Source organism: Cohnella silvisoli, assembly GCF_021190915.1.
In the GTDB taxonomy this organism is placed as follows: Bacteria; Bacillota; Bacilli; order Paenibacillales; family Paenibacillaceae; genus Cohnella; species Cohnella silvisoli.
Genome location: NZ_JAIOAP010000013.1, coordinates 1 through 229,671, shown reverse-complemented (window position 1 = coordinate 229,671; position 229,671 = coordinate 1). Strand labels below are relative to the sequence as shown.

At 49.1% G+C, this 229,671-nt stretch carries 183 protein-coding genes, 6 pseudogenes and 3 riboswitches; of the genes and pseudogenes, 37 read left to right on the top strand and 152 right to left on the bottom strand.

The genetic code is table 11. The annotated features are described in order from the left end of the window. Positions 1-119: 119 nt before the first annotated feature. The 4 genes from K7P76_RS22975 to K7P76_RS22960 all read right to left on the bottom strand — a co-directional run bounded on the left by K7P76_RS22975 (position 120) and on the right by K7P76_RS22960 (position 2,698). Positions 120-323, bottom strand: coding sequence for a response regulator (locus tag K7P76_RS22975; protein WP_232187652.1), 204 nt, complete (start codon positions 321-323; stop codon positions 120-122). A gap of 246 nt (positions 324-569) precedes the next feature. Next, positions 570-1,310, bottom strand: coding sequence for a Fic family protein (locus tag K7P76_RS22970; RefSeq protein ID WP_232187651.1), 741 nt, complete (start codon positions 1,308-1,310; stop codon positions 570-572). A 258-nt stretch (positions 1,311-1,568) separates the two neighbouring features. Next, on the bottom strand, positions 1,569-2,387 hold the full coding sequence (locus K7P76_RS22965) for an AAC(3) family N-acetyltransferase (RefSeq protein WP_232187650.1): 819 nt from the start codon (positions 2,385-2,387) through the stop codon (positions 1,569-1,571). Between the two features lie 5 nt (positions 2,388-2,392). Further along, entirely contained in the window at positions 2,393-2,698 is a 306-nt protein-coding gene (locus tag K7P76_RS22960) for a DUF6809 family protein (RefSeq protein WP_232187649.1), read from the bottom strand. A 141-nt stretch (positions 2,699-2,839) separates the two neighbouring features. Between K7P76_RS22960 and K7P76_RS22955 the strand changes: the two genes are divergently transcribed. Further along, positions 2,840-3,070 (top strand): helix-turn-helix domain-containing protein, encoded by a 231-nt coding sequence (locus K7P76_RS22955; protein ID WP_232187648.1) that lies wholly within the window; start codon positions 2,840-2,842, stop codon positions 3,068-3,070. 612 nt (positions 3,071-3,682) lie between these two features. Here the strand turns inward: K7P76_RS22955 and K7P76_RS22950 are convergent. The 7 genes and pseudogenes from K7P76_RS22950 to K7P76_RS22925 all read right to left on the bottom strand — a co-directional run. After that, a complete protein-coding gene (locus K7P76_RS22950) occupies positions 3,683-8,020 on the bottom strand; it encodes an S-layer homology domain-containing protein (protein ID WP_232187647.1) in 4,338 nt (1,445 codons plus the stop codon). A 96-nt stretch (positions 8,021-8,116) separates the two neighbouring features. After that, a complete protein-coding gene (locus K7P76_RS22945) occupies positions 8,117-9,085 on the bottom strand; it encodes a response regulator (RefSeq protein ID WP_232187646.1) in 969 nt (322 codons plus the stop codon). Continuing rightward, positions 9,082-12,159 carry an ATP-binding protein gene (locus tag K7P76_RS22940; RefSeq protein ID WP_232187645.1) on the bottom strand — a complete coding sequence of 1,026 codons (3,078 nt, stop codon included), beginning with the start codon at positions 12,157-12,159 and terminating at the stop codon, positions 9,082-9,084. The genes K7P76_RS22945 and K7P76_RS22940 overlap by 4 nt, the downstream gene beginning before the upstream one ends. 654 nt (positions 12,160-12,813) lie before the next feature. Next, positions 12,814-12,936, bottom strand: coding sequence for a hypothetical protein (locus K7P76_RS33225; protein WP_255678717.1), 123 nt, complete (start codon positions 12,934-12,936; stop codon positions 12,814-12,816). A gap of 173 nt (positions 12,937-13,109) precedes the next feature. Next, entirely contained in the window at positions 13,110-13,634 is a 525-nt protein-coding gene (locus K7P76_RS22935) for a VOC family protein (RefSeq protein WP_232187644.1), read from the bottom strand. A gap of 51 nt (positions 13,635-13,685) precedes the next feature. Next, positions 13,686-14,205 (bottom strand): annotated as a pseudogene (locus K7P76_RS22930) (DJ-1/PfpI family protein). A gap of 139 nt (positions 14,206-14,344) precedes the next feature. Next, positions 14,345-15,160, bottom strand: a pseudogene (locus K7P76_RS22925) (helix-turn-helix transcriptional regulator); the annotation flags it as partial. Between the two features lie 359 nt (positions 15,161-15,519). Here K7P76_RS22925 and K7P76_RS33840 point away from each other — a divergent pair. Then, positions 15,520-15,606 (top strand): annotated as a pseudogene (locus K7P76_RS33840) (transposase); the annotation flags it as partial. 31 nt (positions 15,607-15,637) lie between these two features. On the opposite strand, the gene K7P76_RS22920 reads toward K7P76_RS33840, so the two are convergent. Further along, positions 15,638-16,375 (bottom strand): polymorphic toxin type 44 domain-containing protein, encoded by a 738-nt coding sequence (locus tag K7P76_RS22920; RefSeq protein ID WP_232187642.1) that lies wholly within the window; start codon positions 16,373-16,375, stop codon positions 15,638-15,640. A gap of 118 nt (positions 16,376-16,493) precedes the next feature. On the opposite strand from K7P76_RS22920, the gene K7P76_RS22915 reads away from it, so the two are divergent. After that, the gene (locus K7P76_RS22915) at positions 16,494-17,111 is read left to right on the top strand and encodes a sugar transferase (protein ID WP_232187660.1); all 618 of its coding nucleotides are present in this window, start codon (positions 16,494-16,496) and stop codon (positions 17,109-17,111) included. Positions 17,112-17,279: 168 nt separating this feature from the next. Here K7P76_RS22915 and K7P76_RS22910 read toward each other — a convergent pair whose 3' ends face one another. After that, entirely contained in the window at positions 17,280-17,969 is a 690-nt protein-coding gene (locus K7P76_RS22910) for an S-layer homology domain-containing protein (protein ID WP_232187641.1), read from the bottom strand. A 1,024-nt stretch (positions 17,970-18,993) separates the two neighbouring features. Between K7P76_RS22910 and K7P76_RS22905 the strand changes: the two genes are divergently transcribed. After that, on the top strand, positions 18,994-20,106 hold the full coding sequence (locus K7P76_RS22905) for a hypothetical protein (protein ID WP_232187640.1): 1,113 nt from the start codon (positions 18,994-18,996) through the stop codon (positions 20,104-20,106). Then, a complete protein-coding gene (locus K7P76_RS22900) occupies positions 20,021-20,287 on the top strand; it encodes an aspartyl-phosphate phosphatase Spo0E family protein (protein ID WP_232187659.1) in 267 nt (88 codons plus the stop codon). The genes K7P76_RS22905 and K7P76_RS22900 overlap by 86 nt, the downstream gene beginning before the upstream one ends. Before the next feature lie 57 nt (positions 20,288-20,344). On the opposite strand, the pseudogene K7P76_RS33715 reads toward K7P76_RS22900, so the two are convergent. The 11 genes and pseudogenes from K7P76_RS33715 to K7P76_RS22850 form a co-directional block, all read right to left on the bottom strand. Then, a pseudogene (locus tag K7P76_RS33715) lies at positions 20,345-20,482 on the bottom strand (DNA alkylation repair protein); the annotation flags it as partial. Continuing rightward, entirely contained in the window at positions 20,455-21,051 is a 597-nt protein-coding gene (locus K7P76_RS22895) for an S-layer homology domain-containing protein (RefSeq protein WP_232187658.1), read from the bottom strand. The pseudogene K7P76_RS33715 and the gene K7P76_RS22895, both read right to left, overlap by 28 nt. 995 nt (positions 21,052-22,046) lie before the next feature. After that, the gene (locus K7P76_RS22890; RefSeq protein ID WP_232187639.1) at positions 22,047-23,978 is read right to left on the bottom strand and encodes a DOMON domain-containing protein; all 1,932 of its coding nucleotides are present in this window, start codon (positions 23,976-23,978) and stop codon (positions 22,047-22,049) included. A gap of 345 nt (positions 23,979-24,323) precedes the next feature. After that, positions 24,324-26,027 (bottom strand): type 2 periplasmic-binding domain-containing protein, encoded by a 1,704-nt coding sequence (locus K7P76_RS22885; RefSeq protein WP_232187638.1) that lies wholly within the window; start codon positions 26,025-26,027, stop codon positions 24,324-24,326. Between the two features lie 207 nt (positions 26,028-26,234). Further along, positions 26,235-27,113, bottom strand: coding sequence for a carbohydrate ABC transporter permease (locus K7P76_RS22880; protein WP_232187637.1), 879 nt, complete (start codon positions 27,111-27,113; stop codon positions 26,235-26,237). Between the two features lie 11 nt (positions 27,114-27,124). Beyond that, a complete protein-coding gene (locus K7P76_RS22875) occupies positions 27,125-28,069 on the bottom strand; it encodes an ABC transporter permease (protein ID WP_232187636.1) in 945 nt (314 codons plus the stop codon). 248 nt (positions 28,070-28,317) lie between these two features. Then, on the bottom strand, positions 28,318-30,678 hold the full coding sequence (locus K7P76_RS22870) for a helix-turn-helix domain-containing protein (RefSeq protein WP_232187635.1): 2,361 nt from the start codon (positions 30,676-30,678) through the stop codon (positions 28,318-28,320). Between the two features lie 244 nt (positions 30,679-30,922). Then, positions 30,923-31,726: an HAD family hydrolase gene (locus K7P76_RS22865; protein ID WP_232187634.1), complete on the bottom strand. Its 804-nt coding sequence runs from the start codon at positions 31,724-31,726 to the stop codon at positions 30,923-30,925. 35 nt (positions 31,727-31,761) lie between these two features. Next, a complete protein-coding gene (locus tag K7P76_RS22860; RefSeq protein WP_373692465.1) occupies positions 31,762-33,102 on the bottom strand; it encodes an alpha-L-fucosidase in 1,341 nt (446 codons plus the stop codon). 758 nt (positions 33,103-33,860) lie between these two features. Next, positions 33,861-34,130, bottom strand: a pseudogene (locus K7P76_RS22855) (MFS transporter); the annotation flags it as partial. A 239-nt stretch (positions 34,131-34,369) separates the two neighbouring features. Next, positions 34,370-34,858 carry a DinB family protein gene (locus tag K7P76_RS22850; protein WP_232187632.1) on the bottom strand — a complete coding sequence of 163 codons (489 nt, stop codon included), beginning with the start codon at positions 34,856-34,858 and terminating at the stop codon, positions 34,370-34,372. A gap of 175 nt (positions 34,859-35,033) precedes the next feature. Between K7P76_RS22850 and K7P76_RS22845 the strand changes: the two genes are divergently transcribed. Continuing rightward, on the top strand, positions 35,034-35,462 hold the full coding sequence (locus K7P76_RS22845; RefSeq protein WP_232187631.1) for an exosporium protein C: 429 nt from the start codon (positions 35,034-35,036) through the stop codon (positions 35,460-35,462). Positions 35,463-35,717: 255 nt separating this feature from the next. Here K7P76_RS22845 and K7P76_RS22840 read toward each other — a convergent pair whose 3' ends face one another. Both K7P76_RS22840 and K7P76_RS22835 read right to left on the bottom strand, forming a co-directional pair. After that, positions 35,718-41,756: an S-layer homology domain-containing protein gene (locus tag K7P76_RS22840; protein WP_232187630.1), complete on the bottom strand. Its 6,039-nt coding sequence runs from the start codon at positions 41,754-41,756 to the stop codon at positions 35,718-35,720. 279 nt (positions 41,757-42,035) lie between these two features. Next, the gene (locus tag K7P76_RS22835; protein ID WP_232187629.1) at positions 42,036-42,524 is read right to left on the bottom strand and encodes a DinB family protein; all 489 of its coding nucleotides are present in this window, start codon (positions 42,522-42,524) and stop codon (positions 42,036-42,038) included. A 166-nt stretch (positions 42,525-42,690) separates the two neighbouring features. Here K7P76_RS22835 and K7P76_RS22830 point away from each other — a divergent pair, with 166 nt between their 5' ends. Then, a complete protein-coding gene (locus K7P76_RS22830) occupies positions 42,691-42,888 on the top strand; it encodes a DUF2281 domain-containing protein (RefSeq protein ID WP_232187628.1) in 198 nt (65 codons plus the stop codon). Further along, the gene (locus K7P76_RS22825; RefSeq protein ID WP_309244788.1) at positions 42,863-43,087 is read left to right on the top strand and encodes a type II toxin-antitoxin system PemK/MazF family toxin; all 225 of its coding nucleotides are present in this window, start codon (positions 42,863-42,865) and stop codon (positions 43,085-43,087) included. The genes K7P76_RS22830 and K7P76_RS22825 overlap by 26 nt, the downstream gene beginning before the upstream one ends. Before the next feature lie 323 nt (positions 43,088-43,410). Here K7P76_RS22825 and K7P76_RS22820 read toward each other — a convergent pair whose 3' ends face one another. After that, positions 43,411-44,118, bottom strand: a complete 708-nt coding sequence (locus K7P76_RS22820) for a DNA alkylation repair protein (RefSeq protein ID WP_232187626.1) — start codon at positions 44,116-44,118, stop codon at positions 43,411-43,413. Between the two features lie 208 nt (positions 44,119-44,326). Then, positions 44,327-46,465 (bottom strand): multicopper oxidase family protein, encoded by a 2,139-nt coding sequence (locus tag K7P76_RS22810; RefSeq protein ID WP_232187625.1) that lies wholly within the window; start codon positions 46,463-46,465, stop codon positions 44,327-44,329. A gap of 144 nt (positions 46,466-46,609) precedes the next feature. Here K7P76_RS22810 and K7P76_RS22805 point away from each other — a divergent pair, with 144 nt between their 5' ends. Together K7P76_RS22805 and K7P76_RS22800 are read left to right on the top strand one after the other, a co-directional pair. Continuing rightward, positions 46,610-47,296 carry a response regulator transcription factor gene (locus K7P76_RS22805; protein ID WP_232187624.1) on the top strand — a complete coding sequence of 229 codons (687 nt, stop codon included), beginning with the start codon at positions 46,610-46,612 and terminating at the stop codon, positions 47,294-47,296. Further along, positions 47,293-48,633, top strand: coding sequence for a sensor histidine kinase (locus K7P76_RS22800; RefSeq protein WP_232187623.1), 1,341 nt, complete (start codon positions 47,293-47,295; stop codon positions 48,631-48,633). The genes K7P76_RS22805 and K7P76_RS22800 overlap by 4 nt, the downstream gene beginning before the upstream one ends. A gap of 856 nt (positions 48,634-49,489) precedes the next feature. Here the strand turns inward: K7P76_RS22800 and K7P76_RS22795 are convergent. From K7P76_RS22795 to K7P76_RS22710, 17 genes are all read right to left on the bottom strand, one after another. Continuing rightward, positions 49,490-49,684 (bottom strand): Fic family protein, encoded by a 195-nt coding sequence (locus tag K7P76_RS22795; RefSeq protein WP_232187622.1) that lies wholly within the window; start codon positions 49,682-49,684, stop codon positions 49,490-49,492. Between the two features lie 108 nt (positions 49,685-49,792). After that, positions 49,793-56,056 (bottom strand): S-layer homology domain-containing protein, encoded by a 6,264-nt coding sequence (locus K7P76_RS33510; RefSeq protein ID WP_232187621.1) that lies wholly within the window; start codon positions 56,054-56,056, stop codon positions 49,793-49,795. A 125-nt stretch (positions 56,057-56,181) separates the two neighbouring features. After that, a complete protein-coding gene (locus K7P76_RS22785) occupies positions 56,182-57,279 on the bottom strand; it encodes a response regulator (protein WP_232187620.1) in 1,098 nt (365 codons plus the stop codon). 17 nt (positions 57,280-57,296) lie between these two features. Then, complete coding sequence (locus K7P76_RS22780; RefSeq protein WP_232187619.1) at positions 57,297-60,404, bottom strand: ATP-binding protein; 3,108 nt, start codon at positions 60,402-60,404, stop codon at positions 57,297-57,299. A 782-nt stretch (positions 60,405-61,186) separates the two neighbouring features. Then, positions 61,187-61,276: an N-6 DNA methylase gene (locus K7P76_RS22770; RefSeq protein WP_232187657.1), complete on the bottom strand. Its 90-nt coding sequence runs from the start codon at positions 61,274-61,276 to the stop codon at positions 61,187-61,189. Next, positions 61,242-61,697 (bottom strand): hypothetical protein, encoded by a 456-nt coding sequence (locus tag K7P76_RS22765; protein ID WP_232187618.1) that lies wholly within the window; start codon positions 61,695-61,697, stop codon positions 61,242-61,244. The genes K7P76_RS22770 and K7P76_RS22765 overlap by 35 nt, the downstream gene beginning before the upstream one ends. A 541-nt stretch (positions 61,698-62,238) precedes the next feature. Further along, entirely contained in the window at positions 62,239-62,430 is a 192-nt protein-coding gene (locus tag K7P76_RS33710; protein ID WP_373692462.1) for a hypothetical protein, read from the bottom strand. After that, complete coding sequence (locus K7P76_RS22755; protein WP_232187617.1) at positions 62,423-62,599, bottom strand: hypothetical protein; 177 nt, start codon at positions 62,597-62,599, stop codon at positions 62,423-62,425. Before K7P76_RS22755 ends, K7P76_RS33710 begins: the two co-directional genes overlap by 8 nt. Positions 62,600-62,883: 284 nt before the next feature. Continuing rightward, entirely contained in the window at positions 62,884-64,386 is a 1,503-nt protein-coding gene (rlmD, locus tag K7P76_RS22750; protein WP_232187616.1) for a 23S rRNA (uracil(1939)-C(5))-methyltransferase RlmD, read from the bottom strand. Continuing rightward, entirely contained in the window at positions 64,383-65,330 is a 948-nt protein-coding gene (locus K7P76_RS22745) for a diacylglycerol kinase (RefSeq protein WP_232187615.1), read from the bottom strand. The genes rlmD and K7P76_RS22745 overlap by 4 nt, the downstream gene beginning before the upstream one ends. Positions 65,331-65,367: 37 nt before the next feature. Further along, the gene (locus tag K7P76_RS22740) at positions 65,368-66,144 is read right to left on the bottom strand and encodes a sirohydrochlorin chelatase (protein WP_232187614.1); all 777 of its coding nucleotides are present in this window, start codon (positions 66,142-66,144) and stop codon (positions 65,368-65,370) included. Between the two features lie 179 nt (positions 66,145-66,323). After that, entirely contained in the window at positions 66,324-67,829 is a 1,506-nt protein-coding gene (locus tag K7P76_RS22735) for an ABC transporter substrate-binding protein (protein WP_232187613.1), read from the bottom strand. Between the two features lie 99 nt (positions 67,830-67,928). Next, entirely contained in the window at positions 67,929-68,855 is a 927-nt protein-coding gene (locus K7P76_RS22730) for a carbohydrate ABC transporter permease (RefSeq protein WP_232187612.1), read from the bottom strand. Positions 68,856-68,869: 14 nt separating this feature from the next. Beyond that, positions 68,870-69,856 (bottom strand): ABC transporter permease, encoded by a 987-nt coding sequence (locus K7P76_RS22725; RefSeq protein WP_232187611.1) that lies wholly within the window; start codon positions 69,854-69,856, stop codon positions 68,870-68,872. Positions 69,857-70,024: 168 nt separating this feature from the next. Further along, positions 70,025-71,638 (bottom strand): response regulator transcription factor, encoded by a 1,614-nt coding sequence (locus K7P76_RS22720; protein ID WP_232187610.1) that lies wholly within the window; start codon positions 71,636-71,638, stop codon positions 70,025-70,027. A gap of 27 nt (positions 71,639-71,665) precedes the next feature. After that, a complete protein-coding gene (locus K7P76_RS22715; RefSeq protein ID WP_232187609.1) occupies positions 71,666-73,438 on the bottom strand; it encodes a cache domain-containing sensor histidine kinase in 1,773 nt (590 codons plus the stop codon). A 155-nt stretch (positions 73,439-73,593) separates the two neighbouring features. Then, positions 73,594-73,920, bottom strand: coding sequence for a YerC/YecD family TrpR-related protein (locus K7P76_RS22710; RefSeq protein WP_232187608.1), 327 nt, complete (start codon positions 73,918-73,920; stop codon positions 73,594-73,596). A 170-nt stretch (positions 73,921-74,090) separates the two neighbouring features. Here K7P76_RS22710 and K7P76_RS22705 point away from each other — a divergent pair, with 170 nt between their 5' ends. Then, entirely contained in the window at positions 74,091-74,513 is a 423-nt protein-coding gene (locus K7P76_RS22705) for a hypothetical protein (RefSeq protein ID WP_232187607.1), read from the top strand. A gap of 50 nt (positions 74,514-74,563) precedes the next feature. Here the strand turns inward: K7P76_RS22705 and K7P76_RS22700 are convergent, their stop codons facing one another. From K7P76_RS22700 to K7P76_RS22670, 7 genes are all read right to left on the bottom strand, one after another. Next, entirely contained in the window at positions 74,564-75,520 is a 957-nt protein-coding gene (locus K7P76_RS22700; protein WP_232187606.1) for a DUF1861 family protein, read from the bottom strand. A gap of 112 nt (positions 75,521-75,632) precedes the next feature. After that, positions 75,633-76,634 carry an inorganic phosphate transporter gene (locus K7P76_RS22695; protein ID WP_232187605.1) on the bottom strand — a complete coding sequence of 334 codons (1,002 nt, stop codon included), beginning with the start codon at positions 76,632-76,634 and terminating at the stop codon, positions 75,633-75,635. A 30-nt stretch (positions 76,635-76,664) separates the two neighbouring features. Next, a complete protein-coding gene (locus K7P76_RS22690; RefSeq protein WP_232187604.1) occupies positions 76,665-77,279 on the bottom strand; it encodes a DUF47 domain-containing protein in 615 nt (204 codons plus the stop codon). Positions 77,280-77,446: 167 nt separating this feature from the next. Beyond that, positions 77,447-78,535, bottom strand: a complete 1,089-nt coding sequence (locus K7P76_RS22685; protein WP_232187603.1) for a GerAB/ArcD/ProY family transporter — start codon at positions 78,533-78,535, stop codon at positions 77,447-77,449. A 256-nt stretch (positions 78,536-78,791) separates the two neighbouring features. Next, entirely contained in the window at positions 78,792-79,976 is a 1,185-nt protein-coding gene (locus K7P76_RS22680; RefSeq protein ID WP_232187602.1) for a Ger(x)C family spore germination protein, read from the bottom strand. 50 nt (positions 79,977-80,026) lie between these two features. Next, positions 80,027-81,529, bottom strand: coding sequence for a spore germination protein (locus K7P76_RS22675; RefSeq protein ID WP_232187601.1), 1,503 nt, complete (start codon positions 81,527-81,529; stop codon positions 80,027-80,029). A 138-nt stretch (positions 81,530-81,667) separates the two neighbouring features. Then, positions 81,668-82,738 carry a DUF3048 domain-containing protein gene (locus tag K7P76_RS22670; protein WP_232187600.1) on the bottom strand — a complete coding sequence of 357 codons (1,071 nt, stop codon included), beginning with the start codon at positions 82,736-82,738 and terminating at the stop codon, positions 81,668-81,670. A 163-nt stretch (positions 82,739-82,901) separates the two neighbouring features. Between K7P76_RS22670 and K7P76_RS22665 the strand changes: the two genes are divergently transcribed. Both K7P76_RS22665 and K7P76_RS22660 read left to right on the top strand, forming a co-directional pair. After that, a complete protein-coding gene (locus K7P76_RS22665) occupies positions 82,902-83,756 on the top strand; it encodes an AraC family transcriptional regulator (protein ID WP_232187599.1) in 855 nt (284 codons plus the stop codon). Positions 83,757-83,933: 177 nt separating this feature from the next. Next, positions 83,934-84,911: a sugar phosphate isomerase/epimerase family protein gene (locus K7P76_RS22660; protein ID WP_232187598.1), complete on the top strand. Its 978-nt coding sequence runs from the start codon at positions 83,934-83,936 to the stop codon at positions 84,909-84,911. Positions 84,912-84,972: 61 nt separating this feature from the next. On the opposite strand, the gene K7P76_RS22655 is transcribed toward K7P76_RS22660, so the two are convergent. From K7P76_RS22655 to K7P76_RS22640, 4 genes are read right to left on the bottom strand one after another with little or no spacing between them, the layout of a single operon-like run. Beyond that, on the bottom strand, positions 84,973-86,133 hold the full coding sequence (locus K7P76_RS22655) for an amidohydrolase family protein (RefSeq protein ID WP_232187597.1): 1,161 nt from the start codon (positions 86,131-86,133) through the stop codon (positions 84,973-84,975). Between the two features lie 28 nt (positions 86,134-86,161). Then, a complete protein-coding gene (locus K7P76_RS22650; RefSeq protein ID WP_232187596.1) occupies positions 86,162-87,223 on the bottom strand; it encodes an ABC transporter substrate-binding protein in 1,062 nt (353 codons plus the stop codon). Between the two features lie 44 nt (positions 87,224-87,267). Further along, positions 87,268-88,149 (bottom strand): ABC transporter permease, encoded by an 882-nt coding sequence (locus K7P76_RS22645; protein ID WP_232187595.1) that lies wholly within the window; start codon positions 88,147-88,149, stop codon positions 87,268-87,270. 27 nt (positions 88,150-88,176) lie between these two features. Beyond that, complete coding sequence (locus K7P76_RS22640) at positions 88,177-88,962, bottom strand: ABC transporter ATP-binding protein (protein ID WP_232187594.1); 786 nt, start codon at positions 88,960-88,962, stop codon at positions 88,177-88,179. Between the two features lie 70 nt (positions 88,963-89,032). Beyond that, positions 89,033-89,135, bottom strand: a riboswitch (guanidine-I (ykkC/yxkD leader). A 289-nt stretch (positions 89,136-89,424) separates the two neighbouring features. Here K7P76_RS22640 and K7P76_RS22635 point away from each other — a divergent pair. Continuing rightward, positions 89,425-89,685 carry a hypothetical protein gene (locus K7P76_RS22635; protein ID WP_232187593.1) on the top strand — a complete coding sequence of 87 codons (261 nt, stop codon included), beginning with the start codon at positions 89,425-89,427 and terminating at the stop codon, positions 89,683-89,685. Between the two features lie 436 nt (positions 89,686-90,121). Here K7P76_RS22635 and K7P76_RS22630 read toward each other — a convergent pair whose 3' ends face one another. The 21 genes from K7P76_RS22630 to bcp form a co-directional block, all read right to left on the bottom strand. Beyond that, entirely contained in the window at positions 90,122-93,106 is a 2,985-nt protein-coding gene (locus K7P76_RS22630) for a response regulator (protein WP_232187592.1), read from the bottom strand. Between the two features lie 32 nt (positions 93,107-93,138). After that, on the bottom strand, positions 93,139-94,314 hold the full coding sequence (locus K7P76_RS22625) for a BMP family ABC transporter substrate-binding protein (protein ID WP_232187591.1): 1,176 nt from the start codon (positions 94,312-94,314) through the stop codon (positions 93,139-93,141). Beyond that, positions 94,314-95,345 carry a diguanylate cyclase gene (locus tag K7P76_RS22620; RefSeq protein ID WP_232187590.1) on the bottom strand — a complete coding sequence of 344 codons (1,032 nt, stop codon included), beginning with the start codon at positions 95,343-95,345 and terminating at the stop codon, positions 94,314-94,316. The genes K7P76_RS22625 and K7P76_RS22620 overlap by 1 nt, the downstream gene beginning before the upstream one ends. A gap of 165 nt (positions 95,346-95,510) precedes the next feature. Then, on the bottom strand, positions 95,511-96,332 hold the full coding sequence (locus tag K7P76_RS22615) for an alpha/beta hydrolase family protein (RefSeq protein ID WP_232187589.1): 822 nt from the start codon (positions 96,330-96,332) through the stop codon (positions 95,511-95,513). 344 nt (positions 96,333-96,676) lie between these two features. Next, positions 96,677-97,945, bottom strand: a complete 1,269-nt coding sequence (gene purD / locus K7P76_RS22610; protein ID WP_232187588.1) for a phosphoribosylamine--glycine ligase — start codon at positions 97,943-97,945, stop codon at positions 96,677-96,679. A gap of 54 nt (positions 97,946-97,999) precedes the next feature. Further along, complete coding sequence (purH, locus tag K7P76_RS22605; protein WP_232187587.1) at positions 98,000-99,547, bottom strand: bifunctional phosphoribosylaminoimidazolecarboxamide formyltransferase/IMP cyclohydrolase; 1,548 nt, start codon at positions 99,545-99,547, stop codon at positions 98,000-98,002. 14 nt (positions 99,548-99,561) lie between these two features. Further along, the gene (gene purN / locus K7P76_RS22600; RefSeq protein ID WP_232187586.1) at positions 99,562-100,215 is read right to left on the bottom strand and encodes a phosphoribosylglycinamide formyltransferase; all 654 of its coding nucleotides are present in this window, start codon (positions 100,213-100,215) and stop codon (positions 99,562-99,564) included. Continuing rightward, positions 100,212-101,258, bottom strand: coding sequence for a phosphoribosylformylglycinamidine cyclo-ligase (gene purM, locus K7P76_RS22595; protein ID WP_232187656.1), 1,047 nt, complete (start codon positions 101,256-101,258; stop codon positions 100,212-100,214). The genes purN and purM overlap by 4 nt, the downstream gene beginning before the upstream one ends. A 515-nt stretch (positions 101,259-101,773) precedes the next feature. Further along, a complete protein-coding gene (purF, locus tag K7P76_RS22590; RefSeq protein WP_232187655.1) occupies positions 101,774-103,270 on the bottom strand; it encodes an amidophosphoribosyltransferase in 1,497 nt (498 codons plus the stop codon). Next, positions 103,267-105,522: a phosphoribosylformylglycinamidine synthase subunit PurL gene (gene purL / locus K7P76_RS22585; RefSeq protein WP_232187585.1), complete on the bottom strand. Its 2,256-nt coding sequence runs from the start codon at positions 105,520-105,522 to the stop codon at positions 103,267-103,269. Before purL ends, purF begins: the two co-directional genes overlap by 4 nt. Continuing rightward, positions 105,500-106,192: a phosphoribosylformylglycinamidine synthase subunit PurQ gene (gene purQ, locus K7P76_RS22580; protein WP_232187584.1), complete on the bottom strand. Its 693-nt coding sequence runs from the start codon at positions 106,190-106,192 to the stop codon at positions 105,500-105,502. The genes purL and purQ overlap by 23 nt, the downstream gene beginning before the upstream one ends. 7 nt (positions 106,193-106,199) lie before the next feature. After that, a complete protein-coding gene (purS, locus tag K7P76_RS22575; RefSeq protein ID WP_232187583.1) occupies positions 106,200-106,442 on the bottom strand; it encodes a phosphoribosylformylglycinamidine synthase subunit PurS in 243 nt (80 codons plus the stop codon). Positions 106,443-106,525: 83 nt separating this feature from the next. Then, positions 106,526-107,407 carry a phosphoribosylaminoimidazolesuccinocarboxamide synthase gene (locus K7P76_RS22570; protein WP_232187582.1) on the bottom strand — a complete coding sequence of 294 codons (882 nt, stop codon included), beginning with the start codon at positions 107,405-107,407 and terminating at the stop codon, positions 106,526-106,528. A 12-nt stretch (positions 107,408-107,419) separates the two neighbouring features. Continuing rightward, positions 107,420-108,715: an adenylosuccinate lyase gene (gene purB / locus K7P76_RS22565; protein ID WP_232187581.1), complete on the bottom strand. Its 1,296-nt coding sequence runs from the start codon at positions 108,713-108,715 to the stop codon at positions 107,420-107,422. A 6-nt stretch (positions 108,716-108,721) separates the two neighbouring features. Next, a complete protein-coding gene (gene purK / locus K7P76_RS22560; RefSeq protein ID WP_232187580.1) occupies positions 108,722-109,972 on the bottom strand; it encodes a 5-(carboxyamino)imidazole ribonucleotide synthase in 1,251 nt (416 codons plus the stop codon). Further along, positions 109,969-110,454: a 5-(carboxyamino)imidazole ribonucleotide mutase gene (gene purE / locus K7P76_RS22555; RefSeq protein ID WP_232187579.1), complete on the bottom strand. Its 486-nt coding sequence runs from the start codon at positions 110,452-110,454 to the stop codon at positions 109,969-109,971. Before purE ends, purK begins: the two co-directional genes overlap by 4 nt. 196 nt (positions 110,455-110,650) lie before the next feature. Continuing rightward, positions 110,651-110,749, bottom strand: a riboswitch (purine riboswitch). 301 nt (positions 110,750-111,050) lie between these two features. Beyond that, a complete protein-coding gene (locus K7P76_RS22550) occupies positions 111,051-112,460 on the bottom strand; it encodes an NCS2 family permease (protein WP_232187578.1) in 1,410 nt (469 codons plus the stop codon). 145 nt (positions 112,461-112,605) lie between these two features. Beyond that, positions 112,606-112,706, bottom strand: a riboswitch (purine riboswitch). 191 nt (positions 112,707-112,897) lie between these two features. Further along, on the bottom strand, positions 112,898-114,418 hold the full coding sequence (guaA, locus tag K7P76_RS22545) for a glutamine-hydrolyzing GMP synthase (RefSeq protein ID WP_255678726.1): 1,521 nt from the start codon (positions 114,416-114,418) through the stop codon (positions 112,898-112,900). Positions 114,419-114,542: 124 nt separating this feature from the next. Beyond that, positions 114,543-115,748: an MFS transporter gene (locus K7P76_RS22540; RefSeq protein WP_232187577.1), complete on the bottom strand. Its 1,206-nt coding sequence runs from the start codon at positions 115,746-115,748 to the stop codon at positions 114,543-114,545. 81 nt (positions 115,749-115,829) lie between these two features. Continuing rightward, positions 115,830-116,537 carry a FadR/GntR family transcriptional regulator gene (locus K7P76_RS22535; protein WP_232187576.1) on the bottom strand — a complete coding sequence of 236 codons (708 nt, stop codon included), beginning with the start codon at positions 116,535-116,537 and terminating at the stop codon, positions 115,830-115,832. A gap of 117 nt (positions 116,538-116,654) precedes the next feature. Then, positions 116,655-117,122 (bottom strand): thioredoxin-dependent thiol peroxidase, encoded by a 468-nt coding sequence (gene bcp, locus K7P76_RS22530; RefSeq protein ID WP_232187575.1) that lies wholly within the window; start codon positions 117,120-117,122, stop codon positions 116,655-116,657. Between the two features lie 263 nt (positions 117,123-117,385). Here bcp and K7P76_RS22525 point away from each other — a divergent pair, with 263 nt between their 5' ends. Further along, the gene (locus K7P76_RS22525) at positions 117,386-118,057 is read left to right on the top strand and encodes a DNA-binding response regulator (RefSeq protein WP_232187574.1); all 672 of its coding nucleotides are present in this window, start codon (positions 117,386-117,388) and stop codon (positions 118,055-118,057) included. Between the two features lie 336 nt (positions 118,058-118,393). Here the strand turns inward: K7P76_RS22525 and K7P76_RS22520 are convergent, their stop codons facing one another. The 3 genes from K7P76_RS22520 to K7P76_RS22510 are packed head-to-tail and all read right to left on the bottom strand — an operon-like array spanning position 118,394 to position 121,078. Then, a complete protein-coding gene (locus K7P76_RS22520; RefSeq protein ID WP_232187573.1) occupies positions 118,394-119,191 on the bottom strand; it encodes an ABC transporter permease in 798 nt (265 codons plus the stop codon). Positions 119,192-119,195: 4 nt separating this feature from the next. Then, the gene (locus K7P76_RS22515; protein WP_232187572.1) at positions 119,196-119,990 is read right to left on the bottom strand and encodes an ABC transporter permease; all 795 of its coding nucleotides are present in this window, start codon (positions 119,988-119,990) and stop codon (positions 119,196-119,198) included. Further along, positions 119,987-121,078, bottom strand: a complete 1,092-nt coding sequence (locus K7P76_RS22510) for an ABC transporter ATP-binding protein (protein WP_232187571.1) — start codon at positions 121,076-121,078, stop codon at positions 119,987-119,989. Before K7P76_RS22510 ends, K7P76_RS22515 begins: the two co-directional genes overlap by 4 nt. Before the next feature lie 115 nt (positions 121,079-121,193). Here K7P76_RS22510 and K7P76_RS22505 point away from each other — a divergent pair, with 115 nt between their 5' ends. Beyond that, on the top strand, positions 121,194-122,198 hold the full coding sequence (locus K7P76_RS22505) for an LCP family protein (protein ID WP_232187570.1): 1,005 nt from the start codon (positions 121,194-121,196) through the stop codon (positions 122,196-122,198). A 25-nt stretch (positions 122,199-122,223) separates the two neighbouring features. Then, positions 122,224-123,534, top strand: coding sequence for a glutamate-1-semialdehyde 2,1-aminomutase (locus K7P76_RS22500; RefSeq protein ID WP_232187569.1), 1,311 nt, complete (start codon positions 122,224-122,226; stop codon positions 123,532-123,534). Positions 123,535-123,637: 103 nt separating this feature from the next. On the opposite strand, the gene K7P76_RS22495 is transcribed toward K7P76_RS22500, so the two are convergent. The 6 genes from K7P76_RS22495 to K7P76_RS22470 all read right to left on the bottom strand — a co-directional run bounded on the left by K7P76_RS22495 (position 123,638) and on the right by K7P76_RS22470 (position 137,340). Continuing rightward, positions 123,638-128,350 carry an OmpL47-type beta-barrel domain-containing protein gene (locus K7P76_RS22495; RefSeq protein ID WP_232187568.1) on the bottom strand — a complete coding sequence of 1,571 codons (4,713 nt, stop codon included), beginning with the start codon at positions 128,348-128,350 and terminating at the stop codon, positions 123,638-123,640. A gap of 25 nt (positions 128,351-128,375) precedes the next feature. Beyond that, positions 128,376-130,952 carry a glycoside hydrolase family 2 protein gene (locus K7P76_RS22490; RefSeq protein ID WP_232187567.1) on the bottom strand — a complete coding sequence of 859 codons (2,577 nt, stop codon included), beginning with the start codon at positions 130,950-130,952 and terminating at the stop codon, positions 128,376-128,378. Between the two features lie 30 nt (positions 130,953-130,982). After that, positions 130,983-133,742 carry an alpha-mannosidase gene (locus K7P76_RS22485; protein ID WP_232187566.1) on the bottom strand — a complete coding sequence of 920 codons (2,760 nt, stop codon included), beginning with the start codon at positions 133,740-133,742 and terminating at the stop codon, positions 130,983-130,985. An 83-nt stretch (positions 133,743-133,825) separates the two neighbouring features. Beyond that, positions 133,826-135,448, bottom strand: a complete 1,623-nt coding sequence (locus K7P76_RS22480; RefSeq protein ID WP_232187565.1) for a type 2 periplasmic-binding domain-containing protein — start codon at positions 135,446-135,448, stop codon at positions 133,826-133,828. A 63-nt stretch (positions 135,449-135,511) separates the two neighbouring features. Beyond that, positions 135,512-136,456 (bottom strand): carbohydrate ABC transporter permease, encoded by a 945-nt coding sequence (locus tag K7P76_RS22475; RefSeq protein ID WP_232187564.1) that lies wholly within the window; start codon positions 136,454-136,456, stop codon positions 135,512-135,514. Then, positions 136,450-137,340, bottom strand: a complete 891-nt coding sequence (locus K7P76_RS22470) for an ABC transporter permease (RefSeq protein ID WP_232187563.1) — start codon at positions 137,338-137,340, stop codon at positions 136,450-136,452. Before K7P76_RS22470 ends, K7P76_RS22475 begins: the two co-directional genes overlap by 7 nt. 249 nt (positions 137,341-137,589) lie before the next feature. Between K7P76_RS22470 and K7P76_RS22465 the strand changes: the two genes are divergently transcribed. Next, positions 137,590-138,699: a GntR family transcriptional regulator gene (locus K7P76_RS22465; protein ID WP_232187562.1), complete on the top strand. Its 1,110-nt coding sequence runs from the start codon at positions 137,590-137,592 to the stop codon at positions 138,697-138,699. A 389-nt stretch (positions 138,700-139,088) separates the two neighbouring features. Here K7P76_RS22465 and rpmG read toward each other — a convergent pair whose 3' ends face one another. The 8 genes from rpmG to K7P76_RS22425 form a co-directional block, all read right to left on the bottom strand. Further along, positions 139,089-139,238 carry a 50S ribosomal protein L33 gene (gene rpmG / locus K7P76_RS22460; protein ID WP_232187561.1) on the bottom strand — a complete coding sequence of 50 codons (150 nt, stop codon included), beginning with the start codon at positions 139,236-139,238 and terminating at the stop codon, positions 139,089-139,091. 55 nt (positions 139,239-139,293) lie between these two features. Beyond that, on the bottom strand, positions 139,294-140,511 hold the full coding sequence (locus tag K7P76_RS22455; protein ID WP_232187560.1) for a GTP-binding protein: 1,218 nt from the start codon (positions 140,509-140,511) through the stop codon (positions 139,294-139,296). 36 nt (positions 140,512-140,547) lie between these two features. Further along, entirely contained in the window at positions 140,548-141,495 is a 948-nt protein-coding gene (locus K7P76_RS22450) for a metal ABC transporter substrate-binding protein (RefSeq protein ID WP_232187559.1), read from the bottom strand. Positions 141,496-141,531: 36 nt separating this feature from the next. Next, positions 141,532-142,437 (bottom strand): metal ABC transporter permease, encoded by a 906-nt coding sequence (locus K7P76_RS22445; protein ID WP_232187558.1) that lies wholly within the window; start codon positions 142,435-142,437, stop codon positions 141,532-141,534. Then, positions 142,383-143,090, bottom strand: a complete 708-nt coding sequence (locus tag K7P76_RS22440; protein ID WP_232187557.1) for a metal ABC transporter ATP-binding protein — start codon at positions 143,088-143,090, stop codon at positions 142,383-142,385. Before K7P76_RS22440 ends, K7P76_RS22445 begins: the two co-directional genes overlap by 55 nt. 30 nt (positions 143,091-143,120) lie before the next feature. Further along, positions 143,121-143,549, bottom strand: coding sequence for a Fur family transcriptional regulator (locus K7P76_RS22435; RefSeq protein ID WP_232187556.1), 429 nt, complete (start codon positions 143,547-143,549; stop codon positions 143,121-143,123). Positions 143,550-143,730: 181 nt separating this feature from the next. Next, positions 143,731-144,474: a class I SAM-dependent methyltransferase gene (locus K7P76_RS22430; protein ID WP_232187555.1), complete on the bottom strand. Its 744-nt coding sequence runs from the start codon at positions 144,472-144,474 to the stop codon at positions 143,731-143,733. Further along, a complete protein-coding gene (locus tag K7P76_RS22425; protein WP_232187554.1) occupies positions 144,471-144,827 on the bottom strand; it encodes a (2Fe-2S) ferredoxin domain-containing protein in 357 nt (118 codons plus the stop codon). Before K7P76_RS22425 ends, K7P76_RS22430 begins: the two co-directional genes overlap by 4 nt. 144 nt (positions 144,828-144,971) lie before the next feature. On the opposite strand from K7P76_RS22425, the gene K7P76_RS22420 reads away from it, so the two are divergent. Continuing rightward, positions 144,972-145,976, top strand: a complete 1,005-nt coding sequence (locus tag K7P76_RS22420) for a CobW family GTP-binding protein (protein ID WP_232187553.1) — start codon at positions 144,972-144,974, stop codon at positions 145,974-145,976. Between the two features lie 2 nt (positions 145,977-145,978). Here K7P76_RS22420 and K7P76_RS22415 read toward each other — a convergent pair whose 3' ends face one another. Next, on the bottom strand, positions 145,979-146,947 hold the full coding sequence (locus tag K7P76_RS22415) for a CobW family GTP-binding protein (RefSeq protein ID WP_232187552.1): 969 nt from the start codon (positions 146,945-146,947) through the stop codon (positions 145,979-145,981). A gap of 91 nt (positions 146,948-147,038) precedes the next feature. On the opposite strand from K7P76_RS22415, the gene K7P76_RS22410 reads away from it, so the two are divergent. Then, positions 147,039-148,058 carry a CobW family GTP-binding protein gene (locus tag K7P76_RS22410; protein ID WP_232187551.1) on the top strand — a complete coding sequence of 340 codons (1,020 nt, stop codon included), beginning with the start codon at positions 147,039-147,041 and terminating at the stop codon, positions 148,056-148,058. A gap of 92 nt (positions 148,059-148,150) precedes the next feature. Here the strand turns inward: K7P76_RS22410 and K7P76_RS22405 are convergent, their stop codons facing one another. Next, positions 148,151-149,596, bottom strand: coding sequence for a WG repeat-containing protein (locus K7P76_RS22405; RefSeq protein ID WP_232187550.1), 1,446 nt, complete (start codon positions 149,594-149,596; stop codon positions 148,151-148,153). A 48-nt stretch (positions 149,597-149,644) separates the two neighbouring features. Then, positions 149,645-150,670 carry a sulfate ABC transporter substrate-binding protein gene (locus tag K7P76_RS22400; protein WP_232187549.1) on the bottom strand — a complete coding sequence of 342 codons (1,026 nt, stop codon included), beginning with the start codon at positions 150,668-150,670 and terminating at the stop codon, positions 149,645-149,647. A gap of 292 nt (positions 150,671-150,962) precedes the next feature. Between K7P76_RS22400 and K7P76_RS22395 the strand changes: the two genes are divergently transcribed. Together K7P76_RS22395 and K7P76_RS22390 are read left to right on the top strand one after the other, a co-directional pair. After that, a complete protein-coding gene (locus K7P76_RS22395) occupies positions 150,963-152,033 on the top strand; it encodes a sulfate ABC transporter substrate-binding protein (protein ID WP_232187548.1) in 1,071 nt (356 codons plus the stop codon). Between the two features lie 158 nt (positions 152,034-152,191). Then, positions 152,192-153,850, top strand: coding sequence for a hypothetical protein (locus K7P76_RS22390; RefSeq protein WP_232187547.1), 1,659 nt, complete (start codon positions 152,192-152,194; stop codon positions 153,848-153,850). A gap of 30 nt (positions 153,851-153,880) precedes the next feature. Here the strand turns inward: K7P76_RS22390 and K7P76_RS22385 are convergent, their stop codons facing one another. The 7 genes from K7P76_RS22385 to K7P76_RS22355 form a co-directional block, all read right to left on the bottom strand. Then, complete coding sequence (locus K7P76_RS22385) at positions 153,881-154,138, bottom strand: hypothetical protein (RefSeq protein ID WP_232187546.1); 258 nt, start codon at positions 154,136-154,138, stop codon at positions 153,881-153,883. 81 nt (positions 154,139-154,219) lie between these two features. Beyond that, a complete protein-coding gene (locus tag K7P76_RS22380; protein ID WP_232187545.1) occupies positions 154,220-155,074 on the bottom strand; it encodes an inositol monophosphatase family protein in 855 nt (284 codons plus the stop codon). Positions 155,075-155,310: 236 nt separating this feature from the next. Then, entirely contained in the window at positions 155,311-156,081 is a 771-nt protein-coding gene (gene fabI, locus K7P76_RS22375) for an enoyl-ACP reductase FabI (protein ID WP_232187544.1), read from the bottom strand. A gap of 178 nt (positions 156,082-156,259) precedes the next feature. Then, a complete protein-coding gene (locus tag K7P76_RS22370) occupies positions 156,260-156,577 on the bottom strand; it encodes a hypothetical protein (RefSeq protein ID WP_232187543.1) in 318 nt (105 codons plus the stop codon). Between the two features lie 73 nt (positions 156,578-156,650). After that, entirely contained in the window at positions 156,651-157,613 is a 963-nt protein-coding gene (locus tag K7P76_RS22365; RefSeq protein ID WP_232187542.1) for a formylglycine-generating enzyme family protein, read from the bottom strand. Positions 157,614-157,634: 21 nt separating this feature from the next. Next, positions 157,635-158,177, bottom strand: a complete 543-nt coding sequence (locus K7P76_RS22360) for a chromate transporter (RefSeq protein ID WP_309244787.1) — start codon at positions 158,175-158,177, stop codon at positions 157,635-157,637. A gap of 4 nt (positions 158,178-158,181) precedes the next feature. Beyond that, a complete protein-coding gene (locus K7P76_RS22355; protein WP_232187540.1) occupies positions 158,182-158,823 on the bottom strand; it encodes a chromate transporter in 642 nt (213 codons plus the stop codon). A 321-nt stretch (positions 158,824-159,144) separates the two neighbouring features. Between K7P76_RS22355 and K7P76_RS22350 the strand changes: the two genes are divergently transcribed. Continuing rightward, positions 159,145-160,344 carry an ROK family protein gene (locus K7P76_RS22350; RefSeq protein WP_232187539.1) on the top strand — a complete coding sequence of 400 codons (1,200 nt, stop codon included), beginning with the start codon at positions 159,145-159,147 and terminating at the stop codon, positions 160,342-160,344. Positions 160,345-160,428: 84 nt separating this feature from the next. Here K7P76_RS22350 and K7P76_RS22345 read toward each other — a convergent pair whose 3' ends face one another. Both K7P76_RS22345 and K7P76_RS22340 read right to left on the bottom strand, forming a co-directional pair. Continuing rightward, a complete protein-coding gene (locus K7P76_RS22345; protein WP_232187538.1) occupies positions 160,429-161,583 on the bottom strand; it encodes a D-alanine--D-alanine ligase in 1,155 nt (384 codons plus the stop codon). A gap of 75 nt (positions 161,584-161,658) precedes the next feature. Continuing rightward, complete coding sequence (locus K7P76_RS22340) at positions 161,659-162,732, bottom strand: amidase domain-containing protein (protein WP_232187537.1); 1,074 nt, start codon at positions 162,730-162,732, stop codon at positions 161,659-161,661. A 378-nt stretch (positions 162,733-163,110) separates the two neighbouring features. On the opposite strand from K7P76_RS22340, the gene acnA reads away from it, so the two are divergent. Next, a complete protein-coding gene (gene acnA, locus K7P76_RS22335; protein WP_232187536.1) occupies positions 163,111-165,819 on the top strand; it encodes an aconitate hydratase AcnA in 2,709 nt (902 codons plus the stop codon). 159 nt (positions 165,820-165,978) lie between these two features. Continuing rightward, complete coding sequence (locus tag K7P76_RS22330; RefSeq protein ID WP_309244789.1) at positions 165,979-167,028, top strand: SepM family pheromone-processing serine protease; 1,050 nt, start codon at positions 165,979-165,981, stop codon at positions 167,026-167,028. Positions 167,029-167,133: 105 nt separating this feature from the next. Here K7P76_RS22330 and K7P76_RS22325 read toward each other — a convergent pair whose 3' ends face one another. From K7P76_RS22325 to K7P76_RS22315, 3 genes are all read right to left on the bottom strand, one after another. Beyond that, the gene (locus K7P76_RS22325) at positions 167,134-167,937 is read right to left on the bottom strand and encodes a collagen-like triple helix repeat-containing protein (RefSeq protein ID WP_232187534.1); all 804 of its coding nucleotides are present in this window, start codon (positions 167,935-167,937) and stop codon (positions 167,134-167,136) included. Positions 167,938-168,118: 181 nt separating this feature from the next. Next, positions 168,119-169,786, bottom strand: a complete 1,668-nt coding sequence (locus K7P76_RS22320; RefSeq protein WP_232187533.1) for a stalk domain-containing protein — start codon at positions 169,784-169,786, stop codon at positions 168,119-168,121. Between the two features lie 75 nt (positions 169,787-169,861). Next, a complete protein-coding gene (locus tag K7P76_RS22315) occupies positions 169,862-170,605 on the bottom strand; it encodes an IclR family transcriptional regulator (protein ID WP_232187532.1) in 744 nt (247 codons plus the stop codon). A 218-nt stretch (positions 170,606-170,823) separates the two neighbouring features. Here K7P76_RS22315 and K7P76_RS22310 point away from each other — a divergent pair, with 218 nt between their 5' ends. Together K7P76_RS22310 and K7P76_RS22305 are read left to right on the top strand one after the other, a co-directional pair. Further along, positions 170,824-171,855, top strand: a complete 1,032-nt coding sequence (locus tag K7P76_RS22310) for an alpha/beta hydrolase (RefSeq protein ID WP_232187531.1) — start codon at positions 170,824-170,826, stop codon at positions 171,853-171,855. 86 nt (positions 171,856-171,941) lie between these two features. Further along, positions 171,942-173,195, top strand: a complete 1,254-nt coding sequence (locus tag K7P76_RS22305) for a Fe-Mn family superoxide dismutase (RefSeq protein ID WP_232187530.1) — start codon at positions 171,942-171,944, stop codon at positions 173,193-173,195. A 64-nt stretch (positions 173,196-173,259) separates the two neighbouring features. Here K7P76_RS22305 and K7P76_RS22300 read toward each other — a convergent pair whose 3' ends face one another. From K7P76_RS22300 to K7P76_RS22280, 5 genes are all read right to left on the bottom strand, one after another. Further along, positions 173,260-174,336, bottom strand: coding sequence for a Gfo/Idh/MocA family protein (locus tag K7P76_RS22300; RefSeq protein WP_232187529.1), 1,077 nt, complete (start codon positions 174,334-174,336; stop codon positions 173,260-173,262). Between the two features lie 103 nt (positions 174,337-174,439). Then, the gene (locus tag K7P76_RS22295) at positions 174,440-176,035 is read right to left on the bottom strand and encodes a methyl-accepting chemotaxis protein (RefSeq protein WP_232187528.1); all 1,596 of its coding nucleotides are present in this window, start codon (positions 176,033-176,035) and stop codon (positions 174,440-174,442) included. Positions 176,036-176,064: 29 nt separating this feature from the next. After that, positions 176,065-178,089: a chemotaxis protein CheA gene (locus tag K7P76_RS22290; RefSeq protein ID WP_232187527.1), complete on the bottom strand. Its 2,025-nt coding sequence runs from the start codon at positions 178,087-178,089 to the stop codon at positions 176,065-176,067. Positions 178,090-178,103: 14 nt separating this feature from the next. After that, entirely contained in the window at positions 178,104-178,532 is a 429-nt protein-coding gene (locus K7P76_RS22285) for a chemotaxis protein CheW (protein ID WP_232187526.1), read from the bottom strand. A 17-nt stretch (positions 178,533-178,549) separates the two neighbouring features. After that, positions 178,550-179,206 (bottom strand): HD-GYP domain-containing protein, encoded by a 657-nt coding sequence (locus K7P76_RS22280; protein WP_232187525.1) that lies wholly within the window; start codon positions 179,204-179,206, stop codon positions 178,550-178,552. 152 nt (positions 179,207-179,358) lie between these two features. Here K7P76_RS22280 and K7P76_RS22275 point away from each other — a divergent pair, with 152 nt between their 5' ends. Next, complete coding sequence (locus K7P76_RS22275; protein ID WP_232187524.1) at positions 179,359-180,339, top strand: tyrosine-type recombinase/integrase; 981 nt, start codon at positions 179,359-179,361, stop codon at positions 180,337-180,339. A 349-nt stretch (positions 180,340-180,688) separates the two neighbouring features. Here the strand turns inward: K7P76_RS22275 and folE are convergent, their stop codons facing one another. The 7 genes from folE to K7P76_RS22240 all read right to left on the bottom strand — a co-directional run bounded on the left by folE (position 180,689) and on the right by K7P76_RS22240 (position 185,703). Continuing rightward, positions 180,689-181,282, bottom strand: a complete 594-nt coding sequence (gene folE, locus K7P76_RS22270; RefSeq protein WP_232187523.1) for a GTP cyclohydrolase I FolE — start codon at positions 181,280-181,282, stop codon at positions 180,689-180,691. 12 nt (positions 181,283-181,294) lie between these two features. Then, positions 181,295-181,573, bottom strand: coding sequence for a YneF family protein (locus tag K7P76_RS22265; protein WP_232187522.1), 279 nt, complete (start codon positions 181,571-181,573; stop codon positions 181,295-181,297). A gap of 121 nt (positions 181,574-181,694) precedes the next feature. Beyond that, entirely contained in the window at positions 181,695-182,717 is a 1,023-nt protein-coding gene (locus tag K7P76_RS22260; protein WP_232187521.1) for an HD-GYP domain-containing protein, read from the bottom strand. Positions 182,718-182,811: 94 nt separating this feature from the next. Then, on the bottom strand, positions 182,812-184,002 hold the full coding sequence (gene queG, locus K7P76_RS22255) for a tRNA epoxyqueuosine(34) reductase QueG (protein ID WP_232187520.1): 1,191 nt from the start codon (positions 184,000-184,002) through the stop codon (positions 182,812-182,814). A gap of 11 nt (positions 184,003-184,013) precedes the next feature. After that, on the bottom strand, positions 184,014-184,607 hold the full coding sequence (lepB, locus tag K7P76_RS22250; RefSeq protein WP_232187519.1) for a signal peptidase I: 594 nt from the start codon (positions 184,605-184,607) through the stop codon (positions 184,014-184,016). Next, positions 184,604-185,185 (bottom strand): DUF402 domain-containing protein, encoded by a 582-nt coding sequence (locus K7P76_RS22245; RefSeq protein ID WP_232187518.1) that lies wholly within the window; start codon positions 185,183-185,185, stop codon positions 184,604-184,606. Before K7P76_RS22245 ends, lepB begins: the two co-directional genes overlap by 4 nt. Positions 185,186-185,280: 95 nt before the next feature. Further along, entirely contained in the window at positions 185,281-185,703 is a 423-nt protein-coding gene (locus tag K7P76_RS22240) for a GNAT family N-acetyltransferase (RefSeq protein WP_232187517.1), read from the bottom strand. Positions 185,704-186,098: 395 nt separating this feature from the next. On the opposite strand from K7P76_RS22240, the gene K7P76_RS22235 reads away from it, so the two are divergent. Then, positions 186,099-186,710: a superoxide dismutase gene (locus K7P76_RS22235; RefSeq protein ID WP_232187516.1), complete on the top strand. Its 612-nt coding sequence runs from the start codon at positions 186,099-186,101 to the stop codon at positions 186,708-186,710. Between the two features lie 160 nt (positions 186,711-186,870). On the opposite strand, the gene K7P76_RS22230 is transcribed toward K7P76_RS22235, so the two are convergent. The 10 genes from K7P76_RS22230 to K7P76_RS22190 form a co-directional block, all read right to left on the bottom strand. Then, positions 186,871-187,143: a hypothetical protein gene (locus K7P76_RS22230; protein WP_232187515.1), complete on the bottom strand. Its 273-nt coding sequence runs from the start codon at positions 187,141-187,143 to the stop codon at positions 186,871-186,873. 148 nt (positions 187,144-187,291) lie between these two features. After that, positions 187,292-188,404 (bottom strand): A/G-specific adenine glycosylase, encoded by a 1,113-nt coding sequence (gene mutY / locus K7P76_RS22225; protein WP_232187514.1) that lies wholly within the window; start codon positions 188,402-188,404, stop codon positions 187,292-187,294. Beyond that, the gene (locus K7P76_RS22220; RefSeq protein ID WP_232187513.1) at positions 188,401-189,279 is read right to left on the bottom strand and encodes an AraC family transcriptional regulator; all 879 of its coding nucleotides are present in this window, start codon (positions 189,277-189,279) and stop codon (positions 188,401-188,403) included. Before K7P76_RS22220 ends, mutY begins: the two co-directional genes overlap by 4 nt. 149 nt (positions 189,280-189,428) lie before the next feature. Then, a complete protein-coding gene (gene acpS, locus K7P76_RS22215) occupies positions 189,429-189,818 on the bottom strand; it encodes a holo-ACP synthase (RefSeq protein WP_232187512.1) in 390 nt (129 codons plus the stop codon). 9 nt (positions 189,819-189,827) lie between these two features. After that, positions 189,828-190,637 (bottom strand): NAD(+) synthase, encoded by an 810-nt coding sequence (gene nadE, locus K7P76_RS22210; RefSeq protein WP_232187511.1) that lies wholly within the window; start codon positions 190,635-190,637, stop codon positions 189,828-189,830. An 88-nt stretch (positions 190,638-190,725) separates the two neighbouring features. Further along, complete coding sequence (locus K7P76_RS22205; RefSeq protein ID WP_232187510.1) at positions 190,726-191,160, bottom strand: BrxA/BrxB family bacilliredoxin; 435 nt, start codon at positions 191,158-191,160, stop codon at positions 190,726-190,728. Positions 191,161-191,364: 204 nt separating this feature from the next. Then, positions 191,365-191,715, bottom strand: a complete 351-nt coding sequence (locus K7P76_RS22200) for a DUF3905 domain-containing protein (protein ID WP_232187509.1) — start codon at positions 191,713-191,715, stop codon at positions 191,365-191,367. Positions 191,716-191,789: 74 nt separating this feature from the next. Further along, positions 191,790-191,915: a hypothetical protein gene (locus K7P76_RS33215; RefSeq protein ID WP_255678711.1), complete on the bottom strand. Its 126-nt coding sequence runs from the start codon at positions 191,913-191,915 to the stop codon at positions 191,790-191,792. 79 nt (positions 191,916-191,994) lie between these two features. Next, positions 191,995-193,653 carry an ATP-binding protein gene (locus K7P76_RS22195; RefSeq protein WP_232187508.1) on the bottom strand — a complete coding sequence of 553 codons (1,659 nt, stop codon included), beginning with the start codon at positions 193,651-193,653 and terminating at the stop codon, positions 191,995-191,997. Between the two features lie 217 nt (positions 193,654-193,870). Further along, positions 193,871-194,281: a hypothetical protein gene (locus tag K7P76_RS22190; RefSeq protein ID WP_232187507.1), complete on the bottom strand. Its 411-nt coding sequence runs from the start codon at positions 194,279-194,281 to the stop codon at positions 193,871-193,873. 155 nt (positions 194,282-194,436) lie between these two features. Here K7P76_RS22190 and K7P76_RS22185 point away from each other — a divergent pair, with 155 nt between their 5' ends. After that, a complete protein-coding gene (locus tag K7P76_RS22185; RefSeq protein ID WP_232187506.1) occupies positions 194,437-195,693 on the top strand; it encodes a BaiN/RdsA family NAD(P)/FAD-dependent oxidoreductase in 1,257 nt (418 codons plus the stop codon). Positions 195,694-195,747: 54 nt separating this feature from the next. On the opposite strand, the gene K7P76_RS22180 is transcribed toward K7P76_RS22185, so the two are convergent. From K7P76_RS22180 to xylA, 10 genes are all read right to left on the bottom strand, one after another. Further along, on the bottom strand, positions 195,748-196,575 hold the full coding sequence (locus K7P76_RS22180) for a carbohydrate ABC transporter permease (RefSeq protein WP_232187505.1): 828 nt from the start codon (positions 196,573-196,575) through the stop codon (positions 195,748-195,750). A 12-nt stretch (positions 196,576-196,587) separates the two neighbouring features. Then, the gene (locus K7P76_RS22175; RefSeq protein ID WP_232187504.1) at positions 196,588-197,484 is read right to left on the bottom strand and encodes a carbohydrate ABC transporter permease; all 897 of its coding nucleotides are present in this window, start codon (positions 197,482-197,484) and stop codon (positions 196,588-196,590) included. A gap of 135 nt (positions 197,485-197,619) precedes the next feature. Then, positions 197,620-198,957: an ABC transporter substrate-binding protein gene (locus K7P76_RS22170; RefSeq protein ID WP_232187503.1), complete on the bottom strand. Its 1,338-nt coding sequence runs from the start codon at positions 198,955-198,957 to the stop codon at positions 197,620-197,622. An 85-nt stretch (positions 198,958-199,042) separates the two neighbouring features. Further along, positions 199,043-201,142, bottom strand: a complete 2,100-nt coding sequence (locus K7P76_RS22165) for an amylo-alpha-1,6-glucosidase (protein WP_232187502.1) — start codon at positions 201,140-201,142, stop codon at positions 199,043-199,045. A gap of 88 nt (positions 201,143-201,230) precedes the next feature. Continuing rightward, positions 201,231-202,247, bottom strand: a complete 1,017-nt coding sequence (locus K7P76_RS22160; protein WP_232187501.1) for a LacI family DNA-binding transcriptional regulator — start codon at positions 202,245-202,247, stop codon at positions 201,231-201,233. A gap of 449 nt (positions 202,248-202,696) precedes the next feature. Continuing rightward, a complete protein-coding gene (locus K7P76_RS22155) occupies positions 202,697-203,071 on the bottom strand; it encodes a hypothetical protein (RefSeq protein ID WP_232187500.1) in 375 nt (124 codons plus the stop codon). A 67-nt stretch (positions 203,072-203,138) separates the two neighbouring features. Beyond that, a complete protein-coding gene (locus K7P76_RS22150; protein ID WP_232187499.1) occupies positions 203,139-204,437 on the bottom strand; it encodes an ABC transporter permease in 1,299 nt (432 codons plus the stop codon). Then, complete coding sequence (locus K7P76_RS22145) at positions 204,434-205,201, bottom strand: ABC transporter ATP-binding protein (protein ID WP_232187498.1); 768 nt, start codon at positions 205,199-205,201, stop codon at positions 204,434-204,436. Before K7P76_RS22145 ends, K7P76_RS22150 begins: the two co-directional genes overlap by 4 nt. A 167-nt stretch (positions 205,202-205,368) precedes the next feature. Further along, positions 205,369-206,865: a xylulokinase gene (xylB, locus tag K7P76_RS22140; protein WP_232187497.1), complete on the bottom strand. Its 1,497-nt coding sequence runs from the start codon at positions 206,863-206,865 to the stop codon at positions 205,369-205,371. A 12-nt stretch (positions 206,866-206,877) separates the two neighbouring features. Continuing rightward, a complete protein-coding gene (gene xylA / locus K7P76_RS22135) occupies positions 206,878-208,194 on the bottom strand; it encodes a xylose isomerase (protein ID WP_232187496.1) in 1,317 nt (438 codons plus the stop codon). A 154-nt stretch (positions 208,195-208,348) separates the two neighbouring features. Here xylA and K7P76_RS22130 point away from each other — a divergent pair, with 154 nt between their 5' ends. Further along, positions 208,349-209,509 (top strand): ROK family transcriptional regulator, encoded by a 1,161-nt coding sequence (locus K7P76_RS22130; protein ID WP_232187495.1) that lies wholly within the window; start codon positions 208,349-208,351, stop codon positions 209,507-209,509. A gap of 538 nt (positions 209,510-210,047) precedes the next feature. Next, positions 210,048-210,368 (top strand): ArsR/SmtB family transcription factor, encoded by a 321-nt coding sequence (locus K7P76_RS22125; protein WP_232187494.1) that lies wholly within the window; start codon positions 210,048-210,050, stop codon positions 210,366-210,368. 726 nt (positions 210,369-211,094) lie between these two features. Here the strand turns inward: K7P76_RS22125 and K7P76_RS22120 are convergent. Further along, entirely contained in the window at positions 211,095-216,080 is a 4,986-nt protein-coding gene (locus K7P76_RS22120; RefSeq protein ID WP_232187493.1) for a cadherin-like beta sandwich domain-containing protein, read from the bottom strand. 303 nt (positions 216,081-216,383) lie between these two features. Between K7P76_RS22120 and chrS the strand changes: the two genes are divergently transcribed. Genes chrS through chrA form a run of 3 tightly spaced genes read left to right on the top strand, consistent with a single transcriptional unit; the run spans position 216,384 to position 217,978 of the window. Continuing rightward, positions 216,384-216,836 (top strand): chromate efflux transcriptional regulator ChrS, encoded by a 453-nt coding sequence (chrS, locus tag K7P76_RS22115; protein ID WP_232187492.1) that lies wholly within the window; start codon positions 216,384-216,386, stop codon positions 216,834-216,836. 3 nt (positions 216,837-216,839) lie between these two features. Beyond that, positions 216,840-217,442 carry a chromate efflux transporter ChrB gene (gene chrB / locus K7P76_RS22110; RefSeq protein WP_232187491.1) on the top strand — a complete coding sequence of 201 codons (603 nt, stop codon included), beginning with the start codon at positions 216,840-216,842 and terminating at the stop codon, positions 217,440-217,442. Then, on the top strand, positions 217,439-217,978 hold the full coding sequence (chrA, locus tag K7P76_RS22105; RefSeq protein WP_232187490.1) for a chromate efflux transporter ChrA: 540 nt from the start codon (positions 217,439-217,441) through the stop codon (positions 217,976-217,978). Before chrB ends, chrA begins: the two co-directional genes overlap by 4 nt. Before the next feature lie 241 nt (positions 217,979-218,219). On the opposite strand, the gene K7P76_RS22100 is transcribed toward chrA, so the two are convergent. From K7P76_RS22100 to K7P76_RS22070, 7 genes are all read right to left on the bottom strand, one after another. Next, the gene (locus K7P76_RS22100) at positions 218,220-218,666 is read right to left on the bottom strand and encodes a Uma2 family endonuclease (protein WP_232187489.1); all 447 of its coding nucleotides are present in this window, start codon (positions 218,664-218,666) and stop codon (positions 218,220-218,222) included. 160 nt (positions 218,667-218,826) lie between these two features. After that, complete coding sequence (locus K7P76_RS22095; RefSeq protein ID WP_232187488.1) at positions 218,827-220,179, bottom strand: ABC transporter substrate-binding protein; 1,353 nt, start codon at positions 220,177-220,179, stop codon at positions 218,827-218,829. Between the two features lie 107 nt (positions 220,180-220,286). After that, the gene (locus K7P76_RS22090; RefSeq protein WP_232187487.1) at positions 220,287-221,162 is read right to left on the bottom strand and encodes a carbohydrate ABC transporter permease; all 876 of its coding nucleotides are present in this window, start codon (positions 221,160-221,162) and stop codon (positions 220,287-220,289) included. A 13-nt stretch (positions 221,163-221,175) separates the two neighbouring features. Then, entirely contained in the window at positions 221,176-222,087 is a 912-nt protein-coding gene (locus tag K7P76_RS22085; protein WP_232187486.1) for a carbohydrate ABC transporter permease, read from the bottom strand. 24 nt (positions 222,088-222,111) lie between these two features. Then, positions 222,112-223,419 (bottom strand): glycoside hydrolase family 125 protein, encoded by a 1,308-nt coding sequence (locus K7P76_RS22080; protein WP_309244786.1) that lies wholly within the window; start codon positions 223,417-223,419, stop codon positions 222,112-222,114. A gap of 121 nt (positions 223,420-223,540) precedes the next feature. Then, on the bottom strand, positions 223,541-224,650 hold the full coding sequence (locus tag K7P76_RS22075) for a GntR family transcriptional regulator (RefSeq protein WP_232187485.1): 1,110 nt from the start codon (positions 224,648-224,650) through the stop codon (positions 223,541-223,543). Between the two features lie 120 nt (positions 224,651-224,770). Next, positions 224,771-225,544 (bottom strand): phytanoyl-CoA dioxygenase family protein, encoded by a 774-nt coding sequence (locus K7P76_RS22070; protein ID WP_232187484.1) that lies wholly within the window; start codon positions 225,542-225,544, stop codon positions 224,771-224,773. 162 nt (positions 225,545-225,706) lie between these two features. Here K7P76_RS22070 and K7P76_RS22065 point away from each other — a divergent pair, with 162 nt between their 5' ends. Further along, entirely contained in the window at positions 225,707-226,582 is an 876-nt protein-coding gene (locus tag K7P76_RS22065; RefSeq protein ID WP_232187483.1) for an AraC family transcriptional regulator, read from the top strand. Positions 226,583-226,759: 177 nt separating this feature from the next. On the opposite strand, the gene K7P76_RS22060 is transcribed toward K7P76_RS22065, so the two are convergent. From K7P76_RS22060 to K7P76_RS22050, 3 genes and pseudogenes are all read right to left on the bottom strand, one after another. After that, positions 226,760-227,236 carry a C40 family peptidase gene (locus tag K7P76_RS22060; protein WP_232187482.1) on the bottom strand — a complete coding sequence of 159 codons (477 nt, stop codon included), beginning with the start codon at positions 227,234-227,236 and terminating at the stop codon, positions 226,760-226,762. 214 nt (positions 227,237-227,450) lie between these two features. Beyond that, on the bottom strand, positions 227,451-228,050 hold the full coding sequence (locus K7P76_RS22055; RefSeq protein ID WP_232187481.1) for a DUF2087 domain-containing protein: 600 nt from the start codon (positions 228,048-228,050) through the stop codon (positions 227,451-227,453). 68 nt (positions 228,051-228,118) lie between these two features. Next, positions 228,119-228,867, bottom strand: a pseudogene (locus K7P76_RS22050) (hypothetical protein). 233 nt (positions 228,868-229,100) lie between these two features. Between K7P76_RS22050 and K7P76_RS22045 the strand changes: the two are divergent. After that, a partial coding sequence (locus K7P76_RS22045; protein WP_507236619.1) for a nuclease/transposase family protein occupies positions 229,101-229,671 on the top strand: 571 nt, incomplete at its 3' end.

Here is a 229,671-nt window from a genome sequence, read left to right as displayed (position 1 = left end):
GACGACCTACCTTCGCCAGCCCCAGTAACCAGTATGGACAATATTTTCATTCATCAGTGGTGCCGCGTAGCGGCATGTAAGTCTTATATGTTGAAATAGGGTACTGATTTTATACTTTCTTATATGTCAAGAGAACTGACTATAATGACTTTGATGGAGGGATAGTTGTGCGCAATATCGAGCGCGGCATCAAGTCCCGTACCCGTAGGATCGCTCAGCATAATGTCCATCAACACGACATCAACGCTCGTTTCTCTTAGAACAAGCATGCAATTTCGAGTGAAGGCTCTTCGGAGAAAAAGCTTTTTAATCCATTTTGCCACTCGAGGTCATCCTCAACCAGCATTACTTTCACCTTATCCATCGCAATCGACCTCCATGATTTTTGTCTACCTTGCCGAACGTACAAAAATAGGAGTTTCAGAAAACGAATTCCGAAACTCCTATTATTATCGCTTTGTCCGGCCCAACATCATGTGCGAGCCTGCGTCCGCACTAATCGAAATCCAAATATTCGAGCAATCCTCGGGAATTGAAATGCTGAGCCATCCGTGAACCAGCCGCAACTGTCATTTCGCTTGCCGTTCTATTATGCCGAGGTAGCGGTCAAGCTGCTGCTCCTCCAAAGAGGCGATCATTCTTGCAAAAGGTTTCAAGTCCTGATGTACGGCATAGGCCTCCAAAGCTGTAAAATAATCCAGCCGGCTTTCCTTCGGAATAGAGACGGGCACGAAGCCGCCCGCCATCAGTTGATAATTCATGATCAGCCGGGAAACTCTTCCATTGCCGTCGACAAACGGGTTAATTCGGACAAACTCCGCATGCGTCCATGCAGCAATCTCGATGGCGTTGGCTTCGTCCTCTTCAGGCAGGATGGCATAAAAGTTTTTGACCTGGCGGTACATCTCATTCGGCGTCGGCGGTGTATGAGCCGCTCCCGATATGTACACTTCCTCATTCCGGTAAATGCCGCCGATCATAATATTTTCCATCAGAATGGCATGGATGTCCTTTATGATCGTTTCATTCAGGGGCAGCCCCCGCGCAATGCAAGCCTTCACATGCTGATAAGCCTTGTTATGATTAATGACCTCGTAAATCTCCCGCAGCATTTTGCCGCCCACTGACAGGCCGTCTTCCAGTACCACCTTGGTTTCCAGGAGGGTCAGCGTATTCCCTTCAATCGCTGTGGAGTTATGGGTATATTCCAGTTCGAACGCCTGCGTATAGGTCTTGACGGTTACTTCCGGGAGCGTATGCTTACCTCGGTCATACAGGGCTTTTTTCCGCAGCAATTCCGTATAGTCCAAACTGCTCGCTCCTTCACCCTCGTAGTCGGCGAAACGCGGACGCAAAGCGATTCTTTATCCGCAAATCGTTCAGGAAACTTTCGAACCATTCAGGCTGAGTCCATTATATCTCATCTTGCACAGCCTTTACAGTATTTAGAATATAAACTGGACGATTGGCAGGCAACGTGCTGTTCGACTGCAGCAGCGGCAGCAACATGAGTAATGATCCTTCCCGTGGTCGAGCTCCGGAAGGATCATTTTTATCTTTCTCTAGTATTAAACGCCCTTTTTAAATCGATTTCTCAGCAGCCAATTCCTTGCATGTTCTACTGCCTCCTTCATATCAAATAGTCTGCAATCAGCATTGCCTACGTTTCCTCTCTGGACCTTGCCAAGCCTCTCAAATTCCTCTCCAATTTTGGCAAAATCCTCGGAGTCGTAAGCGAAATCGGTAAACCATTTCCAAATTCGCTCACCATTCTCAACCAACGCGGTTCCCATCTTTTTCGTCGGCATATCATCGATTGTGGCTTCGGCAAGGTGAAAGCTCGTGCTGGAGTCGTAATCCACGCCCAACAGGAGCACTTTTGCATCGAGGTGATACAGTCGGCCCAAGGGCGAAGCCATACCGAACTGCGGCGTTAAAGCGTGATCGGAAACAATATGCGCCGCTTGTTTACCATTGGCGCAGAAGGATACTTGCGGATGTTGCGATCTTACGGTTCCTAGAATCGTTCTAAAGAGTTCCGCAATACGCCCCATTCCCCGCGTCGGCGTCACTGCCGGATCGAATGCCGGCCATTCACGATAAATGATTTCAATCCAGTCACGGGGAACAGGCGGCCTCTCCCATTCGGCTGGGTCGCTCCAATCTCCGCTATGTGCCGGCATGACCAGCGTTCCATCTGCTCCGACGCACTCCAGCAGCGCCTGCACAACGGCTTGTGGACCTCCGCAAACCCATCCCAAACTGGAAAGCGAGGAATGGACAAGAAGATGATCCCCTTCTCGGACGCCCAGGCTCTTTAGATCTTGAACAGCGCTCTTGACCGTTATCGGGGTAGTCGTTTGATTGATAATATCTAGTTCTATCATTTTCATCACTCTATTCTTTCATGACATGGCAGAACAAGGTCGCCTTTTCCGTTAAACACTTCCATCATAATCGACGCGCCAAGCTTAAAGCCGTATGCAAACGAAGCTGTCGAATCCATATCATGCATGGAATGATGTAAGTCCACTAGCTCAAGTAGCTTGTCATAATCTTCTTTTGTCAATTTCGATTTCCATTCGTCCATAGCAGCGTTAATCTTATGGCTTGAAGCGCGGTAATTAGGGTCTTTTGAAACAATACGCGCACTTGGATATAAATTCTCGTTGTACAGCTCTTCTATAATGCTTACCATAACCCGCCTTCCTTTCGTTACGTAAAATCTACCTCTGACGATTACCTGTTCCAACACGTTTTCATCCTAAAATTATACGAAAATTGCATAAAAGTCAATATGCGAAAACCGCATAAAGTAGAATTGTTTTAGGTGATCGATATGTACAAAAAAATTAGGGATTTACGCGAAGACAAAGACATCACGCAACAACAAATGGCGGAGCATTTGAATATTACACAAGCCACATATTCCCGTTATGAAAGCGGCGAATTGGATATTCCAACGGCTGTTTTGATTAAATTATCTCGTTTTCATAAGGTAAGCGTCGATTATTTATTAGGACTGACTGATGATCCAAAGCCTTACGGTCGTAAGCGAGAACAGGATTAACGCTATGTGAAGTTGAAATGAAATTGGATATCTTGATGTTTCTAGCTCCCCGCCGCGCGGACCGTCTTTTGCGTCGCTTGTTGTACTTATCCTTTCCATTAACAAAAGGAAATGACCGCCCCTCTAGAATGGTAAGCGGTCATTTCCTGTCCGTATTTACTTAACGCCGATCGCCCTTAGAGCGGCTATTGCGACAGGAGTCGTGTTCACAGCACGGCTCCTTGTTTACGTTATTGTACCACGCGGAGATTTATTCACAATTGCTGTGTTGTCAGGGAAATTTAACCCCCCCCATCCTTATGTCCCCATTCAACGAGTTTGTTAGACTATCGTCCCTCTCTATAATGTCATTATGGAATCGAACCAAAAATAACTATTTCATCCCGCTACGTAGTATTAATCTCACTCCACATGTGTCGGGTGGGCAAAGTCAACATACTTTTATTTACTGGGAAGACTCTAAACTACGCCAAAGAAGATCAGATTTTGCGTGAATTAGGACGGGCGATTTAATACCAAACAGGGAGACAGCGGCTTCATCAGTCGCGTCTCCCTGTTTGGCATACGCCGTTCCAGGCAGCGTTCTCTGCAAAAGGCTATGTTTAATGCCGTTTAATGCTTCACAGCCTGGCCGGAGGCTTCCTGGATCGCGTCAAACGCCCAGTGCGCCGCAGGAACATCTGTCCATTTCGCAGGTTCGGAAGCTTGCGGCTTCCATCCGAGCAGCTTATTGACGATAACTACCGCCTGGGCGCGCGTAAGCTTGTCGTCCGGATGGAAAGTGCCATCGCCATAACCAACGATTATACCCGCAGCTTGCACCCGTTCGATGGAAGCCTGCGCCCAGTGGCCTTTAATGTCGGCTAAGCTGCCACCGTTGCCGCCTGCGCCGTTAGCATCGGAGCCGCCAAGCAGCCTGGCCGCAATACTTGCCATCTCGCCTCTCGTTATCGCTTGATCCGGTTTGAATGTGTCGTCAGTATACCCTTTCAGCAGTCCTGCCGCCGTCGTCTGGGCGATCGCCGAACGCGCCCAGTGCTTGTCCGGCACATCTGCAAAAGAAAGTGCCGTATTCGCGGATTTCACAGGGAAAGCGCGCACCAGAATCGCTGCCAATTCGGCGCGAGTGATCGCGCTGTTCGGCCTGAAAGTGCCGTCGCCATAGCCGAAAATGTACGGGTTATGCGCTGTGGCGGACAGCGCAGCGCTCCATCCGGGCAGATGCACGATCGTAAATGTGCTGAACTTGCTCACCGTGATCCGCAAGCCAAGCGCGCCGGATGAATTGTAGCTGACCAATTCACCCCGCACAAACTCCTTCGTCCCGTCGCTATGCTCGATGAAGACGCCGAGATCTTTTTTCTGTTCCTCGGTAAGATTTGCATTTCCGAGTGGAAGCACGAGTTCTACCGGTCGGCTCTGCATGTTCGTCTCGATCGTCATCGGACGCCCGATGACGCCAACGCCTTCGGTCCCGATCGCAAGTCTCGCCGCTTGTTCGGTTTGCGCGCGCTGCTCGACCGCTTTGCGCTCGTCCTCTTGCTTGATCGGAACGACGTGGAAATACGTATCGACGGACAGTCCTTGCATCGAGCCGCTCGGGATGCCGATATGAACGTCGTTGGTGAAAATGGACAATCCGACGTTCTCTCCCGCGAGTTTATCGGTAGACACTTTCGGGAGCTTGACGTTCAATTCCGCAACTTCGTCCTTCGCGTCGGGAATGACGAGCGTTGCCGAACGGGCGCCGCCCTGTTGCAATTGGCGAACCGCATCATTGGCTTGTTCCGGCATCAGGCTCACTTCGTCTTTTTTCTTGCCGCTTGCGTCCATCGTTCGGGTAATGATCGTCTGTGCGACGACCGCACCGTTCGTGCCGGCGCCGCTCTGCACGTCGACTTTGATCTCTTCTTTGGCCGGCGCAGAGCCGCCCGATGGTGTCGGCGTAGATCCGCCCGACGGTGCCGGCGAAATCGTCACGGTCGCTTGGGATGACGCGCTTCCGAGATGATCGCCCGCCCCCGCATATACCGCCGTAATATCGCCGTTTTCGCCGACAGGCAGAGCTGACGTCGTCCATTCCGCTTTTCCGCGCTCGTCCAACGTCACCGTGCCAAGCGTCGTATTTCCGTTTTTGAACGTAACGGAACCGGTCGGCACGCCGCGTAAATCATCATTTGCCTCTACGAGCGCCGTCAACTTGACTGCTTGTCCGGCCGTAGCCGTTGCATGATCGCTGGAGAGCGTAACCTTCGTTGTGATTTTGTCATAGACTTTGACCAGAATCCTGCTACTTTTGGCATCATACGGAGAGATACCGTTGTAGTTGGCTATAAGTGTACCTTCGTACGGCGAATTTCCAGGATTCGGCAGATTCGACCAATCTGACACTGTAAGCGTGGCCACGCCGTCCTCGCCCAGCTCCCCCGGTCCCAGCAGTTGCATGCCCATATAAAACCTCACCGTGCCGGTCGGAACCGCTCCCGTGCCGGAGGCCGGTCCAACAGTTGCGGTAAGTTTAAACGTCGAGCCGTATTTCAACCCGTTGGTCGTTACGGCAGCCGGCTCGAGCACCAAAGAAATTTCCGTCGCCAGTCGCGGAACGACTCCTGTCGGCGCGCTCGTCACCGTTGCACCCGTCGCTTTCTCGTTTTTCGGAGTGACCTTGACTTTGATCACTTTGCCGACGTCCGCAACCGTAACCGTGTACGTGTTGGTTGCGGATGCCTCCTGAACGAGCATTTCGTTGCTCGTTCCGTTCACACCGTAGCGATAGAAAGCAAATGTGGTGCCCGACTCCGGATCGTTGTCCGCATCCGCATAGCCCGACGTTGCCGTCAACGTGCTGCCGACTTGCGCCGTGCCCGTGAGCGTCGGCGCCGCCGTCGGAAGTGCGTCCGCAGGCACGAAAGCGCGAAGGCTTGGATATCCGGTATTCGGATCCATCATCCAGACGTTGTCGAAGTCCCAACCCGCATAAGTGGATTGAGTCTTCATTTCCAAGGTTGTTTTGCCGATGCCTTTGTTCGTATCCGACTGGCCTGAAATGGATTTGTCATAAAACGATTTGGTGTCCACCGCGCCCGTGTTGGTACCGATCAAGCCGCCGGTATTGCCGGTACCCGTGACGATGCCTGCCGCGAACGAAGTCGACACGGTTCCCGGAGTAGTCGGTCCGAGCATCATCGTTTTTCCGACCAAGCCTCCGACGTCGGTACTGGTCGAGTTGACCGTAACGATCGCATAGCTGTTCGCGATCGTGCCGGTACTATTGCCGACGAGTCCGCCCGCGAAAGTACTCGAAGCTGCGACTTTGCCCGTGGCGAAGCTCTCGGAAACGCTACCCGTATTCGTCCCCACCAGTGCTCCGACAGCCACCGACCCTTTCACGTCGACATTCACGAGCCCTACGCGTTTAATCGACGATCCTTCTTTAATTCTGCCGAAAAATCCGACGGGCGCCTCGTTAGGACGATCGATTTTCAAGCCGGTAATGACGTGGCCGTTGCCGTCGAATCGCCCCGTGAAATTGTTCGACGTCGTTCCGATCGGCCGCCAGCCTTTGCCGCCATCATAACCTGCACCTGCGGGTGACAAGTAATCCGTCAGGTCGATATCCTTAGTGAGGATGTAGTTTCCGGATAGATTGTTCCGAATCGCATCCAGTTCGGCCGCAGTCGATATAAGGATCGGCGGCGCTTCGGCAATGACGGCCGTTGGCGCGCTTGTCGCCGTCGCGCCTGTCGCCTTTGCATTTTTCGGCGTGACTTTGACCTTGATAACCTTGCCGAGGTCCGCGGCGGCAATCGTATACGTATCCGTCGCGGAGGCGCCTTGCACAAGCGTCTCGCCGGTTATTCCGTCCGCATCGTAACGATAGAACGCATATGTCGTGCCGGACTCGGCGTCATTGTCCGCATCGGCATAACCTGATGTTGCCGTAAGCACGCTGCCGACTTGCGCCGTGCCCGTGAGCGTCGGCGAAGCCGTCGGAGCATGATCCGGCGTCGTCGGAACGGCGTTGAATACGCGCAGTGTCGGATAATCGTTGGGTTCATCGATAAACCATGCCGAATTGAAATCCCAACCGGCATCGTTATACGTTGCCCACATCTTCATTTCCGTAGAATCTTTGCCGATACCTTTGCCCGTATCGGATTGGCCGCTAGTAGTTTTATCGTAGAAGGAATTGACCGCGGTTGCATTCGGATCCGTACCCCAATCGCCGACAAGACCGCCTTTGAGCGTTGTCGACCGAGTAGCCGTCACTTGGCCTGCGGCGAACGAGTTTTCAATACGTCCCATATATTCTTCGATATCCAGGTTGTAGCCGACAAGGCCACCGACCCGTTCGGTTGCGCTGACCGAAGCGAGCGAGTAGCTGTTCGAGATCGTCCCGGAGTTGGCTCCAACCAGCCCGCCCGCCATGTCGGCGGACGAAGAAACCGAACCCTTCACAAAGCAATTTTGAATCGTGCCGCCCAGACTTTGTCCGACCAGAATGCCAGTATCCGATTGCTGATTGATAACTTGCGCGCCGACGACGCCAAGGTTCTTGATCGTGCCGGTCAGCCCCCGAAACAGCCCAGTTGTCCATTCGGAGCGATTGATTGCAAGCCCGGTGATGACGTACCCGTCCCCATCGAACACGCCCGAAAACGGACTTTCAGACATCCCGATCGGATTCCAGCCCTGGCCTCCGTTGTAGCCGAGCCCCTCTGACGATACATACGCTGTCAGGTCAATGTTTTGCGTCAACTTGAAATTCTTGTTCAGTCTATCGCGGACGTGGTCCAATTGGATCGGATTTGAGATCAAATACGGATCCTCCGCCGTCCCGCTGCCCGGGAACAACGGTGCCGCTGACGCTTCAGGCGAACGGAATATCGCCTCCGTTGGTAGCAGCAACACGAATGCGAATAATAATGCCATCCATTTTTTTGCCATCATGCAATCCCCTCTCGTAGCCTGGCTTGTTGCCTGCCTGCATCGAGAAGGATTATAGCAATCGGACGTAACAAAAATGACACAAACCGAGCTTTTTCGCTATTCCGCTTCGCGCAGCCTCGCTTCGATCGCGTTCAGCACCGCACGTTCCCGAACGGCATCTCCTTGCCGCCGCCACCACTCCGCCAGCCGCTCGCCAAGCCGATTCATCATTTCGTCGACGGCGGCATCCGCCGGCGCGCTCCACGAGTAGCTTCGGCTGCCGAACAACGGCTGCCGATAGCCGAGAAACAGCTCCATCGCGCGTTCCGTCCGCCGTTCGACCGCCTCACGGTGATTCGCCAGTTCGCGCAGCTCTTCCAGATCGGACAAACCGTTGGGGCCGAGGAAACGATAGGAAAAATTGCCGCGTTCGATAGAGAAGGCAACCGGCAAATGCTGCAAAACCTGCTTCAACCGGTAGATGCCGGTATACAGATTGCGATCGCCTTTATTTTCGGGCGAACCGGGCCACAGCAGGTCGATCAGCGCCCATTTGTCGATCTGTCTGTCCTTGTTCATCCAGAAGTAAGCGAACAGCTCCTCCGCCTTTTTCGTCGGCCAACGGACCGGGCTGCCGTCTCGCCCTATCACTTCGAACGTGCCGAGGCAACGGATCATCGGTCCGGCGTGCGCGGCGTCCGGGGCTACGGCTGCGGCTGCGGGTCGAAGCTTGTCCAGCCGGCGCAATACGCGCTCGATATCGTCGCTGCCGATCGGCTTCAGAATGTAGTCGATCGCTTCGACCTTGAAAGCGTCAAGCGCGTACTGCTCATAGGCGGTCAAAAAAACGATTATCAAGTCCGGTTTGATCCGCAGCAGCTTTTCGGCAAGAGCAAGTCCCGTCAGACGGGGCATCTGGATATCGAGAAACGCCACGTCCGGCAGCAGCGCGGGAAAGGCGGCAAGCGCCTCCTCGGGAACGTCGAAGCAGCCCAGCAGCTCGAATTCGGGATACGCCGCAAGCTGGTTTGTCATATATGCCAAAATTCGCTGTTCATCTTCTACAATCATCGTAGCGTAGGTCATTGCTTAACCTCCTTCTGCAATCGGGCAGGGAGCAAAATCGTGCATCGCGTGCCCCTCCCCTCCGCGGATTGAAGACGGAATTCCGCTCCTACGACGGCCGCGACCTGCCTACGAACATTCGGCAGCCCGACTCCCTTCACCGTCTCCCCGGCAATAATTCCCCGCACCGCGTCCGGGCCGATCCCGATGCCGTCATCCTCCACATCGATGCGCAGGAATGCTTCTTCGCGCCCGATCCGCAGCGTCACCGTACCCGCGCCACTTTTGTTGAAAATGCCATGGCAAATCGCGTTCTCGACGAGCGGTTGGATGAGCAACGTTCTCACTTGCGGATTGTCCGCCAGCAAGGACGGATCGATCTCAATCTCGAAGCGAAGCCGGTCTCCAAAACGTAACCTCTCCAGCTCGACATAATCCCGGATCAGTTCCAATTCCTGCTCAAGCGGTATCGTATGGACCGTCGATTCGTGCCGGAACATGCGCCGCAGATGGCGGCTGAGCAGCCTCAGCCACTCGGCGGCATGCTCGGGCTCGTCATAACAAGCCGCGATAATATTGTTCAGCGCGTTGTACAGAAAATGCGGCTTAATCTGTGCCGCGAGGAACGCTCGCTCGTTGCGGAGAGCGGTTTCCATCGTGCCGGACAACTGCAGAAGCAGTTGCACCCGCTTGCGGATCTCGCCCGCCGAGAAAGGCTTGGCGATATAGTCCGTCGCTCCGGCCTGATAGGCAAGCTCCACATCGGCCTCACGCGCTGCAGCCGTCGCGATAATAACAGGCAGCGACACGGAGGAGTGGTTGGCCCGAACCCGTTTCGTCAGCTCCAGGCCCGACATCCCGGGCATCAAATAATCGGTAATCATCAGGTCGAACCGGCGGTTGTTCAGCCGCGCCAACGCCTCTTCCCCTCCGTACGCCACTTCCAGTTCGTAGTCATCCTGCAAGATGAGTCGAAGTACTTCCAGATTCATCGGATCGTCGTCGACGAGAAGCACCGATCGGCGTTCACGCTCCCCGGCGTCCGCCGATGCGGCCAGCTCCGGCCAGGCTGCCGCCGGCAGTCCCCCTTCCCGTTCATCCGACGCAACGTGAATATTCACTTCGGGTGGCTGTCTCGCAACCTTCAATTCTAGCGCCACCTCGGTTCCGCGCTCCGGCTCGCTTGACGCAATATACAGCTCGCCTCCCATCCGGCGAGCCAGCTCTCGGCTGACGAACAGGCTAAGCCCCATGCCATCCATTGGCGGCTGCCCAGCAGCGTCCGCGCGATACCTGTCCTCGAATACGCTTCCCTGCTCGAATTCCGTCATACCGATTCCCTCGTCCGCAATCAGCAGCGTAACCCGACCGTTTTGCGCTTTCGCAGTGACGGCGACGGTGCCTTCATTCGAATATTTCACTGCGTTGGACAGCACGTTGTATACGATTTGCTGCAGCCTGATCTCGTCCGCCTCAACGAACGTTCGGGAAGGCACGCGATTCGCAAGCGCGATCGGCTTAGGGCCGACATGCATGGAGATAATCCGCAGCACATGCTCCACGACGGCAGACAAATCCACCGACGACAACCGTACTTGCAGCGACATATTGCGAAGCTGCGTCGCATCGATCAAGTTGTTCACAATATACGACAGCCGTTCGGCCGTATCCACGACGACGCCGAGATGGCGGCGCGCGTCCTCGCGCATCCCCGTCTCCTTCCGCAGCACGTGTTCGGCCAGATTGTGAATGCCGTGCAGCGGCGTCTTCAGTTCGTGCGACGTCCGCTGTAAAAACTCGTTTTTCGTCTCGTTCGCCTGCAGCAATTGCACCGTCAGTTGCTCCGATCGCCGCAGCGCGTTCCTCGAGCAGAAAGCCAAATACAAATTAATCGTGTATATAAATGAAAAGTACGAGACGAACGACAGACGTTTGCTCGCGATAATCTGATCGAGATACAAATATTGAAACAGCAAGCTGCCCGTCAGAAATAACGCCGTGCCGAACATCAACGCCCGCTCCAAGCGATTTTCCCTCGATTGGGCCTTGATGAGCAGCAACAGCCAGCTTACGATCGAATACCCGCAGATGATGAGCTGATAGGGAGAGAACAACATTTTCACGGGTATGTACGTCCGGTACGGCAAAATCGCCACCGCCGTCAAGTAAAGCAGCATCGGCGCCATCATCAGTCGAAACACCCTTTTCGAAGCGAACGCCGGATCCACCGCCCGGAAAAAGACGAGCAGCAGCATAAGCGCTCCGGACAACGACAAATCTTGCAGCTTGTAGGCGACCGTAAAAGGCAACCAATCGAGCAGCACCATGAGCACCTTCTCATCCGCGCAAGCCACAGTGAGTGAGACGATGAGAAAAAACAGTCCGGCGTACAAGTACAGACGATCCCGGGAACGCATCAGGTAGACGGCTAACGAATACAAACCGAAAGAAACCGTCATCATGAAGCTGACCAGGCCGATACCGAAATTAATTAAGGCGTAGCGGGATACTTGCTCCGGCTCCCCGATGACGATCGGTTGCGCAATGCCACCCTGGTAATAATGGAAATTAGCCGTCTGGATAACCAGATGAAGACGATTGTTCTCGACCGGGGCGTAGACCGTATACGGGGTATTATTCGGTTTCTCCGTCTCCTGCGACTCCGACGGCCTTCCGTTCTCGTGAAGCAAACGGCCGTTGACATATAACCGATGCGACATGCGGATATTCGTCACTTTGATGCCGATGAGAGGAGGGGCGGATGGCGCGAGCAATATAACAGCCTCATAAGTACCGATGCCGAAAAGCCGCTGCTCGGGAACGGATTTATGCCAATTGCCGGGCACCCGGATGCTGATCGCTTTGTCTGCGGGCAGCGAGTCGGGCGATGCCAGCACGTTCGGGTAGAACGTCCAAGTCCCGTCCAGCCTCATCATGCCATCCTGGGCGAAATCCCACCCTCTCGCGTCCAGGATGCCGTCCTTGACCGGAAGCGTCGGCCGAGTCACCTCCGAGTCGAGCGCCATGTAAATCTGAACGAGAACGAATAGCCCGATGACCGCAAGAAGCCCGAATCTCGCCAACCGACTTTTCATAGAAACGTCTCTCTTTCTGCCGCACGGCAATAAAAATGGAACGAATGTCCATTATTATAGCAGAACTCGGCCCGAAGCGAAGTAACCATTCTCGCCTCATAAGTTGGCGTTCATCCGCATCACGCAGCATTCCCGTGCATCGCCGCTCCCACGCAGGCCACTCTTGGCAAAAAAACTTCCGGCGTGCAGTACCGGGAGGTTCTCTCTTGGCTTATTCTTGCGGTGCGTTTTGCTCGGGCGTCTAGTGCGGCCTTTGGGCTGGCGAAGCACAAAATAATCTTGAACAAGCTAGTGCAACCAGTATGGAGTTCTGGAACAACCCTGTGGACGATGAGGTCTGGAACAATGAATAAACAAGGCGAATCTGCTGTTCGAGCGATTAAATATATACGTTTTCAAATCAAATTGTCATTAAAAAACTCGGGCACTTAAAACCTTCGATTTTCACGGATGTCAAACTGCAATTAACACTTCTGCTTAATGATTGAATAACAAGCAACAGCCCTTCACCGCTAAATAGAGCGGTGAAGGGCTGTTGCTGTACATAGTGACAACCAAGCTTAGGCGCTCCCATTATTGATCAATTCGATGTACTGGCACTACACACTCCACATGTGTAGAGTGCTTGTTATAGATAAAATGGAAGGGGGCGACTTAAGCCCCCAACAACAACGGATCAATCCGCTCAATCAATCGTTGAATGAGTCCACGAAGCATTTCCTCATCTGTGATCTCCAGACTTGCAAACTGACTGATCCCCTCTTGGAACTGCTTCATTATCCTTCGTCCCCCTGTTCTTGGGATACGATAACTTCCAATTCCTTTACTCTTTCGTAAACTCTGTAAGTATTTCAACTAAAGAAAAAGAAAAGCCCAAGCAGTATCTTCACTTGAGCTCTGTAGGTTATATATTTAGTCTTTTAACACTTTTATTAAAACAGTTATTGCATTTATTCTCCACTAAAGCTTTTGGCCCATTCAGCAACCCTCCGACTACTTTCTTCTTCTGACAAATCCTCAATCCTAGTCATAATAGACCATCTTACTCCAAAAGGATCCAATATACTTCCGAATCGATCACCTGAAACAAAGTTTACAACCGGTTCCCTTACTTTTGCTCCTCTTGCTACCGCATTTTCAATTACCTGATCAACATTAATTACGTAAATTCCTAAAGAATAACACGCATTGTCTTCATCTGGCGGCAAGACCAATTTATATGCCGGATTCGCTGCCCCCAGCTGCAAAAAACCATTTCCAAAATCTAATTCCGCATGAACAATTATTTTATTGCCATTTCCATCAGGATATTCAGTAATATCCTTAACCCTTGCATTGAAAACAGTTTTATAGAACTCTATTGCTTCAGAAGGATTCTTCACTGTTATAAATGGGGTAATAGATGTACAGCCGTTGGGTGTTCCATTCTTTGTATATTTACCTGACACTCCCATATATTTTATGCTTTCAGTCATTTTTACTCCTCCTTTAAATGATCATAACATATCAATTTTATGCTTATACCTTCATTGGATTGAATTCATCAACTCATAGAAATATTTGGATTCATGAGTCTTATTAAGACTATACCAGGCATCTAATGTTTTTGAAGAAAACACACCCAGAGCTTTCAAGACGTGTACAGAAAATTCCAACGGAGCTATTCCAGATGCAGTGATCAGTTTTCCATCAGTTACAGTAGACTCCATTTTGTAATACTTTTCGCCTGTGTAAGTGGGACAGATCATTTTAAGGTATTCCAGATCATTGCTTGTATGCCAACGTAAATTCAGCAATCCTGTCTGGGCAAGTCCCATTGCTACACCTTTCTGTCCATGTATCTCCACCGGGTAAGATCAATGAATCTGTGCTTGCAATGCTGCACTCATCCAGTTTGATCTCAGGCAGTATTTTCAATCCGCCCATTGTAGTTACGGGAGTCTTTTCAATTCCCACGGTAACTATTTTTGATGGGGCCAGCCTCTTTTTATAATATCTTCCCGAGTTCAGTTCGGCAGTTAAGTAACCTATTTCCCAGTCTGCCATTGTGTCAAACACATAAAGATATATTATTCATTTGCAAGTTCTCCTTATTTTATTCATCAAGTGATACCAACCATCCATCGGTAATCAATGATTATCATCATAATAAAATAGCTTCACTGACATCTGCTGTCAGTGAAGCTATTGCTTGATTTGATGTCCGCTCTTTCAGATGATGCCCCAAAAACCAATGCAGGCATAAGTCATCCAATGCCTCTGACCTGCCTCCGATAATTAAAGAAACTAACCCGTCCTTGCCCACCAAATCAGGTAACAGATTTTGCATAAAAAATTCACGGGCCGAAAAAGCTTCGGAACGCTTAAATATGATTTGAGTACGCTTGATTTGTAGAATCCGATCTGCCCGAAAGCTGCGGATTTCATTCCTTAGGTGGCAAAATGCAACAGTATACCATTTATTGTTCCAGTAAACCATTCCATAGGGGTCTATCACCCTATTCTTGGGTTGATCATCACGGCTTGTGCGATAATCAATTTCTACAGAGAATTCGTTTGCTACAGCCTGCTCCAATTCCGCCAATACCGGCTGAACAGAAGGGTCTCCCATGCGGTTTATAACTTCAAATCCGGCTAAATGACGGCTAAGTATACTTTCCTGCTCCTGATTCGAATACATTTTCAATTTTGATGTCGCATTGCCTAATGCCTCACTCAATGGGTATCCGGCTTCTTTTGCAAAAACAGCAGCATGAAGGAGTGCCTTTTTTTCTTCAATATCAAATAGCAAAGGTGCTTTGATAAAATGATTCAGCAAACTATACCCGCCATTATGACCTGTGTCGGATATTATAGGCACTCCACTGGCACATAGTGCATCAATATACCGATAAACTGTTCGTATATTTATTTCTAACTTTTCGGATATTTGTTTTGCAGTCATTTTTACGCCCGAATTCAGCATCCATAGAATTGCCAGCATATTATCGTTTTTTGGCATAACAAGAACCCTCATCTTTTATTAAAACTCAATATTTTATAAATATCTTTTTATCTTTTCAAGGATCGCACTAAATTATTAGCTTTGCGAATCGCCTGCATCCCTTTATTCATCAATCTTTCAGCCTTTCAATCCTCACGCAGCATTCAACGTGACTCGTCTGCCTATCTTTCAACTTCCTTGAGCGGTACTGTCACATCTCTTTTCGTACCATCAATATTATACACTCCACATGCTCCGTATGAGGGAACATAGGCTATTTGGTTCCTATCCGCCGTAGCATGCTTATGCCTTGATTAATAAGGCTTGTCTCAATTTGTGTATGGTTCTTTTTGGTCAATTGAGAGGATGAGACCAACGGATTCCGTCGCTTTCTGCTTCGTGGCTTGCCGAAGGTGACCTTAGAGGTCGAATGGCTTTCACTTTCCCATAATCTGCTGAAGAAAATAAAAATGGATCAAAAACGTGTAAAAGATGCTAAAAAAATTGGGAGTCAAATTCGCTGCAGCCGTCGGCAATCGCTTGGGAATCCGCAGGATGATCGAAAAAAGAGAAAACATACCTCCAATCCGATGTCCCGGAGTATACTTGATACATCCCGGCAGCGAGCCTCAACACGAAACAACTGAGCCCAACTGCACTCCCCATATAACCGAAATGATGGTTGCCGATGTATTCCCCGGTTTTGTCAGCACCCCGAAAAGAGTAGATTGATTTGTCCCCAATAACTTGCTTCAAGTCCCAAATTCCGTTTGTTCGGGTCAGCACGTAAAAAAAACCCAAATGATAAGTATGGGCATAAGCCGAACCTTTCTGAATGGCATAGCGGTCAAAGCTTATTTTGATCGCTTTCGCCGCATTGAGGTTCGTTTCGTACAGTAGATCAAAATCGATTGGAGCTTTTATTAGCTGTTTGGTTACGAGTTCTATCGCGTTCGCTTGTTCCATGATGATTTGTTCCAATTCCTGTTTGTCTTTGCGGGTCAGTCGGATTTTAAAGCAGCAGACAGCGATGAAAGCCGCCAAGCTGGAGACGATAAGAAGCAGGTTCCCCCATATTAATATGGCAAGCCAAATACCGAAAAACGCGCCAAAATATATTCTGAATTTTGCCGAAGGGAAGAAGCGGAACAGAAATACAAGCCGGTTCAGGTTCAAAGCGGACACCTCTGAATTGATATCTACCAGTTTATTCAAGGCGGCATCGGCGGTCAACGGCATGAACCCATTTTATCGAGGGAACGTTATACATGCCGTTGCGGTTGCCGAGCGGTCCCGTACAATATAGCCATCGTCTCGTTCGAAAGGTGGGGACACGTTGGCATACGTCCGAATGATTGTCGTTCAAGAACGGAAAGGCTACTTGATAGCCAAAAGATTAATGGACATCATAGGCACTCTCATGGGCATAATTCTGTTCTCGTTGGTAATGATCTTGGTTGCGATTCTTATCAAGCTGGAGGACCCGAGAGGAAAAGTGCTTTTCAAACAGGCCCGCATCGGAAAAAGTGGGAAGTCGTTCCAAATATACAAATTCCGTTCGATGTCAGCGGATGCGGAGGAGAAGCTGAAGGAACTGCTCCCGGCCAACGAGGCTACCGGGGCCATATTCAAAATAAGGAACGACCCTCGCGTGACGAAGCTCGGAAAGTGGATTCGCAGAACGAGCATTGACGAACTGCCGCAAATATGGAACGTGCTTAAAGGCGACATGAGTCTTGTCGGTCCCAGGCCGCCTTTGCCTAGGGAAGTTAAGGAGTACAGTGAATTCGACAAGCAACGATTGCTTGTGACCCCAGGCTGCACGGGTCTGTGGCAGATCTCCGGACGCGGCCGGCTAGGGTTCGAGGAAATGCTGGCGCTGGATTTGAAATATATTCAGAAGCGATCAATTACAACGGATATTGGGATTATTGTGAAGACGTTCGGGCTATTGTTTAAAGGATACTGAAATCGCTTAACTGCCTCAGTTCGTTGCCCATTTGACGAAGAATCTCCGCCGACGTTTGCACTTAAGACATATGGACGGATACTCCTTTAGCTACTTCCTGATAAACGACACATAGCACTCCACATGAAAAAGAACATCATATTGACTTTATTGCCGGTTCCTTTTACTTTACTCGCTCTTTTGTGCCAACATTTTCAGAAGAACAGTCACAGCCTCTGCTCTTGTCGTCTTGGCAGTAGGATCAAATTCATTTGAACCTTTACCTTGTACAAGGCCAAGTTCCTTAATTGCTGCCACTGCGCCTTTCGCCCACGCCGGAATGTCCTTGTCGTCCGCGAAGCTGGTTGCGGCATTCGCTTTGAAAGACAGACTCAAAGCGTTTGCCAGCATCGCCGCCATCTCTGCCCGAGTGATGGCTTCATTTGGGCGGAAGCTGCCATCCTTATAGCCGTGAATAATGCCTAATTGCACTGCCTGTGCGACCGCTTTCTGCGCCCAAGATCTGATTTTCGTTGTATCCGTGAACGCCAGCAGCGCTCTTTCGCTTTGCGGCTTCAACGCATTCATCAGCATGACGGCGAATTCCGCACGAGTCACGGCTTGATTCGGCCTAAACGTTCCATCCGGATAACCGGTGACAATTCCGCCGCCTACCGATTGCTTGATACTTGCCTCAGCCCAGTGTCTAGAAATATCGCTAAAGGTAATAATAGGTTTCGTGTCCGTTTCCTCTTTGTCAACAGCGAATACCCCAAACTTCGTAAAGTGTTCTACCTCAACTGTGATATGATCGCCATTTACGCGGCCGTCGGCGACTTCCACCCATTCCTTCTTCGCATCGTCATAATAGAATACCACTGCCTTCTGGTTATGGCTTAATTTTGTCAGATCGAAAGCAAAGGTCCTCGTTCAATTGATCGGCAGTTGAAATCAGGTAAGGATCGCCTACCGTTCCCGAACCTCCAGCAAAAGAAGGGGGATCAGCATAAGCGCTTGGCATTTTGCTCATAAGCCCTATATTCAGCAATATCAACAGCGCTATAAATAAACTCAGTCTTCTTTTTATAGTCCCATACATTCTCTTCTTGCCTCCATATCTATTTATATGATTCTCAATAAACATTATCCAACTGCGATTTAAGCCTGTGTACTCCTAACTTTATAGTAGAAGCTGGGCTTGCAATTCCCCTCCGCTCGTCGAATTTATGGTTAACAAAAAAAGGGGCGAGATAGCCCCTTCCTTTCTTTGTATTCCCTATTTTATTGCGAACGGTGGAGACCGACAGTACATAAAGATCGGCAATCTCCTGGTTGCTAAGTCCCTCTTTCTTTTTCAAATAGTTCATCTTCTCGCGCGGGTGGGCATCCGCAAGGTTAAAGCAAGCATCAGCACGCCAAGTCCCGCACATGTCCACGCCATGCTGTGCAGATGCGGGGTAGTGATGTTTTAGCCGAAGAGCGCCGCAAGCACTTCCGTTAAATTTTCCGACGGAACTTCTTGGAAGTTATAATCTCTGGCCACCCTCATTCTGAGAGTGGTTTTTATGGAATCAACCGACAACAGTGGTAAAAATGAAAAATGATCCTTCCCAGGTCAAGCCCTGGAAGGATCATTTTATCTTTCTCACTTTAAACCTAGCAAAGCAACTGAAATTCCTCTCCAACTTTGGCAAACAGATTGCATTACGAAACATGGAACATGCTAATTTCAGCAGGACCAAAAGTCCTATACGAATCTCCGGCCCGTTTGCATAAAAGTTGTAAAAATATGACTCCGTTCTTATGACAATTTATCAACCTTCGACTATTATTAACACCACCTGAACCATTTATGGATTTACGTCGGCGCTTGTCGCCGCAGCTCGAACGGAAGGAGGTGAAAATGATGAAGCCCAGAATCGGGTTGTTCTGCATCGGAGCGCTCGCCTTTGGCATTGCCATGTTCGGAAACGCCGGCACCGCCGAAGCGGCGCCGCACGATCTCCTGTCCGGTATAACCCGTTTGACGGAGAAAGCCGCTGGAGACACGCTCGGACAGACCATCGGGACGATCGCGGACGTGCCCGAGGCTGTCGCAAGCGATCTTGCGCAAGCGGCTCCCGAGTCGAGCATAGTCGGAGAGGTCGCAAACGGAACAGCGGAGCTCCTCGGGCAAGTCGGCGATACGGCGGACACGGCGATCGATGCCGTCGTTCAAGTCGTACTGGAGCCGCTGCATTTGGTAACGTCCGGCGTCGATGTGCCATCGCCGGTGCCGTCTTCGCCTACCGCGGAAGAAGCTTTGCCAGCGCAAGCGACGCCTCCTCCGGAAGACAAACAGGCTTCGAGCTCCGTGACGCTGCATGCTTCCGCTCCCGCGACGTCTTCTGCGCCGGAGCTCCCGTCCCAAGCCGGGCCGAAGCCCGAATCCAAGCCCGCTCCGGCTATCAGTCTAAGCCATGAGAACGGCTTGCCTGCGACTCCCGAAGACGAAGCTCCAGCAAAGAACGAAGGCGCTCCAAGGTTCGTTGGGAACCCCAGGGCCATAACCCTGGGTTCGAAATCGGCGAACAAGCCTTCCGCCGGCAACGAGTCCGTGAAATCAAATAAGTCGCCGGCACGGAACGCCGAGCCTTCGTCTCGGAGAAGCAATGCGATCCCCGATGCGGTGACGAACGCCTCGGTCGGCCCGCAGTCTCCGCCGTCTTCGGGCCATGGCGGCTTTTTCCATCCGAGGCTTGCCGACGCGGTTTTGACCGAAACGCTATTCTTACAGTTGAGAGGTAGACGAAACTACGCCAAAAACTCCAAGTTGCTGATTACGAAACGGGGAAACGAACCCCCGACTCCTCCGCCCAAAAGCTCCTTTTTCTCACGCGAAATCGAATCTGTGAGAAAAAGGAGTGGCGCCTTTGTTATCCGAAATCGAAATGCTGCGCCGATCGCTGGAAGATCTGGTCGATCAATACGGGACGCTCAATCCTTATGTCATCGAAAGGTCCCAGTTGCTCGATAAGTGCATCGTGCAATATATGAAAAGTTTTCCCGGCGAAGAGAAACGCGAACGACTCGAAACGATCGTTCGACTGCACCAAGGAATCGAGAGTCTCGACAAGTACGGCATGTCGTCCAATCCGCTCGTCTTGGCCGTTTCCCGTGAGCTGGACCGGCTTCTGATCGAGTTCATCCGCGGTTAATAGCAGCGCCGCGCAAAAAGACGGAAACCTTTGTATCGCAAGGGTTTCCGTCTTTTGTTAACACCTTACATGTCTGCGCTTGTAACCAAGTTGTCCTTTATCTACTACCTTTTGAATACGTTCGGAAGCGAGCAGGAAACTACTTTTTTTCTTGTCCCGTTTGACTTCTACCGGGCCTTCAGCCCGCTGACATTCTTATTGCTCTTCTGCGCCAACATATTCAACAGAACTGTCACAGCCTCTGCTCTTGTCGCATTGTCCCCCGGGGCGAATTGGTTATTGCCTTTGCCCTGCACAATGTCTGCTTGCTTCACGAACGCAACGCTGGCTTTCGCCCACGTTGGAATGTCCTTGTCGTCCGCGAAGCCGGTTGTGGCATCCGCTTGGTTAGTCTGACCTAGCGCGGCTGCAATCATCGCTGCCATCTCTGCGCGTGTAATGACTGCGTCAGGACGAAAGCTTCCGTCCTCATAGCCTTTAATAATGCCTGCTTGTACCGCTTTTGCGATTGCTTTCTGCGCCCAAGATCCGATCTTCGCCGTATCTGTGAACGTCAGCGCCGCTCCTTCTCCTTGCGGCTTCAACGCATTCATGAGCATGACCGCAAACTCAGCGCGCGTCACCGTACGATTCGGCTTGAACGTTCCATCCGGATAACCTTTGACGATCCCGCCGCTTACTGCTTTCTTGATATTGGCCTCAGCCCAGTGCCCAGAAATATCGCTAAAGTTTACTGGCACAACTGCTGTTTGTCCTACAACCATTACCGCATACTTGGTAAAGTGGTTTACATTTACGGTAATATGATTGTCGCTAACAACACCGCCGACTTCCACCCATTCCTTCTTCGCTTCGTCAAAATAGAATACGGCTACGGTTTGGTCACCACTCAATTTGGTCGGATCGAACTTAAAGGTCAGCGTAATCGGTTTACTGAAGTTCTCCGAGAAATTTTTCAGAATCTCAAAGATCGGACTGGCTAGAACGTCTTTATCCGTTACTAGGTTTTGCGTGTTCAACAATTTTTCTTTCGTTATTTTCAATTCTTTGTTTGTTGCACCGCCAGGAATAGAAACCGTGACCTCTTGATTCAAACTAACCTCGCCTGTTCCGCCTGCGGGAAGCGTTAGTTGACCATCCGTCGCAAGATAAACGCCGTTACTTTTTTACTCGTTGTAGTCATTTCTCTTCCTCCCAATCTACCCTTTCTCATGTATGCATTATCAAGTTAATCCTATTAGCTGTGCACTCCTAACTTTATAGGACTATGATTCTTGTAAATTCTGCAAATAAGCACAAATAGCAGCAAAAAAAGAAAGAAGAGGTACGTTAACCCCTTCTTTAAATCAGACATGTATTTGATTTTACTTTACTTGCTCATTTGTCCCCGCACGTTCTGCATTATTTGGTATCGAGCAGCAGCTTGCGCCCCGAAGATAATAAGCATCCAGCGGCGGTTTTTGATTTTTTGCATCAAAAAAGCCATCCAAATTTGAGCTACATTGACTAGAGACGTCACGCAAGTACATACCCAACCTGCAAGGATGTGGCACCGAGATATAGCAAATACTCGATTAAAAAAGGACCTCCAGAAGTTGATGGATCCATATGGAGGGAAGTCCCTCCATTGTGACCAACCACAAATACTTACGTTATTCCGACGTTTTACGATGGTGTCTGCGAAATCTATGAAATAACCTCATGAAACCTTTGTCTCCTCTTCAGTACTGCTTCCACCAAGGCCTATTAAAGAGATTATCTAATAACTTAAAGTTAAAACACCCCAAAGCTCGGGAAACATAAACTCACCCTGAATTGGCTTTGGCCAGTGAAGCGCATTGACAAGTCCTTCGCCGTTATTATTATGAAAGATCATATACAAACCCAACTGACTTCCGGTTTGCGGCTGAAGAGGTGCCAGTTCGCACCATGGCAACTTTAGAAGATAGACTAATCCTTGCGGTGTCCGCTCGACTTCGAGATAATTTCCGCCAAGTGATACATCTTCCTGCGGGGGAGTAAAGTTATCGTTGGCTTCTTCTAACGGAGACTTGTAACGAAAAACTTCAGGCCCTTCCGAAGTTAAGGCAAAACCGTAGAAATAAATCGAGCCTTCCGTAGATCCCCGGCGCAAAAGAGGGTCGATCGCAAACTGTATCGCGTCGCCGTTGTACATAAAGTGTCCTTTAAACGGCTGATAAACCACTTCGTCGATAACATCAATTCGAACCATTAGCTCTTGATCCGTCCAGGCAAAACGCACTTCGGCCGAAAAATGTTCGGGACCGAGCCAGATGAAGTTTGCCCCGTGAACGCTGTATAACTCGGGAACATATTGCGCTGTGTTCACAACAACAGCGGGGGTGGCCGACCAATCGCGAGTAAATTTCGCCGCTGTGGCAAAAGTAAGGAGCCCTTCTTGTCGCCGTGTTATTCCTTTATCACCTGTAGCCGTTACTACATAGGAAACCGGTTGTTCAGGTTTACTATGATCGGGAAAAGGGATAGTCAGGTTATATTCGTCTAGAGAAACGCCATCCGGAATGATATGCTCCACCGTTAGCTGGATATTGCCCTGGAACGGGATTTTGGGATGAATAATAATAGCATGTAGCTCGTCTTCCGCCAGATTGATTTTGGGCAAAATATCAAGTTGTATGCTGTGACTAATTTCAATCGCAAATATGCGTTTATAGCTGTCTTCTCCAAGGTACACAACTGGAAAATGAGTGCGATCGCGATCCATTATGGGAGGCAGCCGCTCTATGAAAAGGCGACCAGCGGGATCAGTCGCATAGGTAAGGGGTTTCTCCAGCGTACCCGGAAGCATTACCGTGCCCGGCTGAGAAAAATCAAGCTGCAATGGTTCACCCACAACAGGCAGGCGATCGATCATGAGAGTAATCGTGTCTCGTTTTCTATTCAATTCCTCCATTTTTTCACGATACCCATGACACTCCAATTCGGCTATTAACCGTGAAGGACCGACCAGTTCCCCCGTATGTAAATTTTCGATGACGGTATTTCCGTTATTAACGGCTCGGACGATGGAGGGAAAGTTGTTCTCTTCCGCGAAAATAAGCGTGCGATTGCCTCCACTGGTATCGATGTGCGTACTTGGGTCTTGCTCCTCCGTATAAAGCACTTTGGGAAGATGCTTAATGGGGTTAAAAATATGATGATCCCATCCACCAACGATGGGGGTCAGCTTCCCGGAGCGGTCGCGATTTTTGAACCATTCCACCTGCTCCGGATAGCGAATCTCCAGTTCTACTGCGTCAATAATCCCTTCATCAAGCAAGCGATCCAATTCGCCGTTTAAAAAAATGGTCTCGTATGTAACAGGATAATGAGGATGGGCCAAAGCTACAAACTCACATTCTCTCTTCAATTGCCTCAGTATTTCGCGATGATCATGACTCGCGATCTGTGTCTCACGCCCATGCACTGTAACAACATGTCCCCATCCGTAGATTTGCTCAAATCCCAGAAATATTCTTAAGTTGGGATCGTAGGCCTCTATGCAGGATTTCAACCAAGCATCAATCGGGCTTTTGTCCATCAAGCAAATGAAATCATAATGATAATAATTTAAAGCAGCCATCAGCAGGGAAGGGTTGTGACTGCCATTACGGAACCAATGGTCGTGAAACCCTCCTATGATAACGGTTTGATCGCCGATTTTTAACATTCATCCACCTCCAAAATTATCCCCGCCAAAATGTTCATCCTCTTCGGTATATTTTTAGGTTTCCACTCTAGGCGTGTGATGCATAGTAACTTTGATTTCATTCTGCAACTGTACCGATCTTCCCAGAATTCAAAATTTCTTTGACTAAGTTCCTTGTAAACGATGTCCGTATCCGATAACACCCAGTTTTATATGATTTGTTATCATTCTGCACCTATCATTCATATGAAATCTTAATTCTATTTCGTATTAAATGGATAAAAGCGGGTGAAGGGTATTCTCTTCACCCGCTTCCCTGTGGATCATTTCATTGCCTTACATGTATTTCCAATAAGTTATCATTAATTATTTAACTGTTGCATACCACTCGTTTACTTCATTTGTGATATCATCGCCGCCTTGTGCCTTCCAATCTGTTACAAACTGGTCATAAGCCTCAATCGGTAACTGCCCATATATGATTTTCAGAAAAACTTCATGTTCTTTTTTCTTAAGCTGATCCCATTGTGTCGACTGAGTTTTTGTAACAGGTCCATCGTATTCATCCTTCACACTGATATCCTTCTGATCATAAATCGTGCTCATAATATTCCAGGCCAATGGATTATTGGTTTTGCTCCAATTCAGTTCATCCGGTGTTGATGGGGTTGCTCCTCCAACAAGTTCCTTCGCATAATTAAAATATTTTAACGGTACAGTTGGAACAGATTCAAAACCGAGCATAAAATTGCCCATTTTATAATAACCTTCTGGGACTACCTTTTTCATATCATCGCCGTAGAGAGGATTACCATCCGTGTCGAGCGCATAATCCGCATCTTTGATCCATCCGAATTTGAATTCATCGTTGTCAGGGTTTTCTTTTTCGTACATTAGGTTAAATACTTCGAAAAATGCTTCCATATTCTGAAAATCCTTGGAAAAGAAGAAGGCACCCTGATATCCTGAATCTCCTAGCCGTGCCACTTTTCCTGTTGATCCAGCAGGTATAGGTAAGACATTAACCTTAGCTTGAGGATTGTTTGTAAACAAGTCTTTAATTTGGTTATATCCCCACTGAGGAACAGCCACAATTCCGCCTTTTTCGGCCATGAATCCCTTTGCCTTTGCTGCCTCATATACATTTAATAAAGCTGCCTGTGGATCAATGTATCCCTTACTGTACCAATCACGTAGCTTGACGAGCGCATCCTTGACTTCTGGTTGTATCGAACCATAAGCTAACTTTCCGTCTGGACCTTTCGTCCATATTTGCGGAATTGCGCCATAAGCTCCGAAAAGCCAGCTTGTATCACCCAAATAAGTTGAAAAGTCATCTTTCCATCCAAAATTAATCCCATAAGTATCTTTTTTGCCATCCTTATCAGGGTCATTATTAGTAAAAGCATCCAATACTTTGTCCAGATCATCAATTGTTTTGGGAGCAGGAAGCCCAACTGCATCCAACCAATCTTGGCGTACAATAAGCGTAGTAGCATTACCGATTCCATCACTTAAAATAGGTAGACCATACACTTTTCCGTCTTTTGTAAACTTGCTCCATATTGATTTAGGAGCCAAGCTGTAAGCTTTTTTGACAGTTGGAGAAGCATATTTATCAAAGGCCTCCTGGATCGGCATCAATATCTCGGAGTTTTCTACGAGCTTATCTAAAGTTGGATTTCCTTGATTATAATAATCAAAGACTACATCAGGGAATGGCTCTCCAGCCGCTATGTTGAGGAGAAGCTTCTGCTCAAAAGAAGCCCAATCGGGTGTGGACCAGGCATCTTCCACAGTAACTCCCAACTTTTCATTAATCATTCTAGACCAGATATTATTTTCCCAAGTATCGCCATCTCTAAAAACGACTCCCGCATCACGCCACTTGGCAGAAGTAATCGTAATGGGTGCTGTGCTTTCTGGATTTGTTGTTTCTGGCGAAGAAGCATTTGTAATCGGTGTGCTTGTTGGGGCGGACTCTTTAGTTGTAACACCGCAGCCAACAAATACAATCCCCATAAATGATAAAATTAACACTATTACCGTATAATATTTGAAATTTTTCACTTGTTACCCTCCTGGTAGTTTTAATATAAACCAATTTGAATTATTAATATTATTTGATAATAATGACTCTATTTATTATAAACGTTATATTGTACCCACATAGTAACCATCAATCTTACAAAGTTAGTAATAAAATCGTCCGGAACAATTTTACTAATAACTAAATAGATTGAGTTAAGTGATGAAGATATAACATAACAAGATTTGCTATTCTTTAACTGATCCCATAATAATTCCCTTAATAAAATAACGCTGTAAAAAAGGATATACCAACAATATAGGAATTAAGCTTAGGAAAATCTGCGATGCTTTAAGGGTACTCTCGGAGATATTTTTAATATTATTCACCATACCTAGAGGATTGGCATTTTCCGAAACTACAATAGTTAATAAAAAAGTAGCTAGTGGATGATTTTTGGAGTCAGTCATATAGATCAAACCATCAAAGTATGAATTCCAATGAATGATAATATTAAACAAGGTAATGGTAGCAAGAGCAGGAACTGCTAATGGAAGATAAATGAAGAATAATGTTCTTATGTGGTTTGCCCCATCGATAAATGCTGCTTCTTCTACCGATTTAGGTACTGACGCTCTGAAAAAGTTCAAAAGTAAAATCATATTAAACACACTGACAGCTATCGGTAAGATTAAAACCCAAAATGAATTCATCAAACCAATGCTTCTTACAACCATATACGTAGGAATTAACCCTCCGTTAAAGAGCATGGCAAATACAAAGAACCACATATAAACGTTTCGGCTCTTAAACTGTGCATGTTCCTTTGACAAAGAATAAGCTCCCATCGTTGTAACTATCATGCTGAAAACAGGTCCTACGACAGATCGAAGCAAACTAATGATGGACGCCCTTATGAAATTCTGATTTCCAAATGTTTCATAATACGCCGCTGTAGTAAAACCTACGGGCCAAAATCCAACTAAATTTGCGTTTGCCGGTGCTTTCGAACTTAAAGACAAGGCTAACAAATGAAGCAGTGGGGCAATGCAGGTTGCAGACAATAAAGCCAAAAATATGTAATTTGCAATCGTAAATAGCGTGTAGGATTTGGAACTGTATTTCATGTCCATTCCCCCTAAAAAATGCGATAGTTAGCCAATTTGTATGCTAGTCTATATCCGATAACGATCATTACGAAGCTTACAACTGATTTAAACATCCCTACAGCTGCAGTAAAGCTAAAGTTTAAATTTAGCAAACCCATTCGGTAAGCATACGTATCGATAATATCAGCTTTCTCCATAACTAACCCATTATATAGAGGAAATATCTGATCAAAATTGGCATCTAAAACACTTCCCAATTTTAAAGTTGCAACTACAATCATGATTGGAATTAATGAGGGTATCGTAACAAACAATGTCTGTTGCCATCGGTTTGCGCCATCCATTTCAGCAGCTTCATATAATGAAGGATCTATAGATGATATTGCAGCCAATATTACGATAGCTGAATACCCAAATTCCTTCCAAACATCAGTAGTAACGATTGTAAAACGAAACCAATTCCCATCTCCAAGAAAAAAGATTGGTTTCATTCCGAATAGATTCACCAGAAACTGATTCACCAGTCCTCCGTCTACATTCAGTATCTCAATAAAGATTCCGCTTAAGATGACCCACGATAAAAAATGAGGCAAGTATACAAATGTTTGAACAAATCTTTTAAAAAATGTTGCTCTAACTTCATTTAATAGAAGCGCAAAAATAAATGAGAACAGCAGCAGGAATATAATTTCTGTCGATGCAAAGAAAAATGTATTTCGAATAATTTGATAAAAATCGGGTGTCGAAAATAAAATATCAAAATACTTCAAACCTACAAAAGGTGACCCAAGAAAACCCTTGCTTACTTTAAAATCCTGAAAGGCCATAATCAAACCAAGTATTGGAGCATAGCTGAACATGAGTATAAGCACAACAGAAGGCAGGAGCAAAAAATGTAATTGATAGTTTATTTTAAGTTTGGATTTTAAATAACCATTATAGGGATCTGATGATTTCACTAAACTTGTTCGCATACTGCAACTCCCCCCCCTTATCCAGATAATGAAATTGTTTTGTCGTTTGGAAAATTCATATTTATGGCTCCTCAGCCCAAATGTTATAACCCAGAACAACGAAAGTATATAATCAATTCATGTGATCACATAAGCTCAGGATAAGATTATGTAGATTAAAGTGTCGTTCACCCTAACAAAAAAGATCCCTTTGCACAAGACAAGGGGATCTCTTTAATCGATTCCAATTCTGTCCGGGAACCTTTAGTTTAAGCGCGTTTGCTTTTGCTTTTTTCATCGCGTCCGGTGGAATGTTTCGGGAGCTTTTTCAATACACCATGCTGTTCCTTGTATTCCTTCGGAGTTGACCCAGTAAATTGTTTGAATACCCGTATGAAATTCTGCGAGTTGTTATATCTTAAATAAGTTGCAATATCTCCGATTTTCTGATCCGTTTTTAATAAAATTTCCTTTGCTCTCTCCATTCGATACATAATAATATAATCGGTAAATGTCATTCCAACCTCCTCCTTAAAAAATTTGCTGAACTGGGAAGAGGGAATGGATACTAATTCAGATACAATGGATTGAGATAAGTCCTCATTATAATGTAGATGGATGTAATTTAATGCTTTTTGTACTGTATCATGATTCTGTAATCCTCTACTCTTCGTTATATTTTCTATAATAACAGGGTAAAATTCCGTTTTCGACCATAATACAATTTGTTCAATAGTTCGAATACCGGAAAGGTGTTGGTAAATATTATAGGAGAACAATGATAAGCTATGTTCCATACCGAATTCATAAAGTACTTTCAACGATGAGGCTATCAGTTGATAAAATGATTGTTGAACATATTCATAATTACTGTTTTTTTCTGTTTTTAACAAAAGTGCAAACTCATCCAAAAGTTCATATACCTTTGTGATATTGCACATTTTCAAGTTTTTAATTAAGGTCTGTTCCTGCCTAATGGGATACACATAGTCATGTACGACGGGATTTATTTGCCCGATAAATATAACTGTTCCGTTTCCTTTCAGTATTTGATACTGAAGAGCTTCCGCTGCTTCGTTATAAGAACAATGTATCTTGTCTACACCTTCATAACACCGGCCAACACCTATCGTTACAGTGATTTCTGTCAACCGTTCAATCACACTGCGGATTTCCTCAGCCATATGAAAGACGGTATTCTGTAAATTATCTTCCGATGGTTTATGGTTAAATATCATGGCACAACAGTTTGGATGTATCATAATGATGGAACCGGCCCCATAATGATTAGTAATTTCCTTCACAACGTTCATAACTGAAAAAATTAACATGTTTTCTTTATTTTCATTTTCGCTTTTTATATCCAACTCGATACATATAACTGTAAAATAGTTTGATTCCTTTGTTATTCCATAATATTTGAATTTTTCCTCGATTTCATCTCGGTCATAGTTTTCAATTAATAATCGTTGAAGAAAATTAACTCTTAGCAGTGATTTCATCTGATGGATTTCTTCTTCCATAGAATCACTTTTGGAATGGACAGTCTCTAGATATCGGCCAATGGAATCGAATTCGTCAATCTTGTTCTGAGTTTGAAATATGGACGAGTTTTTCCTCTTAATAATGTCTATTATATTCTGAATAACTCTGTAAAAACTTTTTGTCATCATCAAAGACGCAATAATAATAACAACAATCATTAAACCACATAGTCCTAATGTGATTTCTTTGATTAATTGATACCGGTCGTCCAACGCCTTCAATGGAACAATGAACATATATTGCCAATTGCTATAAGGGGACTTTATGAAGCTGATCATCATTCTTGACTTATTGACCTTGTCAAAAACAATATTATTCTTGACCTTCTCATTAAGAAATTGTTGTACAAAGGCAGCAGTTGATTGTCCTCCATTAAAGACATGGTTTTTATTACTGGATAATATATTCCCACTCGGGGTTAAAGCAAGCATTTCTCCGCTTTGCTCGAATTGAGTGTTGTTAAAAACATTGAAAAGTTCATTTTCATTTATATCCACAATGAGGTAACCAAGAGGGTAAGAAGATAAAATAGGCATCCGTCGTACTAAAGTAATGATATTTGCTCCGTTTGCAGCTTTTCGATCCATCCAAAAGTACGGCTTATTACTATTACTGTTTATGCTATTCTTTATTTCCGGATCCAGTAATTGTGCATTTTCGCTCAGTCCGACTCCAGAATCTCCTAGAGAAATAAGCCATTTGTTATTGGAAGGATAAAGATATATGGTATCGATATCGTCTCTTATCAATTTAATAGAATAGAGCATATTCCATACTTTGTTAAATTCTGTAAAATCATTAAGAGGGTTATCGGAAAAAAGAACATCATCTATGATCGGGTTAAATGTCTGCTGCAATACAACTTTATCCAGTGCTCGAAGTTTTTCATCAACTCTTTCCTGAAATAGAACCATTGTTTGACTGCTAATATTCGAAATTTCATTCTGCAGACTGTAATTTACCACGAAATAAGATACTGATCCGAATAGCACCACTGGAATGATAGCAAGGAGAGAAGAAGCAATCAGCAGTTTCAAAAGTCTTGTTCGCTTTTGAAATATCTGCAATATATTTTGAAGCAACATCGTGCTCCCCCTTTTACTGTTCAACAAGATATAAATTTGCCTCCTTAAATCATAAAGTATATTTGTAAACTAGAACGAAGGGTATTGTCATGACTAAGGAATTTTTTCTTCTACATGAAAATCTTTAAGCCCGCCTGGTTCTATCAATTCCACGACAAAAAGACCATGCGTAAAAGTTCAGTTCGCACGGCCATGGGGTGGTCAGATGAGTGAACGTTTGTTCTTTCATGAAGAACCTCTGGAATTAATCAAGTAATCCTTTTTGACGATATTCTAGAATGATTTCATAGATACCTTCGCCCGAAGCCTTTGCAGCAATGACACCATCAGCCTTTTTCACAGCTAATTTCACGGCTTCATCAGCATTGGATACAGCCCCTGAATGAAAACCATTAAGACCGTCCAGCATGGTTAAATCATTTAAGCTATCACCCATTGCCAGAACCTGTTGTGGTAAATAACCTTTTGATTCTGCTGCCCGCATTAACGAATTCCCTTTACCGGCTGTTTCCAGCGTAACAAGGATTGCTTTGCTATTGCGGTTCACTGTAGTCATTGGTGTCCCTCGCATGTATTCAGACATATATACTCTTGCTTTCTCAGCTTCCTTTATAGATTCAAATATTATCTCAAGCCCATAATCACTCCAAAGAATCCAGTTTTCCGCATTTAATCCCTTTGATTCCATATCGTCAAACAATCTCGACCTGTTTCCGAAAATTGTACGTGTAAGATGATTCATTTCAGCAGCACGCGTTCTATTCCACTCTTCATCAGGAATCATCTTGCCGTCATCTATCCAATACAAAAATGTTTCACGTGTTATAATAAAAGAAGGAAATGGATCGCCCCAGGCCACCCCCGCCTCTTGTAGTATTCCTTTCATATCTTCCCATCTGCGTCCGGATACAATTCCAACCTCAATCCCCTGCAGGATCACCTCTTTTAAAAGTTGCTGGGTTTCTACCGGTACAAATCCCTTTTCGTTAGTATAATTTACAAGTGTCAAATCAAAATCCATTGCAATCATTCTTATTTTGTTAGCCATTGACTCTGTCATCCTTCCAAATCAAATATCTTCATTTAAACTAACTCCAGCTCTACAACCGTATCAATATCGTCAGGTAAAGAAAAAGTAAACTGTTCTTCCATACCCTTTGGCCCGAAATTGATAAATGCGTCGTCCGGATAGTCGTTTGTATTCCACGGCTTGATCATTTTGATTTCAGATCCATCAGAAATCAACCTGGCTTTTTTTATTTTATTGATTAATCCCAAAAGTGCTAAAGGACCTATACTTGGATCAAATATATGAGCATATAGAAATTTCCCATTCTGAGTATAATAACCCCACTCCGGTTTTGAAAATTGTGATTTTTCACAATGATAAATACTTTTTGAATTATGCTTCATCCAAATCCCGATTTCTTTAAGAATGCTTAAAGATTCAACCGGTATTTCACCTTTTGCATTCGGGCCTACATTAAGCAGCATATTTCCGTTCTTACTAACACATTCAACAAGTTTGCGAATAATCTGCTTAGAAGTCTTGTATGATTTGTCTGCTGAACAATAACCCCAGTTATTATTCAAAGTAAAATTAGCTTCCCAGGGAATCGAATTTCCATCCTCATCCATGAGTCCCTTTGAAGGAATAACCTGCTCGGGTGAAGCAAAATCCCCGGCACTTACACTTGGATTTCTGGTTTTAATCGTACCCGCAAATTCTCCACTTGCCTCAAGTCTGTTATTGATTATAATACCGGGCTGTAATGAACGAACCATATTTATCAGCTCTGTTGCCCTCCATTTCTCTCCTCTCATCTCATCATAGGAAAAGTCAAACCACATGATGTCAATTGTTCCATAGTTCATGCAAAGCTCACGTATTTGCTCATGCATATAATCCAAATACCCTTCAAAGTTATGCTGCTTGTTTTTATATTCAGAATTGCCCCTCATCGGATGTATACTGTCTGAGTATGCCGGGTAGTCTTCATGATGCCAATCAAGTAAGGAATAATAAAGGCCGACCTTGATTCCTTCTGCCCTGAATGCTTCTACAAAAGCTTGTACAAGATCCTTTCCTGCTTTTGTATTAGTAGATTTATAATTAGTGAATTTACTATCGAAAAGGCAGAATCCGTCATGATGTTTTGCGGTCAGTACGGCATATTTCATACCCGCTTCTTTTGCTGCTATTGCCCAAACCCCGGGATCATAATTTACCGGTTCAAATTCGTCAAAGTATATTTGATAGTCTTCATTACTGATTCTTTCATTATTTCTAACCCATTCCCCTCTTGCAGGAATTGCATATAACCCCCAGTGTATAAACATACCGAAGCGTGCATCTAAAAACCACTCTGTGTTTTTTGTCCTCTCTGCAATCAAAGGATTTATTCGATCTGTTCCCATTGCCATCACACCTTTTTCTAATAAAATTAAGTTCACCTCCTGATTTAGTCGGTGAAATTTGCAACCTACGGTTTCTAGTTAAAAATACAAACAAAAAGTTTAAAATGATATAATCATATAAAAAGATAAAATGAAAATCGTATAATCATTAGGGATGATTGCTATGGAAGTAATATCCTTTTGATATAAATGCTGACCACCGAAATTTCCCATGTCCGATCAGAACTCACTTTTAAGAGTATCCCCGTGCCCAGAGTATTATCATTTACTTCAAGCAATTGCTGCTGATGGTGGATTGGCTAAGTTCGGCGGTTGATCAATAACACTTATAATCCAATCTAGCGCACACGCCAATCGTTTTAACGTAATTTTCAATAAAAAAGCTGGCTCTAAAAGGTCGCGAATGGGCGACTATTTAGAGCCAGCTAATTTTTATTTCAACACAATGTTCGTCACGCACTCCACATGCTCCGTATGAGGGAACATGTCGGCTTAATGCCACGGTCGTTCGTTAGGGCAATCATCCTTGTAATAAACCAAGTGCTCGTTTTTACCCGTTCCAGCGTTATAACGGGGTGTCAATTACCTTTTATAAATTCAGAGTTTGTTCTAGTTTCTTCATCAAATCCACATTCATTTGTCCAGGTTTTATATTGTACGCCCCCATCCGATATTGCTGCCGATAATTATCTGTAAACAGGTGGCTATTATCCTTACCTGGAGCCGGTGTAATGATATAAACTTCTTCAACCGCTCTGCTGCTATCTGATTTGCCAACCGCGTGTTGCGGTGGTCAAAGGAATCGCGGCTAAGAGAGATCCAAGAGCATACAACGTGACGAGTTGGCCAGCGAGGCCCTCCGAGATTCCAAGCCCTTCGCTTATCTGGGGCAATAAGCCGGCGGGAATCGTCTCGGTGAAAAGACAGATAAATCCAGCCATGGCTAGAGCTAGTAATCCCGCCCATGGGAGGCGGTCAGTAGACGCAGTGCTGGCGGCGGCACTATGCGTGGCAGAAATGATGTGCTTTTTCATTTGAAAACATCTCCTGATTCGCTTAGTAGAACTAAGTTTACAAAATAAAACCGCCATTTAACATGCATCTATTAAGGTAAATTACTTATTTAAATCGCTATATTAAAGTTAAATATAAACCTTATCCTTTAATTTAATTGCCTCGCAAATTCCAAACATACAACCATCAATGCGATTTAAGATTCATAAAAAATAGCCCAAGCGTTGTCTCCGCCTGGGCTTAAATAAGTTTCATCTTGCTAACTCTCATCGGCGCTCGGGCCGTAGATGGCTGGAACCGGGATCTCAAGCAGTCGGAGATAAACGATTAGTTGCCCCCGATGATGGTACAAATGATTGAACATTAATGTGCGCACCATTTCGATTCGGGGCACCTCAAGTATCGCGATGCCTTCACGGGTGAGCTTCCATGTCTCCATTAGACCGGTTTCTCCCCATGCGAGAAGCTTGTTTTCAGCCAAAAGCATGTATTTATCAAACGCCAAAAGGATCTCGTTCAACGATGTTGCCTCAGGCAAAGGAACTATCGGGACTTCGCAAGACCGTTCATCCAAAAACTCAGCTAGGCCTCCAGGTACGCCCGCGGTATGCAAAGCAAGCTGACCTAATGACATCGACTTTATATGCGGCTTCCAGGAAAGCTTGTCTGAAGGTACCCTCTCGAGCACTCTCCGGGTCGATTCCGCTTCCCGTTTTAGCTCTGCGATCAACCTGTCTGATAAATTCATAAGGACTCCTCCTCAACATGTTGGACTGTCTAACAATACCATAAAGAAAAACAAGAAATTTCTTTTGGATTGCTAAGTTTAGATAGTTTGTTTTTGTGGATTTATTATAATCATCCAATCATTCTTCTTGTATCCAACATATTTTGAAAATATCAAACAAGAGGAGATGATTGTTATGGTACGTATTCTTGATAAAGCTGCCGTTGAGCCACGACGAAATTTCAACCCAGCAAAGTCTTTTATTATCAAACGTTCGCCGGGGAGGTCTCTACTAGCAACAATTCGAATAAGAATACCCGTTTTGAATGCTCAACCTAATCGGGTTGAATTAGTAGCCACTATTGGTGTCCAAGGGGTTACAGGCATTGCTCAAATCCTCTTTAGAATCTTCCGCGACGGAGTAGAGATTTTCAATACACAACAAGGCATTGAATCCGTTGGGTCCGAACAAAACTATGCTGTTACATTCCAGGCAATCGATAGAAATGTAAGATCAGGTACTCATATTTACACAGTAACCGCTGAAAACCGCACCGCAAATACTAGAGCTGATGTAGTTGGTCCGATTTCTTTTAGTGGGCTAGCCGTTAAAACGAGAACCTAATTGTTGCGAGGCCCCACGAATCTTACGAAGCGAACTCGACGAAGCAGATTGCAGCGGTGGATTCCGACGCCGTGCTCTCTTCCCTGCGCGCGGGACAAACCCCTTGTAAGGGTTCAATCCCCTAATGGCTCAAAAAAACACCGTAACCAATGTGGTTGCGGTGTTTTTTTGAGCCATTAGGGCGATAACATCAATGACCACTCACGGATAACGAATCACAAGAAATCCACTTTGAGAAGAGTCGCAGCGCTCAAGTTAGTTAATAAATTGGATATAGCGCAGCATTCTTCCTAACATGGCGACCGCTTCGGCACGAGTTGCGGTTGCCGCAGGTGCGAATGTCGTTTCTGTGCGACCGCTAATAATTCCGGCTTTGACCGAGATCGCCGCTGCATCCCTCGCCCATGTATGAATCTTATCGGCATCTGAAAATCTTCTTTCTAACAGATTATCAATATATTCACTTTTCTCAGGCTGATTGTCCACAAACTTCAATGCTGCCGCCATTATATTCGCCATCTGCTCTCGTGTGATCAAATCTTCTGGGCGGAAGGTGCCATCCGTAAACCCTCTAATCAATTCAGCTTTAACGGCCGCCTCGACTTCATCGGCGAACCAAGCATTTTTTTGAACGTCTTTGAAAGAACTCTCCTCAGCATTAACGGTAATCCCAAGCGATCGGACCAACAAAGCAACAAATTCTGCACGCGTAATCATCACTTCAGGTGCGAATTCCGTTCCCGATTTCCCTCTAACAATAAGCTTGGATGCCAGTTTCTCTATGTCGTCCTTCGCCCAATGTCCATTTAGATCCAAGAATGTCTCATCCGACTGAACTAACGTATAGATGCTGTTATGCGGCGATTTCATGACGACGTTCGTCACTCCATCGATTTCCTTGAAGATTGAGGGTACGAAATGGAAGGTCTCTGTAGCCGGATCATACCACACAGCAGTTGCCTTTGATGGGTCGACTTTAGATCCTAAGCTTACCGTCCGTTCTACATAAACATCACCGAACTCTATCATTTCTTGATTTCCAATCGCGATCTTGAATTCGATTGGGTTGTTCAAAAGTAACAAATCCTGTCTTTCCGCAGCCTTATATATACTGTCATGGAGCTGTCCACTCGATTTGTTGATAGTGATCAGGATATTTCCCTCCGAATGATTGGCGGATTTTTCCCGTAACAAGCTTAATGGAATATGATAATTGGCTAAATCTGTTTCAATAATAAGAGTCCCGTTCGTTTTCGCACCAGATTCATTCCATATTGCAACGATCGGTATCGCCACATGGACTTGATCGACCTTTCCCTCGACAGCAACGGTGACGGTTTGGGCAGTCGCTTTTTTACTTTTTATTGAATCCAGCATTTGAACAAACTGCTCAGGATCAACCGCAACATTCGTAGAGGTTGCTCCATTTACTGATGTTTCAACTTCCGCTTTTACGTGCAGTGTTGCACCGGTATTCTCGTTCCCAAGGTCAATAGTTGTGCGGGTTGGCTGAATAATGGTTGGGCTTGGCTGGATAATGGTTGTGCTTGGCGGATCGATGGGTATACGAGCTTGATTTACCACTTGCGTGACGGTAAACGTCGCGTCTGTCATATTCGTTGCCGAAACGGTTACTGTCGCTGTATGGGTCCCAGCTGCTAATCCATCCTTCGCTTTCACTGTAAAGTTTGTCGATGGCGTTCCACTGTTCAGCGTTGTGACCAATGGCTGTGTAAGCTCAAATTCAGTTCCGCTTACGGCTACAGCCAGGTTCACCAAATTGCCTGTTCCTGTGCGTGTAATCGCTAGTGTCTTCGTTTCCTGCGTGCCCGCTGCATAACCTGCTGTCAGCGCTGCCGGTGTTTGGTCCGCTATAGCTGCAATCGTATACGTCGGCGCGGGGTTCACCACTTGCGTGACGGTAAACGTCGCGTCTGTCATATTCGTTGCCGAAACGGTTACGGTTGCCGTGTACGTCCCAGCTGCTAATCCATCCTTCGCTTTCACTGTAAAGCTTGTCGATGGCGTTCCACTGTTCAGCGTTGTGACCAATGGCTGTGTAAGCTCAAATTCAGTTCCGCTAATCGTTACCGCCAAGCTGGCTAAATCCTCTGTTCCCGTACGTGTAACGGCTACGGTCTTCGTTTCTTGAGTACCTGATGCGTAGCCCACAGTCAGTGCTGCCAACATCTGATCATCCAGTTGTTCGATTGTGTAAGAGGGGTGAATTTCGTTGCTTGTAAGGGTAATCTGTGCAAACTTCACGACTTGATTTTCGTTGTCCACCTCATATACAGCTACATATTTGTTCGTTGCCGCATCCACCCCTCCGATGTCAGAACCCGGAACATACGGGTTAATGACTCCCGATTCGGGAACGACATTTCGAATGCTAGGCTTAGTTGTGTTCCCAGATGATACCTGAATGACTAGTTGGTTGCCAAAGCCTGCCTCTGCAGTTACCTTCGTTGTCCCAGCAGTATTCCCGGGTACCGCGGTTGCCTGCAATTCCGGGGCCAGATACCGCAAATACGGATAGCCATCATTGATCGTCGAATCTAGTCCCCAGGCTTGAGTAAAATCCCAACCCGAATACGTTTCCAGTGTCTTCATTAATATTGTTGTCTTGGGTAAGGCACCATAGATCTCTACTAATCCGATTTTATCTGAGTCATAGTAATTGCTGTTGGGCAGCATAGTTATACCTGAACCTGTATACGCACCTAATTCAGTTGATCCTCCAGTCACATTCCCTGCGGCATAGGTATTCGTGATATCCGCTCCGGCATTTTGTCCAATAAAGCCGCCTGTTTTCCCAATTTGTCCATTCACGCTCGATTTGGTATAACTATCTTTGATTGTTCCGTATTGATTCACTCCCACTAAACCGCCAGTATACCATTTTGCATTCACATTTCCTGTGGAGTAACTGGTTTCAATCCTGCCTAATATATTAAGCCCGACCAAGCCCCCAACTTGATTATCCGCCGTAACATTTCCAGATGCGTAGCTGTTGCGGATCGTTCCTTGTACTCCTTCATTTTGACCTACCAAGCCCCCAATATAGAAGGAAGCCGTTATTCCCGTCACATTACCTGTGGCGTAGCTATCGCTAATCGTTCCAAGAACATTATGTCCTACCAAGCCGCCTACTCTATAATATCCAGTCACACTGCCAGTATTGTAACTATTATTAATTGTTCCGGGATAAACTCTGCCAACCAAACCGCCTACATCGTTGTTTCCCGTAACCGCTCCGGAAGATTTACTATTGCTGATTGTTCCATACTTAACGAAACCAGCTATGCCGCCCACAAAATCTTTACCGATAATATCTACATCATCTAGCTTCAGATTCGTGATGTTCCCTGTAACATAGCCGAATAATCCCACATTATCAGCAGTTGGTCTATTCATCTTCAAACCCGTAATGGAATAACCGTTACCATCCATCATTCCACTAAAACTGAGCTCGAGATCACCCGTCCCAATCGGTACCCATCCATCGGCGTTAGCATAGCTGCTTAAATCAATATCCGCTATCAGCTTATAAGCACCTGTACGATAATGTCTGACCGCATCCAGTTGAGCTGCATTTGCAATTAAATAGGGATCTTCCTCAATACCGATGCCTCCCGCGAATGTGCCTAATGGCGCTCCAGGTCCGGACCACCTTACCGGAATCGCGCCCTCTTCATTGGAAGCGGCGCCCTCTATTACTCCATTCATTGCTCTGATTGTAAAATAGTAAGTTGTTCCATTCCTCAATCCGGTTACCGTGTAACTATGTGTATTGGAGCTTACTGAATCCACCGCTGCACCATAGGTTCCGGGAACTGTACTCTTGTATATTTGGTAACCTGTCACATCATTTACCGCACCCCAATTGAGCGTTAATTGTGCGTCACCTATAGTCGGAGCTTGCAATACGGGTACCCCAATTGGATGTGTCACGGCGCTGGACGGTGCAGAAGGAGGGCTATTCCCCTCACTGTTGGTGGCTATAACTGTAAAAGTATAGCTAGTGCCATTGGACAAACCTGTGATTACAATCGGACTTGTTGCTCCTGTAGCCCTCTGATTTCCCGGCGAAGCTATGACCGTATAGCTTGTGATTGAACTGCCTCCATCGTTCGCGGGAGCGAAGAAATCAATGGTAGCCTGTCCGCTGGCTGTTGTTGCCGTTACTGCTGTCGGGGCCTCTGGAATCGTCTTAGGCGTTGCACTGACTTCATTGGAAGCAGCACCATCAGCCCCATTATTATTGGCTCTGACTGTAAAATAGTAATTCGTACCATTGCTCAATCCAGTAGCGTTATAACTAAACGTTGTACTGGTTACTGTAGCTTCCGCTGTTCCATAACTGCCGGAAGTCGTACTCATGAATACGCTGTACCCTGTCACGGAACCTACCGCGCTCCAGTTGAGTGTCACTTGACCATTACTTGCAATAGGCGGTTGCAATACCGGCGCTCCAGGAGCACTAACAACTTGACTAATCGTAAACGTCGCATCGGACAAATGATCTGCCGATATAGTGACGGTTTCCGTGTATGTTCCTACCGCTAATCCGTCCTTAGTTTGTACCGTAAAAGTCGTCGAAGGCGTTGTACTGTCTAACAGGGAGATAGCCGGTTGCGTGATATCGAATGCATCTCCGCTCACATCAGTGGAAAGATTGGCTAAATCGCCCGTACCCGTACTCGTTATTGTGATTGTATTTGCCGCTTGAGTTCCCGATACATACCCGACCATCAAGGGTGTCAAGGACTGATTTTGCAGCTCATCTATTGTGTAATTAAGAATGTCATCACTCTGCAACATAATCTGTGTAAACTTGACGACCTTGTTGTCTCTGTTCGCCTCATATACGCTGACATACTTATTCGTTGTTGCATCCACCCCTCCGATATCCGAACCGGAAACATACGGGTCCAGTACTCCCGAAGTAGGAACAGCATGGCCAAATCCAGGCATAGCCCTCGTGCTTGAGGACACCTGAACGACCAGATGATTGCCCGCACTTGCCGTCGCGATCATGCTAGTTGTCCCAGCTTCTTGCCCAATAGCCGCAACTGCCGACAAGCTCGGAGCCGGTAAATACGGATAGCCGTTGTTGATCCCGCTGTCCATTTTCCACGTGCTGTTCATATCCCAATCCAAAAAATTGGAAAGTGTCTTCATCAACTGGGTTGATCTGGAGAAGTCGCTGACATCATTGATCTTTGTGGTTTCCTTATCATAGTAGCTTGAACGGATCGTATCCGTAGCTCTTTGTCCCACTAATCCGCCTACTTGGGTAGTCCCTATCACTTCTCCGAGCGCATAGTCGTTGTTGATCGTTCCGTTATTGTTGTATCCAACCAGCCCGCCTACTTTATCTATTCCCGTCACCTTACCGATCGCGTAGCTGTCGCTAACTACCGTGTTGGAAGAGGCTAGTCCGTTTGAATCGTTACGTCCCAATAAGCCGCCTACGTAATTATTTCCTTTCACTTCTCCAGTCGCATAGCTGTTGCTGATTAATGATTGAGGAGAACTTAAACTAACTGAACTATTCGCTCCGACCAAGCCGCCTACTTGGTTGCCGGCAGGGGAGATTACATCTCCTATGGCGTAGCTATGACTGATTGTTCCTTGGCCATTGACTCCGATTAAACCGCCAATACTGAAACCCGTGCCTGTCACGCGGACTGAAGAATAGCTATTATCAATCATTCCACGCAAACTATCTCCGATCAAACCGCCTACGCTTGACCCGCCTGTCAAGCTTCCCCCTGAGGAGCCGACATTGCTGATCTTGGATTGCTGCCCCTCAAATATACCCTCTATCCTTCCCGCTAGTACGCCTGCATTATTTTGCCCCGTAATGTTCGCTCCAGCTATACGCAGGTTTTTGATCGTACCCCCATATACGTATCCGAATAATCCAACATAATTCGTAGTTGGCCGATTAATGGCTAGATTCGTAATCGTATGACCGTCGCCATCTAAACTGCCTTTAAACCTAGTCGTAAGCGTAAGGTTTCCAATCGGCACCCAATTTGCGTAGTCGCTTAAATCAATGTCAGCCGCCAATTTAAATGATGATGTTACATAAGATCGGATTTCATTGAATTGGACCGCGGAAGAAATTAAGTAAGGATCTCCCGCTGTACCCGTGCCTCCATCAAAGCCAACAAAAACATCAGCGAACACTGCTCTGTTAGGCTGAAAGATTGCAGCTATTAAGACGGAAACTGCCAGTATACCTAAGATTATCTTTTTGAGTTTCTTTACATGAAGATAATTCAAATCTATTAACCCCTTTCAAAACAATTTCTTTTATCGTAACAACCTGCGGTTAAATGGCAGTAAAACGAAAAAAAGACCTCCGGCGGTCGACCCTTTTGACAAATTGAAATTACACTGCATACTTTCGAAACGCAGCACAGTCGCCGCCATATAAAAGAATAATGATAGATTCGGCCATAAAAAGACAAAAAACCGCGTGGCTTCATGCCTTCGCGGTTTTATTGATTGAAGTAAATATTTGACTGCATAGAAATCCTTATCAGAATGTGCGACGGCTTGCTAACTCTCATCGGCGCTCGGACCGTAAATGGCTGGAACCGGGACCTCAAGCAGTCGGAGATAAACGGTTAGTTGCCCCCGATGATGATACAAATGATTAAACATTAATGTACGCACCATTTCGATTCGGGGTACCTCAAGTATCGCGATGCCTTCACGGGTGAGCTTCCATGTCTCCATTAGACCAGTTTCTCCCCATGCGAGAAGCTTGTTTTCAGCCAAAAGCATGTATTTATCAAACGTCGAAAGGATCTCGTTCAACGATGTTGCCTCAGGCAGAGGAACTATCGGGACTTCGCGAGACTGTTCATCCAAAAACTCAGCTAGGCCTCCGGGTACGCCCGCGGTATGCAAAGCAAGCTGACCTAATGACATCGACTTTGTATGCGGCTTCCAGGAAAGCTTGTCTGAAGGTACTCTTTCGAGCACTCTCCGGGTCGATTCCGCTTCCCGTTTCAGTTCTGCGATCAACCTTTCTGATAAATTCATAAGGACTCCTCCTAGGCATGTTGGACTGCACTAACAATACCATAAAGAAAAACAAGAAATTTCTTTTGGATTGCTAAGTTTAGATAGTTTGAATCTAAGCGCCTAGGGGAAATCGGGATTATTTATGATACAATGAAAGCACCTAGATCCGGAAGGTCGTGATAATGTGGGCGTTAACCGAGAAGAGTTGAAACGCATCATTGACCATATCCCCGAACAAGACGCAATTGAAGTTGCTGATTTCATCGGATATTTGAATGCAAAAAGAGAACGTGAAGCATTAAAAAACCTTGAACAAGCCAGCATGACCAGCATGGAGTTCTGGGACAACCCGGTGGATGATGAGGTTTGGAATCATGTATAGGCAAGGGGACATTGTACTGATTCCATTTCCGTATAGTGATTTGCCCACAACAAAGCAGCGTCCCGTTCTTGTCTTGTCCAACTCAACCTATAATAAATCCCAGTCTGATCTTGTTGTTGCCGCAATCACTTCAAACTTGATCAAACCTTCGCTTTTAACGGAGGTCAAACATCAATTAATGCATTTATTCAACGAATGAATGACGAACAACAGCCTTTCACCGCCTTATTCAACGGTGAAGGGCTGTTGTTGTGCATTATGATAAATAACCGCGTTAGGCGTCCATACGCGAAGAGAAGAAACATAAATGCCGCAGCTAAGAGCTGCGGCATTTATGTTATTGAAGAGAAACTTAGAAACTCTATCGTGGAGTCAGAATCGTGGAACTTACCAAGCTACAAGTTAATACGGTTTACAAGACATCTCACTTCCTTCAATAAAAAAGCCTCGGAGAAAGTCTCAGAGACACTTAAAAGATATAATGGCGCTATAAATTATCTATGGCATAGTTAAGCATTACTTCTAACACCTTACATGTTTGCGTTTGAAACCAATTTGCTCTTTATCTACAGCCTTTTGAATATTTTCGGAAGCGAGCAGGAAACCGCTTTTTTTCTTATCCCGTTTGACTTCTACCGGGCCTACTGCCTTTGCGATCTCGACCGCCTTACCATGGAGCGGTAAATAGGATACCCCCACTGTGTAAATAAAATTATTCATCGCGTATTTCGTTCGTTCGGGAGAATCATGAATCGTATTTTTCACAATTTCAAGCATATTGGTCATTTTGCTTTCGGAAAATTCACCGTCCGGGCGGTTCCCCAAAAGCCAGCAGTAACAACTCCAGCCCGCCGACATTCTCAGTTCTTCGCCGCTTGCAATCCATTTATCGGCCACTGCTTGCGCAATATCTGTTTCTGCCAAAGTTACCGCAACTACAAAATCGGACAGCATATAAAAATAAGCCGCATCGATCCAACGCTCAAAATCCGCTTCAGTCATCGCTTTGGGATCTGCAATTATGCCGGCAAAGTACATGGCGTCGTAGTTCCCTGTAGCGTAAAGTTGCTCAGCCAAAGGTTGATTTATTTTTATTTTTCTGAAAATGGGCTTCATCTCGCCAGTTGCCACGCCAAAAAGCGGTTCGCGCGCGCCATTGGATTCGTAGATTTTCTTGGTTCGATCCTTTCCGAGAGCTTCAAGCTCCTGCATAACCATTTCTAAATTCATTGTTTGACACTTCCTTCTTTTCGGAGGTTTTGCCCTTAATTATTGATCAAAACTGGTTAATCATGAAAAATGACGATTGTACGATAGGAATATTTCAGGGCATGTTTGACAAAAACATTTTAACCTTTAATCCAGCGTGGAACAACAATGCAGAGGAAATAGAAATCAACCAGAGTTTCAGTCCTTATTCAGCATCAAACGGAACTCCTTATTCCGGTAAATTCCGGCTTCCCTCTCCGACAAGAAATGGAGACGTTACCCCTTCATAGGCAAGGTGAAGGATCATTCCGACAGCCGCATGTTCGAGATTATGACAATGATTCATCCAAATACCCGGATTGTCGGCGCGTATCGCTACCTCGTAAGTTTCCCCGGGTCCGACATTTAGCGTATCGACGATCCAAGGGCTGCCGGTTACCGACTTTCCGTTCCGGCTAAGCACTTGCATATGATGCCCATGCGGATGAATCGGATGATCTTCATAACTTCGATTAATGATGGTGATCTTGATCAAATCACCTTTGCGCACCATTTGCATCGGCGTCTCCGGAAACAACTTGCCGTTGATTCGAAACACTTGCGTTGCGAACTTTCCGTTGTAGAAGGCGAAGTTCTGTACATCAATCGTTATTTTGAATTCCCTGTCAAAATCGCTATCCAAACCGATCTTCATCGGCAGCGGATTTCCATACGAAGCCGGATTGAATACCGTCTTCCCTTTGGGCCAAGGAGGGATCTCTCCGCTGCCGTCAGCACTGATCAGGATAACCGCTTCGCGGTTGCTCTTGCTGCGGAGCGCAACAGGCGTATTCGGCATCGTAAAGATGACGTCGTTGCGTCCTCCTGAGGCAATATGAAGCGACACATTCTCTAACTCTCCTGGTTCGTTCACTTCCGCTCCGTCGATCGCTGCGACCTGAAAACGTGTTCCGCTTAATTCGAACGTTTCGGGCTCGCTGCTGGCATTCACAAACCGAAGCCTTACCGCTGTGCCGGGTGCGATTTTCCGGCGTTCCAAGTTATCCGCTAGTCCGATGGAGGCTACATGACCTCTCGAAAACTCCCACGTGTGGCCGATCAGCACGATGTCTTGGATCCCGCTCCCCGCTCCACCGGATTTTGCCATGTTGTATACGCCGTTCGCCTTGTCTTTCGGCATAATGACTAGGGCGCCGAATAGTCCTTTCTTGACCTGTACGGACGATGCCTGATGCGAATGATACCAATGCGTTCCGAGCTCGTTCACCCGAAACCGGTACGTATAGCTCTCGCCCGGCATGACAGAATCCTGCGTCAGTCCGGCGACGCCATCCTCTCCATTTGGCACGTCTAACCCGTGCCAATGAATTGTCACGCCGGCCTCAATGTCTTTGTTCAACAACGTAACCTCCACAAGGTCTCCTTCTGTGACGCGAAGTTCCGGTCCCGGTATTTGCCCGTTGTACGTCCAAGCCTCGATCGTCTTACCTGAGCTCAGCCGAACGGTCGTCTTCTCAGCCGTTAGCGCGAATTTCTTGTCCGGCGCTTCGTCCTGGGGTCCCTTTAAATCAACGACACTCACTGTCTTCACGGACTCGCCCGCAGCGCTGTGCTGGTGATGACCTTGCCCGCCGTGCGACAGAGCGGGTCCGCCGCCGTAATCGATATTGGAATGATCCGTCATGCTCATCTGTTCCGGGAGCTTGCTTTGCTCCTTAGCAAACAGGATCAATAATCCGATGCCGATGCCGAGGATAACGAATACCGCGGCTTTCCTTGTAGCTCTCCGGGCAATCGAAGGTAACATAGGCAATTCGATGCTGCCCAATCTCCTGGCACGCCATCGTTGCCAATACCAAAGCACCGGCATGGCTGCCGCCATCAACGCGGAAAGCGACAAACCGATGTCGATATAGGGCGGCGTTTGCGGAAATAAGAGAATATATAGACCGGCTGCCGCTCCGCAAGCGGCAGCCTGGATCGGAACGACGAGCGCCGGGTCCGCTGCGTCTCTCCGCTTGATAGGGGCTGTGTCTGAAGACCGTTCATTCGCGATCCGCTTCTGCCTAGGAATGGAAATCAGCATAACAAAAACGACCGGAGTTAGGATGAGCGGCGATGCAAGCAGTATTTTCTCCAGCGTGAACGGCCAACCGAACTTGAGTCCCAGGGGCAGCTGCCAAACAGCTCTGAAGAGCGCGAGTGCCATACCGATATAGACGAACCGCATATTGATCCGCGCGACGCGGCGCATCTTGTCCTCTGTCGGCAATAAGGCCAGATTGGACGTTCGGGCTGCGGCAATCCACCAGAAAATGAACGTGAGGATGGCCATGGAGTTGTCTATCCCATAATACACTTCAAACATTTTTCTTCACCTCTTGCAACAAGAGTACCAATTGAATATCCAAAACCTGTGGAGACGGCATCCTTTTTCGATGGAAATGATCTTGAATGGAGGGAATCACGTTATAATGAGAATAATTTCGATGGAATGAAAGAAGAGATGGTGATGGAACATACTTTGCTGCTCGTCGACGACGAGCCCAAAATGTTGGAGATCATGGCGCCGTATTTAAGACAGGAGGGTTACCGAGTTGTGACCGCGACGACCGGTAAACAGGCATTGATAGTCGCTCAGGCGGAAAATCCGCTCCTTGTCGTATTGGACTGGATGCTTCCGGAGATGAGCGGGCTTGACGTTTGCCGGGAACTGCGGAAGACAGGCTCCTACGGTATCATCATGTTGACGGCTAAAACAGAAGAGTCTGACAAGATCATCGGGCTCGAGCTCGGAGCGGACGACTATATGACGAAACCGTTCAGCTTGCGGGAATTATCGGCTAGAATCCGTTCCGTCTCAAGACGCTTGCAAGGACATTCCGATGACAAACAAAAGATGCAAAGAGGGGATTTATCGATCTCCGAACCCACCTGCCAAGTATGGAAGAACGAGGAGGAAATCAAATTAACTCCAGTTGAATTAAAAATCCTGCTTGCTTTATCGAAGAAACCGGGAATTGTTTTCAGCCGACTGCAGCTTCTGAAGGCCGCAGTGGATGAGGAATTTTTCATCGACGAACGAACCGTGGATTCCCATATCAGCAATCTTCGCAAAAAAATCGAGGACAACCCAAGCGCCCCCCGATATATTCAAACCGTTTACGGGTTCGGCTATCGTTTCGGTGACCGCCTATGAGCGTACGAGGAAAAATGTTTATCGCGATGACGGTTATGATCATTTTGATCAGCTCGACGTTCATTCAACTGTCACTGGAATTTCTGGCGAACCGTTTCGAGAAATATTCGGCAGACAAAATAGCGAGTTGGTTTGAATCCTATTACGAAAACAATGAAAACTCATGGGACGGGATCGATCTTGCGAACATTCCCGATGGCGTCGATACAATCGGTCAGAATCATGGGGGGATCGCGCTTCTTTCACCGGACGGTCGTTTGTTGTTTCATAAAGGGCGGATCGAAGCTGACACCGTGCTTAAGAGCAAATACAAAAAAAAGATGATAACGGGCGGATCGCTCGCCGGTATCCTATATGTCGATCGTTGGGAATCGTCGGAGACGCTTCAGTTGAAGTCTTATCTCTTGCGCTGGATGGCAATCGGTTCAACAGTCGCGGCCATTTTTTCCGGAATCGTAGCCTTTCTCATTGGCTATTGGTTGGTTCGAATATTTACGCGGCCATTGCAACGCCTCATTCCGGCCGTCGAGAAAGTCGCGGGCAGCGACTTTCAATTTCAACTTCCGGTCACCACGAAGGATGAGTTCGGCAAGCTCACAAAAGCGTTCAATCAGATGACGCAGCGATTGCTGCATGCTGAGGAGGTACGCAAACGTCTGGTAGCCGATGTGGCTCACGAGTTAAGAACGCCGCTGACTATTATTCAGAGCAGACTGGAGTATATTCAGGAAGGAGGTCAACAGGTCCCGCCGGAAACGTTGCTGCCCTTGCAGGATGAGGTCATGCGCTTGTCCAAGCTTGTTGACGATCTCCATCAGCTTACTCTGGCTGAGGCGGGTAAATTACCGCTTGCGAAGCAACACATCGACCTAACCGAACTGCTTCAGAGAATGATCGAGATTTTAAAACCGGAGGCTGATGAACGACAGATCGGCGTCTCGATCGAATCTCATGCGAAGCGTGCGGTCGCACATCTCGATCCACATCGGATGATGCAGGTTTTCTATAATGTATTGAGCAATGCGATACGGTACACGATGCCCGGCGGAAGCGTCGCAATCCGCATTGCGGTCGACCATCGCGAGAATGGGGCTGCCTTTGCCGCCATATCCATCGCGGATACGGGAGTCGGTATCCCGGAAGAACAACTCACCTTTGTGTTCAACCGCTTTCATCGGGTCGAAGAAGCACGTTCCCGGCATGCGGGAGGCATGGGGCTTGGACTTGCGATTGCCAAGGAGTTCGTCGAAGCCCATCAAGGATCTATTACGGTGAAGAGTGAGGTCGATAAAGGAACGGAATTCACTATATTTCTACCCCTTTGTACGGAGGATTGAGCGGGAAATAGATAAACTAATCAGCATCAATAAGCTACATGCAGATGACCAACAACTCTCCTGAATGTGGCTTTCCTTATGACTATGGTTTGAAAGTTCCCATTATCCGATATAATGTGTTGACACTACGCACTCCACATATGTTGTGCTCGGAATAGGAACACAATTCACCCCTTTCGATTATCCGTGAGCCGAAAAAGAAGGGTATTCTTCAAAACCATTTCCTGGTTGAAGAATACCCTTCTATTTCCCTTTCATAGTAAGCCTCCCCATATAGACCCTGCTTCGATTGTGCGAATTTATGCGACAAATGCAGTGGTTTCTTCACCGGAAACGATAACACAAGCCACTTAACATTTGCTTAACCGCTTGTGGGAACAGGAAAAGCAATCTGCATTTCAATGCGATTTGAGTACAGGGAAGCTGCCCGTCGCATCTCGTTTCAATATTCTTTTATGCCCCCGAGTTGCTACCTAAAGATAGAGTAAAAAAACAAGGGTTACCCTCGAGCAGTTGGTTTGAACTGCATCTGGGTAACCCCGTTCAATATTCTACTTGTTCTTTTGCTCCAGCAATCGCAGCGCCATATGTTTCATGTCGATTTAATAAACCGACAAAGCATTCATTACCGTCAATTGTGTTGAAGATCTACAATCTGGGCGAATAAGGATAATTTCTTCATTTATTTTGACGTGCAAAACCATAATGGCACTCCGTCCGATAGCTCCAACAATCGCATCTTGAGGAATGTAAAAGAGCAGCGGGATCCGCTCTTCTGCTCTTTATTGTCGGAATATATCCCCTGTAAAAATATGAAGACAGTGCTCTTCAATTCGTCCGTTCAATCAGTATCGTTTCATGATGTCCATTCCACTTCATTTCGTACGCAAATATTTTTCGACCCGATTGATCCCCGGCCGTTGCCATCCTGGAAAGGATGGATGCTCTCGAATTCATGATGAAGATCTACAATGTCCTCTAGTGATATACTTGGCCGCCTAATATTTGAATAAGAATTTAAGCAAGTTACGTATTCTGTATAAATTTTCATTTTATCCGAATTCATATTAACGCAGGGGTCATCTTTACCATGAGAAAAAGCCCTTGCTCATTCCAGAAACGGAACGACCAAGGGCGCATATCATGTTTCGATATGTTCTTACAGTTCTGTGTACATGCGATAGATGAGTGCTGCTGCTTCCTGCTTCGTGGTTATCTTCTTTGGCTTGAAGGTTCCGTCCGTGTAACCTTTCATCATTCCGATTTGTTGGGTGAACGCAACGCTGTCTTTCGCCCAATTGGCAACGGATTTGATGTCGGTAAATGTACCATTCGCCTCACTATTTTGCCCAGTACTTGTAATATGGCGGTATTGCTTGAGTGCCCGTGTCAAGATGGTTGCGATTTCCTCCCGTGTTACAGTCTTCTGTGGCGCAAACGCGGTGTTGGATACGCCGTAGATCAATCCGGCCTGATAAGCCGCTGCAATATCCTCGGCAAACGGTGTCGTCTTCGTCACATCCTTGAACGGATGGCTTGATCCTTCCACGCTAAGCCCCAATGCTTTGACCAGCCAAGAAGACAGCTCTCCACGCGTGACACCCTGCTCGGGATAGAAGCGGTCGGCAGATTGAATGATTCCTTTGGCCAGCAAATAATGAACCTGCTGCTCACTCCAGTTGGCCTTCGAGACATCTGCGAAATTGCCGCCAGAAAGCATCACGGTATATTTGCTGAAATGACTCCGCTGCACATTCATCTTGCCGCTGGCAGCATCATAGATGCCCCCTGTCGCTTCCCACTTGCCCGTCTTCTCATTCAGGACAAATACGGTAAGCAAATCTTGCTGATCGGCGGACAGCTTGTCGATCACAGTCGGGTCAAGCGGGATCGACATCGTCACCGGCTTGTCAAATCGAGTTACAGGCTTTCCGCCAACTTCAGCCTGAAACTCCAGTACAGGTACGCCTTTCAATGCGGAGGCAGTTGTCGGTATCGTGCCGTTCACCTGCGTAAGCGGCGCAATATCAAGCAATAGATTCCCTGCTAGGTTCTGACTGCTGATGAAATCAGGGCTGAACGTAATGCCCGCAAGCTTATGCTGAATCGTCAAGTCATTCATGCTATTCTGTTGTGCGATACGCAGCAGATCGTACGGAATTTCTGCTCCGATTCGAACTTGCGCATCCACCTCCTCGAACGAGATGGTCAGATGCTTCTTCACTGCATTGTCAGGCAGTGTGCCTAGTGTTGCAAACAACGTTTGTTTGATCGCGTCGGCAGCTTGCTTGACAGCCGCAATACGCTCGCTAAGCGATACTGTATCAAGCACGACGGAAGCGGTGCTGCCCTCGAGCTTCAGCTTATCCTGACTTACAGTAAAAGTACCGTTCTTGTTCACGGCAGCCTGTCCTAGCGTTACCATCGCATCACGAACATCGTTGGCGGAAGCTTCGCCTTTGGCTGCCCCCTTCCATAACGCACCGGCTTCTTCAATCAGCTTCTTGGCCATTTCCACAGCCACGGCGCCGTCCTTTGCCGCCATAACCGCTGAGGCCGCATTGGTACGCACAACATCCGCTACGGCCTGAAGCACCTTTTTGTAGTCGGCGCCATCCAACCTGGAGCCAGAAAGCGAAGGGACCATCTTCAAAAATGCGCCGATCTGATCCGCCGCTGCCACGGCTTGTTCCGGATTGGAGATGCTGGAGGCAATCGCCTTCAGATCTTGTGCGATTAGCTGCACCGAGGCTGCGATCTCGGCAGACGAAGCAGAAGATTGGAGCAGTTGATCCAGCTTGCCAAGCTTCTCCTTCAAGTCGCGTGAAGCTTGATCGAATTGGGAACCGGATGGTTCCGTTCCCGATCCTCCAGTTCCCAGGCCAGTTCCCGGGTCTGTTCCTGGGCCCGTCCCTGGACCCGTTCCCGGGTCGGTTCCTGGGTCAGTTCCTGGGTCCGTTCCCGGGTCGGTTGTGGAAGCGATCTCGACCTTGACCTCGTTGGAAGCCGGACTGTCTCCTCCCGCGTTGACCGCCTTCACAGTGAAGTAATAGGTCGTTCCTCCCGTCAGGCCGGCAGCCGTATAGCTATGGACGGATCCGTTAACGTTAGCTGTCTCAGTGCCATAAACACCCGACTCCGTGCTCTTATATACTTTGTAGCCTGTCGCTCCCTCTACAGCGTCCCAGCTCAACACGGCCTTTGCATCGCCAACGGTCGCCTTCAATACTGGCGCTGCAGGAGGCGCGATGTCCTGTACCGTAACCTTCGACGGCGTGCTTGTAGCTTGCGCCGTGGTCGCTCCGTTCTTGTTCGTGACCACCGCGTAATAATATAAGATCCCTTCGTCATTCGTAGGGGGCTCATAAGCTGCAAGAATCGCCCCGTCGATCGGCGTCCCGTCCTCCGTGCTGTCGGTTGGGCTGCTGTACCATTGATAGCTCAGCTCGCCGCCGTCGCTTACAGCCGCAGGCACATGCAGTGCAACGCTGCGACCAAGGCCGGTCAGCAACTCCGCCGGCTCCGCGGCAACCGGCGCCGAGGACTCGGCAGCCGTCACAGTTATCGTCTGGCTGTCGACTGCCCCTGCAACATTCTCCCAGAGCCGCCCGTTCCATCTCTGCTTCTGATAGACAGCCGTAATCGTATAGCTGCCGGCAGCATCCGGAATGTAGACGGCTTGATAGCGGTCACCGAAGTTCTCGAACGGCACTTGCTGATCCGGTGCATCGGACAAGCTCCAACGGATCGGAACATACCGCTCATCGCCCGTCACGACGCCTTGCTCGAATTGCCTGTCGCCGCTTGCCGTCATAACGACTGCAGCGCCCGGCATCACTGCAACAGCGTTCGCACTGATCTTATTATTCGCGGTTTGTGCAGGGATGGGCCGCTCGTCATACACCATGACGCTTACCTTATAGTTTTCAAAACTGCTTTTGTTGTCGACATAGGCAACGTATAACTTGCCATCGGAGACGACAGTGGATATTTCATTCGCAATACTGTCTGTGAAGCCCGCGCTTCCGAGCTGCGTCCACCCGCTGCCGTTGAATTGCAGGGCCGTCGCTTTATTGCCGTTCTCCTTATCAATATAAGTCAAGAATAGTTGATCGTCGGATGCCGACAGCTTAGGTGTATCCGCTTCTCCTTTAGATAAGTCTTTCCCTACCTCGATCCACTTGTCTCCATCAAACTTTTTGACATTGACCTTGTATACTCCCGTTTCCCCAGATTTGTCCAAGTAAGCAACATACAGTTCCCCCTTGAAGGACACGAGACTTGGCGCAAACCCTAGCCCTGCCGAGAGGGGGTCGCCTACGACTTCCCATTCCCAAGTTAAGGGATTCCATGTTTGGACAAGGATCTTGTTATTGACGTTAATATGACCCTCGACGTAGGCGACATAGAATTTCCCGTCAACCACCTGTAGGGAAGGAAGGGCTGCAGGAGCATATTTCTCAACAGAAGGAATGAGATTTTCTCCATAGGGATGAACTCCCAATGTAGTTAACCCGAAGCTTGCATTCCCAAAAATGTAATACATATTTCCCTTGTCGTCAGTATCAAACGTAGGGTCAAAAATAGACTTATTTACGCTAATCCCGGATAGTCGGGTATTCCATTTCCCTTCGGAGAAGAATGCGGAGTTCAGCCTCCCCTGCAATTGGTATTCTGCATTATAATCCGCATAGATCATATACGGAATGCCGTTAACGACCTTCAGCCTCGTATAGCCGACAGGCCCTGGAGTGAAGTATAGATCGCCGAGTTGCGTCCACTGCGTACCGTCGTACTTCACTGCGGAAGCCTTTCGATTGACGGTTTCCTGATACCCCAGATAAATATTGCCTTCGTGAATATCCATCGAGATATCTCTCTTTGAACCAGCCATCGTCGGGTTAGCATCGCCAACGACATACCAGTCTTTCTTCGCTTCAATCACAGTCAGCATAACGGTTTGCTTATCGGTCTCGCCGACGGCATCTTCCCATGCTCCGCCGTTCCACTTCTGCTTCTGGAACGTTGCGGTGACGGTATATTCACCTGCCTTGGTCGGTCTATAGTCGGATGTATAGACGGTGCCATTCTGTTGGAATGCGCCATTCCGGCCCTTCTCCGTCGAACTCCATGCGATCGGCACATACCGCTCGTCCCCGACAGCGGCTCCCGCCTCCGCCTGACGGTCTCCATAGGCTGACAGCGTCACCGCCGTACCCGCACGAACAGTCGCCGAGTTCGCGCTCACGCTATTATTGGAAGAATCGGCCGTCTGAGCCGACAGGCCGGCCGGCATCTGAGCCTCTGCCCCAGGAATCACCATAACCTTCGCAACACGGCTGGCAGCCTTCGAGAATAATCCACTGGCTTCGTGCGTATTCGTGATTACAGCGTAATAATAGGTCGTGCCCGTATCATTCATCGAAGCCTGATAGGTGGATGCTTCCGCTCCCGTTATGGCTGTAGACCCAGCTAGATCGGAAGCCGAGCTGCCGTACCATTGATAACTGAGCTTCCCTCCATCGCTTGCCTCTGCATATACGCTCAGCGTAACGCTGCCTCCCGCACTGACACGCGCATCGGTCGGCTGGCCTATAACTACCGGCACAGCCGCCCTAACCGCAATCGTCATCGACTGCTCGCTTGTCTCTCCTTCCACATCGCGCCATGCGCTGCCGTCCCACGCCTGCTTCTGGAACGTTGCCGTTACCGTATGGTTACCCGGCTTCAGCGGTGTAAAATTGGATTTGTATCCATTCTCCGTCTTGGTAAACTCGCTGCTTTGCCCTAATTCCGGAGAGTTCCATTCCGTGGGCACGTACCGCTCGTCTCCAACATGCTCCCAATTCTCCGCTTGCCGGTCTCCCCATCCCGTTAACGTCACCGAATCGCCTAGATTGACGGTGGCCGAGTTGGCTGAAATGACGTTTGCGTCAGCATTGGTTTCAATTGGTTTTAGAGACAGTGTCCTAGTTTTAAATGCTATGCCGTTCGTTTTTAATCCATTGCTCAAGAACAATTGGTCGTTAACAGGCAAGACCTTTAGCGTGTTTATATTTCCCAGACTCCAGAGTTCATCTTGATATGGAGCGTATATTAGATTCCACGAATTTCCTGTGTAACTAAATAGCGCCGGGGAATAGGCATTAGTTGGTGTGGAATAGGATATAGCAAGATAAGTCACACCTTTATACAGGGCAAGGGACGTTTGGCGCACCGCAAAGGGATAAAACCCCTTCTTCTCTCCCACCGGTTCCCATGAGGCTCCGTTGTACTTCATAACCACGCCTTTTCTGCTGAGTATGCTGTCTGCATAAGCTACGTAAGGGATACCGCCAGCTACATCCATGGATAAGGCTGTCACCTCTCCTTCGGAGAAGCCCGGATTGCCAAGAGACGCCCACTGATCTCCGTTCCATGTCATGACCGTCGCCTTCTTCTGATTGGCCAGGTCCTTGTAGGAGAGATACAACGTACCGTTGTCCACCTTCAGCGTCGGTTCTTCTATCGTTCCAGCCGACAAGCCGGCGCTGCCGACCGTCTCCCAATCCTTCCCATTGTACGTCTTCACTGTCGCTTTAGAGCCATTGGCTAAATCAATGTACACCACATATAGTTTGTTGTTCACCTTGTCCATAACAAGTTTTAAGTTTCGGACTTCTCCGTCCGAGAATCCTCTCGTCCCCAGATCAGCCCACCCCGAGTCGTCTCCAACCCGTACAGTCGCCTTATTGTTTTTATCCTGAATAGCCATATAGATAGTGTCTTTGTTCACGGCAATCGATGGGTTGTACCCCCATTGATCACCACTATTATTTGGTATATTTATATTTTCCCATGTTTTCTTAAGTTGATTAAAAGAAGACATTCTGACTTCGAACGACGGTAAATAATTAACAAGAGCAGCTACATAAGCAGTACCGTTATCCGAATCCATCGAGAAGCTTCCGTCAAGAAAAGCTGTGTTGCTGGCAGCTATGTCTTCCCATTGTTCCACGTTAGGTCGCAACGTCTTCGTATCGATATCGCCTGGAACATCCTTCCACTCGCTGCCGTTCCATCGTTGTTTTTGAAATTTCGTAACGATCTCGTAATTTCCATTCGCTTGGTAAATTTTCTTCTTCTTATTATAAACATAGGGAGCGAGCGGCACATACCTCTCATCTCCGATGGCAACGCCGGGCTCCCCCTGTCGGTCTCCGATCGCCGTCGCCGTGATTCCCCTATTCCTCAGGTTCCATGAATTGAGGCTTACCTTATTGTTGTCCTTATTCGCCTGGATCGGATTCACGACAGCCTGTGCGACGACCGCTGCCGGATCCCCGGACGCGAAGACGGGCGCCGCGCTCATTCCATTTCCCCACAGCATACTGAAGAGCGCCAGCCCTGTACCGATTTTTTTCATTCGTTGCCCACTACGCACATCTTCCCCTCCTATTACGATATCATGATAAGCGTTGATATCCGATATTGTAATAAGAGCTGCTGACAAATCGCTGACAAAATACGAGCTTCCTGATGATTTATGTCGAATGTTTTCTATTTTGCCTATCTCATCGCATGATAATAAGCTGAAGCTGCCGGATCCAGATTCGTATCGTATACCTCAACGCATAACCGTTCCAACCGTTCCGCCCAACGACGCATTTCGCCCAAGCCGCCTGCGGCGTAAGCGCTCTGCAGCAGGAGCAACTGCGCCTCCTTGATCGGCTGTCTATCCAGCAGCTTCATGCACCACTCGATCGACGATCCGAATCGTTCTTCCTTATAGCAGCTTTCCACAAGCCGCTTCAGCACGTCCTCATATTTCTGCGACAGGCTGACCTGCGCAAATTGCGACCAAGGCCAATCCTGGTTCCCCATATAGTCTCCTCGGTATAACCAAGCCGCCTTCTCCAGCGCTGTACGATCCGAATTCGCAAGCAGCGCCTTGTATTGCTGCTCGAATTCCCCGGCGTCCCAATGCACGCGGCCAAGCGTCAGCGAATAGCAATCGTCGGCATAAGCAAGGCGCAAAACATCCGGACTGATCGCTCCCAGATTTTTGCGCAACGCATAGATCGCGGTCTGCAAGTTGACAAGCGCTTTCTTCGGGTCCTGATTCGGCCACAACAGCTCGCATATCTCATATTTGTGCTTCTTCTGCCCGTTGCAATGCAGCAGATAAGCGAGCAGTTCCTTCGCTTTGGAGCGGCTCCATTTCACGGGTTGAGCGTCCAGCAGCACTGCAAAGTCGCCCAGCGTTTGAATGCTCACGTTCTCCCCGCCGGCTCGTTGTTCCTGTCCCTGCTGATGCTTCTCGGTCAGCCGCTCCACCGTTTTCGCAAATCTCGTTGGGTGAATCGGTTTGAGAACGTAATCGATCGCGTTCACCTCGAAAGCTTGCGTGGCATAATGATTGAAAGCCGTAATGAACACGATCTGGACATGCGGCATCCGCTCGAGCAGCCGTTCGGCCAGCTCAAGCCCGTTCACGCCCGGCATTTCGATATCCAGGAATGCGCAATCCGGATTGTGCTCTTCTACAGACTCAAGCGCATCCAACGGGTTCGTAAAAGCGCCCGACAGTTCAATGCCGTTCTCGATCAGCAACTCTTTCAATTCTTCCAATGTTTCGTATTCATCATCCACGATTACTGCTTTCAATCGCTTCTGCCCCCATCCTAGTCGGTCGGAATCGTGATGCTCACTTTGGTGCCTGCGCCAGGTCTGCTCTCGATCTGCAGTCCCGTTCCGTAAATTGCCTGCACACGCTTATTAATGTTCGTCAGACCGACGCCCCGGTCCGTCCCGCCGCGCAACAGCTCTTCCAGCCGATTCTCTTCGATACCCGCGCCGTCGTCTTCTACGATAAGCCGCACACAGTCCTGCTCCTGCCTGACGCTCAGCCGAACGGTTCCGCCCTCCACTCTTCCCATCAAGCCATGCCGGACGGCATTTTCGACAAGCGGCTGGATCATCAGCATCGGAACGGCAATGTCGATATCCGGATCGATGTCATAGATGACCGTAAGCCTCTCTTTGAACCGTTCCTTCTCGATTGTCAAATAAGCTTCTACCGTCCGCAGCTCCTCGGCTAACGAAATCAGTCCGTCCTGGTTGTCGAATGAGAAGCAGCCCCGCAAATAATCCGACAAATAAAGCAACAGCTCCTTCGACCGCCCAGGCTCCCGGGTGCTCAAGGACGAAATGACGCTTAGCGCGTTATAGAGAAAGTGAGGCTTGATTTGCGCCTGTAAAAAGGATAGCTCCGCGGTCACGAGCGCGCCCACGGACGTTCGGAGCTGAAGCAGCGTATGTACCCGGGCGATCAGTTCTTCCGATTCGAACGGCTTGGCGATATAATCGTTCGCCCCGGCCTCCAATCCTGCCCGAATTTCTTCCTTCCTGGTCTTGGCCGTTAACAGCAGCACAGGAAGCTCAATCATGGAGAAATGCTCGCGAATGCCTCTGAGCACCTGCAACCCCGTCATGCCAGGCATCATGATATCGAGAATAACCAGATCGTACTTGCGACGGCTGTCGATCCGATCCATGGCATGCCGACCATCCCTTACCGTCTCAATGGCTGCATCCTCGTCCGTCAACAAATTAAGCAACGCCTTCATGCTTGCTGCATCATCCTCGGCGATCAAGATGGAATAACGCCCGTTCCTCTTGCCATTTCCCTCTATCTGACGGTTCAATGCCTCTTCCGCTGTTGCGACAACCTCCGCTTCGCCCTCCCTCGGCCGATCGGCAGGGAGCGATCTGCTCATGACGTTGCTTGCCGGTAAAGTAAAGCTGAAGCGCGAGCCCTTATCCGGAACGGATGATACGGCGATCGTTCCGCCATGAAGCTCGACCAACTGCTTTGCGATGGGCAGCCCAAGCCCGGTCCCTTGAACCGATCTATGATCCCCGGAATCCACCTGATAGAACGATTGAAAGATGAACTGCAATTCTTCCGCAGCTATTCCTTTCCCCGTATCCGCAACCCATAGCTCCAGCATCGTCCCGTTCAGCCTGCCTCCAACTTCCACGCTGCCGCTCGTTGTGAATTTCAACGCATTGCCGAGCAGATTGTAGTAAACCTGCCGAAGCCGGTCCGGATCGGCCATTACAGCCGGAAGCGCCGCGGGTATCGAATTGATCAAACGGATCGACTGGGCATCGGCCTGAGGTTTCAGCACCTCCAAAACCGTTCCCGCCGTTCTTCTTACGTCTACGGAAACGAGATGAAGCGATATCGCTCCTGCCTTTAAGCTGGAAATAACGAGAATATCGTCGATCAGCTTGTTCAAACGCCGACCGGCCGTCACTGCGATTTGCAAATCCTCCCGGTGAGAGGGCTTCAACCGATCGCCAGATTGTTTCAGCACCGACTGAGTCAGATTGATCATACCGTTTAACGGTGTTCTTAGATCATGAGAGGTGTTCGCCAGAAATTCATCCTTCAGCTTGTCGAGCGACAACAGCCTGGCATTCATGTCCTCCATCGTACGGAAAGCGTTATTGTAGTGCCGCGACAGAATAAGCGACGTAATCAGCGTAAACATCGCGTACGACGCATTTCCAACATAGTTGTCGCTCTTCATGTTGTTCACATAAAGCATGCCGTCCGCAAAGGAGAGGATGACGCAAATAAAAGCGACGAGCAGATAGATAACGCCTTGCCTTTCCAGTCTGCCATAACGTCCGCGAAGAAGAGCCGCGAGCAAGAGCAGAACAATCCATACGTATAAGAGAAGGCCGAGCAGCAAAAACACGTTTTCCGCTCTGGTGACAACATCAAGGGGCAGCAGCAAATAAAAAACGGCGTACCCTCCCATAAAAACCAAGATCGTCAGCAGCATCCAACGAGGCAGCAAATGGCTCATAATTTCCCTCAGGAACATCAAAACCAGTACGATCGACGCATACATCATTGCATTTTGCAGCCTGAACAAGATATCAGCCGGCCAGTGCGGAAACAGCTGCAGCATCAGCTTTTCGCCGTACATCATTTCATACAGTCCGCCAGTCAGGCAGTATCCGCTGTAATAGAGAAAGCTTAAGTCCTCACGTCTTCCGATATAGACAAAGAGATAATACAGACCGCTGACGAACAGACAGGCCGCTACTAACGTGTTGATTATGGTCAAGCGGCTGGACATCGACATGATTTCGGAGGAGTGCCCCAAATATAGGCTCTGTACGATGCCTCCGGCCTTATAATCGAAATTCGCCACCTGAATCGTAATATCCAGCTCGTTTCTTTGGGGTGTGAATGCCGTCGCATAAGGCCTATTGGACATCGCGTAATCCGGTTTGGTCAGACCCGGGCGGCCGCTTCCCCCGACTTCCACCCCGTTCACGAATATCCGGTTCGACATGCGAATGCTGGTCATCTTCAACCCCAGCAGCTCGTCATGATCCTTGATTTTAACCCGAAGGCGATAGGTGGCGGCTCCATAGTTCGTCGTCTTATGAAGCGCAGCGTTTGTCCAAGCCGCAGGCACGCGCACGAATTCGCGACTTGACGGCGACAGTGCCCCGGATCGAAAATCATCGGGCATTAGAAGCTTGTTCCAGTAAAATTCCCACTCGCCATCCAGCTTCACGGCGCCGTCCCTGCCGAAGTCCCAGCCGGAGAGATCAAGATAGCCTTGCCTCGCAAGAGGTTGAAAGGATGTCGAATTACGAACGCTGATCGCCATAATGCACAGCATTGCTGCGACAAATAGAATCGGAACAGCGAGCTTGAACCATTTCATCGGTCTGATCGGTCTGACCAGCTTCTTTAGCTTCATCCATTTTCATCCTCGTACCGTCGATTTCTTGCTCATCCTTTCATTCTCGGCTAGTTCGGTTGATTTCGTCAATGATTGACACAAAACAAGCCGGATTCCTTAGCGTACGTTTTTCGCGTTTTTGTTGGCGGTTCTCTCCCCTTACTCTTCAGGCTTTATTATTCACCTGTCAACCGATTTCGGCGACGAGTCCGTCGTAGGCGGCGATGACACCCAGATCGCACTCAAGCTTATCGTGAGGCCGAACTTCCGAATGCGAGAAATGATAGGCGAAAAATAACGTTCGCTCATCTCCTCAACTGGCGATTCCACATCTTGTCACCGTATAGCCCCGTATCCGATGCGTATAACAGCTTGACTCTGCCATCGCTCACGATGTAGTTGACTGTCGGTGACGAGCAAGTGTTTGACCATGATCATGGACAGCCCTAGAGATTACCACTCTTTTACGAAAACGCCGAAATTCGTGTACTGAAGAATATTTTCTCAAGGGCTGTTGAAACAGGTATCGCCCATGTAAAGGAACCCAAAACCAGAGCTTCTAAACGCAAGGTGGCTCTACCCTCGACCATGTTACAGGAAATAAAGGATTACTACCTACACAAGCTTGACGAGCGTGAAAAAATCGGGGACATGTGGGAAGGCGGCCAATATAACTTCATGTTCTGCCACCCGAACGGCAAAGCATTCCATCAGGAAAGGCCATACTTGTGGTTCCGTGAACTTATCAAAAAGAACAAGTTAAGGTATATACGTTTCCATGAACTCCGCCACACTTCGGCTTATTCAGAGGCAGATACCAGAAAGCCCGCCGTACCGCAAGCCGGATCGCATATCTTATCGTTTGGCGTCAGCGCCAGCAGTTGGACCATCATATCGTGAATAAAGATCTCCTTGCATATCCAGGTCTTTAATATCACGTTCGTACAGTTCGTCGAGGCCAGTGATCATCTTCTGCAATACTTGCGGGGTTGGCACCAGAAACATAGCATCTTGCATATAACGCGAGAAGGCCGATATGTTTGCACCATTCATTTCCTTAATAAAAGGGAATACCTTTGTTCCAACAATATCAAAAATGATTCGCGAATCTTTCGTCTTGAATTTACCCCATCGCATGGACTGCCCTGCTTCGTCTTGAGGGAAAATCTTCGGTACAGCTTCACCGCTCAATGCCTCGAAGCTCTCGTTTTCCAGTTCCTTCTCATCAAGGGAACGAATAACATTAAGTATGTAAGCTGTTCTATAACGGTTAAGGGGTTGGTAATGCCGCCCACTCAGATATCCGACCATGTTTTTTCAACTTTATTACGCACATCTCCTGTTAGCATCCATCTTAATCCTATCTGTCTGTTCATCAAAACTGTGCCACTCTTTTTCCAATCCTGAAAATCATCATAAACCATCATTTTGACATCTGCATGTCAGCGAGTATGTTTGCACTTCCATTCTAATGAAAAGAAGAACAACCCTAACCTGCAGTTGTTCTGTTCAATTCAAATATCTTTTTTCAATCTGCTCGGCCCAGCTCGGAATGGAATCAGCGCGATGCAGAATCGAACCATCACTAATCTGAAGCACCCTAACACCTTTTACGCTGCTATTATCAATGACGATTAGATGGTCAATTAGGTGTAGATTTTAAGTAAATTCCGAATGGAAGTGTCATGTCTCCTGATAATATCCTCAGTAGGGATATGATGTCCGCCATTTCTAACCCTCGCTGCAACTCGTTCTATGTTTAAATGATAATCACCCAAACCAACATAAAACATGGTTATTTCAAATTCGCTAGCCTTCGCATCACGCATGAGACGAATGGCGTTACCTCCTGCTAATGTAGTTTCAATCGAAAAATCTCGTCTGTGACGAATGCAATCTCTAGCCAATCGGATAGCTTCCTTGCCCGCAGATACTCAATGTTTACGCTGATTCCCAGCCGATCTACAATTAGGTTTCGAATCGTACTTTTGCCGCTGCCATTATTACCGGCAAATACATACATGATCGGTGTCTGTTCATGCATGAGAGACATCCGAATCGGCAACGGGGACAATGTCGCCATTGTTGTATTCCTTTACAATTTGGCCTTCCGTCGTTTTGTATACAATGTATGTGTCGTTAGCTTTTGCATCCAGCTTAGCGCGATCTCCTGTTAGCTTAATCCATTTCTCTAGATCTTTGAATTTATCCATGGGCTTCACCTTCCCATCATCAGTAACGGTATTTGATTCAATTATAACACAGCAGAACAATTTGACATTACACACGGACCCGGGCAGTCTCTAAAAGAGAGCATCCGATAATGGACGCTCTCTTAAACATTCCGATTTTCAGTTAAAATCATCGGATGTATCTACCCATTTCAAATCCAAAACAATAGAAACCTCAATTTTATCGTTCAATACCTTATTCCTGTAGTCCTGCCCGGCAGTCGTAAACGACGCATACTTCGCAGAATATTGATAATTCAGGACTTCTATGTATCGACTCGACATATTCCTACCACGCACTCCACATGCCCCGTATGAGGAAACATATCCACAGGCTGAACCTCGACGGCTCTGTATCCCCCGTCCTCCAGCAGCTTCAAATCCCTTGCCAATGTAGAAGGATTACAAGATACATATACAATCCGCTCAGGTCGAAGCTCCAGCATCGTCGAGATGAGCGCCGGGTCGCAGCCTTTACGGGGAGGATCGACGACGATGACGTCGGGGGTGATCCCATCCGCTTGCCAGCGTGGCATCACGACTTCAGCAGCTCCGACGGCGAACTCTACATTGTGGATACCGTTGAGCAAGGCATTGCGCCGCGCATCCTCGACGGCTTCCGGAATGATCTCGACTCCATACACTCGTCGAGCATAGCGCGCTAGAAATAATGATATCGTACCAGCTCCGCAATAAGCGTCAACGACAATCTCTTCACCCGTCAAGCTCGCATACTCCACAGCCTTACTATACAATCTCTCCGTCTGCTCCGGATTAACCTGAAAGAACGACCGAGGTGATATCGCGAATTGGATCCCCGCAATATCGTCATAGATGACATCCTCGCCCCACAGAACACGCGTCTGCTCGCCGAATACGACAGGGGTCACGGCTGTATTCACATTCTGGCACACGCTTGCGACACCAGGTACCTTCTCGCGAATGAGTCCCACCAATTCCTGAACGTGAGGGATATTGGCACCATTCGTGACAAGCACGACCATTCGCTGGCCGGTCGTCCGCGCATGGCGAACAACGACATGGCGAAGCAGACCGTGACCGGTGGAGCGATTATAGGCTGAAATATCGAGCAGTCTAGCCGCTTCTTTCACCGCGCGAACCAGTACCTCGTTCTCTTCCTGTTGAATAAGGCAGGCGTCCATCTCCACGATGTCATTGCTTCCCTGTTCATAGAAGCCGCCGATCAATCCGCCATCTCCGAACCCGATTGGCACTTGCGCTTTATTCCGGTAGCGCCATGGGTCGTTCATGCCAATCACAGGATGTACGATGACACCCTCGCCCCCATCTTCCCCAGCAACTGCCAGCTTCCCGATCCGCACCAAGTTGTCCACCACGTGCTGTCTTTTCCAGCGAAGCTGCTCCGCATAATCCAAGTGCTGCAGCTGACAGCCGCCGCAGGTGTCATAGATCGGGCATGGCGCATCGCGGCGTCCCGAGCTCGTCACCAACAACTCGGTCATCCGGGCCTTCCCGAACGATTTGCCGATGCTGACGACTTCCGCCCGGACCTTCTCCTCGGGCAACGCACCACGAACAAAAAGGGTATAGCCCTCGACCCGGCCTACCCCTTCTCCTTCATGCGTCAATCCGACGATATCGCATACGACTTGCTGACCCACGGCAACGGGAACACCGGCAATCGCCAACGGCGTCCCGCCACCGCGCGATGATGCTCTCCCGTTCCCGCTAGATCCCTTATGACGATGCTGCCTGCCCCTGCTGTCTTTACCGCTCCGTCCGCTCATAGCTGCAATGCCCGCCCAGCGCCGTTTTTCCGATACGATGATTCACCAAGCTCATCCACGATAACGTTAAGATGCGCTGGCAGCAGATTAAAAGTACAAGGAAGCGTACCCCCGAACTCCCCGTCTACGTTCAACTGTACGCGATCATCCGATTCCACGACGACTCGATTAGTTTGAAAATGTATGAAGTGCGAGTCATGCAGCACGGGCTCACCCCGCATGACCATAGTCGCGATCCTTAAAAATTCCGCTAAGTTGCATTTGCGCAAAGCAAGCACATCGAACAAGCCGTCGCTCGTGCTCGCATTCGGCGCCAGACGGTCGAAGCCTCCCACGGAATTGCTGTTAGCGATTAGGAAAAGCATGAATTCCTCGTCGAACTCACCGATTCCTTCGGCTGAAATACGCATTTGGGTTGGACGAAGACGCGTGATCTTCTCCAATCCCTTCATATAATAGGCAAGCTGTCCGACCATCGTCTTCAGCTTGCTCGGCACTTCGTAAGTGAGCTCTGTCAGAGAACCGCCGCCGGAAATATTAATAAAATACCTATCGTTTGCTTGTCCTACATCTATGGGAGTTGTGTAGCGGCCGATCAGTAAATCGCATGCGTCCTCCCACTTGCGAGGAATCCCATGCGCCCGCGCGAAATCATTGGTCGTTCCGAGCGGCAAAATGCCCAACGACGGTCTGCGCTCATGTTCGGAGATCCCGTTAACGATTTCATTCAGCGTACCGTCTCCGCCGGCTGAAATAATCATATCAAAGCCGCGCTCCACCGCATCGGAAGCGGCTTTAATCGCATCGCCTTCATTTTCCGTCGCATGGCATGATGTTTCAATACCGCCCCGCTCAAGTCGCTGTAAAATAGCCGCAAGCTTACGTTTGACTTCCTCCCGGCCGGAAGTCGGATTATAGATTAACCGGGCTCGAATAATATCCAACCGGATCGGATCCCCTCTACATCTCTCGTTCAATCCATTAGCTTTCCATAGGATCTAGCCAATCTCGCGTTTGCCGTACAATCCAATCCGCGATACGCGGATGCGGCATTAACGCGCGTCCATCATATCGGCATGCTAATCCCTCTAACCGACGCGGAATAACTTCTTTGGTAAAATATCCTTCGCTCAGGAATAAGGCAATAACGATAATATCGTTGTGCGGATGACTCCTATGTAACCCTTGCCATCGCTCTTTCACCTGATTCGGCAGCAATAACGCCGTCGAACAAGCACCGAATCCGCCGAACCTCATTAATTGATCCGATATCGCCGCGAGGCCCTGTTCCCAAGCTTCCTGAAATCCCGCTTCTTGGCTCCCATGCCCGATGAGCAGGAAGCTTTCCTTGGCCGGCATCGTCGACATTTCCTTCAGGCGATCCAGAACGACACCGACCAGCTCCGGATCGTCATTCATCGGTTTGCCATAAGTTAGCTCGGCCGATATCCGATAGCACTCCAGATCTGTTTCCGTCCTTGGCGCGTCATAAGCACCGAGAGCCCAGCCGATCTCATCGACATGAGTGCTTCCGGAGGACACGAACAAAGGTAAGGCTAATAAATGCGTTACCCCGGACGCTTCCAATCGATCTATGCCGTCTTGGATCAATCGGCCCTCCACCAATTCAAGGAAAGCCGCTTCCACCTCGAGCGAAGCTCCCAATTGCGCGCGAGCTGCCTCAAGCGTCGCGTCGACGAGAGCCACCCATCCCGGTTCCCGCGAACCATGGCTAATGACTAACAAGCCCGGTTTCATGCAAGAGCTTCCGCCTTTCTTATCAAGCAATTAAGCCTTCACATTCATGCTATAGAATCGTAAAGCCAATGTCAACGCCAACCCTCCCCCCTTCGCCAACCCCATTCCACCGTAATATAGGAAAACCGCCAGACCATTGGCCTGACGGTTTTCCTCCTTCACTCTTTTACAGCCTTTCCTTACTTCTTCGAAGCAAGGAAAGCATTAAGCTGTTTCTGTTTCTCGGCAAGAACCTTATCAAGTCCGTTCGCTTTCTCTTTTTTCTGGAATTCAGCCGCTTTGGACGGATCGATCGCTCCCGTCTCTAACCCGGCTATATATTTGCTGCGAACGGTAACGAGGGAAGCCGTCTGCGACTTAACCGGTTGGGCGTTAAAAGTGAAGCCAAGCGCCGGCGATAATTTCGCGCCCCTGTTGAAATTCTTGAATTGATCCCATTTGTTCGAAGCTTCCGTATCCCATACGTAGTTCAGGAACTGGTTGCCGAACATCCAAGTTGCGCCCGGGTTGTAGTTAGCTGCGCTTGGACCTGCTTTGATGATCTCGCTGGACTTTTTCACATAGTGATCGCCTTCGATCCCGAAGTTGAGCAGGTTGTTCAGATACTTGTCGGAATGCAACAGATTGATGAACATCATAGCCCGAGCAGGATCTTTGGAAGTGGAGGAGATACCCAGCATCGAACCGGCTGTCTCGCCTGTCGATACGGTACGTTCCGTCATATTGATTTGTTTCAGCTTGCCTGCCATGCCGGCAGCGATTGCAACCTCGGCATCCTTGCCCGGCTTCAAGGAAGCCACGATCATGAACACGTTGCCTTTCTTCATCGCATCTTGGCCGGACAGTTGCGTCGTTGCAGCGTCTTTGTTCACGTAACCTTTCTTAAAGAAAGAGCGCGTAATATTCAGTTGGTCCATATACTTCTTATCGTCGAATCTCGTAATGACTTTCGTGCTTGTGCCGTCTTTACGGATGAGACCCTCGATTGTGGTATCGCCAAGGAAGTCATGTTGGATAAAATAGTGAGAGTTGAAGTTGTCGCCGTCACGGAGGAACAGCGGGGTCATGGCCGGCATCTTCGATTTGACGGTCGCCAGAATCGAGTCGAGATCGGCTACGGTTTTCACTGCATTCAGCTTAGCTGTCAACCCGAGCTTGTCGGCCACATCTTTACGGTAAATAATACCGCCTTGCGCCGCCAATTCTTTGTTCGTCGGAACGCCATAGTTATGGCCATTCACTTTAGCTCCTGCCAAGAATGCAGGATCGAGAGTTCTCTTGATGTCTTTGCCGTATTGATCCAACAAGTTGCCGTCAGGTCCGTTTGAATCATCCAGCGCCAGGAAAACCTGTTTAGCTACGTCGTTGGCATGGCCGTTCCATTGGGCCGTGAAGATAATGTCCATCGGCTCGCGGCTTGCTTTGAGCAGGTTCATTTTACTGTCCCATTGACCCCAGTCGATAGGCTGCAGATCGATCGTTGCATTGATTTTGTTTTTGAGATAATCGTTGATTTTGGCCTCTACTTCGGCTTCATCTTTCGCCGGAGAGCCCGGGTAATACAAGGAAAGCTTGTATTCCGGCAGCGTGGAAGATGCGGCTGCCGCCGAGAACGTGGACATAATCAAGCACATTCCCAAAATCAGAGCAAAGCTCTTTCCAATCTTACTGGTTCCCTTAAACATGCGGTATTGCCTCCCTTTTCAAATAATTGCGAATGTATACTCAACCGGCCGGTAACCGGATAGAGCCGATCCTAATCGAGGAGCCGTCTCCTCGGCTTGTTAGCCCTTTATCGCTCCGACAGTCAGTCCTTTGACGAAGAAACGCTGGAAGAACGGATAGGCGAATACGATAGGACCGATTCCGACGACCGCCATGGCCATTGTCACCGTCTCCGTCGGCAATTGGAAATCGGGATTCTGAGCCAGAATGGCCGAGTAAGCCGTTGAGTTGGCGCTTAGGAAAGTGATATCCAGCAAAGCCTGATACATTCGGAACTGGATGCTGATCAAACTGTCTTGATTGATGAAAAGCAAACTCAAAAACCAATCGTTCCAATAATTCAGCGTACAGAATAATCCTACGGTTGCAAGCACGGGCAGCGACAGCGGCAACACAATCTGGGCGAAAATACGCCATTCACCGGCTCCATCGATTTTCGCTGATTCCATGAGAGCCGCCGGCACCGAGTTGGTAAAGAAGGTCCGCAGAATAAGAACGTAGAACGGCTGCACGAAGTAAGGAATCATGAGCACCCATATCGTGTCCCGCAGATGGAAGCCTTGCGTATATAACAGATAGAAAGGAACCAAACCGCTGTTAAACAGCAGGGTAAAGAACATGATGAAGGAGAAAACCTTGCGATGCTTAAAGTCCTGTCGCGAGATGGGGTACGCATACAGCGCCATCGTTGCGAGCGCAATCAATGTACCGAATACCGTGACGAAGATGGATACTCCATAAGATCTTGCGATGCTCGCCCAGTCGCTCAGCAGGAAGTCATAAGCGCCGCTGCTGAATTTTTCCGGCCACAGCTTGTAGCCATTAACAAGCACCAACTTCTCATCCGAGAACGATACGGCGATGACAAGAATGAGCGGCAGCACGCAGAGCGCTGAATAGATCCAGAAGAAACCGTTGATCACCAAATTGGAAAAGTTCGATATTTCGTTGATTTTTTTATTGCGTTTCGCTGATACCACCGTCATTTGAGCTCACCCCCTTAGAACAATGCGTCATCTTTGCTGATCTTGCGGATAACCAAGTTCGACAACAGTACCAACACGAACCCGACTACCGCTTGATATAATCCAGCAGCGGAAGACATGCCGATATCGCCGCTGACGATAAAACCTTGATACACATAAGTATCGATAACAAGAGTCGTATCATAGAGGATTCCCGAATTGCGGGTGACCTGGAAGAACAAGCCGAAATCCGTGTAGAAAATACGGCCGATCTGCAATAACGTCAAGATGATAATGACCGGACGTATTAAGGGAAGGGTTATGTTCCAAATCTGACGCCATCTGGAAGCACCGTCAATGGTTGCGGCTTCATAATACTCGTTATCGATGCCGATGATAGCCGCCAGGAAGATGACCGCATAGTATCCGATCCCTTTCCAAGTGTTGATAATCGGGAGAATGAACGGCCACCACTTCGACTCCGTATACCAATCGATCGGCTCTGCTCCGAACCAGGGAAGAATGAATTTGTTGACGATGCCGATCTCCGGATTCAGGAAAGCGTAGACTAAGTAAGAGATGACGACCATCGATAGAAAATAAGGGAGAAACATCGTCGTTTGATGAAACTTGGCCAACCTACGGTTCCTCATCGCATTGAAGAGAAGCGCCAATGTCACGCCGATGACCAGGTTTAAGATAATAAATACCGCATTATACAGCAAAGTATTTCGGGTAATAATCGAGGCATCGGTCGTGCTGAACAGATAATTGAAGTTCTCCCAGCCGACCCACTCGCTGTCCAAGAAGCTTTGGATGAAGCTGGGAGACGAATATACGATTTGCTTGAAGGCTATCAGCGAGCCGATCATCGGGAGGTAGTTATTCATCAGCAATACGATCAGCGCGGGCGCCATCATGATATAGAAAACTCCGAATCTTCGCCAATAGTTTTGATTTTGCTTCGTACGCAATTTAGGCGTTGTCGCCCTCTTCGCGACCGCTTGCGTTGCAGGTGTCATTCTCATCGCCATCCTTTGTCTCTCTCGTACATTCATTGTACAGGGGGATGGCTTCCGGCATCTATCTACTGCGGTGACTCACTTAGCACTTTCGTGACATTGCGGAAATGTCTGGGCGATGGTCGCGCGAAACGAAAAAACGGCCCTTGCGAGCCGTCAAACTAAATGTTAAGGCAAGGTTTGATGCTTCTTACGGTATTCTTGGGGAGATAAACCCGTCATTTTCTTGAACAGCTTTGCGAAATAAGAAAAATGTACATACCCGACGCCTTCAGCAATGTTGCTCACCTTGTCGTTCGTATCGGTAAGGCGGCGCTTAGCCCGCTCGATGCGTAACTGCGCGATATAATCCGATAGAGAGTATCCAGTCTCCTTGCGAAACAATCGCGATAAATAAGCAGGATTGCGATAGACCGAATTCGCGATCCCATCCCGGGTCAATTCCGTATGTAGATTTTCTAGGATGTACGACTGCACCTTAGCAATGACGGCCGAAGCATCCCGCTGACGTTCCGCAAGCGCTTGCCCCATTTTCAACACCGATTTCCCTGCCCATCCCATCAATTGCTGCGAAGATCGCGGGGCTTGTGCGTCCGTCAATTCATTTACCATGAACACATCGTAGATTGAAAAACCTTTGCGATAAGCAGCCTGGTACAGCATATGCAGGATACCATATTGGAATAGCTCCAATGCCTCCCGGCTTGCCGATTCGGTTTGCCAATTCCTCAGTGTCTCTTCGATCCGGCTGCTCAACTCTTCATAACTGCCATTATCGAGCATCATGCCCCAATCCATAAACGATGGAAGCAAGATTCCCATGCTGCTTGTTGTTCCATGCCCGCTAACTAAAGCATCCATCACCGATTGCGGCGCAGACACATTGGACCGCTCCAATAGCTGCAATCGCTCGAGTGAACCGGCAAGCTCTTCCATGCCCACCGACTCCCCTAAATAGCAGGACACTCTGCAATGAAAATAATCGTTGCAGGCGCGCACATATTCATCGCATCGCTTATGCAGAGCAGCCCGATCGGCAACGTCGCCTTCTTTCAGATACAGCAGCACCATATTTAGTTCATTGCGATCTTGCAGCACCATGCCCGGCCATTCTCCCAAGATAGTCTCCGCTGCCGCTTTCCGCAATGCATATTCCATTATGCTTTCATCCCGCGTTTCCAATTCGACTTCCCACTGCTCGATACTAAGCAGAACGGGAAGCACAAGGCTGTCGGCATCCAGCGGAATATCATAGTATTGTAATTGCCGATTTAGCCGATCAGGCGATAGGAGTACCCGGCCAGCCAGCAAATCCTGCCAGAATCGCTCGACCAGAATCGGCAGTTGGTTCGTCCATTGCCTTCGATTGACGTCCACCATCTCTTCGAACGATTGCCGCTCTTTTCGCATCCCGATTTCAGCAACAGCTCGCTCCACGATTGCTTTTAACGCATCGTGATCAACCGGTTTTAACACGTAATCGAAGCATCCATTATGCAGCGCCTCCTGCGCATAATCAAACCGCGCATGTCCCGTGAGGAAGACGGTGAGCGTATGGGGCCGGTGATCCCGAATCCAACGCAGCAGCTCCAGCCCGTTTAATCCGGGCATCTCGATATCGGAAATAACCAAGTCAACGGGATGCTCTTCGAGCAGCCGCATCGCCTGCGCAACATCCTCAGCCTCCAGAATCGCCTCAATCGGCAAGTCGCTCCAATCGATTCCTTGCGTGATCCCCTTCAGGGCATAAATCTCATCATCGACGACGAGCATCCTAACCATATTAATCCTCCTTGCATGCTGAAAAATTTATTCTCCGCCTTCAAACGTATTCGGACGATGGATGGGAAGCCGCACCTGCACGATCGCCCCGCCGTACTCCCCATTCATGAAATGGATTCCGCCCTCGGTGCCGTACAGCATTTTGAAACGACGAAGAATGTTCCAAATGCACAGATGATGCTCGCCGGCATCCTCAAAGTGGACTCCGTTGTGCAAGTCATCCAGAAACTGCTCCGGGAATCCGGGGCCGTTGTCGGCTATCGTCAGCATGATGAAACGTTCAGGCTCCTCTTCATCGTTGCTCGATAAGATGCGAATGTTAAATGGCAGGCCATCCTGAACTCTTTTATAGAAACCGTGTATAACCGAATTCTCGACAAAAGGCTGCAACAGCAGCGGCGACAATTGTACGGACAGATGTTCGGGGAGCACTCGTATCTCATATTCCAATTTCGTGACATAGCGGATTTTCTGGATCTCTAGATAATGCTCGATATGTCGAATTTCATCTTCAAGCGGCAGCACCGTCCGATGCCCAAGCATCAAGAAACGGAAATAGTCGGCCAAATGCAAGCTCAGCTTCTGCACCGATTTGAAGTCCTTTAACGCAGCCAGATTATAAATGATATTAAGGCTATTCATATAGAAATGAGGGTTGATTTGAATCTGCAGATGCTTGTACTCCGCCTTCTGTACGCGGATTTGCTCCTCGTAAACATCGATTTTGAGCCTCTCGATCTGTTCGGCCATCAGGTTGAACGTGCCCGACATGAAGGCGAACTCGCTATTGTCCGTATTGATAGGCATCCGAACGTCGAATCGGCCTTGACCAAGCTTACGCATTCCGCGAACGAGAGCGACCAATGGCTTAAACATGACTCTCTGCAGAAAAACTAAATATAACGAAAGCACAATGGCAACGATTAACGGGATCCAGACGTAGAGCATTTTTTGGAAAAAGGGCAAGTTTTTCAAAATATACGTTTCCGGGATAACGATCATATAATGAATATCCGAGATAGCCGAGGGTTGGGTAATCACCAGAAAATGATTCTGATTCCAGGTCGTTCTCCCTTGCTTAGTCATCTCTACGATATCGCTGTGCACGACCTTTTCCTGTACGACCGGCAATGGAGAATTGGTTAGCGCGTTGCCCTCCGGATCGACTACGAACGTGGCTCCGTCGGGTCCTACGTCGAACTTGCTAACCTCTTCGTTTAACCGATCTATTTGTACTAATGCCCCAACATAAACTCCGGAATCTAGATGGACGGTTTTGATTAAATAATTGGTGTCATTGGGAATGGAGAAACGCTCCCAGCGTTGAGTCTCTTGCGGCAAATCCTTGGAGGCGAGCTTCGTGGTGTAATCGAGCAGGGCGGATTGCACTTCTGCGAAATGAAAGCTATATTGAGTAGCGAAGAACATGTCGTCGTCCTTGGGGGAATAGACAAAAAAGGTGTCGACTTTGTTATAATAGCCGGTGTCGAGCAGAAATCGTCTCGTCAGTTCCATCTTGACCATCGTGTAGTCGGAATCTTCCTCTGCCAATGATAACGTTTGCAACGATTGGATGTCCGGATCGCTTTCCTTCCGGTACAAGTATCTCATCGTTTCCAGGAGAATGGCATCATTATTCTGTACCTGCTGAGCCATAAGGTTGTTATAGTGAAGCGATATTTGATCGCGTACGACACTCGTCGCATATAGGTTGTTGTAAATGAGAAATAGCACCATGGGTGCGATCATGAGCAGAAAGCCGAATACGATTTTGAACCGTACGGATTGCCAGAAGCGCATGGATCTCCCCCCGGGGATAGCTGTCTGATGTTTGCTCTAGCATAACCTACCCTTTCCAAGACGGGCAATACGAAGTTTAAAACAAAGAAACAGCAGGGACAATTTGCTCCTCTGCTGGTTCTTCTCCACAATATAAGATGGCAGTCATCATTGCCCTATTCCTTTGCGTTATCCGCCTTGTCATCGTTACCGAACCGCCCCAAACGTTCCAAGGACATCTTATATCCGTCATTGCCGTAATTCAAGCAGCGTTTCACGCGGGATATCGTTGCCGTGCTCGCTCCCGTCTCCGTCTCGATCTTGTTATAGGTATGTCCTTTCCCTAACATCCTGGCCACTTCAAGCCGTTGCGATAAGGACTGGATTTCGTTCACGGTACACAAATCGTCGAAGAATACATAACATTCTTCTACGTCCTTCAAGGTTAGGATAGCTTCGAACAATTGATCTATGGATTTATCATTCAGCTTCTTCAGTTGCATGAGTACGCACCCTTCCCTTCACTTTGGTTCCATTGTACTGCGTACCTGCTAATAGTTCAAGCGTCACCGTATTCACGCATTACAGGGGTAAAATGTCTATGGACCTAGGCAACCGTCCACGCCCGCAGCATCCAACCGTCATAACCTATATTAAAAAAGGGTGTGACTTCATGGACGAACAACATTCACCCTCTCTGCGAAGCTGGACGCCGGGCTTCGGACAGGATCAATTCCCCGGCATCGGAGATACAATCGGTCCTCCCGCTGTCATAAATCCGACCGTGCTTCCCGCGCAAACCGTTGCGACAACAACCAAAGGCAGCCTTCCTTTCAATCTTTCCAGCCTGAGCGACATCAAAGCGATGGTTGATCGGATGGGCGGCATTGAAGGAGTTCTTTCGACGGTTGGCAAGCTCCAGAAATTCATGGCTACCGTCCAGCAGTTGGCCCCCATGCTCAAGCTATTCATGGGCAAAAAAGGCGACAAAGGCGCGAACGCCAACGCTGGGAAGAGCGGTTCGAGAAGGCGATCTACTCGTCGCCCTGCCACAAGCAAAGCCCGCACGCGGCGCAGACCGATCAAGCGGCCCTAATTAAAAACTGGCCTCGGGCAGATGATGCCGCCTAGGCCAGTTTTCTTTAATTATTTCTCATATTCCAAGAATGGATCCGGGATGACGATGACGTGAGCTTCCGCGTCGCTAACACCTGCATATAGTGAAGCCGTACCATCCTTATTCCGAATGAGTCCACCGCTGAAAATAACGTCTTCCAAGTCCGGACGTTTCGCCGGGCCATCCGGAAACATGCTGCGGGTAGCAATCAGCTTAACGGGAGAATAACGATGATGTGCGGGATCATAAGCGAATACCATAGGATAATAATGCCGAATGTTGTTCTCTTCCATGCAGGCGATATGTCCGAGCACGCCGATCATTCCGCCGGATAACAGATGGGCTTCATTGGCTCCGCCCCATTCTTCCGGTAGAAACTGATGTTTAAGCAGCCGCGCGCTAGAAATAACCTCTTCGGTCAGCCCTTCCAGCTCTCCGATTTCCGTATAACCGATCAATGCCCTGGCGCCATCGACCATCATCGGTCTCGTAAACACGCCAATGCGGCCATTCTCTAGTCCGACTAATCGAATATCCTTCATCGTCAAGGGACCTTTGGCGAACGGTTCCAGGTCGTTAATGGAATGACCGCGGTAAAACACGGTGCGCCAAGAAGTAACGTAATGGGGATCATCGCCGTCGAAATACACTTCAACCCCGCCGAATACGAGCTCGCCGCGGATGAAAGTGAAGAAGGGATCCTGTAAAGCAAATACAGGCGCACCATTTCTGGGCACCCACTCCCCCTTGCGCCGGACAAAGAACATCACTTCGGAAGCCTCATTGTCGCGGATTTCTACCCGTCCGGCAATGACAAGCTCTCCGTTGTCCATGAACGGTGCGGAAATGTTATATACATCTCGGGTTCCAACGCCGCTGAAAACAAGTTTTTCCCCTGTTAGCAGGCTACTAATCGCAGGATTGCCCGCCGTAAATTCTTTCAATAAATCAACGCTCGATTTCGCCAGTTCCGTAAATGCAAGCATGGGTGTCCTCCAGACTAAATAGAGATAGCAACATCCGTTACTCTATTGTAGCAATCTCCGACGTTCAGGTTTGGGTGGTTCCCCGCCTTTTTTCTTAAACAATGTACCCGAATTAGTCGAGAAACAAACTTAGTAAGTAATAGATAAGAGTGGCTAGTACTCCGACTACGGGAATCGTGATGACCCAAGTCATAATGATACGTCCAGCCATGCTCCACTTTACGCTTGAGAACTTCTTGGCCGATCCTACCCCAAGAATGGATGAAGTTATGGCATGAGTCGTGCTTACCGGAAAATGCGACAACGTCGCGCTAAGAATAACCGAAGCGGAAGCCAAATCCGCGGAAAACCCGTTAATAGGCTCGATCTTGAAAATTTTCGTCCCCATCGTTTTGATGATTTTCCATCCGCCGACTGATGTGCCTAAAGCCATGGAGAGAGCCGCGGACAACTTAACCCATAGAGGAATGTCCAGGTCCGGCTGGATCTTCGCGGTAACTAGCGCCAGCGTTATAATGCCCATCGCTTTCTGGGCATCGTTCGTTCCGTGGGTGAAAGATTGGAACGCAGCCGTCAGCACCTGACCGTAGCGGAATACTTTATTCACATGATGAGGGCTTGAATGGGCAAAAACACGCTTTAGTATGAACATTATACAGTAACCTAACACAAAGGCGATGATCGGCGATAAAATAAGCCACTTAATTATGGTTGTAAAGCCGCCATAGTTAATACCGTCCCAACCCTCGGAAGCAATTGCCGCTCCCGCCAACGCTCCGATAATCGCGTGCGAGGAGGAGGATGGAATCCCGTACCACCAAGTGATCAGGTTCCAGGCGATAGCCGCAATAAGCGTGGCGATAACGACCGTCAGGCCATGCTCCAGCTTAAAGGGATCCGTTATTTTGCCGCCGATCGTTTTCGCAACCCCGGTAAACATGATTGCCCCGACCAAGTTCATGACCGATGCAAGAATTATCGCCCGGCGCGGTGTAAGCGCGCGCGTTGAAACGGACGTCGCGATGGCGTTGGCCGTATCGTGAAATCCGTTGATGAAATCAAAGCCGAGTGCTAGTACTACTATAACAACAACTAAACTCATTGTATAATCCATTATATTCTAATCCGTCCCCGTTTGCGCCGATCAAGAGTTGCGCATGATAATGGATTGCAGCGTATTGGCGACATCCTCGCACGAGTCGGTCGTTTGTTCCAAACGTTCGTATATTTCTTTATGTTTAATAAGCTCTATCGGGTCTTTCACGTTCTGGAACAGATGCTTGATGCCTTGGCGCATCAAATCGTCGCCTTCGTTCTCCAGTTCGTTAATCGTCACGCAATGCGGCTGTATGGCAAGAAGTTTTTTCTGAGTGAGCAAATAGATGGCCGACTTGATTTCTTGGGCACTGCGGCGCAAGCAATCGCCGAATTTCCGAATGAATGGATCGGACTTCGTAATTTGGTACATCTCGAACCTCGAAGCGCAAGCTTCGATCCCGTCGAGTACGTCATCCAATTTCTTGATAAGCTCCATGATGTCTTCCCGCTCGATTGGCGTGATGAAGGTTTTGTTGAGCTCGGTCAAAATAATATGGGTGCATTTGTCGCCTTTGTGCTCATAATCCTTCATTTCCTTGGCGAATGCTGTCACATCCGGCAGGTCTCCATTAACGGCTTGCGCAAAACGATCAACCGTCTCATAGATAACGTCAGCCATTTCCTCCAGCGTCTTGAAAAAAATATCCTTTTTCCGGAACACGGATAACCCTTCTTTCCCATGTATGTAGCTGAATAATGATTACAATCCGTTAACGTATTTAAACACTGCGTTAACCTTTCTTATCTTATCACAGGGCGGACTAGCTTTGTATAGCCTACCTGTGTCACTTACGACACTTTTTTTAGTTTTTCATTTGCAGATGACCCCTATCCTACTGACGCGGACTTTCTCAATAGAGAAACACCAAGAAGGATCAAAGGAATCACGAGCATGAATACAGAGGCAAAGGGAGTCCATATCAACGAAAGAAAATGTTGGACGTAGATGACATTGGTGTAGCACATAAGCGATAGAACGATCATTCCGATGGCAAGCGGCCAGATTAAGATTTTCTCGTCAATGCGGAATACCTGTGCGATTCCGATAATAGCCGCATGGAAAGTGATCGCAACTTTGACGAAAATCGACAAAATCCAAATCAGCATCATCATCCCCTCCAATCGTTCCAAAAACTGGCCTATGGAGATGTTTTTTGCCATTACATAAGTAGGAAAGAAATTGTTTGCAGTCTGTGTATAGTCCAACACCACAATGCTGCCCATCGTTGTAACGACAAGAACGATACCCCCGATCAGCGTGCCGATGATAAAACCGCGGCCACGCCCCTTCCCCTTGGTAATGAAAGGATACAACATCAAAAGCACAACCATTTCCTGCAAGGAAAAAAAAGAAAACGACCCCTTCATAACAGGAGCCATCCCGAATTCCAGCACCGGTTTCAACTTGTCCAGATCAAATTGAGGCGCCAAAGAAACAATCAAAACCAGGAAAAGCAACAGGATCCACGGGAAAAAAATTTCTACCACTCGACTGTAAACCTGAAGACCTTCCCGGATCGCAACGACAATCGAAACTACAAACAGCATTTGCAAGTATTCAATCGGTGTCTCCACCAACGCTTGCGTCGTAAGGAAATAACCCATATCGCCGACCATCAGAGAAGCGAGAAGATAGCAAAAAAGCGCGAACAACAGGCCGACAAACTTGCCGATCCATTTGCCAAGGAGTTTCTCACTGTAACCTACCAGCGTCTGTTCCGGATGACGTTCCCCGAGGACGACGTACAGCCATACAAGCAGTAAATTTATGACAACGCCCAAGAGACAAGAAAGCCAGGCATCCTGCTTGGCATTAAGAGCCAAAGCGTTGGGAGCGATCAGAATGGAAGTACCGATCATGAAGAAAATAACCATTATAGTAAACGAACGATTGGTAATGGGTTGTGAGCTGAACATGGCGCCGCTCCTCTCGTGTTTAATCAAATAGAGCGTACATCGCTTTGCTCATGGGCTGGAATACAACCGTGAGCCAGTTTAATGGATTAGGCAAAGCTATATGTAACAAATATGCCGTAAATAAGGCTATAACAGAGACTGAGATCACGCAAAAAATCCATATTTCCTTCCATTCTTTCTTTCGCCATAAAGGACGGATTTCCAATATAAAAATGACACCTGTTCCAGTGATGATTAATAATACTTCCCACAAGCGCTATCCCCGTCCTTTCGTTTGATGCTCCACAGATTGCAGGATTGTTCCGATTCGTCGGGTAATGACATGGGGATACACATTTACCTGAGCATGCCGAAACACCTCGTTCCAATCCTTAATTCGATGCCATGCTTTTGGTTGTTGCCGGTGTACTTCTACGCCGAAGCCGAAGATATCTACGCCTAATTGACCTTTAACCCGAGAAATGGCTTTATCGATAATATCGCCGATTTTTCGCTCTCCTTGCAGATTAATCCAATCAATCGTTGACATCTGACTCATATCCATGTTGCATTCGACGTCCGATACGTCCTGCTCCACGCGCAAATAGACATTGATGATGGGGGTGTCACGATTCATGCGAATTCGGATGTTTGACTTTGATTGGACAACACTAAGCGAAATCTTTCCTCCATCCGGACAACTTACGATGCCCAGTGTTCTTTTAACGGAGTCCTGAACGTAATTTACCGCTTTCGTCTCGGCTTCGTCAATCCAACCGATCATCCGGTCTTCTTTGAATACAGCCGATCCTGAATAGACCAAATTTGCCTCTGGAACAATCCTCCTGTTGTTTTCCATCGTCTCGCCCACTTTGCGATTACCAGTAACCCGAATCCCGGTCATCATTGCGCTTTTTCCTTGTGTGGCCATATCGACAAGCAGTTGGTTCAAGGTAATTTTTCCAGTTCCCGCCCATAAATCGTCGGATATGGCGAGCTTCGTGTTTAAATTATTAGACGGAATAGGGTCCATGGCGCTGTAAGTTTTCAATACTTCAGATGCACTTGCACCCTCTGCGACCACCAAATAAAAATCATTACGCATCTCGGAATCTCGAGAGATATAATCCAGCGGTTTACGTATTCCCATGCGGGCAACATCTTCCCCGAAGACGATTATACGCAAATGGGAGAAGTTCAATCGCCGAGGTGAAAGCACTGTCATCCGACGCATCGCTTCCGGAAGAGTAGCGCCTGTCTCCTCAAACGTAACGGCTGGAGCCAGAGAGCCGCCCCCTCCCCTTCCTTTGGAAGAAACTTCGCGTGGATTGACAATTTGCACGGATACCCGAAACTCATTCCCAACTTTGTCAATCCCCATACCAACCACGATGGCTATTGCGTTTAACTCGTGACGATCCCAACATCCCGTTAGAAACCATGTACCTATCACCACTAACATTCCTATCCGCGTCCTGGGCTTCAATACCATACACTGCCCGCCTTTCCACATTACCGATCTCTCTGGCGTATATTGTTTTCCTTCGGGATAGTAACCGGACGTTTTTTCATCATCGGTAGGGGCAACCGGAAAAGGGTGTCTTTCTGATCCGATATACGAAACGGCGCCAACGGGGACATATAAGGTACACCGAAAGAATGAAGGCTGCACAACCGCACAACGATGACAATAAGGCCTAAGAATAAACCAAATAGACCGAAAGAAGCCGCTAATGCCATGAGGAGAAAGCGGATTATCCGAACCGTTATGCCCAAATTGAATGCCGGCATGACGAAATTGGCAATCGCGGTAATCGATACGACAATAACCATGGCTGCCGTTACTAATCCCGCTTCAACGGCGGCCTGTCCAATAACCAGCGTACCTACTATGGATATGGATTGGCCGATCGTTCTCGGCATCCGAACACTCGCTTCCCGCAGTATTTCAAATGTGACCTCCATCATTAACGCTTCTACAAAAGCAGGAAAAGGAACTCCCTCTCGTTGACTCGCTAAATTGTACAGCAAGGTTGTGGGCAACAATTCCTGATGAAACGTTGTGACCGCGATATAGAAAGAAGGAGTCACCAACGCCAATATGAATGCCAAAATTCTCAATAAACGAATCAGACTTGAGAAAACGGAGGCTTGATAATAGTCTTCGCTGGATTGGAAAAATTGCGTAAACACAGCAGGAACGATAAGCACGAACGGTGTACCATCGACCATTATGGCTATTCTTCCTTCCAATAGCTGCGCTGCGACCACATCCGGCCTTTCCGAGTTAAATACGGTCGGAAATAGCGCAAAACGTTTTTCCTGGATATGTTCTTCAATGTAATTGCTTTCCAAAACGCCATCGATTTCGATGAGTTCCAGCCTTTGGCGTACCTCAGCCAATATTTCCTTTGCTACGATTCCGTCTATATAGGCGATGGCTACCTCGGTTTTGGTCACTGTGCCTATCGTTTTCTTCTCAATCCATAAACGGCGATCTTTGATTTTCCTTCTTACCATCGCAGTATTCCAGCTAAGCACCTCCGTAAATCCTTCCCTTGGACCGCGAACAACGGCTTGGACATTCGGTTCTTCGACCTGCCTAGCCTTCAAATTTTTAGTTCCGATGGCAAGTGCTGAATTCGATCCTTCCAGCAGTAGAATACTGTCGCCGGACAACAAATGATCGAATAACGTTGTAATTGATTCGATCTCGGTAACACCCGACTCTGTAATGACATGATCTTTCAGATAAATAAGCAAGCTAGAAGAATGACCGGAATCTGCCTCGAACAAGAAAGGTCCGTTCATCAAGGAGTTCAATAGTGCTTGTGAATCCGACAAACCATCGGTATAGGCAACAATCCCTTTAACGGAAGCCGCACCGGAAATCTCGATATGTACTTCCCTGCATTTAATATCCGAACTATTTCCGCTATCTTGTTTAATCCGATGCAAATTATCCTTTAGTTGATAACTGAGCGCCTCGTCGGCGGTATCCTGTACATGATTCATGGAAGCCACCCACTTCTCGATGGAGATAAGTGGGTTTATGTTTTACATAGAAGCTCTGCTTTATTCTTCCAGTACAAATAGGATGCCCCAAAACCAAGAAGATGGCTTCGGAGCATCCCATTTTTGATAGATGTAGAACTATTGGTAAGTCACGTGTTTATCTAAAGCTGTCGAGTTCGGCACGACATGGTAATAGGTGACGCCCGGCAGGAAAGGCAATTCTTGTCCGTCTTTCATCAGGCGGATGATGTCCCCGTTCTTGCGCTCCCAATTGCAGGCAATCGCTTTGCCGTTCTGGAACAGAACCGCATCGCCGCCGCTGTCCAAATCAACGACTAATCGTCCAACGCTGTCCTTAATATCCGTCTTGGCCGATAGAACAACCAAATTGGTCGCCGTTAGCTGCTCGTCATTGTTTTTGTCTATGTGCGGTTTGCCGTTAATGAAACGGGAGTAGACCGCTTTGGTGCTGTCGTAGGTGTACGACACCTTATAGTCCGACAACATGAATTTAATCTCAATTTGCGTCGCGGGTGAGGCGGTTGCCAGCTCGGGCGGCGTTTTGCTGAAGGTGAGGACGGGCATCGTTGCCGTATCCTTGTACTTGCGTTTCACGGCTCCGGCACGAAGTTTCTCCAACGTGGAGTATACATTGTGCGGCGCTTTACGGGACTTGTCCCGGTAGAAATAGGCGCCCGCGTTCGTTATCTCGTCCAAATCTTCCTTGTGTTGTTGCTGCAGGACGGCGAATGCATCGTTGCTTGCGCCTACATGTACAAGAACACCGCTGTAAAATTCGCCTACCTGAATGAAATAAGGGCGAATGCTGCGAATCGGTCCGATCGGATCGGTGAATTCCTTGCTTTGAAATATCGCCACCAACCGAGTAATGCCGCCTTCCGCCAACAGCTCCCATACGGTATCCGCTTGCGTTAATCCCGATTGAGGACGGGCGGGGGCCAGATTATTAATCATAACCGAGAATGGCCTGTTCGTTACTTCTTTGTCCACCGGAAGCCCTGTCAGCGGAGCAATAAAATCCGCGGTTGGCGTCATGGTTTCGCTAGGAGACTCGGAGGCGCTGGCCGTGGGGACGATCGTCTCGACTGGCCGCGTCACCGTTTCTTTGGCTCCGCCGCTGCAAGCGGTTAAACCTACGAGCACGGCTGCAAGCGTAAGCTGCATCGCGATTCGTAATCGTTGCGTCATGCTCATTCTCCCTTCGCAAGTATGTACACCTCCATTAAACCATACTCGCACCCCCGGGAAAAAGAGCCCTATTCCCTTTTTTCGATTTCGCGGAGCAATTTACAAGCTTGTACGGATACGATATGGTAACGGTAAATCAATGCTAGCTTGAGGTGAGATGATCATGCGCATTCGTAAATTCGGATACTTCCCGCATAACGTCGATATGCCGATGTCTCCGGAAAGCGGCGGCACCCACCCTTATCATGAAGTTTTATTTATCTCCCAAGGGCGATTCGTGCTGGAATGGCTGGGTGAAACCTATGCCTCCGAAGGTCCTTGCTTGTTTCTGTTTGCCCAGAACACTCCGCATCTGCTTGTCGGGAAATCTGAACAGTTGCAATACCTTTATTGGGAACTAGAAATGGCTGATGAAGAATCTTTCCTTCCGCTGCCCCAACTTGTACAGTGGAATTCCATGCAAGGAAACATAGACACGTCATCAGCGGATTTCCAGCTATTATTTCGCTCCCTTGAATTGCTCGGACAGCTAATGCGGTTAATTCAAGCCTCTCCTTCAACCACGCTCAAGCAGGCTGCCCTCTTGGACATCAACAAGATTTTTCTAATGATACAGCACATCCTGGATGAAACAGTCGTCGATGCTGCCGACAAGGAATCGGATGAAATATATAACACCACACTCATCGAATCTCTAATGAGATATCTGGAAACCCATTACCGGGAAAGGGTCACGTTGCAATCACTTTCCCGTCTATTCCACGTAAGCGGGTCTCATCTTATAAGGATTTTCAAAGAGCAGCAAGGCATGACGCCTTTTCAATATTTGGATCAGCTTCGCTTGAGAGCAGCCGAAAGCTACCTCCTTAATACGAGCCATTCTATTCAAGAGATATCGGCGCTTACGGGATTTACAAGCATTCATTATTTCAGCAGACACTTCAAAAACCAATACGGAACAAGCCCCTCCCAATGGAGAAGCAAGCTTCTGCTGCAAGCGGATCATTCCCCCTCCTAGCGCTATCTGCTTGACGAGAATCAATATTGTGCAAAATCCTTTTCTGAAAATAGAAAATATAGCGTAGGAACAACATGTCGCTTAACCGAACCTGAATATATCGTGTAAAGACCGGGCGCTTGATTTGCTTTAACATTTAGCTCATAAGATGATTCTTTTTCCCAGGGAGGCATTCCTATGAGCCATAAATATTCCGCTATTTTATCCAATGTCGGTTCCTGCGCAGATCGCTTCTTAACATCAGGGTACAGTCACCCATTCTCGGTATCGGAGCTATTCGCGCGCGTGGTGCAAATCCCGCAAATATCCGGCGTTGAATTAATCGGGAACTGGCACATTACCGAGAACAATGTTAAGGAAATCAAGAACCATCTCGATGAGCACCAGCTTCAGCTCGTATCCATCATTCCCGATCACTTCGGGCAAATGAAGTGGAAGTACGGAAGCTTCGCCGCCAAAGATCCCGCCATTCGCGCCGAAGCAATAGCCCATACGAAAGAAATGATCGATGCTGCAGCCGAGCTGGAAGGCAATTTGATCAGCCTTTGGCCTGGTCAAGATGGATACGACTATCTCTTTCAAGCAGACTATATCCAGGAACGCGACTGGTTCGCCGAAGGAATCAAGGAAGTATGCGAATATCGTCCGGATATGCAAATCAGCTTGGAATATAAAATCAAAGAACCGCGCACGCATAGCTATTTAAGCTCCGCCGCGGTCTCTCTATTGATCGCCAAAGAAATAGGTACTAACAATATCGGAGTTACGATAGATTTCGGTCATGCCCTAAACGCGTATGAAACGCCCGCGGAATCCGTTGCTCTGCTTAAACGGTACGGGGATAAGCTTTTCCATGTGCATATGAATGATAACTTCAGGCATTGGGACGACGATATGATTGTAGGCAGCGTTCATACGATAGAAACCCTCGAGTTTTTCTATTGGCTTAAGCGAACGGGCTATCAAGGATGGCTGTCCATTGATCAATACCCTTATCGGGAAGACAGTCTGGAAGCGGTCAGAGAAGGGGTCAACGCTATGGAGGCCTTCACTCGTATGGTCGATCGCATTCCGTCTGCGGACTTTGACAATCTCATTCGCGAAGGGAAATCCCCGACGATTACTGCTTATTTACGCAATCTTTTGCTGACGTAATAGCTTCATGCTTCTTACTTCATGCTTCATGCTTCATGCTTCATGCTTCTTACTTCATGCTTCATGCTTCTTTCTGCATCCTTCCTGCAATCAGGACCCCCTGGTAATATACCTTTTCTCTAACAGGCAACGAAGCCAGAGCATGGGCGGCGTTCGTCGCTTGAACGAGCATGAAATTAGCCGGGCTTCCGATTATGGGAAGGAGCGGAGGGTTGCCGATATAGGAGTATGCCTCGCGCATGCTATGATCATCGAACCACATGTACTTCTCCGCCAGCCTCCTAGCCTTTTCGAGCATGTCGCAACTGCCGAAAGGCGTCCACGAGTCGGCATTCGGGTGATCGGTTCCCAGATGAACCTTCACGCCGAGCTCCGTCAATCGCGCAATCGGCGGCATCGGAGTATCGATCGGCACGCTCGAGATTATCGGTATATCCATCGCGACTAGCCCGCCAGCGATTTCCTCTACTTCACCCCGGCTCAGTTCCCCAAGGCAGTAAGCATGGCTAATGGCGACTCTGCCCCCCAAACCCGCTTGTTCTGTTAGCTCAATCATCTTCAAGATCGTAGCTTTGCCAATCTGATCGGGATCGTGCAAATGAAGATCGATCGCAGCATCGAACTCCGCGCTCAATTCGAATACGGCGTTCAGACTAGCCTCCATATCCCCGTCGATACCTGCCGGATCTACCCCGCCAACCATTTCAGCTCCGTTACGCAGAGCCTCTTTCATCCAGCGGACAGAGTCCAACTTCATCAACCCTTGCTGCGGAAAAGCGACGATTTCCAAGTGGATCTTGTTGCTATATCGTTCCTTTAGCTCAACAACAGCCTCAAGATGCTTTAATCCGACCGTCGGATCCACGTCGACATGAACCCGCAGCCGCGAAGTCCCGCCTTGCACGATCGCTTCGAGCGTTTTCCCCGCTCGTTCGAGCACCGATGTACGCAGCCCGGCTTGCAACTCCTTCTCTACCTGCAGCATCTCCATAATGTGGTTCAGCTTCGGCCTTGAAACCCAACCCTCACCGACGAAGCTCTTGTCCAGATGCGTGTGATAATCGGCGAACGTAGGAAGCAGCAGCATTCCTTGCGCATCCTCCCGAGAGTCTCCCGCCGGAATCGAAACGGAAGAAGGAAGGACGGAAACGATCCGCCCCTCCTCCATTCCGATGTGGTACTGCCGTGAATCGATACTCGCATTGCATAGCCATGTCTTCATGTCTAATTCCCTCCACGCGATTTGCCGCTTATGCTTTAGGCAGGAACGAAGTGTCGAACAACTCCGTGACGTCGAACTTTTTCTTGATCATGCCGATATCGTACAGCTGGTTCATGAGCGTGTCCCAACGTTCCTTGGACATCGTTCCGAAGCCCTTCGTAGCGGCCTCTTCCTTGAAAATCAGATCCATGGACGCCACGGCGCGCAGCTTCATGTCTTTAAGCTCCAGGTCGGGGCTCATTTCCTTGATGACCGGATTAATCTCTTCGTAGTTGGTTTTGTAGTACTGCCAGCCTTTGACACTCGCTTCTACATACGCTTTAACGATATCCGGATGTTCCTTGAGATATTTTTCGGTCGTGAAAATAACGTTCGCATACGGCTGATAACCGAAATCATGAGTCCGAATGTATTCCGTTTCCACGTCAAGACCGGCCATCGTAATCGGTTCGGCTGTAACGTAAGCGTGGGTCATCGACTGCTTGTCATTGATAAAACCCGTGAAATTACCCGTGAAAGCAAGCTCCTTCACTTTGCCGAGGTTGTATTTCTTCTTAAAATATTCCCAGTACATCGAGCCTGGCACCAAATAAATGGTCCGGCCGTTTAAGTCGGCGAAGCTCTTGACGTTGTCTCCCTTATGGAAGAGGATGGCCGTCGGATTGATCTGGAATTGCGCGGCCAACGCAACGACCGGAATGCCTTGCGCGCGAGCCATGACCAACTCGTCGCCTTGCGCCATGCCGAATTGCGCTTTGCCGGAAGCTACGATTTGAATATGGGAAACTTGCGGGCCTCCTTGCTCAATCGTCATGTCCAGTCCAGCTTCCTCGTAGTAGCCCTTCGCTTTAGCCGCGAACATGCCGCCTTGCTCGGGCTGGGCGAACCAGTTGAGCACTTGCGTGATCGGGATGAGCTCTTTTTTCGTTGCCGGTTCGGAAGCTGCGGGTACAGATGCAGATGCAGACGATCCCGCTGCGCTCTCCGTCGGAGCTGCGTCGTTGTTATTCGAAGAACAGCCTACGATAAACAGAAGCAATGCGATAATAGGAATAAAGGCGAGTTTCGTTCTCGATTTTGCGTTTGCCATATGAATTTCCTCCACTTTCTCTCTGTAGGTTGGGTTGTTGCCGATCAATTGTCCACTTTCATCTCGGACTCGTGCCAGGAACTAAGCAGCCATTTCGAAAAGGCGTTAATGAGCAGGAAAAACGCCACTCCGAGCAAGGAAGCCGATAATCCGCAAGCGAACAAGTACGGGGTTTGCAGCCGGGTTGCCGCTACGGTAATGGCGTAGCCAAGACCTCCTTCCCCTCCGCCGATGCCGGCGACATATTCGCCTACGATCGCTCCGATAACCGCTAAAGTACAAGATATTTTCATCCCCGCCGCAATGAAGGGGAGCGCTGCCGGAATCCGAAGCCGCCACATTGTCTGGAGCCTCGAGGCGTTATAGAGAGTAAACAGATTTTTCATGTTCTGCTCCGTTGAATTAAGGCCGATGAGCGTATTCGACAGCATCGGGAAAAATCCAATGAGAAACGCGATGATAACAATGGAGTTCATGCCCGCTCCGAACCAGATGACGATGATCGGAGCGATGGCGACGATCGGAATCGTCTGAAGAATAACGGCATACGGATAAATGCTCTTCTCGATCGTCTTGGACAAGCCCAGGAAGATTGCCCCGCTTACGCCAAGCACAACGCTAATCGCAAATCCGTAAATGGATTCCCAAACCGTTTTCCATGCGGATGCCATAAGGCTGCTGAAGTTATCCGAGGCAGCCAAATAAATATCCGACGGCTTCGGAAGAACATAGGTGGGAGTGCCGATCCAAGTTACGATAAGCTCCCATCCCCCGATCAGAACGATGAAAGCCATGAGCGGCGGGACAATCTGCGAAAGCTTGGTTAGCCATCCTCTCGTCGCTTTCTTTTGTCCCGATGCAGCCGAGACTGGTTTAGAAGTCGTTCCTGTTATACCGGAAGCCATTGACTCGTGAACATTATCCATTCTCGATTCCTCCTTCCTGATGTGAAATCAATGCTTCAGAGCGGCCGACACTTCGCGGACGTATTCGCTGAATTCCGGGGTTGCATGGTACGAATCGTCGCGCGGGAATGCAAAAGGAATGCTGATTTCTTCGGCGATCTTACCCGGCCTTGGCGTCATGACCATTACCCTCGTGGATAAGAAAACAGCTTCGAACACGTTGTGGGTAACGAACAGCACCGTCATCCCTTTTTCCCTTTGCCATATATCGAGCAGTTCCTGCTGCAGCGTTTGTCTAGTGATTTCGTCCAATGCGCCGAACGGTTCGTCCATAAGAAGCAGTTTAGGTCTTGAAGCAAGCGCTCTGGCGATAGATACGCGCATCTTCATGCCGCCCGACAGCATTCTCGGCAGTGCTTTCTTGTAATCTTTCAGCCCAACGAGTTCCAATACTCTAGCCGCCTCTTCTAACCGTTGTTTCTTGGGCATTCCCCGAAGGGACAGCGGCAGCATGACGTTGTCCTCCACCGAGCACCAGGGGAGCAGCGTGTGGTCTTGGAACACGAAAGCCATCTCGCTTTGCTTGCGGGCATGGGCAGGCGACATCCCCATGATTCGAATGTCGCCATCCGTTGCCTCGGTCAATCCGGCGATGAGCTTAAACACTGTGGATTTGCCGCAACCGGATGGGCCGACGAAACTGATAAACTCATTTTCTTTAATGTGCAGGCTCACGTCCTGTAAGGCGACCGTTCCATTCGAGTAAACTTTATTCACATGATTTAACTGCACCCAATCCGCCATTATCGATATATTGTTGTCGCTTTCGCTCATGCTGACATCCTCCCCGTGCTCGTTTTGCGAACGTAAAAAGCAAAAGCCGGGGAGATATCATCGCAAGATATCCTCCCGGGCTTTTATCCCTCCGTGTGCACGGCTTAAGCCGCGTGCTCCCTCTTGGACCGAACCGACTCTTTACGAACCGTGGAACCCTAGGCAGCATTGTGAACATGAATTTAGTTTTCTATAGGCTTACTTTAATTAAGTTCAGCTCCTATGTAAACATATATTACATTAAATTATGCATGAGACACTGAATATTTAGTTTTTTTGTGCAAACAGCTTATAAAAGATGTTATTGCGTTATATTATATAACATAAAATAACCTGCTTCGCTGTTTTTAGATGGACATAAGTTGCTTGTGAGTAAAAAGAATAGTCGAGTTTATTTGGGGGGTTGGGGTTGTAATTGCTATAGTCGGTATTTCCGATTATAAGCAGGGAGTGTTGGGGTTTGTGTTCGCTATAGTCGGTTTATCCGACTATAAGCAGGGATTGTTGGGGTTTGTGTTCGCTATAGTCGGTTTATCCGACTATAAGCAGGGATTGTTGGGGTTTGTGTTCGCTATAGTCGGTTTATCCGACTATAAGCAGGGATTGTTGGGGTTTGTGCTCGCTATAGTCGGTATCTCCGATTATAAGCAGGGAGTGTTGGGTAGTTTGGAGTCCTCTAGTTTGTGGCAGATTTATAACCCAGGCTTCCTGCTGCAATTTTAGGACTATGATAACGTCTGCATTGCTAACAGATGGGCAAAAAGAATATATCCCCTTCCTCTACTGCGATATGGTGCAAAGGCCAAAAAACTGCCTTCACCACCAGGAATCGCAGCGTTGCGGCTTCGCCAAGGCCAAAAAACTGCCTTCACCACCTTGAACCGCAGCGTTGCGGCTTCGCCAAGGCCAAAAAACTGCCCTCACCACCTTGAACCGCAGCGTTGCGGCTTCGCCAAGGCCAAAAAACTGCCCTCACCACCTTGAACCGCAGCGTTGCGGCTTCGCCAAGGCCAAAAAACTGCCCTCACCACCTTGAACCGTAGCGTTGCGGCTTCGCCAAGGCCAAAACGGCATCGAAACTCGAATTCTGAATGATTTCTGATACAGTAAAAGCCAACCTCTCGGCTGGCTCTTCATGCGATGCGGTATATGCAACACTCTATTGATACGTCACATCTATACGCGCAAGATACTCCTCTAAATCTTGTAAACTCCGCAGAATTAACTCTGCATATCGTTCTTTCGAAGCTTGTTCGATAATAGCGCCGATTTCGCTGATCCGATTCAGACCATAGCCGGCTCCCGAGCCCTTTAAGCTATGCCCTAGAATGCGCAAGTTTTCATAGTCGCCTTCTTCAATCCATTGCTTGATCCTAATAATATCGTTATGACGCTTTTCGATATAGGAAGGAATTAAATGCTCATAATTGGCTTTCACGATTACCGGTATTTTATCTAAGGCTGCCGAGTTAGAGATACTCAGACTAAATTCATGGATCGCCTGTATGAGCGTATTTTGAGAAATGGGCTTCGTTAGATGTTCGTTGCATCCGGCATCCAAACACTTTTGTTTCTCTTCTTTTAACGCATGCGCGGTCAAAGCAAAAATCGCGACTGGCGCCTTCCCCGTCTCAGCCTCCCATTTTCTAATTTCACGCGTTGCCGTATATCCATCCATGACTGGCATTTGCATATCCATCAATACAAGATCGTATTCCTTTGCCATAACCTTCTGATACGCCTGTTCTCCATCGTTAACGATATCCAATTGATACGGCGTATGGCTTAGCATTGTTTCTACGATAAGCTGGTTGTCTTCATTATCTTCAACCAACAATATGCGCAGAGGTATCAACGATTGAGGAACTTGAACGATTCTCCTCGCATCCGGTTGACTATGACGCTGTTTCAATTCAATAGTTTCCTTCATCATCGTAAGCAGTTCCATTTGTTTAACCGGCTTAACCAGAAATTTATCAATTCCCAACTTTTCCGTTTCTTTAACAACCGTTGTCACATTATCGGAAGATAACATTAGAATCGTTGTTCTAACGTCTTGAAATTGCTCTTTGATTTTTTTGGCGACGTGCAGGCCGTCCATATCGGGCATATGGTAATCCAATAGAATAAATCGGTACGGATCCTGCATGGAATTCGCCTGTTTTATTTTTTCCAAAGCCATATAGCCGTGATTGGCTTCTACAACCACCGCTCCCCGACTAGTTAGAAGATTGGAAAGAATGTATAGATTCGTTGAATTATCGTCGACGACCAGAATTTTGAGCCCTTGCAGAAAATCGAATGAAGCGGGGACAGCTTCTACTTCATCATTCTTTTCAAGCGATACGGTCAATAGAAATTCACTGCCGATACCGACTGCGCTCCGCACCGTAATTTCTCCGCTCATCAATCTTGCCAGATCACGGGAAATGGTGAGCCCCAGCCCCGTACCCCCGTATTTACGCGTAGTCGACGCATCTACTTGCGTGAAACGATCGAAAATAGCTTCGAACTTTTCTTCGGGTATCCCTATGCCGGTATCGGAAACCGAGAAGATGGTTTGACCCGCATGCTCTCCGGTACTTTCGTACTTTACGACGACTCCAATCTCGCCTTTTGCAGTAAATTTAATGGCATTGCCGACTAAATTAATTAAGATTTGCCTTAAACGGTCCGGATCGCCGATTACTTTGGCCGGTACGTCCGCAGAGATGTCGCAAGTTAATTCCAATCCTTTTTTATGCGCGCTGATGGCCATCGTTTCCATCGTTTTTTCGACCAATTCCAATAAATCAAACCGGCTGTGCTCCAATTGCAAACGGCCTTCTTCGATTTTGGAAAGATCGAGCAGCTCATTGATTAATTGCAATAGAGAGTCCGATGCGCGCAGCAATGACTGCAAGTAATTATGCTGCTGAGTCGTAATCTGCGTATTCGATAAAATTTCTGCCATACCTATGATCGCATTTAACGGGGAGCGTATCTCATGGCTCATTGCGGCTAAAAATTGACTTTTGACCGCAGAGGCATGCAGCGCAGCATCCCGGGCTACCGTAAGGTCGGCTTCGTATTTTTTCTGATTTTCTTCTGCCAGCTTGCGTTCGGTTATATCATTCATGATCCCGTTGAATTGAATTTGCGTCCCGTTGTTGTCAAATATAGGAGTACTAAAGCCGTGAATCCAGCGCACATCGCCGTCACGACGAATGATTCGGTATTCCTGATCTGTTTTTAGCCCATTGAGGTAACCCGAACGATACTTCAGATAGACGGGCATATCCTCCGGATGCACCATTTCCTCCCACGCTCTGTTGTTTTCGAAAAATTGCCGCATCGGAATTCCGGATATTTTTTCCATGGCAGGAGAAAGCTGCAGCAATGTTTTCGTTCGCAAATCAAAGGAAAAAGCGGCAACTTCCAAACTTTCGAAAATATTTCTTAACTGTTCTTTCGTTTGAAACAGCTCGCTATTTTTCTCCTCCAGTTCTTTCGTGTTTTTCACTTGCATTCGGAACGCCAACGAGATAAACCGTGAGGTAATGAATGCGATCGTAATGACAATAAGAATAATGACCAAAGAAACGATCGAAATCGTCAACAACAACGTTTTGCTCGAATCAACGACTTCATTACCCTCTGAGCTAATACTGCTTTCACTCGTATCTCTAAGGGCCGTTAGTTTATCGAACAAAATGTCGGAAACCGGCCGTACATTTTCCCGGAAAATTTCTTGGGCGATTTCCGGGTTCCCCACATCGTAGACTTTGAATATTTGTTCGTCTATCATAACCTTTAGATTTTCGTTCTCTTTGACCAATTCCGCGATATCTTCCGGTTGTTCATCATGCGGAGTTCCGGCCAATTCCTTAAAAAGTTGATCCATAACCCGGGTAGACGCTTCATACTTCTCTTTGTCCAGTTCATTTCCGGATAACAAATAACTGCGTACTAACGAACGTTGTTCCGAGAGGTTAAAAAGCAATTTCTCGGTTAAGCTTAATGCCGGAATGTCCTTGGAAACGATATGCCCGACATTCGCATTAAAGGTGGTGATATGTTTATAGTTATAGATTAAATTAGCCAAAAGCAATAAAATCACGACAACAAAGGCGCCGACTAAATAGCGTACCTGATTTTGTTTCATCCTTTTTCTCCTCGAAAGAATATCCGTGAATTCTATTGTTTTTTCGGTATTTCACCTATGACCCCATCGACGAAATAGTTCGTTTTACTTAATACCTCTTCCGTTGGAGAAGTACCTTCCGCTATGCGAATCGTACCGGATTGATCTTTAACAGGTCCGCGTAACGGACTAAGCGCTCCGGATTGAATATCTTTCAGTTGAGTCTTAATCAATCGTCTCACATCTTCCGAAACGTTGTTGCCGAATGAAGCAAGCTGCATGAATTTGTCTACATCGTTCTTTACGATTAAGCTTCCATCATATCGGCTTCCTTTGAATCGGCCTTCCTTCGTCGTTTCGATCATATCGATGAACAATTTGGAACGGTCGAAAACAAGTCCGGACAGCCAACTGTTAGGAGCAATCGAGGATCCATCCACATGGTACCCGATCGTATTCACTCCGCGTTTTTCCGCTATCTGATGAATCGTTTTCGTGCAATTCTGAACCTGAGTAATGACATCGATACCTTCATCCATCAGCTCATTTGCCGCATCCGCTTGCTTCATAGGGTCGCACCAATTGTTGGTGAAAATCACTTTTGTCGTCGCATTCGGCTGTACGGAACGAAGGCCTACGGTAAATGCGTTGACTTGCAGTAAAATTCGATTGGCAGGGAAGGCAACGACGAATCCGGTTTTGCCGCTCTTCGATTGTTTGCCCGCGACAACGCCCATCATATACATTTCTTTCCAGAAAGAAAACGTGTAATCACCCAGATTAGGAAGGGTTTTATCTCCGCCCGGAATAAAGAAAACAACATCCGGGTGACGCTCGGCAACCTTCATAGCTGTTTCCAAGTACCCGTTGGATAAGGGAAACATGATTTTAGCTCCCGACTTAATCATGTCTTCCATAACCTTTTCCGAGTCGCTATTTTCCGGTACGTTTTCCTTGCGTATAATATGTAAATCCGGAAAAGCCTTTTCAGCCGCAACTGTAGATTGATAGATAGCCTGATTATAGCCAAAGTCATCCGTTGCTCCTACGAATAGAAAACCCACGGCCGTTCCGTTCGTTCCTGGAACATCCGAAGCGGGTGGATTCTCGCCGGAATCTGTCGCTGTGGCGGTGTGTGACACGGGACTATTCGCGTTGCTGCAGCCTATCAATAATGAAAACAGAAGAAAACAGGGCAGGAGTAAAGTCAGCATCTTATTGGGGGTCATTATCGGCTCAATCCTTCTGATAAATTTTCTTGTTCCGAGTACATATGCACGCGATTGCGCCCGGTTGTTTTCGCTTTATACAAAGCTTGATCGGCGCTAGTAACTAGAAAATCCGCACTCGTCTCTTCCATTGGATACAGCCAAGAAACTCCTAAGCTGACGGTTACGAACGAGCTGACTTTGGAATGGGAATGCGGTATCTGTAAGCCTTCTATGGCAACACGCATTCGTTCCGCAACAATCATCGCATCCTCCCCGGTCGTCTCTGGTAATAGAACGACGAATTCTTCCCCGCCATATCGTGCCGCCGTATCCCCAGGCCGCTTCGTTTCTTGCATCAATATGCAGGCTACTTGCTGTAAGCAGTGATCCCCTTCTACGTGTCCATATATATCATTGAATTGTTTGAATTGATCAACATCCAATAGAATAAGTGAAATAGCTTCGACATTGTCGTTCATATAATTTTTTCTGCTCAGCCGCTGAAACTCGCTGATCAGTTGTTCGTCAAATCCCCGCCGATTCGTTAACCCGGTCATGCCGTCCGTCAAGCTGATTTTCTGCAAATTCGATACAGCCTCTCCCAACAAAGAAGTTACATGGAGCAGCTCCGATTCCCTTTCTTTCCTTCGGTCGATTTCACCCTTCAGCCTAAGCGCGGACCGAATCCTAGCTAATAACTCAACCTCTTTGAACGGTTTGGTAATAAAATCTATAGCGCCTGCGTCAAAAGCTTTTTTTAAAGTGTCGTCTTCCGTATCTCCGGTTACCATAATAATAGGCACGTCTTGATACTCCTCATTGCTCTTAATTGCGGAACACGTATCGATGCCATTGATATCCGGCATAATGACGTCCAGAAGAATCAAGTCCACTTCGGCTGCGTCCTTGTTGTTTCCACCAATATCCAATAAATTCAAAGCCGCTTGCCCCGAATTCACGGTAACGATCCCGTCATAACCTTCGTATTTCAGAATGGTTTCCAACAATAAACTCGTATCCTCGTCGTCATCAATAATTAGAATATTCATCCTTGATAGTCCCGCCCTTTTTCTAAATCTTTCGACATTATTCGCACATAGATTATAGCATGCAAACAACAAAAAAACCGCTAGAGCTTTACGCTCCGACGGTTACATTTTCAAAGGCGCCAAGCGATTCTCCGGCAAGAGAATATTGGGGGGAAAAACACATCATTAGATGCTCCAATGCTGCCAATCCCGCTGACGCTTCTCGTGACTGGCCAGCCACTCCGACGTTGACTGGTAGAGCTCCGCCTTGTGTACGCCTTGAGTGTACGTATGATCCGCTTGGAAAAGAATGTTCTTATCGCAGCGTCCCTCGCCCCTCAGCCAAAATGTCTTCTCTAACAAAAAGCTATAATCCGCAAGAATCGTTTCATCCGCGGTCCCATGCGCGATAAACACATCCCCTTGGAACTGCGGAGCTTCCTGAAAAGGTTGATGCTGCTGCAACGACTCGAAAAATTCCGGTTTCAATCGATAGCCGTGATAGTCCGCAAATCCTTTCTTCACCGCTTCGTCGTATACTCCGCGACCTACGATTCTCAGAATATCGTTGAACGGATGCGCAACCGGCGACCATAGCGCCAGCGATTTCACCCGACGATCCTTCGTTCCCGTTAATAAAGCGACCGCACCGCCAAGGCTATGTCCTAACAAAGTAACCCGCAATGGATCCACGCAATCGAGACTGAGTCCATAATCCAGCACGGAGCGCGTTTGTGCGATCATGGAATCAAGTCCGTGCTCTCCGTATATCCCGTCGCTTTCCCCGCACCCCGCAAAATCGAATCGAAGGACAAAAAATCCTTGACTGGCGAGTTTTCTGCTCGCTAACAGGAACAACCGGTCCACTCCGATCCGACTGCCCACGAATCCGTGGCAGATGACGACTAGAGGCATTTTCTTATTCGTGTCTTTATCTTCCTTCGACGGATAATGAATGGTTGCGGCGAGCGTAAGATCTTCGTGGCGTATCGTAAAGGGTCTCTCCATAGGTCAACAACCTCATTTCATTTAATTCCGATGCAATTACTATGAATTAAACTTTAACACCGTCACTCCCTTCTGTCAACCGCGGCGATAAAAAAAGACCAAAATTGGGAATGTTACTTATAACCGAAAAATGCACTTTATTAGAGGAGGTGAAAGGATGGACGGTTTCATCAACTGGGTTTCAAACCATGCCTTAACTACGGTACTCATATTGGGTACAGCTTATGCGGTCTGGTACGTTTTTTCCCATCGTAAATCGCTGTTCTACAAAGAATAAACCACCGGGAAAACCTTGAATTTACAAGGCTTTGTTCTCGGTGGTCTCGAATCGTAATAGTTGAATATTACAAAAGCGCCTTGGCGGCAATATCCGTTCGGTTTTGTTTGCCTTTGAACGTAATGCGGTCTGCCGTTTCGTAGGCACGGGTACGCGCCTCGGCAATATCTGAACCAAGGCCGACAATGCCGAGCACCCGGCCTCCGTTCGTAACGACCTGCCCGTCTTTGACTGCAGTTCCCGCGTGGAAAATCAATGCATCCGTCGAGTTGTCCGCTGCCTCTAACCCTTCGATAGGGAATCCCTTCGGATACGAACCCGGGTAACCTCCTGATGCAAGCACGACGCACACAGCCGCTTCGCTGCTCCACGTTATGTCGAGCTCATGCAACGTACCGTTAATGGAGGCGAGGAAAATTTCGAGTAAGTCGGACTTCAGCCGCGGCAGTACGACTTGCGTTTCCGGATCCCCGAAACGGGCGTTGAATTCGATCGTCTTCGGACCGTCTTTCGTGATCATGAGACCCGCGAACAGGACACCCCGGAAAGGTCTGCCTTCCGATACCATTGCGCGAGCAGTCGGTTTGATGATGTTCTCGATGGAATCGTCGATAATGGATTGTGCGATGTGCGGAAGCGGAGAATAGGTCCCCATTCCTCCCGTATTCGGGCCTTTATCGTTATCGAACACTTGCTTGTGATCCTGTGCGGGCGACATCACGCGAACCGTCTCCCCGTCGACGAAAGCCAGAATGGACATCTCCTGCCCTTCCAGGAATTCCTCGATAACCACTTTGTCTCCGGCAGCGCCGAACGATTTGTCCACCATTGTTTCTTCCAGCGCCCTGTCCGCTTCCTCGCGGGTGAAGCAAACCGCTACGCCTTTGCCCGCGGCCAGCCCGTCCGCTTTAATGACGATAGGCAGCGGTTGTTGCCGTAGATAAGCCGAGGCTGCCGCATAGTCGGTAAAAGTCTCGTACTTAGCGGTAGGGATATTGTATTTGCGAAGCAAGTCTTTCATGAAGATTTTGCTGCCCTCGATTTCGGCGGCGTTCTTGCGAGGCCCATAAACCGGGATCTTCGCAGCTTCGAACTCATCCACGATGCCTGCCGCAAGCGGGTCGTCTGGCCCGACGACGACAAGATCGATCGCTTTGTCCTGCGCGAATTTCACGAGGCGCGCGAACTCCAATTCCCCGATATCCACGTTCTCCGCCAGTTGAGCCGTTCCGGCGTTACCCGGCGCGCAGTAAATTTGTTTGATCTTCGCGCTCTTCTTAAGCGACCAGATGATGGCGTGCTCGCGCCCTCCCCGTCCGATGACCAGAATATTCACGTGTTCGTCCTCCTAGTTACAAAGGGCGATCCGCTAAGGAACGCCCTCGTAAAATTAATGTTTGAAATGACGGACGCCCGTCAGCACCATCGCGATGTTATGCGCGTTAGCCGCGGCGATCGATTCCTCGTCCTTGATCGAGCCGCCCGGTTGGATAATCGCGGTAATCCCGGCTTTCGCCGCGAGTTCAACCGTATCTCCCATCGGGAAGAAAGCATCGGAAGCGAGTACGGCGCCGCGCGCCTTGTCTCCCGCTTGCTCGATAGCGATGCGCGCCGCGCCGACACGGTTCATTTGGCCTGCGCCAACGCCAATCGTCATGTTATCGCTGGCAAGCAGAATCGCGTTCGACTTCACGTGTTTGACGACTTTCCAACTGAACAGCAATTGCTTCAGCTCTTCTTCCGTCGGAGCGCGGTTGGTAACCACTTTAAGATCAGCTTCTGTTAAGCTGTGCACGTCGCTTTGTTGGACGAGCATGCCGCCTTCTACGCTCGTAATGAGCCATTCCGAACTGCGCTGCGCCGCGGAAGGGAGGGTGCCAATGCGCATGAGACGGATGTTCTTCTTGCGTTGAAGAATTTCCAAAGCCTCGGGAGTGAACTCCGGCGCAATAACGATTTCAAGGAACAAATCGTTCAATCTCGCAGCCGTATCTGCGCCAATTGTCCGGTTCGCTGCAATGATTCCCCCGAAGATGGAAGTAGGATCGGACGCGTAAGCTTTGACGTACGCTTCGTCTATATCCTTGCCAATGCCCACGCCGCATGGATTCATATGCTTAACCGCGACGACGGCTGGTTCGTCGAATTCCTTAACGATCGCAAGCGCCGCGTTGGCGTCATTGATATTGTTGTAAGACAGCTCCTTGCCGTGCAGCTGTTCCGCCGAAGTGATGTTGCCAGCAGAGGAAAGCGGTTTGCGGTAGAAAGCCGCCTTCTGGTGGGGGTTCTCGCCGTAGCGAAGCTCCTGCACTTTCTCGTAAGTAACCGTTAAGCTTTCCGGAAGCGGATTATCAAGCTGCTTGGCAAAATAATCGGAGATCAGCGCATCATACGCGGAAGTATGGCGGAACACCTTAGCTGCTAGACGTTTACGGGTTTCAAGCGTAGTATCGCCTCCGCCGCGTATTTCCTCCAGCACTTGAGCGTAATCACCCGCGTCCACGACAACGGTTACGAACGCGTGATTTTTGGCTGCGGAACGCAGCATCGTAGGACCGCCGATATCGATGTTCTCGATGGCGTCCTCATAAGAAACGTTTGGCTTCGCGATCGTTGCTTTGAAAGGATATAGATTTACGACTACGAGGTCGATATAGTCCAAATTCAGCTCTTGCATTTGTTTGATATGCTCGGCGTCATCGCGAACCGCGAGTAAACCGCTATGTACCGCAGGATGCAGCGTCTTCACGCGGCCGTCGAGAATTTCCGGAAATCCGGTAACCTCGGAAATGCCGATGACCGGCACCTGTTCTTTTTCCAACAACGTCTTCGTTCCGCCTGTCGAAATCACTTGCACGCCTTGCTGCGCGAGCTCCCGGCACAATTCCACGATTCCCGTCTTGTCCGAGACGCTGACTAGCGCTCTTCTGATCGCCACGAATGACCCTCCGTTCAATTGGTTATCTTTACTTTGCGTCCGCTAAGCGAAACCCGTCCTTCTGCAATCCAACCGACTGCCTTAGGCAACAGCTCGTACTCCACCTTCTGAATTCGAGAGCCTAACGTTTCCAAAGTATCTTGCTCATGGATTTCAACGGCTTGTTGGGCAATAATCGGACCGGTATCCGTACCCCCATCCACGAAGTGAACGGTAGCGCCGGTTAATTTCGCTCCATAATCAAGCGCTTGCTTAGGAGCATTGATTCCAGGAAAAGCCGGAAGCAGCGCCGGGTGGACATTGATCATGCGACCGTAATAGGGTTCGACAAGAACGTTAGTCACGAGCCGCATATACCCTGCCATGACGATGAGATCGATGCCTACAGCTTGCAGCTTGGATACGATCACTTCCTCGTAGGCTTCCCTGGAAGCATATTGCTTCGGCGAGAAGGTGTACGTTTCCACCTGAAAATTGCGGGCACGCTCGAGCACGAATGCGGTAGGTTTATCGCATACGACGAGTTCGATCGACGCGTGAATTTTCCCATCCCGTACGGCTTCGGCCAATGCTTGAAAGTTGCTTCCGCTGCCGGAAGCGAATACCGCTATTTTAATGGGAACGGAAGGCTTTAGTATCGCTTGGCCTCCCTCGTTGCTTGCGGTCATGGCAGTTCCACACCTTCGAACGTCACGATCTTGGATCCCGCAGTAACCGTACCGATCCGGTAAGCCTGCTCGCCTTGCCCTTGCGCCAGCGCCAGAGCTTGCTCTGCTTGCTCGGCCGGAACGACAAGCACCATGCCGATTCCCATGTTAAAAGTCGTGTACATATCGCGGTCCGTAATATTTCCCGCTTGCTGCATAAGGCCGAAGATCGGCAATACCGGCCATGCTCCGCGGTTGATATCCACGTTAACGCCTTCCGGCAATACGCGAGGAATGTTCTCGATGAAACCTCCGCCCGTGATATGCGCCATTCCTTTAATCGTTACGCTGTCCAGCAATTTAAGGATTTGCTTCACATAGATGCGGGTTGGTTCGATAAGAACGTCTCCGAGCGTTTTTCCCTCGAGTTCGGCGGGTTTGTCCGTAAGGGCATACCCCCTCTGCTCCAACAGCAGTCTGCGAACGAGCGAGAAGCCATTGGAATGGATGCCGCTCGAAGCGAGTCCGATAACCGCGTCGCCAGCCTGAATCGTCGAGCCGTCGATCGCTTTCTTGCGATCTACGATGCCCACGGTGAAGCCGGCAATATCGTACTCGCCGTCTCGGTACATGCCGGGCATTTCGGCAGTTTCTCCTCCGATAAGCGCGCAACCAGCTTGTTGGCAGCCGTCTGCTACTCCTTTAACGATCGCTTCGATTTTCTCTGGAATGATTTTGTCGCAAGCCAAATAGTCGAGGAAAAAGAGCGGCTCCGCACCGGTGACGATAACGTCGTTCACGCACATCGCAACGGCATCGATGCCGATCGTGTCATGCTTGTCCATTGCGAACGCCAGCTTCAGCTTCGTGCCAACGCCGTCGGTGCCGCTAACGAGTACCGGCTCCTCATACTTGTCTTTGTTCAGGCTGAACAGACCGCCGAATCCGCCGAGCCCTGTAAGTACTTCCGGACGAAAAGTCTTCTTTACGTGTTTCTTCATCCGTTCGACCGCTTCGTTGCCGGCCGCGATGTCGACTCCGGCTTGTTTGTACGCTTCGGACAATGGTCTCACTCCTAGGGGGATATCGCCCGCATCCGCGGCTCCGTGACGAACCATCGGGTTCCGCCTGCTTGTTGTATTCGCGTGATCTGGATGAGATTACAAGGTAATCACACGAATACAAAGGCAGGACGTAAACTCTCCACCCGATGGTTGTCCCTCCGCCGCTTTGGGTCGATTCCTGGGTTTTATAGACAGGAAGAGCGGATACCTGCGAATTGGGCAGGTATTTGATCTAACAAGATGCATTTCGTACAGGTGTTTTCGCCGAATCGTAGTTTCGATTGAATCAAACTGCATTTAATGCAGGTGTTTGGCGCTGAAAACACGAATAAGGAATAATTTCCGTGATTCAACTGTACTTTTTGCAGGTTGATGCGCCGAATTTGGCTATAACACGGAAAACACCTGCAGTTTTTGCAGGTTAACCTGCTCACGGGTCAAAGAATGGTTAGTTAAGACCATTCGAGAAAGCGAGTTACAGCATGCTAGAAGAAATACTTCATTACTTCATGCCCTTAGTCGCAGCCGCAGGACGTTGTTTTGGCTTCTTCGAATTCTACTGGAGTTGGGTAGTCGTTGTTGAAGCACGCCATGCACAAGCCCCGATTGAACTCTTCATCGTGGCCGCCGATGGAATCGATCAGGCCGGTGTCGCTAAGGAAATAAAGCGAGTCCGCGTTGATCGCCTGACGGATTTCTTCGACCGTTTTGCTTGAAGCGATCAGGTCGGCCGGGTTCGGCGTATCTATACCGTAATAACAAGGATTCATAAATGGCGGTGAAGTTATGCGCACATGCACCTCGAGGGCTCCCGCTTCGCGCAGCATGTTAACGATACGTAATGAGGTCGTGCCCCGAACGATAGAATCGTCGATCATGACGACCCGTTTTCCTTCGACGACTTTGCGCACGGCGGATAGCTTCATTTTCACGCCTTTTTCGCGCAGCTCTTGGGAAGGTTGGATGAACGTACGTCCTGTGTATTTATTTTTGATCAAACCCAGCTCGTAAGGAATGCCCGTCTGCTCTGCATAGCCAATCGCAGCAGAGATGCTCGAATCGGGTACGCCGGTGACGATATCTGCATCGACGAACGATTCTTGCGCCAACTGCTGACCCATCCGCTTGCGTGAGCTATGAAGGTTAACGCCATAAATGTCGCTGTCCGGCCTTGCGAAATAAATATATTCCATCGCGCAAACCGCGCGCCTTACCATCGGTGCAAACCGGTCTTCATGCAGTCCGTCTTGATCCAGCACTAATAGTTCTCCAGGCTGCACGTCCCGAACGTACACGGCGCCTATCGTTTCCAGAGCGCAAGACTCCGACGCGAAAATATAAGCATCGCCAAGCTTGCCCATCACGAGAGGGCGAAGTCCGTGCGGATCGCAAGCGGCGATCAAACGCCCCTGCGTCTGAATGAGGAACGCGAATCCGCCAATGAGCCGGGCGAAAGCTTCCTTAACCGCCTGGACCAAATCCTTAGGGGAACGGGCGATCAGATGGGCGATAACTTCCGTGTCGCTCGTTGTCTGGAAAATAGAGCCCGAGTCCTCGAGCTCCTTGCGAATGCCTGGCTCATTGACCAGATTCCCGTTCGTGCACACGGCCAAATCTCCGCCGCGATACTTGAACACAAGCGGCTGCGCATTAGCAAGCTTACTCGCGCCAGCCGTCGAATAGCGCACGTGGCCGATCGCCTGATTACCCGTTAAAGCTTCCAACTTGTCGCGATCGAAAACTTCTTTTACAAGACCCATTCCTCTATGGTAGTGGAATGACTCCTCATCAGCCGTGCAAATTCCGCAGCTTTCTTCGCCCCGATGCTGCAAAGCGTGCAAGCCATAATAGGATAAGTTGGCCGCATCGGGATGACCGAACACCCCGAACACTCCGCACTCCTCTTTAAGCTTGTCGAAAATAGAGTCTTTGCCGCCCACGCCTTCGTTATAGTAATCTCCGGTCCAGAAGCGATCCAATGCCGTACCTCCGTTCGCTGCGCTAGATGTCATTGCTGCTTGCCCTTCATCCGGCTCGGAATAGCTTCTTTCCATTCTTTACGAAGCTCGGCGATCGATGCGTTGATCGCATCGTGTCCACCGATCGCGATCGCCAATCGATCTCCAGTTACGGTACCCAGACGTTGAATCGGAATGCCGGCAGCCTCGATCGCCGCCGCTAGTTTATCAGCCGATTCCGGCTTAGCCGACAGCAATATGCGCGATTGCGATTCGCTGAACAGCGCGATATCAGGCCGCAGGTTCGTCTCGAATGATACGTTGGCGCCTAAGTTGCGACCAAAGCCCGCTTCCGCTAACGCCGCAGCCAAACCGCCTTCGGACAAATCATGTGCTGAAGCTACTAATCCTTGCTGAATGACTTTGAGCACCGCTTGATGCAATTTGCGTTCCGTCGCCAAGTCCAGCTCCGGCGGACGTCCTTCCGTTACGCCATGAACCGCGTATTGGAATTCGCTGCCGCCGATTTCCGCTTTCGTCTCGCCGAGCAAGAAAATAACGTCGCCTTCGGCTTTGAACTCTTGCGTCGTGATGTGGTCCGTATCGTGCACAAGCCCAACCATGCCAACGACAGGCGTCGGGTAGATCGCGCCCCTCGTATTTTCGTTATACAGCGATACGTTACCGCCGATAACCGGCGTGTCCAGTACGCGGCAAGCTTCCGCCATGCCGTCTACCGCTTTCTCCATCTGCCAGAACACTTCCGGTTTCTCCGGGCTTCCGAAGTTCAGGTTGTCCGTTATCGCAAGCGGCTCGGCGCCGGAGCAGACGATGTTGCGGCCCGCTTCCGCTACCGCGATTCTTCCGCCCACTTCAGGGTCCAAATAAACGTAACGACCGTTGCAGTCCGTTGTCATTGCCAGACCTTTGCGCGTTCCGCGGATCGTTATGACCGCAGCGTCCGAACCCGGACGGACGGCCGTCTCCGTGCGAACCATGTAGTCGTATTGGTTATAAACCCACTCTTTGCTCGCAAGCGACGGTGAACCGAGCACTTTTTTCAGCGCGGCGTTCAAGTCGAATACTTGCTCGTAGCGGTTCGTATCGATGGAGCCGTTTTTCAAATAATATTCGGGAATTTGCGATGGTTTGTTGTAGATCGGGCAATCGTCAACCAGAGCGTGCACCGGCATATCCGCTACCAACTCGCCTTTGTGGAACAATTTCAGGCGGCCATCATCCGAAACCTTGCCCACCTTCGCGCAGTGCAATCCCCAACGTTCAAAAATAGCCTGAGCCTGCGCTTCATGCTGAGGTTCGCAAACAAATAGCATCCGCTCCTGCGATTCCGAAAGCATCATTTCGTAAGCAGTCATGCCATCTTCCCGCTGAGGAACCTCGTCGAGGTACAGCTCCATACCGTTGCCGGCTTTACTCGCCATCTCCGCGCTTGAACAAGTGAGACCCGCAGCACCCATATCCTGAATGCCAAGCACGATACCGGAATCGATCAGTTCGAGCGTCGCTTCCATAACCAGCTTTTCCATGAACGGATCTCCGACCTGTACCGCCGAACGCTTCGCTTCGGATTCCGCTGTTAAATCCTCGGACGCGAAAGTCGCGCCGTGAATACCGTCGCGGCCCGTTGCAGGCCCTACATAGAACACCGGATTGCCGATTCCTTTGGCGACTCCGCGTTGGATTTTATCGTGATCGATCAGACCGACGCACATCGCGTTAACGAGCGGATTTCCCTCGTACGCTTCGTCGAACATGATTTCCCCGGCAACCGTCGGAATGCCGATACAGTTACCGTAACCCGCGATCCCGCTGACCACGTGCTCGAACAAGTAACGTACGCGTTCATTTTCCAGACGTCCGAAACGCAGGGAGTTCAGCAAAGCCACCGGACGGGCACCCATGGAGAAAATGTCGCGGATAATGCCGCCAACGCCCGTTGCAGCGCCTTGGTATGGCTCGATCGCGGACGGATGGTTGTGGGACTCGATCTTGAAAACAACAGCTTGGTTGTCGCCGATATCGACGATTCCCGCGCCTTCGCCAGGTCCCATCAGAACGCGAGGCCCCGTAATCGGGAAACGCTTCAGCAGCGGCTTGGAGTTTTTGTACGCGCAGTGTTCGGACCACATTACGCTGAATACGCCGATCTCGGTATAGTTCGGCTGACGTCCCATGAATCCGCTAATCAACTCGTATTCTTTGTCCGAAACGCCGAATTGCTTATATATTTTCTGTTCCGCGATTTGCTCGACAGTCGGTTCCTTAGCGGATACTTGCTGCGCCATTGCGTTCCCTCCAAGCATTGAGTACTGACGTGAACATACGAGCGCCATCCGCGGAACCGAGAATCTCGGCAACTGCCCGCTCCGGATGCGGCATCAAACCGACGACGTTGCCCGCTTCGTTGCTGACGCCGGCGATGTTGTCGACGGATCCGTTCGGGTTGTCGCCCGCGTAACGGAACACGATCTGGTTATTCGCTTTTAAGCTAGCAAGCGTTTCATCAGCTACATAGTAACTGCCTTCGCCATGAGCGATTGGAATTTGGATAGCTTCGCCCTGCGCATAAGCATTGGTGAATGCCGTCTTCGGGTTCTCAACAATAAGATCTACTTGGTGGCAGCGGAATTTCAACGAGTTGTTGCGGATAAGCGCGCCCGGCAGAAGTCCCGCTTCCGTTAATATTTGGAACCCGTTGCAAATACCGAGGATGAACTTGCCCTCTTCGGCAGCCTTGCGAACTTCCGTCATTACCGGAGCAAATTGGGCGATGGCGCCGCAGCGAAGGTAATCTCCGTAGGAGAATCCGCCCGGAATAAGAATGGCATCGTATGCGGATAGATCGGTTGCCGTATGGAATACATAATCGACGGATTGGCCAACCGTATCTTCTACCGCTTTGTAACAGTCGATATCACAGTTGGAGCCCGGAAATACGATGACTGCAAATTTCATGAGCGCCTCAGCCCTCCAATTCGAAACGATAGTCTTCTACGACCGTATTCGCCAGAAGCTTCTCGCACATGACTGTTAGTCTCTCTTCCGCTTGCGCGCGGTCGTTCGTATCCAGTTCCACTTCCAGGTACTTGCCGATTCTCACTTTGCCGACTTCGTTGAACCCGAGCGTATGCAGGGCGCCTTGCACAGCGTTGCCTTGCGGGTCGAGCACGTTCTGCTTAATCGTCACGTATACCTTTGCTTTCATGAGTGTTCCTCCTGATATGGGTTGTGGAATTGGGTTTGTTGTAAAATGCAATTGGCAAAATAGCGGCCTTCGAACCATCAACGCTATTCGGCCAACCTGCGGTAAATTTCACGATATCTCGACGTGGTCGCCTCGACGACTACGGCCGGCAGCGGCGGCGGCGGACTGTTCTTGTCCCAATCCGATCCCGCCAAGTAAGCACGCACCGGTTCTTTGTCCATACTGTCGATCTCGACGTCTAGCTTGTAGTTTTCCTCCGCCCAGAAACGCGAGGAGTCCGGGGTAAACAGTTCATCGATAAGGATAATTTCATCGCCTATTAAACCGAATTCGAACTTGCAATCCGCAAGGATGATGCCGCGTTCAGCGCAATAATCCCGGCCGAACTCGTACAGCTTCAAACTCCGATCCCTTAACGCCTCAGCCAACTCATTTCCGACTCTCCGCGCCATCTCGTCGAATGGAATATCTTCATCGTGACCGACGTCGTTTTTGCCCGCGGGGGTGAAAATCGGTTGCTCAAGCTTGGAATTCTTATGCAAGCCCTCCGGAAGTTTAATGCCGTTAACTTCGCCGTTTGCTTGATACTGCCGCCATCCGCCGCCTGTAATGTAGCCGCGCACGACGCATTCAATGTCGATCCGTTTCGCCTTGCGGCTAACCATGATGCGACCGGCCAGCTTGTCCGGCTCAGAGACGATGTCCCCCAGCAGTTTTACATCGGTATGCACCACATGGTTAGGCTGAAGCGCCGCTGTTTGCTCGAACCAATAGGAGCTTAAACCATTCAGTACGCTGCCTTTGCCCGGCACCGCCGGGTCGAGCACGTAATCGAACGCCGAGATCCGGTCCGTGACTACGATAAGTAAATGTTCACCGAGATCGTATAGCTCCCGGACTTTGCCCTTGTGAATAAGGGGGGCGTTAACGAGCCCTTCGGCCGTAGACAAAGCTTCTATAGTCATGTCTGCCTCCTTTTACTTCAATCCCAGACGGTCGAAAATCGTATCCACATGCTTCAGATGCCACGTCGGGTCGAAGCAATCGGCGATTTCGTCCGCGGACAGCACATCCGTGAATTCCGGCGTTGACTGGACGATATCGCGGAAATCTCGCTGTTCTTCCCACGCCTGCATGGCGCGCGGCTGCACGGTATCGTAAGCTTGCTCGCGGCTGAAGCCTTTGTCGATCAGCTTCGTCATCACCCGGCCGGAGAAAGGCACATTGTAGGTACGGGACATATTGCGCTTCATGTTCTCCGGGAACACCGTCAAGTTTTTCACGATGTTGCCGAAACGGTTGAGCATATAATTAAGGAGCATCGTCGCATCCGGCAAAATAATTCTTTCCGCGGAGGAATGCGAAATGTCGCGTTCATGCCAAAGCGGTACATTCTCGTATGCCGTCAGCATATGACCGCGAATGACGCGGGATAGGCCGCTCATATTCTCGCAGCCGATCGGGTTACGCTTGTGCGGCATCGCCGACGAGCCCTTCTGGCCTTTGCCGAACGGCTCTTCCACTTCGCGGAACTCGCTCTTCTGCAATCCGCGAATTTCCGTGGCGAACTTGTCGATCGAAGTCGCGATCAGCGCCAAAGTGGCCATATATTCCGCATGGCGGTCGCGCTGCAACGTTTGCGTCGAGATCGGCGCTGCCGTAATCCCAAGCTTGCGGCAGACGAACTCTTCAACCGCAGGATCGATATTCGCATAAGTGCCTACGGCTCCGGACATTTTACCGAATTGAACGCCATCGGCAGCACGCTCGAACCGCTCCAAATTCCGTTTCATTTCTTCATGCCATAAAGCCAGCTTTAACCCGAAAGTCGTCGGCTCCGCATGAACGCCGTGAGTACGGCCCATCATCGGAGTGTCCTTGTATTGAATCGCTTGATCGCGAAGGATCGCAATGAAGTTCTCGATATCCCGCTTCAATATCCGGTTCGCTTGCAGCAACAGGTAACCCATTGCGGTATCGACGACATCCGTGGAGGTAAGTCCATAATGGACCCATTTACGCTCCGCGCCCAAGCTTTCCGATACTGCCCGAGTGAAGGCGATGACGTCATGGCGGGTCTCAAGCTCGATCTCGTTAATGCGATCAATGTCGAACTTGGCATTTTTGCGAAGCTCGATCGTATCTTCATGAGGGATATGCCCTAGCTCTGCCCAAGCTTCGCAAGCGCACAATTCCACTTCCAGCCATGCGTTGAATTTATTTTCTTCCGTCCAGATGGCCCGCATCTCGGGGCGGCTATATCGTTCCAACATCGTTGTTTAGACCCTCCATATGTTCGATTGGGATATCCATTCCAGCGCCGCTTCTACGTTCGGGGCCAGCACGTTGATGTGTCCCATTTTGCGACTTCGTTTCGCTTCCGCTTTGCCGTAAAGATGAACCTTAGGCTCAACGCCTAGACCCTCGGCAACCGAATCTTTCTCCGCCATCCAGCCAAACAACGGCTCCATATGCTCACCCAGAATGTTCGCCATAACGACCGGCGTAAGCAACTCCGAATCGCCAAGAGGCAAATTGCAGATGGCCCTCACATGCTGCTCGAACTGCGACGTCCGGCAAGCTTCCATCGTATAATGACCGGAATTATGAGGCCTTGGCGCCAGCTCGTTAACGAACAATTCACCATCGGCGGTAAGGAATAGCTCGACGGCAATCAATCCGACTACGCCCAACGTCTCGGCGATGGACACGGCCAGCCTTTCGGCTTCCTTCGCAACCTCAGCCCCGATACGGGCGGGAACGATAGATAAGTGCAATATATTATGAACGTGGATATTTTCTGCCGGAGCAAACGTTCGGACTTCGCCGGAAGGGCTGCGCGCCGCAATCACGGATATTTCTTTGTCGAAAATAATGAATTTCTCAAGCACCAGCTGCGTACCGCTTCTACTTGCTTCATTCCATGCCGGCTCCAACTCTTCCAATGATCTGAGCACCCATTGACCCTTACCATCATAGCCGCCGGTCGCCGTTTTCAGTACGGCAGGCAAGCCAAGAGACAAAGCCGAAGCCCGCAGGCTTTCAAGACTCTCAATCTCCGCATAGGGAGCGACTCGAACGCCTGCGGCTTCCACCGCTCTTTTCTCGCGGAGACGATGTTGAGTCGTATACAGCAGTTCGCTGCCTTGCGGCACATATGACTCCGTCTCTAGCATAGCTGCTACGTTCGCATCGACATTCTCGAATTCATAGGTAATGACGTCCGAGCGTCTAGCCAATTCTCTCGCCGCTTTTTGATCATCATATGAAGCAACGATTTGCGCTGCAGTCTGCCCGCAAGGTGAATCCGGGGTAGGATCAAGCGTCACAAACCGGTATCCGAGGCGATTGCCCGCATGAGCCATCATTCTGCCCAATTGTCCGCCGCCAAGCACGCCGATAGTCGCTCCCGGCAATACTGTCCGCGGGCTCGATTTTGCGGCATCGCTATCTACGACCTCGCATCCCCAATCCCCGCACAATGTACCCTCGCCTGCAAACAAATTCACTAACTCATTTTCACCGCTCATGGCAACTCACCATTATCTAGAACGTCCTGCGTAATCCGATCGCGACGAGCGGTTACCTTTGCCTGTATTTCCGGATCGAAAGCGCCGATTATTTGCGCTGCGAGCAATCCCGCATTCGTAGCGCCCGCCGTTCCGATAGCGACCGTAGCCACGGGAATTCCTCCCGGCATCTGAACGATCGACAGCAACGAATCAAGCCCGTTCAAGGCCTTGGACTGAACAGGCACTCCGATAACGGGCAAAACGGTTTTGGCTGCGACCATGCCCGGAAGATGGGCGGCGCCTCCAGCACCGGCAATAATAACTTTCAAGCCGCGCGAAGCGGCGGACTCGGCATATTCGAACATTAAATCCGGCGTCCGGTGTGCGGATACAACCTTCTTCTCGTACGGAACGTTTAATTCATCGAGCACGTCGCATGCTTTCTTCATCGTTTCCCAATCCGACGTACTGCCCATGATGACGCCGACAAGTGACGACATGGTTCCACCCTTCCCCTGTTGCAATCTGTTAGAACCCATTCGACATCGACTTTAGCTTCGGTAAAAAACAAAAAAAGGACCTTGAGAATACGAACAGTATTCCCCAATCGGCCCTGTAGTTCTCTTCCACGAGCAGGCTTTGGCAACGGCGACAAGAGAAAGCCCGGACCGGTTAAGGCCCGCGCTTCTATTTAGGTGTCGTTGACGATAGCCGCGTAGTCCGGAAATTAGGGTTTCCGGGTAGAGACGTTCGGGCCGATTCCCGACTTATACGCGTTTCATATCTTGCCATAACCGACAAGAAAATGGCTTATTTGACGCTTTTAAGTTTACCCCAGACAAGGGCCATATGTCAAACAAAGACGAACGCTTTATGCTCATGTAAATATTAATGTTCGGATTTTGACACAATAGAACGTTCGTTCTTCCATCACTGCCTATCCCCCGTCCGCCAATTGCAAGTATTGTGAATATCTTCTATTGGAATGGAAGAGGATTTAAAAAGTTATAACCCCGCCCCACCTCCGTCATTTCGGAAGTGAAGCGGGGTTGATTTATGCCATGAACCTTCCGGGTTGTTAACGAAAGGAATTAGCTTAACCTTGGGAACCGATGAATGCGTAACGCGCCACAATGAGGATGGCCAGCACCCACATCAGCCAGTGAACTTTATGTTTTCCTTTGCCTAGGACATTGGAAACCGTCGCAAGCACGACGTAGGACAATATTCCGAAAGAAATACCGTTAGCAATATTGTAAGTAAACGGCATGAACACGATCGTTAAGAAGGCGGGAATCGCGATCGTATATTCTTGGAAGTCGATTTCCTTAATCGATTGGATCATGAGCAAACCAACAATAATTAACGCGGCAGCCGTAGCGGATCCGGGGATCAAGTTAACGATAGGAGCAAGGAACAGGGCAAGCAGGAAAAATACGCCCGTCGACACAGCCGTCAACCCGGTGCGACCGCCTTCGGCTACCCCCGCAGCGCTCTCGACGTATGCCGTAGTCGTACTTGTACCGAGCAAAGCGCCGCCGCTTACCGCAACCGCATCGACCAACATCGCTTTTCCGACGCGTTTCTTGCCTTCTTCCGGATTTTTCATGAGACCGGCGCGGTTAGCCGTACCTACGAGAGTTCCGAAGGTATCGAACAATTCAACGAACGTAAAAGTAGCCACGATAGATATCAACCCGGTTTGGAATACGCCGTCCCAATCGAAGTTGGCGAATTGCAGCTCGTTTAAGTGCGGAACCCAAGGAGTGACATCCGTATTGATGGTCGTAGGCACATAATCAGACCCTAAGATAATACCGATTACCGTAGTGCCAAGAATCCCGAACAAGATTGCGCCTCTCACTTTCAGCACCATAAGCACGGAAATGAGCAAGATGCCGATTAAGGCTAATTGAACTCCCGGGCTTTCCAATGATCCCATATGGAAAACAGTCTCGAAAAACGCAACGTCGGTGAATTTGTGCGCTTCGATATTATTCGATGCTTCTACGCCGACCGTCAACAGGCCGCTGTTTTTCAAGCCGATGATCGTGATGAATAGGCCGATACCGACCGTAATCGCATGTTTCAACCCATCCGGAACTGCTGTAAGGAGCATCTGGCGAACTTGCGTGAGCGTAAGAATAATAAAGATAATACCGGAAATGAACACTGCCGTTAATGCCATTTCAAAGGTCACCGGTTTGTCAGATGCCGCCGAGCTTAGGATGACGGAAGCAAAGTACGCGTTCAACCCCATCCCAGGGGCTAGAGCTACAGGGAAATTGACGAAAATCCCCATTGCTATCGTAAAAATACCCGCTGCCAGCGCCGTTGCCAAGAAAATCGGATACCACTGGCCGCCGGTTGCACCGCTGCCAAATGCGCTTAGCACATTCGGATTTACCGCCAATATGTACGCCATAGTCATAAACGTTGTCAAACCGGCCATGATCTCTGTGCGTACGTTCGTTCCCAGTTCTTTCAGCTTAAAGAAACGTTCCATGTCTCATTAAACTCTCCCTTCAAATTTGAATGAATGTGGAAAACCAAGACTGAACATACAAAAAACCCAGAAGAAGACTCCTCTAGGTTCCGCACAACCGGGAAAATTCATGCTAACGGAGACTCGCGGAACTCGCGTATTCCCTAGCATCAATTTCCCTTTCCGTAGACAGATCATTTGCGGTGACCTCGTAGAGACTCCCGGGCCGATTCCCGGGATTATACGAAAAGAATTTATTCAGTTGTTTGTCCAATCTCATTCTAGGTCGTAAGGCCTTAGCTGTCAACGAAAATTTACGAATATTGCAAGCGTTTTACTAGTTAGAACGTTCGGAATTGTCGGATAATTAGTGCAATAATCGGCAGCAAAAAGCCCCGAACCCTGAAGTCCGAGGCTTAACGTTTTATTTTTGTCGAAAAATGTCGAAAATGAAATTGTTACTCCCACTCGATCGTTGCGGGAGGCTTGGACGTAATATCGTATACAATACGGTTGACGTTCTGGACTTCATTGACGATTCGATTGGAGATCTTCTCCAACACATCGAACGGAATTCTAGCCCAGTCGGCGGTCATTCCATCGATCGAGGTTACGGCCCGGATACCTACGGTGTGGGAGTAAGTACGTCCGTCGCCCATTACGCCAACGCTCTTCATGTTAGGCAGCGCAGTAAAATATTGCCAGATTTCGCGGTCAAGGCCCGCTTTGGCAATTTCGTCGCGAAGAATCGCATCGGACTCGCGGACGATGGTCAGCTTCTCTTCCGTCACTTCGCCAAGTACGCGAATGGCAAGTCCCGGACCCGGGAACGGCTGACGCATGACGATCGCTTCGGGAAGTCCGCATTCCGCGCCTACTTTGCGCACTTCGTCTTTGAACAAAGTCTTGAGGGGCTCGATCAGCTTAAACTTCATGTCCTTAGGCAAACCGCCTACGTTATGATGCGACTTGATCGTTTGCGCCGTAGCCGTGCCGCTTTCCACGATGTCGGTATAGAGTGTGCCTTGCGCCAAGAAAGTAAAGTCGTCGAACTTCGCGGACTCTTCCTCGAACACCCGAATAAACTCGTTTCCGATAATTTTACGTTTTTGCTCTGGATCATCCACGCCGCGCAGATTGCCCAGGAACCGCTCGCTTGCGTCGATTTTGACAACGTTCATATCGAATTTGCCTACGAACGTTTCCATAACGCTTTCCGCTTCATCTTTGCGCAGCAAGCCGTGATCGATGAACATACACGTTAATTGATCCCCGATCGCTTTGTGAATCAGTATGGCGACAACAGAGGAATCAACTCCGCCGGACAATGCGCAAAGCACCTTTTTATCGCCAACCTCATTGCGAATTTCTTGCACCATGTCCTCGATAAACGATCCCATCGTCCAATCGCCTTTGCACCCGCATACGCCAAAAAGGAAGTTGCGAATCATTTCATTGCCATATACGGAATGGCGAACTTCCGGATGGAACTGAACGGCGAAAAACTTCCTGTCGGGATCGCTCATCGCGGCAACCGGCGCGTGATCCGTGCTTGCGTCTACGCGGAATCCGGCAGGCAGCTCCGTTACGTGGTCTCCGTGGCTCATCCATACCGTTTGGCGGGAATCTAACCCTTGAACGAGCGAGCTTCCGGATACGAAGTCGACGTCCGACTTACCGTATTCGCGCTTATGAGCAGGCTCGACTTTGCCGCCTTGCTGGTGCGTGATCAGCTGCATGCCGTAGCAGATTCCAAAGATCGGAATTCCCAAGTCGTACACGGCCGGATCAACATGGGGAGCACCTTCCGCATATACGCTTGCCGGCCCTCCCGAGAAGACGATGCCTTTAGGGTTAAGCTCCCGCAGCTTGTCCGCCGTCGTGTTATAAGGAAGCAATTCGCTGTAAACTCCAAGGTCGCGAATGCGACGCGCGATCAACTGGTTATACTGCCCGCCGAAGTCTAGCACGACGATCATTTCATGCGCATTATTAATCACTGTGTTAACCGAGCCTCCCTAAATCAATTGAAGCTATTATAGCTTTGCGGCTTCGACAGCGTCAAGGCGAGAGTGCGGTGCGAGACCGGGGCTATTTTCCAAATCAGGATACGATATTCAATTTACGATCGGTTGGCAGGAAGGCGGCCAGCAGCCCGATTAGCGGCAGGAACGCGCATAAACGAATGACGAAAGTAATGCTCGTCGCATCCGCCAGCATTCCGAGTACGGCCGAACCAATTCCTCCTAGTCCAAAAGCTAGTCCAAAGAACAAGCCGGATACCGTGCCGACCTTGCCGGGCAACAACTCCTGAGCGTAAACGACAATGACCGAAAATCCGGACAACAGAATAAAGCCAATGCAAATACATAGAATGACGGACCAGAACAAGTTGGCGAACGGAAGCAGCAGCGAGAACGGCGCCGTCCCCAGAATCGAGAACCAAATCATGTTTCTTCTGCCGAACCGATCGGCCAGCGGACCGCCCATAAACGTACCCACCGCTCCGGCGGCAAGCAATGCAAATATAAATACTTGCGCATATTCCGTTGATATTTGATGGTACTTAATTAAATAAAACGAGAAAAACCCCGTCATGCTGGCCATATAAACAAACTTAGAGAACAACAGCATTATGAGGATAGTCATCGCGTAAACGATCGTCTTTTTGGGCAATGGCTTTTTCGCAACGACTTTCCTCTTGATCACCGCTTGACGGCTCACATAGCTCCTGTACCACTTGGCGACGAAAATCTGAACGACAAACGCTGCGCCGGCTGCGATCGTAAACCAGATGATCCCGAACTGGCCGTAAGGCACGAATATGAGCGCGGTAAAAATAGGAGCCAAGGCTTGGCCAATATTCCCGCCGGTTTGAAAGATCGATTGCGCCAGCCCTCTTCGGGCACCGGCCGCCATATAAGCCACCCGCGATGCCTCCGGATGGAGCACGGCAGAACCGAGTCCGATGAGAACGACCGATAGGATAATAAACGCATAGCTGTCCGCAAAAGCCAACACAACCATTCCCATTAAGGAAAAAACAACTCCCGCGGGGAGCAAAAATGGTTTAGGCTTCGAATCCGTGTACAGGCCGATAAGCGGCTGCAGCAACGATGCGGTTAAGTTTAGCGTGAAAGCGATCCACCCGATCTGCGCGAATGTTAGCTGCATCGACTCTTGGAGAATCGGGAATATCGCGGGGATGACCGACTGGATGGAATCATTCAACAAATGGACGAGACTGATGGAAAATAATATGGAATATACCGTGGTCATTTGCGCGTTTGTTGAAGCTGATGTGCTCATGGTGAACATCCTTTCATCTTATCATCTGATGTTTATGAATATAAAAAATCGATTGTTGCTAACCGGTTGTTGCCGGTTTTGTTACTTCAGGCGTTTTTTTAGCTCCTCAACCATGCCATCCAAGTTCAGAAGCGTCCAATGCTCGGCCGCCGCTACGTCTTTGTCCTTGATAGCCTCATACAATTTCTCGTGGTACTGGGTGTGGGGATCGTGCACTTCTTGATCTTTGACCAACTTGTCAAGCGCATCGCGCAAAACGGACGAGAATGTGCGGAAGAGGTCGATGACGACATGGTTTTTGCTGGCTGCGGCTACGGCGATGTGGAACTCAATGTCTGCATTAAGATAGCCGTTCGTGTCACCCTTGTTTATGGCTGCGGAGCGCTGGTCAAGATGACGGCGCATTTGCTCTAGATCCTGGTCGTCACGGCGCTGTGCCGCCAGCCTTGAAATTTCCAGCTCCAGCATTTTCCGCACTTCGTAAACTTCTACGATTTCAGCTCTTCTAAGCCTATGCTCGAGGGGCTCCTGAATGACGGAATTCGCGGATAAGAAAGTCCCAAAGCCCTGTTTTTTCTCCAATAGCCCTGCATGAACAAGCACGCGGACTGCTTCGCGAATCGTGGAGCGGCCCACGCCAAACTGCTGCATGAGCTCCGGTTCCGTCGGAATTTTCTCGCCATATTGCAGCTCGCCGCTTGAGATCGTTTTCTGCAGCTGAATAACGACATCGTCCACAAGCTTCGTACGATTAAGCGTTTGGAAGGAAACCTTGGAATTCGAATTCATCAGATCATCTCCTGTATGTTGCATCTTAGCATATTCTTTGTACTACTGGGTAGACAATTTAAATAAAAGCCTCCACTCCCGCTTCAACAGCGGACTTGGAGACTTCTTGCAAATCAGTTAACGAGAGCGCAGCGCTTGCCTAACCTTATCGACATGACCCTTCACCTTGATGTTTCGCCATTCCTGCAGAAGTATGCCTTTTTCGTCGATTAGGAAGGTAGAACGAACGATGCCCATGAATGTGTGCCCGTACAGCTTTTTCTCCTGCCAAACGCCGAATAGATCGCAAACCCGATGTTCTATATCTGCCAGAAGCAGAAAAGGCAGTTGGTACTTCTCGATGAATTGGTTGTGGGATTTCAGGTCATTCGCGCTGATGCCGAGAATAATGGCGTTGGATTCTCCGAACGTTTCGTTAGCGTCGCGAAAATCGCAGGATTGCTGCGTGCAGGCTGGCGTTAAATCGTTCGGGTAAAAATAAAGGACGACCTTGCGGCCGCGATAGTCGCTAAGACGGATCGTTTTCCCGTTCGAGGCGGGCAGCTCGAAATCCGGAACGGGTTGTCCGATTTGGACGATGGACAAGGAAATCTCTCCTTTGGAACTATGTATTCTACAAGCTTAACATAGGCCAAGGGGTTCACCCAAGTAAAACGGCTTCGCCGTCCCCATTCTAATTCAGATGCGGAGTTCCGAGGTTAATAAGAATCAGCGTGACAAACTAGCTTTATGCCTTATGTTATAGGCATAATATAATACAATTTGCGCGAGTGAAGCACACCGCGATTTCCCGATGGGGAAGTCGCGGTTTTTTGTTGCTTTAAGTCGCTATGGAGGAGTGAGAGTATATGTTTGAGCAGCATTATGAACAATGGTTAGCGCAGCAACGGAAGTTACGGAAAGGCGAATCCTTGCGCAAGTTAGATGAAGATCACGGACATTCGGAGAAGCTATTCTTACAGGAACTATGGTGGCCAGTATTCGGCAATCTGGATTTTCTTCATGCCGAGCATGAAGTGCCTAATTCCCGGAATAGTTCATATTATCTTGATCATGCTTATATCAGACCTCCCCATCTGATCGATTGGGAGGTGGACGATTTTAGCTCGTATGCCAAGAATATCAACCGGCGCGGCTTCGATTATGAGAGGGATCGGCAAAACCACCTCATGTTGGACGGCTGGCAAATATACCGCTTCTCGCTAGACGCCATTAAAGAGCGCCCCCGCCAATGCCAGCAGTTCATTCTTCAGGTGATGGGCAGATTATACGGCGGAATTCAGCAAGGGAGCACGCCTTCGCTCTCTCTGAAGCAACGAGAAATCATGCGTCTAGCCCTACGGCTGCAGCGGCCCTTTACTCCGCTGGAAGTATGCGTTCAGTTGGGGATCAGCAATCGAAGCGCCAGAGATTTGTTACATGAGCTGGTCGTGCTTGATTTCCTGGAGATTGTCGATGGACATTTGCGTGCTAGAACTTTTCGTGCAACCTATCGTGCTCGCTCTTTGTTCCTCGGTTAGGATAACGGCAAAATATGCTGCTAAGTTCGCTCTTTTGGGCAAACTTTCGCGTATAGAGGCAAAAAATGCCGCTAATCCCATTAGAACACCGCATTGAGCAGACCAATCCAATGATTTAGCGGCAATCCTTGCCGTTAACAGGGAAAACCGGACAACCTTCCTCCGATTAGCGGCAGAGATTGCCGCTAATCGGCGCCCGCATGTGGTCGACCCGCCGTCATGCAACGTCACGCCGCGCGCGCCCGTGGAGGGCGACGCGGGGCGACTGAGATAGACGTGAGAGGACCGGACGATGAACTTGAACTGCAGCAATGAGAGTGACCGGCCCGAGAACAATCAACTACCCGCCCCGCGATAGCGGCGGACGCCGTAGTTCCAGAACCATAAGCCGAGCGACAGCACTACTATGCCGACGACCGGGGTTAACCAGGCCAACCACCAATCGTCCAGCCGTCCTAGGAAGAAAGAGGCCGGATATACGCCTACGAACGCGAACGGCAGCAGCCATGTTAGCAGAAACCGGATCGTCTTATTGTAAATCTCGACCGGATATCTGCCATAGTTTTGGATGTTGTAGATAAGGGGACCGATGCCCGTCGGCGCATCCGAGTAGAAGGAAATCGCCGACAGCGCCGTATAGATGCCCATATAGATGAAGCAGGAGCCGAGCACCATGATGATCAGTACGAATGGATCGTACCAATGGAACGGCAAGCCGAGCGTCGACCATGAAGTGATCATAATGACTAAGCCGACGATTGAACCCACAATCGCTGGCGGGTCCATATTTTCCAGCAACACTTGGGACAGAGAATGCGCCGGACGCGTCAATATACGGTCCATCTCCCCCTTGACAATGTATCGCTCGCTAAAATTCCACGCGCTGAAAAAAGTCGAGAACAACCCGGATGCGATCATAAAGTAGCCGTAAACGAACACGACCTCCGACTCGCTCCAAGTCCCAAGCGTAGGCGTATGCAGGAACACGATGAAGATGAACACAAGGTTCAAGCCGTTAAACATCAGATCGGACAGAACCTCAATCCAGAAGTCCGCTCGGTAGGTTAACTTGGTTTTCAAATAATTGGCGAAATAATCCCGGTACAAGCCCAGCATAAACGATAAACGGTTCATCTAATCATCCTCCCTGCACGAACAGACGACGACGCGCCGAACGCCATACTAACATAATCGGAACGATTAACACGACCGTCCAGATCACCTGCACCAACAAGGCATTCCATATAGCGTCACCGTGAATCCGACCCGTGAATACGGACCCTGGCAAGTAAGTGATTGCTTGGAAAGGCAGCCACTTCATCACCGATATCGCCCACCCGGGGAAAAATACGATCGGCACGACGACTCCGGAGAGCAAATCCACCGTTATCCTTTTCATCATCATGAGGCCTTGATTATTTTCTAAGAAAAACGCGCCCAACCCGGTTAAAATATTGAGCTGCGAGTTAATGAGAAAGCTGAACCAGATCATGATGAAAAACACGATCCACTGCATCGGGTCGGTAGGAAGCACGATCGGAAAAATAAACGAAACGATGACCATGCCCGGCACCATGAATAGCAGCAATCGGAACAAACCTTCTCCGAAACCTTGCATCATTTTCACGAGCAAATACGAATAGGGGCGAATAATCTGGATAGACACGCTGCCGTCTACGATCTCACCCGAGATTTCACGGTCTAAATTATTGAAGTAGAAAGCTCTAGCCATCCAAGAAACGGCCACATAGGTGGACATTTGGATAACGGTGAAGCCTTGAAGCGTCTCGGCACTTCCGTATATGGCTTTCCACAGAAAGTAATAAGCGCCAATATTGATCGCATAAATTACGATACCGCTGTAATAATTGACCCGATAGGCAAGCATTTGAAGAAACCGAATGCGGACGAAATCCAAATAGGCGCTCGTCATGACTCCCCCGCTCCCGTTCCTGCCTTGATCGGTTCCTTCTCGCCGGCTTCGGCTTCATTCGATGACAAAGCAGATAAATCTCTCGGCGCATCCGCGCTGCCCGACTGGTATATTTCGCGGACGATCTCGTCGGTGTTCGTCTCGAAAATTTTGATATCGCTGATGTCCTTAAGACCGACTACCTTGGAAAGCACCTCCGACACGTTCATCTCGCGCGGAATCCACACCTTTGCCGTCACTTCGTTCTCAAGAGACCAACGGACATCAAGCCCGCTAGTCATAAAGGTCACATCGTCCAGCGACACCGGATCGGTAAATTGGAACTGAACCTCGCGGCCTTTGCCCCATCTGGTCTTGAGCTCCTCCAACCCGCCGTCGTAGATGATACTTCCATCATCCAGCATAATAACGCGGGAGCAAAGCGCTTCGATATCTTGAAGATCATGCGTCGTAAGCAATATTGTCGTGCCCTGTTCCCGGTTAAGCCTCTTGAGAAATTCGCGAATTTCCATCTTCACGACGATATCGAGGCCGATTGTCGGCTCGTCCAAGAACAGAATCGACGGATTGTGCAGCAGCGCAGCAACGAGCTCGCAACGCATCCGTTGACCTAGGCTAAGCTTGCGGACGGGACGGTTGAGCAGCTCCTGCAGTTGCAGAGTCTCCACTAGCTCATCAAGCCTGCGCCGGAAATCCTCATCGCTTACCCGATACACTTTGCGGAGCAGCCGAAACGACTCGATAACGCCGATGTCCCACCACAATTGACTGCGTTGGCCGAACACGACTCCGATTCCTTGCACGAACTTCTCGCGATCCTTGTAAGGAATATAGCCGTTCACGACCAGCTTGCCGGATGTAGGTACAAGAATGCCCGTAAGCATCTTGATCGTCGTCGACTTGCCGGCGCCGTTCTCCCCGATGTAACCGCAAATTTCGCCCTGGGGAATTTGAAAGCTAATATCCTTAACCGCAGCAACTTCGGTGTGCTCCCGCTTGAATAAATCCTTCAGCGCCCCTTTGAGGCCTTCGCGGTTTTTCTGCACTTTGAATTCCTTGCGCAATTGATGTACGTCTATCGCTAACATATGAACCTCCTGTGTACAAGTCGTGTTCAGTAAATGTTCTTTTCGCCTAACTTGCTTATTCTATAGCCGAAACTTTATAATTTTATCATACAGTAGAACGAGAGGACATACATAGATGCGCAAAAAGTGGAAATACACGCTATTTAGCGTCCTAAGCTTGTTAATCATTTTTTTGTGCTTCGTGGGTTGGAAAGTCTACGGCACTTATCACCAACTCGAAAGCATCCACAAGTCGAAAGAAGAATCTCGATTCAGCAAGTTCGAGGAGAAGCCCGAGGTCAAACCCCCGGAATGGGAAGGCTCGGAGCGCGTAAACGTGCTGCTGATGGGCGGTGACGAGAGAGGCCTCAGGAAAGGCGAAGTTGCCCGTTCCGACTCCATGCTCGTCGTTTCTTTCGATCCCGTTACGAAGAAAATACACCTTTTTTCCGTTTTGCGCGACACTCATGTGGATATTCCCGGCTTCAAATCCAATCGCGTGAACGCGGCTATTACCCTCGGCGGCCCCGAGCTGGCAATGAAGACCATCGGTAACTTAACGGGGCTCAACATTCAGTATTATGTATACGTCGATTTCCAAGGATTCATTAAATTGGTGGATGCGATCGGCGGAGTCGATTTCTACGTGGAAAAGAACATGAAATACTCCGATGCTGCGGACGGTCATGTGTACGATATTGATTTGAAAAAAGGCCAGCAGCACCTCGACGGCGATAAGGCGTTGCAATACGTTCGGTTCCGTCACGATAAGCTGTCCGACTTTACCCGTACCGAACGCCAGCGCGATTTCCTGAAAGCGATAGCGGCGAAGCTGAAATCGGGCTGGAACTTAGTCCGACTGCCGGATATATTAGGCGAAGTCACTCCATACATGGAGACGAACATGTCGGCCGGAGATATGCTGAAGCTTGCGAGTTTGGGTTACAAATCCCACCAAGCCGGCTCCGCTCAAATTCCTCCAATGGAAATGGTCACGGACGAGAAGGTCGATGGATCTGCCGTGCTGGGCATCCGGAGTTTAGATGCGCTCAAAGGATACGTACAGGAAGTCTTAAACAAGGACGACACCTTGGCAAGTCCGAGCCCTTCACCTTCGAGTGCCGACAGCGGCAAAAAATAGATAAACGGCAGAGGGGCATTCGAATATGCAAAGGGACGGATCGGCTAAGTTGTACGACGAAGCGCAGCAACATATCGTGGGCGGGGTTAACAGCCCATCCCGCTCATTCAAGGCGGTTGGCGGAGGCGCTCCCGTTTTCATAAAAAGAGGGCAAGGCGCGTATTTCTGGGATGTAGACGACAATCGGTATATCGACTATTTGGCGGCATTCGGACCTATTATAACCGGACATGCCCATCCGAAGGTTACAGAAGCCATTGTTCAGGCTGCGCAAAACGGCACTCTTTATGGAGCTCCTACAGAACATGAGATCAAGTTGGCAAAAGTACTGAAAACGGCCATTCCTTCGATGGATAAGGTGCGGTTCGTCAACTCGGGCACGGAAGCCGTGATGACGACGATTCGGGTAGCCCGGGCTTTCACCGGACGCAACAAAATCATCAAATTCGCCGGCTGTTATCACGGACACGCCGATTTGGTTTTAGTAGCGGCCGGTTCCGGCCCTTCTACGCTTGGCATTCCGGATAGCGCGGGCATCCCCCCCAGCATCGCGAGCGAAGTTATCACGGTACCGTTCAACGAGCTTGAGGGATTGCGGGTCGCATTGGAGCGGTGGGGAGACCAGATCGCTGCGGTTATGGTCGAGCCGATCGTGGGCAACTTCGGCATGGTAATGCCGAAACCCGGCTTTCTTGAAGGCTTGTGCAAAATGGCGAGAAATGCGGGAGCTCTCGTCATCTACGACGAGGTGATTAGCGCATTCCGGTTCCATTACGGTTCGAGCCAAACTTTCTCCGCGTTTCCCGATCAGGAAGCGATTCGACCCGACTTGACCGCCTTAGGCAAAATCATCGGCGGAGGTTTGCCCATCGGCGCGTATGGCGGTCGAGCCGACTTGATGGCTATGGTCGCCCCGCTCGGTCCGGCCTATCAAGCGGGTACGATGGCGGGTAACCCCGCTTCCGTATTAGCAGGCCTCGCCTGCCTTGAGGTTCTAAGGGAGCCCGGTGTCTACGAGCGGATGGAGCGATTGGCTGCGAGGCTCGCGGACGGTTTGCTGGAATCGGCGTCACGTCATCGTATTCCGCTCACGATCAACCGAATCGTCGGCGCTTTCTCGACTCATTTCTGCGCGCATCCGGTTACGAATTACGAGGAAGCACAGGAAGCGGACGGGGAGCGGTTTGCCCGCTTTTTCCGGCTTATGCTCGATCGGGGAGTGTACCTTGCGCCTTCTAAATACGAAGCCTGGTTTCTGACCATCGCGCATACCGACGCCGATATCGATGAGACGCTGACGGCCGCGGATGAAGCCTTCCGGGAGATGGTTCGTTAATTAGATAGGGCATTCTCGACAATTGTCGAGAATGCCCTATGCCCTATCTATTCGCTTAGCTCCCCGCTCTACCTAAGCTCCACATGACATTTTTAACAAAAATTTATTGGTTATGGGGTACGTTAACTGTACTTACCGACGTTGATTCATTACCTGCTTTGTCGGTTATCGTGTACGTGACCGTGTAGATTCGTCCCGATCCGTTGCCTAACCTTTTCGCGCGTACGCTAAATGAAGTGGCCGCTGTACCTAAATTCGCTTGAATGTCGCTTGGGTCGCTTTCTAGTTCGTTGCTCGTTATGGAAGTTAAAACCACGGACGCAACTCCTGACGCAGCATCGCTTGAATTTAGCGTTGCATTTATTTCCACCATTTTATGATTTGCCGGCCATAGAGACGTTTTGTCTAATTGAACGGTTAGTTCAGGAGCCGTCTTATCAATTTTAAATTCAATCGTCTTGGTCGGTTCTATATTCCCTGCTTTGTCTGTACTCCGATAATCTACTTGATAAATTCCATCCCCAAAGGAAGGAATCGAACCGTTGTAGGTTATCCATGGCCCGCTATTAATACGGTATTCTGTTTTCATCACGCCTGATAAGTTATCTGATGCAGATAAGCTTACCGTTACATTAGATTTGTACCATCCATTCCTGCCGTTAGGCGTTGCTGGATTCAATGTAGCTTCGGTAATAGGCGCTGTCTGATCGATCTTGCCTACGAACTGCATATCGGCCCATCTAGCCTGATTGTCGCTATCTCCGACCCACATGATTTGTCCCCAAACTCCAGGTCCGGCATTGCGGGTAGCCGCAACCGTCATGCCGACCTTCGCGCCGTTCATGGGCGTGAATGGAATAGTTTGCAGCGCGCTCCACGGGATGGCCAGTTCTACCGTATATTTATGGGTTGCCATATCGACGGTAGATTGAATAACCGCGGTCGTCAATGCGTACCCCTCTGCGCCTGCATCGTCACCTTTACGTAAAAAAACATGAGGCTGGGAATCGGGACCGCTCGGCGTAAAGAATACGGCATAGTCGCCGGAAAGATATGTCGATCCTTTTTTGTTATGATCGATATCGAGGAAGAGCATCGATGCGGTCGACAGAAACATATTCGCGCCCGTTTCCGTAAACTTGAATGCATTGTCCTTCCGTTGCTCAAGCACGTATAGGTTTTCATCATCCCATTTAAGCCGGTAACTATCCTTTAAATTACCCGGATCGCCCCAAACCTTGCCGTATCGCAGAACGTCCGGCGTTGTGGCGCTAACCTGAATTTCCTGCGCGTCGCTCCACTCGTTCTCCCCAACCTGTCCGTCGATTGAAATAGACGCAGCAGCCCATGCGGACCTGTACTCCGGTTTAATAAAGTTGATTTTAACAGGCAGTATATAATCGGTTCCCGCCTCTCCAGAGGAGAAACGGATCAGTTGGTTTGGCGCAGCCGATGAAATGTCGGCGTCGGCGGTTACATTGACACTGATCAACCGCGTTTGATGCGGGAGCAGTTCAATGTTGTTGTCAGGAAACGCGACGGTCAATTCACCTTCGCCTTGCGCGGACAGCACCAGCTTCTGAAGCATGCCGCCCCAACCGCCATTTTTTTGGCTGTTTCCGATTTTAACGTACACGTAACCGCCGGCGTTGACGTAATCGTCAAGCGAATACCCGCGCTCGCCCTGGTTGGACTGGCCTTCAACCGGCTGACTTTCGGCATCGACAACCGTCCAATTCGTCCCGTCCCCGGACAGGGAAACCTCGAAGCGATTGGCCAGCGTCAATTTTGCGACAGGTCCGGCGGTACCTTGCGGTACCGGTAGCTTATACACAAAGTAATTCGACCAATCGGCATATCGGCTTCCGTCTCCGGTCAATGCTGATCCGCTGTTCTCAGACAGATATTGGGTTTCGCCGGTCGTTCCCGTCTTGAAGGAAAAGACATCGTATACGCTGTGCGATACGTTCATGGCCACAGTTCGGGTTTCCGGATCTCGGTTCGTGATGGCAAGCTGCAGCGATTTCGTTTGACCCGGCTCAATATCAAGTGATAGATTCGAACGCACGATAAACGGCGCGATGCGCTGCTCATAACTAAGATTGAAACCGTACATAACCGGTCCGTTGCCCTTGGTTTTATCGGCATTCTCCATCTTGACGTACACTTCGCCGCTTCCGTTGTCATACTGGGCCAAGTCTATCGTCTTCATGCCTTTATTTCGGGCATCCGTGATAATACCGCCGCTGGTATCGGCGCGGAACAGCTCCGTCCAGTTCTGATTGTCCGGCGATACGCTGATGATATAATTGTTCGCCACTTCAAGCGAAACCCGCGCTTTCGCATATTGATTCAAATCAAATCGGTAAACGAGTTCAGCCGTCGTATCCGTATACCGAAAATCGGGAATCGCCCCGCCAGTGTTGGTCACCAGGTATGCCGCATCCAAATTGTTATTGTTCGTTTTAACCATTTTGTCCGTGAAATCGACCGGAACCGAATCGGCAACAGGCGTATTCGACCATTGCACGCCGATAGTGACGCCCCGCTTCTGGTGATCGTGCCGGATTAGCAGAGTATGCGACCCGTTCTCCCATTCCCAGGAAACGGTTGCCGGATTTCCGTTGGCATCCGTCGCCATTACCGACTGCGGATACACTCCGACAGGCGCTCCGATTCTTGCGCTGGCCCGCGAGTTCGGGGTGCCGGCGAGCGTATAGCCGGTTTCATTCACCGTCTCGCTAACGTCTGTCAAATTGCCGCTGGCAAACAATATTTCCGGTTTAATCTCGGCTTTACCGGAAATGTCGAGCAGCAGCGCGCTCGATTCCGCCAGCATTTCCGTCATGCCGCCGACTACGGGCAGCCGGTCATCGAACAGATCGATATAAGATCCCTGAAGTTGAATTTGCTCCGGCTGCTCCAACGTTTGAATGACCGTATACGGGCCGCGTACCGCTTTCATCACATTCGTTTCCGTGTAAGTCTCCCCGGCCTGTTCCACCGCATATTTGGCGATGTCCCGAACAAGCTGGGAAGCGGTCGGGCTTGATGCGAAGTAGGCGGGCGTGACGCCCATCACGATCGCTTTTCCGCCGCCGATCTGCTGCTCGTAAGCGACCGTCTTGCCGTTTGCCGTATATAACGGAACGGCTCCAACGCCGATATCGGCCGATGTGACGGTGAATCTCTTGGGAATAGCAATCGCATCGCGGCCGCCGAATACGCCGCTTCCGCTTATTGCGGCATGCAGCTCCACGTTAGCGTCCCCGGTAGACGTTTGTTCATTAGTTACAGCCAGACCCAGCTTCGTCCACAAATCCTGCTTTGGCGATGGCATGTTCTGATCTTGCCACCATTCGGATAAGCTGTCGCTGGCGCCCGATCCGCCCGTATAAATGAGCACGCCGCCCTGAATTACCCAATCGCGGATCGCTTGGTTCACTTTAGCGCCCGTTTGCTGAACGCCATTACCATCAATCGCTTTCCATACGTCATAGCTGACGAACAGCACCTTTAAGTCGGCTAGCGCGCCGGTTTTGGTTAAATTCTCCGCCGGGATCACCTTGATCGGAATCCCTTTAGCCACCAACGGAACCGTTGGCCCATAGAATGAACTAACGTCGCCCGACGAGGCCATTTGCGAAATCGTATCCGAATACAGCACGCCTATTCCCGGCGTACCCGCTTGAACGCTCGCCGATTTGTCGTACATGTCCTGCAAAGCGCGGAACACGTTCGTTTGCACCGTTTTGTATGAACCCGGCGCCTGCGAGAATCCGCGTTCCGACCACGGAACCACCTCGAATTGTTTGAATTGGGGTTGCAGCAACTGCGCAGCGATAGTTGTTTTGTAAAATTCTTCATACTCCGACCACCCATACCCCGGTGAATCGGCTTTCGGATCGGCCAGCGCATACAGTTGTTTGCCATCGTTCCCTACCTGCAAATTGGCAAAAGACGAGTAATCGATGTAAGCGGATTCAAAGACCCGTCTTTCGGTTGTGCCCGCATAGGGAACAGGGACTAGGGCAGTGTCGCTCCATACTTGGGCGATAACCCCGTCGATCGTCGGAATGTTGTAATAGTCGTAATTGGATGTCGTAATGCCATACATAAGGTAACTGATCCCCGTATGAGACGCGATCACCACTTCCACATCGGGGTAATTTTGTTTGATTTCTTCCGACACTTCTTTAATCGCGCGGTAACATAAATATACATTCAGTTTTTGCGCCTTATATTCCGCATCTTTAGAAGAGTTCGGCGCAACCCAAGGTGCCCCGTAATAAGCCAGCCACTCTCTCTTAAATGCTTCGGAATACCCCGATTTGATAAATACGTCGGGCTCCTCGAATACGATGCGCTTAGCGCCCGCTTCAATGCTGATGCGGGACAACTCGTACACGTAATCGTTCCAGTTTTCGGTCGGCACCATATAAGGCACGTTCACATCGGTCGGATGCGTGAACCGGTTTCCGTCTTTATCCGACTGAATTTCGTCATAATGCGTCTGTCCGTCAAAATTGCCGAGCACGTAATATTTCATGTCCCGATTCAAGGCCATCATCACATCTACCTGATAGCCCTTGTTTGTCCACGATGCAATGGCTGGTCTGATCGTATTCGGCGCTCCCCCGACATATACCATAACGGAATCGGCCAGCACGTGCGATGCTTCATTCGAGCCGCTGACTCCCGTTTGAAACGTAGTGCGAACGACGCTCCCGTTCCCTGTGGGAGCCGCACCTGCGTATACGGGAAGAGTAAAGACGAATAAAACGACGAGCAGACAGGAAATAAGTATAGGTTTCATAAATTAATAATTCCTCCTTTTACATTCAACTGTTCAGGGCGGTAACGAGCCAACTTCGCTCCTGTGGCAAAACGCCTTCAATATGCCGCGACACCGTCTCGCTCGGAAACACTAGAAAACCGTCCTCCAGCGGCCGATTAGGCGGAGGTCCTAAGCGGGCGTCGAGTTCAACCGCCCGCACCCTCACCCACAGCGCGGTTGTTTTTCCCGTGTTTGTTACGTTAATCCTTGTTCCTCCGCCAACTTCTTCCAGATTCCAGTCGAGCGCCGTTTGCGGGATAAGAAGGAAGGATTGGAGCGGCGGCCTTACGTCATCCCTTCTGACCGCAAACGCGTATTCGTTGTCCGCCAAAGCCTGCCGAGTAGTCGGATCCACGACTTTCAGCATCACGAAAAAAGCATCTCCTCCCGCAGGAACCGCAAATTCGATTTCACCGGCCAAGATCGTCGGAACCCGGACTTCCTTCAGGACGAACGAGCCTTCCCCTATCTGGTCGCCCGTCGCATTCCTTGCCTTCCATTCCAATAGGACAGAGTCCACTTTGACACTATCCCGCGTCAGATACGCCGACGCTCGGAAATACTCACCCAGCAAATAAGAAATTCCCTCATATTGCAGAGAAGCATGCAAATTGCGGTTTGCTTTCGCCACCCAGCTGTATGCCAGCTTCGGATCGCCGTAATAATCGACCGCGCTTGTGCAGGACACGTTCGGATACGGTTCATTGAATTGCCACAGCAAACTTCCGCTGCAATGGGGAGCCCTTCGCCGATTCGCTTCGACTGCGTACCGAATTCCTTCCGCTTGAAGCCATTGCGCCGCTTCGGCCATACGTTCCAGCGTATCGAATGAATCGCCGAACAAGCTTCGAAGTTGATCGTCCATATTCCAATATTCGTAACCATGCAGCAGCCAATCGATCGATCCGGACTGTTCAAGCTTCAACCGTTCCGGCGGAAGAAAGCGGCTTAAGCTTTCCGGCGAAGCAAAACCGTCCCCGCCGTATTCGCTGTGAAGAAGCGCGTCGCTGCTATTGTAAAGCCGGTAATGTTCGGTTACTCCCGCATACTTCCAAGGACCGTGCACATCGTATAATATTCCTTTGCCGGCATCCTTCCCGTCCAGAAAGAAGGTAGGTCCGGAAGGAGAAGTCGGCAAGAACAGCCGCGTATCGTCAAGATCGGAAACTAGGTCCCGCAGAAGTCGCAGGTTCGGCTGTCGGTCGGTCAACGGCAGCATCCGGCCGTCCAAGTGGCCGCCTTCCGTCAATTCGTTGCCTCCGCACCAGATTGCCAACGACGGATGATGGCGCTTCTCCCGTATGACATTCAGCATCGTCTGCGTGAGGTTATGGAGAAAAGCGGGAGAAATAGAAGGTTCATTATTGAACCCGGAGCTGGACTGCATCATTTCCTGCCAAACGAGAATGCCGGCTTCGTCGCACAACTCGTAAAACAATTGCTGCTCGATCAGTCCGCCTCCCCACACGCGCAGCATATTGACGTTGGCCCGCTTCGCCAGAGCAATGAGATGCTTGAGCGACTCTTCTCGATTTCTTCCGTACAGTTGATCAACGGGAACCCAGTTCCATCCCTTCACATATAAATGCTCTCCGTTCACGGCGACCGTATAGGCTAATGCATCCGGATGAGCCCCGGGATTCGCATGGAACGATAACGTACGGAACCCCGTGCGGACGCCGTATGTATCCGAGAGGACAAAGTCCCCGGCCGGTTCAACCGTCTCCAACTGCAGCGCAATCCGGTACAGCGGCTGTTCGCCATAACCGTTCGGCCACCAGAGCCGAACATCCTTAACCGGTATCCGCAGCCGGATCTTCTGCAGTCCCGGAACGACCTCGCCTTCGAAACATTCGGATCCTGCGTTCAGACCGTCCGGATCGGTCACATTGGCCGTCAGCCGGATTTTGCCAGCCCGTTCGCTCTCGACAACTGCGTTCACCAATAGCAGGCCGGAACCATGATCAGCCTGATGCGTTTCGATGCCGACATGATCGAATACGCACCACTCCGCAACCTGCAGGCTGACTTTTTTCCATAATCCGATATGAACGAGCCGGGGGCAGAAGTCCCACTTGTAGCCAAACCGGCTTTTAAGATGATCTACGCGATTCGTATACCCGAGTTGAGCCACGCCTTCAGGCGACCGTTCCAAAGCGATGACGAGCGTATTTTGTTCCCCGATAAGCAGTGTGCCCGACAGGTCAAAGACGCCGGGGGTAAACATGCCCGTATGACTGCCGATTGTCAGACCGTTTAACAGCACTTTCGCCGAATAATCGACGCCTTCCACAATAAGGCGGATTCGCTTGCCGCTCCATGACGCATCCGCCGCAAACGTGGTTCTGTATAGCCAATCCCGCTCGTTCACCCATTCGCAGGACGGAGCATTAGCGCCGAAATACGGGTCCGGCAAGTAATCCGCCCGGTGCAAATCCCAGTGCACGCTTCCCGGCACTTCCGCGGGAATCCAGGGTACGATGCCTTTCAATTCGACGTTAACTTCCATACTCCGCCCGAATTCCCAGAACCCCGGGTATGAACCCGTCAGCTCCCAATTTGTTTTCAGATCGATGCGCATCCGTTAACTTTCACAACTCCTTCCCCGTCATCATGCAAACCATAGCTTCAAGGTCACGATCTCTTTCGCTTTCGCCGCGACATTTAATGAATTTCCCTGAACCGCTTCTACGGGTCCAATCGTCTGTTCATCCAAATCCACCTTTTCAGCCCGAAGTACCGGATAAGGAAGCTGAATGGTTCCGTTTGTCTCCAACTCCGCACTGTTCCACAGTCGGATAATCCAAGCCTCACTATCGTCTTCCGCCCTTTTGCAGGCGCTGACGATCAAATCGTTTCCGGATACGTTTAGATAGGAACGAACCGGGGGAAGATCGGCTTCCCTTCTGCATAGCGTTTCGAAGGCAACGGGGCCAGGATTGCGGTTAATGGTGCGAATGCCGAGCGCAAATTGTTGCTGCTCCGCCAGTAAATCGCCGAAGGATACGGCAACGGCATCGAACGGGCGGAAAGCGTATTCGAATTCAAGCCTTCCCAGCAGTTGACCGCCATCACCTCCGTCGCTTAACACTTCGTCTCTCGTACTCCGGTAAAGCGTCAGCACGGCGGTTCGCGTCTGGTCGTCCCGCATTTGCGCTTCATACAGGCCTTTGCTGTATACGGCAAATCCTTGCCGTTCGCCTCTAATGGCCAATAGCCCATTGTGCGGTACGACTCCGCTGTCTTTTTCCATATGCCGGCTGTAATCCGCCTTTTTGACGCTTCTTTCCACGACGTCGAACGGGGTTCCCGTATAATACATATCGCTGTCGACTCCAGTTGGAAATAGCAATTTCAAACGGTGGTCGCGTACGCCATTCTCCACGACCGTCCTGCAACGAATAAGGGAATCATTGTTACGTATCGTTACGAACGTCGTTATGGGAAGGCTAATCCGCTCCTCGGAACGACGCGTTCTCGATGGATCCATCGCTTGCGGCAATTCAATCCTCAGCGCTATGCGCAGACACGTTTCGAGAGGTCCATCATGTACGATGGATAAGGACGCTTGGCCAACCGATGAATGTACCGTTTCATTAACGATCGGAGCGATATATTTCCAGCCGTCTCCGATATCCGCTTCGTCTTCGAAAGTCAGAAGCCCGCGCGTTTCGAAACCGGTATCCAGATCTTGAAGCAGCAGCGTACCGTTTGCGCCGACCTCCAGACGAATTTTCCCATTCTCCCAGACGTTCGGAGAAACCTGTTGGCTTCCGATATAACGAATCGGCTCGGCAAGTTTGCGAAAGGCGTAATCTCTGTTGCCCGGCGGCTGGGACGCGTTCATGTCGACGGTATAAGTGGTGTAGCCAAATGACGGAACATCTGCCTGCAGCGCTACATTCAACCAATCCACTCCTTCGCCATGGGGAATGTCGCGATAGGGGCGCCATCTTTTCATGCTGTTTTTCTTTAAACTTATGACCTGGAATGGCACTTCTCGGCCTTCGGCGTCGAGCAGCCTGAAGTTCGTACCCCCGCTCTCGGGTGATACGGACGGAATAAATGAACTTGCCGGCAGTTCCAACTCCAATTGCACTATACCTTTGACCGGCCGCTGCGATGAGTTGAACACCACCACGGCATGACGCCCGTGCAAAGCCTTCTCGTCGACATGACCGGATACGAACGCAAACGCCTCGCTTGTCATCCTTTCCCCGATGGAACGGCTCTGGGCAAAGCGATACAGCATATCTTCGTGTACCGGGGTAATCGAGCAGCCGCAAATCGAATCATGAGGATGGTTTTCGAGCAGATGCTTCCAAGCCTGATCCAAAAACGACTTCGGATAAGACCGTCCTTCCCGCGAGACGAATATGCTCCACGGTTCTGCCCATCCGGTCAACAAATTTTCACTGGCTTGGTTCAGTTGTTTGAGATGCACGCGTGATGAAAGAACATTGGCGAGCACCGCGTTGTTGACGCCGTTATAGCCGGGAAGCCGCTGTTCGCCATTGAATACTTCGAGGTTTCCAATCCGGCCGTGCAGTTCGGCTACATAATCTTCCAGCTTGCCATGCTTCCATTCCACGCCGGTTTTCTCGTTATTGAGCCGTTCAAGCATCCAGCCCAGACGGGGTTCGATCTCGACATGATCGCAGCCATCGAGGCTGAGCGCGATATCCGTCGTGACGCGTTCGGATTTGTATGCGATCATAGCTTCCGCCCGCTGGATCAATTCTTCCTCGTCATATCGAAACGCCCGATCCGCAAACGGCCAACGCAGGAAAAAGTAAAAATCGCTGTACGACCGGTCTTCGTCCAACTTCAGTCCCAGCACCCTGCTTCCGTCGGCGCCTTCCCACCACAATTCCGAAGGATCTCCGTTACCGTGAAACCCGCGGAAGAAAACCGCATTGTCGATTCCGAATCCGCGGAAAATTTGGGGCATTTGGCTGTTATGTCCGAATATATCGGTCATATAGCCGGATTTCATCGGTTCCGTCCCCATCCTTCTCGCCTGTCTAAAGCCGACAAGCAGATTGCGGACAAGCGATTCTCCGCCGACCAGGAATTCATCCGGCATGACGTACCAAGGCCCGGCCGCAAGTCTGCCTTGCCGCAGAAAATTCCGCAGTTCTTCTTCTCGTTCCGGACGTATTTCCAAGTAATCGTTTATGACAATCGTCTGTCCGTCCAGCATGAAGTGACGGTAAGACGGATCTCGATGCAAATGATCCAGCAATTCATCCATTAAATAAACGAGACGAATCCGGTAACTTTGGAAGTCCTGGTACCACTCCCTGTCCCAGTGAGTGTGGGAGACGACGAATATTTGTTTAAGTTGTTTATCGGGCAGCTGTCGGGTCATCTTTCCGGATCCTCCTATCCTCTGTATGTCTGTAATAAGCAGGCGGAGGCAGAACGAAAGCTCCGCCTCCGCCTTCACGACGTTTAATATTTAGGTTTATTTTTATTTTTCTGGAGCGCGTTCACTTCATCGACGATATTCTGACCGCCCGCTTTCAAATATTTGTCGATAGCGGCATCCCAATCCTTTTCCGTAATTTTGTCGTTGATGATCGCGCCGTCAATAACCGTCTGTAAATAATCATTATAAATTTGCGCGCCCTTCTCGATTTCGACCGGAGAAAAGATCGTTGGATTGCGGTATTCAGGGTATTGTACCTGATTGTAGGTATCGAATTTCGCTTTTGCATCCGCAAAAAACTCCCCAACGCCCGCACCTTTGTATTTCGCTTCCTCGGATTCCCAGTCTAGCGCTTCTGACATTGGGTTTATAAACCTCACCGGTTCGATCTGGCCGTTTTTATAATCCGCTTCCCGATCATCGTCCGCCAGAAGCAATTTCTTACCATCCTCCACCTTGTAGGTTTTGCCCTCGATGCCGTATCTTCTTAAATCGCTGCCATCCGTCAATGTCCAGTTCAAAAAGCGGAAGAAGCCGTCCGGATCGCTCATTTTCGAAGAAATGTACATCCCGCGGTCCCAAGCGCCGAAAGGACGTATGCCGCCCATCGTACCGTCAGGTCCTTCCAGCGGAGGAAGAATGCCGATTTTTGCCGACGGATTCGTTTTCTTCATCGAGGAAAGGATTTCCGGACCGTATCCCCAGTTAATACCAAGGACAGCTGCTTTGCCCGTCGTAAATTTTTGCTTGGCGTGATCCCAGTTTTTAGCAATTAAGAACTCGTTGTCCAGAAGACCTCGAGTCTTTAGATTTTTAAGATAGAAGTAATAGTCCTTTCCTCCCTTGGTCAAATACCAAGGAACAATCTTTTGCGGATTATCCGTATTTTCCCCGTTCGCCGGCCCCCAGGCGTAATGCGGGAATCCGAATGAGGTGGACAGAGCGCCGAGCCCCCATATCGTATCCTGAGCCGTCAACGGAATCAGCTTGGAGTCGCTTTGCTTGATTTTGACCAGCGCCTCTTCCAATTCCTTGGTCGTTTTCGGTTCGGCAATGCCGAGTTTCTCGAATATATCCTTCCGGTAATACATGAATATAGGAATAAGCGGGTTGGACACATTCGGAATAAAGTAGATATCCCCTTTTTCGTCGGTTAGCGTATCCCATACCGATTGAGGAACCGCTGCTTTTACCGCTGGATATTTGTCTAAATAGTCATTGATTTTCATGAATGCGCCCTGGTCCTGCATATCTTTGAATTTCTTGTCCGTAGGTCCGAGCGCCCAGAGCACGTCGGGGATATCGCCTGAGGAGATAATGGTCATAATTTTCTGATCGTATTCGGTTACCGGAATGATCTGCGCGTCGATTTCCACGTTGCCTTGTTTGAAAAGCTCTTTCTCGTAAGGTCCCCCTTTGGTATAGGTGGCTGCCCCCCATACCGGTCTTACATAGCTGAACTTGACCGGTTTTTCCGTCTCTCCCTTGGTTTCTGCGGGTGTACTTGCCGAATTCCCCGAGTCCCCTGAATTTCCCGGCTTTTCGCTTTCTTTTTCTTTGTTTCCGGAGCAGGCAGCCAGTAGAGTTACAACCATGATGAAGACGAGCAAGAAGACCCCCTGTTTTGTAACCATTTGCTTGTTCATGTTCTTTCACCTCATCCACAGATTTGTTTTCTATGAAAAATCCTTGCGGATCCCCCAACGCGTTTAACCTTTCACGGAGCCCAACATGATCCCTTTGACAAAATATTTTTGCAGAAAAGGATACACGAGCAGGATCGGCACCACTGCAAAGATGATCGTAGCCGCCTTGATATTTTCCGGAGTCAGCATGATCTTGGTCGCATCCTGGCTCACCATGGTCGATACGCCCCTCATGTTCAGTGCGTTCATATCGATGACGATGGAACGGAGAAGCACCTGCAATGGCCACTTCGTGTTGTCGGTAATGAAAAACAACCCCGTAAAAAAATCATTCCAATGGCCTACGGCATAAAAAAGACCGATGGTAGCGATAGCCGGTTTCGAGAGCGGGATGATCATTCGCCATAAAATACTGACTTCGCTCGCCCCGTCGATCCGCATGGATTCCTCTAGCTCTTCCGGAATGCTCCAGAAAAAGTTGCGCATCAGAATGAGATTAAAAGGGACGACCAAGCCCGATATCACTAGAACCCAGATGCTGTTCAGCAGATGCACGTTTTTCAGCAGGATATACATCGGGATCAACCCGGGCCCGAACAGCATAGGGAAAACACAAACCCATAGCAGCACTTTGTTTCCGGGCATCCTTGTCTTCGATAAGGCGTAGGCGCCGGTTATTGTCACTGCGAGATTGAATAATGTGCCGACGCTCGTTGCGAATACGGTTACGGAAAACGATTTGAGCAAAATCGATGTCGAGAAAATATATTTATAAGCTTCCAGCGTAAAGCTGTACGGAACGAGCATCATAGGATGTTCGTAAATAGCGTGCGCTTCGCTGAACGACATCGCGAACACGTTCAGAATCGGCAGCAGGGTGACCAGCGCTAGCGCGATCAGGATCAAGTAAATCAATAACTGCACCCACATCGGGTTGCGGTCCAATAATTGCGGCCGATTGATAAGCTTCAATTCGTTCGTTTCGACTTGAACTTGCGACGTTACCATAAAGATTTCTCTCCCGTCCGACGAATGATATGATTGGCAGACACGATCAGGATCGCGGCGATGACTCCCTTAAAGAGGCCAACCGCCGTTGCCAGTCCATAATTCGATTCCAGCAAGCCGACGCGGTACACATAGGTATCGATAATATCGCCAACACCGTAGACAACTGGATTGGATAAAATGAGAATCTGCTCGAAACCGGCATCCAACACGCTCGCCAGCTGCAAAATAAGAAGCATTGCGATCATCGGCCTAATGCCAGGCAGCGTAATATGCCAGATTTGCCGGAGTTTTCCCGCACCGTCCACTTTCACTGCTTCATACAGATGCGGATCGATTCCCGTTAAGGCTGCCAGATAGATGATTGCGGCCCAGCCGAACTCTTTCAAAATACCGGTTATGACAACAAGCGGGCGGAATAAGTCCGGGTTGGCTGCCATATTGATCGTTTCCAATCCGAGCTTATCCAGCACGAGATTAATGATTCCGGAGGGACCGATGACGTTAAAGATAATTCCGCCGAACACGACCCAAGACAGAAAGTGTGGAAAATAGGTTATCGTTTGCACGGTTCGTTTGAACCATATCGCACGAACCTCGTTCAGCAGCAGCGCGAATAGGATTGGCACAGGAAAGCCGAAAATGAGCCGATACAGGCTAATTAGCACAGTGTTGCGAATCAGTTCGGGAAACTTAACGGATGAAAACATCGTTTCGAAGTTTTTCAAACCGATCCAAGGGCTGTCCCAGATTCCCAAAAACGGCTGAAAATTCTTAAAAGCGATTACAACGCCATAAAAAGGGATGTAACTAAAAATGATGAAATAAAGGACCGTGGGCGTAAGCAACAAATAAAAGTACCGCCATTTCCAGATGTTCTGCAAAATTTGTATCCCCCATTGGCAGAGTCTTGAATACGCTTTCTTTCAACTAAGGTTATAATAAATCACATATTATTATATGTCAATGATGTTTTATTATATTTGTATCATGAATATTTTCATTTGTTATATGTAAAAAGCATATAATTGTTACTTTTACTTACTAAAGTTTTCGAAAAAACCAATTGAACCTTGATGTAACATAATGATATAATACATTATAATACTTTTATTTAGACGAGAGGAAAGCTTATGTCGCAACCTACAAGCAACCAACCATTGTACTTTCAAATAAGGGAAACACTCAAAGAAAAGATCGAGCGGGGAGAATTGAAGCCGGGAGATCAAATACCGATCGAGGCGGATTTAATCCAACAGTTCGGCGTCAGCCGGATTACGATCAAAAGCGCATTGAAGCTGCTTGTGGAAGAAGGGCTTATTTACCGGATCGCCGGCAAAGGCACTTTTGTCGCCGACCCTCATGCTCCCAAACCCGTCTCGCAGCTCTTTGCGGAAACTGGCGATGCGATAAAGAGAGTGGGATTTCTAAGCCCGCTGACCAACGATGAATTTTCTGCCCATCTGTTGCAAGGCGTGCAAGAAGCATGCAAAGATCTTAATTTGATCCTTATCGTACGTTCGGCTTCGACCCAGCTTGAAGAAATGGAAGGCATTCGTTTCTTGCGCGCCGCAGGTGCGGATGGGCTGCTGATTTTCCCTGTGGACGGGGAGGCTTACAGCGAGGCGATATTGAATTTGAAAACGGATGGATTTCCTTTCGTCCTGATCGACCGTTATCTCCCCGGCATCAAAACGAATGCCGTATACTCCGACAATTATCTTGGAGGTTATATGGGTACGGAATATTTGATAAAAAAGGGGCATAAGCAGATCGGGATCGTATCCGGGACCAAATCCAAAACATCGAGCTCCGAGGACCGTTTCTCCGGTTATCTGGACATGGCCAAAAAAGCGGGGCTTAAGATTGAACCTTCTCAATGGTTAACCCGCATCGATGAAATCACCTATTTGGATGGTGCGATGACTCAGGAAATGGTTCGCGATTGGCTGCAGTCCCAACCGGAGATTTCAGCCGTATTCGCTTTTTCCAGCGCATTTGCCTTTCATGTGGCTGAAGCAGCTATGAAAATCGGCAAAAAAGTGCCCGATGAGTTGGCGATCCTTTCTTTCGACACCCCTCCTATCCGCGATTTTCAAGGGTATTTCTTCTCTCGCATCGAGCAGCAAGAACTGAAGATGGGCGAGGAGGCCGTAAGCTTGCTTTTGGAGGCAATAGAGGATCCATCGCTTCTTCGGCAAATTGTGATTCCCGTGTCGCTGATGGAGGGCAGAACGGTTTAATTCGCTCTCGCTGAACCTTGCTGCCCAGATACGCAGCGCTGCGACTTAGCCAAGGCCAAAAAACTGCCCTCACCACTCAGGAGTGTGCCGCTGCGACTCCGCCAAGGCCAAAATACTGCCCTCATCACCCGGAAATGCAGCGCTGCGACTTCGCCAAGGCCAAAAAACTGCCCTCATCACCCGGAAATGCAGCGCTGCGACTTCGCCAAGGCCAAAAAACTGCCCTCACCACCAGGAGTGTGGCGCTGCGACTCCGCCAAGGCCAAAAAACTGCCCTCACCACTCAGGAGCTTCGGACATCTTCCCTGCTCATAAAAAACAGGGATGACCTCCAGTAGATTTAACATTCTACCGTGGGTAATCCCTGCTTTGTTTGTCTAACCTGCCTATTAGCGCGTTTCCCGGTGAATCGTGTACTTCTTGAGGCGTGGACTATATTTCCGCAATTCAAGCCTCGATGGGTGCGTGCGTTTATTTTTCGAAGTCGTATAGTTGCGATCCCCGCATTCCGTGCACGCCAAAGTGATGATGACCCGCATGAGTTACCTCTCCTTATTTTCCAAACTTTTTATGGCTCTACTCCATTTCATCCGTCTAATGAAACTGCTCTTCTAGCTGTACATTCGTCTGATTCGGGAAGCCATCGTGAAATTCGTTCCAATCCATGTCCATTTCATCATCCGTCAGCAGGCAATCGTCCAATTCATCCGTTAGCTCTTGGCGGTTCAAGGAAAGCCCGATAAACACGATCTTATTGATCCGATCGCCATAGACGGAGTCCCAATAGCTCGCGACTTTCTCATCCTCGCGAAGGATTTCATCCCTTTCCCACTCAGGCAATGAGGCAACCCAATAGCCCGCCGGACCGAATTGGATCGATGGGCCGGCTTGGCTGAAGTTCTGTGCCATATCGTTGCGAGTCGCTAACCATACCATCCCTTTGGCGCGTACAACCTCTGCCGGCCACTCGCTCATCCATTCCATCAACCGCTCGGGATGAAACGGTCGAATGCGCAAGTATACGAAAGACGAGATGCCGTACTCCTCGGTTTCCGGCACATGATACTCCTTCGCCATTTCTTGCATCCATCCCGCCGATTGGCTCGCTTCGTCGAAGTCGAACAACCCCGTGTTCAGGATATCGGCAGCATCCACTCTTCCGAACTCCGAGCGGACGAGCTTAGCGCAGGGCTGAAGGCTGCGGAGCACCTTTTCCAGCTCGCCGAGTTCTTTCTCCCCCACCCTGTCGCACTTATTGAGAATAAGCACATCGCAAAATTCGATTTGGTCGATGAGCAAATCTACGACTTCGCGGGTATCCTCTTCGCCAACCGCCTGTTTGCGGTCCAGCAGCATATCGCCTGAGGCAAAATCGCTCCAAAACCGATAAGCATCTACAACGGTCACCATACAATCCAGCCGGCAAAACTGCGTTAGATCAACGCCATGCTCTTCATCGATATAAGTAAACGTCTGAGCGACGGGGATAGGTTCCCCTACTCCGGTCGATTCGATCAGAACGTAATCGAACCTGTTTTCCTTAGCCAACCTTTCCACTTCACGCAATAGGTCTTCCCTTAAAGTGCAGCAAATGCAGCCATTGGACATCTCCACGAGTTTCTCGTCCGTTCTCGAAAGCCCGCCGCCATCTTTAATTAGATCCGCGTCGATATTCACGTCGCCTAGATCGTTTACAATTACGGCAACCCGCATCCCATTTCGGTTATTCAGCACGTGGTTGAGAATAGTCGTCTTGCCAGCGCCCAAATAGCCGCTTAATACGGTGACCGGAAGTTTGTTTTTATTGTTCATCATCATTTGCTCCCTACGCGATTCCGAAATATTCTCCTACTCGTTCAAAGCCTTTACCAACCCGGCAAGGTTGTTAGTCATGATACCGATATAATCAAGACCCTTGCTTATGTCTTCCTCAGTCAGTCCTTCGATAGGATTGAGCACATCGGTCTTGGCGCCGATTTCATCCGCGATTGTCTGGGCAATCTTCGGGTCGACGAGCGTTTCGAAGAAGATCGTCTTTACCTCATGCTCCTTCGCGAATGCGACGACACCCGCCATCTCCTCCGGGGACGGCTCCTGCTCCGGCGACAATCCGGCAATCGGAACTTGCGTCAAACCGTAAGACTTGGCTAAGTATCCAAAAGCGGCATGCTGGGTAACGAATTCCTTATGTTTGGCACCGTTCAAATCTTTCTTAAATTTATCGTCTAACGCTTTAAGCTTCTCGATGTAAGCATCCGCGTTTTTCTTGTAGTCGTCTTTGTTGTCCGGATCCGCCTTCTCCAACCCAGCTTGAATAAGACGAACTTCCTGCTGGGCTAACGCGGGATCCAGCCATACGTGCGGATCTAGCGAATGTTCATCCCCCGAATGTCCTTCTTCCGCTTGCGCTTCTTCACCATGCTCATGCTCTTCCGTGCCTTCCATCAATGCGATACCCTTGCTTGCTTCCACAACGATTCTCTTATCGTTAGAGGCACTCGCGAGCGTTTTCTCGGCCCATCCTTCTACGATTCCGTTATATACGAACACGTCGGCTTCTTGAATGGCCGTTACGTCTTTCGGCGACGGCTCCCAATCATGCGGCTCTGCGCCGGATGGAATCAAGCCAACGACATCCGCATGATCTCCCGCCACCTGCTTAGTGAATTCCACCATCGGATAAAAGGAGGCGACCACTTTCAATTTTTCCCAGTTTTTCCCATTCGAATTTCCGCATCCCGATAAAATCAATGCCGCAACCGCAAACCCAGCCAAACCTTTACTGATAGCCTTCATTCCAACTTCCTCCTCATAACCTAACGATAAAATAATTTAATGAATGACAGTCGAATCTTGCTGAAGCCTCACCGTGTCCCGCAATTCTTTTAACTCCCCGCCGCTTTCTTCTTCACTCTTCTTATTCCGCAGCTTGCTCCATCTCACGACAACCTTCTTGATCCCGATTCCCATGATCAGAAACAACAACAGCGTCAACGCGATCGTCCCCCCGGGAGGAGTACTCATCTCATAAGAAGCCGTCAGACCGGAGAAAACTCCCGCAACTCCGATCATCATGGCCAGCCATAAAGCCGCGGTAAAGCTTGGAGCAAGCCGAATCGCCAACGCGGCAGGCAGCACAATTAAGGAAGATACGAGCAGAACGCCGACGATAGGCATGGCCGCCGCTACGATCATCCCCGTCACAATGCTGAATAGCAGGGAAATAAACTTCACGGGCACTCCGTTCGCTGTCGCCGTCTCCTCGTCAAAGGTAATGAGGTACAACGGTTTTCTTAGAAAATAGAAAAACAAAGAGCCTATAAAAGCGACAGCGACGACAAGAATGATTTCCGTCTTCTGCACGGCAACGACGGATCCGAACAGATAAGAGGAAAAGCCTCGATTAATTCCCGGATTCATGGACATCAAGACGACAGCCGTCGATAGTCCGCCGATCATGATGATCGCGATAGAAACCTCGGAATACGATTTATACGACCTTCTGACGAACTCCACGACGATTGCGCCAAGTACGGCTATGGCAAAGCCGGTCAAAGCAGGATTAAATTGAAGCAAAGCTCCCGCCGCGACTCCGGCCAGCGATACGTGAGAGAGCATATCGGCCATTAACGCCTGTCTTCTCAGCATGAGATATACGCCAAGCACCGAAGCGATCATCGCGATTACCCCACCGGCGAAAAATGCCCTTTGCATGAAGTCGTAGTGCAGCATTTCCATCCTCCGGCCTCCTTCCTTTCCAACTGGATGATCCGATCCAAGTAGGGGCTTGCTTCGGATAAGCTATGGGTGACCATGACGACAGTGATGTCGCGTTCTTTGACCAGTCCGCCTAGCTGTGCGTAGAGCCTAGACCGGCTATCCGTATCCATCCCGTTGGAGGGTTCGTCTAGCACCAGCAAATCCGGCTGCTGCGCCAATGCCCTTGCGATGCAAATCCTCTGCTTCTGTCCGCCTGACAATTCGCCTATCTTCCGGTTCCTTTGCTCCCACATTCCGACCTGCTTCAGCGCTTGCTCGGCTAGCGCATGATCGTTGCGATCAATTCTTCTAAACCAAGATCCGCGCGTATATGTACCCGAGCGAACGAATTCCAATACTTTGCTAGGAAATCCGCTATTAAAGGCGGAAATCTGTTGAGGAACGTAACCGACGACGAGTTTCTTTCCGTCTTCGCGCCTTCGGGCTCGGGCAACCGTTCCGCTCCATGGCTGAAGCAAGCCGAGCGATAACTTGAGCAGCGTAGTTTTGGAAGCTCCGTTAGGCCCGGTTACGGCTACGAACTCCCCGCTGTGGATCTCGATATCCACGTCTTCCAAACAAGGAGTGTCCCCATAGCCGTAGACGACATTCTTCATGGATGCGAGTAACATTTCTTCACCCTTTGCTAGTAGATTACTTGCTTATGACTTGCTGCAATCGGCGCAATACCCAAGAACCTCATGCCGATGAATGACAGCTTTGAATTCCGCCGGCAATTGCGGTATCACGGCTGTAGTGCTGGATTCAAAGGGATAAACGATGTCGCAATTCATACATACGAAATGATGCTGCTGAGCATCGGAGGGGGTTCGGTTGACGCCGAATTTCACTCCGTCTTTGTTGTAGAACGGCTCGAGTACTCCCATCTCCTGCAACAGCTTCAGATTGCGATATACCGTATCGTAGCTGAGTCCCCGATGCTTCGACCCGAGATAATGATAGACCTGCATCGGCGTTAACAAATCCGAGGTGCCCGCGAACAATTCGGCGATGGACTTGCGTTGCTCGGTAACCCGTAAGCCGTTGCGGGATATCATTTGAATGATCTGTTCCGTTTCCGGGTTCGCCATGCGGATTCACCCCTTTGCCAGTTCGTAATGATTACGTATTGTATTCAAAAAAAGAGCGACAAATTCGTCTTTGCCCACAATGCGATTGTTGTTAATCGTAGCAATTACATTTATTAAATGTAATGTTTACTATTAATTATGTCAAGAAAAAGGTTGAGCATGCCGCTGTGAAACTCGATCATTAAATCCGGTGTCCCACCATGATCATCCGCGGCGAAAGTCGATCGTCATAGAGCGCCTCATTATAATTACCGTGGACATTGTCTATGGCTAGCCCCGCTTCGTCCAGCAGGTCCGTTAACGTATCCAGCGAATAGAGCTTGATTCGTTCTCTATATCTGCGCGCCGGTCTGCCCGATCCCAGAACGATGATTTCTTTCGTGACGAATCCGTCTTGAATTCGGCGTGTCTCCAAGATCGCATTTTCTCCAACCTTGCGTTCCGAAAAAAAGACCAGATGATCGACAGTGTACCGCGCATTTATATAGTCGATAATGAAGCGGCCTCCCGGTTTCAATGCTTGCCGAATTTGTTTCAGCACTTTTAACTGCTCTTCGTCCTCTTCGAAATAACCAAAGGATGTGAACAGATTTACGACCGCATCAAATCCTTCTATAAACGTCTCGTCGCAAGGCAATGAGCGCATGTCGCTTTCGATCCAACGAATTCTATTGGCAGGATCGGAGGCGCGCGCCTTCTTCAGAAGCACCGGGGACAAGTCGACGCCCGTCACTCGGAAGCCCGCTTCAGCTAGTGCCATTGCGTGTCTTCCCATACCGCAGCAAAGGTCCAGTACATGGCTCTGGCCAGGAAGCTCCAACCACGCGATCATTTTTCTGACTTCGACTGCCGCTCCCTGCATGTCCCGGTGTTTATAGACGAGCAAGTAGTCTTCGCCAAAACTTTCCTCATACCAGTTATTCATTTACGGTCCTGTCCTTTCACTGAAATCCCTGATGGCGTCGCGTATGGATTAAACGAGTAGAGCAGTCGGTCTTCAAGTTTGCGGCCGTCGATGAGGTTCCGAACGAGCTCCTTGCCGGTCGCGGGCGTCATGTCTCTATACCAGGATCCTTCCGGGTACGCGATAACGACGCACGCATCCACGCATCTCCCGTTGCAACGAGTACGAGTCGTGTGAATAAGATGATCCGCACCTAGTCTCGATATTTCTTCTCTGATCGCTGCGGTAACCTCTTCTCCCTGGCGAAGCATGCAGCTTTCTCCATTGCAAATAAGCAAGTGGGTTTGCAAGCCCTGCAGGTTCCATGTGCTCACAGTAGGCCTCCTTTAATTTAATTGTAATTATTACGATTATATAATCAGGGAATCGAAAAGACAAGGACTAGATTTGACTTTGAATTTTCGAAATTTTATACTTACTATACGTAATAATTACAATTAAAGACGAGGATGAAGCCAATGACAACGATTCAACAAGAGGATTCTCGCATTCCGGTCACGATATTAACGGGATTTCTAGGGGCTGGGAAAACGACGCTGCTGAACCATGTCCTTACCGCCGATCACGGGCAGAAGATCGCGATCATCGTGAACGAGTTTGGAGAAGTCGGCATCGACAATCAACTGATCGTCGGCGCGGATGAGGAAATCATCGAAATGAACAACGGTTGCATTTGCTGTACGGTCCGGGGTGACCTTATTCGGATTCTCACCGAGCTCATGGAAGCGAAACAAGGCCAGGGGGACCAACGGAAAGCCGGTTTTGACCGCGTATTGATCGAAACGACGGGATTAGCCGATCCAGCTCCCGTTGCCCAGACTTTTTTCGTGGATGAAACGATTGCCGATTTCTACCGCTTGGATGCGATCGTCACCGTTGTCGACGCCAAGCACGCCGGGCAGCATCTCGACGAGGGCCATGAAGCGCAAGAACAGGTCGCATTCGCGGACGTCCTTCTTCTGAACAAGACGGACTTGGTGCCGGAAGCCGATCTTCTCCAGCTAGAGCAACGCCTTCGCGCCATGAATCCGGCTGCCAAGCAATACCGGACGCTGCAATCGAAGATCGATGTTGCGCATATTCTCGGAATCGAAGCATTCGATTTGGCTAAGAAGCTTGAAATCGATCCCGGATTCCTTGAAGAGGAAGACCATGATCACGACGACGATGTCACCTCTTTATTTTTCCGGGAAACGCGCCCGCTTGACATCGACAAGGTTAATCAATTCCTAAACGAATGGCTGCAGGATCATGGTACGGACACCTTCCGTTACAAAGGAGTTCTACATATTAAGGGAGTCGATCGGCGCGTCGTATTCCAAGGCATCCACATGCTGTTCAGTTCCTATGCCGATCGCGCTTGGAAGAGCAACGAGGTCCCGCTGAGCGAATTCGTCATTATCGGGCGCAACCTGGATGAAGCTTGGTTCAAGAAACAATTTGCGGGTTGCGTGGCTTCCTAAGCTTAGAACCCGATAATTTCCAGCATGGCTTCATTGGCTTCCGACAGGGCATCCGACTCCCCGATGACGACAAGGACTTCTTGCACGGCCTTCTGCGGCTGTATCGGCATCATCTCCAGTTCGCGGTAAGCATACTGGATGAGATGAAGTCCTTGCTCGCCGGCGAACCGGACGATCCCCTTCATCCGATGAAGGCCATGGGGCAAGGAAAGACAGGCGGACTGAAACGATTGCCGATCGATAGGTTCGTCCAAGTAATAAGTTTTGACCGTCAGCGATGAGTGGGAGTCTTCCCCATCCTCCTCCATTGCGAGGTCGGCTGCCCCCTCTCTTTGTGCGACAATATCGCCGGGGTTAACCTGCGTATGCGAATCCATGAATCCCAAGCCCTCGCTGCCTTTAATCGTAGCGACTAACGGGGCATGTTCGTTATATTGACGAATCCATTTCTCAAGCTCAGGAAGGCTCTCTATCGGCACCCGATCGATTTTGTTTAGCAACAGCCATCCAGCCGTTTGAATTTGGCTCTTGTACAAACGGGCTTCCCGGTTGGTTGATTGTGTATAGGTATCCAGGAGCATACGAGCATCGATCACGTTGACGATAGTTCTTAACTCGGTTCTCGTCAGAAGAGAGGCATCCGATACGCCTTCTATAATCTCCGCGGGATGAGCGGCTCCGGTAGCTTCGATAAGTAGAATGTCAGGATTATATCGCTCATACAAATCCAATATCGTCATGCTCAGATCTCCTCGGATCGTACAGCAAATACATCCGCCAAGCATAGACTCCGTCGGTATGTCATCCTGTACCAATAAGCCATCCACGTCCGCATCGCCGAATTCATTGATGATGACCGCGGGACGTTTGCCTTCAGCCTTTAATCGTTCTAGCAGAGCGAGAAGCACCGTTGTTTTGCCGCTGCCAAGAAAACCGGTTAATACATGTATGGGAACGATAGGATTCGTCATAGTTAAACCTTCTTTTATTCGTAATTATTACATCAAAAAGATAGACGATCTAATGATTGATGTCAATCGATAGGAGTTGATTCCGATTAGAGTGCCTGCCATCGTCTTAAGCGGATTTCTGGGAAGCGGCAAAACGACGTTGCTCCTGAGATTATTGGAAGCCACGCTGCATAAGGGTTTGAAACCAGCGATTCTCATGAACGAACTCGGCAAACGGGATGTCGACGGGATCGGACTGAACCCAATGGGCAAGGACCTCGGCATTCAGAAGCTATTGGATGGCTGCGTCTGTTGCTCCCGCAAGCAAGAGTTAGCCGGTAAGCTGAAGGAATTGCTATTGCTCAAGCCGGATATTGTGTTCATAGAACTAACCGGCGTCGCCAACCCAGAGGAAGTCGCGCTAGCGTTAAGCGAAGCAGAGCTCATTGCAAAGGTGAAGCTGCATAAGGTCGTAACGGTAATGGATGCAGAGCACGTCCTGGAATACAATAGCTGGCTCGATACGGATCGGCAATTGGTACGTACGTTGCGCCGACAAATCGAAACAGCCGATCTGCTCATTCTCAATAAGGTCGATCTGGTAAAAGCCGATAAACTGGTTAAAATCGAAAAAGAAATCCGCAAGCAGAACGCGAGCTCCCTCCTGATGCGCGCCGAACATAGCGTGATCGACCTTGAACCTATACTTGGTGGGATCGAAGCAGCTCAGGGAGCAGCCGTGGGATCGCGTGTCATGCGTCCTGGCCGGTCCCCCCTCGTCAAGAAAAAGGATTCTGCCAACGATACGTACAGTGCAACGACTCCGGAGACCCGCCCTGCACCTTCTTTCTCACGAATAAGCACGATATCGCTTCAGCTTCCTGCCGACAGCAGCGTGACTCCGAAGGAGATCGAGAAGTTTCTTGGTGCGCAAGGAAACAACCTGCTTAGGGCCAAAGGCTTTGTTCGGATACCCCGAAAAAACAAGGTTTACCAGCTCCAATTCGCGGGGAAAAGGGTAACCTGGGAACCGGCAGCCTATTACGATGCGGATTCATACTTAGTATTAATCGGGCTCGATTGGAATGAGCAAAACGTAACCGAGGCATGGGAACAGCTTGTTTCTACCTGACGCGTCCGATTGTTGAACTCATACCTTAGTACACAGAAAAGGAGCTCCCTATCCCTTCGGATTAGGAGCTCCTTGCTATTCGTATATGCTATTTATTTAGCAGGTGCGGGAGTAGTAGCCGCAGGTGCTGCAGGCGCAGCAGGAGTTTCGGGAGCGGCAACTTCAGGAGGCTTTGCTTGGGCTACGACTTTGCCCTTGATGTCGATCAGGTTGGCCGTCGTGCCCGTAATGACGCGAGCCAGCCCTTTATCGAACGCTTCGACCGAATCGTAGATCGCTTTGATGACGACTTCGCCTTTTTTATTGATGAAACCGTATTTGCCGCCTTCCTCGAAAGAGGCCAAGCCATCGTGGAAATCGCCGACGTCCTCATACTTCGTGCTCAACACCGTCGCGCCTTTGCCATTCACGTAGCTGAACACTCCGTCCGTCGCCACTGCGGCTAAGCCTTCGCTAAAGGAGAAGCCTTGACCATAGGTCGCGGAAATGACAAACTCGCCCTTCGTATTCACGAAGCCGAACGAACCTTCGCCGTCTGCTCCTTCCGCTTGAACAAGTCCAAGGCCACCGCTGAAATCGGAAACGTGCTGGAACGTTGCCGGAATAACGACATTGCCCGTTTTATCGATATAACCGTATTTGCCGTCGATTTGTACGCCAGCCAAGCCGTTCGAGAAGTAGAACGCATCTTCGAACTGCACTGGGATGACTTCTTTACCCGTATGATCGATGTATCCGAACAGGTCACCCTTACGGACAAGCGCCAAACCTCCCGAGAAATCGAACGCTTCATCATACTCCGGAGTCAGTACGGTTTTGCCTTTCGCATCGATATAAGATGATTTGCCGTCATTCACGACAAGCGCAACTCCATCCGAGAAGTCGTATGCCTCGTTGAACTGAGCGGCGATTACGAATTTGCCTTGAATATCGATATAGCCGTACTTTCCGCCCTGTTTAACGATAGCCAATCCTTCTTTAAAGTCATTGGCTTCCTCGAATTTAGGAGCAATAACCGTTTCGCCAAAAACGTTCACGTAACCTTGTTTGCCATCGCTAACGTATGGATGCAATCTAGGCGTTATAGCTAACGTCGAGGTGGTGCCGTCCAAAGCGATTTGAGCGCCGAACGAATCCGCGATAAATCGGGCTGAAACCCACACGATACCGTCTTTCCATAGCGCTGCGGCATTCGTAAGCGCAACGCTCTTGCCATTAATGACAGCAGACTTGGAGTTAATGCCGAATTTCACTGTCCGAGCGCCTTGGGTAAGCGTCGTCGTTTTGGTTGCTTGCTCCCATTTAAGCGTTGCCCCTAGAGCAGCGGCGAATGGTTTAACCGGTAAATACGTTGTTCCGTTAATCGCTGCGGACGTCCAACCGGACTGAACGTTTCCGTCTATGGTAATCACGATGCTCTTTGCTGCGGCCGAAGCCGAGGACACATAGCCGAAGCTTGCGATTTGCACGGCCGCTAGAGCGGCGGCCGCAATCAATAATCCTTTGCGGATCGTTGGACGTGAAAGTGTATTGGACATATGGTTTACCCCTCGCCTGTAATGGATGGTTTTTCCTGACTTTATCGATTATTTTTTCAAATAAATTTGATCGAACGTCCCTTTGTCGGCGAAGTGTTCGGCTTGCGCTTTATCCCAACCGCCGAAATCTTTGATCGAAATCAGATTCAACGTAGGGAAGTTGCTTGCGAATTCCTTGGCTACTTTAGCATTGATTGGGCGGTAAAAGTTTTTCGCCGCGATTCTTTGGCCTTCTTCGGTATACAGATAGTCCAGATAAGCGGTAGCCACTTGGCGAGTATCATGTTTATTTACGTTTTTGGTAACGACGGCTACTGTTGGTTCAGCAAGGATACTTAGCGAGGGAGTGACGATTTCAAACTTATCGCCGTATTCTTTTTTCGCGAGATAGGCTTCGTTCTCCCATGCGATGAGTACGTCGCCGATCCCTTTTTCAATGAAAGTATTCGTCGAACCCCTTGCGCCTGTATCGAGTACGGGAACATTCTGGAACAGCTTTTTGACGAAATCTTTCGCTTTATCTTGGCTGTTGTTGTTGTTTTTAAGCGCATAGCCCCATGCAGCTAGGTAGTTCCAACGTGCACCGCCGGAAGTTTTAGGATTAGGCGTGATGACTTTAACATCGGATTTGATAAGATCGTCCCAATCTTTGATGTTCTTCGGATTGCCCTTGCGTACCAGGAAGACGATAGTGGATTTGTAAGGCGCGCTATTGTTCGCCAGGCGCTTCTGCCAGCCTTTGGAGATCAAGCCTTTGTTCTCGATCGCGGTTACGTCGTATTCAAGCGCCAAAGTAACGACATCGGCTTCCAGTCCGTCAATGACGGAACGGGCTTGCGCACCGGAACCGCCATGAGATTGTTTGATCGTAACTTTCTGGCCTGTTTTCTTCTCCCAGTACTTGGCGAACGCGGCGTTGTAGGCTACGTACAATTCGCGGGTCGGATCGTAAGAGACGTTAAGCAGGTTGACGCTTTTCTTTTCCGATTTCTTCGTGACGGCACCGAATACGGTTGTCGTGGTCAGGATAAATGCTAATGCGGTAAGCAGGATAAAGCGGAATGATTTCTTCATGCGAATGACTCTCCTTTTTGTTTGGAAAATGGGGTGAACGCAAAAGGCCCCGATTCCAAACACACGCATAGCTCAATACAAGCAGCAATGCGGATGTGAAGTCGGGGCCTCCGGTTTACCGGTCGGCGCGATGGCACGATCCTTTTGATTGATTCCATCATATTCCACACTATTCCTAGTTGTCAACTATGAATTAATCATTGACAACAAGTTTGTTCTGTTGCTACAATCGCCTCATTAAATCCAATAATTTCTATTGGAATTACCAACTTAAAGAAATGGGGAGCTTTCCATGGTTCAGCGCAACAGCACGCGCAAACGCGCTATACTCGTCGTGTTTATGGCACTTATCATCTTAACCATTACCGCTTGCTCGGGAAACAAAGCATCAACTACAGAAGAGGAAACGCAGAAATCCGATTACAGCAAAGCCGCCTCGCTCGTAAACGCAGTAACGGATGGAACGGAAGACTTGTATAAGGATATTAACGAAGGATTTATTAAGAACTGGAAAGAACGTACCGGGCAAACCGTTACGATCGAGCAGTCCGCGGGAAATTCATCGGCGCAAGAAGCATCCATCAATGGAGGTCAAATAAAAGCGGATGTTACTACGCTCGGCGTTGGCATAGATATCGACGCGATCCAAGCCAAAGGCCTTATCGGGGAAGGCTGGCAGCAACGTTACGACTATAACAGCTCACCTTTCTCGACTGCCGTGGCGTTCGTCGTCCATAGCGGCAACCCCAAGGCGATCGCGGAGTGGGAGGATCTCGTGAAACCCGACGTGAAAATCGTCACCTCCAATCCCGCCGCTTATTCAGACGCCCGTTGGTACTATGCCGCGCCTTGGGCTTATTCATTGGATAAACAGCCGGACGATAAGGTCAGTGCCAAAGCATTTGTAACCGACTTCCACGGGCATGTGGCTGTCCTTGCTAAGGACGACAAAGACGCCGAAAACGCCTTTATAGAGAAAGCCGAAGGCGACGTCTGGGTCACAACGGAGAGCAACGCGCTTCGATTGCTCAATTCTACCGGAAAAGGCAAGATCGAAGTCGTCGTCCCTTCCGTCACGTTAACCGTAGAGCCGATTGTCTCCGTCGTCGACAGCAATGCCGATGCGAAAGGCGTCCGCGAAGCGGCCAACGCCTATGCGGATTACTTATTTACCGAAGAAGCGCAAGTCTTCGCCGCCAAACATTATTTCAGGCCGCGCTTCGCTTCAGTGGCGGAACAGTTTCCCGGCCTATTCGCGGATGTGACCCTGCTCACGATAGACGATAATTTAACAGGCTGGGAAGATCTGCAGCAAGATCTGTTCGCGGATGGCGGCCTGTTCGGTCAACTGCCGGCAAAGTGATATTCGGTATGAATTAACACCAAAAGACGTAACCCAATGGGCTGCGTCTTTTCGTCACTTCCAGATATAGCCAAAATAAGTGTTCTCGATTAAAATAAGAACGAACTTCCGAGGGCTCTTGTCCCGGTTGTTACATTTGGAAAACGAGGCGTTTAGTTATGGTAAAGTCGTCGTTATCGCTATCTCATCGGCTCTGGAAGTACAAGCTTCACTATGTTATCGTCATCCCTGCGTTAATTCTCATTTTAGCCTTCAAGATTATTCCTTTTGTTCTCAACGTTCATATGGCTTTCACAGATTTCATCCCCGCTCGGGGCTTGTGGGATAGCTCCTGGGTAGGCATGGACAACTTCAGATTGTTGTTTGAAAATGTCGATTTTCGGAGAGTTCTCGCAAATACGCTGATTATCAAATTAAGTTACGTCGTCTTTACAGGCCTGGTGGCGTTAGGGCTTTCTCTCGCATTAAGCAGCATCCGGTCCGAAAAATTGCGAAACAGCTTCTCGACGCTTTTTCTGATTCCTTTTTTTATCCCGTCGCTTGTCTTCGCTTTTGTCGTGATGAACATTCTATCGCCTAGCCTCGCGCCTATTTTTCCCGTTCGCTCATTATTTCTAGGCGATACGGAGCTGTTTCGTCCTGTAATCGTTATTGTGGAAACGATCAAAACTTGCGGGATTCCGATTCTGGTAGCGTTGGCTGCAATTGGCGTCAAGCAAGCTGAACAATCTTATTTGCTTCGAAACGTGCTGCCCGCCATTCGGGCAATTGCTGCCTTTATGATATTGCAGCTTTCAACCATTCTATCTATGGATTTTGAATTGCTGCATCAACTAAACAACCCTCTTGTTTATTTAGTCGGAGACACTTTGAACACCTACCAATTTAGAATAGGTTTAATGCAAGCCGATTATAGCGCATCTGCTGCGATTTCTCTGCTTCAGTTCTGCGTTCAGGTGGTATTCACTTTGCTGGCGTACGTGATCGTTCGCAGCTTTTTCCTGAGGGATTTGTTCAGCGCCGCTCGTGACAATTCCCCCTTAAAGACGGAAAAAAGGAACACTAGCAACACCGGGCTCCCGGCTCTCATACTGTACTCCCTGATTGTTCTGCTGCCTCTGTACATGCTGTTCGTTTACCCGTTCCTCTCGAAAAGCAGTACCCCATTCGCACTTGGCGACCTATTCTCTGCCGGTAATTTTATTATTTATTTTATTGTATATTTCGTGACGGTCTGCATAAGCCTGCTCCTGACATTAACGCTAGCCTATCCTCTGACGGTCAGGGATTTACCGGGAAGAAACTTATACAAAGCTTTTCTGCTGCTAGTTGCGGTAATGGGTGGCGGAAACATTGCGGAATATCTCCTTGTTAAAGAACTGGGAATGATGGATACCGTTTACTCCCAGATGGTGTTCGGATTTTTCCCCATTGTCGGAGTGTTCGTCATCAAAAGCATTTTCAACAGCCGATGCGGGGTCTTAAAAGAAAAAGCAGCCTTAGACGGCCGCAGCGAACTATGGATGTTTTTCAACCTTTTTATTCCGAAAGTATGGAAACCCCTTGTCGCGCTTGGGATTTTGCAATTCGCTTCGCTGTGGGGCTCGTTTTATTCTTCGCTTATTTTTATGAACAGTCCGGAACATTTCTCTCCAGCAGCTCGACTGCTCAGCGTCTTTTATGTAGACAAAGAGTCGGGTGTTGGCGAACTGAGCCTCTATGCCGGCATCGTCAGCCTTCCGCCCATCGTGCTGTTTCTAGTGTTCCGCAGATTTCTTACCTCCGAAGTACTGCTGAGCCAAATTCGCAAGCTATAAAATAGCCAAGCGCACCAAAGGGCAGCCCGTTTATCGGGACTGCCCTTTGTCATACTTATCGTATCTGTCATCCACCTCGCGGGCTATGGCCCGATAGGCTTTGGTCTCTTCCTCCACCGGATCCCGCTCCGTCTGGATGCGGACCTCCCAGCGGGGAGGCAGTGCTTTCAAAGCATCGACGTCCGGATCGTTCCCTTCCGGTGTCTTTTCTGTCAATCGCCGAACGAGCAGCTCCTCGGCTTCACTATGCGCCGTCTCTGCATTCGATGCTTCTTCATGATCGTCCACAGGATTGTTCTTGTCGCGTTCCAGTTCCCTCGCCCCCTTTATACCCTAGGATTGACGAAAACTCCCGTTCTCATGTGCTTGCTACCCGGCAGCTTCAGCGGCTTTGAGTTCCTTCAACAATTCATCATGAATAAGACCATTGCTAGCCGAGATATTACGGACACCAATGTGATAAGGCTCCCCAGTAATATCTGACAATCGGCCGCCCGCTTCCTCCACGAGCAACGAACCCGCCGCGATATCCCATGAGTTCAGACTGTACTCCCAGAAGCCGCTTAGTCTTCCTGCAGCTACGTAAGCCAGATGAAGAGCCGCTGATCCGGCAATTCGCAGGTTGCGAACCTTAGGCGCCAAAGCTTGTACACCTTTCATGTTAGCGGGCAACGCCACATGCTGATCCGCGGGAAAACCCGTTGCAAGCAAACTATGGCTAAGCGTGCTTTCTTTCGACACCTGCATTTTACGGCCGTGAACGTATGCGCCCTTACCCCGCTCCGCGACGAACAATTCGTCTCTCGACGGATCATATACGACGCCGACGATCACCTGCCCGCGATGCGCTAACGCAATTGATACGGAGAAGAAAGGGAATCCGTGCACGTAATTGGTCGTCCCATCTAGCGGATCAACGATCCATAGGTACTCGGAGTCGCTCATCTCCTGCAGCGCTTTGGCCGAAGCGTCCGGTCCCGGCTCAACGCCTTCTTCCCCAAGGAAGGAATGGGTCGGAAAATGCGTGCCGATCAAGTTGCGAATCATCCGCTCCGCGCCTTTATCCACTTCCGTAACAAGATCATGCATCGAGTATTTTGTATCCAACTGGGTAAAGCTACCCATTTTGCTTTTAATCCATTCTCCGGCTTTGGCCGCGCAATTGACAGCGACCGCCGTAAAGCTTTTGCCGCCTATAATGCTTTCCTGCTCGTTGGCGTCCATTATCCATCCCTCTCATCTTTGCAATCGTTTACAGACAAGTAAATCCGCTTCTCCATCAAAATGCATTCCGATAATAGGACAACCTCGTCCTACCCTTATCATATACGATAATGCGGTAATGCGGTTCCGACGATTGTACTTGTAAACTGCGGAATTTCGTGATTTTGAATAAAAGAAGCCGCCCTTTATCGTATCGACAAAGGTGCAGCTCCCCAATTTACGAGTCATCTAATCACTTATATCCCAACGATATTATAGCCGTTATCTACATAGATGATCTCGCCCGTAATTCCGCGAGCCCAAGGACTCATAAGGAATAACGCCGTGTTGCCGACATCGGAAGTTTCCGTCGTGCGGCGCAGAGGAGCTTTTTCCTCTACTTCTTTCAGGATGGCGTTGAAGCCTGCAATCCCTTTGGCAGCAAGCGTACGGACAGGTCCGGCAGAGATGGCGTTGACCCGAATGTCTTGTGGTCCCAGGTCATTGGCCAAATATCGGACGGATGCTTCCAATGCCGCTTTCGCGACACCCATGACGTTATAATTGCGAAGCGCGCGTTGCGACCCTAGATAAGTCAGCGTTACGACGCTGCCGCCTTCCGTCATGAGAGGATACAGCCTTTGCGCGACGGCAGTCAACGAATATACGCTGACATCATGCGCCAACGTGAAGCCGGCACGGGATGTATCCACGTACATTCCGTCTAGTTCCTCCGCTTTCGCGAATGCGATACAATGCGCAAGACCGTGCAATACCCCTACTTCCTCCTTCAAGCGGGAAGCCAGCGAATCGATATCCTCGTCGGATGAAACGTTGCATTGCAAAGTGATCGAACCGGGAATCGTATCCGCAAGCTTGCGCACGCGTTCTTCGACGCGTTCATTCTCGTATGTAAACACCAGTCGCGCTCCCTGGGACGCAAGCGATTGGGCGATAGCCCAAGCGATGCTGCGCTCGTTGGCGACACCCATGACCACGATATTCTTACCTTCCAATAATCCATTCATCTGCGGGAAATCCTCCTCGTCACGATTAAGAATGATGCCCAACCCACAAGGCGGCAGGCAAGCCTTCTTGTCCAACGTAACGTATTTCCGCTGCGATTGCAACCGTATTCAACGAAGCACTTCCATGTAACGGTTATGCTTGAGCAGACACTACCTCCCGCGCAGTTGCGTACGGGTACTAGGATTGCTCTCCGAAGAACATTTCATGTGCTAGCGACGTTTGAATCCTCGCTTCCTCTTCCGTTAAGCGTCGCACGAGCTCCATCTCCACTTGCGTCACTTCTTCGCCTTGAAAATTAATTTCCGCGATGGAAGCGAGTATTCGAACGATAGCCACAGCTTGATTATCCGGCGTATAAGCGATCACTTTCTGTCCGGTCGGGAATACGCGAAAATGTTTTTTGACCATTTTGCCCCGGCCGTATTCGAGCAGCTCGTAAAGCTCTTGTTCCGACTTGAATTTGCAGACGGAATTGAATTCCGTTTGAAAGCCCATAGCAATCCCTCCATGCTCCATATCTATTCATTATAACCAGTTTCGGAGATGGAATGAAATTGTTTTTGACTTCTCAGGCATCCGCAGCGCACCTGAAGCCGATGTTCCCCGTAGAGCTGTCAGGCGTGTTCTTGCTTCGCGCGGCAACCCGATAGCGATTGCAATAAGATCGGTGACACAAATAAGAACCTCCGCGTATAACGCGCGTATCTTCGTTCGGGTCGACTGCGCTATGATCAACTGTGAATCCGTTCTGGCACCATTCCCACACGTTACCCGAAACATTATATAATCCATAACCGTTTGGCTCGTACGCATGTACAGGTGCCGTGTCTTTATACCCGTCGCTACCGTTGTCCTTAATTGGAAATTTCCCTTGCCATATGTTGCAACGGTGTACCCCGCCGGGCTTCAACTCGTCCCCCCAAGGATACCGTTTCTGCACAAGTCCGCCTCTTGCGGCGAATTCCCATTCCGACTCGGTTGGCAGCCTGCGGCCAGCCCACTCACAGTATGCTTGGGCATCATTCCAAGAAACGTGAATCACCGGATGGTCCATCCTGCCGTCCAAATTCGAATCCGGTCCGAACGGCTGCCGCCAATTTGCCCCTTCAACGACAAGCCACCAAGGCGTTTGGACCGGGGATTGGGTAACTCGCCTCGCCGTTTCCGGAGATACGAATAAATGAAAGACAAAGGACCATCCATATCGCTCCGCCTCCGTTACATATCCGCTTTCGTTAACGAATTGATTAAATTTCTCGTTGCTAACCGCGTACGGATCAATATAAAAAGGGCGGAGAACAACTTCCCGTACCGGACCTTCCCCGTCTGCGGGAAATCCTTCCCCATCGCTTGTCCCCATCAAGAAGGAGCCTCCCGGCAAGAGAACCATCCCCTGTCGAGCATCTATAACGGAATCCGATTTATTTTCTCGTCCAGACTGGCTTAATGGGTATGTGGCCTTATGTTCTATGCTCGTATCCGTATGGATTCGGCTAGCTGCACAGCTGCAAGAACGATTTTCCGACTGCATCTCCGGTCTTGCCCCCTCTCTTCAGAATAGAATGATACCCGCTAGGCCGGAGCCCGCGATAACCCATAAAGGATGAAGCTTATATTTGAGAAGCCCGTAAACGGCAAGACCGACGATCACTAACGTTGCCCCTATTGTCCAGTTGAGCATTGAGCCCTCTTTACCCAGAACGAACAAATGAAAGGCTGCATAGAAAATGAGCACGGTAATGATCGGTTTTAACCCGTACAACGTAGCTTTGACCCATTGTTTGCCGCGGATTTTGTAGAAAAATAAAGCTACGATTATGATCAGAATAAAAGAAGGCAGAATCATTCCGATTGTAGACACGATAGCTCCGTTAATACCTGCAATCTGATACCCAATTAGCGTCGCGCTGTTAGTCGCAATCGGTCCCGGAGCCATGCCCGAGATTAATATCGATTTGCCGAAAGCCGAATCGCTCATCCACCCAAGGCTATTTGCTTGATATTGAATCGAGGGAATAACCGCATAACCGCCGCCGAATGAAAATAACCCGATCTTAACAAAGGCGATAAAAAGCTCCCCTAACAAGTTGTCCACCTTCTCATATATAATATTCCGGGTACCGGGTTTCTTTTCCCGCGAAAAGTTTTTTACCCGCATGGGTTCTCGTATCCACGCCTAACCAAGATTTAATTCTTATGGAAGCCAGACCGACGAGAGTTCCTGTTGCGATAACTATAATGGGGTTAATTTGCGCTATCGCTAATACAGCCAAAGAAAGAATGGCTATAGCTATCGTGGTCTTATCGAATATCGCAGACTTGGCCAAGCGGTAACCGGCCACCAGAACTAGCGCAATAACCGCCGCATGCACTCCCTTTAGAGCCGCCTCGACCTTAATGTTTCCTTCAAAGAAAGAATAGGAAAAAAAGAACAATAACGCAACGATAAAAGTCGGAAGCGTAATGCCAAGCACCGCAGCGCATGCCCCTGCGACGCCGGCTAGCCTGTAACCGATGAATGCGGCCACGTTAACGCCAACGCCGCCCGGTGCGGATCCCGCAATGGCCAGCAGTTCGTTCATTTCTTCCTCTTTAATCCAGTCCCGTTTCGATACGGCTTCCTTCTCAATCATTGGAATCATCGCATAACCACCGCCGAACGTAGCAGGCCCGATTCTAAAAAAGGCCCAAAACAATTCGATCAAACGTCTGCTTTTTCCCATTTCGCTTTGAAATTGCATCCGTCGTCCCTCCCTGCCGCTATCAATAGCTTAATTGTATCATCTTTATTCCAATTTGGTATTATGTTCGAAGGAAATGGGCCATCAAAGTTAATTATAACGTCCATCTCTTTAGCTTATAGGTCTTTCAAGGCTATTTATCAGGGTGGGTTAGTGGGTTTTAGGGTGTAGTTGCGTTAATTTGTTCCAAATTGGAATTAAGGTATCGGTGTCTATTCGTTTAAATAGTCGCTTATATAGAAAATGCAGCGAAGGTCGATTATAATAAAATTTATTATGTAATCTCCGATAAGTTTTGTCGGTATAATGGGGGGCCATTTTATGAGCGCACCTTTCCCAACAATCCATACTCCCAAAAAAAGAGTTTACGATCTGGCCATGAATCGAGGGACGGTCTCGAAAGCCGAACTGCTGGACGAGCTTATGTTAACTAGCAGCAGCCTTACGAGGTTGTTGGAGGAAATGATCCATGAAGGGATATTGCAGGAATGCGGGTTGGGCCATTCTACCGGCGGCAGACGACCGATTCTGTATCAGTTAAACGCCTCTTACGGCTATTCTTTCGGCCTGGAAATATCAAGGGTATACTCTACGCTTGGATTGTTCGATATGCACCTGAAGTCGCTCGCGTTCTCCCGTTGGAAAATGGATGAAACGATGACACCGGATCGCTTGATCGAACACGTCCAGAAATTAGTTCAGTCGTTCATGGATGAACACGACTTGAAGAATAGTCAAATACTTGGCATGGGAATCGGCGGAGTCGGTCCTCTAAACCAGGAGCAAGGCATCATGGTTAAACCGCTATTTTTCGCGGCTGCCGGTTGGGATAACTTTCCTATAGGCCGGCTATTGCAGGAGAAGCTGCAATTTCCGGTTCGGCTCGAGAATGGCGCCAATACCGCGTTAATCGGCGAGCATTGGATGCTCCGCAACGAGAATGTCAGACATATGTTATACGTGCATGCGGGCACGGGACTTCGTTCCTCCATGATGTCTAACGGCCAAATCGTCTACGGGGCCGTCGACATGGAAGGCTCGATCGGTCAAATGATCGTGCAAGTCGGAGGGCCGAGGCTGCAAGAGGAAGGCAATTACGGGGCGCTCGATGCCTTCGTCTCGATCCAGGCGCTTGAAAAACAAGCTAGAACCCAAAGCGTCGTAGGGGGCGGCAACGGCCTATTTGAGTCACCTCTCTCGCCTGATCGGATTACTTTCGACACTCTGCTAAAGGCACTTGTTGACGGAAACGTTTTTGTGAGAAATTTGTTTGTTCAATCTGCCTTCTACTTGGGGATTGGCTTGGCCAACTTAATAAATATCCTCCATCCGGAAAAAATCATTCTGGGCGGCCCGCTCATTGCTTCGCATGAGCTATTCTTTGAAGAAGCCGTTCGCGTCGCTCGCCTAAACCTGCATCATTCCGCCGAATACGAGCCCTCGTTCTCATTGGGCGAACTAAAGGAAGATGCCGTAGCCACAGGCGCCGCCGTAATGGTTATGCGGGGATTGGTGTTGTGAGTTGGAAAAAACCGTCAGGACAATGTCCTGACGGTTTTTTTGGGGTTGCGTGGAGAAATGAGTCGCACGGAGCACCTCGTGCGATTATGCCCCGCCGCCGTAATCAATCGACTGACGTTCCTCGTGGCGTTCGATTGCCAGTTGGATTAGCATGTCCAAGAGCTCGCGGTAGGAAACGCCGGACTCCTTCCACATAAGCGGGTACATGCTGTACGGAGTGAAGCCTGGCAGCGTGTTTACTTCATTGATGAACAACGCCCCGTCGCTGCGGCGAAGGAAAAAGTCCGCCCGGCACAGCCCGGAGCCGTCGATAGAGCGGAAAGCCTGCAAGGCCATCGCTCTTACGGACTCTGCGACCTCGGGCGGAATTTCCGCCGGGATCACCATAACGGATTTGCCGTCGATATATTTGGCTTTATAATCGTAAAATTCATTAGAGCTGCAAATTTCTCCAGGCACGGAAGCACGTGGATCATCGTTACCGAGTACGCTGACTTCTATCTCGCGGGCATCTACGAACTCTTCCACGATGACCTTCCGGTCATACCTCAGCGCCTCGTCCACCGCGGCCGCTAATTCCTCGCGGTTGCGTGCTTTCGATACGCCTACGCTAGATCCCAAATTAGCCGGCTTCACGAAGCAAGGATAGCCGAGTTCCTCTACGTTATCCAGACACTGCTCGCGATTATTTTTCCACTGATAACGGATAAAATGACGATAACCGACTTGCGGAAGTCCTGCTTGAGCGAACATCGTCTTCATCGCAACCTTGTCCATTCCGACGGAAGAAGCCAACACGCCAGCACCGACATAGGGCAAGCCTGCCATTTCGAACAAGCCTTGAATCGTCCCATCCTCGCCGAAAGTACCGTGAAGCAGAGGCAACATAACATCGATAGGTTTGCCGTCATCCACCGGCGAACCTTCCGTCAGCACGCGTTCCGACATTCCTTGCAGAACCGGGAGGAGCGCGTTCCCGCCGCCGACGGCAGCACCCTGTTGTTCATGAACCTCCCCGTCCGCCTTCGCCGGTGCGAATTGCAATTCCGCTACCGCCGAAGGCGGGGCATTCAGCAAAGGACCGGATCTCCATTGGCCCTTAGAAGTAATATAGAAAGGAATAAGTTCATATCGATCGTAGTCAAACGCCTTTAATACGGCTAATGCGGTTTGCAGCGACACCTCGTGCTCGCCTGACCGACCGCCGTATACGAGTCCGATGCGTATTTTGTTGCCCATAGCTTACCTCCGGCTTTTTGTCGAAAATTCCGCTTCATGATTCCTTGGGAACCACTATCACGTAAACTCGTTTATTCAGAATTCATCGGTAATATGGTAAAAATGGTACCGGGTGTGCTCCGTGGCCGCATACGAGTCCTTGTAATCCCAATACCTATGGCGGCTGCTTACCGTATTCGCGTTAACGAGCGGCATGCCCTCCGGAGTAAATGCGGTTACGATCGTATTATGACCGACACGGCCGTTGCCGTCCCAGTCATAGCATATGACATCTCCAAGTTGAAGCGACTCCGGCATAGACACCGCTTCCGCCCGCAGTCCGAAAGTACGCGGATTGCCCAGATAATGCTGCAAGCTGTTAGCCACAGCCCAACTGAAGCTCCACATTTCTTCGTTCTTGGAATATCCCTTATACCACCAGCCCGATGGCCTTCTCCCAGTATAGTTCATAGGCGCCCCCCCTGCAAAGAGACATTGGGACACATAATTCGTGCAATTGACCTCGAAATTCTCATAAACCGGATTCGGTTCGTTCCACCATCTTTCCGCATAAGCAACGGCTGCTTCTCGTCTATATGGAATCCCTCGTCGGTTCATACCGTATCCATAATCGTCGTCTGACGCAGACCCGGCGTATACCCTTGATTTGAAGCCATATAGCGCTTGTGGGTTCATATAAGGAGTAGACAGCGATACCGGTTTTCGTTCTCCATCCCATTGATCTTGGATTTGTTCCTCAACGGAGAAAATTTCTGGCGGCCGTTCAGCTGCAATCGGCTGGACCGATACAAGACGCCAGCTTTTGCTGACTTGGGCGAAACGGAGTCTTTCCCTCTCCACTCTTTCTTCCATCCAAGGCTGGGTCAACTGCTCCATGGAGCGAACTAAATGAACCGATATATCCGCGATGACCTCGCCCCGAATAACATTATATCGCTCGATCCGAACACGCATTTCGCTTCGGACTGGCTTTATCGCCCATCTCGTATCCCTATTTGTTGAGGAAAATAATCGCCGCTCAAGCCGTTCGCGATGCTCCTTATCCGGAATTTCGCGCAGCTTGCGCGCATCCGCATGAAGCGCGGCTTCATTAATGATGCTTACATATCCGAACAAGGCTTGTTTCCAATCCGTTTCCTCGCTGGGCACTGAGCATCCCTCCCAAGAACGATTTCCCAGTCGACGCTAGATTGCGCCCTTCCATCCTATGCCCGGGATTTCGATTCCATACCATGCCATGCGATGCCGAGTTGCCTGCGCACTTGAAACTTGATCGTTCGACGGATGAAAACCCGGGGTAATGCGGCATTCTAGTGGAATGGGGTTTTCGGATTTCGTGAGCAATTTGGACGCGGATATGCGGCAATACGTCTTTACGGAGCGACGACAACGGAGTATACTTAGTCCATAGAGCGTATTTTGAAATCGTGTTTCACAGAGTGAAACTAACTAACAACCACGAGTGAACACGACGAAAATACAATTAAGCTACTGAGCATACCGATACGAATCTAGGAGGCTACACACTTGTCCAACTTTCCTTATCAAGTACAAGAAGAACTGCAGTCATCAGGCAAATCGTACCGCTACTACCGCCTGCAAGCACTTGAAGAGCAAGGCTTAGGCCCTGTATCCAAACTTCCTTTCTCCATGAAAGTGCTGCTCGAAGCCGCTATCCGCCAATATGACGGACGCGCAATCACGCAAGAGCACGTCAAGCAACTGGCTTCATGGACCGAAGGCCGCGAAGACAAAGAGATTCCTTTTATCCCGGCGCGTATCGTGCTTCAGGATTTCACGGGAGTTCCCGTCGTCGTCGACTTGGCAGCCATGCGCGAAACCGTTAAGCAATCCGGCGGAGATCCGAAGCAAATCAACCCTCTCGTTCCCGTAGATCTCGTTATCGACCACTCCGTCATGGTAGACGCCTTCGGCACGCCTGACGCTCTGCAATATAACATGGACGTAGAATTCCAACGTAACGAAGAGCGTTACCGTTTCCTGCGCTGGGCGCAAACTGCATTCGATAACTTCCGTGCCGTACCGCCTGCAACAGGTATCGTACACCAAGTAAACCTTGAGTACCTGGCATCCGTTGCCGCTACGAAAACCAAAGACGGAGTTACCGAAGTATATCCGGATTCCCTCGTAGGAACCGATTCCCATACGACGATGATCAATGGTCTTGGCATCGTAGGTTGGGGCGTTGGCGGCATTGAGGCTGAAGCCGGGATGCTGGGCCAACCGCTTTACTTCGTTATGCCGGAGGTTGTCGGCTTCAAGCTGACAGGTAAGCTTTCCGAAGGCGCAACAGCAACAGACCTTGCGCTTACCGTTACCCAAATCCTGCGGAAAAAAGGCGTTGTCGGCAAATTTGTCGAGTTTTTCGGCTCCGGACTTTCCAACATCAGCTTGGCTGACCGTGCTACCGTTGCCAACATGGCACCGGAATACGGCGCGACGATCGGTTTCTTCCCGGTCGACGGCGAAACCTTGAACTACCTTAGACTGACGGGCCGGGAAGAAAGCCAGATCGACCTCGTCGAAGCGTATTACAAAGCGCAAGACATGTACCGCACCGACGAAACTCCGGATCCCGTGTTCACCGAAGTGATGGAGCTTGATTTGTCCACCATCGTGCCGAGCTTGGCAGGTCCTAAGCGCCCGCAAGACCGCGTCGAATTGACTGCTATGAAGCAATCGTTTAACGACATCATTCGTACGCCGATCGACAAAGGCGGTTTCGGCTTGTCGGATGCTCAAATCGAGCAAACGGTCGACGTGAAACATCCGAACGGCGCGAGCAGCCGCTTCGGTACGGGTGCCGTCGTCATTGCTGCAATTACGAGCTGTACAAACACGTCCAATCCAAGCGTAATGATCGGCGCAGGCCTCGTCGCCAAGAAAGCGGTCGAGCGCGGGCTCAAGAAGCCGGCCTACGTCAAAAGCTCCCTTACTCCGGGATCGCTCGTCGTAACCGACTACTTGAACAAGGCGGGCCTCCTGCCATTCCTCGAGAAACTCGGCTTCTACGTCGCGGGTTACGGCTGCGCGACCTGTATCGGGAACTCCGGTCCGTTGCCGGACGAAGTCAGCCTGGCGATCGCCGATAACGATCTTGCCGTTGCGGCGGTCCTTTCCGGTAACCGTAACTTCGAAGGCCGCGTGCATGCGCAGGTTAAAGCCAACTACCTGGCTTCGCCGCCGCTAGTCGTTGCTTACGCGCTTGCCGGTACGGTTAATATTGACCTCGCTAACGATCCGATTGGCTTCGATGACAAAAATCAGCCTGTGTACCTAAAGGACATCTGGCCAACTAACGAAGAAATCCAACAGGCGGTTCACGCTTCCCTTACGCCTAGCATGTTCCGCGCCAAATACGAGAACGTATTTACGCAGAACAAGCAATGGAACCAAATTCCAGTGCCGCAAGGCGAGCTGTACGAGTGGGATCCTAAATCCACTTATATCGCAAACCCGCCGTTCTTCACCGATCTTGCGCCAGAACCGGGCGACATCACTGACGTTAAGAATGCACGCGTGCTGGCACTGTTGGGCGACTCCGTAACAACGGACCATATCTCGCCTGCCGGTAACATTAAAGCCGACAGCCCGGGCGGTAAATACTTGCTCGAGCATGGCGTTTCTAAAGAAGACTTCAACTCGTACGGTTCCCGCCGCGGTCACCACGAGGTTATGATGAGAGGTACTTTCGCCAACATTCGTATCCGGAACCAAGTGGCTCCAGGCACCGAGGGCGGCGTAACGACTTATCTTCCAACCGATGAAGTCATGTCTATCTATGACGCTTCGATGAAATATCAGCAACACCGCACAAACCTAATCGTAATCGCAGGTAAAGAGTACGGTACCGGAAGCTCCCGCGACTGGGCAGCCAAAGGTACGTTCCTGTTGGGCGTCAAAGCCGTCATCGCGGAAAGCTTCGAGCGGATTCACCGTTCCAACCTCGTCGGCATGGGCGTGCTTCCGTTGCAATTCCCAACCGGTCAAGGCTGGAAAACGCTCGGAATTACCGGTCGCGAAACGTTCGAAATCAGCGGCATGTCCAACGACGTAACGCCTGGCCAGACGGTCACCGTAACCGCGAAACGGGAAGACGGAACGTCCTTCGAATTCCAAGCGATCGCTCGTCTGGATTCAATGGTGGATGTAGACTACTACCGCAACAGCGGTATTCTGCAGACGGTTCTGCGCCAAATGATCGCTGTTCAATAACTGACGCCATAATGTGATAAAGCCCTTCATCCGACGCGGATGGAGGGCTTTGAACGTATTCAGATGAACGGACAGCCTATTTTGTTTCCACCCGTCTTCATCAGTTATAATAGTTCCATTACGCTTTGCAGCGCTTAGCAGAAACGGAGGCGATCCCGGATCGTTACGACTAACAAACATTGGATTCGCCGCAGTTGGCCAACCCTCCTCACCGGATTAATCTTATTCGCGATCGTGGTTACTCTGTTTATCCCCGTTCCTAAAGTGATCTATCAAGCGGGATCCGCAGAACCCGTTCATCCCAGAGTCGAAACGGGACACAAGCTCGATGAGAAAGGCGCTTTGCTGTTCACGACGGTATCAACCCGCTCGCGCCCTAACATATTTCAAGTTTGGTATGCGCAAGTGAATCCGCGGATGGAAGTCAAATCGCAGGAGGAGGCAACCAGCGGCGCGACGAACCTGACCGCTTATCGGAATTTGCTTTCCTGGATGCGCGACAGCTCGGAAAATTATGCGCTTATTGCCGCTTATAACGTCATTAACAAACCCATCGACGTCAAGGAGCAAGGCGTTATCGTGTATAATTTGCTCCCTGAATCGAAAGCCCGCGAGAATGGCTTGCAGGAAGGCGACATTATTAACAAAGTAGACGGCAAGGAAGCCAACACCGTCAAAGAGCTTTCCGCTTATCTTTCCGCGAAGAAGGCCGGAGATAAAGTAACCGTATCCGGCACCCGGGGCGACAAACCGTTCGAAGCGACGGTTCCCCTCATCAAAATGCCTTCCTCCAACCGGATCGGAATCGGTTTTCAGAACGATACGGTATTAAAGGTAACGCCTCCGGATCCCGTGAAGTTCGATTTCAATGACACGGGCGGACCGTCCGCGGGGTTGATGATGACGTTGGAGATCGTCGCGCAGCTGACCGGGGATGACCTGTCACGCGGGTATCGAATCGCAGGCACCGGCACGATTAACGCTGACGGCAATGTCGGCCTTATCGGAGGCATTAATTACAAGCTCATGGCAGCGGACAGAGAGAAAGCGGATTATTTTCTAGTTCCGTACAACGAGAAAAATCTGTCTAACTGGACCCTAGCCGAGAAAACGGTTAAGGATTTGAAATTGTCGCCTAAACTAGTGAAGGTTTCGACTCTTAAAGAGGCGCTCGATTTTCTCAGAAAGCTTGAAACCAAAAAAGGATAAAAAATGTTTGTCAAAAGCGAGTGCTTGGTACAGCCAAATAAAAACTATAAGGCATTCCCGCAAGCGATTGGCTTGCGAGAATGCCCCTTAATGCGAACCTTCGATTTACTCTACCTCGATAATGTTGTAAAACAAATCATTTACTTCGAAATTGCCGTCGCTTGCTATCAACCCGAAACTAAAAGTTGCGGACCCTACAATGTCGGTAGCATCCAAAATGTATGTCAAATTCATGTTTATCGAGTCCGCGAGACTAGGTAGCTTCATTACAGATAAATAAGCGACAGATACGCCATCTTTGCGCAACAAAAGATAAAACGTGTTATTCGCAATATAAGAAAGGGGCCGAAGGCTCATATCAATCTTATATTTATGCCCTCCTTGGGCCACTAGGGGTATTATCTCATTGAAAGTTAATGGCAATGCTGCTGAGAAATCCTTACTTTGCTTATTCCCATAGCCAACCAATTTGGCACCCGCTCCCGGATCTCCTTTCGAGCCCTGAGGACCTGCACTCCCCGGCGCTCCGTCCTTACCATCCTTGCCGTCCGCACCATCATTGCCGTTTGCACCATCCTTCCCTGCCAGCCCTTGAACTCCCGGTAAACCTTGCGGCCCTTGCAACCCGGCAGGACCTTGCGGTCCGGTTATGCCTGTAGCGCCAGGTACGCCTTTGTCTCCCTTGTCTCCTTTGTCACCTTTGGGACCGACTACGTTCCACGAAATTTTCTGCTCTTTCTTGTCGCATGAATCTCCCTTGCCGATGAGCTGCAAATCTCCATTTTTCTTCACGCAAGCGTAAATGGTTTCACCATTACCCGGCCAAGATGAAGCATACACACTGATTCCAGAAAACAGGACAACGACGATACTAACAAATAAAAGCAGCCTCTTTTTGCTAATGTACATAAGATCATCCCTTCGATGTATGATACGTTTTGTATCAACTATATCGTATGATCAAACTTTCACTCCTGCAATACTCTAATTATTGATTATTGACAAAACAAGAAAAGCCTCCAAACCACTCTTGAAGTGGGATTGAAGGCTTATTTTATGGTGATATCCATCGCTAGTTAAACGCTTGCCATTATTTCAAGATCATAGAAATGACTTGTTTGGTCGAGTCGATCTTCATGGTACCTCCGAACTGCTTTACCAACCAATCGGCAGGGATGACCCAATCGTTCCCCTTCTTCAAAATGGCAAAAGGTAAGTTGGAAGCCTTATCGTTAACCACGCCTTGAGCGCTGTTCAGCTTTAAGACAACCTTATGCTTGCCCCGGGTTATTGTTGCCGTCTGTTTATTTTTGTCCCATGACACCTTAGCGCCGAATGCTGTGACCGCATCGCCTAGCTGTAAGGCAACCGAAGCTCCCCTAATCTCCGGCTTAACGGTTAAAGTGACGGCTTTGCCGTTAACTGACAATTGATAGGCTGCAGGAATCGTTTCCGGCTTAGGGGCCGCGCTTCCGAAACCGCCGATTGATGCGGGAATGGAACGATTTGCATTCGTACCGTCGCCTAATTGAGAGTAATCGTTCTTACCCCAGGTCCAAACACTTCCGTCTTTACCGATTGCAGCACAAATTGCGCTAGCTCCCTCGATTGCGGTGATATCCGACAAACCCTCAACCTTTGCCCAGTTGTAGCGTTCGCGAACACCCGATACTCCAAGCTGCCCGGATTCATTATCTCCATGCGTCCATACCGTACCATCCGGTTTCAGCGCTAAGAAGGATGGCTTCACAAAAATTGCAGTGGTATCTTGAATGGCTGAAAGGCCTTGCAACTCTTGGGTTTCAGTTGGCTGCAGATGAACGGGTATTTTGTCTCTGGTTGCAGGATCGGTAGGATTTAAACCTTTGGATTCCAACAACGCTTGTCCCCATTCCAAAACCTTACCGTCATTTAAAAAAGCAACTGCCGTGTAGCCAGTTGTATCTAATCGAACGACATTCGTTAGCCCTGGTACATGAACCGTAGCTGGTGGGCCAGATCTTTTGCCATCGCCCAATTGACCATATTCGTTATACCCTTGAGTCCATATTGTTCCATCACGTGAAAGAACCGCAAGCAGTTGTCCCTTGGTTGTTACAGATACTGCATTATTAATGAATTCGTTTTTTTGAGGGGTAAGCTTTTTCTTCTCTGCCTCAACATTCATTCCGGAGTAGGAAAGACCCATGTAAGAATCACCCCAACTCCACAACGAACCATCACGATCCCAAGCAATAACTCCGCCATATGTGGCGGACACTCCAATGATACCCGTTAAGTTCGGAACTTGTTGCGGTTGAAAAGCATTTCGATCTTCCGCAATATACCTTGCTCCTCCACCGTTTTCAGCCGTATAGGACGTAAAAGAACCATCACCTAGCTGTCCTTTAGAATTGTCTCCCCATACCCAAACGGTTCCGTCCTTGCGAAGCGCCACGGTATGGTTAATACCGGCGTCGATGTCTATAACATTATCGATTCCCATTACTTTAACAGGTATTTTGGATTGTTTAACTGATTTCCCTAAACCTAACTTGCCTAATGAATTATTCCCCCAAGACCATACTGTTCCATCTTTAGCTACAGCGACACCGTGGAACGCCCCAATGGCAACATCTACAATGAACCTGCTGCTGTCTTCAGTGGCTGAAACCTTCTGCAAGTCCGTACTCCCAATAAACGTTAATACGGACAGCAGAAGGATCGACCATTTCATTAAGCCTTTTAATTCTTTCTTCTTCTTGCTTTCAGACTCCACTAGCGAACTCAACCCCGTTCTACTTGGTAATAAATCCTTTATCTAGTCTTATATCGGAAATGACTGGTTGGAAATTTACCCCAAAATCGTACCCATCCGATGGGCCGCTTCTATAATCGCGGGAGCGTGCTCGTGCATCCGATCCGGGGTTAGGCGATTGGACGGGCCCGACACCGATAGGGCCGCGACCATCTTTCCTGAACGATTGAATATGGGCGCCGATACCGCAGCGGCGCCTGGCTCGCGTTCCTCGAAGCTGGTCGCATAGCCGGCCGCGACGATATCATCCAACTGCTTGCCGAAGGCCTCTCGGTCAAGATGCGCGGGCCAAGCCGCATCCGCCATAACGACTCCACGAACGCCCGCTTCCGCAAAGGCTAGAAGCACTTTGCTGGAAGCGCCGACGGACAGCGGAAGTCGCGCGCCTACCGTTGCCACCCGACGAATGGCTTGCGTGCTTTGCACCGCCTGTATTCTCACGCGTTCATTGCGGTCCCGAACATATAAGCTAACCGTCTCGCTTAAGCGATCCCTTAGCCGTTCCATTTCCGGAAGCAGCACGACGGAAGGGTCGTCTGAACGGGACAAGTTCGCAGACAACTCTAGAACGCTTAAGCCAAGCTTGTATTTCTCCGTTGCGGCGTCCCTCGCCACGAATCCCTTATCCTCCAATGTAGCCAATAGACGGTGTACGGTACTCTTATGAAGGCCGATACGACCTGCGATTTCCGTCAGCCCCCATTCATGGCCCGAGGCGAAACATAAGAGCACGTCCAATGCCCGCTCGACCGCACGAACCGTTCTTTTTTCCTCTTCCAATGCGTTTCCCTCCTCCGCCAAGCTAGTTTCACTACATGAAACTCTGTTACGCCTAGTATAACGCAAACCCGGCAACTCGTAAATGTTGGAAGCGCTTTATTACAAATTGATTACGGACTGCTTACAAGTCGCAGAGGCTCATTGACGGTATAGGGCTTGCGCTCTACGATAAGATTAACTACTCTCCTAGAGCACTACCAAAAGCGAGGCGAACCCCCATGACAACGTTGTCGACGCCCCTTCCACTTGCCGGCCCAGCAGCTTATCCGGCGCCCGAAAGATCCCCCGAACGAACGATACTCCAGAAAGCTGGACGTCTCGCGCTTAACCTTTTTCTCGCCGTCTCCTGTCTGCTTATCATTCTCTTTCTAGTCCTTCATGCCTATGTCGCTTGGGCACTCTCTCATCCAACCGTCGCCGGCCTAGTTTCCAATCCGATGCTTGCCAAGAATCTAGTATACTCGGACGTGACTTTCGCAAGCGCGGATAATCGAACTTTGGTCGATGGCTGGTGGATTCCCGCTCACGAAAGCCGGCAAACGATCATCCTGAGCCATGGGTATGGCGCTAACCGGGAAGAATCTTGGGTTCCGATGTATGATCTGGCCGATCTGCTGCATGGCTTGAAGTACAACGTCCTTATGTTCGATTATGGCTTTGCGAGCAAGACGCACACCACTCCCGCAACCGGCGGGCGAATCGAATCGCAGCAGCTCCTTGGAGCGATCCAATTCGCGCGTAAACAAGGCAGCGACGAGCTTATCGTCTGGGGCTTCTCCATGGGAGCCGGCACTGCTTTGCAAGCCGCGCTGCAATCCGTACAGGTCGATGCGATGATTCTTGACAGCACATTCCTGCCGAATGACGATACCATGTATCGCAACATTCGCAATCAGGCAAACATTCCGAGGTATCCGTCCGTCTCGCTCATACGCTGGTTTTTCCCTATGATGAGCGGCACTCGGCTGGAACAAATTCCATCCGCCCAAGTCCAGCAAACGGCCTATCATTTCCCGATAATGCTCATTCACGGTACCGCCGACGACAAAGCCCCGACATACCTCTCGGAAAATGTGGCCAAGGCGCAAACGAATACTTTATCCGAGCTATGGATCGTCCCGGGTGCCATTCATGAAATGATATACCGCACTCATCCCTCCGAATACGTACAACGGACGACAACCTTCCTTGAACGCGTGCATTCGGAAGTATCGGCTAAGCTTCAACGGACGCAACTGGCCCGTGCCTAAATCTATAGTCATGATACGACCCTCCTCACGCATACGCTTGGTACGAGGATTACTTCGGCACAAGCGATAACGGGGAGGATTTTTGTATGCGAGCGGAAAATGGAAATGTCATGCAGCTGAGATTGTTGGAGGAAATTGCATACTGGAAAATACAAGAGCTTGAGCATACGGTCGTCGTTCGCTCCCTCGTTCCGGAGCTCGAAACTCCATATGTACAATGGCTGCAGCAATGGGAGAATGTTTTCGCGAAGACGCAGGAGTTCGCCCAGCGGGCCAGAGGCCTAGCCCTGTCTGCTCCCGATCGGTCCCTTCCCGCGGAATGGGCTGCAGCCCTTCCGAAGCTGGTAGAAGACTCGCTCAGTCAATCCAAGGAATTCAGCCGCCAGCTGCAATTGCTGCCGGAGCATAGCGCTGCGATCGGTCAAACTCGGGATTCATCGATCGCTCTAGACTACATCAGGCGCCAGCCCGAATATTCCAACAGCGTGATCGAGCAATTGGAGCGCTCCGGGGCCATTAGCCAAGTGCGTTCCCAAGACGGTGAAGATGACAGTCCCGAAGGCTATGGTGGACCGGAGCCGGCGGATACCGCTGCGCGCCCGGCCTTGGACAAAGTTCTTGAAGGAAAGACGGAACGTCCGGAAGGAACGTGGTCGGATCCAATTCCGATGGGGGATATTGGGCAGCAAGATGTTAATGCTTCGACGGTGAACCCGGTGCCGATCGGCGGGCATAAGCTACCCCCTCTTCCGTATTCCTACAAAGCGTTGGAGCCTTACATCGACGAGAAAACAATGCGAATCCATCACGATAAGCATCATCAAAGTTATGTCGATGGACTGAACACAGCCGAGAAAAAGCTGGAGGAAGCTAGGCGGACCGGCGATTTCGATCTGGTGAAACATTGGGAGCGGGAACTCGCTTTTAACGGGGCAGGGCACTATCTGCACACGTTATTCTGGGACGCGATGTCACCGAGAGGCGGCGGAAAGCCAAGCGGTGCGATGCTCGAGGGAATCAACCGCAGCTTCGGAAGTTATGATGCGTTCAAGAAGCAGTTTACGGAAGCCGCCAACAAGGTTGAAGGCGGTGGATGGGCGATTCTCGTATGGAGTCCCCGCAGCCATCGGCTTGAAATCTTGACCGCGGAGAAACATCAGAACCTGTCGCAATGGGACGTCGTTCCTTTGCTGCCACTGGACGTATGGGAACATGCTTATTACTTGAAGCATCAGAATGAACGCGCCGCCTACATCCGCGATTGGTGGAACGTCGTGAATTGGCCTTATGTAACGGAGAGGTATGCCAAAGCGCGAACGCTGGAGTGGGTACCTTATTGACATTCTGAATGGTTTACGAAAAGAGCAGAGGGCGCCCTCTGCTCTTTTCATTATTAACTCTATTTTATAAGCTCCAGTCCAGTTTCACTTCCCCGCCCTTGCGGGAAGATTCATAGATGGCGTCGATGATCAAGTTGCTGCGCAACCCTGTTTCTGCGGATGTCCAAGGCGTTCTGCCCGTACGGACGCAATCCAGGAAATGACGGCTCAAGCGAACGCGCGCGCCTTCATCTTCCTCTGGCGCAACAAGCGGAACGTCAACCGTTTGGTCGAAACGCTCGGTAAGGAATTTACCCTCTCCGCCGCGGAGTACCGCACCGCCATCCGAGCCCATCAAGTGAAGGAATGGCGAACTATCGGTATCCATATGGACTGCCCAGCTGACTTCGAGCGTAAGCGAGGTGCCCTCCTCCATCTTGATGATAGCCGTCGCTAAATCCTCAACGTCGTAGATTCCGTTCCAATCCGGCTTGCCCCACGAACCGATCCCTTTTTTCCGCGGACCAAACTCGGCGTAGGTCGAACCATAGACCGATACCGGCTTTGGCTCACCCATGAGGAAGAAAGCTAAGTCCAGCATATGAACGCCGATATCGATAAGCGGCCCGCCGCCGGATTGACCATGCTGGGTAAACCATGTTCCCCAGCCGGGAATGCCTTTGCGGCGATACCAGCCGGTTTTGGCCGTATAGATCTTGCCGAGCTCTCCGCGGTCGATTTGCTCCTTCACTTGCAGAGAAAGCGGCTCCCAGCGCATTTGGTGGGCGACCATTACCGTTTTGCCGGTACGTTGCTGCGCTCTTACGATTTGTTTGGCCGCTTCCGAATCGAGGCCCATCGGCTTCTCGACCAAGACGTGTTTGCCATGCTCGAGGGCAAGAATCGTCAAGGGCGCATGCGCCTGGTTAGGCACAGCTACGATGACGGCATCCACGTCTTCGCGGCGGATCAACTCTTCCGGAGAAGCGGATACGACGGGGATTCCGTATTGCTGCGCTCTTTGCTCGGCTAGAGGAAGGAAAGTGTCCGTTACCGCGACAAATTCACACTCTTCCTTCAACTTTCCGAACTCTTGCAAGTGAACGTTCCCGATATTGCCTGCACCGATCAAGCCGATGCGGATTTTTGACGGACTGGACATGGATTTCAATTCCTCCAATGATAGTGCTATTATAAGCGCTTAACACTATCATAATCCAGAAACCGTTCGAAGTGACATGACCATTTTAGCTTACTTCTTATGGTCATTTGTTGCCGATTCTGAAGATGGAAACCGCACGCTGAAGGTCTTCCGCGAGCACAGCCAACGATTGCGCGGTTGCGGCCGTTTCCTGGCTTGCTGCCGCGGCTTCTTCGGTTGCGGCAGATATGTTCTCGACGGCCTCTTGCACGGTGGAAGCTTGCGCAGCCTGTTCTTCGCTCGCAGCTGCTATTTCAGTCACCTTATGCCCTGCATCGTTAACCATTGATGCGATGTGCTTGAATGCTTCCCCCGTTTTCTGGGAAAATGCGGCGCTCTCCTGCACCGCCGATACGCTTTGCTTCGTATTTTCTTGCATTCCTTTAATGATTCCGGTAATTTGCTTGGTCGCTTCACTGCTTCTTTCAGCCAACTTCCGAACCTCATCCGCGACGACCGCAAATCCACGCCCCTGCTCCCCTGCCCTAGCTGCTTCAATTGCGGCATTTAGAGCCAGCAAATTGGTTTGGTCCGCGATATCCTCGATAACCTCGATGATGTCCCCGATTTTCTGTGAATCATCCTCAAGCCGCGACATCTTGCCGCTAACCGCATTCATGCTGTCCATGGACGAACGAATAACCTCTCCCCCGTCTTTGGCAACCTGCATCGTTGAATCGGACAGCTCAGACGCAAGCTCCGTATTTTGCGCTACGGAGTGTATGGCGCTGGACAGCTCCTTGAAGAGCTCGCTGATCGTTTGGGCAGCGTCGGCTTGATTCGCATTGCCGCTGGCGATTTCCTCGCTGCTAGCCGATATTTGCTGCGATGCCGCCGCGAGGCTTTGCGAATTAGAGAGGATGTTCCCGACGATCTGACGCAGGTTAAGTACCATCGTATCAATGGCTTTACCCAATAAGCCAATCTCGTCCTTCGTCTGTATATTCACGGTTTCTCGAAGGTCTCCATCAGCTACCTTGCTAACAAGCGCAACGACTCTGCTAAGCGGCTTCGCGATGACTTGAGATATGAAGTACCCAAACAGTATGCTAAGAATAACGGCGGCAACCAGAATAATGATTGTAACGTTGCGTGATGAATTATACAATTTCGAACCATCGTCCCGCGATTTGACCGCCTCAGCTAAATTATTTTCGACCAGCTTATTCAAAATATCTCTAACCTGGTTAGTGATCGTTTGGTATTCATTGTCAATTATATTTTTCATATCATCTAGACGGTTTGAATCTTTAAGGCTTACCGCAGACTCATAAATATCGAGATATTCCTTCCAGCCTTGATCGAAGGGCTGAAGCGATTGTTTGGAATTATCGGATAAATTCGTTTTTCTGAACGTGTTCATGGATTCATTAATTATTGTAATTTGTTCCTTATATTTAGCCTTTGTATCTGCAATAACTTGCTTGTCGTCCACCATGTATAGCTTGCGGAGACTGTTCCTCATTTCATTAAAGCTGATTTGGGATTGCTGCAGCGACTTCACAGCTATCAACTGATTATCGTACATGTCATTCAAGCTATTATTGAGTTTCCCCAGATTGTTTAAACCGTACATGCCTACGAAGGCCATAATTGCCGCAATGACCAAAAAGGAAGAAATAAGTTTGACGCTTGTTTTTAGGTTATAGAACCATTTCATATGCGTTCACCTCTTCTGATTTGTATGGTTCAGGCTCGGCCCATCATTCTAATGATGCCGCCAACCTCCAGTATTAGTGCCACTTTGCCGTTGCCTAGAATAGTCGCCCCGGCAACCCCTTCCACCTGTCCGACGAAAGCGCCAAGCGATTTAATAACGATTTCCTGATTGCCGAGCAGCTCGTCCACCGCCAAAGCGTACCTTTTCTCCGCTCTGCCGATGATGACCACAGGTATATGCCTGTTCCCTTGTGTCTGCTTGGGATAACCCAAACAATCATGAAGCCATACGAGCGGAGTAACTTGATCGCGAATCGTGACGATAGGAACCCCTTTAACGTAACGAATCGCTTCCGGCTCTATCCGGACAATCTCAGCCACGTTGCTCATCGGTATGACAAAGGTGCTATCGCTGATTTTCACCATCAAACCCGTAATGATTGCTAGCGTGAGCGGCAGCCTGATTTTTACGGATGTCCCTTTACCTATGACCGTGTCAATCTCTATTCGCCCATTCATTTTCTCGATGCCGGCACGGACGATGTCCATCCCCACCCCTCTGCCGGAAACGTCGCTTACTTGGGAAGCGGTAGAGAGACCCGGGTGGAAAATGAGGTCTATCGCCTCCTTGTGCGAATACAGTTCCGCTTCGGCAGAGGTAATAATGCCGCGACTCACTGCTTTCTGCAACAGCCTTTGCGTATCGATCCCCGCGCCATCATCTTCTACGACAATCAGCACCTGATTGTCCTCATGCGAAGCGCGGATAAGCAGCTTGCCCTTGTCTGGTTTTCCTAGGTTTCTGCGCACGGATGGAGCTTCAATTCCGTGATCGATGGCATTGCGAATTAGATGTATGAGGGGGTCGCCTATCTCTTCGATTAATGTCCGATCGAGTTCCGTTTCCTTGCCTTCAAGGACAAGCTCGACTTCTTTATCCAGGGATTGCGACAAATCGCGAATCATACGAGGAAATCGATTAAACAACTGCTCAATCGGAAGCATCCTTACCTTCATGACGCTTTCCTGCAATTCTCCGATAATACGGGTAAAATGATCCGACAACTGCCCCAAATCCTGAACCGTATCATCTACTCCGAATTTAGTCGTCAACTCCTTCTCCATTTGCTTGATGCGGGTTTGATCAATGACCAATTCTCCAACGAGATTCATTAATTGCTCCAGTCGGTCCACATTCACACGGATGGATTGAACTCGTGATTTCTCTGGATGGGCAACCGCGGGAGCGGTTACAGGGTTAACCCCATCATCATAATTGACGCTGTCAGACGCCTGTGCTGCAGGGGCCAGCTCGGAGAGGCTGCAATTCCTTAACTGCACAGTATCCACATCGAACCAAGACTTGATTGTTGCGTCCAATATCTCCTGCTGTTCCGATGAAATCACTAGCCAGTTCGCTATCGCTTCTGTCGTTTCCGCTTCATTTTCAGACGCTTGCGCCTTCTCAGACCACACGACGGTCGCAAGCTCTCCGAGCAACGACTCGATAACATGAAATCTAGCCGTTCTCATCTCGCATTGATCTTGCAAACGGACACGAACCCAGAATATTCGTTCCCCGCCCTCTACTCTTCGGTTTAGCGATTGCCAGTCATCGTCGGACAAGTTCAATTGACTTGCATAATCTAACTGCTCAGACTGTTGGTTAAGGATAACCCAGTCCTCTTTACGCAGTTCGGCAATCAGATCGTCAATGGCAGATATCTCTTGTTTCGACGAAGCAATCTCGGATCGCAGTTCCTTCATTCTATCCACGCACCGGAAAAACAAGGTCGCCATCTCAAGAGTAAGAGAGCATTCGCTATTTCTTACCTGTTCGAGAATATGCTCCATATTGTGCGTCAGTTGTTTCATTTTCTCGTATCCCATTGCTGCTGAAGACCCTTTTAACGTATGCGCTGCTCGAAACAGCCGCTGTATACCTTCCAAGGATTGTCCCGATTTCTCAAAACGGAGAATCTCTTCCTCCATCAATTGCAACTGCTCGTCCAATTCTTCCATATAGAGAGATTGATATTCAGTCATATCCACCATTGTGTTTTCCCCCTCTATTCCCGCAGCAGCACTTCATCCAGCTTGAGAATGCCGACCAGTTCGTCTTTGCTGATTCCAATTCCGACGAAATAAGAGCCGTTAATCCCCCCCACTCGTTCTGGAGGAGGTTGGATATCGGTAAACGTTGTCACCTTGTTCACCCTATCCACGATAATGCCTACGGATTCTTCACGATGATTCACGACAACGATTCGTGTCGATTTCGTTAAGTCGCCTCCCTCCAATGCGAACAAACTTCTTATGCTTATTACCGGAACGATTTTCCCCCTTAGATTAATGACTCCTTGCACGTACGACTGACAGTTGGGAATTTCCGTAATATCCAACATTCGAATGATTTCGTGGATTTCCGAAATGAGTATGGCGTAATTCTCTTTGCCGATGCTAAATTCTACGTACTGTTCTTGACCAGAACTCTCCACTCCGATTCCCCCTTAAATTATTCTATGAATACCCGGCATTCGTTAACTTTCCCGGAAAAGGCATACATTTTGATCACCTCGTCCTCAATCAATTTGAACCTTTCTACAATGAACGGATCGAATTGCGTCCCGGAATTTCTCTGCAGCTCTCCCATCGCCTCCCACACGGTTTTTCGCTTACGATAAGGTCTTTCCGAAAGCATGCTGTCGAAAGCGTCGATCACCGAGCATACTCTGGCGAGCAATGGAATTTCTTCCTTCTGCAAGCCCTTAGGATAACCTTTCCCATCCCATCGCTCATGGTGATGCTGGACAAGCTGAATAATTTTTGCATCTAACGCTGAGCCGTTCTCCAGCATCTCCACTCCTAATTGAGGATGCTGTTTCATCATTTTCCACTGTTCATCGGTCAATGACATGTCTTTATCCAATACTTCCAGCGGAATCAGGATTTTCCCCAAATCGTGAATAAAGCAGCCCCTAATGAGATTGGTGCTTTCCGTCGAATCCAATGGCAATGCGATTGCCAACTTCTCTCCAAGCAATGCCACACGAACGCAATGACGGTAAGTTTCCGCATGCTTTCGCCGCAATATCTCCATCCAGCGAAAGACGTCGGAATTTTGTCCGAAATTTCGAAACAAATGACCAGCAGCCGAGAAAGACCCTCTCATGCATAACTTCCTCTCTCCAGATGTCATAAATTCCCGGTAAATGAATGGAGAAATCAAACCGATATAGTGGTCGTGAGAAAACAGTAAAAAATGTCCACAAACTAGGAGGTCGGACAATAACTGTTATACGACAATCGAAGGAGGAAATTAGAATGAGTATCAGAACATTAGAATCGATTAACCTCTCGTCGGATGACCTCAGCCTCAAGCAAATAAATCAAGAAGAGTACGGGGACGATCAAATCGTGGAAATGTTTCTGACGGTATGCGGGCATTCGATCCATACTCTGAAAAATTACAGAAGGGCAATATATCTTTTCAGATCTTTTGTACCGAACATCCCGCTTAAGGATATTACTTGGAGAGAAGTGGAGGCTTACAAAGTGGGATTAATGCGCGGCGTTTCAAGCTACTCCCAAAAGCCTCTTGCCCCAGCCAGTGTCGCGGCTCTTATTGCGCCTCTCAAATCTTTCTACAAATGGGGCAATGGTGCCGATATTGGATTTTTCCCTCGAAATCCTACGACTTCGGTTCGCCTGCCTCAAGTATTGGTTACAAGCAGGAAACATTTTCTCACTAAAAAAGAAGTAGGGCTTCTACTCGATAGGCTCCACCAGCAAAACAACCGAAATTATTTGATTGGACTTTCATTGGTCACTTTAGGTTTACGGGTATCGGAGCTTTCAAACATCAAATGGGAGGATTTTCATGCGGATGCTGCGGGGAGTTCGATATGGCTGCAAGTCGTAAAAGGAAAGGGCGGAAAAACCAGGGACGTTAAAATTCCTAAAAGCCTTTGGCGTTTATTTGAATTATACAGAAAATATCAGGAATCGATCTCAGTTACGACCTCATCTTCTTATGTTTTTGCCATCTCGCCTCGGCAAATTGAAAGAATCATTATGCGGGCCGGCCGGCAAAGCGTATTAACCAAACATCCAACCCCCCACTGGCTTCGTCATACGAATGCAACTTTAGCTTTGCTGAAAGGAGCCTCCCTGCAACAGGTTCAGGAAACGCTTGGGCACGCACATATCAATACGACCCAGCGTTATTTGCACACAGTTGAACAGCTTGAAAAAGCCGCTCCCGATTTTGTGGAAGAATCGTTATTAGATTTCATCCAAATGTAGATTAATGGATATTTTTTTATAAACTTGATGAAATATGTTGATAAATTGTAACTTTTGACCTAAAATTCATTAAAGAATAGAAATAATTAGGAGCTATCCAAACGTTGGATATAGTTCGAATGTCGTATAACAGTTATTGTCCGACATCGATTTCAGCATACATTCGGGTGTGCTATAACCTCAAATTATATTTTGTTAATAATAACAAAATTATACATTATATTGCGAATGTAAATGGCCTTTTACAGTAAACCCCGATGGTTGCTGTCGATGGCCATTTATTATTTTGGCTGAGTTACAGAAAAAAAACGCCTGCGATTAACGCAGACGTTAATTCCATTATTATCGATTACCTCTTCAACAACTCAAGAAACTCCGAACGAAGCGCAGAGCTTTGTCGGAATTGGCCTCTGACAGCCGATGTGACCGTCTTGCTGCCCGGCTTCTTAACGCCGCGCGCGCACATGCACAGATGCTCCCCTTCAACGACTACCATAACGCCGTGCGGAACAAGCACTTCTTCCAGGATGTCCGCAATTTGCGAAGTAATCCGCTCTTGGACTTGCAGGCGGCGAGATACCGCTTCGACTAAGCGCGCAAGCTTGCTTAATCCCGCAATCTTGCCGCTTGGAATATAACCGATATGCGCTTTACCGTAGAAAGGCGCCATATGATGCTCGCATTGGCTGTAATAGACGATGTCCTTAACGATGACAAGCTCTTCATGCTGCTCGTCGAAAGTAACGCCAAGAACGTCTCTTGGATCTACCGCATACCCGGCGAATATTTCCTCATACATCCGGGTTACGCGGGCGGGCGTCTCAAGCAAACCTTCCCGCTCGACATTTTCCCCAATGAGCTTCAGGATTTCACGAACATGATACTCGACCTGCTCGCGATTGTTGCTAACGTGCGTATTAGCGTAATCTTTGGCTCCCGCCACGGCAATCCCCCACTATCTGCGAAACTTAGGATTATTTCTATTGTTCTGGTTAGAACTTGGGCCTGGTTTTGGACTTCCGCCGCCCGTGTTCTGATTTTTCATCATTTGTTGCGCTTTGGCCAGTTGCTGGCTGTTCATGTTATAGCCCATTTGCTTAGCCATCTTCTGAAGCATTTCCGGGTTGTTCTGCATCTTCGTCATTTGATGACGCAAATAAAATACCCCAACGATAAATCCGACGACTAAACCGACGATTAACGTCAGTATCGGAATTAAGTACGTCCACATCATGTAACGCCTCCGAAATTTCATAATAAAACCCCGCAAACGCCGCGATGCGTTTAGCAGGGCCGTTGTACTATGATAGCATGGCCGAACTGCGAGGCGCAAACGAAATCCGCTTGATTGCGGACTAGGATAATACGGCTTCTATGAAAACCGTCGGGTGCTGCGCCAGATCGATTTCCTTGAAGCCTACCGCTTCATCGCCGTCTTTATCGATAATGCGAACGATCGGTCTTCCCGGCAATCCCCGATGCTGCCCGACGACTACGCCTGTCTGCCGATTGGATAGTTTCACGGAAATTCCATTCGGATAAATCGAGACGATTCTCATGAATTGCGTCAATACTTCATGGTCAAGCAGCGTTCCCGACATCGCATTCAATCGCTCACATGCTTCGTGCGGCAACAAGATCCGTTCTTCTCCGGAATTAAAGAGAAGATTGTCATAAATATTCGCGACCGCGGCAATCTTGGCATAGATATGAATTTCCTCGCCCTTGAGACCCCGCGGCACTCCCGTCCCATCAATAGTTTCATGATGCTGAAAGGCAACGTGGGCAATAAGCAGACTGTACTCCCGCTTATTTTTCAGCAAATCGAATCCTCGCCACGCATGGTGCATACGCCCTTCTTGAACTTCGGGTGCATTTAGCTTGCCTATATCATGCAATAACGCGCCAATTGCTAATTCCTTCAGCTGTATCATGTTCAAACCCATGTTTAGCCCAAGCAGCGATGAGATCATGCATACGTTCATAGCATGCAGGAACATAGCATTATCGGCGGTGCGAATATCCGAGAGATGAATAAGAATGTTCTGGTTTCTTAATACGTCATCCAGCAGTTCATCGACGGTTTGTCCGATGGCCTTGGAACTGAACGTTTTGCCGGAACGCAGCGTCTCGAACATCTCGGACATTTGATGAATGACGGCCCGTTTCGTTTCGTCCGATAACATCTCATCTACTGAAATATCGCGATAAAGCGGGTTATCGATATAGATAGTCGTAACACCGATCCGCTTCAAGGTACTGATCATATAAACGGTCAGTTGCACGCCCGTAGACAGCAATATCGTACCGTTCGATGAAAATATTGTTTTACCCAGTATTTGACCCGGTTCGACCGTCTCAATGTCGACTAATTTCATCCCGTATCTCTCCTGCCTTTGCTTGGCGTTGTTTCATGGATGCCTTACTCTTATATTTCGGCACGACCGACAAATAAATTAATGCGCCGAACGTTTAATTACGTTGTATTTCCTCGGAAATAATCGATTGCCCCGCATGCGCCGACATTGCGCGTTCAATTGCGTTTCTCACATCGACATCTTCCTCGGGCGGCAGCGAGGTCCGCAAGCTTTCGATCGCTTCTTTTGTACCTATCCGACCAAGCGCCCAGGCTGCGGTTGCCCGCAATACGGGACGGGGGTCTTCCCGAAGCACCGCGACGACATCAGGAACGGATTCGGCATCGCGGAAATTGCCTAATGCGATAAGAGCGTTCCGTTGAATGGGTTTGCGCCCCCGCCACGATGCGGAGCCCGACCCGAATTTCTCGCGGAATTCACGGTTGCCCATCTTAAGCAACGGCCGCAGCAAAGGCTTGGCCACTTCCGGATCGGGCAGCAGCTCTTTATGATGGCGAATATCGATCTTCCGATTCACGGGGCATACGATCTGACAGGTATCGCAACCGTATAACCGGTTGCCGATTTTCACCATCATATCGTCTTCTACAAGCCCTTTCGTCTGCGTGACGTAGGAAATGCAGCGTTGCGCGTTCAGTTGTCCTGGACCGACAAGAGCGCCGGTCGGACAAGCATCGATGCAGATCGTGCAATCGCCGCAGCCGTCGAGCACAGGTTGGTCCGGCGGAAGCGGCAGGTTCGTGACCATCTCGCCCAAATAAACCCATGAGCCCAGCTCAGGCGTTATCGTCGAGCAGTTTTTCCCGCTCCAGCCGATTCCCGCTCGCTCCGCTACGGCCCGATCCGAGAGTGCCCCCGTGTCTACCATGGAGAGCATCTGCGCATCGGGAATCCTAAGCTTTATCCATTCCGTCAGCTTCCCTAACCGGCGTCTCAACGCTTGGTGATAGTCCTCGCCCCAAGCGGAGCGCGACAAAATTCCGCGGCGTTTGCCCGGCTCCGATACGGGGGCACCTTTGAGCTTCGACGGATAGGCGACGGCAATCGCGATAATGGAACGCGCCCCGGGCAACAGCAAAGCCGGCTCTGTTCGCTTCTCCAGATCCGGCTCTTCAAATCCCGATTCGTACCCAAGCTCGCGATGGCGGATGAGCCGCCCCTTCAATTCCAGGAACGGATCCGCCGATGCGACTCTAAGCTTGTCGATTCCAAGGCTTGCCGCTGCACCGATCATCTCTTCTTTGAATTGTCGCCAATAAGCAACTTCATCCCATGCGTCCCGCATCTTCAAATCGCTCACAGCTTAGCCCAACGACTAATCGGCCATATGATGAAATCCGCGCGGCCTTTGAACATCTCCTCCGGCACTTCCTTGAATACGCGGCTGTCTTTGCTGGCTCCCTGATGCCGATTGTCTCCCATGACGAAATAATGACCCGAGCTTACCGTAGTCGGGCCGAAATCCTGACCTTCTATTTTCACATCTGTATAGGATTCCACTTTTAATTCTCCATTGATATACAGTTGGCCGGCGCGAATCTCAAGCTTATCCCCTGGCAAGCCGATGATTCGCTTAACAAGAAACTCTTTGCGGTCAGGGCCCGTGTCGGGATCCTTCAAGATGACAACGTCCCCTCGGCTCAGACTCCCGAATTCCAAAGCGATTTTGTTAATAAATAACCATTCATGCTCATAAAGCGTTGGCTGCATGGAGTAGCTCTTCACAGTGGACAGTTGAAAGACGAAAGCTCTAAGAAGCAGTACGATAATAAAAGCCACGATCAGCGCTTTCGACCAATCCCACAATTCTTTGCGCCATCCGCTCAGACCTTGCTTCTGCACCGAACGCCTTCTGCTGCCAGAAGCTATCGTATCTGCTTGTTGTCTCATGGCTGCTCGTTCTCTCCTTCAGCGTTCAAATGTTGTTTCCACTGTTCATAATAGCGATGTACCTCGACGTCGCCAAAAGGGAAACCCTTCTTGGCAATGGCCTCTTGAAGAACTTGTAGTCCTGTCTCGACTTGGGCCTCCACCGCTTCGCTATATCGATATTCCGCTTTGTGGCGCAGGAATTCATCCCGGTCGAGCTCATACGAGGAACCATCGGGCAGCAGAACAACGTCCAAGTCGTAATCAATATAAGTCAGCACATTCCCGTAGCGGTAAGGAGGCGATGCTAAATTGCAATAATAACGAATTCCCTTGTCTTCGATAAGCGCCACGACATTATACCATTGCTCAGGTATGAAGAATGAAACCGCCGGAACTCTGCTAACCCATTCTTTGCCATCCGCTTCTATAATAGTCGTGTGATCGTTAAGTAATATCCATACAGACTGTTCCGCATGATGCGGATGAAGCCGAGTTCTTGGTACTTGCCAATTTTCGAGCCATACCCGGTGCAATGAACCATCATGTTTGAAGCTTTTAATCATAAGTCGCTCATATCGTAAATCCGCTTTCGTCATGATGCCACGCTCCCCGATACTATAAGAAAAGCATATCTCCCCGCCAAAAGCAATGGCGCAAAAGATATGCTTCCGAAGAGCCCTCCGCAATCGATTTAACCTGCTACAATCGAGAGCGGCTGCGTTAACCGGACGAAATCGATAGGTCGTAAACCAAGCGATTCGTAAAATGGCCGCAAAAGTTCGTTATGCTTGTCCCCTGCAATGAGAACCCTCAGCACGTTGCGCTGACGAAAACGGTTGTTCATGTTGGATACAAGAGCTCGTCCCACGCCTTGGCGTCTGAAATCCTTCTGGACGGCTACGCGGTATACATAACCCTTTTGTTGATCTATCGTTCCAATTAATACCCCAGCGATGCGACCTGCCGATTCCGCGACAAGCACCAACTCGCTATCCCAAGACAATTGACGTGCGAATGCACCCATTGTCTCTTCACAGCATTCTTCCGACAACACTTCTTCCAGAAGCTCTGCAACCGACCTGTAGTCTGACAATTGGAAAGAACGAATCTGCATGCTGTAAAATTCCCCCGGGCGAAAAAGTTTTACATCCAGTTAACGATCTCTTAATTTTACGACAATTTAGCGAAATTTCTAGCACTTTTATTAAAAAAACATAAATTTTTTTTGTAAAAACGATAGATAATAGGATGTAAACGCTTTAAACAGGACGGATGCTGTAGATTATTAAGGAGTAACGGGGTTAATTAGCGAAATTCGGATTTTTTTACGAGTTAATCGATTTCGAAATGGTAATAATAAGGAAGTTGTTGAACGACAGACCTTGTCATAACGACACGACTTTTGACTTTTTATACATCTATGTTGCTTTAATCAATTAGTTTTGGGATAATAATAAGCGTGAGCAACAAAAGCTACATATTAAAAACAATTACTAGGAGGTTTTTCTGATGGCACATGAATTGCCCGCACTACCTTATGCAACCGACGCACTTGAGCCGAACATTGATACCGCAACGATGGAAATCCATCACGGCCGTCACCACAATGCTTATGTAACGAATTTAAACAATGCATTGAAATCCGCTCCTGAATTGGAAAGCAAAAGCGTTGAAGACCTGATCTCCGACTTGAACGCGGTTCCGGAAAGCATTCGCACTGCCGTTCGCAACAACGGCGGCGGACACGCCAACCATTCCTTCTTCTGGAAAACAATCAGCCCAAGCGGCGGCGGACAACCATCCGGCGCATTGGCTGCGGCTATTGAAAGCGAGCTTGGCGGATTCGATAAGTTCAAAGAAACTTTCGCGGCTGCCGGCGCTACACGCTTCGGTTCCGGTTGGGCTTGGCTCGCGCTGGATAAAGGCGGAAAGCTGAAAGTGTACAGCCTGCCAAACCAAGACAGCCCGATCATGGATGGCGAAACTCCTCTTCTTGGCCTTGACGTATGGGAGCACGCTTACTACCTGAAATATCAAAACAAACGTCCTGATTATATCGCCGCTTTCTGGAACATCGTTGACTGGAACGCAGTCGGCGCGATCTACGACGCTGCGAAGTAATTTCTGACTATGAGCGATTATACAAAAGAGGTTGGGCAGGCGTCTTTGCGCCTCTGCTCAGCCTCTTTTTTGTCGCCCCCCGGCGGGGATCATGCGAGGGCACTTTATTGGCCTTCAACCAACCTCTCGCTCGTACTTGCCTCGATCACACGAGGGTACTTTATTGACCTTCTTCTTGTTCCGTGCGACTCCGTAAGTCCAGATCCACCAATGCAGCTTCGCCAAGGCCAAAAAACTGCCCTCGCCACCCGAAGATCCAGCGATGCAACTTCGCCAAGGCCAAAAAACTGCCCTCGCCGCCCGAAGATCCAGAAATGCAGCTTCGCCAAGGCCAAAAAACTGCCCTCGCCGCCCGAAGATCCAGCGATGCAGCTTCGCCAAGGCCAAAAAACTGCCCTCGCCGCCCGAAGATCCAGAAATGCAGCTTCGCCAAGACCCTCCCGAATAGTAATTAACGCCGTCAGTGCTAAAATTGAGCATATCCAAGTCGGTTAGTGGTCTAAGGCCCATCCATGCAAAAAAGCCAAGACAGCTTCCGATGGATTCCGGAGCGTCTTGGCTTGATTTCGTTACTGTCCATTTTATTTAATGTTGCGAATATAATATTCCGTTAACAACTTGCGGAAAACGTTGGGCCACACGTAGCTCTCGAAATCTTCCGGTCCCACCCACCTGTAAGCGGTTCGGTCCATCAAGTACGCCTCTTCTGTTGCAATGGCTGCGAGCACTCTGATGTTCCATACGAGGTGAGTGAAAATATGCTGAGCATCCCCGATAATCTGTTCAGTGGCTTGAATCCTCACGCCATCTTCGGCCAGCGCTTCCTCCAGCGACAGCCTGCCTGAGGACAGGGAGTCCCATGAGGCAGCATCCGGCACCTCGATATGTGGAAGCTCCCACATGCGTGCGAGCAAGCCCGTATCCGGTCGCTGTCTAACCAGCAGCTTACCCGCATTAAGCCCGGTCCCCTCAATTAGCGCGGCGAATCGATATACGGGTCTCGCCTTCTTGGCTTTGGTTTTCACGGGCAGCTCGCGTTCCCGGCCTTCGAGACGTCCTTTGCACAACTTCATCACGGGGCATTCCGGGCATGATGGGGATTTAGGCGTGCATACCATCGCCCCAAGCTCCATTAATGCTTGATTAAAGTCCGCGGCCTCTCCTTCCGGTATGAGCTCCTGAGCAAGCCCTTCCATCGCTACGCGAGTGGATGGGCGAGCGATGTCATCCTCGAGGCAGAAGTATCGCGATAGGACCCGCATGACATTTCCGTCCACAGCAGGCTCAGGCTGATTGTAGGCAATGCTGAGTATCGCCCCCGCCGTATACGGGCCTACACCCTTGAGGCCCGATACCTCGCTCTTGATGCTGGGAACCCGTCCGTCATAACGCTCTACGACTTCGCGAACGGCAGATTGCAGATTTCGGGCTCTTGAATAGTAGCCCAAGCCTTCCCAGTGCTTCAGCACATCTTCTTCCGGCGCTTCCGCCAATTGTCGCAGGGATGGAAATCGATCCACGAAGCGGTTGAAATAAGGAATGACCGTATCCACGCGAGTCTGTTGCAGCATAATTTCCGAAACCCAGATGTGATAAGGGTCCCGGCTTCTTCTCCAAGGCAAGTCTCGACGTTCTTTATGATACCAACTCAGCAATTCGGTGCTGAAATACCGTTTATTGTCGTTTGCGATCACTTCTGTTTCCCTTCTCCTTCCGACGACAGGTTACCGGCTGCAACGAAAGTCGCCGATTGCTTGCGGTAACGGCTGGGCGTCAAACCCGTATGGGCTTTGAACATCCTGGAGAAATAATAGATTTGCATGCCTACCTTCCCCGCAACCGCGGAAACATTGCATTCCGGTTGCAGAAGCAAGCTCTTAGCGGTCTCCATACGTCTCTGGTTTACATATTGAATAGGTGAATACCCAAGAATCCCTTTGAAAAACACGATAAAGTAATTCGGATGCAAATAGACTTGTTTCGCCAGATTTTCTACCGTTATATTATCAGCCAAATGATCGTCAATATATTTCAGCACCATGTCAATCTTCTGTAGATCTTCGGTCGGAGCGCCATCCTTGGTCATTATTGGCAAGTTATCCAAGTAATCGCTTATTAACTCCAACATGATCGCTTTGATTCTGAGCCTGGAAGTAAGCTTGTCCTGCGCCAGTTCTTCAAATAGACGCCCGAAATGCGCCGATGTCGCCTGTTCATCCCTAATCGAGATATGAAATGGGATTTTAAGCGTCCTGTAAAGATCGCGATCCTCGTAACTGGCGCGGAAATGGCACCATTGCAAAGTTAGTTCCTCATCCGGATCGAGAGCAATCCGATGGGACATCCCGGACAATAAAACGCAGAACATCCCCTTTGCCAAGGGGATTTCTTTATCCTGAACGATCAATTTGCCTTCCCCTTCCTTAACGAACAGAAAGCGGTTGCAGTCGTACACGTCTTCCCGGTCCTTGAGGGAGGTTGCATTTAGTATCGTCTCGGCAGCGGCGGCAACCTCAATATTCATGTGCTCGAAATGTTTCATCATGATAGTTAAATAATTCGTTGTCATCTCTACGCCTCATTATCTAGTTATAAAAACCCTCACGCCTGCTGCTTCCATTATACGATAGGTAACAAGAACCGTAAATTTACAAATTCATATTTCTTAACCCAATATATAACAGCCCGGTTGCGGAAACAACCGAGCTGTTGATGCCCTTACTTCTCCATAAGAGCCGTAGCTGCCGCCAATGAACGTTCGTGGGTAATCGCAAGATGCAACTTGTAGGTATGCCCTTCCCATCCAAGCCGCCTTATCGAAGCTTCAGAGAGCGTGCATACCGGTTTGCCAAGCATGTCCGGAAGCACTTCAATATCCTTGAAGCCGACAAGGGCCCCGATCCCGCAGCCTATTGCTTTGACGACGGCTTCTTTGGCGGCAACTCGGCCGCTTACAAACTCTAGCGCACGGCGTGGCTGCAAGCTTGCCCAATTCTTGTATTCATGAGCCGTTAGCACTCTTGTAACGAACTTCTGTCCGCTCGGTCCCGACAGCAATTTATCTATCCGCGCTAGCTCGACGACGTCCAATCCGATACCGACAATCATCCTTGTAGGTTAAATCCCGGGAATGGACTGTCGTTTATGCTGTGTGCGCAAGTAGTGCTTCTCAAGTATTTCACGCGCTATGGAATCGATTTCTTTACCTTCCAAATAAGCGCTATTGTCTTCATAAGTGACTCCGAGCTCTTTCTCATCGGTTTGCCCTTCCCACAATCCCGCCGTGGGCGCTTTATCGATCACGCTTGCAGGAACTCCCAGGCGCCTGGCCAGTTCGCGGACTTGGCGTTTGTTCAGAGTACTGAGCGGGGTCACGTCAACGGCGCCGTCTCCCCACTTCGTGAAGAAGCCGGTCAACGCTTCGGAAGCATGATCCGTCCCTACGACAAGCAGGTTAAGATCGAACGCCAAAGCATATTGTACGACCATACGCGTGCGGGCTTTCACGTTTCCTTTGCCCCCGCGACTAATATGGCGGTGAATATTCAGCGCTTTGAAAGCATATTCCGTTTCCAGCGCAATCTCGTCCACGGCCTCGGCAATGTTCGTCTCGACTTTATGCGTAAGCCCGAAAGCTTCCGCAACCGCATAGCTGTGGTCGATATCCTCCTGCTCACCGTAAGGCTGGAATACTCCAAGCGTTATGTACTCCTTGCCGGATTCTTGAGACAGCTCGTCCGTCGCGCGTTTACAAAGTCCGGCAGCTACCGCACTGTCCACGCCTCCGCTGATCGCGATCAGCAACCCTGTCGTCCCTGCTTGTTTGACGTAATCCTTGAGAAAGTTTACCCTGCGCTCAATTTCATCGTCAACGTCAATTACAGGCTTAACGCCTAGCTTCGCAATGATTTCTTGCTGTACCGTCATAAAGTCATTCCTCCCATTTAAGTCCTGTTAACAAAAATATCCCGTTGGCCAGGCCAAAATGGCCTATAGCCCACGGGATGAAGTGATTTTAACGGCAAAAGCGGTCAAAGGCTGACGTTAGATCCGCGGCAATATCGCCTGCACTGCGATTCTCGATTTGATGACGCTCAATAAAATAAACGAGTTCTCCATCTTTCATCAAAGCAATCGATGGGGAGGATGGCGGATAAGGCAAGAAATATTCGCGCGCTTTCGCAGTCGCTTCCTTGTCTTGTCCAGCGAATACCGTGAACTGGTGATCCGGCAACACATCATGCTGCAACGCCTGGGCAACGCCCGGGCGACATTGACCCGCCGCGCATCCGCATACCGAGTTGATAACGACTAGCGCCGTGCCTGAAGCCGTCGGAAGCTTCTCTTCTACCTCTTCAGGTGTTCTTAATTCTTGAATGCCAAGACGCGTGAGATCATCGCGCATCGGTTGTACCATATCCAACATATATCTTTCGAAAGACATCGACATAGAAGGCCCCTCGCTTTCCGGATTTCAATGATTTGACGGTTTGGTTATTCCGCTATTCTTCATTATACAGCGCAGTCGCAACCTCAGTCAAAATTAATAGGCCATCTACTTCGCCTTTAGGGACCCATATACGTAAAACAGGGCGATGACGACTGTTCCGTAACGCAAGTAAGCGTTCCGCATCAGGCCGCATCGCCCATCTTATCAAGGTTCGTCCAACACTTCGGGGACAGGGAAATATTCATCCTCATCTAGCTCGATAGAATCGGACGTGGAATGAACAGGATGCATAAATAGCCCGGATGACGGCGCTATCCCTCGTTCGAATAAATCCCGGTTCTCCCTGGTACGAAAGCCAATATCCTTGTACGGATGCACCCATTGCTCTCCCGCCATTATCGACGGTTCCGTTTCTTCGCTCCATTGCTCGAGCGGCGAATTTGCAGAAACGTAATCATGATCGCCAATGACGACATCCTCGGCATTCACGAACGGCTCCCGCGGACCCCGGTTGTCGCGGTATTCCGAACGAAATTCGATTTCGAACGGATCCAATTCCGAATCGTCATGCCCCCCGGCAGGTTTAACGCCTGCGTAGGGTTTACTCTTCTTATCCGCGCAGATGTCGATCAGGTAGACGGGCGGTTGGGGCCGTCTAATTTCTTGTCAAATCCCGGGGATAACGGTGAACGGTCTTTCTTGGCGCGAGCGTCGCCTTTCCGTCCGGATTTCGACGGTCCTTGGGAGCTTGGCATGGAAGCATCCTCCTTGTATGGATGTATCCCCCGTAGTTTAACCCGATTATAGCCGCTTATCCGCATTTAACAACGAATCTTACCAACAATATCGGCCGGGTTTACAGAATGATACGATGAACGTCGTTCCTTGCCCGACTGTAGATTCCACGTGAATCTTGCCATTATGCCGTTCGACGATACTAAGGCATAAAGCCAATCCGAGACCCGTACCGTTCATCTTCGTCGTGTAGAACGGTTCAAACAACCGCTCTAGCTTCTCCACGGATATGCCAATCCCGTTATCGATAACGCGAAGCTGAACGGTATCCTTCAGATTCATCGTCTCGATGCGCAGAACACCCTTATCATCCATCGCTTCCATTCCATTGCGGGCTAAATTAAGAATAAGCTGTTTAATTTCTTTGCTGTTCATTTGAAGCAAATCCATTTCCTCGCATAACCGCAAATCAATGATTTGACCCCTCATATTCGCGTCAGCCCATATTAGTGGAAGCAGATCATTCAGCAAATCATGCAGGTTTGAAGATTCCTTCTCGACGATCCGATTTTGCGCCAAGGATAGAAAGTCGTTAATGATCGCGTTAGCGCGGTCCAATTCATCCAATACGATGCGAAAATAAGACTGCTGATCCGCAGGACTCCTTTCGTTGAGCAGCTGCACGAACCCTCGGATGACGGCCATCGGATTGCGTATCTCGTGCGTAATGCTTGCCGCCATTTGCCCAACTAAGCTAAGGCGCTCCATCCGATCAACCTCATCCTTCAGCCGCTGAAGCTCCGTCACATCATGGCCAATGAACAATACGCCATCTGTACCCTCCGAAGGCATCTCTTTGATCGGACAAGTAACGGTATAGAACGTTCGTCCGTGAACACGGAGCATCTCTGTCAGTCTTTCTTCTCCTTGAATGACGCTGTCAACCGGATTCGTCTCGGACTGCAAATCCATTTTTTCCATAAGGATAGAGAAATTCTGATAGAGAATGTCCTTCCGTCCGAGCGGACTGACAAACTTAAGAGCCATGTCGTTGACATGGGTGATGAGGCCCCATTTATCGCAGAACACCACGATTAAGGGAGTATTATCGATAAATTGCTGCAGCCTGCGCATTTCGGTACGATATTTATTGGAAACATCATGAAGCTGAAATTGCAATTGAATTCTCTCGTAGCCCAATTCTATGAAATGTACGGAAACTAGAGTAATCAGCGTGAATAAGAAAATGAAAATAAGAGCGGCGCCAAGCCGGTCCGGAATATCTGCTAAATGTAAATTGGGAAAACTAGCCAAATAGGCCGTGATCTGAATAAGAATAAGAGTCAAGCATAGGAGCCATACGATCTTAAATCTGCTGGATCTAGCGCTTCGTTGAAACACGGATATCCGCGAGAATAATATCGGAATAAAAACTAATAAGAAAGTAGCAAACAGAACATAATCCCATTGGTGCGTAATTTGGCTCAATCGAGCGGCTGCGTAGACCACCAAGAGAAGAGCGGCAGCGGGAATTCCACCATACAAGGAGCCTACTATAAAAGGAATATGGCGAAAGTCGAAATAAATGCCCTGATCGTTTATCGTTGTAAAATGCATGCACAATAGCATGGCCGCGCCGCAAACGATGCATAGAAACAGGTGCGCGATTCGGGTTCTCTCAGGTTTCGTGTACCAGACCATGAACATGAAAACGGGTAGAAATGCGATTAGAACTTGCAGCAGCGAATCTTTCCACATTCAGCGAACCTCCCGCACGAACCGATCGGCGTCATACACAATTTTCCACTTAAATGATCACTTAGATTAAAACACATCTCACCATAGGTTACAATAATAGGTACTTAATATTTATCGAATTTCCTCGAATATTGTCGAGAATTGTAAGCTAAAAAGAAAAGAAGCCCCGAATGGTTACGGGACTTCTTAGTCAAACTTTTAATCGTCCTATGCATCCTTAGTTAACGGTCAAACTGTCTAAAATGTCTTGTAGACTGAGTTCCGCACAAGCCATGGTGCTTAAATTTTTAATAAAAGGATACACGCCTTGAATTCGGGTCAGGAACAAGCTGGCGGTATAATCAACCCTTTTGTTGTCTTCCTTTGCGTACAAGAACGACATGATCTCGTTATCGCTCAGCAATTGGCCCGTTACGTCCTGTACTTGTCCGTAAACCACATTAGCCGTGTAACTGACTTGCGCCAGCATTTGCTTGGACGACCGATCGATTTCTTGAACCGCCCTTGCGGAAAACATCGAGTACAGAATATACGATAACAAAGTAATGGTGATCACTGAAAGCAGCAAATAGGACATCACTAATCTTCGGTAAACCCGATATTGCCGGATCCGTCTCAAAAACGTCATGGTTCTCGACACCCCTTCTCTGTCCTGCGACGAGCATGCGATTACCTAGTTTCTTAAGCTTTTCCGTAGTATTGTAACTCATCCTGTGTAGGATTAGGAAGAAGACCGGACTAATGTTAAAATCTTAGTAAATCAATCGATCGGGAGTTTAAAGAATGAAATACGACGTAATCGTAATAGGCGGGGGCTCTGCCGGATTAATGGCCAGCGTTGCCGCAAGCAAACAAGGCGCAAAGGTGCTTCTGTTGGATAAGGGCGAGAAATTAGGACGCAAGCTCGGAATTTCCGGCGGCGGCAGGTGTAACGTAACGAACAACAAAGATATCGACGAGCTTATCCAGCATATCCCCGGCAACGGGCGTTTTCTTTACAGCGCTTTTTCCCATTTCAACAATAAAGATATTATCTCGTTCTTCGAGAACCTTGGCATTCGGCTGAAAGAAGAGGACAACGGCCGTATGTTTCCCGTGACGGATAAGGCTAAAACCGTCGTGGATACCCTCGTGAACCAGATCGTAAAGCAAGGCGTTGAGATTAAGCTCAATTCTCCTGTCGATACGATTATATATGAAGAAAACCAGGTCGTCGGCGTGCGTCTTAAATCCGGCGAAACGCTTAGCTGCCGTGCCGCGATCGTGGCCGCGGGAGGTAAATCCGTGCCGCAGACAGGTTCGACCGGGGACGGTTATCCTTGGGCGCAGAAGGCGGGACATACGATTACAGAGCTTTTTCCAACCGAAGTTCCTCTAACGTCCAACGAACCTTTTATCCAGAGCAAAGAGCTTCAAGGTCTATCCCTTAGAGACGTGGCGCTGTCCGTATGGAACCCTAAAGGAAAGAAGATCATCGAACACCGAGGAGATATGATATTTACCCACTTCGGCGTGTCTGGCCCTATCGCCCTGCGCTGCAGCCAGTTCGTCGTAAAAGCCTTGAAGCAATATCATGTTGGGAACGTTGAAGTTTCCGTGGATCTGATGCCAGAGAAAAGCGTGGATGAGGTTTATATCGACACTTTACGGCTATGCGAGATAGAACCGAAGAAATCGATCAAGAACATTCTTAAAGCCTGTTTGCCCGATAAAATGATTCCATTACTCCTGCAGAAGTCCGGCCTATCCGAATCGCTCACATACGATAACCTTCCAAGGCAAGATTGGATGCAGTTAGCGAAGCTCATTAAGCGTTTCTCGATCAAGGTGTACGGAACGCTGTCTATCGAGGATGCCTTCGTAACGGGAGGCGGAATCAACCTGAAGGAAATCGATCCGAAGACGATGCAGTCCAAATTGATGAACGGACTGTACTTCTGCGGGGAAGTCCTCGATATACACGGCTACACGGGAGGCTATAACATTACGGCGGCTTTCTCCACAGGGTATACGGCAGGGAAACACGCCGGCTCGCAGTAACAAAAATACGGAGCGTATAATACCGGGTCCCCCTGGCCTATACGTTCCGTATTTTTATTTGGTACCGGTGAACGTGATCCCTTTGACGAAAAAGCGGTTGAAGAAGATGTAAATCAATAACGCCGGGATCGTCATGATGATGGATGCCGCCATAATATAGTTCCAGAAGCTTATATACTGCCCTTTGAACGTATTGAGCCCGACCGAAAGGGTAAACATCGCTTTATCCGACATTAGCATGAGCGGTTTCAGGAATTCGTTCCATGCCCCCATGAATATGAAAATCGTTTGCGCGGCTAAAGCAGGCTTGGCGAGCGGAAGGACAACCCTGAAGAAAAGGCCAAACCTGCTCAACCCGTCCAACTGCGATGCCTCCTCCAGTTCGCGCGGAAAGCTGATGAAAAACTGCCGCATCATAAAGATGTAAGTCGCTTGCGCAGCCATTGGAACGATGATGGCCTGATAGCTGTTGAGCCAGCCCAACGTCTTGATGATCAAATAACTCGGAATGATCGTTAATTGGCCCGGAATCATGATCATCGCCAGAATGCTGAAGAACATCAACGAGCTTCCGGGAAAACGAATTCTAGCCAATGCATATCCAGCCATGGAGTTAAACAACAAATTAAACACGGTCACCGAAACGGCTATCAAGGCACTATTCAAAAACCAGCGCGTGAAGAGCGGCTCCTGATGGAAAATGGTCCGATAATTATCGAAAGTAAAATGCTTCGGTATGAAACTCATTCCGCCCGCCACGATTTCCGGCAACGTCTTGAATGAAGCGGACATCGCCCATAAGAACGGAATAAACGTAATAAGCGCATATATTCCCAGCAGCACGTAAAACAACGGCCTGAACCGATTTATCGACGTACGCACTCCGATCCCCTCCTAATTCAGCCGTTCTTCCTTAAAGATCAACCGCTGCACAACCGTAATGAGCATAATGACCACGGCCAGCAGAAACGCGAGCGCGGAAGCGTAGCCCATATCAAGGCTTTTGAAAGCATATTGGTAAATGAGCAGCACCATGGTCAGAGTCGCGTTGTTCGGTCCGCCCGAGCCTGCCGAGAAAATGTACGATTGGTCGAACAACTGAAACGTTCCGATAATTCCCATTACGATAACGTAGAAGGTGACAGGCTTGAGCTGCGGCAACGTAATACGCCAAAATTTCTGCCATCCGCTCGCCCCGTCGATTTCCGCCGCTTCGTACAAGGTTTCCGGAATATCTTGTAAAGCCGCCAGATAGATCACCATAAATAACGGTGCTGTCGACCATATATTCATGATCATAATGCCGAGAAGCGCTACAGATGGGTCACCGAGCCAATTGTACGTCGGCAAACCGACCGCCTCAAGCATGAAGTTCAAGAGACCATTGCTGTTGTAAATCCACATAAAAATGAGTACAAGAACAGCGGATGAAGTAACCGTGGGGAGATAAAACGCAACTCTGAAAAAATTCCGATAACGGAGTTTCATGTTCAAGATCGATGCGAGCACGATGGCTAGCAGCGTCTGCGATGGAACAACGATGAGGGCGTATTTGAACGTGTTCCTAAGCGCAATCCATAACCTTGGATCGTCCAGCATCCGTTCGAAGTTTGCCGTACCCGTAAACTTGTAGCTCACCGTGCCAAGCAAGTTGACTCTATGAAACGACAAGAAGATGGAGTACGCGATCGGCAGCAATAAAAAACAGCCGAGAATGACGATCGCGGGAGACATGAACGAATACCCCGCCATCAAATCCCTTAGTTTACTTTTGTGATGCGGTTTGGCCATCCTTAACACCTCTCCTTTAGGCCTTTCCGTGTCGGGACGAGAAACGACTTCGCCGTCATCGCGACAACAAGCCTGCAAACGCAGCGCGCTGCAATATTTGTTGCACTTGAGACGGCGAAATACGCTTCGTTTATATTATTGTGCAGCTTTAATTTCTTTATTTGCCGTTTCCTGGCCTTTTTTGAGCGCATCGGTCAAAGAAGATTGGCCGGTGTAAGCCGCTACGAATTGGTTGTTGAAGTTATTCATGATCGTTGGCAGCGTTGTGCCTGCTTGCCATGGGGTCGCATATGAAGCGCCTGCTACCAAAGCACCGCGAAGAGGATCTTTGTCGAAACCGAGCTCTGCCGCGACCGATTTACGGGTTGGCAGCGCAAAGCCTTTGCTGGTCCAAGTTTTCATGCCTTCTTTGCCCGTCAGATAAGATATCAGCTTCCAAGCCGCTTCTTTTTTCTCGGAGCTTTTGTTCATGACGTAAGCGACCGTAAACGCCATCGTGCCTTTTTGGCCGTTGACTGACGGAACTTCGGCCGTTGCGAAATCTACGTCTTTGAAATTGCTTTGCAGGTAAGGAATCGCCCAGTTGCCTTCCAGAACCATAGCCGCTTTTTGCTGACCAAGCATTTCGCCGCCCCAGCCTGCGCCGACGTCGGACGGTTGACCCGCGGTTTTAGCTACGTTATGCTGATCGACTACGAGCGCCAGCCCTTTTTCGGCTTCCGGCGTCGCGAATGACGCCATGCCTTGGTCGTCGGCCAGCTTGCCGCCGAATGCCTTGATCATGAACATTTGACGAGCCAGCTCAGGCGCTTGTCCTAAACCGTACGCTTCAACCTTGTTGCCCTTCTTTTTCGTCAGCTTTGCCGAGATGGACTGCAGTTCGTCCCATGTTGCCGGGGGAGCCGCAATTCCGGCATCGGCAAACATTTTTTTATTGTAGAACAACGCCAACGTCGAATAGTCTTTAGGGAAACCGTACATTTTGCCGTCCGGGGATTTGAAAGCATCCAGCATCGGCGCTTCAAAATCGTTCGTGTCGAACTCCGGCGTCACATAACCGTCCAACGGTTCCAGCACGTCTTTAGCGATCAGAGCAGGCGCTTCGAAAGCGTCCAAGTAAAAGACGTCCGGAGCTTCGTTACCGATCAAACGGGTTTTGATTACGTCCATATATTGATCGGCGATAACTTCGTATTTCACTTTTACATCGGGGTTTTTGGACTGAAACTCATCCAGTACCTGTTGCAGAAGAGCTTGCTCTTCGGGAGAGGCCCCCCAACCAGCCAGCGTGACTTCGACTGGATCTTTGGGCGGTTCAGGTGTACTTGATGCTTCGGTTGATTGGGATGCGGGTGTAGACGGAGATGGAGTCGAAGATGCCCCTTCTTTGTTATTAGAACTACTTCCGCAAGCGGAAACCACCAAGACGAGAGCTAACATCAGAAGCAATAATACCGATAATCTTTGTTTCATTGTAAATCCTTCCTCCCTTTTGTGTGTTTCTATAATTAAACGGCTTATTTAGCCTGTTTAATTCAGTGTTGCGACTACGGGCCGATTATCGAAATTCGATACGGCACCCGCTGCTGTTGTCCAAGACATCGACCTTAATGGACTCGGATCCATCTTTGCGTCTTAGCAAGACGGATATACGGCCATCGGCAACCGGCATATCCCTTACGGTCAAGTGGTTGATGCCCCGCGGCAAGAACGGATCAAGCCTTATCGTACGATTTAGCGCATCGGGGTGAAGTCCGAGCATCGCTTGGATGATCGATACGGATGTCCCGGCTGCCCAAGCTTGCGGTGAGCAAGCGACGGGATACGAGACCGGGTAACCGATCGTGTCGTCATAGCCGCAGAAGAGCTCGGGCAGACGGCTGTATTCGAAGTGTTCCGCTGCTTTGAGCAGTCCGGATACGACTGTGGACGCCTCTTCTTTTAATCCCTTCCGACTCATCCCGAGTAGAATGATCGAATTATCGTGAGGCCAGACGCTGCCGTCATGATAGCTCATCGGATTATAGCCGGTTGAGCCGCTCGACATGGTCCGAATGCCATAGCCGCCAAACATATCGTCCCCTACCAACCTGTGTGCTACTAGCTGTGCTTTTTCCTTCGGAACGATATCGCTCATGAGCAGATGCCCGGGGTTGGAAGTGACGGAATGAACCTGATCCTTATTCGCATCCAGCGCAATCGCGTAGAACTGTTCATCCGGCATCCAGAAGGCGCCGTCAAACTTCTGACGGAGATTTTCCGCTTCCGTTCTCAGCCGCTCCGCCAGTTCGTGATGTCCGAGCCGTTCGACCACGGGCGCTAACCGGCTTTTGGCTTGATAAATATAGCCTTGAACCTCAACAAGGGCGATAGGAGCGGCAGCGAATTCCCCGTTATCGTGAACAACGGAATCGGCGGAGTCTTTCCAGCCCTGATTAGCGATCCCTTTGGAAGATTCCTGATAGTACTCGACCATGCCGTCCTTGTCCCGATCGCCGAACTCATCGATCCATGCAAGCGCTTTCTCGATATTCGGCATCAATCGCGAGATCGTTTCCGTGTCCCCTGTCCAATGGGCATGTTCCGCTGCTAATACAATGAACAAAGGCGTGGAATCGATACTGCCGTAATAAGGAGCAAAAGGAACCTGCCCGGAACGGGATAACTCTCCGCTGCGTAGCTCGTGCATGATCTTGCCTGGCTGTTCGTCTTTCCAAGGGTTTAATTCCGTTCCTTGATAGGCAGCCATCATTTCTAACGTACCCCGGGCGACATCCGGATTAAGAGGAAGCATCTGCAGCGCGGCTATCAAGCTGTCCCGGCCGAACGGAACGGCAAACCAAGGGAGTCCCGCGACGGGGAATAGACCGTGACCGAAGTCCGTGAGCAGTACTCGCAAATCTTGTACACCGCGGTCATACAACCGACTCAGGACAGGAGAATCGCTCTCGATCTTAGGACTTTGTTCATTCCAACGCTCGTACATTCCTTGTAATTCGGCAAGCGCGATATCACGCGGATTCGTGATCGGCCGAATACCATCCACGGAAGGAATGACGGTAAACGTGATGCGTCTCGTTTCAGTCGGAGCGAGCTTGACCGCGAAGCCGATATCTCCTAACTCGGTTATGGAGTCGGCTTCCGCATCCCACGTGATGTCCGTATCTCTGCGTACTCCGTCGACGCCCAAGTAAGAAGCATGCCACTCTGTTTTATCCATTTTCCGTTCCGTCACCCGACCAAGTTCTTCTGCAGGCTGAAAACCCCGAACGAGGAACATGTCGCTGAAATCGGCTTCGAAAGAGAGGCTAAGGTCGAACGACAACGGTTTGGTGGAAAAATTCGTCATGGAGATTGTTTCATACAGCACCTCCCCGTAAATAAACCTTTCTCGAATAAGCTCAACGGATTCTCTCCATAGCTTCACCTTTCCTCCCTCTTCTTCATGCTCGTTAGTCAGGCGTATGCGCGCTACGAAATTCTCATCGGCTGCGGAGGACAGCAGCAACGGGCGCTTACCGTTCAGAGTAAGCTCCATCTTGCTGAGAAACCGAGTATCTTTCATATACAGCCCGTTTTGCGAGCCGGCTCCCGTGATATCGCCGTAGTGATCGGTTGTTAGAAACAAATCGTTGTTTTTAATTACTCTGTAGTCCATTTTTGTCTCCATCCTATTGTTTATCTGTTGTTTCCTAACTTTCAGAATTATCCGAAACGTTTCGGATTAAGTGTAAAAAAAAGCGGCCTCATTCTTTACACCGCGTGCTTTCGCGAATAATCAACTGATTATTTAATAAAATCTTTCGGTTGTCCGTCCTATTCTCCAACATGTCGATCAACAATTGAGCGGCTTGATAACCGAGTTCGTATTTGTCCTGTCTGATCGTTGTCAACTTGGGCGAGCAGTAAGCGGAAATGCTGATATCATCGAATCCGACTATCGACATGTCGTCAGGTACCTTGCGGCCCATGCGTTCCAATGTGCGGATTGCGCCTAGAGCCATCAGATCGCTTGCGCAAAAAACGGCCGTTACTTCAGGATGGCGTATCAAAATTTGATACATCGCTTCCGCTCCGCCATCTTCCGAGAATAACCCGTCGAAAACGAGAGCCGGGCTGTCCGTCAATTCGAATTGCTCAAGCGCTTCTTTGAAACCGTCGTAACGTTCCCGACTAACGAAAGCCTGATTATGCCCGTTGATCATCGCGATATTGCGGTGCCCGCTTTCCAATAGATGTCGGGTGGCTATTGCGGCCCCCAAACGGTTGTCGGAAGTAATATGGGCAACGTTTGCACCGGTTCTGGGAATATCGATCAGTACGCAAGGAAAGGCGTTTTGCTCGATGACTTCCTGCAAATAAGGATCATCCAGACGCAAACCGGATAGAATCGCGCCTTCTACGTTTCTTTCCTTGCAAAGAGCCGTATAGGACTTTTCCATCTGCTTGGACGGGTTAGTGCTAAATAAGAGTAAATCGTAATTTAAATCTCCGGTACGGTCATTAATTCCGCAAAGAACTTCGTATGCGAATGCATCTTTCGCTCCTGCGCGGTTTATATCCGAAATAATAAGGCCGATCGTGCGCGTTTTCTTGGAGACAAGACTTCTGGCAACGGCATTGGGGCTGTAGGATAGCTCTTTCGCGACCTTTTTGATTTTCTTCCTTGTTTCTTCGTTAACGTCATCGTAACCGTTTAATGCCCTGGACACCGTGGTGACGGATACACCCGCTTTTTTTGCGATATCTTTAATCGTTGCCATCGTTATACACCTTTCCAAAACGTTTCGGATTTATTATAAAATAGGTCCGAGCAGTTTTGCAAGCGCTTTTTTTATCCATGTTTGTTTGATGCTAGACCCCGCCTAGAGACTCCATTTGCAAAACAGCCGGTTTGGAAGTCCACGCCTCCACGGGGGGTGAAGTCCTCGATAGCGGCAATTTCTTCCGTTATATCGGCCGCGCCTCACCCTCTATGAACATATAACGGCATTTTTTTCCGCTATAGTCAGGAAACACGCCCGGATTAGGGTCTTTACGACTTTATAACGGCAATTTTTGCTGTTAAAGCGGCCTGCATAACCGCTTGCTTGGCGGATCGTATAACGGCATTTATCGCCGCTACAGTCAGTTCCACCAAAAAAACAGGCTGTCCCTCAGATCTTTGCAGATCTAAAGGGATAGCCCCTCAATTGTTCGCTATTGTGTGATATTAGGTCGCTTGGAAATGGTCATAGGAGCCGTCGTCGGTAGAGAAGGATGGTTTCCGCTCGGCGTTATCGGAGTCCGCAACCTGATAGGCTTCCTCCCAATCCTCGTTCACCGTATGCGCCGGGATCGGAATGTCGTCCATTCCGTAGGCGATATCGGTAACGTGGACAACCTCCGCAGGGGCATGCTCCATTAGCTGGCCTGCGTAACATTGCACGATTTCGAGGGCGGAGGTCAAATCTTCGTCTTCCACGTGAATGTGCAGACGCCCGCCTTCATGCAGCTGCGGCTCATACCCTAAATCCTCCAGCGTCTCGCCGGCCAATCTAGCCTGGGACTCATCCGGAAACTGGAACATCAGAGCGGCTTGAATCATCGATATATCCTCCCCGTTCTCCATTATCGCTTCAATCCTGCATAGCTTTTCCAATTGGATACGACATTTATTCCTTTTTCCTGCGCAAAGCGCTAAAGGAAGTGACGACCTCATTTACGAATCGCAACCAATAATATCCTGCAACGGGAATAACAACAATAGCCAACCACCCAACGCTTCCATAGATCAGCCCCGTCTTTACGCCTACAATGATTCCCCATAGCGATACTAAAGGGTATGCTCCCCAGATTTTAGCCTTGGCGGAAGCTCGTTCAAGGATGTCATCCGGCCACCGAAACAAAGCAATATACGGTTCGGATAACCATTGCAGCCATTGGCGTTGCAACATGCCCAATAACAGCATCGGCAAAACTAGCCACACGATCACCGCTAATGGGAGTGGAGATAACAACATCGCAGCAGCTCCAGCACCTGCTAAATACAAGAGAGGCTTCAGCAGGTCAAATCGACGCAATACCGATTTAAACCAACTATCCAACAGTCTATCGGCATCATCCCTATGCTTCAGGAGCGGTTGCGATTGGCGGAAAAGCATCGGTCTGCGCAATTTAGGGACCGGCTTCTTGTCCATCGTTTCGCTGAGAATCCAGCCTACGCTCGCAACATAAGCAGCATTTTCCACGGCTATTTCATGCAGTAACGTTCCTTTCGTCCTTAGACGCAACATCATCTGCCAGAAGGCAATTGTCAACATAAACACGCTCGCCAAAACTAGAATGGCGGATTGTGTATCACCTATCACCGCGAGCCAAACAAAAGCACTCAAAAAAACCGGTCTAATCATAAGCAAAATAATTGTTAGCTGCCAGCCTCTTAATTTTTGCATCAATCGATCTCTCAGCAACATCCATACGAATCCGTAAATCGCAGAATAGATGACCAGAATAATGACAAATGAGCCGGAAAATTCGAACACCTCTAACAATAAAGGCGATAAAACGGCAGCAATTAAGGAAGAGAGGAATATACGCGTAATAAAGCCGTAAATAAACCCAGCCGCAGTCAGTCCGCGAAGCCATCTCGCATTGCGGTGCAGGAACAACCCGTCGCCGGGCTCGGCAAACGTCCTATACTTCCCTGTAAGCTGCAACAATCCGAGGATCGTTAGGAGAAGGGCAACAGGGATTTCATGAAGCCATTGAGGAGGATTTCTCACCAAATCGCGATACATTCCGCCGATTATCAATAATCCCGGAATGAATATGTACAACCAAACAGCCCAATCCAATACGGTTCGCCAGCATTTCCAGATAGCAACCCAATAAGCCGACATTCGTTCTAAGAATAGCGGAAACGGGCTGAACCTTTTGATATGAAATCCGTCAGTATGGTCCTCATGCTTCACGATTGTACCTCTTCGTATTCGGTAAGTTTATGAAAACAATCAAACAATCGCGCTTCCGGCCCGCATCCAGCCGCAGTCCGGATTTCCGCCAGCGTTCCCGAGGCCGCCACGCCCCCATCATGAACAAGAACAAAACGGTCGCACAACCGCTCGGCGGAGTCTAGCACATGCGTTGTGAGCAATACGGCGGCTCCGCGGCTCCTCTCCTCATCCAAAGCTGCGAGCAGTTCCAGCACCGCACCGGGATCCAGCCCTATGAACGGTTCGTCCACCAAATAAAGCTCCGGTTTCAGCAAAAATCCAATGATGAGCATGACCTTCTGCTGCATTCCTTTGGAGAATCTGACGGGATATTCGTGTTTTACCTTCTGTAGTCGGAATCTGCGCAATAGCTTCTCCGCACGCTCACGGAATAACTCCTCGGGGATGCTTCCGGCCGCCGCTACAAGCACAAGATGTTCCCATAAGGTCATCCGTTCGTAGAGAATCGGCTGTTCTGGAATGTAGGCGATACGTGAGGACATCTCGACTCCGCCGCCGTTCTCCTCTTCTTTGCCATGCCAATATATTTTCCCCCTCCAATGGGGAAGTTGGCCGAGCAGCCCTTTCATAATGGTGCTCTTACCGGCTCCGTTCGGCCCTAACAAACCGACTCGTTCACCGGCCTGCACGCTTAGGGTTACTTCCTCTACGATCGGGCGGCCCGACTCATATCCCGCTTCTTCTATAACCGCTCGAAAAAGAATCTCTGATCCGCTATTCAATTTCTTTGTCCTCCTCAGTTACGCTACCTAAGTATACGATATGGAAAGATTCATGGTTCCTTCGTCATGCGGAAAAAAGCCTCCTCCCAGTTACCGGCTGGGAAATGCGGAGGCTTCTAGGGAAAAGGGAGGCACCCCTTAACCTATTTTCATTTTATCCGATTAATTTATTTGCGGAAAGCATCTAGGGATTGGTTGATTTCCTTAGTCTGGTTATATACTTGTTGATAAATGCGGAAAAGCTGTTCGTATTGCTTGCTTGCGGATTCGTTGGGACGATATATTCGTGCGTGTTTCACGAATACTTCCCCGCATGCGTCCAGCGTCGGGAACCAACCGCATCCGACCGCAGCCAGCATGGCCGCGCCAAGACCCGGACCCTGCTCGTTCTCTAGCGCAACGACATTCGCGCGGAATATATCCGCCTGCATCTGCAGCCATAGCGGATTTTTCGCGCCGCCGCCGATCGAGACAATCGTGTCTACCGACTTACCCGCGGCGCGGAACATGTCAATGGATTCGTTCAGGGAGAAAGTGATTCCCTCCATAACTGCTCGAGCGAAATGCGCTCGCGTATGACTTCCATCCATGCCGATGAAGCTGCCGCGAATTTTCGCGTCGGGATGAGGCGTACGTTCGCCGACGAGGTAGGGCGTGAACAGCAAACCGTTCGAGCCTACAGGGATATCTTCGATCCCTTCCAGCAAGGAGTCGAAGGATTCGCCGTTGGCGAACGTATTGCGGAACCAGCTTAGCGAGTAGCCAGCCGCTAGCGTGACTCCCATCGCGTAGTATGCATTTTCCTTCCCGTGGTTGAAGAAGTGCACCTTGCCTGCGTAATCCGCGGATGCATCGGCTTCGTAGGTCAAGATGACACCCGATGTCCCGATGCTGCACAAGGTGAGTCCCGGAGAGAGAATGCCCGCTCCGATCGCTCCGCAAGCGTTGTCTGCTCCGCCGGCGAACACTTTGGTCGTAGGCGACAACCCTGTTGCTCGGGCAGACTCCGGCGAAATCGTGCCTACGTAAGCACCTGCTTCAACGAGCGGTGGACAGAAAGCTGACGGCAGCTTAAATGCGGCGAGAACTTCCTCGCTCCAGATTTTGTTCGCGACATCCAGCAACAGCGTACCTGCAGCATCGGAAAGATCCATGTGGGCGGCTCCCGTCAAACGCAGACGCAAATAGTCTTTCGGCAGCAGGAAATGGCTCGCTCGTGCGAATACATCCGGCTCATTCTGCTTAACCCACAGAATCTTCGGCAAAGTAAAGCCTTCGAGCGCGGGATTGCGGGTGACGGACAGCAGCTTGTCTTGGAGCGTTCTTTCGATCTCCCGGCACTGCTCGGTCGTGCGCGTATCATTCCATAATATGGCTCTGCGAACGGGCTGGTTATTGGCATCGAGGAGGACAAGTCCGTGCATTTGACCGGAAAAGCTGATTCCTTCGATACTGTCTCGGTTGACACCGGAATTAGAAAGTAACTCCTGTAGCGCACCCGTCGTACCGGTCACCCAATCCTCTGGCTCCTGCTCGCTCCAGCCGGTTTTATCGTGATATAGCGGATATTCACGGGTAACCTCGGATTGGACAGTGCCATCCTGTCTAACGAGAAGCGTCTTGACCGCGCTCGTTCCCAAATCTACGCCAATGACATATTTCATGGGGGGGTCTCCTTACACGCTGAAGATGACGTCGTTCAAAGTCGCTTTAATTTGCTCCAACCGAGCGGACTCATTGCGGATTGGCTTGGCTTGCAGGACATAGGCTTCCAGCGATTTCAACGTCGCTTTACCGGAAACGATCTCTGCGCCGATTCCTTCGTTGAAGCTGCGGTAACGATTGCCGATAATATCATCCAGTACGCGATCATCGATGAGTTTCGCCGCTGCCTTTAAGCCGCGGGCGTAAGTGTCCATTCCCGCAATGTGAGCAAAAAACAAATCCTCGTCTTCGAACGAAGAGCGACGGACTTTAGCGTCGAAGTTCACGCCGCCGCGGCCTATGCCGCCTTCATTCTTAAGAATCTCGAACATAGCAAGCGTTGTCGAAACCAGGTCCGTCGGGAATTCATCCGTATCCCATCCGAGCAGCATATCGCCTTGGTTCGCATCAATCGAGCCGAGCATACCGTTAATACGTGCCGTACGAAGTTCATGCTCGAAAGTATGGCCCGCCAGGGTAGCGTGGTTAGCTTCAATGTTAAGTTTGAAATGTTGCTTCAAGCCGTAGCTTTGAAGGAATGCGATTGCCGTGGCGGAATCGAAATCGTACTGGTGCTTGGAAGGTTCCATTGGCTTAGGCTCAATCAAGAATTGAGCGTCGAAGCCGATTTCCTTAGCATAATCAACCGCCATATGAAGGAAACGTCCCAGGTTATCGAGTTCCAGCTTCAAGTCGGTGTTAAGCAATGACTCGTAACCTTCGCGACCGCCCCAGAATACATAGTTTTCCGCTCCGAGCTCTTTGCCGACTTCTAGACCTTTTTTCAACGTTGCTGCCGCGTATGCAAATACTTCTGCGTTATTCGTCGTGCTTGCGCCATGTACATAACGCGGGTTCGTGAATAGGTTTACCGTGTTCCATAGCAGCTTCTTGCCAGTCGACTTCTGGTAATCCTTCAACATAGCCACGATTACATCGAGATTTTTGTTTGTCTCGGCCAAAGTTGCGCCTTCCGGAGCGATGTCCGCATCATGAAAGGCGTAGAAGGGTACATTTAATTTCTCCAGCAACTCGAAGTTAGCTTCTACGCGTGCTTTCGATTTATCGAGAGGGGACAAGGAATCCCAGCTCCGGACTGCCGTGCCTGCGCCGAATGGATCCGCGCCGCTGGCGTTGAACGTATGCCAGTAAGCGACCGCGAAACGGAGGTGTTCCTCCATCGTTTTGCCGAATACGATTTCTTGCGGGTTGTAGTGCTTAAATGCGAAAGGATTTTTCGAAGCGCGTCCTTCGTACTGAATCTTGGGCACATTAGTAAACTTACTCATTAGTTTGTTGCCTCCTTGTAAGCGATATCAAGTTTCTTAACTGACATCAGCATAGCATGGGTGGACTTAGTTTGTCTATTCAATAAACTAAGTTTTTGGGATGGTTATGTGGTATGATAAACGTAATTTGATGATAAGGAGTCACTTGGCTCAAATGACGACACCTACCGGCGATCAAGCCTTAATTAAGCGCATTAACACAGCCATCGTGCTGGAATATATATTGCGGGGATCTCCGCTCTCGCGCGCTCAGATTTCCGAACAATCCGGTCTGAATAAGGCGACCGTATCAAGTCTTGTTCAGGATCTGATTGACGGTTCGCTGGTCAAAGAAATCGGAACGGGCCAATCAAGCGGCGGGCGTAAGCCGGTCATGCTTGAATTTATTGCAACGTCGGGTTATGCCATCGGCATTGATCTAGGCGTTAACTATATTCGCGGAGTATTAACCGATTTACGCGGGGGGATCGTTGCGGAACGTACCTCCTCTCTTCATTATCCCGAACCGGAAGTGGCTGTCGAGCAGTTGTGCGGTTGCATTGAAGAACTGATGGCAGAGGCACCGGCAAGCCCTTATGGGATTGTCGGCATAGGAGTCGGGGTGCCGGGTCTTGTTGACGAGAGCGGAGTTATCCTGTTCGCTCCCAACTTGAAGTGGCGGGACGTTCCTCTGCAGCGTCAGTTAGCTGAGCGGTTCGGATTGCCTGTGACGATAGATAATGAAGCAAACATGGGCGCTCTCGGGGAGCAAAAATACGGAGCCGGCCGCAGCATCAACAATCTGATTTATGTCAGCGTAGGCATCGGGATTGGTACGGGGCTGATCCTGCATAAGATTTTGTACAAAGGAGCATCCGGATTCTCCGGCGAAATGGGCCATCTCTCGGTCGAGGCCCACGGCAAGAACTGCACCTGCGGCAACCGTGGCTGCTGGGAAATGTACGCCTCCGAGCAGGCTTTGTTGGAGCAGGCTTCGGGGCTTGGGTTTGATAGCTTAGAGAGTTTGTTGGCTGCCGCCGCTGCTGGGCGAGAGGACGTGCTGGAGCTATTCACGGGTATCGGCGAGTACCTCGGTATTGGCATCGCCAATATCGTCAACGTATTCAACCCCGACGCCGTCGTTATCGGCAACCGCATGAGCCAGGCTCGTCCATGGCTCGAAAGCGTGTTGCGACAAACCGTCGTGCAGCGCGCCCTCGGCTTCCATCTGCGCAAGGTACAGCTGCTTTTCGCCGAGCTCGGCGAGCGCTCCTCCATGATGGGCGCCGCCGAGATGGCGATCGCCGGCTTCTTCACTCGCGTGAAGTCGGTGTAATTGCCGACACAATGCTCGCCGGGAGAGGCTCGCGTGTGGTTTACGAAGCGCGTTGTGTGTTTAAGGCGCTTTTTGTATGGCGCCACGGCGGCGTGTTGTGTGGCGCTGCTGGTACTAGGTTGTGCGGTGGAACACGGCTGGAAGTTGGGTGCTCATGTTGCCGCGAGTACGATTTTTCGGGATGTAGTCGGGGTGTTCTTGGATTTCGTCGATGTTCGAGGATTCAAGTTACGGTTTCCGATTCTAGTTGGAAAAACTCCCATTAGTTCGTTCGGATTCGAGGAATATGGAAGACTAGTTGGAATAAGTACCATTAGATCAACTGAAAACGTGCAAATAACAAATTTGAGGATTAAGTAAGCGTACTTTTTCCAACTAGTTCTAAGATCATCGGTTCCCACCGATAAACTAGGTGGAGGAAATCCATCTAGTAAACTATTTATCCGGTTAGAAATTTATGCTATAAATTAGTATATAATTATATGAATATTTCAAGGGTCAAATCATCCTATTTCAATATGGAAAAGAGGTTGGGACGATGAGCGACAAGTTGGCAGAAATGGCGGAGTTGCTTAAGTTGTTAGGAGATAAGACGCGCCTCGCGATGCTAGGACTTCTTCAGGAACGAGACCTCTGCGTCGGAGATATTGTTGAGTTGCTAGGCACTAGCCAACCAAATGCTAGCCAGCATCTGCGCCGATTAAAGAGCGCCGGTCTGGTACGGGAAGACAAACGTGGCCAATGGGTATTCTATTCCTTGAATCTGGACGACTTCCCGGACCTGCGCGTCTTCTTGTCCCAACTGCCGGGACGGAAGGAACGGCTTCGCTCGCTTGCCGAATTACCTGAACGTGGTTAACACCTCCGCCGATATCGCTCTATGCTAACATCTTTCCAGCTCTCCTAATTCAGATAAAATAAAAGAACCACAATGAGAGAGATCTCTACCTGTGGTTCTTAGCGTTTTATAAATGATTATGCCGTTCTCGCACAACCTTGATCACATAGACCGCATTTACTCCATCTTTTCTTATGATCAGGTTGAGTTGCTTTCCCCCTTCCCATCTAACGTCAACCCTATCCATTCTGTTATATTACTGTCAATTGTGGTGCCCGCCGTCAATTCAGATGCTAGTAAACAACACGATTTCAGTCTCCCTATCATAATCAATCGACTAGTTAATGTAATAAGGGTTTCCAATAAATTTGACTACAAGACATCGGGTTCGAGAGGACGCCAAATATTAAAAAAGTATGTTTGTTCGGTTATGCCCTGTTCGCTGTTTACAGCATGGACCTGCACCTTCACCGCATTTAATCCAGTTGACAAACTCAACACGTAGTCTCCGAATACGTCGGGAGTGATAGGAATATCATTCAACTTAACAAAATCAATAATAGCGTCAGGATTGTCCTTCGTAAGCTGTAGCGTCAATAAATCATTATTGAAGTCGACGGGAATATCAACGGAAGTCTTGTAATTCCCCGCATTGAAAAACTCAGGCAGTAGCGTACTCGGGCTATAAAATGATTCTTTCGATAGACAAACATTTGCTAGTGTTGCATTCGTATCTGATAAATCGATTCAGCGAATTAATACATATTTATAAGTTTTTGTTGCAACGCCCAGCGATGAAGTGATAACAAGATGATGAATGTTAAGGTTCGTCTCGAGCGGAAAGATCCATTGTTCACTGAATTGCCGTTCTCTTTCCATTATCGGGACGCTATCAAGCGTAACTGAAACGGATGCTTGCGGATCTACCGTCTGTACTAGAAGGTCCATATTCAATTCGCTGGGTGCGAGTTGGATAGTGGATTCCTCCGTCTGTCCTAGATCAAAAACGAACTGACTGGTATTAGGTGTCAATGCCAATTGTGAAATATCCGGGTTCAATGGCGGTTCCTGAGGTTCCGATATTGTCAAGTTTATGGTGTAAGAAACCGGATACTGGCCCATCGGGCCAAAAACTTTGACATCAATGTAGTTTTCACCGATATGTACATTGTTGATGTAGTATCCACCGTCTTGGGATGCGGTTTGCCCGTTTAACGATACAATGACGATGCTGTAGTTCCAAGCTAGTTCAGATAATTCAACGTTCAGTACATATGTCCCCGATAAGGTTCCCGATCCATTGTAATAGCCTTCTCCATCTGGCACAAGATCGATCGGAGACTGCTCCGGGGACTTTAAAGTTAAGGTAGCATCCGTAAAAATTTTCGTCTCCTCACTATAAGAACCACCTACCAACACTGCCAAATCGAGATAAAAGTTAGTCATTTCACTTGTTTCAGGATCAGGGGCGCTATACTCGAATGAAATAATGTGATACCCATTACTCAATGGACTAATTGTAATAGGATCCGGATAAGTGATGTCGGGTTGTTGAACGCCATCGATACTCATCATGATATTCGTAGCGTCATTGTTAAATATTGCCGTTAGATCAAAAGTATTCGTAGACAGGTCCGGCATTTCCAAACGATATCTTGAGTAGTTGGAACTACCAAAATCGAAGTTAACTTTGGCAATGGGCCAAGCTACGCCACCACCTACCGGATTGGCATTTATACTCCCCACTCCTGTTGGCCAGCTCCGTTTAAGTTGGACTGTGTATACGAATAGACCCCCTGAGTTCTTGAGAACAACCGTCACATCCGTTTTGCTCTTTGTAATCGGAATAGAATAACCAGTTCCTACGTTAATGGCATTCCAAAATGTCCCCGGTTCTCCCTCATAATACACGGAAACATCAACATCGGAGCCATAATCTAACGAGAGTGCAACATTCTCTACATTCGATGCGACTATAGCTTCATACTCCGTTGTAGAATTGCCGGAAGTAACTTCTATCGGATTACCTAGAGGATCTTGATCCTGCAAGAAAACCCCATTCAATCGATAGGCGACAGGCACTTCATCGCTTTGTAAAATCGTCAATTCATAGGTTTCATGAAATAATCCTGTAAAGTCTCTTACAACAATATCATATTGATTAAAGCCAGCGGTCAGCGGCACAAGATAACTACCTATCGTATTTGGAATACGCGGTAACGGGTCATTACTTCCCTTCACAAAAACTTGTTTGTTGTTCATAGCCGGGAGATCAATTTTTATGTTGCTAACATCCGAACCCACTTGAGCAAAGTAGCTTAATTTTCCTGATCGGGTTGGGGCAAATATTGAATTTTCTACAACTGACAATTGGATATCGCCAATCGCAGTCCACGCTGGGTCTTTGGGTACGTTCACAAGGGTTAACGGATAACTACTGCTAAGACCTCCCGAATTGTAAAATTTTAAAACATAGCTATTAACCCCAACTCCTATATTGCTGATCGATCTAAGTCCTCCTGAAGCTTCCCATGATGCAATTTCTGTAACTTGATTATTAGCAAGGAACAACTTCGCTGATGTTACGCCATAACTAGCGTTATAAACTAGGTTCATGTCGAATCTGCTTATTGAGCTAGTCGAATGTACTGCGAAGTTGGTGAATCCAACATTTTGCCATTCAAGCGGTTGCTCCATACTCATTGTCGTCCAAGTGGAGACCTCCAATGGCTGTTCTAAATGTGGTCCCCGCACGATATTGAGGTAATAGGTCATTGTGGTGTGTTGATCTTGTGCAAGAGTTTTGATCGTAAAAATATTGTCCCCAACGCTCAACACCGTGTCAAAGTAATCTCCCAACAACGATTGCGAATTTACACTCACAATTGATGCCGCAGCTTTATTTAAGTTCATTTTAAACCTTATTTTATTAAACTCATAAGGAAGATAAACGGGTATCGTCGTATTTTCCGTTTGAGCATAAGTTCTTACCCCGTATGATGTATTCCAATTTCCGGAGAAATCTTTATATTCGACTGCAATCCCGCTAAGGGTCGCATCCATCTGGGAGGCAGGCCCTAGATCTCTAACTATTCTATAGGTGTAATAACTGTGTCCATATCCGTTTTGTGATACAACGGATATTTTTACTTCATTGATCGTCGAACCTAGATTAAGAGCATAACTTCCGGCAGTTGGTTCTATAGTGTTTTCATTTAATTTAGCGGTAATAGTAGCACCTGGATCAGCAGTTTGAACCGTCATATTTAGGCTGGAAATATTAGAAGCCAGATCTATTCGTTGAGGCTCGTAAGCATTAGGATTAAATACAAAATCGTTCAAACCGCCAAAAGCTATGGAAGTAACATTCGCATTACTTGGGTTCCCAGTCTCACTATTGGTATTACGAGTAACTGTAAACGTATAAACCTGAGGGATCCCTATTGGCGTAATTGGTGGAGATACGACTCCTAACAAGAAAAAGTTATCTAAAGACGCCACCAGAGGCGCATTAAAGGCTGGTCCTTTGTTAACCTCCGTAAGCGTTATTGTAATCGTATTCTGACCTACATTTAGAGGAATGCTTAAAGGATTTCCCGCATTAAGCCCCCCGGCTTTGAAAACTCCATTAATAGAGTAAGCTATTCTCAAATTGTTATCACTGATTGTACCAATGGTCAAAGCTAAATTTTCTGTAGTGTAGGGGACTGACAATGACTGTGAAGAAGCTGAAGGATTAAACGTAAATCCGTTAATTGCCGCGGGGATAGAAACACCACCGCTACCTACAAGATTCCGATCTCTATTAACCGTTACCTTGTAGGTTCTCGTGGTTGTCCCGTTTTGTGCCGTAACGACTACCCTAATATCGGTAGATTGACCCGCATCGTTCAGTGTAATCGACTTAGTTCCTCCGCTGTTTATAGATACGTCGTCCACTTTCACTGTTGTGAAGGAATTGGAAACAAGGGTCGGAGAAACATTAAGACTGCTTGTCGTATTGCTTACATTCATCACATAATTCTCGGTTGCCGGATTAAACAATATTAAATTAGACTGCTCACTGCCTGGAATTCCAACAAACAAACCTTGCAACTCCGCAAAAGATGAACCCGCACGGGTAATGGTAATCGTATAGGTATTTGTTTGACCATTCTGAGCCGTAACAACAACCGTGATCGTATTTACTCCCACATTCAAACTGATCGTTTCGCTCAAACTTCCGCTAGTTACCGCTACGTTATTCACCTTAATGGTTGCAGAAGCTTCTGCGACGGTCGGTCTTACCCTAATTCCCGCAACGTTGTTCGGAACTGTCGTCGAATAGGACGTTGTCGTCGATACGAACGTTGGTGCAAGCACAACCGTTGCCGGAGATGCAGCAGCATCCACAACTTGCAATCCAGACAACGCTGGCAAAGATGCAGTTGGAGGCGTAGTATTCGTGGAACTCGGTGACGGGCTCGACGAAGGGCTCGGACTCGGAGATGGAGACCCACTGCCCTGCTTAACCTTCTCCTCCTCCCGCTTCTGCTTCTCCGCTTCGAAACGGACTTTGTCCGCCTCGGCTAACTGCTTCTCATATTCTTCCTGCGCTTTCTTCTTCTGATCTTCCAACGCTTTCTTGTTGGCATCTTCCTTGGCTTTGCGATCTTCGTTCAGCTTCTTTAATGTTTCTTCACTCTTCTTGCGGTCGGTTTCCTCTTGTTTCTTGCGGTCTTCCGTTTGCTTCTTCGCCTCTTCGTCTTTCAGGCGTTGGGCTTCCTTCTGCTTCTGCTCTTCATCGGTTAATTGAAGCTCTTTCTTGGACAAGTCGACGGTAATACCGGATTGCTTGTGAACTTCTTCGATAATTTGATTCAATCTTTCTTGCGTTAGCAAGCCGCTCTTAACGGCCTGATCGGCAATGGCGCCAATCAGGTTGCCTGTGTTCGACTTGAACCGGGCTAGGTCTTCCTTCGTGTCCCCGAGATTTTCAGGCACCCCGTTGTTCTCGTACTGCTCAACATAGTGTTCATTCTCCGCAAGAATAGCCGCGGCATTTTCCAAGATGGCTTGTACGATGCTTGTATCGCTTTGCTTCATTAATAGCTCAAGGTCGACGGGAGCAATCGTAATTTCCGAGTCTCCCTCCTTGTTCTCGGTAAACAATGCGTTCTGCGTTGGATAGACATCTTTACTTTCAGAGCTCGCACCACCAGAGTCTTTGGAACTCGCGTTAACGACACCTGCGGCAACCGTAAGGTGCGTGGCGCCCGTATTCGGATCTACAGTAACAAGCAGATGGGTTCCCCGTACGCCCATGACCGCCGTCGGAGTTTCCAATGAAAATTCGTCGTCCTTGGACGCGATCGATTTAACGTCAACCCAAGCCGAGCCGTTAAACATACTTACCTTGGTACTCGTCCCCTTGCTGTTTTTCAACTTGGAGAAAGTGAGCGTCGTATTGGCCGACACGGCCATTTTATCGTCTTCGGACGTCCCGTTGGCAAATTGAAGAGACGCAGAGCTACTTGCCCCCGTCGATAGGATATCGCCCTCGTTCAGGCTCATCTTGGCGAACGCCGTGAATTCCTTGGAGCCTCCGGCTTTTTTCACCTTGACGGTACCCTTCATTTCCTTAATTACGGCCACGCGCGTAGAAGCGGCTGACACATCTTTGGCGAATACGCCAAGTACAGGCATTACCACTAACAACGATAGGATAAAATAGACTATAGACTTACGAAACATAAGAATCCCCCTGACTAAAGTTGTACATCTATTGACACTTGCAATTATTGACTATGTAAAATAATCCAACATACCTCATTCTACTAGATTTCAGCATAATTTCGACACTATTTTATTAAATTCTGTAAAATTTCTGAACAAAAACTCATAATTTCGACATAGAAAACACAATAGGAAAGAAGAAATCCAAATTAAAATTGATATTGTAATCAAAAACTTATATATTATTACATATCGTAATTTAATTACTCGAAAAATTTTCTTATTGAAAAAATATATTTTTCACGAAGGAGTTGTCCCCCATTGCATCAAATCGATGACATCGACCGCCAGATTATCAAAGCGCTGAACGCCAACGGAAGAATATCCTACACGGATTTGGCCAAGGATATCGGGCTCTCGCGCGTAGCCATCCAGACGCGAATAAACGCCCTCATGGAAGAAGGCGTTATCGAACGGTTTACCGCCGTCATTAATCCGGAGAAAATCGGGATTACCGTATCGGCTTTCTTTAACGTTGAAGTCGAACCCCAATGTCTGAAAGAGGTTGCGGACACTTTAGCCGATGAACCGGCCGTCACGAGCCTTTATCATATGACCGGCCCTAGCAAGCTGCATATGCACGGTTTGTTTACGAACAATAAAGAGATGGAAACATTTCTGAATGAGAAGCTATATAAACTTCCCGGCATTATGAGCGTGGATTGTCAGATTCTGATCACCCGGTATAAGAGCCGTATGGGAATGAGGTTATAAAATATGACCGAGCAAACGAACGATCGCCAATATGCGCAGCTCGCCTGGGCAATGGGTAAAACCGGCATTCTCGGATACGGCGGAGGCCCTTCCGTTATTCCGTTAATCCGATACGAAGCGGTTACCCGTTACCGATGGCTGGAAGATGACGAGTTCGGAGAAATTCTCGCTATCGCCAACGCGCTTCCCGGTCCGATCGCCACCAAGATGGCCGCTTATCTCGGCTATCGCCAGAAAGGCGTGCTTGGCTCTATTGTAGCCGTACTCGCCCACATCCTTCCTTCCGCGATCGCCATGATCTGCTTGCTCTCATTCGTTGAATACCTAAGCAACTCAGAAGTTATACAAGGAATGATAGTCGCGGTTATGCCGGTTATTTCCGTCATGCTCGGGGTCATGGCCTACGAATTCGCCAAAAGAGCCTATAAAGGTTTGGGTAAAATCATGGTCGTCGTCTTCTGCGGGATTGCATTCGTGCTGCTTCAGCTCATTCCCGTTCATCCGGCGATTGTCATTGCTCTCTTCCTCACCTACGGTGCCGTGCATTTCCGGATAACGGATCGCCTGAAAGCAAGGCGCGCCAAAGCTGGAGGAGAAGCCTCATGAGCAGCCTTATCGATCTTTTTCTCGGTTTCTTCCTATCGAATGTGCTTGGATACGGCGGAGGCCCAGCCTCGATCCCGCTTATGTACCAGGAAATCGTCAATCATTATCATTGGACTTCGGACCATCAATTTTCCAACCTATTAGCGCTTGGCAATACTTTACCCGGACCGATTGCCACCAAAATCGCCGCATTCGTGGGGTATGATGTAGCAGGAATCGGCGGCGCTCTGATCGCTCTGGCTGCAACCGTCATTCCTTCCGCTGTCGCTCTTATCGTGTTGCTCCGAATCATGCAGCGTTACCGGCAATCCTCGGTAGTCAAAGGAATGACCCTTCTCGTGCAGCCGGTCATCGCCATCTTAATGCTGCTGCTCACCTGGCAAATGGGCAGAACCTCCATACATTCCTTAGGGTTATGGCAATCGATAATCATTGCCGCTATCGCGCTGTGGGCGATGGAAAAACGTAAAATCCATCCCGCCTTCGTTATCCTTTGCGCGTTCATTTATGGCGGGGCAGTCGTCCCTCATCTGTGATTCGAAAATGGATAGTCAATAGTAAAAAGCCGAGGAGAAACGGGGCTTATTGACCCTGAATCTCTCTCGGCTTTATGATTTCCGGTATCGCACACGGTTAGCCCGGCAAATCCGCAGCAGCATCAACGATTTGTCCCATGGTGAAGGAAACGCACGAGAGTCTGTCTGATTGGACTCTCTCTTCTCTGTCATAGAGATTCCAAAGCTCATACCTGCTTTCATCAGTCAAAATATATTGTTCCTAGGCTTCATTGGCAGGATCGATAATCCAATATTCAGGTATTTGATAGGCAGCGTAAGACTTGAGCTTTTGTTGTTTATCCCGTTTGACAGAATGGGGGGATAAAATTTCCGCTACCAAGTCGGGAATACCTTCGATGCCTCTGCGCGTGATGATTTCCATTCTACTGCGATGAACCATAACGAGATCTGGCTGACGAACTTCCTTCGCAGACAGGATAAGGTCAACCGGGGATGCAAAAATAATATATTCCAATTGGCAGTTATTCGTAAGCAGCGTTTGCATTTGATAACTGATCACTTGATGTTTGGGAGATGGGGCGGGAGACATCAATTCAAGTACGCCATCGGCCACTTCGTAACGTTTGCCGTCATCAGGAAGCTGTGCATAATCGTCATACGTTACTTGTTGCTCCCGAATGATGGGTTGGTTATCGCGTTCCTTCACCAAAGCGCCTCCTCTTATCAAGTAGATCTCTTTCTTGTATATTATCAAACAATTATTCTATGGTTCAAGCCGCTATATACTTAAAAAAGAAGCCTCCGACACCAGATAGGCGATGTCGGAAGCTTTCATAGCTCAACAAATCTGAACTACCCCTGCTAAATTACTTCTCGCTAGCGATAACCTCGTTAATGCCTTCTTCCATTTTCTTCAAATCCTCAACCGGAGCCTTGCCGTCGATAACGTTTTTGAACGTAACGTCTACGAACTTCTGCGCTTTGCTTGCCCAAGGCTCCATAAATCGGACCGGTGTCTTGATTTCTGCATTCAGCATATAATCCAATCCATCGGCCAAATCAGTGTGACCTGCTGTCTTCAGCGTATCGAAGTAGGCTTGAGCGGAAGGTTTATATGTCGTAGGAGCAACCGGGAACTTCTGCAATACCGATTCGTACATCTCCGTCGATACATACTTGATCAGCTTGTAGACGGCTTCCGGATTTTTGACGGAAGCGGGGCTGGCGAAACCAACCGCATCGTATACCGCTACGGATTTATCAACGATCGGAGCAGGAGCATAACCCCATTCTAAGTCAGCTGCCGTACGGATCAAATCATCCGCATACCATTGACCGGCTTGCATCATCGGAACTTTGCCTTCTTTGAACAAGTTCGGGTAATTATCCGTGCTAGTGTTGAAAGGGGCAATGTAGTTGTTTGCAACACCATCCCGATATAGATTTACCGCTTCGATTAGCTTGTCGCTAACGGTTACTTTGGAAGTTGTAGTAATCCCTTCGGTGAAAGGAGCACCCAAGGATGCCGCATAGTTGTTCAAGCCGAAAACATCAGCCATTTGAACGGTATACAGTCCGAACGTCTGCACTCCGCTTTCTTTCTTGGCAAGCTTCTTAGCTGCATCCATCATTTGTTGGTAAGTCCAGCCTGCTGCCGGCTCCGTTACTCCAGCGTCTTTAAAGAGTTTTTTATTGTAGAAAACACCGTAAGTATTCATCAAGCCAGGGATACCGTATAACTTACCGTCTGCTTGCCAGTTCGGGACGATGCCCGGATAGAAGTTGTTGAAAAACTCGCCGTCGTCCGTCAGCTTTGAGGTCCAATCAAAGAGTTGACCCTTTGCCCCCGAGATAAGCTCGATATTATTACCTACCATGAAGACGTCAGGGGCTTGGTTTATCGAGATTAACTGACTGATTTTGGTATCGTAGTCTTTCAAAGGAGATGGCAATACTTCGACTGTAATGCCAGGGTTCTCGTCCTCGAACTTCTTCATCGATTCCTGAATCGCTTTCGTCATATCTGGACCTTCCCAGGTCATCATGGTCAATTTGACGGCTTCCGCTTTAGGTGATTCGGAAGCAGAAGGACTGTCGCTCTGTGCCGCTTTGCTCTCCGACGGAGCGTTTGAGGCTTCATTGTTCGACTTCTTCGAACATGCCGCCAATACCCCCATTACTAACAATATTGCGATTATAAAAATCCCTGTTTTTTTCAAAATCATGACCTCCTGATAATGTGTGATTAGATAGTTGTTTGTTAGCTTTCCTTGCCGATTCAGCCGCTCACCGCAGCGGCCTCACCCCCTTAAAGGGTTTTTCTAGCTTATTTGATACCTGCGCTGTTTAACGATCCCAGACCTTGCATAAAATATTTTTGAGAGAAGAAGAAAAGTAGCAGCACTGGCAGCATATAGAGCAAATTGGCGGCCATGAACAGATTCCAAGTATTGCCGTATTGCGAGCTGAACGCGGCGATCGCCATGGACAACGGCCACAAATCGGCATCCCGCAAATAAATAAGCGGCAATAAATATTCATTCCATGAAGCTTGGAAAGCTAAGATAACCATCGTGGCAACTAGCGGCATGCTGATCGGTACGATGATCCGGGTCAAAATTTGAAGGTGAGACGCGCCTTCGATTTTCGCTGCCTCGTCGAATGCGAAAGGAATGGAGCTTAGAAATTGTCTCGACAGGAAAATAAAGAAGGGATTTCCGAAATAAGCAGTTAAGATCAGAGGCCACCATGTGTTATAAAGCCCCAATTTAGCGAAGATATAGAACACCGGAATTAAGCTGACGATTTGAGGAAGCATCATACTTCCTAGGAAAGCGAAAAACCACATCCGGCGCCCGGGAAACTGGATCCGACTTATGCCGTAACCGATCAAAAGCGAACTGACCGTCTGCCCTAAGGTAATTAGCCCCGTAATAATTAGACTGTTCGAGAACACACGGAGAAAATGTATCGTATCCGCACCGTCAATGAAGTTCCGGAAATGGAATTCTCGGGGAAACCATTCAGGCGGCACCTTGAACATCCCGCTATTGCTGGACAAAGCGATTGTTATCATCCACAGAATCGGATAGATCATCGCTACAGACAGCACCAGAAGAGCGGCAAGTCTTAATATCCCTTTTGTCGGCCGGACTTGCCATTCCTTCGAAGGGACGATGGCGGCTTTAGTTTGTGCATTCATCGTCGCGACCCTCCTATTTCATTTCGTTCTCGTAATAGACAAACCGCTTTGATAAACCAAAGGCGATAATAGTGAAGATCAAAATAATAAAGAACAATATCCATACTTGCGCGATTGCATAGCCGAATTCATAACCGCGGAAGGCATTACTGTAGATGCTCAGGTTCAATAAATTGAGGGACATGTTAGGAGATGCAGGATCACCCGCTAATATCGACGGCTGAACAAATGTTTGAAAAGCCGTGATGAGACCGGTAATCAGTTGGAGGAACAATATAGGTGTAAGCAGCGGCAACGTTATCCGACTGAACTTCAGCCAGCCTGAAGCTCCGTCGATATCCGCGGCTTCATAAACGTCCGCTGGCACGGATTGCAGCCCGCTCAGGAAAATAATCATGTTCGAGCCTACGCCCCATAGATAGATGAGCGTTAAGGAGAGCAATGCCATTTTGTCACCGGACAACCAGTCAACTCCTTCTATACCAAACAACCGAAGGATGTTATTAGCAAGCCCATATTGTGGCTGGTACATATACATCCACAACGTAGCCGTCGCAACAACAGGAATGACGACCGGTAAATAAAACAAAGTACGGAAGAAACGAATAGCGGGAAGCTTCTTGTTCAGCAGCATGGCGAGCAATAAGCCGAATACAAGCCCTAAAGGAACACTTACAATTGCATAAGTTATGGTGAGCCTTATCGAAGACCAGAAAGTTGGATCTGTATGGAACATGTATTCGAAGTTTTTCAGGCCGATATATGTCGGTTTGTCGAAGCCGCTCCATTTGGTCATCGAGAAGTACACTGAGGATAGCAAAGGGTATGCAACGAAAATCAGAAATCCCAATATACCCGGGAGAATAAACAGATATCCCGTCAGCGTGTCTCTTCTCGCTCTATTGAACGTCAACTGAACTCGCATTTCATCACCCGCTTAATGTATGAATTAAATGACTGTCTCCGATAAGGGTGCACGGGTTTTTAGCCAGCCCGCAACGAACTGCCCGAACAAGCTGTTCGCCCAAGCGAACCATTTCCTTGTATACCGTTCCGGATCGTCGCAATGAAAGCTCTCGTGCATAAAACCCGTTCCAGCTGTCGTTTGAATAAGAGCGTTTATGATTTCAGCTTGCTCGGACGAATCCGTGGATGTAAGCCCTTGCATAATTAGGCCAATATGCCATATAAATCCTCGCGGGGTATGGGGACTTCCGATCCCTTGCGCATAGTGCCCCGCAAAGTAATAAGGATTCGCAGTACTGAGGACGAAAGCTCTCGTTCTCTGGTAAAGCGGATCGTCCGTGCCACGATAGCCGAGGTACGGGATAGATAGAAGGCTAGGGACGTTGGCATCGTCCATTAGATTATAGTTTCCATAGCCATCTGTCTCGTATGCGTAAATATCGCCCAATTCCGGATGACGGTAGATGCCATAGTTTTCGATGCCAAATTCGATTTCCTGTTGGAGCTTCTCGGCTTGCTGCGCAAGCTCTTCGTCGCCGTAGATGGATCTTGCTATCTCTGCCGCATACTTGAGAACAACGACCGCAAACATGTTTGCGGGGATCAGATAACCATACTTACAAGCATCGTCGCTAGGTCGGAATCCAGACCAGACCATTCCCGTATAATTCGTTCTCGTTCCCCTGCCTTCAAACGGAAGGGTATCAGAGGGCAATGTCTGCTTCTCCCTTTCTCTTTCGAAATAATAGGGGGATAACACATCATGTCGTTGTTCCACAATCATCGTTCTTATTACGGTACTCAGCATCTGATGCAGCTCGTCTGTGAATACCGCTTGATCTCCTGTAGCCGACCAATAGTCGTGACACAATTGAATCGGGTAACACATGGAGTCGAGCTCGAATTTCCGTTCCCATATCCAAGGCCCCATAACCGTAAGGTCAGTTTGATGTCCGTTACTGTTTGAATCCTTATTGAATGCGTTTGCATAAGGGTCCAAAAGTAAGTAATTTACTTGCCGTTGAATAAGTCCTCGTATTAATCTCCTTAATTTCTCGTCTTCCTTGGCTAAATGAACATAAGGTCGGATTTGGGCCGACGAATCGCGCAGCCACATGGCAGGGATGTCGCCCGTTATGACAAATGTCGTATCGTCTTCAAGCATTTGCACAGTCGTTTCAAGCGTATTCGGATAACAATTTAGAAACATTCGCGCTAATTCAGGGTCAATGCTCTCCGCTTGTTTCGCTACCTGTTCCATATAGCTTCTAATAGCAGGAAATTCATTCAAGCTTCCATCACATCCTAAGGCATTTAATCGGTCATCATTCGAAAGTAAGCAATCTCTTACAAACAAAAAAATACCATACAAAAGTATGGTATGTCAACATGTTTTATATACTTTAAGATTATTATTTATATACTATCTTATGCTCAACAATGTTTTGAAGAGTTACTCCCTCGTGATTCCACTGTTTATCGAGAAAATCGACCGCCATGCGCCCCATCTCCTCTTCGTTCTGCCTTATAGAAGTGAACATCGGCACATCCCATGACTGATCGGCAGAATCGAAACAGACTATTTCATAGTCCTCTACGCTTTTTCCTTTTTGCAAAAGCACTTTATGGAGGACGATGGCAAGATAATACTCACAGGTTACGAAAGCTTTGACTTTAGGGTTCTGATCGATGAATTTCCCAAGCACCTGCTGATCCACGGCGACTAACATCTTGTGGAAAGATTGTGGCAGCGTGCTGTGTAAATTTGTAATGATGTAGTCGGGACGAACAACGATTCCCCGTTGAATGATTGCGCTAGTATAACCCTGAATTCTGTCTTCGATCGTTGTCGTATTCTCGGCCGGTGTCGATATGAAGGAGATATCCGTATGGCCCTTATCGAGCAAATAAGAGGTAAGCTCTTGCGCCGCTTTTCTATTGTCGGTGCTCACTGAGCATGCCGCGATTCCTTTGAAATACCTATCCACCAATACAAGCGGAAAGCTATCGAGCACAAGTCTCAGAAGGTCGCCGTTATAATGCTCGCCATGGACGGGAAACACGATAAGGCCGTCAACGCCAAGCTTGACGAAATCCCGAATCGCCGCCTCCTCCACTTCTCTCTTATCGTTGGTTAACCTGATTAGAAGATGACAACCCATCGCAGCACAATGCTCTTCGATGGCACGGAACAAGCGCAGCCCGAATGAGTCCGTCATATCTGGAATAAGCAGGCCTACGAGCTTCGAGACAGAGCCGCTGTCGCCAACTTCTCGTACCGGAGAGAAGATATCGTTAGCGGAAGCCTCTTCATTCGTCACATAAGAGCCCTTCCCCCGTATTCTCTCGATATAACCGGATTGCGCCAACAGTTCCATCGCTTTTTTCGTCGTAATCCGACTTACATTATATTCGTCGGCGAGTTCCTTCTCCGACGGAACCCTGTCCCCGGGCTTCAGCTTCTGGACACGGATATCATTCGCAATTCGGTTATATATTTTCTCGTACAATGTCTCCTGCATCGCCAACGCACCCCAGCTCATCTTGGTATACCAAATATATCATCTATATGAATAGCGAGCAATATCTTTTCAATGCAATGTAAAAAGACACCCCTCAAGGTGTCTCTTCACATAATCAGTTTACATTAACGAAAAATCCGGCTTGTAATCCCGGAATTCCGGGTTCTCGCCGCATACCATCAAGCCTTGCCCCCAGTTTACGTGAACGTTCTCGGTTGGCGGATCGGAAGGATCGCGGTACTGGAACAGCACGTTGCGGCGCGGCCTGCTGCTGCGGTTAACGTCCGACCCGTGAATCGTCAAGTAGTTAAAGAACAGGACATCGCCGGCTTTCGCTTCGCACAGAGTTCCCATCGAGATCGGATATTCCTTATGATTGAGATAGTAAGAGCCAACGTGAGGAAGTTGCCCCTCCTTGTGCGTACCCGGAATAACGCGAAGACAGCCGTTCTCTTCATCCGAATCGTCTAGATGAACGCTTGCCGCCAGCATGGAGTGGTTCGCATGGGGGAAATACGGCGCATCCTGGTGCAAAGGGAAGGCTGCGCCTTTTTCCGGCGGTTTAACGAGCATTTTACTATGGTGCAGTTGCACGTTAGGACCGATCAGTTTGGAGAGCACCGCCACCATGTTGGGATGGGAAAGAGCTCTCGTAAAGGCGGCTTCATGGTAATGCACGTCGTGGAATCCTTTAAGCACCAGCTTCTTCAGCTCCTCCGGAGGAATGTAATCCCCCTGCCACGCCGCATTGCCGTCGAACTTCGACTTAGCCGCTTTCTGGATAATCCGCTCTACCGCTTCCCTCATCTCGGTCACTTCCGCGGGAGTAAATACGTTCTTCACCAGCAAATAGCCATTGTCATTGTAAAATTGCGCATCTGCAGCTGTAATCATAATTAAGACAACCCTCCGCTAATTAGTAATGTGATTCTATGTCCTTATTATATATAGGAATTTCGACTTTCGTATTTATAAGGAAGCGCCATCCTTTTGCACATTTACGCCTTCAATATGATAAAATTGTGCTATGCTACGCCTCATGAAAGGATGGTCGTTGTGGTATCCGTTTTCGATAATCTCCACTCCGCTCTCGTCTATCTCAACCAGATCACGACGCTGGAATGCTACGGCGGCGTATTCAAGATCCAGAATTGGGCCGGCCAAGTCAATCATGCGGACAATGTTTTGCATAGACACTCCTTTTTCGAAGTGTGTTATGTAATGGGAGGGAGTGCCGTCTATCTAGATGGGGAAAATGAATTCCAGCTAAAACAAGGGGATTTGTTCTGTTCTCGTCCCCAAGTATGGCACCGGATTCACAAGGGGCGTTCGCTCGGATTGTTATGGATTAGCTTTGAGATCGACGAAAGCCGATCCGCCGCGGAAGCGATTGAGCTTGTTAGGCGTCTAGAGAAAACCGATCGTTATTTCATTAGCAATGCGGATTTCTTACCCGCTGTTCTTGCCTGGCAATCTATGCTCATGCAATCCGGCCAGAGGCAAGGACTACAGGACATCGTAAAACCGCTTGCCAACGGATTCCTGTCTGCATTGATAAGCAGCTTTCAATTTTCCGATGACAACGCACCTAACCTGGAATTGAAGAGCGACCCCACCCGAGCTCTTAAACAAGCTCGAACCTTCATCGCCGATAATTTAACTTTACCGCTGCAGCTCGGAGACATAGCTAGATATCTCCATATCTCCGAACGGCAGCTGTCGAGACTATTCCATGACTACGAATCGCAAACCTTCGTGCAATATATGAGGGGAGAACGCATCCGCAGAGCAGAAGAACTCCTCTCGGAATCCAGCAAAACCATTAAAGAAATCGCCGCCGAGTGCGGCTTTGAATCCGTCCACTATTTCACGCGGGTATTTGCCGAAGCCGTCGGGAAACCGCCTGGACAGTATCGGGAGGAAAACGGTTAGCTCAGCCGTAAATCTTCCCACAAATTCTGGGAATCGTAAACAAGTGCAACCTTATCCTTCAACCTTGCGTCAGTAGACTTGAGAAAGCGGAACAACACCGGCAACGTTCATCGACAAACTAAAAACGCGGAACCCCTCATCGGAGCCCGCGTATTTCGAGAATGTCGCTATTTTTTCCTAGAGTACTCGCCGAGCCGTTACGTAAGCATTTCTCCAATAGTTCGTTTCCATGCTGGTCAACGTTACTCCCTTTTTACTGCTGGCATGCAGCATCATTCCGTTACCCGCGTAAATCGCGACATGGCTGATGCCGCCTCCGCCGGTCCTGAAGAACATGAGGTCGCCGACGCTAAGGTAATCTTTGCTCACTTTCTCTCCGGAATAGGACTGAGAGATCGATGTTCGCGGCAATTCAACTCCGAACTTGCCAAATACATATTGCACGTAGGATGAACAATCGAATTCGGACGTATCCCCGCTTGCGGCTCCATATTGATAAGGCGTACCCAAATGCTCTTTGCCGTAAGAAAGAAGGTCCAGAGACAGCGGCGTCGCTGCGCTCGCTTGCGAAGACGAGCTAATAGCCGTTCCTAACCATCCCGTTACAATCAAGCTGCAAGTTAGAAGTAATTTCATCGTAAGCTTTTTGTTCATCCTTGGTATTCCTCCCGATTTCCCAGGTTGCACGTGAACCTTTGATGTCGGGATTAAATATAACATATCTATTTTTACCGATAATTTACCAAGGAGAAACCGAACCCAGTCTCCACGGTATTTTGGCATGCTTTCTTAGAAAAAGGTTAGAAAACGTTCATTTTGTTACAACTAACTGTTAAGAGGGTACTACCCGCTCAATCCCCTGAAGTCATTATGATAATTCCTCCCACTTCGTCCACATTTCCCGAGGATTAAGTTCATATATTTCAGCTTCTCTGTACATGAATTGATGCATGATAAACTCTCTTCGTATCGTGGCGAAATCGGAATGAAATCCTTTAATAAAGTGATTCAATTCTTTCTCCGAATACTTCTGTCCCTGAGTTAATTGCATAACCATTTGTTCGAGAGTGATCAGTTTTTTCTTAAGCTGGCCCGGCAAGTGCTTTAATTTTCCCTCTGATGTGAAAAAGTTTTTCAAGACAGCTTCCTTAAGCCTTCTGTTTTTATCATCCGACAAACTCTCACCGCCATCGCCGTTTTTTATTATAAGTTCTAAAGCAGCCGAGGAATTACTTTTTAAGAAATAATGGTTTAGCGAAAAATAAATCGTATTTTTATCTCTTCGCTCATTAATCAAACTAGCTTGCCGCAGCTTTGCCGCGTGATGGGTGATCGTCGCAGGAGTGACAAATAATTTCTCAGCCAATTCTTGTCCGCTTATTTCGCCTCTAGCAAGTAAGATCAGCATCTTAATTCTAGTTGGATCCGCAAGAGCTTTGTGAAAACCAACCACTTTATCTAATTGCATAGAGGCTTTCATCCTCCATCTAATTTAATAAATATCTAATTAGATAATAATTAAATTAAGTGTCAAAGTTAAGTAGCGTCAAAACCATGACTTGGAAAGTCTGCAATTTGCCGCCCCATGGCTCTTTTACGCACCACTAGCGCCCCTGCCGCTAACGAGATCAGGAAACAGCCGCAGGCGAGAAGCGGTAGCGCGGACCACTCTAGAAGGGAGCGGCCGAGATACGTCTGCCACCCAATAGCTATTAAACCGAGCAGATAGGCGATACCCGTTATATGGATCAATCCGGTGCGAGCCTTGGCCGAAAGCGAGGTTCGTGTAGCCAACCAAGCGACAACGGGCACTGCTTGAAGAGCATGAAAGCCAAGGCCGTGCAGCCAAATGATATTGCCATGAAGACCGACGATCCTGCCTTGGTTAACCGAAATCCAGATACCTGCCGCAAACGAGAATAGTACTGCGATCATCGCGTAGCGGATGCCCGTCACCAGTTCCGGACGAAGCCTATAAGCTTTCCGGCGGAAATATTGAATCGCCAAGAACAGATAGCATAGTGCCAACAACATAGCGACGAAGGTAAAAATAGAACCAACCGCGACGTCAAAAGGCGCGCCGTCCTTCACGATATAGCTAACGCTGCATCAAAGGAGAAGGCATTCAGAACATTCCCTTCAGGGGAAACGGGTCCCCCATTCAACAATCCCCATATTGCACATATCCCTGCAAGCAGAAAACCGAGCAACCCGGTAAGTACCAGCCCTCTTTCCCCTTCAAAAAACTTGACTGCCGGGTTTGTACTTTCAACGGCACTCCTCATTCTCGTTTCACCCATCCTATTCTCTCCTCACCTATATCCGTTTAACGGCAATCCGAAAGAAGTCCTCTTCCTCTATAGGGAGGGGATGAATTTCGGCTAGGCGAAGCCTAGAATCTTCGTGCTCGAAGTCATGACCTTAAAAACTTACAATGAGCTCGGAAATCTAGATATAAGAACAAGTGTTTGGTATAATGAAGTTAGCGCATAGGTTTCAGATAGGGGGCGAAAACAAGATGATCCGATGTCTTAAAACAGCGTTTCAAGCTTCAAAAGCCGACCTGGAACGGCTGTTTGCGTGCAACCGGATTTCTGCAGAGATATGGAACCAGTGTTTGCTCATCGCTAAGCATTACGCTTTGCAGCACGATGGCAAATGGATCGGAAAAACGAATCTTCAAGCGGCATTGAAAAACCAATTCCCTCTGCACTCGCAATCTGTTCAAGCAGTGTGCCACAAATATCTGTTTGCCAGAGACAGCGCGAAACAAGCCAAAAACCAAGGTTTGGCTAACAAATACCCGTACAAGAACAAAAAACACTTCAACACGAAATGGGTAGACCAATCGTTCAAAATAGAGGGCAACACCCTAACCTTAAGTTTGGGTATTCAGAACGGCAAGCGCCTGCAGCCGATCAGAATCACCGTTCCAGACTTGCCTGATGCAGACATCAAGGAGATTGAGCTTGTATTTGACCGAAAACTCATGGTTTCGATGAGCTATGATGACGGAAGATCGGTTTCAGTAAACCAAGGCAACCAAGTCGCAGGCGTTGATCTGGGTGAAATCCACTCCATCGCGGCGA

Excerpts from the sequence above, each read along its gene's own strand:
- K7P76_RS22535 (WP_232187576.1), bottom strand. The coding sequence starts at position 116,537 with ATGAATTCGAATTCCAAGGTTTCCTTCCAAACGCTTAATCGTACGAAG.
- K7P76_RS22725 (WP_232187611.1), bottom strand. The coding sequence starts at position 69,856 with ATGACACCTGCAACGCAAGCGGTCGCGAAGAGGGCGACAACGCCTAAA.
- K7P76_RS22240 (WP_232187517.1), bottom strand. The coding sequence starts at position 185,703 with ATGCAGATTCGTTCTTTCCAATTGTCAGACTACAGGTCGGTTGCAGAG.
- K7P76_RS22895 (WP_232187658.1), bottom strand. The coding sequence starts at position 21,051 with ATGGTTGTAGGACAAACAGCAGTTGTGCCAGTAAACTTTAGCGATATT.
- K7P76_RS22675 (WP_232187601.1), bottom strand. The coding sequence starts at position 81,529 with ATGAATCATGTACAGGATACCGCCGACGAGGCGCTCAGTTATCAACTA.
- guaA (WP_255678726.1), bottom strand. The coding sequence starts at position 114,418 with ATGATCGTCGTGCTAGACTTCGGCGGGCAGTATAACCAGTTGATCGCG.
- K7P76_RS22875 (WP_232187636.1), bottom strand. The coding sequence starts at position 28,069 with ATGCGAACAAGTTTAGTGAAATCATCAGATCCCTATAATGGTTATTTA.
- K7P76_RS22700 (WP_232187606.1), bottom strand. The coding sequence starts at position 75,520 with ATGCTTGCATTTACGGAACTGGCGAAATCGAGCGTTGATTTATTGAAA.
- purF (WP_232187655.1), bottom strand. The coding sequence starts at position 103,270 with ATGACATCTAGCGCAGCGAACGGAGGTACGGCATTGGATCGCTTCTGG.
- K7P76_RS22805 (WP_232187624.1), top strand. The coding sequence starts at position 46,610 with ATGGAACATACTTTGCTGCTCGTCGACGACGAGCCCAAAATGTTGGAG.
- K7P76_RS22480 (WP_232187565.1), bottom strand. The coding sequence starts at position 135,448 with ATGAACAAGCAAATGGTTACAAAACAGGGGGTCTTCTTGCTCGTCTTC.
- K7P76_RS22300 (WP_232187529.1), bottom strand. The coding sequence starts at position 174,336 with ATGTCCAGTCCGTCAAAAATCCGCATCGGCTTGATCGGTGCAGGCAAT.
- K7P76_RS22915 (WP_232187660.1), top strand. The coding sequence starts at position 16,494 with ATGATTGTCGTTCAAGAACGGAAAGGCTACTTGATAGCCAAAAGATTA.
- K7P76_RS22870 (WP_232187635.1), bottom strand. The coding sequence starts at position 30,678 with ATGTTGCTTCAAAATATATTGCAGATATTTCAAAAGCGAACAAGACTT.
- K7P76_RS22075 (WP_232187485.1), bottom strand. The coding sequence starts at position 224,650 with ATGCAGGAGACATTGTACGAGAAAATATATAACCGAATTGCGAATGAT.
- K7P76_RS22650 (WP_232187596.1), bottom strand. The coding sequence starts at position 87,223 with ATGGCAAACGCAAAATCGAGAACGAAACTCGCCTTTATTCCTATTATC.
- K7P76_RS22370 (WP_232187543.1), bottom strand. The coding sequence starts at position 156,577 with ATGGGCTTTCAAACGGAATTCAATTCCGTCTGCAAATTCAAGTCGGAA.
- purB (WP_232187581.1), bottom strand. The coding sequence starts at position 108,715 with ATGTTGGAACGATATAGCCGCCCCGAGATGCGGGCCATCTGGACGGAA.
- K7P76_RS22705 (WP_232187607.1), top strand. The coding sequence starts at position 74,091 with ATGGACGAACAACATTCACCCTCTCTGCGAAGCTGGACGCCGGGCTTC.
- K7P76_RS22260 (WP_232187521.1), bottom strand. The coding sequence starts at position 182,717 with ATGAAATTAGTCGACATTGAGACGGTCGAACCGGGTCAAATACTGGGT.
- K7P76_RS22735 (WP_232187613.1), bottom strand. The coding sequence starts at position 67,829 with ATGTTTAAGGGAACCAGTAAGATTGGAAAGAGCTTTGCTCTGATTTTG.
- K7P76_RS22485 (WP_232187566.1), bottom strand. The coding sequence starts at position 133,742 with ATGACCCGACAGCTGCCCGATAAACAACTTAAACAAATATTCGTCGTC.
- K7P76_RS22540 (WP_232187577.1), bottom strand. The coding sequence starts at position 115,748 with ATGAGCACATCAGCTTCAACAAACGCGCAAATGACCACGGTATATTCC.
- K7P76_RS22710 (WP_232187608.1), bottom strand. The coding sequence starts at position 73,920 with ATGCAACTGAAGAAGCTGAATGATAAATCCATAGATCAATTGTTCGAA.
- K7P76_RS22350 (WP_232187539.1), top strand. The coding sequence starts at position 159,145 with ATGAGCGCACCTTTCCCAACAATCCATACTCCCAAAAAAAGAGTTTAC.
- K7P76_RS22305 (WP_232187530.1), top strand. The coding sequence starts at position 171,942 with ATGCGAGCGGAAAATGGAAATGTCATGCAGCTGAGATTGTTGGAGGAA.
- K7P76_RS22960 (WP_232187649.1), bottom strand. The coding sequence starts at position 2,698 with ATGGTAAGCATTATAGAAGAGCTGTACAACGAGAATTTATATCCAAGT.
- K7P76_RS22935 (WP_232187644.1), bottom strand. The coding sequence starts at position 13,634 with ATGACTGAAAGCATAAAATATATGGGAGTGTCAGGTAAATATACAAAG.
- K7P76_RS22235 (WP_232187516.1), top strand. The coding sequence starts at position 186,099 with ATGGCACATGAATTGCCCGCACTACCTTATGCAACCGACGCACTTGAG.
- rlmD (WP_232187616.1), bottom strand. The coding sequence starts at position 64,386 with ATGAGCGGACGGAGCGGTAAAGACAGCAGGGGCAGGCAGCATCGTCAT.
- K7P76_RS22865 (WP_232187634.1), bottom strand. The coding sequence starts at position 31,726 with ATGGCTAACAAAATAAGAATGATTGCAATGGATTTTGATTTGACACTT.
- K7P76_RS22435 (WP_232187556.1), bottom strand. The coding sequence starts at position 143,549 with ATGGCGAACCCGGAAACGGAACAGATCATTCAAATGATATCCCGCAAC.
- K7P76_RS22890 (WP_232187639.1), bottom strand. The coding sequence starts at position 23,978 with ATGTTAAAAATCGGCGATCAAACCGTTATCATAGGAGGGTTTCACGAC.
- K7P76_RS22515 (WP_232187572.1), bottom strand. The coding sequence starts at position 119,990 with ATGACGAGCGCCTATTTGGATTTCGTCCGCATTCGGTTTCTTCAAATG.
- K7P76_RS22630 (WP_232187592.1), bottom strand. The coding sequence starts at position 93,106 with ATGAAACAAAATCAGGTACGCTATTTAGTCGGCGCCTTTGTTGTCGTG.
- K7P76_RS22500 (WP_232187569.1), top strand. The coding sequence starts at position 122,224 with ATGCAAAGGGACGGATCGGCTAAGTTGTACGACGAAGCGCAGCAACAT.
- K7P76_RS22415 (WP_232187552.1), bottom strand. The coding sequence starts at position 146,947 with ATGACGAATCCTATCGTTCCCATACATGTATTAACCGGTTTTCTTGGC.
- K7P76_RS22290 (WP_232187527.1), bottom strand. The coding sequence starts at position 178,089 with ATGGTGGATATGACTGAATATCAATCTCTCTATATGGAAGAATTGGAC.
- purN (WP_232187586.1), bottom strand. The coding sequence starts at position 100,215 with ATGACCGCAAGCAACGAGGGAGGCCAAGCGATACTAAAGCCTTCCGTT.
- K7P76_RS22695 (WP_232187605.1), bottom strand. The coding sequence starts at position 76,634 with ATGGATTATACAATGAGTTTAGTTGTTGTTATAGTAGTACTAGCACTC.
- K7P76_RS22755 (WP_232187617.1), bottom strand. The coding sequence starts at position 62,599 with ATGGATAAATTCAAAGATCTAGAGAAATGGATTAAGCTAACAGGAGAT.
- K7P76_RS22325 (WP_232187534.1), bottom strand. The coding sequence starts at position 167,937 with ATGTACATTAGCAAAAAGAGGCTGCTTTTATTTGTTAGTATCGTCGTT.
- K7P76_RS22405 (WP_232187550.1), bottom strand. The coding sequence starts at position 149,596 with ATGTCCAATACACTTTCACGTCCAACGATCCGCAAAGGATTATTGATT.
- K7P76_RS22765 (WP_232187618.1), bottom strand. The coding sequence starts at position 61,697 with ATGGTCGGATATCTGAGTGGGCGGCATTACCAACCCCTTAACCGTTAT.
- K7P76_RS22170 (WP_232187503.1), bottom strand. The coding sequence starts at position 198,957 with ATGAAACAAAGATTATCGGTATTATTGCTTCTGATGTTAGCTCTCGTC.
- K7P76_RS22940 (WP_232187645.1), bottom strand. The coding sequence starts at position 12,159 with ATGAAAAGTCGGTTGGCGAGATTCGGGCTTCTTGCGGTCATCGGGCTA.
- K7P76_RS22120 (WP_232187493.1), bottom strand. The coding sequence starts at position 216,080 with ATGTTTCGTAAGTCTATAGTCTATTTTATCCTATCGTTGTTAGTGGTA.
- K7P76_RS22645 (WP_232187595.1), bottom strand. The coding sequence starts at position 88,149 with ATGGATAATGTTCACGAGTCAATGGCTTCCGGTATAACAGGAACGACT.
- K7P76_RS22390 (WP_232187547.1), top strand. The coding sequence starts at position 152,192 with ATGGTAAAGTCGTCGTTATCGCTATCTCATCGGCTCTGGAAGTACAAG.
- K7P76_RS22835 (WP_232187629.1), bottom strand. The coding sequence starts at position 42,524 with ATGAATTTATCAGAAAGGTTGATCGCAGAACTGAAACGGGAAGCGGAA.
- K7P76_RS22365 (WP_232187542.1), bottom strand. The coding sequence starts at position 157,613 with ATGCAGTCGGAAAATCGTTCTTGCAGCTGTGCAGCTAGCCGAATCCAT.
- K7P76_RS22665 (WP_232187599.1), top strand. The coding sequence starts at position 82,902 with ATGCGCATTCGTAAATTCGGATACTTCCCGCATAACGTCGATATGCCG.
- K7P76_RS22860 (WP_373692465.1), bottom strand. The coding sequence starts at position 33,102 with ATGGCAATGGGAACAGATCGAATAAATCCTTTGATTGCAGAGAGGACA.
- K7P76_RS22380 (WP_232187545.1), bottom strand. The coding sequence starts at position 155,074 with ATGGACGCCAACGAGCAGGAAAGCATTATAGGCGGCAAAAGCTTTACG.
- fabI (WP_232187544.1), bottom strand. The coding sequence starts at position 156,081 with ATGAATGGATTATTGGAAGGTAAGAATATCGTGGTCATGGGTGTCGCC.
- K7P76_RS22265 (WP_232187522.1), bottom strand. The coding sequence starts at position 181,573 with ATGATGTGGACGTACTTAATTCCGATACTGACGTTAATCGTCGGTTTA.
- K7P76_RS22825 (WP_309244788.1), top strand. The coding sequence starts at position 42,863 with ATGATGAGGTTTGGAATCATGTATAGGCAAGGGGACATTGTACTGATT.
- K7P76_RS22730 (WP_232187612.1), bottom strand. The coding sequence starts at position 68,855 with ATGACGGTGGTATCAGCGAAACGCAATAAAAAAATCAACGAAATATCG.
- K7P76_RS22465 (WP_232187562.1), top strand. The coding sequence starts at position 137,590 with ATGTCGCAACCTACAAGCAACCAACCATTGTACTTTCAAATAAGGGAA.
- K7P76_RS22125 (WP_232187494.1), top strand. The coding sequence starts at position 210,048 with ATGAGCGACAAGTTGGCAGAAATGGCGGAGTTGCTTAAGTTGTTAGGA.
- K7P76_RS22440 (WP_232187557.1), bottom strand. The coding sequence starts at position 143,090 with ATGTTACTCGCATCCATGAAGAATGTCGTCTACGGCTATGGGGACACT.
- K7P76_RS22800 (WP_232187623.1), top strand. The coding sequence starts at position 47,293 with ATGAGCGTACGAGGAAAAATGTTTATCGCGATGACGGTTATGATCATT.
- K7P76_RS22510 (WP_232187571.1), bottom strand. The coding sequence starts at position 121,078 with ATGTTAGCGATAGACGTACATCAATTGCGCAAGGAATTCAAAGTGCAG.
- K7P76_RS22615 (WP_232187589.1), bottom strand. The coding sequence starts at position 96,332 with ATGGAGAGACCCTTTACGATACGCCACGAAGATCTTACGCTCGCCGCA.
- K7P76_RS22810 (WP_232187625.1), bottom strand. The coding sequence starts at position 46,465 with ATGTTTGAAGTGTATTATGGGATAGACAACTCCATGGCCATCCTCACG.
- K7P76_RS22190 (WP_232187507.1), bottom strand. The coding sequence starts at position 194,281 with ATGACGTTTTTGAGACGGATCCGGCAATATCGGGTTTACCGAAGATTA.
- purQ (WP_232187584.1), bottom strand. The coding sequence starts at position 106,192 with ATGAAATTTGCAGTCATCGTATTTCCGGGCTCCAACTGTGATATCGAC.
- K7P76_RS22490 (WP_232187567.1), bottom strand. The coding sequence starts at position 130,952 with ATGCGCATCGATCTGAAAACAAATTGGGAGCTGACGGGTTCATACCCG.
- K7P76_RS22640 (WP_232187594.1), bottom strand. The coding sequence starts at position 88,962 with ATGAGCGAAAGCGACAACAATATATCGATAATGGCGGATTGGGTGCAG.
- K7P76_RS22520 (WP_232187573.1), bottom strand. The coding sequence starts at position 119,191 with ATGAACCGTTTATCGTTTATGCTGGGCTTGTACCGGGATTATTTCGCC.
- xylB (WP_232187497.1), bottom strand. The coding sequence starts at position 206,865 with ATGAAATATGTCATTGGCGTAGATTTGGGAACGAGCGCGGTCAAGACG.
- K7P76_RS22845 (WP_232187631.1), top strand. The coding sequence starts at position 35,034 with ATGGTACGTATTCTTGATAAAGCTGCCGTTGAGCCACGACGAAATTTC.
- K7P76_RS22965 (WP_232187650.1), bottom strand. The coding sequence starts at position 2,387 with ATGATAGAACTAGATATTATCAATCAAACGACTACCCCGATAACGGTC.
- purE (WP_232187579.1), bottom strand. The coding sequence starts at position 110,454 with ATGTCGTCACTTGTCGGCGTCATCATGGGCAGTACGTCGGATTGGGAA.
- K7P76_RS33215 (WP_255678711.1), bottom strand. The coding sequence starts at position 191,915 with ATGCCAAGCTCCCAAGGACCGTCGAAATCCGGACGGAAAGGCGACGCT.
- K7P76_RS22795 (WP_232187622.1), bottom strand. The coding sequence starts at position 49,684 with ATGAAAATTTATACAGAATACGTAACTTGCTTAAATTCTTATTCAAAT.
- K7P76_RS22420 (WP_232187553.1), top strand. The coding sequence starts at position 144,972 with ATGACAACGATTCAACAAGAGGATTCTCGCATTCCGGTCACGATATTA.
- K7P76_RS22625 (WP_232187591.1), bottom strand. The coding sequence starts at position 94,314 with ATGACCCCCAATAAGATGCTGACTTTACTCCTGCCCTGTTTTCTTCTG.
- K7P76_RS22950 (WP_232187647.1), bottom strand. The coding sequence starts at position 8,020 with ATGATGGCAAAAAAATGGATGGCATTATTATTCGCATTCGTGTTGCTG.
- K7P76_RS22175 (WP_232187504.1), bottom strand. The coding sequence starts at position 197,484 with ATGGCCAAACCGCATCACAAAAGTAAACTAAGGGATTTGATGGCGGGG.
- K7P76_RS22445 (WP_232187558.1), bottom strand. The coding sequence starts at position 142,437 with ATGGAAATGCTGCACTACGACTTCATGCAAAGGGCATTTTTCGCCGGT.
- K7P76_RS22880 (WP_232187637.1), bottom strand. The coding sequence starts at position 27,113 with ATGAAATACAGTTCCAAATCCTACACGCTATTTACGATTGCAAATTAC.
- K7P76_RS22685 (WP_232187603.1), bottom strand. The coding sequence starts at position 78,535 with ATGTTCAGCTCACAACCCATTACCAATCGTTCGTTTACTATAATGGTT.
- K7P76_RS22740 (WP_232187614.1), bottom strand. The coding sequence starts at position 66,144 with ATGAAACCGGGCTTGTTAGTCATTAGCCATGGTTCGCGGGAACCGGGA.
- K7P76_RS33710 (WP_373692462.1), bottom strand. The coding sequence starts at position 62,430 with ATGCATGAACAGACACCGATCATGTATGTATTTGCCGGTAATAATGGC.
- K7P76_RS22525 (WP_232187574.1), top strand. The coding sequence starts at position 117,386 with ATGTTTGAGCAGCATTATGAACAATGGTTAGCGCAGCAACGGAAGTTA.
- K7P76_RS22275 (WP_232187524.1), top strand. The coding sequence starts at position 179,359 with ATGAGTATCAGAACATTAGAATCGATTAACCTCTCGTCGGATGACCTC.
- K7P76_RS22550 (WP_232187578.1), bottom strand. The coding sequence starts at position 112,460 with ATGGAACGTTTCTTTAAGCTGAAAGAACTGGGAACGAACGTACGCACA.
- K7P76_RS22820 (WP_232187626.1), bottom strand. The coding sequence starts at position 44,118 with ATGAATTTAGAAATGGTTATGCAGGAGCTTGAAGCTCTCGGAAAGGAT.
- K7P76_RS22070 (WP_232187484.1), bottom strand. The coding sequence starts at position 225,544 with ATGATTACAGCTGCAGATGCGCAATTTTACAATGACAATGGCTATTTG.
- K7P76_RS22770 (WP_232187657.1), bottom strand. The coding sequence starts at position 61,276 with ATGGTCCAACTGCTGGCGCTGACGCCAAACGATAAGATATGCGATCCG.
- lepB (WP_232187519.1), bottom strand. The coding sequence starts at position 184,607 with ATGAGACAACAAGCAGATACGATAGCTTCTGGCAGCAGAAGGCGTTCG.
- K7P76_RS22130 (WP_232187495.1), top strand. The coding sequence starts at position 208,349 with ATGACGACACCTACCGGCGATCAAGCCTTAATTAAGCGCATTAACACA.
- K7P76_RS22505 (WP_232187570.1), top strand. The coding sequence starts at position 121,194 with ATGCGCAAAAAGTGGAAATACACGCTATTTAGCGTCCTAAGCTTGTTA.
- purL (WP_232187585.1), bottom strand. The coding sequence starts at position 105,522 with ATGGCGCAGCAAGTATCCGCTAAGGAACCGACTGTCGAGCAAATCGCG.
- K7P76_RS22955 (WP_232187648.1), top strand. The coding sequence starts at position 2,840 with ATGTACAAAAAAATTAGGGATTTACGCGAAGACAAAGACATCACGCAA.
- K7P76_RS22185 (WP_232187506.1), top strand. The coding sequence starts at position 194,437 with ATGAAATACGACGTAATCGTAATAGGCGGGGGCTCTGCCGGATTAATG.
- K7P76_RS22395 (WP_232187548.1), top strand. The coding sequence starts at position 150,963 with ATGGTTCAGCGCAACAGCACGCGCAAACGCGCTATACTCGTCGTGTTT.
- K7P76_RS22220 (WP_232187513.1), bottom strand. The coding sequence starts at position 189,279 with ATGACAACGAATTATTTAACTATCATGATGAAACATTTCGAGCACATG.
- K7P76_RS22280 (WP_232187525.1), bottom strand. The coding sequence starts at position 179,206 with ATGAGAGGGTCTTTCTCGGCTGCTGGTCATTTGTTTCGAAATTTCGGA.
- K7P76_RS22475 (WP_232187564.1), bottom strand. The coding sequence starts at position 136,456 with ATGGTAACGTCGCAAGTTCAAGTCGAAACGAACGAATTGAAGCTTATC.
- K7P76_RS22400 (WP_232187549.1), bottom strand. The coding sequence starts at position 150,670 with ATGAAGAAATCATTCCGCTTTATCCTGCTTACCGCATTAGCATTTATC.
- K7P76_RS22780 (WP_232187619.1), bottom strand. The coding sequence starts at position 60,404 with ATGAAGCTAAAGAAGCTGGTCAGACCGATCAGACCGATGAAATGGTTC.
- acpS (WP_232187512.1), bottom strand. The coding sequence starts at position 189,818 with ATGATTGTCGGTATCGGATTGGACGTCGTCGAGCTAGCGCGGATAGAT.
- K7P76_RS22430 (WP_232187555.1), bottom strand. The coding sequence starts at position 144,474 with ATGAATAACTGGTATGAGGAAAGTTTTGGCGAAGACTACTTGCTCGTC.
- K7P76_RS22245 (WP_232187518.1), bottom strand. The coding sequence starts at position 185,185 with ATGACGAAAGCGGATTTACGATATGAGCGACTTATGATTAAAAGCTTC.
- K7P76_RS22570 (WP_232187582.1), bottom strand. The coding sequence starts at position 107,407 with ATGACTATAGAAGCTTTGTCTACGGCCGAAGGGCTCGTTAACGCCCCC.
- K7P76_RS22945 (WP_232187646.1), bottom strand. The coding sequence starts at position 9,085 with ATGACCTACGCTACGATGATTGTAGAAGATGAACAGCGAATTTTGGCA.
- K7P76_RS22060 (WP_232187482.1), bottom strand. The coding sequence starts at position 227,236 with ATGAACAAAAAGCTTACGATGAAATTACTTCTAACTTGCAGCTTGATT.
- K7P76_RS22655 (WP_232187597.1), bottom strand. The coding sequence starts at position 86,133 with ATGAAGACATGGCTATGCAATGCGAGTATCGATTCACGGCAGTACCAC.
- K7P76_RS22085 (WP_232187486.1), bottom strand. The coding sequence starts at position 222,087 with ATGCGAGTTCAGTTGACGTTCAATAGAGCGAGAAGAGACACGCTGACG.
- K7P76_RS22455 (WP_232187560.1), bottom strand. The coding sequence starts at position 140,511 with ATGAACAATAAAAACAAACTTCCGGTCACCGTATTAAGCGGCTATTTG.
- K7P76_RS22195 (WP_232187508.1), bottom strand. The coding sequence starts at position 193,653 with ATGTGGAAAGATTCGCTGCTGCAAGTTCTAATCGCATTTCTACCCGTT.
- queG (WP_232187520.1), bottom strand. The coding sequence starts at position 184,002 with ATGCGGGACGCATGGGATGAAGTTGCTTATTGGCGACAATTCAAAGAA.
- K7P76_RS22310 (WP_232187531.1), top strand. The coding sequence starts at position 170,824 with ATGACAACGTTGTCGACGCCCCTTCCACTTGCCGGCCCAGCAGCTTAT.
- rpmG (WP_232187561.1), bottom strand. The coding sequence starts at position 139,238 with ATGCGGGTCATCATCACTTTGGCGTGCACGGAATGCGGGGATCGCAAC.
- K7P76_RS33225 (WP_255678717.1), bottom strand. The coding sequence starts at position 12,936 with ATGAAGCAGTTCCAAGAGGGGATCAGTCAGTTTGCAAGTCTGGAGATC.
- K7P76_RS22160 (WP_232187501.1), bottom strand. The coding sequence starts at position 202,247 with ATGGCAACGATTAAAGATATCGCAAAAAAAGCGGGTGTATCCGTCACC.
- K7P76_RS22090 (WP_232187487.1), bottom strand. The coding sequence starts at position 221,162 with ATGAATGCACAAACTAAAGCCGCCATCGTCCCTTCGAAGGAATGGCAA.
- K7P76_RS22900 (WP_232187659.1), top strand. The coding sequence starts at position 20,021 with ATGCTGCGCCGATCGCTGGAAGATCTGGTCGATCAATACGGGACGCTC.
- K7P76_RS22295 (WP_232187528.1), bottom strand. The coding sequence starts at position 176,035 with ATGAAATGGTTCTATAACCTAAAAACAAGCGTCAAACTTATTTCTTCC.
- K7P76_RS22715 (WP_232187609.1), bottom strand. The coding sequence starts at position 73,438 with ATGCGCTTCTGGCAATCCGTACGGTTCAAAATCGTATTCGGCTTTCTG.
- K7P76_RS22620 (WP_232187590.1), bottom strand. The coding sequence starts at position 95,345 with ATGAATATTCTAATTATTGATGACGACGAGGATACGAGTTTATTGTTG.
- K7P76_RS22495 (WP_232187568.1), bottom strand. The coding sequence starts at position 128,350 with ATGAAACCTATACTTATTTCCTGTCTGCTCGTCGTTTTATTCGTCTTT.
- K7P76_RS22660 (WP_232187598.1), top strand. The coding sequence starts at position 83,934 with ATGAGCCATAAATATTCCGCTATTTTATCCAATGTCGGTTCCTGCGCA.
- K7P76_RS22355 (WP_232187540.1), bottom strand. The coding sequence starts at position 158,823 with ATGCAATTTCAAAGCGAAATGGGAAAAAGCAGACGTTTGATCGAATTG.
- K7P76_RS22720 (WP_232187610.1), bottom strand. The coding sequence starts at position 71,638 with ATGGTTAGGATGCTCGTCGTCGATGATGAGATTTATGCCCTGAAGGGG.
- chrA (WP_232187490.1), top strand. The coding sequence starts at position 217,439 with ATGAGCAGCCTTATCGATCTTTTTCTCGGTTTCTTCCTATCGAATGTG.
- chrB (WP_232187491.1), top strand. The coding sequence starts at position 216,840 with ATGACCGAGCAAACGAACGATCGCCAATATGCGCAGCTCGCCTGGGCA.
- K7P76_RS22905 (WP_232187640.1), top strand. The coding sequence starts at position 18,994 with ATGATGAAGCCCAGAATCGGGTTGTTCTGCATCGGAGCGCTCGCCTTT.
- K7P76_RS22345 (WP_232187538.1), bottom strand. The coding sequence starts at position 161,583 with ATGGGCAACAAAATACGCATCGGACTCGTATACGGCGGTCGGTCAGGC.
- K7P76_RS22850 (WP_232187632.1), bottom strand. The coding sequence starts at position 34,858 with ATGAATTTATCAGACAGGTTGATCGCAGAGCTAAAACGGGAAGCGGAA.
- K7P76_RS22670 (WP_232187600.1), bottom strand. The coding sequence starts at position 82,738 with ATGACGCAACGATTACGAATCGCGATGCAGCTTACGCTTGCAGCCGTG.
- K7P76_RS22155 (WP_232187500.1), bottom strand. The coding sequence starts at position 203,071 with ATGATTCAAGCCGCTCTGATGTTCCAGTTTCCGGATGAGTCCCAGGCT.
- K7P76_RS22680 (WP_232187602.1), bottom strand. The coding sequence starts at position 79,976 with ATGTTAGTGGTGATAGGTACATGGTTTCTAACGGGATGTTGGGATCGT.
- xylA (WP_232187496.1), bottom strand. The coding sequence starts at position 208,194 with ATGAGTAAGTTTACTAATGTGCCCAAGATTCAGTACGAAGGACGCGCT.
- purK (WP_232187580.1), bottom strand. The coding sequence starts at position 109,972 with ATGAGCGGTGAAAATGAGTTAGTGAATTTGTTTGCAGGCGAGGGTACA.
- K7P76_RS22055 (WP_232187481.1), bottom strand. The coding sequence starts at position 228,050 with ATGCAATTAGATAAAGTGGTTGGTTTTCACAAAGCTCTTGCGGATCCA.
- purS (WP_232187583.1), bottom strand. The coding sequence starts at position 106,442 with ATGAAAGCAAAGGTATACGTGACGATTAAGCAGAACGTGCTCGACCCG.
- K7P76_RS22165 (WP_232187502.1), bottom strand. The coding sequence starts at position 201,142 with ATGGACTACAGAGTAATTAAAAACAACGATTTGTTTCTAACAACCGAT.
- K7P76_RS22205 (WP_232187510.1), bottom strand. The coding sequence starts at position 191,160 with ATGTCGATGTCTTTCGAAAGATATATGTTGGATATGGTACAACCGATG.
- nadE (WP_232187511.1), bottom strand. The coding sequence starts at position 190,637 with ATGACGGTACAGCAAGAAATCATTGCGAAGCTAGGCGTTAAGCCTGTA.
- K7P76_RS22450 (WP_232187559.1), bottom strand. The coding sequence starts at position 141,495 with ATGAAGGCTATCAGTAAAGGTTTGGCTGGGTTTGCGGTTGCGGCATTG.